Consider the following 229,164-nt stretch of genomic DNA (forward strand, 5'->3'; position numbering starts at 1 on the left):
TCGAGGCTTGGGCGAGTGCCGTGGTCCGGCGCGAACGGAACCCTTCGCCGACGAGTACGAGATCGCGTCCCCGTTCACGTCACCAGGATGCTGCGCCCCTGTGCGAAGAACGCCAGGTGCCCGACGTACTCTTCCGCCGTGTGACCGACATGCCCTTCCGTCGCATGACCGACTTGCGTTTCCGCCTCGCCACCGAGGCAGACCTGGCCTTCCTGGTACGCCTGCGGGACGACGCCGCTCGATGGATGCGCGCGCAGGGGATCACGGGCCAGTGGCAGCCGGGTGAACTGGACGAGCACCACTTCCGCCTCGTCACTGGCGGAAGAGGCCTACGTGGTCAATGGGTTGATGGCCACCCGTGTCCGGGAAGGCTCAAGCCCTCAGTTGCCGTCGTGCGCAGTTCTCGCACCAAGGCGCGTACGACGGAGGACCTGGCCAGTTCGGGGGTGGTGACGTAGCCGACCTGGCGGGTCGGGCGGCCGGGGCCGAGATCGGTGATCCCGACCGAGTCCGGTGCTCCGATCAGGGAGAGCGCGGGCATGATCGCCATTCCGTGGCCACCGCTCACAAGCGAGAGCACCGCTCCGTCGTCCTCGGCCTCGACGGTTGCCTTGGGAATCCAGTCCTGTGCGGCCCACCAGTCGCGGGTGTACGCGCCGCAGTTCTCCGCCCAGTCGACCAGAGGCAGTGAGCGCGGGACCCTGTGGCCCGTCGCGTGCACCAGGGCATACGGCTCCACGAGAAGCTCGCTCGCGACCAGGCCCGGGGGGAGCACCGCTGAGCCGCCGAGCGTGGCGATGGCCATGTCGGCCTTCCCGTCGGCCACTTCGCCCGCGGCGCCGCGTCCCACCTCGCGGACGATCCGCACCCGCGGCTCGATTCCGGGGTGCCGGGTGCGCAGCCGCTCAAGCACCGGCGGCAGGAGATGCAGCGCCGCGCTGCGGAAGGCGGCGATGCGTAGCGGCCCCTCCGCGACATCGGGTCGCATGGCACCCCGCGCCTCGGTGGTCAGGACGTCCAGCAGTCGCAGGACGCGGCGTGCGTGCGCGACCGCCTTCTCCCCGGCGGGGGTGGGGCGGGCTCCGGCGCGGCCGCGCTCGAAGAGGACGGCACCGATCTTGCGCTCGCTGCCGCGAACGGAGTGGGAGACCGCGGACTGCGTCAGGCCGAGCGCGCCGGCCGCGGCCGAGAAGCCGCCGGTGTCCGCGACCGCCACCAGGGCGCGCAGTTCTTGCGGGACGAGATCGGAACCGTTCACGGCGGCCACGGGGCGCTCACCTCGATGTATGAAAGCTGCTCATGGGACGGTGCGTCCCATGAGCGCAACCGGCTGCCGCCGAGGACCATTCCCGGCCTACGGTCGAGGCATGAACGAGACCGCGCTCACCGTGCACCAGATCGCTCGCCCGCACGGGTTGCCCACCGCCGAGCACTTCGCCTTCGTGGAGTCCGCGATTCCCGAACCCGCCCCCGGCAGCGCGCTCGTGGAAAACCTCTACTGGTCGGTCGACCCCTACCACCGCGAAATGATGGACGACGGGCCCGACGGCTTCGCGCTCCACGCACCGCTGGAGGGTCGCACCATCGGACGGGTGGTCGCCTCGCGCACGCCCGGGCTGTCCGAGGGCGAGATCGTGTTCCACCGACAGGGCTGGCGAACGCATGCGGTGGTCGGGCCCGATGAGATCCGGCGGCTTCCCCACTTCGACGGGGTGCCCCTGACCGCGTACTTGAGCACTCTCGGCGGCACCGGCCTGACCGCCTATGTGGGCCTGACCCGCATCGCCAGGCTCCGGGAGGGGGAGGACCTCTTCGTGTCGGCCGCCGGGGGCGGAGTCGGCACGGCGACCGGGCGGTTCGCCAGGCTGCTGCTCGCCGGACGGCTCGTGGGCAGCGCGGGGTCGGCCGCGAAGGCCGCCCATCTCGTCAGGGAGGTGGGCTATGACGCCGTCTTCGACTACCACGACGGACCCGCGGCGGACCTGCTCCACAAGGTCGCGCCGGGCGGTATCGACGTGTTCATCGACAACGTCGGCGGCGAGCAGCTGGCGGCGGCGGTCGGGGCGCTGCGTGAGTTCGGGCGCATCGTCCGCATCGGCACGATCAGTCAGTACAACACCGCCGATGCGCCGGCGCCGCGCTTCAACTACGCGGACATCGTGGAGAAGAGCCTCCGCATGGAGGGGTTTCTGGTCAGTAACTACCGTGATCTGCAAGAGGAGTTGTACGACTTCGCGGTGCCGCACTTGCAGAGCGGTCGACTGGCCCTGGACGAGACGGTCGTCGACGGGTTCGAGCACCTGGTGGACGCGTTCCGGGGAATGCTGCGCGGCGACAACACCGGAAAGATCATCGTGCGCGACCGCTCACAAGTCCCCCCGGCCGCGCACTGACACGGCGTCCAGGGCCCCGGCACGACGGCGACGGCAGCGACGGGCATGGTGCGCCCCCCGGTGTTCAGCGGCGTTCGTGGCGCTTCTCGTGGTGGTCGGCTGGTTCAGCGCACTGCTCGCCGAAGAGGCTGGTGGTGCACGGGCCGCCGTCGCCGGTGTAGACGTGGTGGCGGATCGGCTCCAGCGGGATGCTGACCTGTCCGCCGATCGGGGGCGGTGTCGGCCGCGCGAGCTGCGCCTCAAGCTGGGTGATACGGGTATGCAGCTCGTCGCTGTTCACAGGGGCCTCTCCATCAGTCGGGTCCGTCCGATTCTCCTACCCGCTCAGCCCGATCCGGCCCTCCCCGGCTCCCCGCTCCTGTCGCTGGGGCGGAGGGCGTAGAGGGCAATCCCGTTGGGGACGCGGCGCTGCTGGCCATGGTCGAGCGTGTTGCGTACGGTCGCCCGTCCCGTGACGGGATCGCGGGTGGTGAGGGTGGTGGATGCGCCTCCGTCGAGGTAAACGCCTTCGTCGCAGCCCAACGACCGCAGCAGACCGGCGAGTTCGGCCAGGGTCAGCCCGGTGGCTGTTGACTCCCGGCCGTCGGTGGCGATCAGACGCAGCGACCGCCCGTGGTCGGCGACACCGACCGCGGTGCGGGGCTCGGCGGTGACGGCGTTCAGGCCGGGCAGCGGCTGGCGGTCTTTGAGCAGGGGGTAGGCGCCGAGTGCGAAGGCGAACGGGATCCGGCTCGTGGAAGCGAGGCGGTAGCCGGCCTCGACCGCTGTGCCCGGGGTGAGGGAGCGCAGTGCCCGGGCGCCGGCCTCGCGGCCGAGGGCGACGGTGGTCCCAGGGGGGATCGGGCCGGTGCCGGGAGTGGTGCTGGTGCGTTGGACGCGACCGTGACGGATCGTCACCTCGAAGACCTCCTGGGTGCAGGGGGCCGCCCGGTCGTGGTCGGTTCCGCAGACGGCGCGGGCGCGTGACACGCTGCCCCAGTGCGAGGTGAACAGGCCGATCGCCCCTTCGGGGAGCGCGTACTGGTTGAGACCTCGCACGGGCAGCGTCGTGCGCGCGGTACGGAGGTGACCGTGCAGGGTCAGGCGCCCGGTACGGGCCCTGCCGTCCGTACCGACCCCGAGGACGTCCTCAGCGCTGTCGCCAGGGGGCAACGGGCCACCGAAGCGCTGGCCTTCGGGTACGGCCGCCTTCAGAGGGCGGCCTTCGAGCACGGAGGCACCCGAGGCGGCGCCGGTGGCGGGGACGCCGGGATGCTGGTCCTCGGTGATGTTGAAGAAGTCCCCGTTGACCGCGGCGACGGCTCCCTGGCGTTCGGCCATGACGGACACGGGCGCGCGATCGGCGACCGCCCCGGGGTACAGCAGGCCGGCCCGTACGCCGCGATGTCGCAGGTCGACGGTCAGCAGATGGATGCGGGTCGGGCCATGCGCCGTGGTCAGAGTGAACGCGCGGTACTCGACCCCCGGGGCGATGCGCTCGACGGCGCTCGCGTCACGGGGAGCGGCTGCCTGCGCGGGGCGGGCGGTGCACAGGGAGAGGACGAGCAGAAGGACGGCGGCAGCGACGCGGGCCCGATTCATGCGCCCAACATCCCGCCGACCGTGGCCCGGTGACTACAGGCGTGACGCAAGCGTGGCTGAAACCACCCGCATGGCGCGGCCCGCCACTCCTTCGGGCCGGTGCCCCGGGCCCGGCCCCACCCCCGGGGCCGGTCGGGTCCTGCGGTCCACCTCGCGCGTCACCCCTTCGGGGACTCAGGAGGGCGGGGCACCTGTTCGGCCGGAGAGCGGGGGGTGTGAAAATGGGCCCATGCGAGAGGCTTCCGATGGCAGCATCCACGTCATTCGGCATGGAGAGGTCTTCGTGATCACATTGAGGGGGGAGGTGGACCACGATGATGCCCCGACGTTCCAGGCGGCCTGGGACGCCGCCGATCAGGCGAGGCTGCCCACCACCGCCGTGGACCTCTCCCAGCTGGTCTTCGGAGACAGCATGCTCCTGAGCGCCCTCCTCAAAGCCAAGCATCGTCACGATGCCGACGGCCGCGACCTCATTCTCCTGGGCCCCTTGCCGCCGGCCGTCCACCGTCTCCTCGACATCAGCGGCACACTCGATTACTTCACAATCGCCGACACCGGCCCCGCTCCGATCAGCTAGCACATGACCCTCATGGACGGCGCGGTTGCGGGTAGGCGAATGCTTGCGAGAGACGACAGCTTGTGATGAAACGTCGATCAAGGATTTACGGAAAGAGCTCCATGGTCGCTGCCCTCGAAAACCGCGCATCAATCGAACAGGACTCCGCGGTGCCCCTGCGATACAGCACCGCCTGGCAGACGACCGAGTTTTCCATCGCCGATGCGAGAACAGCCGTGCGCATGCTGCTCCTGCAAGCCGGCCACAGGCCCGACGCCCAGCCCTGCCTGGACGCTCAGCTCGTCGTGAGCGAACTGGTCACCAACGCGCTGCGTCACGCACCGGGACCGGGCAGCCTCGCACTGGAAGTGAGCGCGGGCGCGGACCTGTTGGAGATCACCGTGCGCGACGGGTCTTCGAATCCGCCGCAACCGCAGGCAGCCGATGCGGGGCGGATCGGTGGACACGGTCTGCTGCTGGTCCTCAGGTTGTGCGAGCAGCTGCACACCAGGCCCCTGACGTCCGGCAAGCAGATCGTCGCCCGCCTCCACCTGGGCAGGGCCGCGTCCGTCACGGACGACGACCCGACAGCGATGAGGTGATCGGGGATGAGGTGATCCGGGCCACCGAATCGCCCCCGCCCTGGCGATCAGGGCTTCTTCGTTCCCCTTAGGTCGGCAACACCGCTTGTTCCGTCGCGCGAGGCCGTGGTCATGGCCGACCGGTCGTGGCTAGCGCTGCTCCCACCGCTCCTTGGTGATCTCGAAGCGCACGCCCCCTTGCTCGGATCCTTCGACCCTCTCCATGCCGGGCGGAGTGGGAATGGCCTTCGCGAGCGTCATTCCGAGCTTCTCCATGACCTTGCGCGAGGGGCGGTTGACGACCATCGTCTCGGCCCAGACCAGGCGCACACCGAGCCCTGTGAACGCCTTGTCCAGCAGAGCCCGCGAACCCTCGGTGGCATAGCCCCTGCCCCAGGCCGCCCGCCGGAGCCGGTAGCCGAGTTCGACCTCCTCCAGCGGGCCCTGCGGCTGCGGACGCAGACAGAACCAGCCGATGAACGCGCCGCCTTCCCTCTCGTGTGCGGCGAACAGACCGAGCCTGCCCCGCCACCGCCCGTAGCCGGCGAGGATGGTGGGCAGTTGGCGCTCGCGGACGACCTCGGGGGCGGTGGGAACGCCCCCGCTCAGGTAGCGCATCACCGCGGCGTCGCTGTCCAACTCGACCAGCAGCCCCGCGTCGTCGGCGGTGAAGTGGCGCAAGGTCAGGCGTTCCGTCTCCAGATAGGTGTCCACGGAGCCGATCATGCACAAGCGGCGCGGACAGTTCAACGGCTGCGCGCCCCGTGCGACACCACTGGCGTGGGGCTCGGCGCGTGGCCGGCCGGTCGGGGCCGGGGGAGCGGCGGGCATGTGCCGTCGCGTAAGGAGTCCGTCAGGAGTGGCAGCGTCACGGAGCCGCCTTCCCCGGGCGGGGGCATCGTGGAAGGCGAAGCACTGGAGGTGGCCATGTCCGGGTTCACGCTGTCGGGGGCCGTCAAGCGGACGCCCTGGCCCGCGGCGGTCTCGTATCGAGGTCGCGACCAGTTGGCGCTGGTGGCTGCCGTGGCCGGGCCTCTCGCCGTGGCGGCAGCGCTCGTACCGCTGCGCACGCACCTAGCGAGTACGAACCTGGCGCTCGTCCTGGTGGTGGCCGTGGTGGCGGTGGCAGCGAATGGTCACCGTGGTGCTGGGGTACTCGCGGCGCTCTCCTCGGCCGCCTGGTTCGACTTCTTCCTCACTCGCCCTTACGAGCGCTTCACGATCTCCAGCGCCGGCGAGATCACCACCGCCGTACTCCTGCTCGTGGTCGGAATCGCGGTGTCGCAACTCGCCGTACGAGCAAGGCGGTTGAAGGTGGTCTCGATCACCGAAGCGGATCACCTCGCCCGCATCCACGAGACGGCCCGGCTCGCTCAGCAGGCCACGTCGGCGAACGCCGTCGTGGCCCACGTCCGCGAACAGCTCATCGAGCTGCTGGCCCTGGACGGCTGCCGCTTCGAGTACGGCACGCTGCTCGGGCACCCGCCGCAGCTGGGTCAGGACGGCGAGGTCACCACTGCGCGCGGCAGCTGGGAGGTGGAGCGCCGAGGCTGGCCGCAAGGGGAGGAGATCGAACTTCGGGCCTTCGGCAAGGGGCGGTACTACGGACGGTACATGCTGAGGCCGGGCAACGCCGGGGCTGCCCCGCTCCCGGCCCGGATGGTGGCGGTGACCCTCGCGGGGCAGGCCGGAGCGGCCCTGGCGGAGGCGATGCCCGGTGGGGGTGACTGAGCGGCGGCGCGGGTCCGTCGGCGGTGTCCGGGAAAGGGGGAGCCCTGGCGCGGGCCCGAATGCCATATTCGGGTGGTGAGTTGATCTCCCGACGCAGAGCAGCAGCGAGGTGGCACCGCATGTTCACGACCCGCCCCACCCTTCAGGGAACCTTCGGCATGGTGTCCTCCACGCACTGGCTGGCTTCCCAGTCCGCCATGGCCGTCCTGGAGGACGGTGGCAACGCGTTCGACGCCGCCGTCGCCGCCGGTTTTGTCCTGCACGTGGTCGAGCCGCACCTCAACGGGCCGGCGGGAGAGGTTCCGATTCTGCTCGCCCCGGCGGACGGTGAGGTCAAGGTGCTGTGCGGACAGGGGGTCGCTCCGGCCGGCGCCACGATCGAGCACTACCGGGGACTGGGCCTGGACCTGGTGCCGGGTACGGGCCCCCTGGCGGCCGCGGTGCCGGGCGCGTTCGACGCGTGGATGCTTCTGTTGCGCGACTACGGCAGCAAACCGCTCGCCGACGTGCTGAAGTACGCCATCGGTTACGCGGAGCACGGGCACGCGCCGGTCGAGCGCGTGGGTGAGACGGTGGCGACGGTCCGGGTCCTGTTCGAGACGGAGTGGCGCTCCTCCGCGGCGCTGTACCTGCCGGACGGGAGGCCGCCCCGGCCGGGCGAGTTGTTCCGCAACCCAGTACTCGCCGCGACCTGGAAGCGACTCGTGACCGAAGCCGGCGGTGCGGGGAGCAGGGTTGCCCAGATCGAGAAGGCACGGGAGATCTGGCGATCCGGCTTCATCTCCGAGGCACTCGTACGCCAGGCGCGGCAGCCCACCGTGGACACCAGCGGAGGACGCCACACCGGGACTCTCACGGCCGCGGATCTGGCGGACTGGTCCGCGACCTACGAGGCTCCGGCGGTCTACGACTGGCAGGGATGGACCGTCTGCAAGCCCGGCCCGTGGAGTCAAGGCCCCGCGCTGCTTCAGCAACTCGCGCTCCTGCCCACGCGACTGCCGACTTTCGGATCGGCCGAGTACACCCACGTACTCATCGAGGGATGCAAGCTTGCCATGGCCGACCGCGAGGCCTGGTACGGCGATGCGGCCGAAGGGCTCCTGGGGGACCTGCTGGCACCCTCGTACAACGAACAGCGGCGGTCGCTGATCGGCCCCGAGGCGTCCCACGAACTGCGGCCCGGCAGTCCCGGCGGGCGGACACCGCGGCTGAGCAGGCACATACGCGAGGCCGGGGTCGCGTCGTCCGGCCACAACCTCCTCGGAGCGGGAGAACCCACGGTCACCGGTGGTCCGTTCCGCCAGAGCCAGGGTCCCCTCCCCGGGCCCGGGGAAGTGACCGTGGCGCAGGACGGTGCCACGTCCGGCGACACCTGCCACCTCGATGTCGTGGACCGGTGGGGCAACATGATCGCGGCCACGCCCAGCGGGGGCTGGCTCCAATCCAACCCCGTCATTCCCGAACTGGGCTTTCCACTCGGTACGAGGCTCCAGATGGCCTGGCTCGACCAGGGCCTCCCGAACTCGCTCACCCCCGGCCGCCGTCCGCGTACCACGCTCAGCCCGACCCTCGCGCTGCGCGACGGAGTGCCCACGCTGGCCTTCGGCACTCCGGGAGGCGATCAACAGGACCAGTGGCAACTGCACTTCCTCCTCGCGGTGGCGCTGCGCGGCGAGGTCAGGGGCGGCCTCGACCTTCAGGGGGCCATCGACGCGCCGAACTGGCACAACGAGAGTTTCCCGAGTTCCTTCTATCCACGCGGCATGCGTCCTGGCCTGGTGGCCGTCGAGTCACGGATGGAGGCGGAGGTCGTGGCGGAGCTGCGCCGACGAGGCCACGACGTGCTGGTGGGGGAGCCCTGGTCGGAGGGCAGGCTGTGCGCGGTCGCCCGCGATGCGCGTACGGGAGTCCTGTCGGCCGCGGCGAATCCGCGCGGGATGCAGGGATACGCGGTCGGCCGCTGAACAGGGCTCTGCGGGGCGAGACCGAGCGAGCCTGCCTCCAGGCACGCGCGCCGCCCGTACTTCGCGCGGGGAGCGGGTGCAACGCGTGCAACGGGCAGGCCAGAGGAAGACTGTCTCCCGGTGATCCGGCGAAGGGCGCTAGCGGATGCCGAGGGCCGTCAGGCATTCCTCGACGCCGGTCAGTTCGATGTCGTCCCGTCGGACACGTTCCCAGTCGTCCCGGGTGAGGCGCCACTGCTGGATACGCGCCGGCTCGCCGCGGCGGGTGTCCCAGTCCGTGCCGTTGGGCTGGTAGCCCAGACCACGGGAAACGCGGTTGGAGGCGTCGTTGTCGACAAAGGCGTCGCTGCTTGCCTCGCGGGCGGACAATCCGGCGAAGGCCAGATGCAGGATGGCCGCCCGCATCTCCTTGCCGAGTCCCCGTCCACGGCTGCCCGGGGCCAGCCACGAGAAGCTGGACACCGTGCCGAAGCGCCTGAAGTTCGTGCCGATGAGATCCTGCATTCCGACCGGTTCACCGTCGACGAGTACGGCGAAGTACAGACGCCATGAATCCGGGCCCACTCGGGCGCGACCCGCCCAGATGGCGCGCAGCCATTGCCATTCGCGCTCGGGGCTGTCCGCGTAGAACGAGCTGGGATCGTCGAACGGCCACGGCTCGGCGTCGGCCACCCCGGCCCGCACGAGCGGCACGAGCCGTTCCAGCAATTCGTCGGAGGCGCCGGCCAACGTCAGGCGCGGTGTGCGGACTTCGACGTTCAGCGGGGGATAGGTGTGAGGCACGCCCGAACCCTAGCCAGTGGCCCCGAGCGCCGCACCCCGTTTTCCGGGGGCCTGGCGGCGCCATATGCCGGTGAATGACATATGGTGGTGTCATGACTGACCGTGCAATGCAGGAACCGACCCTGCTCCTTCTCACCGCGCTCGCGGACGAACCACGCCACGGCTACGCGATCGCGCGTGAGGTGGAGGTGATCTCGGGCGGGCGGGTGAAGCTGCGGACCGGCACCCTGTACGGGGCGCTGGAGCGGCTGTTGCAGCAGGGGCTGATCGAGGTGCACAGCGAAGAGGTCGTCGACAGTCGGCTGCGGCGGACCTACACGTTGACCTCGGCGGGACGCACCGTCCTTGCGGGTGAGGCGGAGCGGATCGCGGCCACCGCGCGCGAGGCGACCCGGCGTCTGGGAGTCGGCAAGGCGGCCACCGCGTGAACCCCGTACTGCTGCGTCTGTACCCCGCCGGGTTCCGCCGTGCCTTCGGTGACGAGATAGCCGAGTCCTACCGGGAGGCGACCGTGGGCGCGGGCTCACGCGTCCGCATCCGCGAAGCCGCCGACATCGTCGCCCACGCCCTGCGGCTGCGCCTGGGCATCGGCTCCGCGCACTCCGCCGGACGGCTCCTGGCCACCGCGGCGCCCTTCAGCCTGGCCGCGACAGCCGCGTACGCCGCCTTCAACCTCGTCGGCAGCGCGGGCGACTGGTACGTCATGCGCATCGCGGGCACCGCGGGTGACGCCGGGTCGCTGACGACGCTCATGAACGCCGGCTATCTGCTGACCCTGATCGGCGCGGTGGTCGCACTCGCCGGACGTCATGTCCCCGGAGTGCTGGCCGCGACCGTCGGGGCGGTCGGCAGTTCGGCGAGTTTCCTCTACCCGATCTGGCGCACTCCGCCCGACCTGCGGTGGGAACTCGTGGGGTTCCTCCTCGCGCCGGTCCTGATCGCCGCACTTCCGCTGGCCTGCCCGCCCGACCTTCGTCCGGCCCGGCGCGTGCGCGGGGCGGTGGGCGTGCTCGTGCTCGCGGTGTGGGCGGTCCTCCTGGTGGCCGCCCTCGTCGTGATCGATCCGCTCGGCATCGGTCTGCTCACTCCCTGGCGTTTCGGCGTCCCGGTGGTCGCGGCCCTCGCCCTGGCGGGTCGGCGGGCGTTCGCCGGCGTCCGTACCACAGGCCAACTCGCTTTCGCCGCACTCCCGTTCATCGTGACCATGTACTTCTCGGGCTGGGTGCGCACCGAGGAGATCTTCACCGTCATCGGTGCTCTCGCGGCCACTGCCGTGGTCCTGCGAATGCGTCACCGCGGCGACTCCGGCGGGATCAACACCGTCTGAGCGGCGGCCTGTTGACGTCCGTCGACCCGCCGCCGATCACCCGGTCGCGACGGGCGAAGCCGGGCCTGGCATTCGGGGCGAGAACGCTCGGGCCGCGCCGCGGACCGGCCGGATGGCGCCAGTGATCCGGCGCGTAGTCGCGGCCGTCCGCACGCTGCCGGCGCGAGCCCGAACGCGGTGAACTGCCGAGCCCTCTAGCCCAGTTGGTGCCGGGCCGACCGGCTCGCAGTCCGGCCCGCCCGACAGCCCGGTCGGCCGAGGCCCGGCGGCGCCCGCTCGGCGGCTCGGCGGTGCGCCGGCTGCGTTCGAAGCACGGCACAGTCAGCCGCCGGCCTCCCCTCCCCGGCACCCCCTCATGCCTTTCCGTCGGCCGCCCTCTCCCGGCGGCCGGAAGCGGCATGCCCTCCTCCCTCCCCATCAGCGGCCGGAGCTCGTCCGGCTGCCCCACCACAGGAGTTCCGATGCCCGCTTCCGCGACCGCGTCCGTGCCCGCTTCCGAACGGGGCGGGGCTGCCCCCGGTGTGAACCGCCTGCGCCGGGCAGCGAGGCCGCGCAGGTCCCGGGCGCCGAGCGGGGCAGGGCGGCTGGCCGCTGTCGACGGACTGCGGCTGCTCGCCGCGGCAGGCGTGGCGAGCTACCACTACCTGGGCACCCCCACTCCCCGCTTCTGGGGCGAGACCTACGACCTCCCCCAGGCCGCCCCCCTGCTGCATGCGGTCAGTGGCTACGGCTGGCTCGGTGTCGAGGCGTTCTTCCTCATCAGCGGCTTCGTCATCTGCATGAGCTGCTGGGGCCGCACACCCGCGCAGTTCGCCGTGTCACGCATCGCCCGCCTCTTCCCGTTGTACTGGGCCGTCGTGCTGATCATCGTCGTGATGGGTACCGTCACCGTGCTCGTCGGACAGCGGTCGGGCGCACCCACGGATCTGCGCACCACGCTCGGCAACCTCACGATGATTCCGCGGCCGCTGGGCGTGGACTTCACCGCGGGGGTCGCCTGGACGCTGTGGGTGGAGGCCCGCTTCTACCTGCTCATGGGCGCGCTCCTGCTGATCGGTCTGACCTACCGGCGCGTCGTGGCCTTCGGGCTCCTCTGGCTGGTGCTGGCGTCCGTCGGACGTGAACTGCACTCCGCGGTCGTGGACGAGTTGCTGCTGAGCCAGTACGCCGGGCTGTTCGTGGCCGGGATCGCCCTCTACCTGATGCACCGCTTCGGCCACAACCTGCTCCTGTGGTTGCTGCTCGGCTTCGCCTGGTGCTACACCCTGACCGTCCTTGAGGACCGCGTGGCCACCCACTCCACTTCCGGCTGGGGGCTGAGCGCGACCGTCCTCACCGGCTTCCTCGTGCTGCTCGCCCTCGCCTGCGGCCCGCTGCGCCACCTCCAATGGAGGAGCCTCGTCTACGCCGGTGCCCTGACCTACCCGTTCTACCTGGTGCACCAAAGCATCGGCATACCCGTCACCCGGGGCGTCCTCAAAACCGTGCCGGGACTGGGGCTGCTCCCCTCGGTCGCGGTCGGCCTCACCTTCTCCCTCCTGCTGGCGGCCATCCTGAACCGTCAGGTCGACCGGAGATTCGGCCGTGCCTTCCGCCGCCACCTCACCGCCGCCCTCGACCCCGTCCCCGTGGATCCCGGCCGGCCGAGCTGAGGGCCCGAGCCGTGCTTGGCCCGCCTCCGCCTGGATGCCGGGGGAATGTGGTCGGGCCATGGGAGGACCGCGTGGGCACCAGTGCTACGACGAGGAGGCCGCTCGCGGGGAGCGGAGTACGAGCAGGGTGATCTCACTGGGGGCGAAGACACGGAACGGCGGGCCCCAGAAGCCGGTGCCGCGGCTGGTGTAGAGGAGGGTGCGGGCACCGTGGCGGCTGAGGCCGGCCAGAGCGGGCTGGTCGATGCGGACCAGATGGTGGAAGGGCCAGATCTGGCCGCCGTGAGTGTGGCCCGAGAGCTGGAGGTCCACCCCGCCGGCTGCCGCCCGGTCGACGAACTTGGGCTGATGGGCCAGGAGCAGGACGGGGTGATCGGGGTCGGCGCCGTGCAGGGCCCCGGCGAGGTGGGCGCGGTGGCCGGCGAGACCGGAGGACTCGGCGGTGACGTCGTCCACCCCCGCGACCACGAGGGTGTCGCCGCCGCGTTCGAGCAGCAGATGACGGTTGCGCAGCGGCTCCCAGCCCAGCTCGTCCATCAGGTCGACCCAGCCCTGGGCCTCGCCGTAGTACTCGTGGTTGCCGGTGACGTAGACCCGGGCCCGCGTCGCCCGCACGGTGGCGAGCGGCGCGGCCTGGGCGCGGCGGCGCTCGGCCGTACCGTCCGCGATGTCCCCGGTGTGGCAGACCAGGTCGGCCTCCAGCGTGTTGACCGTCTCGCAGACCCGCGCCGACCACCGGGCACGGTCGAGTGGGCCGTAGTGGGTGTCGGTGATGAGGGCGACCCGCGTGCCGTCCAACCCGGCCCCCAGGCGCGGAAGTTGTACTTCCAGGCTGCGTACCCGGGGGACACGGCGGGCCTCGGCGTATCCCCAGGCGAGCAGCACGGCGGCTGTGCCGAGGACCGCCCAGGTGACGATCCGGGCGCGGTCCTGGCCGTCGCCGACGCCGGCCAAGGTCAGGGCGAGCCGCAGCAGGATGCCGAGCAGGACCGACCAGGTGAACAGGACCCAGCCGGCGCCCAGCAAGGTGTCCCCGACGATCGCCGCCCCGTCCTGCTGCCGACGGCCGTGACCGCGCATCATCGCGAGCGGCATGCCGACCAGGCCGAGGACGAACAGGGCGGTTCCGGCCAGAGTGACGGGCAGAGGCCAGTGCTGACCGGCGTACAGCAGCAGCCAGCAGGGCACGGTCCAGAGGAGGATGGGGGCGATCAGGGGGAGCAGGCGCATCACACGGCGCAGTCGGCTGGGCCCGGGCTCGTCCGCCGCGCTGTCCGCGGATCGCGTATTGCTGGTGTCCGTCACGCTTCCCCTCCTCCATCAACCAGGTCCGCTGTCGACCGGGCTGCCGTTGCGCGCACTGTAACCGGTTGTCCTCGGCCGGCCGGAGGGGCGGTGCTCGTGGGGTCGAGGACTCGGTGATCGCCGGGTGCTATCCGAGGGACGACTCCACGCGGGCGGCGAAGTCCAGTACCTCGCGGGAGCGGAGGGACCAGGCGCGGGCGGTGGGGCGGTGCAGGGTCTGGAGGAGTAGGACCGAACCCTGGGGGAGCGGCTCGATCGTCAGCCGGCTCGCCGCCTGCCAGGTGTGGTTCCGGTCGGGGCCGGCCGTGCCCGGTGTCAGCGCGCGGGCCGCAGCGAGGAGCCGGGTGTCCCCGTTGAGGCGGTCCGCGGCCGCGGGGTCTCCCTCGAAGCGGGCCGCAGCGGCGCCGCCGGGAACGCTCAGTCCGAGAGGAGAGAGAACCGGTGGGGTCAGCGGCACCGCGTAGAAGAGGTGGCCCAGACCCAGGCTCCGGCGGATTCCCGAGCGGCCGGCCAGAACGGAAGCGCGCAGTTCGAAGGGCCTGGGGGACTGGGCGTCGACATAGAGGAAACAGTGGGTCGGCGCGGGCATTCCGCTGAGTCGTGCGCGCGGCGGGAGAAGGCTGCCGGCCGGTGTGCCGGTGCCTTCGGCCGGCAGAATCGTGCTCAACGGCGTTGTCGGCAGGGCGAGTTCGTCCTCCAACGCGGTCGCGATGCCGACGGCGGCGTGCTCGGCAGTGGCGTTCCGGCCGGTCCAGATCGCGGCGGGCATGGGCGGTCTCCTCTGCTCGGTCAGGAGAGGCCGGCGGCCTCTTGGCGGACCCTGGCCGCCTGCTGGCCCTGGCCTCCGGCGTCCAGGAGTTCGCTCAGTCGCCCGAGGGCTGCCCTGCGTTCCGCCCGGAACCGTCCCGGCCGGGCCTCGGTGAGCCTGCGCCAGGCGTCGGCGGCCTCCCCGGCTCGGGCCAGTGCTTCCGGCGCCCGTCCCTGAGCGGCCAAGTCGTCGCGGCTGAGGTCGAGTTGCTGGGCCTGCCGGAGCAGCACCTGTGTCGGATCCGCTACGGGAGCAGGCGCCGCGGCCTCCTCGCGGGCGACCCTGCGCCTGCGCACGGTCACACTGATGTATCCGACCAGGGCGATCAGTGCGCCGGTGATGGCGGCGGAGACGAGCTTGTGCAAGAGATCGTTCATGGGGAGACCTGTTCAGTCGACGGGGAGAGGATGGGCATCACTGGATACGCGCCAGGCGCGCTGTGGGTGTACGACCGGCTGTTCGGCGCCCCGCCCCACTGTGGCGGGGGGTGTTGAAATGGCGATGAAACCTCGATGCGGGCGGACCCGCCCCGCGGCGGTCAGGGGGTGCCACCGCCGCGGCAGTGTTCAGCGAGCGCCCGGAACACGAAGACGTTCGGGATCCTGGACAGCGTCGGGCCGAGTCTGTGCTGTCGCCCGTCGGCCGTGAGCGTGAGGAACCCCCCGGCCACGTCCATCCGTTGCACCTGTGACCATGGCCACGCCGCGCCCGCCTCCTTGTATCCGACCCGCTCCGTGGTCAGCCAGACGTCACCGAACCAGAGACGCTCGCCGTGGTGGAGCGCGGCCAGGGCGCCGGGCAGCCGGGCACAGGTGACGGCCCGTTCGGCCACGCGCTCCCAGCCCAGCGTGTCACCTCCGGCTTCGGGGCCGCCGTACAGCACCAGACGCTTGCCCTCGACATCGGTGAGCGTGTGGATGACGGCGGCCCAGGCGAACGAAGAGCGGCGGTGCCCGGCGTTGTGCCGGAAGACCGAGGTGGTGTCGTAGCGCACGACGTGGACGCGGCCCTTCACCACCACGGTCATCCCCTGTGCGTACAGGTCGATTCGGGCGCTCGGGCTTGGTCTCGTCGTAGGGGAGGGGCCGTACCGGGCTCGGGCCGACAGCCGGCGGATCGCCAGGCGGTGGCCGAACCAAGTACGGGGGCGGTACGCGGTCGCGGTATGGGTGGCCAGGCGTCTGCCGAGGCGTGCGCGGCCGGCCGCCGCGGAGATCCGTGCCAGGAGCAGCTCTTCGTCGCGGGTACGCGGTGTCGGTCCGGTCATGGTGCGGCCGGGGGGAGGCAGCCGTCGCCGCCGAGCATGATCGTCCGGTGCGTCCGCCGCAGGAGGCGGCTCGGTGCCACCCCGAGCTCGTCGGCGAGCCGGCGCCGGGTGCGCTCGAACACGCTCAACGCGTCGGCCTGCCGCCCGCTGAGGCAGAGCGCACGCATCAGCATCGCGCCGACGGGCTCGTCCAGTGGCCGGGCCGCGGCCAGCGCCGACAACTCGCCGACCGCCTCCGAGTGACGGCCCAGCCTGAGTTGCAGATCCAGCTTGCGCAGCGTCAGACCGGTCCGGTGCTCGGCGAGCCGCAGCCGCTCCAACTCCGCGAAGGGCCCCGGCAGTCCGGCCAGCGGCTCGCCGCGGAACAGGTCCAGCGCCTGAGCGCAGACCCTTACCGCCTCGGCCAGTTCGCCGGACCGCTCGGCCGCACCCGCCGCAGCGGCCAGTTCTTCCAGGCGTGTTACGTCCACCTCGACCGCGCCCGGAACCAGCCGGTAGCCGCACCGGTCGTGCCTGATCACCGACTCCGTACCGTCTTCCGCCTGGAGGACCTTGCGCAGCCGGTAGATGTAGACCGGCACGACCTTGGTCAGCGGGGGCTCCATCCCCCAGATTCCGTCCAGGAGTTCATCCTTGCTGACCGTGCGGTCCCGGCACAGCGCCAGCCGCGCCAGCACGGCCTGTTGGCGGAGGTGTCCCAGGTCCACCGGCTGTCCGCCGCGCCATGCCCGCAGCGGGCCGAGCAGGGAGATGCGCACCGGCCGTTCGCGGAGGGCCACCCGCCGCACGGGAAGGGCCGGCACCCGGGGGCCGAGGCCGGGAACGACCAGCCCGCTGTCGAAGGCGTGGACGATGGCGGCGGCCCGGTCGCGCAGGCCGAGCTTGGTGAGGATCCCGCGCAGTTGGACATCGACCCCGCTCTCCGGGAGGGCGAGGGCACGGGCGATCTCCTGGTCGGCCAGACCACAGCCGACCGCGCGGAGTAACTCGCGCTCCAGGCGGGTGAGCTGGGGGGCGGCTGGGCGGCCGAGGGCCATGGTCGTCGGCATGCGTGCGCTCCTGGCATGAGGGGGCGGGCGTTGCCGACGACGTTGGTCGTAGGGCGGAGAATCGGACAGGCCGACCGACCGGCCGTATGCGGCCGGTGGCCACGCTAGAGTCCCTCACCTGGGGAAATCGACGTGCCGGGGGAGGGCCGAGACCCGTGAACCATGAGTTCAGCGCGCTGTTGAAGAGGCTTCGGCTTGAGGCGAACCTGACACAGGAGGCGCTGGCGGAGCGCGCCGGAGTGGGCGTCCGCACCATCCGCGGTCTGGAGACCGGCGAGCGCGCAGACCCGCGGATGACCACCGTGCGGCTCCTGGCGGACGCGCTGGACCTGAGCTCCGAGGGACGCGAGCGGCTGCTGGCGGCTGCCGTCCGCCGGACCGCGGACGGCGACGGATCGGCGGAATCAACCGGTCCGTCCGAAACGTCCCTACCGTCGCTTCCCTCTCCTCCGTCCGGCCTGCCCCTTGCGTACGGTCCGTCCGGGCCGGCCGCGGGCGGCCCGCCGGGATCGCCGTCGCACCGGACCCTCACCGACGTCTGCGACCAGGTCGCCCAGACGGTGGCCGCCCGCTGGCAGCGCGAGGAGGAACAGCGGCAGGTCCACGATCCCTATCCGCTGCCGGTGCGCTGGCGGCCCGTAGCCGAGGAACTGACCGACCACTGGGCCAACATCCGACGCCTGCCCCCGGGCAGCGGGCACCGCCCCCTGGATCTGAGCGGCCAAGTGGACGCGGTCGTGGAGGTGTACCGGCGGATCCCGTCCGGACGGCTGGTGGTCCTCGGCCGCTCGGGCTCCGGCAAGACGATCCTCGCCGTGCGGTTCGTCCTGGACCAGCTCAGGGCCAGGGGCCTCGCCGACCCCGTACCGGTGATCTTCAGCATCGGCTCGTGGGACCCGACCGCCGTCGCGTTCCGGGACTGGCTCGCCGCACAACTGACCCGCGATCACCCCGGCCTCGCCGCCCCCGGACCCGGCGGTACGAACCTGGCCGGCGCGCTCGTCGAGACCGGCCGGATCCTCCCTGTGCTCGACGGTTTCGACGAGATGGCCGACGGCCTGCGCCGGCCCGCGCTGGAAGCCCTCAACGCCACCACGCTGCCGCTGCTCCTGACAAGCCGTCCGGCCGAGTACGCCGCCGCGGTCGCCGAAACCGATGTCCTCACCTCTGCCGCCGCGGTCGAACTGTCCGATCTCACCCTGGACGACCTGGCAGCCTACCTGCCCCGTACCACGCGTAAGGCCCGCGGCCAGGACCCGTCGGCGACCGCGTGGGAACCCGTCCTGACCGAACTGCGCGAGCGGCCGCACGAGCCACCCGGCGCCAACCTTGCCGCGGTGCTGACCACTCCGCTGATGGTCACCCTCGCCCGCGCCGTCTACAGCGACACCCCCGGCAGCGACCCGGCGACGCTCCTCGACACCAGCCGCTTCGGCACCCCTGAGGAGCTGGAGGACCACCTCCTCGACAACTTCACCGCGGCCGCCTACCGACCGCGCCCCGAGCATCGCCTCAGCAGCGGGCCGCTGCGCACCTGGGACCCGGACCGCGCCCGGTACTGGCTCGGCTACCTGGCCCACCACTTGAACCGGCTGGACACGCCCGACCTGGAATGGTGGCGACTTGGCCACGGACTGAGCCGTGGCACCCGCACCTTGGCGACCGCCCTGGTGATCTGCCTGGCCATCACCCTCGTCGACGGCCTGGCCGGCATCCCCTTCGACCCGCTCGCCTATCAGCTCATGGACGGGCCGGTGGCGGGCCTGCTGGGCGGTCTCCTGTTCGGGCTCGCGTACTGGCTCATGGTCGCGGCCAAGGACACCGCCGTGGAGCCGTCCGTCGTCCGCATGAGGCTGCGCGGCAGAGAGCGCGGAGCGGGAAGGCGTCCTGTCCGCCGGCTACTGACCGGCGTGCTCTGCGGCTTGGTGTTCGGCTTCGGGTACGGCTTCGTACGCGGGGCGGTCAACGGCGTCCTGTTCCACGCCCGCCTCGCCGACGTCCTGGCCGGCAGCCTCGGCGACGGCACCATCTACGGCCTGATATTCGCCCTCGCGGCCGGCCCCACCCTCGGTCTGCTCTCCCTCTTCGAAGCGCCGCTCGACATCCGGTCCGCCGTCAATCCACGCGGTCTGCTGCGGGCCAACGGTCGCACGGTCGCCACCCAACTCCTCGTCTGGGCGCCCACGTTCGGCCTCCTCGTCGGGCTCGGTTCCCTGGTGGTGATCCGTGCCGCCGCGGTGCTCCTCGGCCCGGTCGTGTGGAACCTCACGGCCGCGCTCAAACTCGGCATCATCAGCGGGCTCGGCGGCGCCTTCGGCTACGTGTTCAGCCTGACCTCCTGGGGCCAGTGGACGGTCTTCTCCCGGATCTGGCTGCCGATGACCGGCAGGCTTCCCTGGTCCGTCGTCGCCTTCCTCGAAGACGCCTACCAGCGGGGCGTACTGCGCCAGGCCGGCGCGGTCTACCAGTTCCGCCACGCCCGCCTCCAGCACCACCTGGCCCGTTCCTACCGGCCACCGCGCTCCGGCTCGGCGCGGTAGGCCGCATCGTGCCCGGGAAACGAACCCCGGGCGCACCGGCTAGCGTCGTACTTTGAAGCGCAGGTGCAGCACCCTTTCGCCCTGGATGACCACGTGGGGGTCTTCCAGCAGATACTGCTCGGCGATGCCGCCGAAGAAGCGCAGACCCGACCCGAACACCACCGGGACCACGTCCATCGCCACCTCGTCCACCAGACCCGCCGCGAGGATCTGGGCGCCGGCGTCGCCGGCGTTGACGGCGACGATTCGGTCCCCGGCGAGTTCCTGCGCCTTCTCGATCGCGGCCGTCACGCCGTCGACGAAGTGGTAGGACGCCTGCGGGTGCCAGCCTTCCGGCTTGGGCCGGTGCGACACCACGACGACATGCTCGCCCGAGGGAGGCCTGCCCTCCCAACCGTTCACCTGGTCGAACAGGTTCCGGCCCATCACGATCGTGCCGATGGACTCCCACGTCGAGCGCACGTAGTCCGACGAAGCGCGAGAGACCTTGAAGGTGCTTCCCGTTCCGGAGTGGTCGAACTCCTGGTCCCTGCCGACGACGATGGGGACGTCTCCGCTGAAATACCACTCGTGCAGGGGGCCCACATCGCCCTTGTCGTCGGCGATGAAACCGTCCACCGACACCACACTCTGCAGAATCACCGTGCCCACTGGGGCCTCCTCGTCGTCTCCTCGCGGCTGCACCGCAATCCTTGCGTGCGACGGCTGCCGCGGCATGTAAGAAATCAATCGCCGGGCATCGGACCGAGGTCCTGTGGGCCCTGGGGCTCGACGGGGAACCTGCGCCGCAGCGCCAGATAGTCCGTCGGCGTGTATCCGGTGAATTCCTTGAACTCCCTGCTGAAGTGCGCGTGGTCGAAGTAGCCGGCCGTCTGGGCGAGTTCCGACCAGTCGACGGGGTGCAGCGCGTCCACGGACACGATCAGCCGGGCGAACCGGTAGATCCTCGCCATGCGTTTCGGGGTGACACCCGTGTGGGCCTTGAACATGCCGGCCAGGTGGTTGCCGCTGACCCCGGCCCGCTCGGCCAGGAGCCCGACCGGGACCGCGCCGTGCGACGCCTCCAGCACGGCGCCCGCGTGCTGGACCAGGTCGAGCCCGCGCGGTGGGGTGTCGGCGAGCAGCGACCGCAGCTCTTCCTCCACCATCCGCAAGGTCGCGGCGGCCGGAGCGACGTCCCCGGCCCGGTCGCGGATCCGGTTCACCGCCCGTTGCCAGGCGGCGTCGACGGGTACCCAGCGGTTGCGGAGGTCGGCAGCCGACACGCTCGTGAACGGCGCCATCCCCCACGGTTTGAAGTGCACCCCGACGAGTCGCACCCAGTTCGGGTACTCGAAGTAGAAGCGCCTGGTCCACACGCCCATGAACCACCCGTCGGTGAGTACCTCCGGTGCCACCGAACGCTCGGAGTCCCACAGGCGGACCGGCCCGCCCAGATGAAGGAACAGGTGTGCCGACGGCATCGGCGGGACCCTCATCAATCGGTGGCTCGGCCTGCCGGTCAGGCAGTAGATGTCGTCGATGAACCGATCGAGTGGCGCGGCAGGAGCCCGGCCCACGTATTCCATGGCTCAAGTCTGGCCGCCCAGCAGGACTATCGCCACGGTTCTGGTCGACGACCCTCTGCTCGGGCTCTGTCCCGATGCCCTTCTCGGCCCGTGTCCCGGTCTCCCGCTCCCGACGGAAGCTCGGCCCCTGGTGCGTGGCCGGCCGGCGGAGAGCCGGTCTGCCGTCGCTCGGCCACGAGGGCGGCGCGAAGCTGCCGGGCCGCGACATCGGGTGACAGGCCGATGAGGTGGGCGGCTTCTTCATAGGTGTGTCCGCCGAGAAGCGTCAAGCCCAGCATGGCTTCCTGGGTCGTACACGCCGGTGCGGGTTGTGCCGGCGCCGGCTGAACGGAGGTATCCGCCGGCTCGTGCGTGCTGGATCCTCGGCGCTCGGGGTGTGCGCGGGTGGGGTGGCGAGGCCCGTCTGCGGGCGGACCGCACACCGCCTGCCACAGCCCGGCGGCCAGACGGCGACGCTGCGCGCGCGGGTCACTGGCCGTGGCGCCGGGGAGGGTGCCCAGGTTGCTCATCGCGACGACGAACCCGGCGTCCGCTGCGCAGACGTCCTGACACAGCAGGTGGGCGAGCATGTACAGGGGGTGAGCGTGGTCGTCGTACAGCGCGGCGAGCTCGGGCGCCGTCAGCGGACCTCGATCACAGGCGGAGGAGCCGGACCGATTGCGCCGACGAGAGGCCGTCGTGCTCGGGAGGACGGGGTTCATGATCTGCACCACCTGCGGCCGAAGGACGGGGCGGCCGGGGGCTGGGGCGCTTGATTCCACCCTAGACCTCCCTGCCGCGCGCCGCTGGAACCGCGTCCCTCGTGCGACGGATTCAGCCGTGGCGGCAGTTGCCCCTGCTGCCCGGCTCGCTGCCGGGGCCGAGCCGATCGGGCCGGGCCGGAGGATGCGGCTTCGCCTGTCCCGTGTGCGCGGACAAGGCGTGGGCGCATCGCGCCTCTTTCCGATCGCGGGGGCCGATTCCGGATCCGTCCGGACGGCGAGGTCGCGTACCACGTCAACCGCGATCTGCGCGGGCGTCAACGCTGCCTGAAGTGCGGTGAGTTGGCGCCATCGGCCGTATCGGGTCCTTGCAGGGCCGTGTCCTTGCCGACCATGCTCCCGCCGCATGAGAGCGCTCTCAGAACGGAGAGTGCCGCAATGGGAACGAGGCATCGCCCCATGAGGCTTACGAGATGGAGTGGAGTCGTGGCCGCCGCGGTCATCGGTCTCGCGTTCGGCACCGGAACGGCGCACGCCGACATACCCATGGGCAAGACGATGTCGGGAAAGGCCACGTACTACAACGACAAGGGTTACGGCGCCTGCGGCACGCTCATCGACGCGTCGAGCCAGGACCTGGTCGCCGTGTCGCCCGCCTGGTGGACTTCCGCGAACCCGAACAACGACCCGCTGTGCAAGGGTATTTCGGTCCAGGTGACCTATCAGGGCAAAACGATCAAGATTCCGGTCCGGGACAAGTGTCTGTCCTGCGAGGCGACCCACATCGATCTCAGCCAGACGGCGTTCCGCACGTTCGCGCCACTGGACGTCGGTGTGATCAACGGAATCACCTGGAAGTTCGTGAAGTAGTCCTGAGCGCCGGGCTGTTGACTCCTGTTGTGGCGGCTCGGCGGGGGCATGCTTGACGCCACATCCTTCGCGCGGGCATCGGTCACGCGGGCATTGGTCTTCGCCCGGTGCCCGCCGTGTGTGCCGTACCCTCCCGTACGCTCAGGCGGACGAGGCAGGTCCGGGCGTTCTCGCGCCGGCCGGGGCGAGAACGAACCACCTCGACGGCACTTCGATGCGCAGTCCTTCTGCCGTGTGCTCCGTGGTGATGAGGGGGAGCGTGCCCTCGGCCAGTACGTCGAGACCGGCGTTCGTGAGCAGCTCCACCAGGCCCGTGTCGGAGACCTCGCCCGGCGCGATGCCGTGCGCGAAGACCGGTCGGAGTTTGGCCGGCGGACCCTGCGGATGCCGGGCGAGGTCCGTCAGCACGCGTTTCGCGCCTTCGGCGAGCTCCACCACGAAGGCCCGGCCCCGTTCGCCGAGGAGCTTGGCCACGGCGTCGGCGACCGGCTGGCGGTCGGCCGGGTCGCACTGGTGCAGGACGCCGCGCACATACACATTGGAGTCGCCGAGCCGGGCGTGGAGATCGTGGACGGGGCGAGGGTCGGTGGCATCCAACTGCTCGAACCGGACGGTGCCGTCCGGGTCCTGGCTACGGGCGCGCTCGACCGCGGTGTGCGAGAGATCGACCCCGATGACGTCGGGATAGTGGCCCGCGAGGTACCGGGTCTGGGTGCCGTTGCCGCAGCCGAGGTCCACCAGCGGCAGTTCGGGGTGTTCGATCCGGGCCGCGAAGTGGGCCAGATGGCGGGCGGAGGTGAGGGCCGGTTCCGCGTCCCAGAGCACCGCGCCCGTCGTGTCCGGCGCTTCGCGCCAGAAGCCTTCCCAGGCGTTCCGGTACTTGCTCGTCACACCCATGATCGACTCCTCGGGCAGCACTCGGTGTCATGATCTGTGTACCGTCCGTGCGCCTGCCGTACAAGCACCCGACGGATACCTTCACGCCGCGTTCGAGCAGGGGGAACGTGATCCTGAGCCGGCATCCAGTAGGGCTGTATCTGTGGGGGCCGTATCCGTGTGGCACGCTCACTGGCACCGCAGCGAAAGGGGAGGCCGTGTCGCACGAGGCGAATGTCAGGACAGGGGATCAGGTGAGGGTGACGGGCGGGCCGTTCACAGACTTCACGGGATCCGTCCGAGCCGTCGATCCGGATAGGGGGCGTGTGCGGCTGACCGTGGACCTTCTCGGTGACGTGAGCACCATCGACATTTCCCTGTCCCATGTCGTCAGGGCGGTGTGAGGGCGGGGTCCCATGTCATCAGGGCGATGTGAGGGCAGGGCGATCCATGCTGGCGCGGCGACCGGACCGGTAGAGGAATCGGGATAAGTGGGTAGGGGTGTCAGGGCAGTGGTTCGCGGGAGCAATCGCGCTTCGGCGGCCTGAGACCGCAGACCTGAGACCGCAGACCTGGGAGCGATGTATCCATGGCCGAATTCCTGACCGACATCAAGACGATCCGGGACCGGGCGCGTCAGCAGATCGACCAGGGACCGGTGACCGATGCCTACGGCGCCGACCTCGAACGCGTGCTGCTCGTGCTCAACGAGGCGCTCGCCACGGAGATCGTCTGCACGCTTCGTTACAAGCGGCACTACTACACGGCGTCCGGGCTGTACTCCGAGCCGGTCGCCGCGGAGTTCCTTGAGCACGCGCAGGAGGAGCAGCAGCACGCGGACAAGCTCGCGGAGCGCATCGTGCAGCTGGGCGGGGAACCCGACTTCAACCCGGACACCCTCACCTCGCGTTCCCACGCCGAGTACGACGCCAGCACCGACCTGATCGAGATGATCAAGGAGGACCTGGTCGCCGAGCGCGTCGCCGTGGCGTCGTACACCGAGATCGTTCAGTGGCTCGGCAATGGGGACGTGACCACCCGTCGGGTCTTCGAGGAGCTGCTGGCGCAGGAGGAGGAGCACGCGGACGACCTGCGCGGTCTCCTGGAGCGCATCCCGGGCGAGCGCCGGTCCTGATGCCGGCGGGCGGTCCCCGTCGTCGTACCCCGGAGCGCCGCGGGCACGAGGGGGGTCCGCCCGCCGCCCGCGGGCCGGGTGGCGGAGCGCGCCGCGATGGGCTCGACCGGGGCGCGGATGGGGCGGCCGGGACGGGGCAGGTGCCGAGTATGGGCGACGATGCCGTGACACGGCGACACGATGGGCCGGGCGCGGATTACCGCTGTGCCTTCGTCCTGGGCGGAGGCGGGGCGCTCGGCGCCTACGAGGTCGGGATGCTCAAGGCGCTGATCGAGGCCGGTATCCGCCCGGATCTGGTGGTCGGGACGTCCGTGGGCGCGATCAACGGAGCGGCGATCGCGGCCGAACCGACAGCGCGGGCCGTGGCAGAGCTGGGCGAACTGTGGGGGAGCCTGGGCCGTTCAGGGGTGTTCTCCGGGTCGGTCCTCCAGCGCCTCCGGCTCGCCGCCCGCAACCGGACCCACGTCTACTCCTCCGCCCCACTGCGCGAACTCCTGGAGACCTGGCTGCCGGCGAGGCGTATCGAGGACCTCGCGGTGCCCTTCCAGTGCGTCGCGGCGGGCATCGAGAGCGCCGCCGAGCGCTGGTTCACCCAAGGGCCCCTGATCCCTGCGGTGATGGCTTCCTGTGCGGTCCCCGGATTGCTGCCGCCGCTCGAAGTCGACGGCGAGCACTTCTTCGACGGCGGCCTGATCAACAGCATCCCCGTGGGCCGCGCGGTCGCCGCCGGAGCACGCACCGTGTACGTGCTCCAGGTCGGCCGGGTCGAGCGGCCCTTGCGAGTTCCCCGGGCGCCCTGGGAGGTGGCCGCCGTGGCCTTCGAGATCGCCCGCCGCCACCGTTTCACCCGCGACATGACCGACCTGCCCGAGGGCGTCGAGGTACATCTGCTGCCCACGGGAGCGGCTTCCGGCAAGGGGGAGGACATCGCGGGCCGGAAGCTCCGGCACCGCGACTTCGGCCTCTCCGGGCGGCGGATGGAGATGGCGTACGAGGCGACGGCCGCCTATCTGGAAGCAGCGGGCAAGCCTCGTACGGACGCGGCCCGCACGGACGGGGCGCGGACGGACGCGGCCCGCACGGACGATGCCCGGACCGACGATGCCCGGACCGACGAAGCCCGTATGGACGAAGCCCTCACCGACCGCGCCCGTACGGACGAAACGCCATGAGCCGTGCGGTCGGAGCGCGTGACGTGGCCAGACGGTGCGTCACCGTGCCGCTGCTCGTCGCCCTGATCCCCGTCGCTGCTGCCCTGCTCCTCGTGACGGTGGTCCTCGCTCCGCTGTCGCTGCTCGCCGGACGGTCCGGACGGCGGTGGCAGCCGCAACGGCTGGCCCTCTACGTCCTCGTGTACCTCTGCGCCGACCTTGCCGGGGTGCTCGCGGCAGGTGTCGTTCGGCTGCGCTGCCTGGGTGGCGGCCGAGCCGGCGAGGAGCGTCTGCTGACGCTCAACTACCGCGTGTTGGCTCGGCTGCTCGACTTCCTGGTCAGGTGCTCGGGGCGGATCTTCTCGCTACGAGTGGAGGTCGACCCGCGGATCCCGTCACGCACGGACCGGCCGCGCGACGGCATAGTGGTTTTCGCCCGCCACGCGGGCCCCGGGGACTCGATCCTGTTGGTGCACGGGCTCCTCTGCGGGGCGGGACTGCGCCCCCAGGTCGTGCTCAAGCAGTTCCTGCGCTGGGACCCGTGCCTGGACATCGTGCTCAGCCGCCTGCCGCACTGCTTCGTTCCGCACCGGGCCGAGGCCGGATCCGAAACCGCGGACGCCATCGGCGCGTTGGCGGCCGCCCTGCACCCGGGGGAGGCGCTGGTGGTGTTCCCCGAGGGCGGCAACTTCACCGAGCGCCGCAGAAGGCGGGCCATCGGCTGGCTCAACCGCACCGGCCAGGCCAGGCGTGCGGCTCGCGCCCGACGCCAGCACCACGTGCTGCCGCCCAGAATGGAGGGCTCGCTCGCGGCGCTGTCCGGGGCGGCCGACGCCGGCGCGGAAGTCGTCTTCGTCGCGCACACCGGGCTCGACCAGATCGACTCACTGTCCCGACTGTTGCCGTCGATTCCCCTGCGCACGCCAGTACGCGCCACGTGGTGGCGGGTGCCGGACCACGCCATACCGACCGGACGACAGGCCCGCGAGTCCTGGCTGACCGACCAGTGGTCGCGTGTGGACGCCTGGATCGCCCAGGAGTGGAGCGGCCCGGCCCCGATACCGCCCGCCGGGCCGCGGACACCGGAGGCACCGCTGTCCTAGGCGGGGAGGGGTACCTTCCCCGGTCGCCTGAGGGCGGTCCGAGGAAGGGAGGGGAAAGGGGCACGCGGGGTCAGATGCGTCGAGCTCCGTAGAAGCTCCCCAGATAGCTCATCTTCTCGTAGCGGACCGACGCACCCGGCTTGGGTGCGTGGAGCACCATGCCGTTGCCCGCGTAGAACCCGACGTGCTGAAGGTTGTTGAAGAAGACCAGGTCTCCGGGGGCCAGTTGGTTGAAGCTGACCGAGGTGCCCTCATTGATCTGGGTGAACGTGACGCGCGATATGTGGACGTTCACCTGGCGGAAGCCCCACTGGGTCAGGCCCGAGCAGTCGTAGGAGTCCGGGCCCTCGTGGCCGGACTGGTACGGCTTGCCTATCTGGGTGGCGGCCGCCTGCATCGCGGCGTAGCCACGTCCGGAAGCAGGCTTCTCCTGGCCCAGGTTGACGCGCTCGCCGGCACTGCGGCCGGCGCGCTGCTCCTCCTCCTGCTGGAGCGCGGTGCGCTCGGCGGCGGTGAGGCTGTTGAGGAGCTTCTGGGCCTCGGCGAGCTTGCCCTGGTACGCCTTCTTCCGCTCACCGACCGTCTTGCGGACGTCGGCCAGTTCAGCAACCTTTCGGGTGGCCTCGGCCCGCTTCTGCGCCAGCGCCCGCTGCTTCGACTGGAGGGTGTGCAGTGCTTCTGCCTGTCTGCCGCCCAACTGGTCCATCGCGGACGCCTTGTCGAGATAGGTGTCCGGGTGGGCGGAGAGGAACAGGGCGACGGCCGGGTCGATGCCGCCCGAGCGGTACTGGGCGCTGGCGAGTGAACCGATGCCGGTGCGCAGGGCGTTGAGGTCGGCCTGCCGTCGGGCCGCCTCCTCTTGCAGGGATGTCACTTCCTTCTGGAGGGCGGCCTGCTTCTCGTTGGCCCCGTTGTACTCGTCGGTGGCCTTCTCCGCCTGGTGGTACAGCGCGTCGACCTTCGACTTCACCTCGTCCTTGCTCGGTTTGGCGGGCGCGGCCTCGGCGCCCTGCGCGCTGAGCGCGACGGCTGCTGCGGCAGTCGCCGTGAGGACGGTGACACGGGCACGGCCGGCTTGCCTGGGACGGCGATGGGACCCCATGGGAGGCAGCTCCTTCTTCCTCAGAGCCGCCGAACTACCCCTGCCATGGCGGCTTCTTCGCCGACACCCCGGCGGGGTGACTGGTCGCGCGAAGGTTTGAGAGATGACCTTAGTGACCAGGTTGTGATTCGCTCAAATTTTCGTGGGCAAAATTTGACCTTCGGGATGCGGCGCTCACGCATGCCGCATGACCAGTGGCTTTCGGTGACGGCGTGGTGCCTCAAAGGCCTTGTGGGGGAACGACGTTGAGGCACCTTCAGGCGCGGGCACGGGCGCGGGCGCGGGCGCGGACGTGGGCGCGGCGCACCGGCACCTCTCACGTACTGTCACCGGCCGGCTCGCCCGGCACGTCGTGGCCAACGCGGCATCCGGGCCCTCTCGTTCAGCCCTTGCTCTCGAACCCCGCCAGCAGTGCGCGAGGGTCGAAGGTCACCCGGATCCGGGCGATCTTCCCGTCCCGCACATGCATCCAGTTCGCCGTCGGGGTGGGCGGCGCAACGCTCGTATGCAGGTCGAACCAGGTGATTGCTTCCTCACCTTCCGCCACCCGCACCTTCACGTCGATCTTCTCCAGCACCTGACCGAGCCCCCTCAGTCCGGCCAGCGCCTCCTCCACGCCCGACGCCTTTCCGAGCGTCCCGACGAAGTCGACGTCCTCGGCCAGCAACCCCCGCAGGCTCTCGAAGTCGCCCGTCTCCCAGGCGGTGAAGTAGGTCTCGGCAAGCTCGCGCGCGGTCTTCGTCGTCGTCATGCCTCCATCCTCCGGCTCTCTGCTTCATCCGTCCAACAGATGGTCGAGATGGCGCCTATCATTGCTGGATATGGAGATGCATCAGCTGCGCTACTTCGCCGCGATCATGGACGAGGGCACCTTCACCGCCGCCGCCCGGCGGCTGCACACCAGTCAGTCCGGCATCAGCACTCAAGTGGCCAAGCTGGAAGCGGAGTTGGGCCAGCAACTGCTCGACCGCTCAAGCCGTCGCATCCGCCTCACCCCGGTCGGCGAAGCCGTGCTCCCTCTTGCGAAGAACGTGCTCGCCGCCGTCGAAGCGATCCACCACACCGCCGCCGAGTTCGGCGACGCGGTCCGCGGCCGGGTGCGGCTCGGCATGATCATGGGCTGTGCGATCCCGCCCTTCCTCGACACGGTCGCCGACCTCGGCCGCAGCCACCCCGGCATCGAACTGAGCCTGCACGAGGGCCATTCCAGCGAGCTCCAGACCCACGTCCTCTCCAGCGCCCTCGACCTGGCCCTGGTCGCCTACGCGGGCGACATCGCCCCCGGCCTTGAGGTGGGCATCGTCCTCGACGAGCCGATCGCCGCCCTCGTTCCGCCCGAGCACCCCCTCGACCGGACGGGGCTGCGTCTCGCCGACCTCGCAGGCGAGAAGATCCTCTGCCTGTCCCCGGGTACCGGCATCCGCGCCGCCTACGAGGACTCCTGCCACCGGATCGGCCTCGACGCCCGCGTGGACATCGACGCCAGTTCCCCGGCGACCCTGCTCCGCCTGGCCGAGCGAGGCGCCGGCGTCGTCGTCCTCAGCCCGTCCTCAACACAGGGCACCGGCCTGCGGACCGTCCCGCTCACCGATGCCGCCACCCACGCCCGGCTCGGGATCGTCACCCGTCGAGGCCCGCACTCCCCAGCCGTACATCTCCTGCGGACCAGGCTCCTCGCCGCACTGCAAGCCGACCAGGCACGCATGCGCGAATCCCGTCAGGACGGCGAATCCCGTCAGGGCGGGTAGGCACAGTGCGGGTCACTGCTACCGTGTGTCCAGATTCAATGGAACGCGCGAAAAATCGCTCCTGAATGGTGTTTCTGAGCGGCGCCTCACGGTGTCAGTTCCCTTACCGGAACCCAGTGCTTCCTTCGTGACCACAACGAAGGCAGAAGACTGTGCACCAGCACCGTGTCATCATCATCGGCGCCGGCCTCGGCGGCCTCACCCTCGCCCATGGGCTGCGCGCCCGCGGCTTCGACGTCGCCGTGTACGAGCGCGACCCGCACCCGGACCACCGACCGCAGGGCTACCGCGTGCAACTCGACGAACCCGGTCTCGCGGGTCTGGAGAGCTGCCTGCCGGAGCACCTCTTCCGGCTGGGCCTGGCGACCGCGGCCTCGCCGCCCGCCCGGGTTTCCGTCCGGGACCGCCACCTCGGCGTGCTCGGCGACCGGCCCACCGCCGCCGGCTCGGACCCATCCGGCAGCACGGCCCGTCCCCACCGCTCGTACGCCTTCAACCGCCCGACTCTGCGCCAGATCCTGCTCTTCGGGCTGGAGACCACCGTGCACTACGGCGCGGAACTGCTGAGCTGGGAGAGGCGGCAGGACGGGACGGTCGACGCGCGGTTCGCCGACGGCAGCGGCGCGAGTGCCGACCTTCTGGTCGGCGCGGACGGAGTGGGATCTGCGGTGCGTGCCCTGCTGCTCCCTCATGCCGGGGTCGAGGACGCCGGGCTGCGCCTGATCTACGGACGGATCCCGCTGGACCCGCGGGCCGCGCGCGCCGGGGAGGCGGGCCGGGCTGCCGAAGCCGTCGGGAGCGCGGACGTACCGCCCCCGTGGGTGTTCGACAGCATTTTCACGGTGGTGACCGGAGGGCCGGGAAGTCCGCACATCGGGTTCGGGCCCGTACGGTTCGACCGCCCTCCCGGCGAGGCCGGCCCGGCACACACACCGTCCGTCCCTCTCGTCCCCGTCGGCGACTACATCGCCTGCATGGTGGGAGCGCCGGCCGACCACCCGGACATGCCCCCGTTCCCCGAACTGCGCGGTCTCGGCGGCCCGGCCCTGCGCGAGCTGGCCGGACGTCTGGTGGGCGACGACTGGCACCCCGATGTGCACCGCCTCCTGGCCCGGTGGGACCTCAGCTCGCTGTTCCCGCTGCGCATATCCACGGCTCGCCCCGTACCACCGTGGCAAGCGGGTTCCGTCACCCTGCTGGGGGACGCGATCCACGCCATGAGCCCGGTGCTGGCCATGGGCGCGAACACCGCGATCCGCGACGCCGCCGAGCTGACACGGACCCTGGCCGAGGCCGCGGACTCCCACATGCCGCTCGTGGACGCCGTAGGTGCCTACGAGCGGCGGATGAGGGAGTATGCCTTCCCGATCGTGGCCGCCTCCCGGCGAACGGGCCGACAGCGGATCGGGCAGAAATAGGTCGGACAGAAACAGCCGTCCTGGCGGGCGGGCCACGCCTCGCCCGGCCCACCCCGCTCACCCGCGGCGGCTGTACGAGACCGTGTGACCCCGCAATACGGCTTTCAGCGCGTCCGTGGTGTCACAATCCTGGCCAGCCGTGGACACGCCGATGAGTTCTCGCTGCCCGAGGAGTCATCTCGGACACCTGCGGTGTCACCTCGTCGTCACCGCCAACGCAGGAGGAAAGATGGCCCAGCTACTGAGAGTCCAGAACTTCACCATTTCGAGCGACGGTATCGGCGCCGGTGAGGGCCAGACCCTGGAGAACCCGTTCGGTCCCGGCATCGATCCCGCGAAACTGTTCACCTGGGCCGGGGCCACGGCCAGCTGGCCCATGCGTACCGACGGCGGCGGCAGCCGGGGCCTCGACGACTACCTGACGCGGGACTACGCCCGCAACATCGGCGCCGAGATCATGGGCCGCAACAAGTTCGGTCCCCAGCGCGGGCCCTGGCAGAACCACGAGTGGCGCGGCTGGTGGGGTGAGGAGCCCCCGTTCCACACCCCGGTGTTCGTCCTGACCCACCATGAACGTCCGTCGATCACGCTTTCCGACACCACCTTCCATTTCGTCTCGGGTGATCCGGCAGCGATCCTCGACCAGGCGCGGGAGGCGGCCCAGGGCAAGGACGTCCGGCTGGGTGGTGGAGTCACCACCATCCGGCAGTTCCTCGAAGCCGACCTCGTCGACACCCTGCACGTGGCGGTGACACCCGTGAAGCTCGGATCCGGACTCCGGCTCTGGGACTCGCCCGATGAGTTGCTCGACCGGTTCCACCTCGATGTCGTGCCCAGCCCGAGCGGTGTGACGCACCACTTGTTCTGGAGGAAGTGACACAAGTGCTCCATGGCTTACCGGAGTCCGCGCCGGCCATGGTCGCGGGCACGGCCCGTTCCGCGTGCTCCGGATGCGGAACGGGCCGTGCCGTGGCGCAAGGTCCTACAGGCCGACGGTGAGGGTGAAGGGCTGGGTCGTGGTTCCCGCCGTGTTCTTGGCGGTGAGGGTGAGGCGGTACGTGCCGGGCACCAGGGTGGTGCCGGTGATGGTCGCCGTTCCGTTGTTAGCGGGAGTGAACTTGAAACCCGCCGGCAGGGCGCCGCTCTCCGTGAGGGTCGCGGTCGGGCTGCCGGTCGTGGTGACCGTGAAGGCGAACCGGGTGAGAATGCTGGTGACGGCGCTGGACTTGCTCGTGAAGGCAGGGGGCTGGCTGACGGTGATCGTCAGCGGGCCGGTGGCCTTGCCCGCGCTGTTGGCCGCGCTGATGGTCAACGGGTAGCTGCCGCCGCTCCCGGCCCCCGGGGTGCCGGACACGGTGGCGGTCCCGTCGCCGTTGTCCTTGAAGGTGAGCCCGGCCGGAAGGGTTCCGGACTCGGTGAGTACGGGGACCGGAGCACCCGTGGTGGTGACGGTGGTGCTGAACGCGGTGCCGACGGTGGCGGACGCGGTGGTCGGGCCGGTGAGCACGGGTGCGGTGCCGGGGGTGCTGCCGCCGGCGGGCACGGTGACCGTGATCGAGCTGCCGGCGCCCACGGGGGCCCAGGCCGATCGGGTACCGCCGTAGGAATCGCCGAAGTCCGCCCCGTTGACCGTGCTGCCGGCGGGGACGGTGACCGGCACCGATACCGCGGAGCCGCCGGAGTTCCCGATCACGACGGAGCCGTTCTGCACGGTGGCCGTGACGGTGGCGGCGTTCCTCGCGGTCGCCCAGGCCGCGGACTCGGCCAGCACCTGGGACTGCGTGGCGTCGGTCATCTGGACCAGTGGTGCGGTGGACCAACTCCCGTACTGCGCCTGCATGTTGCTGAGCAGAGTCAGGAGCGTATAGCCATAGTCGGAGGTGGTTCCACCCACGGTCTTCGATGCCGGCCCGATCAGGTTGGACTGATGGGCGTAGTTCATCCGCGGGTCGTCGGCCAGCACATGGCCGAGCATGATCCGGGACTCGGAGGCGAGCACGGTGGCTTCGGTGGCGGGAGTCGTGGTGCAGGTGGTGGACGGAGTGTTGGAGCACTTACCGGTCTCGGCCGGATACTGGCTGTCGCCGATCGAGGAGCCGGCGGCGACGTAGGCGGTGTTGTACTCGTTCAGCTCGTCGGCCCAGTTGGCCGCGTTGTAGTAGATGTTGCTGGGATAACGGGGCGCCGAGGCCGCGCTGTTGCTGGTCCCGCCCGAGCTGGTGCCAGTGATCGTGTACGACTGGGGCTGGCGTGAGGCATCGGCGCCGAAGACACTGACGCCGGTGTCGGCGAAGGCCTTCGGGATGTTGGGGTTCTCAAGGCCGGAGTGCTCGCCGGTGACGACGGAGTGTGCGGAGAAGCCGCTCAGGCCGTTGTTGGCGGCGAAGGCGTCATTCAGACCGATCTCCTGCTCGATGCCGGAGTCGGCCGTGGTGCCGCTGGCGGGTACCCAGCCGGCGGCGTTCGCGCAGCCGATGCCGGGGTCGGTCGCCGTCGGGTAGGTGGCGGTGCTGCCGGGGCCGCTGCCCGGGCTGGTGGCCCCGGTGTCGGTGAAGGAGTAGGACGTGGCCGAGCCGGCCGGGTCCTCCTTCACCTGGCCGACCAGGCCGAAGTCGGTGGAGCCCGCGGGGGCGCGGTAGACGTCGTAGCCCCAGAAGCCGGTGCCGCCGGAGTACCGGGATTCCAGCTGCGCCAGGCTCGGGCCGCCACCGTTGGGGGCGTCTGGCCAGGACAGGGCGACCGATCCGTTCGCCGCGACCGTGATCTGCTGCGGCGTGGAGGGCTCCGACTCGCCGTAGGCGGTGGCCGCGGTGATCTCGTAGCTGTAAGCGCCCGGGGCCAGTGAGCCGTTCGTACCCGCGACCGGTACGTCAGCGGGCTGCGGGGCCGCGACCGTGCAGCCCAGGAACATGTGCGACCAGGTGTGGTTGATCCAGTTGAACGACGCCTGCTGCTTGAGGAGTTCGTTCACGAAGGCCGCGTCAGGGGGATACGCGGGGTCGACCGTCTGCCCCGGGTCGGTGTAGGTGGTGCCGTTCACCGCGGTGCTGCCCGAGCAGTTGGCGTTCGACGCGTCAGCCGCGGTGGGCGTGGTGCACGCGCCGATCGCGTTGAACGCGAGCTCCAGCTTGATGCCGGTCTGCTTCTCCCAGTTGGCCACGTAGTCCACGTCCGCCGCGCTCATCTGGGTGTCGGGCGGAGCGTCGGCCGCGTTGCCGCCCACGCCCGGCGGGCACAGGACGTCGTTCGGATCGGTCGCCGCCGGGGTGCACTGGTACTTGTTGCTCCACTCGTTGTCGGCGATGAACACGTCGTCGACGTCCTGCCCGAAGTAGTTCCGGTACAGGCCCAAGTGGGTGTCCTGCGTTACCCAGTCGATCAATCCGGGGCTCAGCAGCAGCCACGGCAGTTGGGTGGCGTTGTAGTTGAAGGTCAGTGCCAGCTCGGCGACGCCGGCCTGCGCGTCGGTGGCCGGATGCTGGTAGACGGCGGCGAGCGTCTGGCCGGCCGCGTTCTGTAACCAGGGGGTGACGGGCGCGCCGCCGACCGGAGTCGCCGGATAGCCGTAGGACCCGGCCTCGAACGGCACCGGCCCCTTCAATTCCGGCAGCGCGGCAAGACCGGACGGCGTCAGCCGCGCGGTACCGCTCATCGCGCCCGAGCCGGCCGGGGTCAGTCCCACCGAGGCCGAGGGGTATACGTATCCGTCGATCTGCCGTACGCCGAAGCTCGACTCGTAGCTGTCCAGGGCCGTCAGCTGTCCTGAGCCGAACCACACCGGCGAATCCGCGAACACCACGCCGTTGTAGAAGCCGTGCGTACCGCTGGAGAGCGGCGGCAGCGAGACCGTTTCGCTGCCCACGTCGCCGGTGGCGTTCACCAGGCTGTACGCGACCCCTTCGGTGTCCAACGCGTGCTGCCACGCGAGCGTGGTCGGATCCTCCTGGCCGCCGCCGATCAGGAGGACCTTCAGATCCAGTTGCGGAGCCGTGTCCGCGAACGCGGGCACCGGCGCCGACGCCTGTGTCGATATCGCCAAGGCGAACGCGGCCGCCCCGGCAACAGCCCACTGTGCTGCACGTCTTGTCATGAGCAGTCTCCCCAACAACTCGTCTGCCACGACCGCCCCTTCAGTCAGACCGGACGGCTAGCGCAGCATCCGGCGCTTGGGGCGCGGTGAGCACGGACATGGGGATATCCAGAGCAGAACTTCAGCTGCCTTTGCCGGACCGGTCTCCTGGGATGCCGTGGCGGCACGGCGGGGGACGCGTTCCGACTCCCGTCCTGTCAGGCCTTGCCGACGGGGAGATGGCTGCCCTGCGGTGGATGATGGAGCCATGCTCGTTCGCATCGAGGGATCACGGCTGCCCGGCCGGGAGTCCGGCCCCGAACACCGCAACGTCCACGTCGCCGTGCAGCGGCGCGACCGACCCACTGAGCTGCTCGGGCCGCACCCGGGCGATGCGGCGTCGGCGGAGTGGGAACTGGAGGTCACGGCCACGCCCGTTGGGGGAGGGTGGGACCTGCGGGGCCCCTGTGTTCAGGGCCGTCCGGGCGGCAGGTTCATCTACCTGTCCTGGGGCACGGTCGACGAACACGAGAGGTTCACGATGTTCCGGAGGGCGAAGCTGGTGTTCGACGGCATCGCACCCGCGATTCTGGCGGCGGCCGTCGAAGGGGGCCTGCTGGTCGGGAGGCTGGGGCTGACGGACCCGCAGGGAGACCCGCTGTGCGCGGCTGTCCGACCACCCCTGATCGAGTGGTCCACCTCGTAGTGGCCCGGTGCCGATCGATCCCTGGAGAGACCGGGCCATTCGTGTCCGACCAGCCGTGTCCTCGGCGTGGAACGCTCGCCTCGCCGCCATCCGCGAAGGGCCGGCGAGGCGAGCGGACCGAACGGCCTAGATGACGCCCTGGGCGAGCATGGCGTCGGCGACCCGCTCGAAGCCGGCGATGTTGGCGCCCGTCACGTAGTCGCCGGGGGCGCCGTAGCGCTCGGCCGTCTCGTGCGAGACCGCGTGAATGGACCGCATGATGCCGGCGAGTTCGTCCTCCACCCGCTCGCGGCTCCATGCCACCCGGCTCGCGTTCTGGGCCATCTCCAGCGCGCTGACGGCGACACCGCCCGCATTGGCGGCCTTGCCCGGGCCGAAGGCGACCCCGGCCTCCTGGAAGAGGTGCACCGCTTCGGGGGTGGTGGGCATGTTCGCGCCCTCGGAGACCGCCTTGACGCCGCTCGCGACGAGGGCGCGCGCGTCCTCCACGTCCAGTTCGTTCTGCGTCGCCGACGGGAAGGCCACGTCCGCCGGCACCTCCCAGACCCGGCCCTGGCGTACGAAGCGGGCGGACGAGCCGCGCCGGGTGGCGTAGTCGCTCACACGGCCCCGCTCGACCTCCTTGATCTGCTTGAGCAGTGCCAGGTCGATGCCCTTGTCGTCGACCACATACCCGGACGAGTCGGAAGCCGTCAGGGGGTTGGCGCCCAGCTGCTGGAGCTTCTCGATCGTGTAGAGGGCCACGTTGCCGGAGCCGGAGACGACGGCGCTGAGCCCGTCGAGGGACTCCCCGCGCGCCTTCAGCATCTCGGCCGCGAACAGCACCGCACCGTAACCGGTGGCCTCGGGGCGGATCACGGAACCGCCCCAGCCCTGGCCCTTGCCGGTCAGGACCCCCGCCTCCCAGCGGTTGGTGATGCGGCGGTACTGGCCGAACAGGTACCCGATCTCGCGTCCGCCCACGCCGATGTCACCGGCCGGGATGTCGGTGTGCTCGCCGATGTGCCGGGACAGCTCCGTCATGAACGACTGGCAGAACCGCATGACCTCGGCCGCGGACTTGCCGTGCGGATCGAAGTCGCTGCCGCCCTTGCCGCCGCCGATGCCGAGACCGGTCAGGGCGTTCTTGAAGATCTGCTCGAAGCCGAGGAACTTCACCACGCCGATGTCCACCGACGGGTGGAAGCGCAGACCGCCCTTGTACGGGCCGAGCGCGCTGTTGAACTCCACCCGGTAGCCGCGGTTGACGTGCACCCGGCCGTGGTCATCCGTCCACGGCACCCGGAAGATGATCTGCCGCTCCGGCTCTAGGAGCCGCTCGACGAGCCCGGCCTCCGCGTACTCCGGGCGGGCCGCGAGGACCGGACCCAGAGTGTCCAGGACCTCCCGTACGGCTTGGTGGAACTCGGGCTGCCCGGGGTTGCGGCGCTCGATGTCTGCCCGCAGTGCGTCCAGCCTGTCCTTGGGGTCGGTCACAATCGGTTCCTCTCCGACGTCTGTTCCGGCGGGCGTGCGGGCCCAGATCACAGTGCCACACCTTGGTCGGCGCAAGGTCGCCGGTCCACCCCTTGGCACGGCCCGGCCGCACGGCTTCACCGCGCACAGGTGACCGACGGCAGTCACTCTCTGCCGTCACGCCCGCTTGATGCGGATGAACGGTATTCGCGCGCTTTGAACCGTCCGGCCGGACCTGCGCGGTGAGGACGCCGGGCCGACAACATCGCGGGTGAGGTGGCGCGTTGTTCCTGCTCCTGCTCCTGCTCCTGCTGCGGTAAGGCGGGCCCGGAGGGCGGGTACCGTCCGGGCCAGGCGCAGCGGGTCCCCTCGGGCCGCTCAGGTGCCCGCTTGCAAACGCAGGCCCGCCAGGGTCAGTTCCAACGCCGAGCGGAACTGGTCGATGTCGTCGTGTCCGTCGAACTCGTCGACGATCTCGTGCACGAACGGGAAGTCCGTCGGGTCGAGCTCCCGCCAGGCCTGGGCGTAGCGGCCCAGGAACTCGTCGCGGCCCACCGCACCGTCGAGGACCTCTTGGGGCGGCTCCTGGCCCAGGTCGATGGCGGAGCCGACGACGACTCCCACGACCGCGGACACGGCATGGAAGCGCTGACGCGCGGTGAGGTCCAGGCGGAGGGTCTGCTGCCCGAGCTTCTCGTAGAGGCGCAGCGCGTTGCCCTGGACATCCGTGTTGCGCATGAAGTACGCGCCCAGCCAGGGCCTCGCCAAGATCGCGTCGAAGAGGGAGACGGCCATCGCCCGGAGGTCGTCGATCGGATCGTCGTGGGACGGGAGTGCCTCGATGTCGGCGAGCGCGGCCCCGATCACGTGGTCGGTCGCGCGGTCGAGCAGTTCGTCCTTGCTCGCCACGTACCAATAGATGCTGGCGACGCCGCCGCCGAGGCGCTGCGCGAGCGCCCGGAACGTGAGCGCGGGTTCGCCCGCCTCGTCGAGCAGGGCCACTGCCTCGGTGAGGACCGACTCCATCGAGTGCGAAGCCCGTCGACGTCCTCCGCGGGGGCGGTCCTGCTGGGGAGTCATGGCTTGACCTCTCGCTTTACATCCTATCGAACGTTGTTCTATCGTAGCTCATCGTACGCCGTTCGATAACGGAACGCTGTTCGATCAGAAGGACTGCCATGACCACCGCTACGCCTCCGACCCCCTCGCGCGCTTATCCGTCGCTGCGCGCGGCGTGGATCCCCCTGGCAGCCCTCTGCCTGGCCTTCTTCGTCGAGATGGTCGACAACACCCTGCTCTCGATCGCGTTGCCCACGATCGGCCGCGACCTCGGCAGCGGCACGACCGCTTTGCAGTGGGTCACCGGCGCGTACTCCCTGACCTTCGGCGGTCTGCTGCTCACCGCGGGCTCGATGGCCGACCGGCTCGGCCGCCGCCGGGTGCTGCTGGTGGGGCTGGCCGTGTTCGGCGCGCTGAGCCTGTGCGTCGTCCTCGTCACCACGGCCGGCGAACTCATCGCGTTGCGTGCCCTGCTCGGCATAGCCGCTGCCGCGATGGCCCCGATCACGAACTCGCTGGTCTTCCGGCTGTTCGACGACAAGGCCCTGCGGATGCGGGCCATGACCGTGATGATCGTCGTCGGCATGTCCGGCTTCGTCCTCGGACCGCTGCTCGGCGGCACCGCGCTGGCCCACGTGAGCTGGGAGTGGCTGCTGATCATCAACGCCCCGATCGCCCTGATCGCCTGCATCGGCGTCCGCCTCGGTGTCCCCGCGGACCGCCCGGAGGACTTGACCAAGGACGCACTCGACCTGCCCGGCGCCGTCCTGAGCGTCGCCGCCATCGGACTCGCCTGCTACTCGCTGACCAGCGGCGTCGACCACGGCTGGCTCTCCGCGGCCACCCTCGCGTCGATCGCGGGCGCCGTCGTGGCCGCGATCGCTTTCGTCCGCCACGAGCGCGGCAGCGCGGCACCCATGCTGGACCTGCGCCTCTTCTCCAACGGAACGGTCCGCGGCGCGGCCCTCGCGCAGATCGGTACGTCCATCGCGATGGCCAGCGTGATGTTCGGACTCATCCTGCACTTCCAGTACGCCTACGGATGGAGCCCCGTGCGGGCCGGCCTGGCCAACCTGCCCATCATCGTGACCATGCTCGTGGCCACCCCGCTGTCCGAGTGGCTCGCGCGCCGCTTCGGCCACCGCATCGCCTGCCTGGTGGGTGCGGCCTGCCTGGCCGGTGCGCTGGCCGGCCTCTCCTGGGGCGTCTACCACGGGTACACCGCCATCGCGGTCTGCATGGTCCTCATGACCGTGGGACTGCGCACCGTCATGACGATCTGCGCGGTCGCCCTCGTCGACGCGATGCCGAGCAACCGCACGTCGATCGGCGCCGCCCTCAACGACACGGCGCAGGAGGTCGGGTCCAGCGTCGGTACCGCGGTGGTCGGCACCTTGATCGCCGCCCTCGTCACCACTCAGCTCCCGGCCGGCACGTGGAGCAGTGGGCTCGTCACGTCGTTCTTCCACGGGGAGCGCATCACCTACGCCCTGCTCGCCGTGCTCGTCGGCCTGATCGCCGCGGGCGGCGCGCTGAGTCTCACCAACGCCCGCACCGTCGAGGAGCCCGCGGGGGAGGAGGCGGTGGAAGCGGCGGCCTGAAGAGCGCCGGCCTCGGATGCGCTCCCGGGCGACCCGTCACGCCAGGTGGGGCATCTGGCGGGCCGGTGCCGGGTGGTGAAAAGGCTGGTGTGCGGGACTTACGGAACCGGGTAATGTCTTTGTCATGTTCTTCCAGACGCCGATTGACGAGTGAGGCCTTGAGGGGCCCCTGCTGACGTCCCTCGGCCTCGTCGGCCGGCGCCTCCGAGGCAGCCGCAGATCACTTCGACATCCATACCGGGAGAACCCGTGACCGTGAGCAAGAACATCAACAACCCCGTGGGCATGGGCGGCGGCCAGCGCAAGAGGCTGTCTCGCGCCGAACGCCAGAACAACGGGCCGCACCGCAATCTCGACCGCCGGGCAGCAGCCGACCAGAAGGCGGAGCTGGTGCGCAAGATGCGCGAGAAGGCAGGCGCGGCCGAGGAATCCGGGCAGGGGAGCGAAGCTTCCACGCAGAGCTGACGCACCGCTGCCGCAGGGCGGTGGCCCATGACAGCAGGGCCCGCACCGCCACTCGCGGTGCGGGCCCTGCTGTCCGCTGTCTGGAGCCAGCCGGCTGCCAAGTCCCGCTCCAGTGGGCCGAGTTGGTCACGTTCTGGTGATCAGCACACCCCAGCGGCAGAAGAAGGCCGGAGTGGTGAATGGGGCCCCTCGGAAGGGTTGCGGGCCGGTGGTCTCGTGGGGTCAGGTGCCGAGCGCCGCCCTGAGCCGCGCGCAGACGTCCTCGACCGCTGTCGCGCTCGGCCGACGGTCGGCGTCGAACATGGCCAGTTGCAGCACCGGGCCGTAGGCACGGAAGTGGTCCATGTCCTCCCTGCGGACCGGCTGCACCAGGAAGTGGAGATGGCCTGGCACCGCACCGGCGTGGGACCACAGGCAGACGTAGACCTGGTCGGGCTCCAGGACCGCGGTGACCGCCGCGCTGGTTCGCTGCAACAGGGGACCGAGTTCCGCGGAGTCGCGGCCGGTCAGGTCGGCGACACGGACGACATGTCCGATCGGCATGACGGCCAGGGTGCCCAGCCCGAGCGGGCCCACCGAATGCTGTACGACCCAGTGAGCTGTCCTGAGGAGAGTTCCGCCCGGTAACGAACGATCGTCACCTATGAATGGGCAGGCCGTGCATTCGTTGCCGATCTCCGTCATGCGCCCCTACCCGGTCTCGAAGTGCAGCCAACGAATCGCGCGCACGGCCGTTCAGTCAACGGGCTGGCTGAACGGTCCAGTCGACTCGGCCCTGTCAGGCAGACCTGGGTGGCGCACCCTGCGCCGCGCGGAATGCAGATGCGTGCGCCGGGGTGACGATCACTCCTCCGGTCCGGGTTTTCTCCGCTGGTTGGCGTTGAACCGCGCCTTCTTCTGACGGTTCCCGCACGTGTTCATGTCGCACCATTTGCGGGTGCGGCTTCGACTCGTGTCGAAGAAGGCGGCTCGGCAGGTCGGCGATGCACACAAGGCCAGTTGCCCGTCTCGTTCGCCCGCGATGATGCCGATCGCGTCGGCGGCGATCACGCCGAGGGCATCCTCCACGCGGGTGGCCGAGTTGAGCCGCCAGCGCTGGTTGCCTTCGGGCGTCAGCATCACTGTGGCCCGCCCCCGGGCGCTGAAGCCATTGATGACGTCCACGGCAGACGCGGGGAGCGCGTCCTGGATGGCGGCCGCTGTCGCGGCGGCGTGAATCGCCTCCCTCAGCTCCCGGGCGAGGCCGAGCTGAGCAGCGGTGCAGGAGTCCACGGCCAGGCCGTTCACCGCCAGCCAGTCGACGAGCCGTCGTGGCGTGGGAATGCGCTCCAGGGCTTCGCCGTGACGCTCCGACAGAGTCCCCGTGAAGCTGGTGGCCAGCACATTGCCGAGGCGGAAGTCAGGGAACGCGGCGCACATGGAACCACCTTAGCCGGTTGCGATGCGGCCGGAAAAGCTGTTAGAACCGTCATAGCCGGTTCGCAGCAGGCGACAGCCGGGTCCACGACGGCCAGGAGGCCTCATGCCCAGCCCAACCAGCGACGTACAAGCATGTGCCACTCGGGCAACCGACGCCGACCTCGACGATCTGCGCGCGCGGCTGGCCGCGGCACGACTGCCGGAGGCCGAGACGGTCGCCGGCGCCGGGCCCGGCCGGCGCCGATGGGAGCAGGGCGTTCCTCTCGCCGACCTCGTGGAGGTCGTGAACTACTGGCGCACGGAATACAGTTGGCGGACCTTCGAGGAACAGCTCAATCGGATCGGCCAGTTCCGTACGACCATTGACGGTCTGGGCATTCACTTCCTGCACCGCCGGTCCGCGCGCGCCGATGCCACCCCGCTGGTCCTGACGCACGGCTGGCCGGGCAGCATCGCCGAATTCGTCGACGTGGTGGACGAGTTGGCGAATCCGCACGACGCGGACTCGCCGGCGTTCCACGTCGTGGTTCCGTCGCTCCCGGGATTCGGTTACAGCGACAAGCCGACCACCACCGGCTGGGGAACCGAGAAGATCGCGGCCGCGTGGGTGGACCTGATGGAAAGGCTCGGCTACAGCAAGTTCGTGGCCCACGGCGGCGATTGGGGAGGCAATATCACCACCGTTCTCGGCGGCAGGTTTCCCTCACACGTGCTCGGCATCCATACGTTGTTCGCGGAGGCGCCGCCCGGGTTGACGACGGACGGGCTGACGGCGGCCGAGCGCAAGTGGACCGAGGACACCCGCGACTTCTGGCGACACCGCGCGGCGTACGCGAAGCAGCAGGCGACCCGGCCGCAGACCATCGGCTACTCGCTCGTCGACTCACCGGTCGGACTGCTCGCCTGGATCCTCGACAAGTTCGCCGAGTGGTCGGACACCGGGGACAGCCCGTTCGAGACGCTCTCCTTGGACAGGGTTCTCGACGACGTCACCCTGTATTGGCTGACACGAACCGGCGCCTCGGCGGCCCGCATCTACTACGAGAGCCACAACTCGCTGGACCCCGGACTCCGGGTCGATGTCCCGTCGGCGATCACCATGTATCCCCGCGACATCGAGAAGTGCCCACGCCCCTGGGCGCAGGAGCGGTACCGACGGATCGTGCGATGGAGGTCACCCGAGCGCGGGGGGCATTTTCCGTCGCTGGAGGTCCCCGAGTACTTCGTCAAGGATCTGCGAGAGGGCCTCGCCGCCGTATTGGCCGCACCGCGGTGATTCCGGCGCCGCCGAGCGGTTCATTTGACGGGGCTCGGCGCCCGGTGGTGGTACCGGACGGCGTGGAAGTCGCCGAAGTAGGGGGAGTCCTCGTCGACAGGTTCGAGATCGCGCAACACCCCGTCACCGCGCGGGTCGTCGCGCAGGAACAGCTGGATCGCCGCCGTCACCCGTACTGCCTCGACCTCGTCGTGGAGACGGGCGGCGAGGGCGTTCGAAGGGGCGGGAGAATCCGGGGCCGCCCGTGCGACGGCCCGGCAGGCCCCTGCGCGCACCAATGCGTCCGCGTCCCGGGTGCACGTCACGACAGCGGCCAGTGCCTCGGGAATTCCTTGCGCGACCGGCTCGTGCAGGCCGGAGAGCGCCCATAGCCGGACCTCCCGGTCGGTGTGCCGGGTGAGTGCCAACAGCGGTTGCCGGGCCCGGGGGTCCATGGCCTGGGACAGGCCGGCGGCCAGCGCCCGCATCACCCGGGGATCCTCCTCGGTTGCCGCCCACGGGAGGAAGAGGTCGACGAGTGGCACGTCGAAGGCACTGTGCTCGTCCTCGGTGAAGCTCTCGTCGAAGAGATGGATGAGACGGATCACCTCGGCTCCGCAGTACCGTTCCAGGGGGTTCGGGCGGGCACGCAGGGCGACGGCCCGCGGCCAGACGTCGGTGGCACGGCGCGCTTGGAGCGCGAGCGTCGTCGCCACCCACACCGGCTGCTCGACGTCCGGCTCGGCGAGGGCGCGGCCCATCAACTCCTCGAAGTCCGGCTTGATTCCGTAACGGGGCTCCAGCTCGGTGAGGAGCGCGGTGTGCCCGTTGCGGACCGTCAGGCCGCCGAGCGACAGCTCCTCGCAGACGTTCCCCCAGCCGTCGACAGCGGCCTTGCGCACCATCGGTTCCGATGCGCCGCCGCTCCTGCGGCGCAGCTCGGTCTCCGGACCCGTGCGGTGCCAGTGCCGTGCGAGCTCCAGGGCGTTGCGCCCCTCGGGGTCGGTGAACCCCGGATCGGCTCCCGCGCAGACGAGCACGGACGTGATCTCGCAGGCACCGAGATCGACGGCGCGCAGCAGGGGCGAACGGCCGTCGGCGCCGGGCTGGTCGAGGTGGACCGGCCGTTCCGACATCGTCAGCTCGTCGATCACCGGGAGGTCGAAGGCGTCCACGGCCAGACACAGTGCCGGCGTGCCGTGTTCGTCGACCGAGTTGGGATCGGCGCCCTCGGCCAGCAGAGCCTTGACCACCTTGGCGCGGCCACTCCGTACGGCCGCGATCAGCGGAGCCCCACCCATGTCTCCGTACCCGCCTCCCGCCCCATCCAGGGCCCGCACCCACATCAACACGACAACTCTGTGCACCCCGAGCCCGTGTTTCCCCAGGTCAGGAATGAGAACCGTCAGCGGGCGATCGAGATCGCGAAGGGCGCGAACCCGCTGGAACGCATCACGTGCGGTACGAACAATATCGCCGACTCCGTGGCGCGGGCGGTCCGGATCCCGCCGAGATCGGTGATCCACTCCTTGCGCCAGCCGAGGTCGATGAGCAGGTCGCGGACCGTCTGCTTGGCCTGCGGATCCTCGCCGGAGAGGAAGGCGTCGGGGGCCTGGGTGAGCGCGGTGGGCGCGGTCATCACCGGGAAGAGCATGGTGTTGAGCGTCTTGACGACGCGCGTTTCGGGGAGCGCTTCCTGGAGTTGCTCGGCGAGGCTGGACCCTGGATAGATCAGGTCGGCGGGCAGGCCGTCGGGTCCGTCGACGGTGGCGTTGGACACGTCGACGAGGATCGTGTCGCGCAGCTCTTCGCGCAGGGCCACGAGCCGCTCCAGCGAGCCTGCGCCCGGGGTGGCGTTGATGACGATTCCGGCTGTCCGGGCAGCACCTGCGGCGGCGCCCGGCGTGCGGTCCGCCACGGTCACCTCGTGCCCCGCCCGAGTGAGGGCCGTGGCCAGGTTGCCGCCGACGCGGCCGTTTCCGATAACTGCGATCGTGGTCATGATGATCTCTCTGTGGGTGTGGGTGTACGTGCGCGAGTGAGCGTGTGCGTGCGCGCGGGCTGTGGTGTGCGATCAGCGCGAGAGCGTTGCGACAGCCTCGCCGTGGACGCCGGGCGCGGCGGCCAGGAAGCTCTCGCTCAGCGGGGTCCAGGGGCGGCCCTGCGCGTCGGAGATCCGTCCGCCGGCCTCGCCGACGAGCAGAGCCCCGGGCAGCAGGTCCGCGCGGGCTCCGGCGAACTGCCAGAAGGCGTCGATCCGGCCCGCGGCCACGTTCACCAGATGCAGGGTCGCGGGCACGGAGGTGCGGACGACGAGCGCGTCGAAGAGCATCGAGGTGATCGAGGCGCCGACGCGCCGCACGACACTCTCGTCCTCGTCCGGCCGGGCCTGGCTGGTGGCCACGATGCCGAGGCCGAGGTCCGCGGTCCGGGAGACGTGCAGGGGACGGCCGTCGAGGTACGCGCCCGCGCCCTTGAGTGCCGTGTAGGTCTCGCCGGTCAGCGGCAGGTGGACCACGGTGAGCACCGGCTGGTTGTCGCGTACGAGGGTGGCCGTGACCGCCCAGTCCGGCAGCGCGTGCAGGTGGTTGACGTTGCCTTCGGCCGGATCCACGACCCACCATTCGCCGGCCGGCAGCGCTCCGCCGTCCAACTCGTCCTCCACCCAGCCGGCTTCGGGCCGCAGTCGCGTGAGGCGGGGCCGCAGGATGTCGAGAGCCGCGTTGTCGTTGCCGGCGAGAGCGTGCATCAGCTCTTCGCGGGTCTCGTACCGGACCACTTCGCCGAAGCGCTCGCGCAATGCCGAACCGGCTGCGCGCACCGCGCTCTCGGTCTCGCCGAGCAGGTCGGCGTCGGAGATGGCTACATCAGTGGTGTGAAGCGTTTCGGACATGGTGGTACTCCCTTATGAAGTGGGGTGATGAGGCCAGTTGGGCCGAACCGTGTGTTCCGTCTTGCGCGTTCACCACGAAGGTATAGAGCCCGTGGATTAACTACAACTGCATGTCAGGCACCTATAGGATTACTCGCATGCAATTGGATTTGAACCTGCTCACCGCACTCGACGCACTGCTGGAAGAGGGAAGCGTGGCCGGGGCAGCCGCGCGCCTGCACGTCACCGCGCCCGCGATGAGCCGGAGCCTGGGGCGCATTCGACGCGCGACCGGCGACGAGATCCTGGTGCGCACGGGCCGCACGATGACCCCGACGCCGTACGCGATCGCCGTCCGGCAGCAGGTGCACGAGCTGCTGCACCAGGTCCATGGCGTGCTGGCGCCGAGTCGCGAACTCGACCTGGCGACGCTGGAGCGCACCTTCACGCTTCGCTGGCACGATTCCCTGGTCGCCCTGAGCGGCCCCGGACTGCTCGCGTCCGTACGCGAACGGGCGCCGGGCGTGCGATTGCGCTTCGTCGCGGAATCCAGCATCGACACCCGGGAGTTGCGGCGCGGCGAGGTCGATCTGGAGGCGAACGCCAACCGTCCGAGCGCACCCGACATCCGTGCCGAGAGCGTGGGGGAGACCCGCCTCGTGATCGTCGTGAGGCACGAGCACCCCCTCACCCGCGTCAAGGCTGTCACCGCACAGCAGTACGCCGCCGCGGAACACGTCACCGTCTCGCGGCGCGGAAACCTCAGCAATGCCCTCGACGACGCTCTCGCCCGCATCGGGCTCACCCGCCGCGTGGTGGCGACCGCGCCCACGGAGGCTGCCGCGCTGGAGTTCGCGCGTGGCTCCGATCTGCTGGTCAGCGTCCCCGAAGCCACCACGCGGTCAGCGGTCGCGGACCTCGGCCTGGTCGTGCTGCCGCTCCCGCTCGAACTGCCGTCGGCGCCGATATACCTGTCGTGGCATCAGCGCTACGACACCGACCAGGCCCACGCCTGGCTCCGCGGCCTGGCGCGTGCCGCACTGACCGTGCACGAAGCGTCGTAGTCGGCCTCGGCCGGCCGCTTCAACCGGTTGACCAGCCACGCACCTCCCCAGAGGCCGTATGGTCGGCCGCCGTGCGGATTCGTGCCACTTCACCTTCACCGGCGGGCAGTTGCCCATGCCCGACGCGGTGGGCGCGTTCGAGAAGGCCGACAGGGATGCGCGGCCGGTGCAGGGAGCATTGAGGCGACGAGGGACAGCACTGAGCGATCGCTGGGGCTTGGCAGCCCTGGAGCGAGGGTTGAGGAGCGCAGCGGAATGCGCGGGCCATTTCCCGTCAACCCGTAGGTGAGGGGCACTCGTTGGAGTGAGCGACCAATCCCGTTGCTCGCGGGCTCCGAATACGTCCCGTGATGAACATTCCGAGCAGCGGGACACGCCTTCCGCTCGCCGTCCGGTACGGACTGCCTGCCGGGGGCGCGGCGCCCGCCATCGCGGAGCCCGTGCCGCCGCGATGCGGCCCGGGGCGAGTCCGGTGGTCGCCGCCGGCGGGGTCGCGACAGACCGGCGGAAGCGGCCCTCCGCACCCGTGCGTACTGGCCGCCGTGCCTGCCTGTAGCGGCGCCGTACCTGCCCGTACCGGGCGCCGTGCCGGTGCGCACCGGCCACCGCCCCGGGCGCACCGGCCACCGTGTCGCTGCTGAGGGACTGAAGCTCACCGCCGTCTCGATCATCCCCTGCGCCTCTGAAACGGGCGCGCCCAGCCCTGTCGGACATCACCTCCTGTTGTCGAACCACCCTCTTCTTGGAGCAGTCATGAACGCCCTGCGTTTCCGTCGTACCGCGATCGCCGTCACCGCCGCCGCCGTCCTGCCCTTCGCGCTCAGCGCGTGCGGCGGCGGTGACAGCAAGAAGGACAGCTCGGCCGCCACGGAGGCGGCTGCTCCGCCGGCCTCGGAGTCGTCCACCGGGAGCGACTCGTCGATGACGGACAAGCCCTTCGGCTCGGCGTGCGCGTCGGTGCCGAAGGACGGTGCCGGTTCGTTCGACGGGATGGCCAAGGACCCGGTGGCCACCGCCGCATCGAACAACCCGGCGCTGTCCACCCTCGTCACCGCGGTGAAGAAGGCCGGCCTGGTCGACACCCTCAACAACGCCCAGAACATCACCGTGTTCGCGCCGACCAACGACGCCTTCGCGAAGCTCCCGAAGGCCGACCTCGACAAGGTCCTCAACGACAAGGCCATGCTCACCAAGATCCTCACCTACCACGTCGTGGGTCAGAAGCTCGCGCCCAAGCAGCTGGAGAACGGCTCGTTCGACACCCTGGAGAAGGGCAAGGTCACCACGACCGGCTCCGGCACCGCTTACAAGGTCAACGACTCGGCGAACGTGGTGTGCGGCAATGTCCCCACGGCCAACGCCACCGTCTACATCATCGACAGTGTCCTGATGCCGAAGTAGCCGCAGCGGAAGGCAGGTTGAGCTGTCGTGAGGTCGGGGGTGGGCTGCGCCGCAGCCTGCCCCCGACCGTAGGGTGAACGCATCCGACGAGGAGGGGCCGACCGTCGCTCCCGACGGCACGCTCTTCTGGAAACACGTAGCGCTGCTCGGCGCCGCCTTCCAGAGCGTGGACACCCTGACGCGCGAGCTCGCCCGCCTCCAGGAAGGCTGAGCCGACCGGTCGCGATGCCCGCGGGACGCTACTCGTTCTCCCATCCCTGAATGCGGCCATGCCGCTTTTGTGAGGGTATGGGGGAAAGGTATCGATCACTGGTCACTCGGGTAAGGAGCGTGACGCGATGTCCACGACGGTTCCGGCGCTGTCCACCAGCAAGGCCGGCTCCCCGTTCGAGAGGGTCACCCTGGAGCGCAGGGACCTCCGGCCGAACGACGTGCGGATCGACATCCGCTACGCGGGGATCTGCCATTCGGACATCCACCAGGCCCGGGACGAATGGGGTGTCGCGATCTTCCCGATGACCCCGGGGCACGAGATCGTCGGCACCGTCACCGAAGTGGGTCCGGAGGTGACCGCCCACCAGGTGGGTGACGTGGTCGGCGTCGGATGCTTCGTCGACTCCTGCCTGGAGTGCGAGGCCTGCCGCGACGGCGAGGAGCAGTTCTGCTCCCGTGGTGTCGTCCAGACGTACGCCCAGAAGGACTACCAGGGTGATGTCACCTACGGCGGATACAGCCGACAGATCGTCGTGCGTGACCACTTCGTCCTGAAGATTCCCGACGGAGTGGACCTGGCCGCGACCACTCCGCTGCTGTGCGCCGGGATCACCACGTACGCCCCTCTGAAGCGGTACGGGGTCGGGCCCGGCGTCAAGGTCGGCGTCATCGGCATGGGCGGCCTGGGCCATGTGGCCGTGAAGATCGCGGCCGCGCTCGGCGCCGAGGTGTCGGTGCTGAGCCGGACGGACTCCAAGAAGGAGGACGGCCTGGCCTTCGGCGCGCAGCACTACTACGCCACGGACGACGGCAGCGCCTTCGAACGCCTCGTGGGCCACTTCGACGTCCTGCTCAACACCGTCGGCGCGGGCATCCCGCTGGACAAGTTCCTCGGCACCCTCGGCCGGGGTGGCACCATGGTCAATCTCGGCGCCCCCAGCGACGCGCTGAAGATTCCGGCATTCGCGCTGCTGACCATGCGCAGGGCGGTGGCCGGTTCCATGGTGGGCGGTCTTGAGCAGACGCAGGAAATGCTCGACTTCTGTGCTGAGCACGGCATCACCGCCGTCATCGAGCTCATCTCAGCCGACCAGGTGGACGAGTACTACGAGAAGGTGGTCAGCGGCGATGTCCGCTACCGCGCCGTCATCGACACCGACACGCTCGGAAGTGCCGCGTCCTGACGCCGAACGCCATCGCGGCCCGGGCCCCGAGCGGGGGCCCGGCCGTGGCCGTCACATCGCTTTGTCGAGGTTGACGGTCGCGCTGATCAGGGCGAGGTGGGTGAACGCCTGCGGAAAGTTGCCCAGCTGCTCACCGGTCGTGCCGATCTGTTCCGCGTAGAGGCCGACATGGTTGGCGAAGGTGAACATCTTCTCCAGGGCGAGGCGCGCCTCATCGGTCCGGCCGCTGCGAGCCAGGGCCTCCGCCCACCAGAACGAGCAGATGGAGAAGGTCCCTTCGAGCCCGTCCAGGCCGTCGGGTGCCTCGCACGGGTCGTAGCGGAACACCAGAGAGTCGGCCACCAGCGAGGCTCGCACGGCTTTCATCGTCGACAGGAACCTCGGATCGGTCGGCGACAGGAACTTGACCATGGGCATGATCAGCACGGAGGCGTCGAGCACCCGGGAGCGTTCCGTGCCCTCGCCGCGCAGGCGCTGAACGAAGCTGCCGAGCTCGTCGTTCCAGCCTTCCGTCATGACCTGCCGGTACATGGCGTCGCGGGCCGCGGTCCACCGCGCGAGGTCGGCCGGCAGCCCCCGCTGGCGGGCCATCCGGACCATGCGTTCCACGGCCACCCACGACATGATCCGCGAGTACGTGTGACGTTGGCGCCCCGCGCGCGTCTCCCAGATCGACTCGTCCTCGCCGTCCCAGTTCTCCAGGAGCCAGTCGAGGATCGTGGTCAAGTTCTGCCACGCCTCATAGGAGATGCCGGAACCGTGCTTGTTGAACAGGTAGATGGCATCGACGAGTTCGCCGTACACGTCGAGTTGCAGCTGGCCCGCGGCCCCGTTGCCCGTCCGTACCGGAGCCGAGCCCCGGTAGCCCGTCAGATGCTTCAGCTCACACTCGGGCAGTTCCGAGTCGCCGTCGATCGTGTACATGGCGCGCAGCGGCCCCGCCTCGCCGTGGGCGCAGGCTTTGTCCAGGCAGCGGGTGAGCCAGCCGACGAAGGCCTCGGCCTCCTCGGTGAACCCGAGCCGCAGCAAGGCGTACACGGAGAACGCCGCATCGCGGATCCACACGTAGCGATAGTCCCAGTTGCGGCTGCCGCCGATGCGTTCGGGCAGACCCAGCGTCGGCGCGGCCAGGACCGCGCCCGTCGGCTCGTGCGTGAGCAGTTTGAGGGTGAGCGCCGACCGGTGGACCATCTCGCGCCAGCGCCCGCGATAGAGCGACTGGCCCAGCCATCCGCGCCAGTACGCCACGGTCGCGTCGAACAGCCCCTCCGTGGCGGCCTGTTCCAGCGGTCCCTCCTGCTCCGCCTCGCCGTCGACCTCCAGGACGAACAGCACCTGATCGCCCTCGTCCAGGCTGAACTCGGCCTGTGCGTCGCCGCCTTCGACGGTCAGGCCACTGTCGCTGCGCAGCCTCAGGACGAGGGAGTCCGAGACGAACCGGACCCCGCCCTCGCACTCTTCGGCCCGGTGCCTGGCCCTGCCGTAGTCGAGCCGCGGCGCGATCCGGGTGCGCATCCGCATGCTGCCGCGCACCGACCGCACCCTGCGCACCAGGCGCTGGCGGTGGCTCTCGTCGTGGGCCCGCAGAACCGGCATGAAGTCCTGCACCTCGACCATGCCGTCCTCGGTCAGGAACCGGGTGATGAGGATCGCCGTGTCGGGGAAGTAGAACTGCTGGCGCGACGCGGTGCCGCAGCCGGGCCCGATCTCCCACACGCCACCGCGTTCCGCGTCCAGGAGCGAGCCGAAGACACTGGGTGAGTCGAACCTCGGGGCACAGAACCAGTCGATCCGCCCGTCCGTTCCGACCAGGGCGGCACTGCGCAGATCGCCGATCAGGCCGTGCTCGGCGATCGGCAGGTACGCGGGGGGCTCCTGCGCCTCGTCACGGATCATGCCTGGTGCTCCCGTCCGCGCCACTCGCGTGCGCCGGCCGGTTCGGCGCCTTCCCTCGGCCCCCAAGGGCCCAGCCGGTAGGCCGAGACCGGGGGAGGGGCCGCCAGCACGGGAGCGTGGACCACCCACCGCCGCTCCACCCCCTCGGCCCCGGTGAAGAAGGTCTGGTCACCGTTGACGGCATCGGGGAGCAGCCGCTCGTACGCCTCCCACGGAACGCGCCGGGACGCGGGCAGCGGTCCGCGCCGGTGCGGGCCGTACAGGGCCAAGAGCTTGCGCGGGGTCAGGTTGCCCGCCCCGCCGAACAGGACGAGGACCGGCGGAGAGTCCCCGGCGGTGTCGGAGCCGCGCTGTCCGCTCATGAGTCACTCGCTTTCGGTGAAGACGTGCTGGGCGCACCGCCACCCGAGCCGCCCAAGGACGGGCGTCCTGCACGTCGGGAGCCGCACGGTCCGTGCTCGGGTGGACACCGTGCTCGCGCACCACTCTCCACCGGGAAACGCGCATGCGCCCGACGAACCCGCCGGGGAGGGTGTGAACACGGGCTCACGGGCTACCTATGGTCCATGTCGCATTACGATCTGGTCGTGCTCGGCGCGGGCACCGGCAACGCCCTCCTCGACGACCGCTTCTCATCCCTGCGCGTCGCCATCGTCTCGGAGGGCCCCTTCGGCGGGACCTGCCTGAACGCCGGCTGCATTCCCAGCAAGATGCTGGCGGCCACCGCCGAAGTCGCGGGGTCCGTCCGCCACAGCGACCGCCACGATGTGCGCGCCCGGCTGGAGGGCATCTCCTGGCCACAGGTGCAGAACCGAGTCTTCGGCAGGCTCGACGCCGACGCGCGTGACGGAGAACAGGGACGCCGCGACGCCGACTGGGTCACCGTCCTGCGGGGGCGCGCCCGCTTCACGGGCGAACGCGAGCTGCTCGTCCGCACCGAGCGGGGAACCGAACGCCTCACCGCCCACAAGGTGGTCCTCGCCGCGGGCGGCCGCCCGGCCGTACCGCCGGTGATCGCCGAGTCGGGCGTGCCGTACGAGACCTCCGACACCGTCATGCGTGTGGAGGCGGTGCCCGCGCGGCTCCTGGTCATCGGCGGCGGGTACATCGCCGCCGAACTGGCACACGTCTTCCACGAGGCCGGAGCCGCCATCACCGTCGTCGAACAGAGCGACACCCTGCTCAGTCAGCAGGACGAGTCGATCGCCGAGGCCTTCACCGCCATCGCCTCGTCCGTGTGGGATCTGCGCCTGGGCCGCGAGGTGACATCGGCGGAGACGGTGGCCGCGGCTCGGGCCGAGGGCGGCGAGGGCGGCGAGGGCGGCACGATCCTCGTGACCCTGGACGACGGGTCCAGGATCGAGACGGACTTGTTGCTGGTCGCGGTGGGACGCCGCCCCAACAGCGACACCCTGGACCTGGAAAAGGCCGGCATCGACTGCGACGACCAGGGTCTCGTCACGGTCGACCGGCAACTGCGCACCAGCGCCGAGAACGTCTGGGCGCTCGGAGACATCGCCGCCGACGGGCCCCAACTCAAGCACGTGGCCAACCGCCAGGCAGCGGTCGTCGCGCACAACCTGTTGCATCCGGAGGACCCCCGCACGATGTCCTACGACGTGGTGCCCTCGGCGATCTTCGCCCACCCACAGATCGCCCAGGTCGGTCTCACCGAACAGGAGGCCCGCAAGAGCGGACTGGACTTCCTGACCGGAACGCGCCGCTACGAGGACGTCGCGTACGGCTGGGCGCTGGAGGACACGGAGGGCTTCTGCAAAGTTCTCGTCGAGCGCGACTCGGGGTGCGTGCTCGGCGCCCATCTGCTCGGTCCGCAGGCCCCGACGCTGATCCAGCCCGTCGTCGTCGCCATGACGTACGGCCTGACGGCTCGACAACTCGCCGATGGCCCGCTCTGGATCCATCCGGCCCTGACCGAGGTGGTCGAGAACGCACTGCGAGAGTCGCTGCCGGACTGAGCGGACGAGTCGGGGCGGCCGTTGCGCGCGGCGGCTGTCGGTCGCGTCCCCGCCGATACCGCAGGCACCGCAGGCACAGCAAGCAGCGGGGAACAAGGAACAGAGATCTGGGCAACAGGCCGGGGTGGCTTCAGACCCTCCGCACGCGACAAGATGAGCGAGTGCCCAGACCTCGCACAACAGGAGCGAACCGCATGTCCCCATCTCCCCGCAGCCCTGCCCTTCTCGTGCACCAGTACGCCCGGAACGAGAGCTGGGTGGTGGCAGCCGAGGGCGAACTGGACGCCGAGACGCTGGCCCCCCTGAGACAAGCCCTGGAGGAAGCCGCCGCCACGCGAGAGATCGTCGTGTTCGACGCTTCCGCTGTGCCCTTCGCGGACTCCTCCACCCTGAACCTCCTTCTTCAGATCCACCGCCGCACTTCACTGCGCATCGCCGGCGCGCAGCCCCAACTCCTACGCGTACTGGAGATCACGGGCGCCGACATGGCCCTCGCTCTCTTCCCGGACCTCACCGACGCCTGCAAAGCCGCCGCCTCTTGAACTGCTCCCGAGGGCAGGCTTGGGATGCTCAGCCGGCCAAGGGGGGCGGGCACGGGCACGTACGGCGGGCAAGCGACGGCTGTTAGCGTCCATCGCGTGAACGACAGCGTGTATGTGGGCAACGCGGGCAAGGACGCGGCACTTGACCGAGGGTGGCTCCTCGGGCACTTCAAGGACGCCGGCGATCCGCGCCACAGCGAAGCCGTGGAGATCAAATGGGGCGTACACCCTCGCGCCGATGCGCGGTCCCAGTGGGTGAGGGGCGAGGAACGTACGGCTCTGCTGGTGCTCATCAGCGGCCGTTTCCGGGTCGAACTGCCCGGTCGCAGCGTCCTGTTGGCGGAGCAGGGTGACTACGTCGTGTGGGGGCGCGGAGTCGATCACTCATGGTTCGCGGAGGAAGAGTCGGTGGTGCTCACCGTCCGGTGGCCGTCCGTACCGGGCTACGCGGTCTGACCGCTCCCGCTCCGCAAGCGCGGTCTGCACGGCGTTCCGCTCCGCCCCGGCTCGATGGGGTCGGCGGATCCAACTGGGGACACGCGCGGCAGAGCGACTGCCACCTGGCCCCGGGACCTTCAGCGCGGGTCGGCGCGAAGGGCCCGGGGCCCGGCCCACGGCAGGCGGTCGGTGTCCGCCGGGCGTGGGCCGTGGACGGCACGAGGGTTCCGCCGTGTGGACAGGCGTGGTCAGGGCCTGTCTCCGGTGCCTCCCTCGGTGGGGGCCGCGGTGTTCCGCGTGCCGCCGGGGCGCGGCGGCTGCCGGGTGTCGTGGATGCTGTCGTGGGCCGCTGCGGCGATGGCCCGCGGGGTGATGCCGAACTCCGTGTACAGGCGCTCGTAATCGGCGGATGCGCCGTAGTGCTCCAGAGAGACGATCCGGCCGGCGTCGCCTACGATGTCGCGCCAGCCTTGCCCGATGCCTGCCTCGACGCTGACGCGGGCGCGTACGGCCGGCGGCAGGACCTGGTCCTGGTAGTCCTGGGGCTGGGCGGCGAACCACTCCCGACACGGCATCGAGACCACCCGCACGGAGAGTCCGTCGGCCGTCAGCAACGGGCGGGCGTCCAGGGCGAGATGGACCTCGGAGCCGGTCGCGATCAGGATGACGTCGGGGTCACCTCCGTCAGCCGTGTCGGCCAGCACGTAGCCGCCTCGGGCCGCTTGCCCCGCGGGCGCGTACTCGCCGTCGCGGTCCAGGACCGGCAGGTTCTGACGGCTCAGGATCAGACCCGCGGGCCGGTCGTGGTGTTCGAGGATGGCACGCCAGCACGCGGTGGTCTCGTTGGCGTCGGCAGGTCGTACTACGTCCAGGCCGGGAATGGCGCGCAGCGCGGCGAGGTGCTCGACGGGCTGGTGGGTGGGGCCGTCCTCGCCGAGACCGATGGAGTCGTGGGTCCACACGTAGGTGGCCGGCAACTGCATCAGGGCGGCAAGGCGTACAGCGGGCCGCATGTAGTCGGAGAAGGTCAGGAAGGTGCCGCCGTAGGGCCGGGTCAGGCTTTGCAGGGCGATACCGTTGAGGATCGCGCCCATCGCGTGCTCGCGGATGCCGAAGTGGAGGGTGCGCCCGTAGGGACCGCCCTTCCAGTCCTTGGTCTGGCGGTCGGCCGGCACGAAGGACGGCTCCCCGTCCATGGTCGTGTTGTTGCTCCCGGCCAGGTCGGCGGAGCCACCCCACAGCTCCGGAAGGACCGGCGCGAGCGCGCTGAGGACCTTGCCCGACGCGGCGCGGGTGGCCATCCCCTTCGCATCGGCGGGGAAGGCGGGAAGGGCGTCCTCCCAGCCTTCGGGCAACCGCTGATCCCGCAGCCGGTCGAGCAGCGCCGCACGCTGCGGGTTGGCGGTGCGCCAGGCGGTGAAGTCCTCGTTCCAGGCGTCGTGTGCCTGACGGCCGCGGTCGCGGGCCTGGCGAGTCCGGGCCAGGACGTCCTCGTCGACGACGAAGTGCTGGTCCGGGTCGAAGCCCAGCACCTTCTTGGTGGCGGCGACCTCGTCCTCACCGAGCGCGGAGCCGTGCGCCTTGCCCGTGTTCTGCTTGGTGGGGGCTGGCCAGCCGATGAGGGTGCGCAGCATGATCAGGGAGGGGCGGCCGGTCTCGTCCCTGGCGGCGCGCACGGCGGCCAGAAGTGCGTCGACGTCCTCGACGTACTCGCCGGTGACGGTCCAGTCGACGGTCTGCACGTGCCAGCCGTACGCGGCGTACCGGGCCGGGACGTCCTCGCTGAAGGCGACGTCCGTGTCGTCCTCGATCGAGATGTGGTTGGAGTCGTAGAACACGGTCAGATTGCCGAGTTCCTGATGGCCCGCCAGGGAGGAGGCCTCGGAGGTGACGCCTTCCATCATGTCGCCGTCGGAGGCGATGACGTAGACGTGGTGGTCGAAGGGGCTGGTGCCCGGCTCGGCGTCGGGGTCGAGCAGACCGCGCTCGCGGCGAGCGGCCATCGCCATCCCCACCGCGCTGGCGAGGCCTTGGCCCAGCGGACCGGTGGTGATCTCCACGCCCCGGGTGTGTCCGTGCTCGGGGTGCCCGGGGGTGGCGGAGTCCCAGGTGCGGTACGCCTCCAGATCGGAGAGCTCCAGTCCGAATCCGGCCAGGTAGAGCTGGATGTAGAGGGTCAGGCTCGAATGCCCGCAGGAGAGTACGAAACGGTCCCGCCCGAGCCACTGGTCGTCGCTCGGATCGTGGCGCATGACGTTCTGGAACAGCAGGTACGCCAACGGGGCCAGACTCATCGCCGTTCCCGGGTGGCCGTTGCCGACCTTCTGCACCGCGTCGGCCGCCAGCAGCCGCACGGTGTCCACGGCCCGGACATCCACCTCGTCCCAACCCGCCTGCTCAGCGACGGGGTTTGCCACGGACCTGACGGTTCGTGCTCCTGGGGACTGCTCGTTCGTCATGGCGCTACTCCTTCGTCGAATGCGTCGAGTTGGTTCGCGTTGGTCACAAGGGCGGGCTGGTGCACAGGCTCCGTGGGCCGCTCGCCGGTGGACGCGGCTTCGCCGCGGTGGGGGCGGTGACGCGCGGAAGTCCGGGCACGCGCGCCGGCCCCGGCCGACCTCACCGCGGGTGGGAGGGCTGCGGGAGCAGGGCTCGGACGGCTGCCGTGGAGCGCAGTTCCTCCAGGGTGGCGCTCTGCTGTTCGGCGCGGTCCAGCAGGGTGTCCAGGTCGTCGGCGCTGAGGCGTTCGTCGGATTCGGCCAGGATGCGCAGGGTCCGCCAGCAGGCGGCCTTGCCCAGGACTCCGAGGAGCATGGACTCCGCTTCCAGGACATCGCTGAGCGGTGAGCGGGCGAAGAGGTGGCCGTTGGCCTTGAGGCGGCCGGCCTTCTCGGCGAGCCAGCCGATGGCCGCCTTGGACTGGCTCCGGGGCAGATCCAGATCGGCCATGATCGCGGCGAGTGCGTCACGGTCCTCGTCGACCTGCTGGGCGAGTTCGGTCAGGGTCGCGCGGCCGGGCGCGTCGGAGCGCGCTTCCGCGGCTCGGCGGCACAGTTCCAGACCGCTGGTGGCGCCGGTGTAGTGGTCGTCGAGGTAGGTCGCCAGTAGAGCCGCGCTCTCGGAGGGGCCGTCGTCGCCCGCGTCCAGGGGGCCGGCCGCGGAGTGCATTGCGCGCTCCACGCTCTCTCCCAGTTCGGCCCAGCTGTCCTCGAACTTGGCCAGCCCTTCGCGCTCCAGCGTTTCGGTGACGTCCGTGAAATCGACGCCGATGTGACGCAACTGCTCCAAGTGGGCGGCGGCCGCGGCGAAGTCCTCCCCGCTCGGTGCATGGGCGGGGAGGGTGCCGTGGTCGGCGAAGGCGGCGAGCGTGGCCCCGGGCATGGTGTTCACGGTGCCCGGGATGACGAGTTCGCTGACGTACATCGTGTCGGGGTAGGACGGGTCCTTGACTCCGGTGGATGCCCACAGCGGGCGTTGCGGACGGGCTCCGGCCGCGGCGAGGCGTTGCCAGCGGGGTTCTGCGAGCACCTGCTCGTACGCCCGGTGGGCGAGTCGGGCGTTGGCGACCGCGGCCCGTCCCTTGAGTTCGGTCATGCCGAGTGCCTCAAGGCGGCGGTCGACTTCGGTGTCTACGCGGGAGACGAAGAACGAGGCGACCGAGTGGATGTCGGCCAGTTCGTGTCCGGCGGCCCGGGCCTGCTCCAGGCCGCTTTGGTAGGCGTCCATGACCTCGCGGTAGCGCTCCAGGGAGAAGATCAGCGTGACGTTGACGCTGATGCCTTCGGCGACGACGGCGGTGATCGCCTTGAGCCCCTCGCGGGTGGCGGGGATCTTGATGAAGAGGTTGGGGCGGTCGACGGCGTCCCACAGCCTGCGGGCCAGCGCGGCGGTGGCGTCGGCATCCTGCGCCAGCCGGGGGTCGACCTCGATGGACACACGCCCGTCCACGCCGTTGGTGCGCTCGTAGACGCTGCGGAAGGCGTCGCAGCCGCTGCGAACGTCGTCCGTGGTGAGGGCGAAGACCGCGTCATCGACACTGCTGCCCTCGTCGCCCAGGCGGCGCAGCTGTTCGTTGTAGCGGTCTCCCTTGGAAAGTGCGGAGGCGAAGATCGTGGGGTTGGTCGTCACGCCCACGACGTGCTTGTCCGTGATCAGCTTCTTGAGCTCTCCGCCGGCCAGGAGCTCGCGGGAAAGGTCGTCGAGCCAGACCGACACTCCCGCGGCGGACAGAGCGGCAAGTGGACCGGAGCCGACGGGTGCGGACATGCAAAACCTCCTGAACGGGGCGGCGCCGCCCGCGCTGAGGGTGCTTCTCGCCTGGGGCGAGACTGCTGGCGGCGGCGCTCGACACGGTGCTTCCCCCCTCGCGTGCCCGAATCGCCCCGCGACAAGCGCATTAACCGAAATGACAGCGGGTTCGTCTACTGAATGGCGCATCTTCGGGGGAGTGCGGGCGCCACCGGACCGGGCAGCCAAGGGGAGCGGCGGGAGATCGGCCGGCGGCTGGTGTCGGGGGACGACGCGGAGGGCCCTCCGGGCCGCGGTGCCGGGCGGTGCGGCCCGGCTAGCGCGGCACCCGGTAGCGGAGGTGGATCACCTTGGAGCCGAAGGTGCGGGTCTCGACCAGTTCGAGATCCACCCGGCGCTCGTGCTGAGGGAAGAACGGAACGCCACCGCCCAGCAGCACGGGACAGACCCTGGGACGGTATTCGTCGATCAGTCCCAGCGCGGCCGCCTCGGCGGCGAGAGTCGCGCCGCCGATCGCGATGTTGCCGTCCCCCGGTTGGGCCCGCAACCGCTCGATCTCCTGCGCCAGGTCGCCGGAGGCCAAGCGGGCGTTGCCCTGTACCGACGACAGCGTGGTGGAGAAGACCACCTTGGGGAGCGGCTTCCAGACCGCGGCGAACTCACGGGTGGAGAAGCCGAGTGAGGGGTTCTGGTCGACCGTCTCCCAGTACAGCATCGACTCGTACAGGCGGCGTCCCAACAGGTGGACCCCGGCCCCGCGTACCTCGTCAGTGGCGAAGCGAAAGACTTCCTCGTCGGGCGTCGTCCAGTCGACGCCGCCGTCCGGCCCGACGATGAAGCCGTCCAGCGAGATGTTCATGGAATAGGTCACGCTGCGCATGGGAGGCCCTCCTCGGCACAGGTCCGACACTACGGCGGTCGGACGCCTAGGGACTGGTCGCGGCGCGCCGGATCCTGTCGGTCGGGTGCGGCTCGGCAGGCACGGGGCCGGACCGAACCCCGGACTGGGCGGGGCCGGCCCCGGACTGGGTGGGACCGAACCCCGGCCGTCGACCGGATCGCCTACGGAATTCATCCGCTGTGGTGGCGGCCGGGCAATCCTGCGCCGAAGCGCAGAAGTGCAGAAGAAGGGGGCCTCTCGCCGGGCGACCCGTCAGCGGGCCCGACCCGTAGTAGGCCGTCCCGTCGGCTCCGACCTCGTCGCATCACACGCTGGTTCCTTGGCACACCCGTGCCTCATCGTCGGGCGAAGACTCCCGGGGGGAACGCCCCTGCCGACAGAGCCTGGCCCGTGAGGCGTACTCCGATCGCCGTCAGACGCTCAATCCCACGTTCTCCAAGGTGTTCGTAGGGTGCCGCAGCCAGCCGATCGGTCATCTCCTCCACCTCGTGGCGCAGTTCGACGCCGCGCGGGGTCAGGGATCCCTCGGCATCGAGCAGGCCGCGGTCGCGCAGCCGCTCCTGTGCCGCCTCCCACTGCTGCTCGCTCCAGCCGCGGCTGGAGCGAGCGAACTCCGCCGTGAAGCCGTTGCCGGTCGCGGTGTGACTGACCAGTGCCTCCGGGCCGTCGAGTCCCGCCGCCGACAGGGCCACCAGGTGGCCATCGCCGCGGTGCTCCCGCAGCAGGGTGATGGCGTGCCACAGGGCCAGGTGTGGCTGGGCCGGCGTGGACAGCGCGGCGTGCGCCGCGTACAGCGGCCGGCCCGCGGCCCCGCACGCCTCGGCAGCCGTGCCGGCCAGCTCGGCGGCTTCCGCCACCTCGGGATCCTCGGCGACGGCCGCGCCCAGGAGGCGACGCAAGGAGGCGTCCGCAGCCGCCAGTCGGGCGCCGAGCACCGCTTCCGGTGAGGCCAGTTGCCAGGCGCGCGGCAGGTGACGGGCCACCAGGGTCGGGCTGAAGTTGTAGAACGTGGCGGCCACCACGCCCGCTCCGACGGCCCCCATCGCCGCCGCGCGACCCGCGAAGTAGGACATGCGGCCCGCTTCGAGGCCGACCGCGGTGAACTCGCCTTCCGCTTCTGGAGCGAAGTAGATCTGGGAGTGCAGGGGATTGAGGGAGTCGTGGCAACGCTTGCCCAGGCGGGGGAGTGAGGTCATCTCGGCAGCCTAGTCTCACGACCCGCGAACGGACCGGGCCGCGGCATGGACTGGGCCGCGGCATGGACCGGTCCGCGGCCCGGCGAGGCGGCACGGAGCGGGCGGCCCGGGAAGCATCGCATCCCGCGTCGCGACATCTTGGCCCAGCTGCCGATCACTGACCGCCCCCTTTTGCACCGGATGCACCGGGTGCTTCAGAACGAGATCATCGCCCCGGTCTGTGCTTGGCGAGGCGCCAGGAAACGTCCGGGCGTTCACCGAGGAACGTCCGCCGACCCGGCAAGGCCGCCGGCCCGCGAGCGAGGCGCCCGGTGGCGACCGATCCGGACGCGGCGCTTGCGCCGAACGGCCTGTCGGGCCGGCGAACTGCCCGGTATCAGGCGGCAGTTACTCCTCCCTCGGCGGAGTCGGTGGAGCGGCTGAGTTCCTCCCAGGCGTCGAAGTCGTCCTGGACGCGTTGGCGCCCGGCGCTGACCAGGCGGAGGGCGTCCGAGCCGAGCAGGACATGCACGGGAGGCTTCTCCGCGTCCAGGAGCGTGAGGATGGCGTCCCCCGCGCGATCGGGGTCACCGATGCCCTGACCCGCGAGGGCCTGGCGGCGGGTCCGGATCGGATCGAACAGCGCGTCGTAGTCGGCGATGCTGCGCGGTGCGCGGACCAGTGACCGGCCCGCCCAGTCGGTCTTGAACGCGCCGGGAGCCACGGCGGTGACCCGCACGCCGAACTGGGTGACCTCCTGCGCGAGGGTGTCGGTGATGCCCTCCAGGGCGTGCTTGCTGCCTTCGTAGAAGGCCAGACCGGGGAAGGTGGTGTGCCCGCCCATCGAGGTGATGACGAAGATGTGGCCGCCGCGCCGTTCCCGCATGCCGGGCAGGACCGCTTTCACGGTCGCTACCGTGCCGAAAACATTGACCTCGAATTGGCGGCGCAGTTCGGCCATCGAAGACTCTTCGAAGGTGCCTTCGAGCCCGTAGCCGGCGTTGGCCACGAGCACGTCGATCGGGCCCAGTTCCGCTTCGACGGCCCGCGCTGTGGGGTCGATCCGGTCCGTGTCGGACAGGTCGAGGAGGAACGCCCGGGCGCGGTGGGGGTGCAGTGCCTGGAAGGCCCGCGCGTGCTGTTCGGTGCGCACGGTGCCCGCGACCCGGTGCCCCGCCGCCAGGGCTCGTCGGGCGATGGCGAGGCCGAGGCCGGTGCTGACGCCGGTGATCAGGAATGTCTTGCTCACTGCGGGTCTCCTTGCGTGGATGTGTGCCGGGCCGCGGGACGTGCGTGGGCACGGCGGCATCGGCCCGCGGGGAAGGGCGGGCCGTGGCTGTGTGGAGTGGTTGATGTGGGGCGCCGGTTCGGGCGGTGATCAGGACCCGGCGGCGGTGTCCCGGGTGGTGGCGGTGGCGGGTCCGCTGCCCCAGCTGGCCAGGAGGCGCAGACGCTCTTCGGCCGGGGAGCCGGAGGGCGCACAGTAGACGACCAGCGACTGGCCCGGTTCGGCGACCGAGGTGAAGATCTCGTACTGCAGTTCCAAATCGCCCACGACAGGGTGGCGGAGGCGTTTGAGGCCGGTGCTGCGCTCCTTGACGCGGTGCTCCGACCACCACGCCGGGAACTCGGGTGAGCGCATCAGCAATTCGCCGATCAGGGTGGCGATGCGCTGGTTGCGCGGCTGGGCGGCGGCGGCCAGCCGCAGTCCGTGCACGTAGTCGCGGGCGACGCGTTCCCAGTCGCACCACACCAGGCGGGCACGCGGATCCAGCAGCGTCCAGCGCGCCATGCTGCGTTCCCGGCGCGGCAGCTCGGCCACATCGGGGAAAAGCAGCGCCCACAACCTGTTGCCCCCGACGACAGTGAGGTTCCGGTCGCTGACGAAAGCCGGAGCGAGATCCATCGACTCCAGCACCTGCCGTAGCGCCGGTCGTAGCCGTGACGACTGCTCGGCCCGGCTCCTGTGCCCGGCCGTGGTGCCCGCGAGGGCGAACAGATGCCGCCGCTCGATGTCGTCGAACCGCAGCGCGTCGCAGAGGGCGTGCAGTACCTGCTCGGACGGCTGCCTGGCCCGGCCCTGCTCCAGCCGGGTGTAGTACTCGGTACTCACCCCGGCCAGCTGCGCGACCTCACCGCGCCGGAGGCCGGCGACCCGGCGCCCGGCGCCGAATTCGACCGGCAGACCGGCCTCGTCCGGAGTCAGTCCAGCACGGCGGGCCCGCAGGAAGTCACCCAAGTCGTTAGTGCCCATGCGGCAAGTCTGCTGTTCGCCCCGCCGATCACCAAGGGGGTGGCTGGCCCTGCCAGTACTACGCAGGACCGCCCAGTACCACGGAGGATCGCCCAGTACCACGGAGGATCGCGCAGTACTCCGCACCAGGTCGTGCGGCTCCGCACCAGGTCCTGCGACTACGTGTCGGCGGAGGTGCTCGGCACCCGGGCTCGTTGGCAGTGCACGAAGAGGTGCGGTTCCGGTTCGGCGCCGGGGCGGGACGGCGTGAACATCAGGGCTTGCTCGCCGAAAACCTCGTGCCCCGCGGCGGCGAGCGCCTCCGCGGTGGGCCGGCCCGTCCCGCTGCCGACGTCCAGCACCCGGCTCCGGGGGGCCAACTCGCCGAGCAGCCACCGCAACGACGCCTGGTGCGCCTCGGAACCGGCGAACGCCTTCTCATAGGCGATTCCCAGCACGTCGAACAGCACCCGCTCAGGCTGGTGCGAACTGCGATCCTCATCGTTCACGTCGACTCCTCCGGTCCCTTCCACGTGTCCTGTCCACGTGTCCTGCCGATCCCCTCCATGCTCTCGGTCGCGAACCCTCCGGTACAGAGACGGGGGACGCGGACGGGATGGAGCCGCCGACGCGGGCAGTGACGGCGAGGAGTGCCTTGCCGTCACCGCCCGCCCGCATCTGACATGGAGCCCCGCGATGGGCGGCCGCTCAGGGAAGCGTGTGGCCCGCGGCGCTGAAGAGGCGGTACCACTCCTCGCGGGTGAGCGGGATGTCCGAGCCCGCCGCGGACTCGGCCACCCGGCCCGGATTGGTGGTGCCCAGCACTACCTGCATGTTCGCCGGGTGACGGGTGATCCACGCGACGGCGATGCCCGTCGGAGTCACCCCGTGGGCCGCCGCCAGTTCGTCGAGGGCGGAGTTGAGTTCCGGGTAGTGCTCGACATCGCCGATGAAGACCCCGTCGAAGAACCCCTTCTGGAACGGCGACCATGCCTGGAGCGTGATGCCGTGCACCCGCGCATAGTCGAGCAGTCCGTTGTCGCGGTCGAGTGACTGGTCGAGCCCGCCCATGTTCGCCGCGATACCCGTGGCGATCAACGGGCAGTGGGTGATGCTCAGTTGCACTTGATTGGCCACCAGCGGCTGCCGTACCGCGGTCTTGAGGAGCTCGATCTGGCCGGGCGTGTGGTTGGAGACCCCGAAGTTCACGACCTTGCCCGCCGCGTGCAGCTCGTCGAAGGCCTCAGCCACCTCGGCGGGCTCGACGAGGGTGTCGGGACGGTGGAGCAGCAGGACGTCGAGGTAGTCGGTGCGCAGGGCCGCGAGTGACTCCTCGACCGTGCGCACGATGTGCTCCTTCGAGAAGTCGAAGAAGCCGGGCCGGATGCCGACCTTGCTCTGGATGACGATCTGCTCGCGCTCGGCGGCGGAGAGCTTCACGGCCTGTCCGAAGCGTTCCTCGCAGGCGTGACGCGAAGGCCCGTAGATGTCGGCGTGGTCGAAGGTGTTGATCCCGGCGTCCCGCGCGCTGCCGTAGAGGGTTCGGATGTTCTCGTCCTCAAGTGCGGCGATACGCATCAGGCCCAGGACGACGTTGGAGGACCGCAGTTCGGTCTGGGGGAAGGCGATGGTCTTCATGGAGACCATCCTGTCCGACTCCCTCCGCCACCGCTCCCCGCCCCGGCCGACATATGGACGTGGCGCTGAACAAGGCCGGTCATCGGGACATGCCGGTCGTGGTGACGGAGAAGGATCCCGCCGTCGGCCGGCACGCCGGGATGATCCCGCCTTCGGCCGGCACGCCGCGCCGGAGATCTGCGAGGGCCGGTCGGCCGGGGCGCCACCCGACACCTGTGCCGATCTCCCTGCCCCGCCAAGTATCCGCCGCTGAACCCGGCCTCGCTGTCAGGCCGTTGGCGAAGTGGGGCCGGTTCCCTCGGAGCGGGCCCTGCCACCGCCCAACGGCATCAGACGCAACTGGAGCATGGCGGCGAACCGCGCGGAGGGGTCCTGAAGGTCGATCTGACCCACCTCGGCGACCCGGCGGATGCGGTAGCGAAAGGTGTTGGGGTGGACGAACACGTTGGCGGAGGCGGCGCCGACGTCTCCGAAGGCGTCCAGCCAGGCGCGCAGCGTCTCGACGAGATGGGCGTTGTGCTTGGCGTCGTACGCCGCGAGGCGGGCGAGCGGGCCGGAGAGCTCATCGCGGTTGCTGATCGCCAGGTCGCGCATCTCCAGCATGAGGGCGTCGACGTACACGTCGGCGATCGCCGCGACGCGCGGGAGGCCCCGGCCGCTGAAAAGCACGCGCAGGGTGCGGTCGGCGTTGGCGCGGGAGCGCGCGAGCGCTGCCGGTTCCAGAGCCACCGACCCGATGCCGATGACGGCGCCCGTCCGGTCGCCGGTGCGCTCAAGGAAGTTGGAGGCGACCTGGCAGGCGCGTTCGCGCACGCGGGGGCTGTCCCCGGCCACCGGGAACAGCGCGTAGGCCACGTCGCCGAGCAGGGCCACGGCGGACCGGGGCTGGACGGCGCTGAGATGCACGGCCAGGGCCGCGGCCAGACGTTGGTGCTCCGCGGTGGTGTGCGCGTGGTCCGCGCCACGGCCCGGGGGCAGGCCCAGGGCCATGACCAGGGTCGGCTCGCCGGCCAGGCCCAGGCGGCCCAGCGCCGCGATGGCCCCGGCGCCGCCTTCCAGCGCGGTCGCCACCAGGTCGGCACGCAGCCGGTACTCGGCGTCGGTGCCGGCCCGGAAGCGGAGCATGTGCAGCGCGGCGAGATTGGCCGCCTCCAGGAAGGCCGCCTCGCGCTCGCGGGTCAGCGGCTCGCGCACGGCCGCCCACACCGAGCCGAGGATCTCGTCCCCGGCCCGAACCGCCACCGCGACCCGCGGCAACGCCACCTCGTCCGCCACCGTCGGCGCCGGCACGTGCACCAGGCCCTCGCTGCGGTAGAGCTCCTTGAACACGCCGTGCTCCTCGTGGAGGCGCAGATACCGCTCGGGCACCTGACGGGCCAGGATGCTCTCCACCCGGACAGCGTCGGCTTCGTCCTGCCCGCCGGAGAAGGCGAGGATCCTGGAGCGCCGGTCCTCGATGGTGACCGGAGCGTCGAGCAACGTGCCGATGGCATTGGCCAGGGCGAACAGATCGCCGGACGGCACCCCGCCCAGGGTGTGCCCCGGGGCCTCGCCGACATCTCCCTCGGACAGCAGCGTCCGCAGCATGGCAGCCAACTGGGCCCAGGACGCCCCGCGCGTCAGAGCCAGCAGCGCCACCCCGGTCTCGGCCACTGCCCGCTCAAGACGGGCCGCATGGTCGACCGGGCCCCGGACCACGAGGGCCGCTGCGCCATGCGGCCGGAGGCCGTACAGGACCTCGGCGATCTCTTCCGCGCCGCGGACGCCGGTGCCGAGGACGATCGCGTGCGGCGGGTAGTGCTGCTCGTCGTGCGGATCGTGAATGCCGACGCCGCCGATCTCGACGGCCCGCTCCCAGTCGCCGTACAGCAGATCGAGGAGCGTGGAGCCGAGGTCCGCGACCACCCGGCTGAGACTCCTGGCGGAGTGCGTCGACATGTGCCTGATCATCTCCGCAGGTTAGGGCCGCGAAAGCCCCCGGAATTCGTATGCGCGGACGAGAATACGTCAGGCGTCCGTTGGGATGGACGAACCGGGATCTCGCCCGCCGCTGCTCGATGACGACTGCCGCGCCCTGCACGACGTCGCCCCATTCGCCGCTGGAAAGCCATTCGCCCGCTGGAAAGCCGCCCCGCCGCCGAGGTGCGAGGCAGCCGATACCGAGCCGGCGACGCTCGAAACCTGCGATGTTCGAACGTCTGATGTTCGGAGGGTGGTGTCCACGAACGCATCCGTGCAGCGAGCAGGTCGGCGAGCCTGGCCTCGCCTCTCGTGGACAGCCGGCCTCCGTTCGCATGTCGAAGCAGGTGGATGGGTGGTGGGGACGCGGATTCAGGCCCGGATGGGGCCGGCACGTACGTCCGCGACTTGGGCGCTTCTCGGACGGGTGAACTCGGGAACGCGGCCGCTTCCCCATCCCTGTAAGGCAGTTGGGCCGGGCGGTCGTTCTGGATCATCACTCTTCCGGTCGTCCATCCCCGGCTCATTCCTGTGCACGTGCTTCGAGGAGACGTTCCCTTGGTCACCGCTGATCTTCCTGGTCCTGAATCGCTGCTGCGCCGCACCCTGGGGGAGTGGCGGATCGGGCTGGTGGCATGGCGGCTGCTGGTTCTGCAGACCGCGGACCCGGCGGTCGCCGCCGGCATGACCAACTTCTCCACCTACCGCGCTCACCCGTGGCGGCGCATCGAGCACACCATGGACAGCGGGAAGCGGCTGTTCTTCTCCGACCGTGAAGGGCTGCGCCGCGAGGTCGCCCGGCTGGAGCGCACACACCGGCGCCTGGCAGGGACCGACGAGCAGGGCAGGCCGTTCACCGCGACGGATCCGGCGGTGCGGGTGTGGGTACTTGTCACCCTGTACGAGTGCATGACGGCGATGCGGGAGCTCTCCGGACATCCGCTGACGGCCTCTGAACTGGACCTGATGTACGCCGAGTTCCGTGCCGTGTGCAGTGAGTTCGACCTGCCCGACGACCTGTTCCCGGCCACGGCCGCCGACGTGCCGGCATACGTGGACCGGACGATCCGCGAGCGTCTTGAGTACGGCGAACCCGTGCGCTATCTGCTCTTCGACATGCTCCGCGAAGCATCCGCACCCCGCCGCCTGGGCCGCCTGACGCCGGCCTGGCCGCTGGTGCGCACGCTGGCCGCGCACGTGATCGGGGCGCTGACCGTCGCGGACCTGCCGACGGCGTTCCGTGAGCGCTTCGGCTTGGTTCGCACCCGCCGCGCGGCCCTGCTCTCCTTCCTCCTGCACCGCGGGATGCGGGTGCTGATGAACGCCCTGCCGGAGCACCGCCGCTACCGCACCCCCCTGACGGGCATTCCCTCGGCGTTGCCACTTGCCTCCACCGCCTCCGGCGACCCGACTTCCGTGCCGGACGCGGGCCCTGCCCGGGTTCCCGCACCCCGCCGCCGCAAGGGCGCGGATTCCCGTGCGGTGCGTCTGCGGGCCTTCTTCCGCCAGGTCCTGGACCAGACCGGTGACGGGCGGATCACCTCGGCCGATCTGCAGGCCATGGCGCACAATGTGTGCTGGCCGCTCGAACTCGGCCCGGAGCGGGAAGCCCCTGTCTATGCCGCCTTCGAGACCTGGTGGCAGCAGCTGCGGACCAGTATGGATGCCGATGCGGACGGACAGGTGAGCTGCGAGGAGTTCGTCACGGCCATGCTCGCCGGCATCGACGCGAGCCCGGTCTTTCTTGAGCAGGGACTGCATGTCGCTATGCGGGCGGTCTTCCACGCGGTGGACAGCGACGGCAGCGGACACCTGTGCGCCGACGAATACCGCACGATCTTCGGCGGCTCGCGGGTGCACCCCGCCGAACTCAACCATGGCTTCCGCCAGCTCGACCACGATGGAGACGGCCGCATCACCGAAGAGGAGTTCGTCCAGGCGTTCACCGACTTCTTCACCGCCCGCTCCGACAGCACAGCGGGAAGCCAACTCCTCGGACGGCCCTAGCGGAGCCGGCGGGGCCCGTGGCGCACATGCCGGGCGCGGCAACCGTCGAGCCGCCCCACTCCGCCTCGGCACAGCACCCCACCTCGATGACGTCGTCCGTCATGTGTGGCGCACGTGACGACAGCAGTTGGTCGGCTTCCTCCGGCGGTGCGGTCCGTGCCGCCTCGACGTGAACACGGTGGCTGTCCGGACGCCTGCCGGACAAGAGAAGGCTCGCGAGGACGGGACCGGTGCATCGCGGTGGCCGCCTCTGGTTGAAGCGGGTTGAAGCCGGCTGAAACCGTGGTAACGCCCTGTTGAAACCGGCTCGGCGCACTGTCTTCATCAACGCGGCGGACAGCCGCCGCGCCGGAGACAACGAGTCGCAGGAGACCACCGTGATGCAGAAGTTCGCCACCACCGCCCCGATCGCCGTCATCCTCGACGTCCCCGCCGGGCGGGTCCGGATCGTCGCCGCCGACCAGGCGCACACCACCGTCGCGGTGAAGGCGGCGGACCCCGCCAAGAGCCGTGATGTGAAGGCGGCGGACCACACCACGGTCCGCTATGACCACGGGGTCCTGCGCATCGAGGCCGCACCGGCGGGGAACCAGTACTTCGGCTCCTCGGGTGCCCTCGATGTGACGGTCGAAGTTCCCGCCGGCTCGCGGATCGAGGCGAGGACGGCCAGTGCGGAGTTGCGTACGGTCGGGCGGCTGGGCGATGTCGTGTTCGACGGCGCGCACGGCACGGTCGAGCTGGACGAGACGGCGGGCCTGCGCCTGGGTGTCCACGCCGGGGATGTCTCGGTCGGTCGCCTGGCGGGGGACAGTGAGATCCGGGTCGCCTCGGGCGACATCACCATCGCCGAGGCGCAGCACGGCACGCTCAAGCTCCGTACCGAGTCCGGCAGGATCACGGTCGGTGCCGCCCGGGGAACCTCCGCGACCCTGGACGCGGGCACCTCCCACGGCCGCATCCACAATGCCCTCACCCACACGGAGGGTGCCGCTGCGGTCCTGAACATCCACGCGACCACGGCCAGCGGCGACATCACCGCCCGCACCCTGTAAGGCACATCCTGACGGCGACGGCGCGGTCCGCTCAGGGTTGGGCGGGGTGGCGACGGCCGGGCGTCAGGAGGTAGGCGATCGCCATGTCGCTGAGTTCGTCCGCGTACGTGCGCGTGGCCGCATCGCCGGTGACGGGGTCGGGGCGTACGGAATTGTGGAAGCAGGCCCCCAGGATTGCGCGGGCCACGGTGTCCAGTGCCGTTCGGGGGTCGGAGCGCCGGATCTCCTCGGCATAGGGGGCCGCCGCTTCCAGCAGGAGCCGGTGGATCTCGGTGATGGTGCGGGCGCCGCGGTCCAGGGACTTGGCGCCTCGCGTGCGCAGCAACTCGGGGAACAGGTTGCTGCTGTCGCTGAACGATCGCAGCAGGGCGTGCGCGTAGGCGTCCATGACGCCCGTGAGCGAGGGCTCGGCCGCACGCAATCGCTCCGCGACGTACTCTTCGCGCCGTTCGAGCATCCGCTCGCTCAGGGCAGTGATCAGCTGTTCCCTGTCCTGGAAGCGGCGGTAGAGCGTGCCGACGGCGACGCCCGCACGTTCCGCGACGCCGGTCATCGTCATGTCCTCAAGGCCCGACGAGGAGGCGATTTCCTCGGCGGCCCGGAGCACGCGAGCCAGCGTCGCGGCGCTGCGCGCCTGCCGGGGCTCCCGGTAGAGCGCTGGACGGTCTGGGTCGTCGGTCATGCCAGGCATGGTAGCCGCGGGGGCCTGACCTGGTGTTTTTGACAAGTGATGCATCCTCGGGGGTACCTTCCTTATGCGAATGTGAATTCACATTCGCATCATTCAGGAGGTTGGATCATGACCGACAAGCAGACTTCTCCGCCCGTGACCGTGACGCTGGAATCGGGGCCCACCGGATCGGGGAGCATCGACGACTTCGAGCTGTTCTATGCCCGCCGCGCCCTGGACCGCTTCCGGACGCTGCTGGGACGCCAGGGGCTTCTCGACCTTCTGGCCGCGGACATCGAGAAGGGCAACGCCTTCCTGCGCGAGAGTGCGCGGACGTCCGACGGCAGGTTCAAGGCAGGCACCACCGTGCTCGCGGTCAAGGGCCTGACCTCGGGTGCCTTCCTTGCCTGGATGGACAAGGCGTTCGCGGGTGACGAGAGCGCCCTGCTCGCAGCGCACCCCGAGCACTACGTGATGGGCACCGATGACATCGGAGCCCGCGTGGTCGAGAACATCGGCCCCCACGTCTGCTCCTTCTACATGGGCGGCTGGGGCACCGACGCCATGGCCTGGGCCGAGGACGCGCAGGAGCTCCTCCCGGAGTCCGAGTTTCCGCGCAAGATGTCCTCGAACCTGTTCCTGGCCGACGGCACGGTCGTGGGGCGGGCGCTGATCCAGTTCGGTGACACCGCTGAGGGCTTCACGGCGAACCTGACGGTCTACTTCCCCGTCATGTGCCCGGACGAGGTTGTCGACCACCACCTGCGGCACTACGCCGTCGAGTTCAGGAACTGGATCGTCGCCGCGGCGGCAGCCCGAGCCTGAGATCCGTAATGGCCGCCGAGTCTCATCGCCCGTGCAGCCGACCGGTGTTGGGCCGCCCCGGCGAGGGGTGGCCGCGTCGACGCGCGATGCGAACCCGGTATCGCGCCGGACGGTCAGGACGGCTGGACTTGGTCGAAGACGGCAATGGCTTCGGCGGGGTCCGCGCTCACGAGGCGCTCCAGACCGGCTGTCGTGATCTTCGCCCACCTGGCGGCCCGCGCCCACATGCGCTCCTCGAAGGCGCGGACCGCCTCGTCCAGGTTCTCGCGGCTTGAGGCGATGGACTCGGCGAGTTCGGCGCCTTCCAGCATCGCGAGGTTGGCGCCCGCGCCCAACGGGGGCATCAGGTGGGCGGCGTCGCCCAGGAGCGTCACGCCGGGGACATGGGTCCAAGTGTGGGACACGGGCAGTACGTAGAGGGGGCGGTGGACGAACGCGTCGCCGTGGTGGAGGAGGTCGAGAAGGGGAGCGGCCCAGCCGTCGAACCGTGCCAGCAGGCTGGACCGGACGGCATCGGCATCGGCCAAGTCGAGGTTCAGCTCCTCGTGCCAGTCCCGCGGCGCGCGGAACTTGGCGTACACCCTGACGTGGCCGCCGCTGTTGCGCTGCGCGACGAGAGCGCGGTTCACGCCGTACACGGCCATGGAGCCGTCGCCGACCAGTCGGGCAAGATCGGGGTGGCGAGTGTCGACGTCGTTGAGGAACGTCTCTACGTAGGTGACGCCGGTGTAGTGCGGGGTCGCGGTTGAGACGGCCGGGCGGACCCGGGACCAGGCGCCGTCCGCGCCGATGACGAGGTCGAAGCTCTCTTGGCGCCCATCCGCGAAGTGGAGCAGTACGCCGTCGCCGGTCCCCGGCGTCACTTCGGTGACGTCGCGCCCCCACTGGACGTCGAGCGGGCCGAGTAGCAGGTCGCGGAGTTGACCCCGGTCGATCTCGGGATTGGCACGCTCGTCCGGGTCGGGATGCCAGTCGCGGAGGACGGTCCCGTCGGTGTCGAGGATGCGCATGGCCTGCCCCTCTGGGCGGGACAGCACCTGGAACTCCGCCAGCAGGCCGGCCTTCTCCAGCGCGAGTTGGCCCAGACCCTCGTGCAGGTCCAGGGTGCCGCCCGGGGGCCGTGCGTGGGGCGCGGGATCACGCTCCATCACAGCGACGGAGTGACCGTGGCGGTGCAGTACACGTGCGAAGGTGAGCCCGGCCGGGCCGCTCCCGACCACGGCGATACGATGTCTCATAGCGATACACTGTATTTCTCCCTGACGACGCCTCGCAAGAGAACGGTGTGACCATGACTGTGTGGGACCGCCCGGAGCCACCGACTCCGCCCGTGCCGCTCGACAGGAGGCGGATCGTCGCCGCCGCCGTCGCGCTTGCCGACGAGGGCGGTCTGGAGGCGGTGTCGCTGCGGAAGGTCGCGGCGCAACTCAACGCCGGCCCGATGCGGTTGTACGGATACATCTCCACCAAGCAGGAACTGCTCGATCTCATGCTCGACGAGGTCCACGCAGAGATCCTCCCGAAGGAGCAGCCAGGTGACTGGCGCGCGGCGCTGTGCGCCCTCGCCCACCGGACCAGGCAGGCCGCACTTCGACACGTATGGCTGGCCGACCTGCTCGGAGGCCGTCCGACCCTGGGCCCGAACGGCCTTGCCGTGACCGAGGCCAGGCTGGCCGCCCTCCACGGGCTCGCCGACATCGACACCGTCATGCGTGCCGCGGAGACCGTCAGCGCGTACTGCACCGGCGCGATCCGACGAGAGGTCGCCAACCTGCGGGCCGAGCGCACCACGGGTCTTTCCAAACGCGATTGGCAGCGCGCCCACGGCCCGCATGTGACGCGCATGTTGGCCACGGGCCGATTCCCGGCGCTGGCCGAAGCCGTGCACGAGGGCACGGACGTGGAGGCCGAGGAGTCCTTCACGACCGGCCTGGACTGGGTCCTCGACGCCGTCGCCGCCAAGCTGGACCCGCCGCAGGCGTGACGCTTCGGCCAGGGACGGCCGCCGGAACTTCTCCCAGGACATCCGCGGGGCGCTGCCACCGCTGGTGCCGGGTGCTTCCCGGGGCTCGCCGTCCGGTGCTTCCCGGGGCAAGCCGCCGCGAAGAGCCGCCACGCTGCTCCGCCTGGCGTCGACGCTGCGGGAGAGCTTGGGCATCTCAGGCCGCGTCGAACTACCGCAGGACGATGGAGTGCAGGACGGTGCCGTGCCCCCGCTCCGTCGCCGAGCCACGCGAGCGCGGACTCTGTGATGGCGTGTTCCAGCTCGCTCAACGCGTTGAGCTCCGCCAGCGCGTCGAGCTCGGCCAACGCATCGAGCCGGGCCAATGGGCAGGGGGACCGTCGGCGCCACGCCCGGGAACACGTCCACCACCTCACGGTTGCGCCGGGGGCGATGGATTAGGCAGTTCCGTTTGGTGAAAGGGTGGAGTACGAAAGCCCATTTCGCTGAAGGAAGGATGCGGATATGACGGCCGTACGAGGCAGCGCTGTCGAAATCCCGACGCAGGATGGCATGGCGGACGCATACTTCGTCCACCCCGAGGGCGACGGGCGCCACCCTGCGGTGCTGCTCTATCAGGACGCGTTCGGTCCACGCCCGGCTCTGAACGCGATGGCCGACCGGCTGGCCGCCGAGGGCTACGCCGTGCTGGTGCCCAACGTCTTCTACCGCCAGGGCCGCGCTCCGCTGGTGCCGCTCCCCGAGCACATCGACCACGACAACCGCGGTGCGCTGTTCGCCACGCTGATGCCACTGATGCAGAGCCTGACACCGGACCTGGTCGTTGCCGACGCACACGCCTACCTTGGCTGGCTCGCCGACTGCCCGCAGGCAGCCGACGGACCGGTCGGCATCACCGGCTACTGCATGGGCGCCCGGCTCGGCCTGTACACCGCGGGCTCCTACCCGGACCGGGTGGCCGCGCTCGGCGGTTTCCACGGCGGCCGTCTCGCGACGGACCAGCCCGACAGCCCTCACCTGGCGGTCGCCACGATGACGGCGGAGGCGTATTTCGGCCACGCCGATCAGGACGGTTCGATGCCCCCCGAGCAGCAGGAGCTCCTGGAGAAGGCGCTCACCGAGGCCGGTGTCACCCATCGCTGTGAGGTGTACGCGGGCGCCGGCCACGGTTACACCCAGTCCGACACCTCCGAATTCGACGCCGAGGCGACGGAACGTCACTGGACCGCCCTTCTGGACCTGTTCGCCCGGACTCTGCGGGTTGACGGCTCCTGATCGTCCCCCTCATCCCCCTACTCCAGCTCATCCCCCCACTCCAGAGACCGGGAGTGGGGGCGGCCGCCCGCTCTGGAAAAGCGCGGGGGCGGGGTCAGGCGGCTGTCCGGCGTGCCGGACGGGTCGAGACGGGGTGACGTTTTGCGGTAGCACCTGCGGACCTGCGGCGCGCGCGGGAACCTGTACGAGCCGTCACGTGGTCCCCCTCCCGGCCATGCCCGTCGACCGAGGCGCTCAACTCGCGCCGACCGCAGGGCCTTTACCCCATAGAGACTTGCCACGTCCGGGCACGTAACGTCGCCCACCTCCGCGCTGCCATCGGGGCCGCTCGCCCCATCGGGCCGCGCGCGTGCACCGAGCGCACGAGGTGTAAGCGACACCATTGACAACCGTGGCTTCCGTACGTGAATTCCCCTTTCCGGTATGACATTCCTCCACCATCAGCAGCCTTCTCGCCACGGGTTTCGCCTGGGCATACTCCATCCCTGTTCCGCCTCAAATCATCGATGAGCGCGGGCTGTTGCGAAGGGGCTGATGGAAGAGATGACACGGGAGACGGTCTCTGCGGGGAGCGCGGGCACCTGGCAGCTGGGGGACCTCACGGTCAACCGGATCGGATTCGGTGCCATGCGCTTGACCGGCAGGGCCGCATTCCACCAGGGCGTCGCACGTGACCGAAGCCGAGTCATCGGCGTACTGCGCCGTGCGGTGGAACTCGGCGTCAACCACGTCGACACCGCGGCGTTCTACTTCTCGCGGCTGCGCTCTGCCAATGAGCTGATCAATTCGGCACTGGCTCCGTACCCGGACGACTTGGTGATCGCCACCAAGGTCGGTCCCGCTAGGGACGCGTCCGGTGAGTGGACGACCCCGGCCCGGCCCGATCAGCTGCGGGGCCAAGTCGAGGAGAATCTGCGTCAGTTGGGCCGCGAATACCTCGACGTGGTCAACCTCCGTCGCATGGGCCAGGACTCGATCAGCGAGCACTTCGGGGCCCTCGCGGAACTGCGGGATGCCGGGCTCATCCGCCACCTCGGTATCTCGGACGCTCGCCCCGCCCACCTGGCCCAAGCCCAAGCGATCGCACCCGTGGTGTGTGTCCAGAACTCCTACGGCATAGATTCACGCGCCAGCACCGAAATGCTCCACACGTGCGCAGCACAAGGCATCGCGTTCGTCCCCTTCTTCTCCATCGCCGGCGAGGGCCGCGAAGCGGGCGCCACCCACACCGAGAGGGAACAGATCCTTGCCGTCGCCCGTGCGCACGGAGTGTCGCCGGCGCGGGTACGTCTGGCATGGGTCCTGCGGCAGGGCCAACATGTCCTGGCCATACCCGGAACGGGCAACCCGGACCACCTCACCGACAACCTGGCGGCGGGCGCACTGTGTCTGACGGAGGAAGACGTCGAAGTGCTCGATTCGATCAACTGCGCCGCACCCTGACACCGACCGCCAGCAACTGCGTGAGCAGATTCAGCAGCGGTCGCGCTCAGAGAAAGAGAGCCGACGCCGGAGTGGCCCGCCAGTACTGCCGACAGGGGGCAAGTGATCGTTGAGTAGTCTCCGGGCCATGTGGAGAGAAGCGGCCCTCGAAGCCTTTCCCGGGACAGAGTTCCTGAGCCCCGCGTCCGCGGCTGCCGTCGTTGACGCGGAGCACCGTCTCGGACGCGAGTTGCCGGCCGAGCTGAGGCAGTTGCTCCTGGAGTGTGGTGGCATCATCGGCCACTTCGGGGTGGACACCGTCTGGTCAGTCGAGCGGATCGTCGAGCAGAACCTTCTGTTCCGCACCGACGGTTCCTTCGCCCGGCTGTACATGTCCTTCGACGCTCTGCTCTTCTTCGGCGACAACGGAGGCGGGGACCAGTTCGCCTTCGTGCAGGCACCGCTGCGGCCAGACATCTTCGCCTGGGAACACGAGACTGACAGCCGTCGCTGGGTGGCACGGGATTTGACGGACTACCTGTGCCGGTCACTGGCCGACGGCGACGACGACTGGTACCGGTAGCCCATCGACGTGGTCGAGGAACGCGGACCGGGCCTCGGACCTCGGACCTGGGGGCTGACGCACTCGGTGCCGGCGGCAATGTCCTTGGTAGCGCCGCCGGCACCAACCACCGCCGCCTCTGCGGTAACGGAAGCCTGGTCAGCCGCCGAAGGGGCCAGGGATCAGTCTGGTCGCACCGTACGGGGGCCGACGCATTCGGCGCCGTGCGCCCGGACTCGCTCGCGCAGCGCGCGATCGGCGGTCACGACCGTGCAGGGACGGTCGGCGTTGGCGGCGGCGAGCTCCACGATCCGGTCGTCCCCGCTGCCGGGTGCGGACTCGACGCGCACCCCGGGCACGGACTCGATGCCCCGGGCCGCTCCTTCGACGACGAGGATCACGTCCTCGCCGGCGTCCCGCAGAGCAAGCCGGTCGCGCAGTCGCTCGGCCGCACCTCTGCGGTCACGCCACCAGCCGTCGGGCACGGACCCGACGACGTTCGCGGCGTCGACGATCAGCACCGGGAGCCCAGTCATGTCCCTCCCCGGCCTACCCGAACCTGGCACAGTGTCATGCGCTTGGCTCCTCTGCATCACGTGGTGCGATTCTGTCACGCCGTATCCGCCGTATCCGCCGAGCTGATTGGGCGGGCCTCGTTCAACGGTCCCGGTTGTGCGGCCACTCCTCGGAGGCCCGTGACTCGGGGACCATGCGTCAGGTGCCGAGCGGCGTGCCGGCCCTCCCGGGCAACCGGGGGAGTGGAGGGCGAGCCGGCGGAGTTTTTGCGGTGCCTTGACCTGGGCTTGTGACGGTCAAGATCACGAATCCCCCAAGAGAATCGAATTTTCTGGGTATTCTCTGGTGCGCCGCACCTGGGGGCGGAGCGGCGGGGGACCAGCGCACGTGTTGCGTAGCAACTGCGGCGGTAGCCGCGTCCATCGACATCAGAAGCAGACAGCACAAAGGGGTGGGGACCGTATGTCCGACAAGTCGCGCAAGCCTGCGCACCGTCTCTCGAAGAGAAACCGCTACATCGGGTGGGGTGTGGCCGGTGTCGCCGTGGCCGCGACGGGTGGCCTGATCGCGCAGAGTGCGTCGGCTGCTCCGGCGTGGCCGGCGCAGAAGACGTTCACCGGTCTCGCCTTCGATACCTGCGCTGCTCCTTCGGCTGCTGCGATGAAGGCGTGGAAGCCGGGTCCCTATGGTGCGGCGGCCGTGTATGTCGGTGGGAAGAACCGTGGTTGTTCCCAGCCGAACCTGACCGCGCCGTGGGTGAAGACGGTGACTGCCCAGGGCTGGAAGCTGATTCCTCTGTATGTGGGTGCTCAGCCGTCCTGCCAGAAGGGTTCCAGCCCGGAGAAGATGACGGCCGCCAACGCCTCCTCGCTCGGTGCTTCGGACGGCGCGGACGCGGTGGCCAGGGCTTCCGCGCTCGGGATGAAGCAGGGCAGCGCGATCTACCTGGACATGGAGCCGTACGACATCAAGAACACGTCGTGCAACAACGCGGTCCTGGCCTACGTGCGCGCCTTCACCAAGACCCTGCGCGCCAAGACGTACCGGGCCGGTTACTACGGGTTCAGCACCTCAAGTGCCCATGCCGTCGCCACCGCTGCTGACCGGACGGACCTGCCGGGCAACCTCTGGTATGCGAAGTGGGACAACGTCAACACGACGACGAGTGACTGGCCCTGGTCGAGCAAGCTCTACACGGACCACAGCCGTGGCCACCAGTTCATGGTCAACAGCAAGGAATCCCGCGGCGGTTACACCATCACCGTCGACCGCGACGCTTGGGACGGCCCGGTAGCCATCGTCGGCTGACCCGCCCGCGCAAACCCGGATCGTGTACTGGCCACCGCCTCCCCCCGCGGACGCGGTCGCACGCTTTGGGCTGGCCACCACGGACGGGCTGGTGGTCGGTGAACGCTGGGCCACCAGGCCGGCGCTGATCCTCCCGACCGTCCAGCCGGGTGGCCACACAACCTGCGGCGCCACTTGCGTATGTGCCATGCCCCTGCCAGAAGCGTGCCAGCCGGGCCGCCCCCGTCAGGAGTGCGCGAGCCGGGCCGCGAGATAGGGGGCGGTCACGCTGCGGCGGGCCTTTGCCACCTTGGTGGGTGGGCCCGCCGCGACCACCCGGCCGCCCGCGTCGCCGCCGCCCGGCCCGAGGTCGATGACCCAGTCGGCGGTGGCGATCGTGTCCAGGTCGTGCTCGACCAGCACGACCGTGTTGCCGGCGTCGACGAGCCGGTGCAGCTGGCGCAGCAGCAGTGCGATGTCCGAGGGGTGCAGCCCCGCTGTCGGCTCGTCGAGCAGGTAGAGCGCGTGCCCACGGCGGGCTCGCTGTAGTTCGGTGGCCAGTTTGATGCGCTGCGCCTCACCACCGCTGAGTTCCGTTGCGGGCTGGCCCAGCCGTAGGTACCCCAGCCCCACCTCGCGCAACGTTTCCAGACTGCGGGAGGCGGCCGGGACGGCGGACAGGAACGCGGCGGCGTCGTCGACGGACAGCGCCAGCACTTCCGCGATGTTCTTGCCGCGGTAGGTCACTTCCAGCGTTTCGGCGTTGTAGCGGGCGCCCTGGCAGGTCGGGCACGGCGCGTAGGTGCCGGGCAGGAACAGCAGTTCCACCGCGACGAACCCTTCGCCCTGGCATGTCTCGCACCTCCCTTCGGGCACGTTGAAGGAGAACCGTCCGGCCGCATAGCCGCGCGCCCGGGCCTCGTCCGTCGCCGCGTACAACTTCCGCACCGCGTCGAACATCCCCGTGTACGTGGCCAGGTTGGACCGGGGAGTCCGGCCGATGGGCCGTTGGTCGACCAGAACCAGCCGGTCGAACGATTCGAGGCCCGCCGCGTCCTGGACGTCCACCTCCAGCCGCGCCTCGTCGGGCTCCTCGGGTACGAGTCCGAGGTGGCCGCGGACGACCTCGGCGAGCACCTGCGTCACCAGCGTCGACTTTCCGGAACCGGACACGCCGGTCACCGCCGTCAGTACGCAGAGCGGTAGGTCGACGGACACGTCGCGCAGATTGTGACGGGAGACCCCGTGCAGGCGCAGCCAGCCCTGCGGGGGGCGCCGGCGGTGTTCGAGCGGCTGGGCGCGCCCGAACAGGTACTGGCCCGTGGCCGACTCCTCGACCCGCTCAAGCCCGGCGACCGGGCCGCTGTACAGCACGCGTCCGCCGCCCTCGCCCGCGCCGGGTCCGATGTCGACCAACCAGTCGGCCCGCCGTACGACGTCCATGTCGTGCTCCACGACGAACAGCGAGTTGCCCGCCGCCTTGAGCCGGTCCAGCACGTCGAGCAGCGGTTCCGCGTCAGCCGGGTGCAGACCCGCGGAGGGTTCGTCGAGGACGTAGACGACGCCGAAGAGCCCCGAGCGCAGCTGAGTGGCGATGCGCAGGCGCTGTGCCTCGCCGGGCGACAGGGTTGTCGAGCTGCGCCCCAGGCTGAGATATCCGAGGCCCAGGTCGAGCAGTACGTCGACCCGCGCGACCAGATCGCCACAGATCCGGACCGCGACCTCGGTCGTCTCCCCGGACCGGGCGGTCGACGTGGTGGCGTCGGCCTCGGACCGCCCCGCGACGGGCCGCAGCAGCGCCGCGACCTCGCTGAGCGGCATCGCGTTGATCTCGGCGATGGAACGTCCGGCGAAGCTCACGGCGAGTGCCTCGGGCCGCAGTCCGCTGCCACGGCACTCGGGGCAGGGCACACTCCTGACGAACCGCAGCGCCCGGTCGCGCATCTTCTCGCTCTTGGAGTCGGCGAGAACGTGCATGACGTGTTTGCGGGCGCTCCAGAACTTGCCCTGGTAGCCGTAGTCGATGCGGTCCTCCTCCGGCTCGATGTACACGGAGGGCTGCTCGTCCGTGTACAGCAGCCAGTCCCGGTCCTTCTTCCGGAGCCTGCGCCACGGCCGGTCGATGTCGATCCCCAGACCGCTCACGACACTGCGCAGGTTGGTGCCCTGCCAGGCACCCGGCCAGGCGGCGATCGCCCCCTCTCTGATGCTCAGCGAGGGGTCCGGAACGAGCAGTTCCTCAGCGACGTCGTGCACGACGCCCAGCCCATGGCACTCCGGGCAGGCACCGGCCGCGGTGTTGGGTGAGAACGACTCGGCTTCCAGCCGTGGGGCCCGGGGCGGATAGGTGCCGGCACGGGAGTACAGCATGCGCAGCAGATTGGACAGCGTGGTGAGGGTGCCGACCGTTGAACGCGAGCTGGGCGCCCCACGGCGCTGTTGCAGCGCAACGGCCGGTGGCAGGCCGGTGATCTCCTGGACGTGCGGTGCGCCGACCTGTTGCAACAGCCTCCGGGCGTACGGCGCCACGGATTCGAAGTAGCGGCGCTGGGCCTCCGCGTAGAGCGTGCCGAACGCGAGCGAGGACTTGCCCGAACCGGAGACGCCGGTGAAGGCGACCAGCGCGTCGCGCGGAACATCGACGTCGATGTTCCGGAGGTTGTTCTCACTGGCGCCCCGGACACGCACGAAGGGATCGCTCGCGTCTTTGTCCACCCTTCCTGGGTACCCGATCGCGCCGGGAACCGCGCGATGGGCGCGATCGCCGGGCTCGCTCAATGAGCTCGTGGTTGCTCAGGTGGTTACTTCCGGCGGGATATCCGGGCCGGTCACCCGGGCCGGTCACCCGGGCCGGTCACCCGGGCCGGGTATACGGGCTGATTACTGTAGGCGGGCTCGATGTGCTGGCCGACGGGAGAAGACACCGTGGAGGACAGGCTTGCGGGCACGCCGCGGGGCAGCGGCGGTCGGGCCTGGGAAGCGGAGCCGGCTTTGTCGTGCGAGCCTGGGGTGAGTAGTGCCGACAGGCCTGCTCAGTGGGCCTGAGCGACTCCCCGGACCGTGGAGGCACCTATGGCCGACAACGTGAATCAGCCGCACGCCGGGCGGGCCCGCGACGCGGGGCCGCAGGTATCGCAGTCGGGGTGGGTCTTCTTCGCCGCGGTCATGATGATCATTGGCGGAGCCATGGCCATCCTCGAAGGTATCGCCGCCATCGCCAAGGACGACCTGTTCGTGAGAACGACGAATTACGCCTTCACGTTCAACCTGACCAGCTGGGGATGGATCCATCTCATCGTGGGAATCGTCGTTCTCCTCGCCGGATGCGCTCTCTTTTCCGGCGCGCTGTGGGCACGGGTGGTCGGGATCTTCGTCGTCGGTGTGAGTTTGATCGCGCACTTCCTGTGGCTGCCGTACTACCCGTTCTGGTCGGTCATCCTGATCGCCATCGACACGATCGTCATCTACGCCCTGTGCACGGCGCATCCTGAGAGGGCTGCCACCCGCGCCTGACGTCGGTGGCGGGGGTGCGGGTTCCGAGTAGCGCCACTCCGCCTGGCACGCACGGCGCTTGTCACCGGCCCGCACCCATGCCTTGAGCCTTCGATCGACGGCGGGCTGCGGCCATGATCTGCCGGTAGCCGATCACCGAGCGGACCAAGACTGTAGACAGGACGGCACCGGTCACAGCGAGGGTGCCTCGTTCCCACCACGTGACTCCCGGGCCCCAGGCAGTGAACGCATGGATCAGCATGAAGGGACCCAAGAGGAGCAAAAGGAACGTTCGCCAGTTCGTCCATCCGGACCAGGACTGTCGTGGAGTACCGGCAACGTCCACCGGGAAGATCCGGGCGGCAAGCCTCATGGACCTCGATGGCTTGGAATCGTAGGGTCGGGCATCAGACATGGAACAAGTGTCCCAGACAGCGCAAATCGGAAGGCGAGCCGTCGCGCCACGGCAGGCACGTGAGACGCCTACGATGGGTAGCCGCGGGCCGGGGCTCTGAACGTCCGTGCGTGGGGAGGCAGTTGTGGCTGTGCCGCTGAATGCCGAGGGGGACGGATGCCGTCCGGACTATCCGCCGAAGACTCCACCTCCTCCGAAGCGGCCCGTCGAGCGGCCGCGCCCTGACAGCACCCTGTCCAGCGCGGTACGCGTGCGACCGCGGCTGTCAGCGCGAATCGCGAACCGCAGGGCGGCGAACTGGACGCTGGAGAACGCCCCTTGGACACCTGCGAAAGCAGCCCGGCACATCACGGTGAAACTGGGGGAGTGGGGCTACCTCCTCACGGCGGCCAGGAACGACGACATCACCGCCCTGACGGAACTCCTGGCTCGTGCGGCGCTGAGGGACGGTGGCCGCCGCATCAGTCTCCACCTCGCCGATCAGGACCATCAGGCCCTCATCCTGCTCTTTTCCCACCAACGCGGCCAGGCGCCTGACGGCGAGGATCTGCTCCGTCAGGTGACAGCCCTCGGGGTGGTCTCCTGCGGGACGGACACCGACCAGGGTGACGGCGGCTGCCGAAGGTGGGCGGTTACGGACTTGTAGGTGTGCGCCGGGGATGGCAGTGCCCCGCTTGGCGTTTGGCGGTGGCGATCAGACCGGGACTGCGGAACAGTACGACGTCGGCGGATCCCCCGGATGCGTGTTCATGGGCGTTGGCGAGGGCCTCGCACACCCCATGATGTGCCGTACGCCGCCCGGTCAGAGCCGGCCGGCGTTGCGGAAGCGGGCGCTGCACTAGGGCGTGCGGTTGGCTCTGGACGGTGCGGCGCAGCGAAGTCGCAGCCGCTGGGGAATTACCCGTTGATGACCCGATAGGCGCTGACCCACGCTCCGATGCTGCTGTAGCCGGAACCGTCGATGATGATCGCGCCTCCGGTGCAGTCGTAGTTGTCCCACAGCTCCACCCTTCGGGTGGCAACGTCGGTGCGGGCGGATCGGATCCTGTCGTTCCAGTTGTCGCCCACGTACTTGCACTCTCCAGGGTTTCCGGAGAAGTAGGTGTCCGGACCCGAGAACCCCGTCGAGGCGAAGGCGTGCCAGGTAGCGGCCGCCGGACGGGCGGAAACGGCGGCAGATCCGGCGGGTGAACCGGGCGACGAGGGCGCGACGGACTGCGCGGACGACGGTTGAGCAAGGACGACTGTGCCGGCCAGGGCCGCAGCCGTGAGCAGAAGTTTACGGAGGATGGACATGACGTCTCCTTCGACCATGCGTAAGGGAGGGTGTCCGCGCTGCGTGGACACGGCCGGCGGCTGTTGCCGGGCTGAGGAGGCCATCCCCGGGGCATGCCACCGTGAAGCCTGTTTCCCGTTGCCTGGTGCGTACGGGAAACAGGAAACAGGCTTTGAAGTGCCCCGGCGTCTGGGCCGGGGCAAGGCCGAGGCCCTTCTCGCTGAGCCGCACACCGTCACTGCGGCCCGTGACTGCCGCTCGACTCGGAGCGGACCACAAGCCCTGGGCACAGCGATCGGTCACGGCAATCGGTCACGGCGATCGGGCGCAGTGACGGGCGACTGGCCGGGCACCCGACAGCACCGATGTAGAGCGCGGGCACGGCGCAGAAGTGTGGCGATCCACACACCGTGCCTCGCTGCCATAGGTGTTGGGCGTGCACGTCCACCACCCTCTGCGGGGAACGTGCTTGTCGGCTTCCTCACGGATCAGTACGAAGCGCGGGATGGATCGGCTCTGGATCCTGGACGGATCACTGGGGGAATGACGGGACAGTGGATGGGTGGGCGTCCGGAGTTATACGTGAAAGGTGTCCTCACCAAACTCGGGACCGTGCCGTGAATGCACATAGGCATCTTGAGGATTTTGGGCGAAGGGTCCGTGGATGCTGGGACGTCCAGTTGTGGGATGCCGCCGGCGAGTCCGAGTAATGTGCGGCGGATCCGTCCCTCTCCGGTGACTTGCCGGGCATCCCGGCCGAGGGGCGACGACCCCTGGGACGTCCGGGACGTCTCTGGGATGCCGCTCAAGGCTCTGAGGTGCCTGAAATGGCGGACCTACCGGGTCCCCGCTGGTTGCCGTCAGCGTCCGTCCCATGTCAGGACTGCCGATGGTGCGTCCCGTCCTCCAGGCTTCGAAAACACTAATCGCGGCTCCCGTCCCGAACTCGTCGGCGGCGCACGGGTGAAGCCGTCCGGATCAGAGCGTCCGGCGGCGAATCGAAGCGTTCTGCCCTGTGGCCCGGAGTAATTCCGTAGGACCCATGCGTAAGCCATCTACTGCCTCCAGGTGCGAATCAACGCGCGCCGACGGTGCGAAACTCTAGAAATGCCCGAGCGGAAGGCGGTGCCTGACTCATTCGTTCCGACTGGCGCTCGTGCTCAATTCCCAGCTGGCAAGCAATGACGGGCACAGCGTCGTCGCGCCCGACACATCCCCTCCAGGTCGCGGCAGGACCGGCCCCGCAGGTGTCGGGAAACGGTTCGGTGCTGCCTTACTCTTTGGTCCGCGCGATGGCCAGGGGAGATGCCGTCCGCCGCGAGTCATGACGGGGGTGGCACATGTCCAACCAGGCCGATGCGTCTGCGGACACGCTGGAGCAGCTCTTCGTGGAACTGCGCCGCATCAAGCAGGCGTCCGGGTTGAGCTACGGGCAGTTGGCGGACCGGACGCACTACAGCCGCTCCTCCTGGGAACGCTTCCTGAACGGGAAGCAGCCTCCCTCCAAGGTCGCTGTCGAGCAGTTCGCGGCCGCCACCGGAGTCGATCCGCGCCCTCTGCTCGGCTTGCTCGAACCGGCGGGGCAGCCGGCGGCCCGGAACCGAGAACTGGCCACGGGCGAGGCAGCCGACGCGCTACCGTCCGCTGCGTCGTCGGCCGTTCCTATGCCGTCCGACGCTTCCGTCGGACCCGTCGTTCCCGGCGCTTTCGAGTCCGCAGAGACGACGCGGAGCCCCTTGACGGCACAGGCGTCGCTGGGCACCGCGATCGCGGTGGTGGAGGTGCCGGAGCCTGCCCTTCCAGCTGAGGGGCCGGGCCAAATCGCGCGCCGTGCACCGCAGTTGACTCGGCGGTTGCTCGCTCGACGCGGCGTCGCCGCCCGCCCGTCGTGGCAGCGCCAGTTGAGGGCTGCGGGTCTCATTTCAGTCGGCGCGGTCATGGGGGCGGTTGCCGCAGTGCTGGCCATCGGTTCGGGATCCGGCGCTCACGTTGGTTCCGCCCATGCCACCGGTGCCCAGGCTTCGAGTCCCGCCATCGACCGCGGGGCGTCGGTGGTGCCCGCGGCAGGGAAGGTCGACGTCCGCTGCTCCGGGGACACTTGTCTGCGGCGCGACCCGCAGGCCATGGACTGTCAGTGGGACGCGACCACCGCGCACGACACCTGGCTGCGCGGCATGCACATCGAACTGCGCTACAGTCCCGCCTGCCATGCCGTGTGGGGGCGGATCGAAAACGGTGCCGTGGGGGACGTCGTGACGATCAAGGACCGGACCGGACTGGAACTGCAAGCCACCATCCGGACGGACCGGGACACGTACACCCAGATGCTCGCGGTCGCCGACGACGCTCCCGCCGAGACCGTGACGATCTGTGGAGCGATACCGAGCCAGAAGCAGGTGGAGTGCTCGCCGAGCTCCAGCGTGCAGCCATAGCCTGTCGCTGCCCTTGTTACCCCTTGCCCTTGGCCCCTGGCCCTGCCTTCCGGGCCGACCAACCTGCCATGCCGTAGTGGCTTCGATGCTGTAAGTCTCTTGATCGTCGCCCCCGGGTCCGACTGCCCGTGGGGCAGGTAGTCATCTGCCGTCTGGTCGCCCGCCCCGTGGCGCTGATGCCCGGGGCGCCGCGGACCCTGCCGAAGCCGCCGAGCCGCATTCGAGCCGCATCCGAGCCGCGGCCGGGTCCGGCCGTACGGATCGCGGCCGCGCCCAGACGGAGGGCCAGGGTCTGCGGGAACAGAGTCGGACCCCAACTCGCCTTTCTTCCCTGGTGGATTTCAGGGCTACGGAAGTGTGCCTTCCGCGCTCGGCGGTCGGCGCTCTTCGAGCCGGAAAGGGGAGGCATACGGGCCTCGGGAACTGCACGGGCCTCGCTGCGTAGCTCCATGGGGATGCGGTGCGGAGTGGTAGGCGGGGCGATGCAGGCAGGGCGCGGCGGGGCGAAAATACCGTGCTTATGACAGCGGCCGATAGCCGGTGCCCCAGCTCCGTTCCGGCATCTGTCCCGGTTTCCGTCCCAGCTTCCGTCCCGGTTGCCGTCCGGTTTCCGTCCCGGTTGCCGTCCCAGTAGCCATCCCGTCAACGCCCCTGTTCCCAGGCATGTTTCGGGGACGTACGGGACGCGCGCAAGGCGTAGTCCCGGGGCTAGCGTGCGGTTCGCTTGGGACCCCGAAGGACGCCGGCTCGGTGCTTCGGGTCTCAGCTCTCCCAGATCAGCGGCAGGGCATGGCTCTGCCGCTGATCTGTTTTCGATGGCTCTCCCCGCGTACTGCCAACACGCCTACTCCTGACAACACCGGGATTCCCTTTGAGACTTCATAGACCCACCCGCACCGCGCGGGTGCCGTTGCTCGTGTCGGCAGCTCTGGCCGTGGTGGCCGGGCTGTTGCAGGGCAGCGTCGCCTGGGCAGGACAGGCCGGGGCCGCCGCCCCGCAGCCCGCTGATTCGCAGCCCAACACGGTCGCTCCCGACCAGCGCGCCGACGTACTCGGCAAGGACTGGAAGAACTCCACCGACCGTGCCTGGACGACGGCAGGCGACTCCACCGGCTTCCACGTGCTGGTCGCGGACGCCAACACCGGCTACACCTGGCGGACGGTGGCCACGTTGTCCGAGCCGGGGCTTGAGACCGATCAGTGGATCGGCAACGCCTGTGTCACCGGATCGGGCAAGAGAGCCGTGGCCGTGTACGCGCCCCGGGCGTTCACGAACCGGCCCGAGCTCTTCGACCGCGGTGCCTTCACGGCAGTGGTGGACCTGGAGTCGGGGAAGGTGACCAAGCTGGCCCTGAACGCGAGCCTCGCCTACTTCGACCCCGGCTGCGGCGTCGGCGAGAACGTGGTGGTCACCCAGGCGAGCTCCGAAGCGAAGGGTGAGCAGACCCACCTCCAGACGGTCGATGCCACCTCCGGGAAGGTCGTCTCCACGAGTGCGGTCGACGGCCAGGCGACCTCCGCGATCCCGATGGGCAAGGAGGTCATGGCCGCCGCGGGGCCGCACCTGATCAAGGTCGCGCCGGGCGGCAAGGCGCAGGTCGTCGCGACCACGCACGGGACGGCGACACGCCTGCACCCCGACGCCGACGGCAACGTCGCCTTCCTGGAGCCCGCCCGCGGTGGGACAGTCCAGGTCCAGCATCTCCAGGGGCGCACCGTCACCACCCTGGCCGAAGGCGGTGTGGGGCAGGTCGGCCTGGCCCAGGGCGCGGCCGGCAAGGTCTTCGTGACGGGCCGGCCGAAGTCCGTAGGCAAGCTTCCCCACTCCGTGCGGCGCCTCTCCTCCGCGCCGGCCCAGGCCGAGCTGTCCACGGAGGGCAGGCTGGCGGTGGTGCAGTCAGCCCCGCAGCACCTCGCGGACAAGGTGGCCTCGCCGCTGCGAGCACGTACGAAGACTGCCGAGCCCGTCGACATCAAGGCGACGGCCACGGACGCCGGCAAGCCGCTGGGCTTCACGGTCACCACCCAGCCCACCGCCGCCCAGACCGCCACCGGTGCCAAACCCTCACCGTTGCTCCCGTTCATCGCGGGAGGGCGCACAGTCGTGAAGAGGGCGCTCGTAGCATCGGGGGCGAAGAGCGCGGCCGCCGGAGACAGTGCCGCCGATCCGGTGGACGGGGAACGCTCTTGCTCGGTTCCGCGCAACGACGTGAACACACAGGTCTACCAGCCGACACCCGCTCAGGTGGAGTGGGCGGCGGACATGGCCATCCGTGGGCTCCTCACCTCCGACCACATCACCCGTCCCGCCAACTGGCACAACTCGGGCCTGTCGGCCTGGTCGCCCCAGGGCATGTTCCCGCCGCTCCCCGTGGCAGGCGGCGGTCGGATTCCCGCCCAGGTCATGCTGGGCATCCTGACGCAGGAATCAAATCTCTGGCAGGCCAGCTCGCACGCCGAACCGGGTGAGTACGGCAACCCGCTGATCGGCAACTTCTACGGGACCAACATCTATCCCGGGACCACGGGGTACGACCCCAACCGCGTCTGGAAAATCGACTGGGACAAGGCCGACTGCGGCTACGGCATCGGCCAGGCCACCGATGGCATGCGCCTGTCCGGGCACCCCAAGCCGGGCGAGTCGCTGCTGCCTCCCGACCAGCAGCGGGCCGTCGCCCTCGACTACGCCACCGGGATCGCGTACTCGGTACGCATCCTCCAGGACAAGTGGAACGAACTGCACACTGCCGGAACGCAGATCAAGCTCAATGACGACGACGCGGCGCGCCCGGAGAACTGGTTCGCTGCGGTCTGGGACTACAACGGCGGCCTGAACCCGCGCGGAAGCAACACGGACGACCCTTCCGCCTGGGGCCTGGGCTGGGCCAACAATCCCTCCAACCCCAAGTACCCGATGGACCGCGGGGCGTTCCTGGACAACAACCACTACGCGGACGCCGCCAAGCCGCAGAACTGGTCCTACGAGGAGAAGGTGATGGGATGGGGAGCGTTCCCCATCGACACCGGGCACTCCTACGACGACAACGGCAACCTGAACAAGGGCAACACCCACGGCTTCGCCGCGGCATGGTGGGTCAACACCTCTGAGCGCACCTACGGCATCAAGCCACCCGTCACGACGTTCTGTGACACCACCAATGGATGCGACCCGCTCAACCCTCCCGTGTGCCACACCGTGGCCTGTTACAACCAGCACTGGTTCAACCACGACGTCACCTGGAAGAACTGCGGTACCAAGCCCACGGTTCCGGGCGGCCCGGTCGGCGAGTGCGGCAACGAGTACCTCACCTACAAGACGGTGCGCGGCGAGCCCGGAGACGCCCATCCGAAGCTCGGGCCCTGCGACTCGGGGTCGCTGCCCAGCGGCACGGTACTCGTCGACGACGAACCGGACGGGGCCCCGCAGAATCGCTGCGCCACCCGGGGCTGGTCCAGCAACGGCTCGTTCTCGTGGGAATTCCGTCCCGATGACATGGGACGGTACGAGGCCAAGGAGGACCTGCACCAGATCGGTGGCGGCTTCGGGGGGCACTACTGGTTCTCCCATGCCCGTCAGCCCAACAACTGGGACAACTACCTCACGACCAGCGGTACGTGGACGCCACACCTCGGCGATCACATCTACCGGATTCAGGCCTTCGTCCCCTACCCCTCACACACGACGAAGAGCGCGCACTACGAGATCACCACGAAGGACGGCAAGGTCCGAGAGCGGGTCATCGACCAGTCGAAGGCCAACAACGACTGGGTGACCGTCGGCTATTTCCAGCTGGGATCCAACGCCAAGGTCTCCCTCACCAACGTCACCGGCGACGCAACCTCCGGCGACCTCGACGTCGCCTACGACGCGCTGGCGTTCGTTCCGGTGGCGGGGACGTACGAGCACCACACCTTCGACGCCGCCGCGATCTTCGAGAGCAACCAGAATCTGGACACCGACACGCCCTGGCTCATGAACACCCCCATGCGCACGCGTCGGACCATCTACGACTGGGCGCACTCGCGCACCACGGGCGGCCCGACCTACGACAACCACGGCAGGCTGGTGGGTCTGTCCAACTTCCAGGTCTGCAACAACGCCGTGTACAACGACCTCTGTCTCGGCACCAACGTGTCCACCGCCGTCAAGGCCTGGGGCGCGGACGTCGAAAAGGCGGGAACGGACCCCAACAGCCATCCCTCCCAGTCCGACTGGCTCGGCTTCGCGATACCCGCGCCGCCGGCCACGATCGACGAGCACACCTTCGACGACGACCGCTCCTACAAGATCAAGACGCATATCGACACGTCATACGTCGTCGGCCCGGACGGAAAGATCATTCCAGGGTCCGAGGAACTGAAGGACTCCGGCAGGACAGGGAACACCGAAATCGCCCCGTTCGCCCGGGACTTCGTCCAGGCCACGGTCAAGGACTACGGATCACTGGGCGTCACCCTGCCCGACCTGTCCTTCGACGCCAAGGACGGCAACGTCACCGGTCAGACGACCCATGTCGCCAATCCGCTGGAGACCGGCGTCACCCCCGGCCAGGCCTACCGCTCGGGTCAGCAGCCGACCGCCATCGACTCCACCGGCACGTGCCTGACCACCAAGTACGTCAGCGGCGGCAGCATCGGCTACCGGCCACTCGATGAAGCACCCAACACCGATGCCCAGATGAGCGCGTGGGTGAGCAAGCTGAAGGGTCTGGCGGACCAGCGCTCCATCCCCGCCGAGGTCGCGGACACGGCCGGCGACATCTACAGCCTGTTCTTCCGCAAGCCCGCACTCGACGGCGGTGGCAACCCGCAGGGGTCGCTGTTCAACATGGCACCCCCGATCTGGCAGAACGTCAGCATGGGCTTCTGCGCCGGCGGAACGGTCAAGTCCACCGCCGCGGCCAACATCGACGACACTCCGGCCACAGGGCTCGTATACCAGAGCTACATGCCCAACCTGTACCTCTACCTCGACGGACACATGGTCGACCAGAACGGCCGGCCTACGAGCGGCCCCGTCCAGCGCGGCGACTTCCGGTCCTTCTCCAACCTGCCACTGGGCGACGACCACCACACCGGATACGGATCCTGCGGCACGGAGGTGAAGGGCAACGGCGGCAACCCCTGGAGCCTCAAGGCCGTACCCTCCGGCTTCCCGGGCGGCACCTCCAACATTCCGATGTTCTGCGACGACGGGAGCCACGCCAGCTCCTGAACCCGTTCCTGCGGGGCCCGCGCCCGAGGGCCCCGCAGGGCCGCACTCCCCTCGACACCTTCCCGCCGTCCTCCTCGTCCTACCCGTCATCGCCGTCCCCTGCCGTCCTCGCCGTCCCTGGGACGTGGTGAGGAGAAAGCGGTGCCGATGTGGGAAGGGCGGGCTCGGAGTCTGTGCCTTGGCGTCCCGGTAGTTGGTGGGACGGGCGGGACGGCTGGGACGGGGCGGAAGAGGGGAGACGGCGGTCGGTGATGCGTTGTTAGCTTTCGGTCGTCGCCCTCCGGCGGCACCTACCGATGACGCATTCCAAGGGGAGCCCAGTCATGAAGCGCATACTCGCCAGCTTCGCCGCCATCGCCACGATCGCGCTCGGCGCGGTCGCCACCGGCGCCGCGCCGGCATCCGCCGCGATGCCGGTCTGCTCCAGCTTCGCCGGATACACCGACGCCGCCGGTTACGTGACCGTGGTGCCGCTCGACGCAGCCCAGAGCAACTTCTGCTCGTTGCAGGCGGGCAACCGCGGCGAGAGCGTCCGCGCCCTCCAGCAGACCCTGAACGGGTGCTACTACGACGGAGTCACCCGCCTCGCCGAGGACGGCGACTTCGGCCCCGCAACCACGAAGGCCCTCAAGCGGGCCCAGCAGATGGCGGGCGTCACCGCGGACGGCGTCTACGGTCCGAACACCCGCGACGCCATCCGCTGGTACTGGAGCCAGAACTGGCAGCCGCGCTGCCTGCGCCTGAGCGCCGCGCCGCAGCCGGTGCGCTAGGGCCTCTCCTGCTCATCAGGGTTCAGGTAAGTCCCAGTAGGCCCCGTCGCCGCTGGGGGAGCGGCCTATCGGAGGACCGCCGAGATCAAGCCGCCGGGTCCTTCCTCGTGCTGCGGCGGGGTGCTGATCGGTCGGCCATAGGCGGCGGCACGTTCACGCAAGGTGTGACTGGTGGCCTGCCAGCCGTGCCCGGCCAGCCAGGCCACCGGGTCGTCGGGCATCTCCGAGACCCACATGGACGCCGCCGATCCAGGCGCGGCGTCCGCTCCGAAGCGTTCCAGAACACCGCGCGAGCCCAACGTCAGCCCCAGCCGACTGCCGGCCGCCGACTGCGCGCCGATCCGGGTCAGCAGCAACTCGACTGCGTCCTCGGGCAGGTAGATCAACAGCCCTTCGGCGATCCACACAGTCGGGACGGCCGGGTCGTGCCCTGCGGCGGCCAGTGCGCCGGGCCAGTCCTCACGCAGATCCACCGGGACGGTGATCCGCTCGCAGCGCGCGACGGCGCGCTCCTCGCGCAGCACCGAAGCCTTGAAGTCCAGTGGCGCGGCAGTGTCGACCTCGAACAGCCGGGTGCCGTCGGGCCAGTCCATCCGGAAGGCCCTGCTGTCCATGCCGGCGCCGAGCAGTACAACCTGCCGCACCCCGGACGCGGAAGCCTCCCACAACAGGTCGTCGAGGAACTTGGTCCTGATGACGATGGAGAACGCCACGGCCATCCGACGCCGTTGCGCGGCCTGGTCATCGGCGAGAGGCTTCGAGGAGGGCCACAGGCCGCCGGCGGTGGCGAAGGCCTGGGCCAGCGGGTCGCGGAACAGCGCGTTCTCCCGCCCGGTCTCCAGCGCCCGCACCCGGGCCACCCCTACCGCCGTGGCCCACACTCCCGACGGCTGCACCCGCCCCTGCTCATCAGTCACCATGCCAGCCTAGAGGACCGATGACGCGGCTCCGGATGAGGGGAGTGAGCTGCGCGTATCTCAGCGAAGGATGACGGATCCGACCAGCCCCTTCGAGGGCGGGGTGCGCAGGCCGCGCACTGCCGCAGCGAGCCGACAGCCGGTCCCTTCCCTTCTGTACGGGAAGCGTCTGTACGGGAAGCGCAGCTCAGTATCGAAAGTACAGCCAGACCAATACCAGGCCGAAGAGCGCGAACAAGCCGGTGATCATGATGCCGAACAGCTGACCGAACAAAGGGGACCAAGCTCCGCCAGGACCCATGACGGTCGCGGAGCGCGCGGGGTTTTCCGGGCGATACCGGACCGTCAGCGAGTCGCCCTCAGCCAGCAGCAGGACGTCTTCCTCGAATTCCACGTACTGGCCCTCAAGGGTGGTGAAGCCATGCACGTGATGCCATTGAGTGCCACTGTCCATGCTGTCCGTGGAGTAGCGGCGCACACACCGGCCCTCCACGGCGATGCCGCTGAACACCGAGCGCAGCCGGTTCATCAACTGCCATGACAGATAGGCGCATCCCGCCCCGGCCAAGACTATGAGCAGGATCCCCGTAACAAGCATGCTGACAGACTATCCACCACGACGAAACGCCCGCTCCGCAGCCTGCGATCAGGCCCTCGGGCTGGAGGTAGGAGTGGGGGTGCGTCGGAGAGCTCGCGTATGTGGGTGAGTTTCCTGGCGGAAGGGGAAGCGACGCGATGACGGAACGTGCCGGGCGGGCCGGGTGTGCCGAGCAGTCGGTGCTGGACGCGCTCGCGGCGGTTCTCGGCGCGGTGCCGCCGGTCGGTACGGGCTGGACCGATGAGCTGTGGGACCTCTATGAGGTGTACGAGGAGAGCCGGTCGGGGCGGGGGCAGCCGCCTGACCTCACCGCCGGGCAGTCGGCCCGGTTCGCGGCCCAGTGGCGTCGGCAGGAGCTTTCCGGCGAGGCCGCAGGGCTGGTGCGGGAGCTGCGCGAGCGGGCGGAGCGGGCGCGGCTGGTGGCGCCGGCCGCAGCGGCCGGTGTGGCCGTGCGGCTGGTGCGTGCCGGACTGGCCGCGCACGAGGCGGTCAACCTGCTGTCCGGGCTCGGGGCCCCGCACGGCGAGCGGGGGCTGCTCGAACTCGCCCGGGACCGGGGGATCGGTGAGGGGGACAGGCTCTGGGCCCGCGAGCGGCTGTTCGCGCTGCGCCGGGAGGGATACCGTGCCCGGGGTCTGCTGGCGGTGGACGGCGAGGAGCCGTTGCTTCCGGCCGCCGCGCGCGCACTGCCCACCGCCGCCGGGGGAGCCCTGGCTGTTCCGGTCGATGCCGTTCGGGCGCGGGCGGCACTCGAAGCTCTGCTGCCGTCGGCCCCGCTGTCCGCACCGGAGCCGCCGCCGGAGTGGACGGCGGGCTGGGACGGGCTCGACGACAGGGGCGAGTACCGTCCCGACTGGCTCGAAGTCCGTTTGCTCGTACGTGAGTTGATGCCCACGGCGCGGGAGGTGACCCGGGAGCGGATGGCCGGGGCGGAGCGGGAGTGTGTGCTGCTCGGGCTCGACGGCGGTGAGGGGGATTTCGCGGCACTCTGGACCACCCGCCTCGCCGCCTGGCTGGCGGGAGAGGTCTTCGACGCCCTGAGCCGTGACCCCGATCCGTCCGCCCTGGCCCCGTGGTCGATGGACCTCGCCGAGCAGTACGTGCGGCGCGGCATGGCCGCCGAGGACGCACACGTCTTCCTGCGCCGGACCGCAGACGACGTTCCCTACAGCCGACTGGTGCTCCTACGGCTCACGACCGAGACCTCCCAGGCGTCTGCCTCCTTGGACCGGCCTCAGTAGTGAACGTGAACAATGTCACGGCGAGGAGCACCGGCACCCAGCACACGCGTCGCGATGGCGTAGTTGGTTCCTTGGGAAGGGCTTCCGGGGACACGCATCTTCAACTTGGGCGTCGTTGAAGCGGGCGGCAGCGTACGGCGGGCGGCTGGATGGCGGATTGTCGCCTGTGGGCCCGGGGGCGGAGGGGTGGTGTGGTGACCGTAAGGTGGCCGCATGTCTGAGGTCTCTCCCCTGATCCGTAGCTTGCGCATGGCCGTTGAGGCGGCACCCGACGACGTGCCGCTGCGGCTGCACTTGGGTAGCTTGCTCCTGGACGCCGGACAGCCGGATGCGGCGATCATCGAAGCGGCCGTCGCGCTACAGCGCGTGCCCGGTGATGACCAGGCCAGAGCGTTGATGGCACGCGCGATGGGGGTGCCGCCCGCTGCCGCGAACCTCGCGGGTGAGCTGCCGCCGGGTGCGCCAACTCCGGTTACAGAGAACGAAGTTGATGCTGCGTTCAACTGGGACGCCGCCACTGACCAGGTCAAGGATGTGATTCCACCCCGGTTCGTGGAAGCACCCCTTGCCACCGACGGCAGCGGCGACCCCGGGGAGTCTCCCGCCTGGGAGGTGGATGCTCCGGGCACGGTGCGCCTGGCCGACGTGGGCGGCATGCGGGACGTCAAGGACCGCCTGGAGGCCGCGTTCCTCGCGCCCTTGCGCAACCCGGAACTGCGCAAGCTGTACGGCAAAAGCCTGCGTGGGGGCCTCCTTCTGTACGGGCCTCCCGGCTGCGGCAAGACGTTCGTGGCACGCGCCGTGGCGGGCGAACTCGGCGCGAGCTTCCTGTCCGTGTCGGTCAACGACGTGCTCGACATGTGGATCGGCAACTCCGAGCGCAACATGCACGAGCTCTTCGAGACGGCCCGCCGGCAGGCCCCCTGTGTCGTGTTCCTCGACGAGCTGGACGCCTTGGGCGGCAAGCGCAGCCGCACGCAGAGCGCAGGCATGCGCAACACCGTCAACCAGCTCCTGACCGAGCTCGACGGCATCAACGCCGCCGCGAACGAGGGCGTCTTCGTACTCGCCGCGACGAACGTCCCCTGGGACGTCGACATCGCCCTGCGCCGCCCGGGCCGCTTCGACCGCACCCTTCTGGTGCTGCCGCCCGATGCTCCGGCACGCGAGGCGATTCTCCGCTACCACTTGCGCGAACGCCCCATCGAGAAGGTCGACTTGGGCAAGCTCGTCAAACTGACCGAAGGCCGGTCCGGCGCCGATCTCGCCCACCTGTGCGAGTCCGCGGCCGAGACCGCGCTCCTCGACTCGGCGCGCACCGGTGTCGTCCGCATGATCGGCATGAAGGATCTCCTGGATGCCGCCAGGCAGACGACGTCCTCGACCGAGCCCTGGTTCGCCTCGGCGCGCAATGTCGCGATGTACGCCAACGACGGTGGCATGTACGACGACCTGGTCGCCTACCTCAAGAAGCGGCGGATGCTGTGACCGAGCTGCACCCGACCGTCGAACAGGCCCAGGCCCTGATCGAGTTCGAACGGTACGACCAGGCCCTGGCTCTGCTCGGGCGCCGCGTTGCCGAGGCGCCCGACGACGTGCGCGCCTGGGTCAAGATCGGCTACTGCCGCTTCCACACGGACGGTCCGAAGCAGGCGCTGGAAGCAGCCGACGAGGCTCTCAAGATCGCTCCTGAGGACTACGGCGCGCTGATGCTGCGTGCTCAGGCGATGACGGACGACGAGGGCTGGCTCAACGTCGAACCCGTACTGCGTGAGGCAGTCCGGGTGGCTCCTCACGACTCCTACGCCCGGGCCATGCTCGCGGACACTGTATGGCGAGTCGCGTTGGTCCGATTCGCCCTCGCAAGAGGCGGTGGCGGGAAGCTGAGTGCCAGCGACACCGATCGGGTCTCCCGCGAGGCGGCCGAGATCGCGATGGAAGCACTGCGTCTTGGCCCCGAGGACATCTACGCCCACGAGGTCGCGCAGCGCATCGCCTCCGCCTGCGGCAATGAGACCGTCTCCGACCAACTCGACGAGGCCATCCTCCGCATCGATCCGACCCACTACGAGGCTGTCGCCCGGCAGACGAGGAAGGCCGCCCAAGCGCCGGGCGTGAGCGCCGCGGAAGCCGCCGAGCTGTACGCGGACGCGCTCGCGGGCCACCCCGATTCCCCGTCCATGCAGCAGCAGCTCGACCAGGCCACCTACCGCCTCCTGCGGGGCACTCGATGGCTCGCACTGCTCTGCCTCATCGTGCCGGCCGCGATGATCAACCTCTTCCCCTCGGACGACCAGCCTTCGCCCGAACTGCCCCTGCCCATCGGCCAGCGCCTGTGGTCCATCGTGATCATGGCCGCGATCTGGGCCTTCGGGGCCTGGCGTCGCTACCGCAGACTTCGAACCGGCACGCGACTCAACATCCGCTCGTTGATGCGTCGCGGCCGCTGGGCCCGCGTCGTCGCCGCCCAATCGGGCTGGGCCATGGCCTGCGCCCTACTGATGGCCGGTTTCCCTTGGACAGACCTGCCCGGACCTCGGCTCCTGTTCTGGGCGGGGCTTGTTCCCATAGCGGCCACCATCTGGTTCGACAGGAAGAAGGCCCGCTAGGCAGTCTCCTGGCGACCACGGCGGGTCGGGCACCCCCGCATGAGCAACAAGTCAACGCCTGCTGTCCACGGCGTCTGGAGCACATTTCTCCGCGCCGCGGCATGCCCGTACCGGGCTCGGACCCGCTGCGGGCACCCCGGGCCGGGGGAGGGATCGGCCCGGGGCGCTGGTGGATGATCAGCCGAAGTCGGGAGCCAGGGTCGTCGCGTTGAGCGCCGTCACTATCGTCTCCTCCTCGTACCTGAAGTGGGACTCCAGCTGGTTCGCCAGCCGCTCCAGCTCGGCGCGCAGCTGCGCGGGGTCGTCTTCACCGGGTACGAAGCCGGCGACGAGCTGCTGGATGTCGTCCTGTAGGCCTGCCACGACCTTGTGCTCCTCGCCGAGCTGGGCCAGCGCCGGAGCAAGTGCGGGGAATTGCCTGGCCAGCATCGGGAACATGGCCATGTCCTCGCCGCCGTGATGCTTCCTCAGCGCCCCGCAGAAGTTGAGGCAGTGGGAACGCATCTGCTGGGCGAGATCCGGTGGGGTCCCCTCGATGGTGCCCGCCCCACTCTCGATCACCTGGTCCGCCTGGGCGCGGAGCGTCTCAAGCTCCTTGCGCAGCCAGTCATGCACCTCAACGATCCAGTCGCCCATGCCCTTGAGCCGCTCCTCGTCGGGCTTGGGGCCGATCCGATGCAGTACGACGACCGGTATCTGCCGGGTCGTCTTGGCCTGGTGGTCGGCGTATCCCGGCGCCGCGGCGATCACGCGGCGGAAAAGCTGGTCGCGCTCCTGGGCCGGTGGGATGCCGGCGATCGCCTGATAGGTGTCGCTACCCGTCTCGACCGTCACGATAGGGTTCTTGCGGATGTTGTAGTACCACGACGGGTGCTTGTCAGCGCCATTCGAGGACGCGACGACGATCCCTTTTCCGTCGAATTCGAGATAGCCCAGGATGCTCTCCCTGCGCAGGCCGCTCTTGGCTCCGACCGTGGTCAGCACGGCCAATGTCCAGCCCTCGAACATGCCGCTCACTTTCCCGTTGTTCGCCCGAAACTCGGCAATGACCTGCCGCTGGAATTCGTTGACGTCGAAACCCGTCCATGTCTCGGCCTGTGCTTCCCATGTCTCGGCCTGTTCCTTGCTCATGCACTGCCTTTCCGCGTCGATTGATCGCGAAGGAGGGCCATGCCATCGGAAATCGACACAGAAATACCCCGCATGCCTACGCAGTGAAGACGGACGCAGCAATCCCAGGAATGGAATTGACGAGCTGCGAGAGACGGAACGTGCCGATCTCTGCAATGGCTGAGTAGCCGCTACCTCCATGCGTAGGCCCATACGGGGCTCGCTGGGAGCGTAACATCATCGCTCGCTGATCGAACAGTCACCCCGGGTCGTCCAACCCGTCGGCGGGCGGCTGGTGTTCGCGGACAACGGTGTGGCGGGCCACGCCCGCATTCAGCCCCGGACTCGCGCGACGGGGCTGATCCGATATCGATATGTTTTCAACTGCTGGTGGTGATCGGACCACTTCGGCACGCTTGTCATACTCTTCGTATGGAGATACAGGCGATGGTGGATGCGCGGCGTTGGCTCGCCGAGCGGGGTGTTGTCGAGCTCGGGGACGGGTGGGTCGACATCGAGGCGGAGCGTACGCTCACCGCCAACGAGGTCGCGCACGCCTGGGCTTGTGAGGTGTTCGCCGACGAGAACCTGGACAGGGTGGGGCAGACCCTCTTGGCCTTCGGTCTGCTGGACCTCCTCGACGACTACTGGGTTACGTGCGAGATCCGCTGCGCGGACCGTGGTGCGAAGGGGCCGCTGCCCGCCCACGTTCTGTGGGACGGCTATCGCCGACGCCTGGAGGCGGCGCGGGACCCCGAGGCCATCACCTACTCGCTCTGGGTCGACTGGTTCGAGGATCACGACACCAGCACGGCGGCCTTCGCCGAGGTGCTCGGGAACGACATCGACCGCATCGTGCCCGGGGCGCCGGACGGTCTGATTCGTCGCGCCGGCCGAGTTCTGGCCTGCTCGGGCCCCGTGCCTTGGGACGTGAAGCAGAGGGCGTACGACGCAGCCGTGCGCCTCCCCGCACTGCACGGGCCGCTGTTCCAGGGTCTGTTGGCCAGCCATCACGATGTGTACGGCGACTTGGAACCGACGGCCGCGCTGGCCCTCCTTGAGCAAGTGGACCTCACCGCGAACCTCCCAGATCTAGTGGAACTCCGCTCAGTCGTGCGGAAGTTGGCGTCGGGTTCCGGAGTCACGTGTTGATCAGCCGATTGGCGAGTGTCGAGGGGGGATGACGGCACTGCCGAGGGGGTGTGAGGGCCACGGGACGGCCAGCCATCCGTCGGGCGTCTGGCGGTCAAGCCAGGTAGCGGCGTAGCGGACGCGGTGTCACTGAAACAACAGAGCGAGTAAATCCTTCGCGTTGTGCTCGGCGAGTTCCGCCTCATCCTGCGGCGCGGGAAAATCGTCATCGAGCAGGCGATGGGGGCCGGCCCCCAGTGAGAGACGCATCGCGAAGCAGCGCGCCGCATTGGCTTGCGGTCGCGACGGTGTGTACGCAAAAGGCCCAGGGGTTCTGAGCGGGTCGGATGTGAGATCGTCCGCAGCGAGCCCCGTGCCTCTCGCTGCGGTGAGGTGCCAACGCGCGCCGCGTCGAGGCCGGTCGGGCGGCATCCTGTGGGCCTCCCCAGGAGGGGAAGTGCGTCCACCCGCCGCCAGGAGCGTGCCGGAGTGCCGCTCACGTCACTCCCAGCGGACCTCGTCGCCACCCTGGTCCGCCACCTTGTGCAGGGCCTCCGCGATCACCATCGCGTCCTCGTCCGACAGATGCGTGGAAAAGTGCCGGCGGATGCTGCGCAGATAGACGGGGGCGGTCGCGCGCAACGCCCGCGCACCCTCCTCCGTGATCGCCGCCCAGGACACCCGCTTGTCCTGGGGATCGGCTGACTTGGTCACGAGGCCGGCCCGCACCATCTCGTCGACCAGGCGGCTCACCCGCGTCCGGCTCAGTACGACGCGGCTCGCCACCTCCTGCATCCGCAGTCCGCGCTCACCTGCCGCCTTGAGCTCCAGGAGGACGTCGTACCACGTCAGGGGGATGCGGCCGTCGCGCTGGACGTCGCTTTCGATGGCGCGCACCGCACTGTTGTGCGCGAGGAGCAGAGCCCGCCAGGCCTCAAGTTGGTAATCCCGCTCAGTCACGGCTCCAGTCTAATGCCTGTTGCATGTGTGCGCACGCACTTGTTAAGGTGTGTGCGTACGCACTCATTAGGCGGTGTGGCGCCCTCGGGGTTCGCACCGATCACTTGGAGGTTGGCGACATGGCGATTCAGAACCTTGGCCGTGACGAGGTCAAGCGCAAGATCGAGGCAGGTGGGGTCAAGGTGGTCGAGGCCCTTCCCGAGTCGTACTACAAGGAGGCGCACCTGCCGGGCGCGCTTCTGCTGCCGCACGACGAGGTGGACGAGCGCGCCCCGGGCGTGCTGCCCGACAAGCAGGCCGAAGTGATCGTCTACTGCGCGAGCAGCAGCTGCGCGAACTCGGGGATCGCGGCCAGGCGTCTCGACGAGCTGGGCTATGCCCACGTCTACACGTACGAGGACGGCAAGGAAGACTGGCAGGCCGCGGGTCTGCCCACCGAGTCCGGCGTCTGAGCCTCGCGGCCGACGTGCGCCTCGCAGTCAAGGGACAGAGATGGGACAGGGACGATGACCAGTAACGCAGCAGCGCCGACTCGCATCGTGGACGGCGTCGAGCTCCCCGCCGCTGGGGCCTGGAAGGTGGACCCCGGACACGCCGAAGTCGGTTTCATGGGGCGGCACTTCATGCTCACCAAGGTGCGCGGGCGGTTCACCGGCGTCGACGCCACGCTGCACGTCGGGGAGCGCCCCGAGGACAGCAAGGTGACCGCGGTGATCGACATGGCCTCGGTGGACAGTGGCGACAAGACGCGGGACGACCACTTGCGCTCCGGCGACTTCTTCGATGTGGAGAGCCACCCGAAGGGTGTCTTCACCTCGACGGCCGTCAAGTGGGACGGCAAGGCCGGCAAGCTCACGGGAGACTTGACGATCAAGGACGTGACGCGCTCGGTCACGCTCGATGTCGAGTACCTCGGCTATGCGCGCGACCCGTGGAACAACGACCGCACGGTGTTCTCGGCCCGCGGCAAAATCAACCGGGAGGACTGGGGCCTCACATGGAACATGGCCCTGGAGACCGGAGGCATCCTGGTCTCCAAGGAGATCGAGCTGTCGCTGGAGATCGAGGCGATCAGGGAGGTCTGATCCGCTGAGCCGACCTCTGGCGGATGACCTGTATGACCTGTATGGCCTGTAATGACCGGACCTCGGATGCGCTGCCGCGCCGGGGTCCGGTCGGCATGCCCTCGGCGCATCCTCGGCGCGACCGGCGACCGGCGACCGGCGACCGGCGACCGGCGACCGGCGACCGGCGACCGGCGCCCCGCGACCCGCGCCGCCCGCGGCCGGCGACCCGTGATCCACAGCCCGGGCCCCGCTGCCCGCCGCGGCCCGCGGTCGGTGATTCACCCTGCGAGTACCCGCCGTACCGTCTCGGTCAGGGCATCCCGGGCCCGTCCAGGGCTGAACTCGCTCTCGCGCAGGGCGTGATGGAGATCGGCGTCGAGCATCCCGAGCAGGAGATGGGCCGTGCACTCGGCGTCGAGGCCGGGCTGCGCCTCGGCGAGCAGAAGGCTCAGGTGCTGCTGCCAGAAGCGGTACGAGCCCACTTGGTATCGGACGCCGGGGGCCGTGGTCTCCGACAGGCGCACCAGCTCCAGGTTGGCGTCGAGCAGATCGAAGTAGGCGTCGAAGAAGGCGGCCACGCGTTCCGGCGCGCCGGCGCCGGGCCCCAGCGGTGGCGGGCCGAAGAGGATCTTCTCCTGCAACTCCCGGTCCTGCGCGTCCAGAAGGGCCACGGCCAGCCCCGCCTTGCTGCCGAACCTGCGGTACAGCGTGCCCTTGCCCACCCCGGCGCGTGCGGCGATGGCGTCCAGGGAGACCGAGTCGACGCCTTCCTCGCTGAACAGCTCCGCGGCGACGGTCAGAATCCGGCTGCGGTTCCGCGCGGCATCGGCCCGTTCGCGGGGTGGACCGTGTGATATGTCGGTCAGTCGACTGACCTGCTGGTCGCGCACGTGGTTGTGTCCGAGACGTCGGAAGCTGTTTCCCGAGGAGTGTACAGATACCAGTCAACGGCCCATGCAATCGGTAAAGGCGCGGGCAACTCACTGATCCTGCTTGCCTGTTACGGCTTCGATGTGTCAGTGTGAAAATGCGGACCACGGTCCGTTTACGGGGGATGTACGGAGGAAACATGACTGGACTCAGGGGCCGTCCACGTTCCGTGCTGTGTGCCGGAGTGGGCCGCCGTCGACCGCGCACAGCGCTCTCGGTCAGGCCAGGAAGAGGCTGACGCCGCCGTTTACCGCGCGCACTCGGAAGTGCCTCGCGACGCCCGTCCCGCAACCCGGCCGATCGGCATGTCCGGCCGGGGCCCGGGGCCGCTTTCCGGGAAGACACAGCACCCGGACCATCGTGCACCCGCGCGGCAGGTCCGTGGCCGCATGACGGCCTCTGCCCGCCTTCGCTGACTTCCATCTCAGAGCTCCGACGTCCCGGCATGGGGCGCCGGTGAGGTTCTGCGTGCGCATTCCCCATGGCACCTCTGCATCTGATCTGCATCTGACCGGAGGAAGCATGAACCCGCACAGCACCGCGACCGGCTTGGACAGCTCCGAGCTGCTCGATCTGACCCAGCACGAGATCCAGGCACTGCGCACCAGGTTCAATCTCGCAGACGCCCACACCCACCAGCGGCAGTCGGCCGCCCAGCGCGAGATCGTCGCCCGCCTGCCCGAGCTCTGGTACGAGGCGGAAGAGGGGCTCCAGGCGACGTACGAACAGCGGTTCACCGAGGCGTTCTTCCGTCTGCACCGCCAGCCCACGGCGCTCGCGAAGAACAAGACCCTCCTCTCGTACGCCGCGTCGATCTCGACGATGGTCGCCGGGATGTTCCTCAAGCGGCACCGCAAGTCCGTCACGCTCGTCGAGCCGTGCTTCGACAACCTCTACGACGTCCTGGCGAACATGGGCGTACCGATGTACCCCATCGAGGAATCCGCGCTCCACGACCCGGACCGCATCTACGCCGAGCTCAAGCGGAAGGTCCGTACCGACGCACTGTTCCTCGTCGACCCGAACAACCCCACCGGATTCACCCTGCTCCAGTACGGGCGCAAGGGCTTCGAAGAGGTCGTCCGGTTCTGCAAGGACCACAACAAGCTCCTGATCGTCGACTTCTGCTTCGCTTCCTTCACGCTCTTCGAACCGGGCCTCGCGCGGTTCGACGTCTACGAACTCCTGGAGTCCTCCGGCGTCTCCTACCTCGCCATCGAGGACACCGGCAAGACCTGGCCCGTGCAGGACGCCAAGTGCGCCATGATCACTGCCAGCGACGACATCCGTGAGGACGTATACAACCTGCACACGAGCGTCCTGCTGAACGTCTCGCCATTCGTCCTGAACATGCTCACGCAATACGTCGAGGACGCCGCCCGGGACCGTCTCGGCTCCGTGCGCGAGGTGCTCACCGTGAACCGTGAGTCCATCCGCAAGGCGCTCGACGGCACCATCCTGGAGTACCAGGAGCCGGTCGCGCCGGTGAGCGTCGCCTGGGCGAAGATCAACCACCCCGAGCTGACGGCCAGCGAACTGCAGAAGATCCTCAGCGAGGAGGAGGTCTACATCCTGCCGGGGCGGTTCTTCTACTGGAGCCAGCCCGACAAGGGCGAGGCCTACGCCCGGTTCGCGCTCGCGCGCGAGCCGCGGATATTCGCCGAGGCGATGGTGCGGATGCGCGAGGTGGTCGAACGCCATGGCCGCTGACGGCTCCTTCACCGCGGAGTACGCGGACGCCGCACTGTTCCTCGGAATGAACAGCGCCGACGACGAGGTACGCCGCGCCTGCAAGGCCTTCTTCGTCGCCCGCTGCTCGGGGCATCTGGTGATGAGCCTGGAGCAGGTCGGCCGCTGCGACGACGTCATCTGGGGCTACAGCCGTGAACTCCAGGACGCCTACTACCCGTTCATGGACCACCTCCACACCGTCATGGACATAGAACGCGTCGGATACGACGAGGCCGACGTGCGGCGCGGCACGGAGGCCGATGCACCAGATCATCTGCCCATGCACGAGCGCCTGTTGCTCGGCATGGTCCACAACCGCGAGGGCCTGCTGCACACGGTGAGCGAGCGGCTGTTGGGGCACGGCGCGCTGCCGGTGCGGGCCCCGGACCCGGTCGTCGGACCCGAGCCGGCGTTCCCGGAGCCACTCGAAGTCCTCTACCGGCAATCCCTGGTCCTGCGCATCCCGGCCGGCGCCCTGTGAGCGGCCCGCGGCGCCTGCTGGCCGGCGTGACGGTGCCCCTGGTGACGCCGGTCACGGACAACGGCGAGGTGGACGGGGCGAGTGTGGCGCGCCTGGTCGCCTCGCTGCGGCCGGGCGTCGACGCTCTGCTTCCCGCCCTCAGTACGGGGGAGGGCGGGTTGTTGACGGACCGTCAGTGGCGCACCGTGGTGGCGGCCGTCGTCGCCTGCGCGGACGGGCTCCCGGTGCTCGCGGGCATCCTGCGGCCCACCACGGACGAGGTCGTCGACCGGGCCCGAAGCGCCGAAGTGCTGGGCGCCGAAGCGGTGGTGGCCACGACTCCGTACGGCACGAGGGTGTCTCAGGACGATATGTACCGGCACTACGAGCGCATCGCGGGGGCCACCGGTCTTCCGGTGGTCGTCTACCACGAGTGCGCCGTGTCGCAGAACGTCATCGGGCTCGACACCCTGCTGCGCATCTGCCGCATCCCGGGGGTGGCGGGCGTCAAGGACTCGACGGGCGTGAGGGGTTCCACGCAGGAGCTGATCGCGGCCCGGCCGGGTGTGCCCGTGGCGCAGGGGCTTGAGCATCTGCTCCTGGACGCGGGCCCCGTCGACGGGTGCGTGCTCGCCCTCGCCAACGTCGAACCCGCCCTGTGTGCCGCCCTGTTCGCCGATCCTGGCGAGCAGGGCGCGGCCGCGTTGAAGGAGGCGTGCGAAAAGTACGGTCTGGACCGGGACGACTGGTTCCGTGCGCTCAAAACCGAACTGATGCAGCGCGGAGTGCTCCGGTCGGACAGGGAAGTGCTCCGCATGGCCGGCCAAGTGCCCCGGCCGGACAGGGGGATACCGGCATGATGCCCGCACCACGGTCCACCGACAGCGCGCCCAAGCGCCTGTTCCTGCTCAACCGCTGCCGACCTACCAGCGCGGCCGTCGCGGCGATCGAGGAACTGGAAGCGGACTGGATCCACTTACTGGTCGCCCGGATCACAGCGGACGCCCCGCCCGTCGCCTCCCGGGCCGACTGGCGACGTCGCCTCGATGGACTGCTCGCGGAGGAGCGCGCGGGCAGCCCCGCGGGAAGCTACCTCGCCGAAAAGGCCACGCTCGACCAACTCACGTACGTGGTAAGAGAGTTCGCGCTGGACGGGCTCACCGAGGCGCAGAACTTCTTCCCGGCGATCCCGCGCCTGCCGATCAGGGCGCAGATGGCCGTGATGCGCGTCCTCATCGACGAGTTCGGCTGCGGCAACCTCCAGCAGGCCCATTCCCAGCTGTACCTGGACCTCCTCGCCGAACTCGGTCTGCCCCAGGACCTGGAGAGCTTCCTGGACACCACCGCCGACGAGACCTACCACTTCCTGAACGTCTTCTACTGGCTCACCCAGCGCGCGGAGCACGTCGAGTACTTCCTGGGCGGTCTGGCCTACCTGGAGGCCAGCATCCCCCATGCCTTCACCATCCAGGCCAGGGCCTGCGCACGGCTCGGCGTCTCCAACGGGCGCTACTACACCGAGCACCTGCACATCGACACCTTCCACATGGAGGAGATGCAGCTGGCCATCAAGGAGTACGAGGCGGCGCGCGGCCTCGATCCGGCCAAGGTGTGGGTCGGGGCGGTGCTCCTGTCCGAGCTGATCGGCGGCGCGTTCGACGCGGCCGTCGAGCGCGCGAAGGAGGCGGCGTGAACGAGGCGGTGCTCGAAGAACTGACCGGTGACCGGCTGCGGGTCCGTGTCGCGGGCAAGGAGTTCGTGATCGACGCGGCCTGCACCCACCGCAAGGGCCGCCTCGTCCACGGGTACGTCAACTCCCGTACGCTGCGCATCACATGCCCGCTGCACCGCACCGGCTTCGACCTGGCGACCGGCTGCCCGGTCGCCGGGCCGGCGGCCGATGCGCTGACCGTCCACCGGGCGGGCGTAGTCGGCCAGTTCTACGAACCGGAGCAGGTCTGGCTTCCCGCTTCCGAGCAACTCCTGGACTGGGACGACGGCTTCCACGACCTGATGCTCGGCGACCGCCTTCGCATGGACGCCTACCGGGCCGCGATCAGCGAGGCCGTGCGTCCCGGGGACACCGTTCTCGACCTCGGGACTGGCACCGGCATCCTCGCCCAGTGGGCGCTGGAGGCCGGGGCCGCCCGCGTGTACGGCATCGACCTGAACGAGCAGGTTCTGGACACCGCGTCCCAGCGCCTTCGCGACGCCGGATTCGGGGACCGTTTCCGGCCGCTCGCCGGGCACTCCTTCGACCTCCGGCTGCCCGAGCCGGCGGACATCGTCATCTCGGAGATCCTGGGCAACCTCGCGGACAACGAGAACTGTGTCGCGATCCTCGACGACGCCCGCCGCCGCTTCCTGCGCCCCGGCGGCGCGATGCTGCCGAGGACCGTGGAAAGCTACCTCGTCCCGGTGGCCGCCGAGAGCGCCCATGCCCAGCTGCGCGACGGCGCGCCCCAGGACTCCGGTGGACGGGTGGAGTTCGCGGCGATGCTGCGTGCCCGCGGCGCGCGCGACGCGTTCGACCTCTACTACGACACGGTCATCCCGGCCGCGACGCGGCTGGCCGCCCCACGCCTCCTACGCCGGTACGGATTCCAGGACGCGGACCACGTGAACGGGCAACACACGCAGTACGCGTGCGAGTTGGTGTACACGGTGCAGCGCGACGGGCTTTTCACCGGATTCCAGGGCTACTTCGTCGCCACCCTGTCCGACACCGTCGCCCTGGACATCTCCGGTGACGACATCTGCGGTGACGACATCGCGTGCGACGGCGTCACCGGCGGCGGTGCCCGGACGCGCACGACGTCGGACAGCTGGAAGCACGCCTACGTGCCGGTCAGGGAGCCGGTGCCGGTGCGGCGGGGCGACCGGATCGCGGTCACTTTCAGCAGGCGACACCGGGGGGACACGTCCGCCGGAAGCTTCGGGCAGGTCTACCGCTGGAAGGGCGAGGTGGTCTCCGGAGACCACACGATCGCCCGCTTCGATCACACCACCCGGCCCTGAGCCGCATTCCGACAACGACGGGGGACTACACCACATGAGCACGGAACTGATCCCAGCCGAGGAGACACGGGACGGGCACCCGGTCCGCACGTACGACGTCGTAGCGCTCCAAGTGCCCATCGCCTACAACGAGTTCGGTGACCACGACCGCAATGGCGCCCTGTTCGTCCTGGAACAGGATGCCGAGGAACTGCGCGAAGTGCGGGCGAACTGGCCCGTAGTCTTCCCCAGTTACCTGGACGAACCCGACCGGGTGCCCAAGCCGCACCCCCTCGCCCGGCCGCTCGTCCTGCGCGTGCGCCGCGGCGAGCGCCTGCGGGTGCGTCTGAGCAACGAGTTGCAGCGCCCGGCGGGCATCACCATGCAGGGTGTGCGTTACGACGCCCGCACCATGGACGGCCTCGCCGCCGGGGCCAACCCCGACAGCAGCGTCGCGCCCGGCGAGAGTCGTGTGTACGAGTGGGTCGCCGAGCACGAGGGCGTCTTCCACTTCGGCGACCTGGCCGACGCTCGTGGCGAGGGGACGCAGAGCCACGGCATGATCGGCGCGCTCGTCGTCGAGCCGCCCGGCGCCACCTGGACCGACCCGGAGACCGGCGGCCGGCTCGACGCCGGCCTGTACGCGGACGTACACCTGGAGCACCGCAGCTTCCGCGAATACGTGGTCGTGATGATGGAGTACCCGAGCAACGACAACCCGGTGACGCCTCCGATGTCGGGCATGCCGATGCCGGGGATGCCGGGGATGCCGAGCCACGGCGGAGAGGGCGGCAGCCGGGACGGGCACGGGATGCCGGTGGTCCGACGTCTCGCCGGACCCGGATCGCCCGCCGGCGCGCCGGACGAGTCCGACACCCCGGACGACCTGACGCCCCCCAACAACGCGATGCTGCCGGTGAATCTGCGCATCGAGCCGATGGACTGGCGGATGTACCGCTACCAGAAGATGCTCGACGCCGGCGAACTCGACCCGGTGCGCGACAAGGTCTACGGCGAGGAGATGCACCACAGCTCGTGGATGTTCGGCGACCCGTCGACGCCGGTCCTGCCGGGCTACTCGGGCGACCCGGCGGTCATCAGGCTCCTGCACGGCGGCATGCGTGACACCCACGTCTTCCACACGCACCTGCACCAGTGGCACGTCGACCCGGACGACGAGAACTCGCCGATCGTGGACTCCGTCAGCATCAGCCCGCAGGAGGGCAGGACGCTGAACCTGATCGGCGGGCTCGGCTCCCGGCAGGGCGCGGTCGGCGATTCCATCTGGCACTGCCACATGTACGTCCACTTCATGATGGGCATGTGGGGAATGTTCCGGATCTTCGACACACTCCAGGACGGCAGCGGGAGTTATCCCGACGGCCGCCGCATCCGCGCGCTCACCCCCCTCCCGCACCGCGCGCCGCCGCCGCGCCCCACGCCCGGCCACCCCGGATTCCCGGGCTTCATGGCGGACGCGGCGCACTACCCGCAGAAGAACCCGCGCCCGCCGCGCACCCCGCTACAGCCGTCGGGCATGGGCCGCGAGCCCACCGCCCTGGAAGCCGCGGCGTTCGTGGACGACCCTCAGCCGGGCGAGGCGTTCACCAAGGTCGGACCGGCCGGCGCGCCCGTACGCCGCTACCACGTCGTCGTCACGAACGGGACGCTCTACTACGCGGGCGACCCCGGGGACGAGCACGCCGTCACCTGGCACGACCACAACGGCATGTTCTACACGCTCGCGGAGGAGATCCAAGAGGCGGGCGGACTGGACGAGTTCAAGCGGCAGATCGCCGCGGGGGAGCGCACTGTCGAACCCCTGGTGATCCGCGCCAACAAGGGTGACATCGTGGAGATGACACTCACCAACGCCCTGCCGTCCGGCCCTCAGAAGGGCTCCGCGTTCGACCCCGAGCTGCCCTTCCAGCCCGAACTCGGCCTGCACACCCACCTGGTGAAGTACGACCCGCTGGTCGCCGACGGCTCCGCGATCGGCTGGAACTACCTGTCGGGCACCACCACAAGCGACCAGGGCGACGAGGCGTTCGCCCAGTACAACTCCTGGACCTACCGCTGGCACGTCGACGAGGCCTTCGGCACGGTCCTCTTCCACGACCACCTGATGGCCAACTTCCGCCAGCGGCACGGCTTGTTCGGCGCACTGATCGCCGAACCGGAGGGTGCCGCCTGGGTGTCGCCCACCGACCACAGCAAGCCCCTGCGGCGCGGCAGTCAGGCCGTCATCACCCTGCCCGACGGGCGCGAACACCGTGAATTCGTGCTGGCCATCGGGGACTTCGTGCCCATGGTGCAGCACACGGGGGAAGGCGACCATCACGGTGGCCCCATCAACCCGCCGCCCGCGCCCGGGGCCCCCGACGACCAGGGCGTCATGGGCGTCAACTACCGTTCCATGCCGCTCTCCCTGCGGGGCGGCGATCCCGCCGACTGGTTCTCCAGCACCGTGCACGGCGACCCGGGCACCCCGTTGCTGCGCGCCTACCCGGGCGAAGACGTCCGGGTGCACCTCGTGCAGGGCTCACAGGACCTGCAACACAGCTTCACGCTGCACGGGGCGCGCTGGCGCGAGTGGGCGCGGCGTCCCGACACCGCCTGGCGCAACCAGCAGACCCTCGGCATCTCGAACGTCGCCGAACTCGCCCTGCCCCAGGACCTCGGCCCGGGTGACCACCTCTGGTCGTTCGCCGCGAGCAACGACCTGTGGCTCGGCTGCTGGGGCCTGATGCGGCTCCACGACGAGCCGTGCCACGACCTGCCCGCGCTGCCCGGCGCCCACGCGGCGAGCGCTCTGTCCGCCGGGCGAACCACCCGCCGGTATACCGTGCGCGCCCGCTCCCGCCTCATCGAGTACAGCGACCGGCGCACCGATCCGTACGGCCTCGTCTACACCGTCGACGGCGACGACGGCGAGGCCGGGCCCCTGGTCCTGCGCTGCCGGGCCGGCGAATGGATCGAGGTGACCCTGATCAACGAACTCGACGGGCCGCCTCCGGCCAATCCCGACGACCCGAAGGTGATGGCCGAGGACGACCCCGGCGCGCGCATCGTCTCCGGCCGTGTCTCGCTGCACCCCACCCTGCTCGCCTACGACGTGCGCACCGACGACGGCACGCACGTCGGCCGCAACGAGGACAGCACCGTCAAGCCGGGCGGTGCCCGCACCTACCGCTGGTTCGCGGGCGAGCCCGGCGTCGTGCTTCTGCGTTCGTACGCCGACGTGCTCTCCCACATGCGCCGCGGTCTGGTCGGCGCGCTCGTCGTCGAGGATCACGACGCGACGCCGTACGACCCGGGGACGGGGCGGGAGCGCTGGACCGGTGCGGGCAGCGTCGTGCGCCGCCCGGACGCCGAGACGGTACGGGAACTGGTCCTGGTCAGCCAGGACGGCCTGCGCCTCTACCACGACGGTGATCTGACCCAACCGGTCAAGGACCTGTTCTCGGACAGCCCTGACGACGCGGGCCAGAAGGCCTTCAACTACCGCACGGCGGCGCTGCATCCGCTCGACCCGGTCCTCAGTGACCCCGAGCCGCCGACCCCGCGCCTGGACTGCCGGCCCGGCGACCGGATCGCCCTGCACCTGGCGATCGGCGCGTCGAGGATGCGGAACCAGTGCATCACCGTGCACGGACAGTTGTGGGATGCCTCCGAGACGGGGCTTGGCCATTACGTCTCAACGGTCGGGGCGCTCGCCTGCGGCAGCACGCGGACCCTCCGCTTCCGGGCCCAGCACCCTGGCGACTACCTGTACCGCACCGGCAACCTCCACTGGGGCGTCAGCGAGGGCTGGTGGGGCCTGATCCGCGTACAAGAGACACCATGACGCCCGACGCGACAGGAGGCACCGTGACGCACGAGCCCGCGAGCCCATCCCCATCCCCGGCCCCGGCCCCATCCCCGACCCCGGCCCCATCCCCGGCCGCGGCCCCGTCCCCGGCCCGGGCCCCGGACCCGAGATTGCCCGAGACCCCCGGCACGGTCGCCGTTTTCACCGACCTGAACTGCTCGTTCGCGCATGTCGCCGTGCACCGGCTGCACAGGACGCGGCGCGAGCTCGGCCTGGAGGACCGCATCCGGTTCGACTTCCGGGCGTTCCCGCTGGAGCTGTTCAACCGAGAGGTGAACGCCCGCCCCGGCGTCGACTCGGAGATCTCCGTGCTCGGTGCCGTGGAACCCGCCGCGGGCTGGCGGCTGTGGCAGGGACCCGACTGGACGTACCCGGTCACGACCCTGGCGGCCCTCGAAGCCGTCCAGGCCGCGAAAGCGCAGAGCTGGCACGCCAGCGAACAACTCGACCTGGCCCTGCGCCGCGCCTTCTGGGCGCAGGGCCGCTGCATCTCCCTGCGCCACGTCATCCTCGACATCGCCGAGGAGACGGGCGCGGTGGACGTCGACGCGCTCGCCGGCGCGCTGGACTGCGGGTCGGCGCGGGCGGCGATCATGGCGCAGTACGAGGCGGCCCGTGACGGCCGCGTCACCTGTAGCCCGCACGTGTTCCTGCACGACGGCACGAACAGCGCCAACCCCGGAATCGAGGCCCACTGGGAGAACGGTGGTTTCGGCACGGGCTACCCCGTCATCGACAAGGACCGCCCGGAGATCTATGCGGACCTCCTGAACCATGCGGCGGGTCTCGCCGGGGTGGGGGGACCGGGAGCATAGGAGGCCTGTGAAGCAGCCTTGGCCGTGTCCGGCTGAGTCCGGCCGTGTCCGGCCGGCCGTGTGGGGTCGACCGACCAACTCCACCCGGGCACGGTTGACGGCTGCGTGGTGCAGGCTCTGCGGTCGCCGCCCTCGTGGACATCGAGACTTCACAGAGAGAGGGGGCCAGGCAGCCCCGTCCAGGCGGTTCCGGAGCCCGGAAACGCTGGTGACGCCGACGACAGGGTGTCCGTACCCTTCGGTGGGTGAGTGTGATCAAGGTTGTTCCAGGACAGGTAGAGGTCGTTGTGCGGGGAGCGGGAGCGCTTGGGCCCTCTGTCCGGTTGTCCGACGCGAAGAGTAGGTGACGCCTGGTCACCCCGGTCCGGGCCCGGTCGGTCGGCGAAGGTCCGGTGTGCGTGCCCGTGCCATGTCCAACACTCAAGAGAGCTCTGGGGCGGAGTGCTAGCGGCACATGTCGCGATACCTGAGGAGTTGGGGCGAGCGTACGGCAGGCAGTCTGGCCAGGGTGTCCTGGAAGGCTCGGTGATGGGGCGTCAGTGGGTACCGGGGGTGCGGAGGCAGGGGGTAGTCATCGCGCAGGACGCCCTCGGGGAGTACCCCGGTCGCGGGCAGCGGTGAGGTCTCGTCCGGGCGGGCAAGGTATGCCCAGACTCCGCTGTCCAGCGGCACCACGGTCCCCTCGTCCGACCGCCAGGGTGCGCCCGTGAGGGGGTGGCGGGGGACGAGGAGAATGTCGGGGCGGGGGTGGGACGGGCGGATCCCCGGGCCCGCCAGTGCGACAGACCTGGCCTGCGGTCCAGCGGGAAGATACCGGCCGATGGCATGGCGGAGCAGCTCGGCGACGGGGCCGGCGGGGAGAAGCACCGGGCATCCCTCGGTGGCTGCCACGAGGTGGGCCAGTGCAACGCCGAGTGCGGCTTCCCAGCGGCGGCTCCACCTTCCGTCGGGTTCGACGGGTGGGATGCGGTGGTCGGCGTGCTCCAGATCGTCCCAGTCGGGGGGCGAAAGGGTGGACAGCCCTGTGTGGTGTCGTACGACTGCCTCGGGCTCCAGCCACACCGTCTGCCACGATCCGCAGTCGTCCACGCGCGTTGCCACGGCCTGCCCGCACCCTTCGCAGGCCAAGTTGGGTCCGGCCCGACCGTCCACACCCCGGCAGTAGCCCTCGCACTTTTCGGGTATCAGAACCATGTTCCGGGAGTCACCCGGGGCGATCACTGTTCTGTTCCGTGCGCCGAAGGAGACGGAATACGTCGGCGCGTACACGCCCTGCCCGGCAGCCGTACCTTCTCCGACCTCATCCCACAACTGCCAGGGTGGTCCGGTGGGCTGGGGGTCCACGGCATAGGTCGCGGGTTCCATCAGGGGAGGATGGAGTTCTTCCCACCCGCCGTGGTGGGTGTGGACGGGGAGGGCGACCCGGGACACCGGCGCCGTCAGTTCCGTGCCGCACCCGGAACAGGCAAACACATGCAAGCAAACTCCCCTTGGGCTCAGTTCTCCGGAGAGTGTGCCTCTCCCTCAAGGGGAGTTCCACCGAATTTCTGCACGGCTTCGGGGTGCTGCCTCCGCTTCCGAGGGAGCCGGGGCGGCGGCCGGGTGAGGCGGCGGACCGTCAGGGTGATCGAGGTCCAGGCCATCCTTCGCTCACCCCCGCATGGTCACCACAGATGACCGGAACCGCCACCGGGACCGAGGTCCAGCTCAAAGGGGCGCCGCCGGGCCGACACACCAATGCCCCCAAGCCGACACACCAGTGCCCCCAAGCCGACACACCAGTGCACCCAAGCCGACACACCAGTGCCCCCAAGCCGACACACCAGTGCACCAACCAGCCCCGCCGGGACCTCCCCCCGGGCCAACCCTCGCTCCCGCGTCACACACAAGCGCTGTCCCGCGGTGGCGGCCCGGTCAGCCACGGAAGCCGTCCCGGCCGACGATGCCGCCTCAGTGGACGGCTTCATTCTGAAGCGATCAGTCAGTCCTGCCGCAGGACAGCCAGCGCGAAGGCCAGGCGCCGGTCCAGCCAACTCGCTTGCGGGATGTACGACTTGATGCCCTGGGTGTGACCGGCGGTCAACGCGACCATGTCGTCCGCGCACCAGGTGACCGGCTTGGTCGGACGCACGGAGCTGCGGCTGTCGGCCGCCGTGTCTCCTGTGATCACGGAGTCGGCGACGCTTGCGACGAGGCCGCCCGCACCCCGCACGCCGGCCTCCCTGCCGCGCGCCGCGATGTCCTTGGCGCTGCCTCTGGCCCAGTGGTAGCGGGCCACGATGTCGGGGTGCCCCGGCTGCCGCAGCCACCAGCCGTGCTGCACCGCGCGTTTGGCTGCCGCGGTCCGGAACACCAGACCCAGCTCCCGCCCCGCCTGATCCCGTACCTCATACCGCTCACCGCCGCCACCGCCGCTCACGGGCGCGATGGTGCACAACAGCTCTTGAGCCCGTCTGGCGTCGTACAGCTGGTACGACCGGACCTCCGGGACCCGTCGCTCGACGTACGCGGCGGCGGCGAAATACCGCACCCCATCGAGAGTCACCGACATGCGCACCGCGCGGCGCCCACTCAACCCCTTCTGCCGGTAGGCGGCCGGGCGCACCACATCCCCGACCACGAAGGGGCCCTCCGTGTCCCAGGGCACAGGGGCGATCTGCGGGTCCTCCCTCTTCCTGCCGAACACAGTGATCTCCTCCCCAACTCCCGTTCCTGCGGCGGGTTCAGCGCAGAGTTTCGATGAGCAGGGCGAAGCCGGCGAACACTCCCATGGCCACCACCATGACAAGACCCGCGTACAGCGAGCATGCCCACCCCGTCAGGATCGAGGCGAGCGCCCACCATCGGCCCGGCAGGCGGTGGCGCTTGGCGCGGCGACGGGCCACATGACCCGAGACGATCGCCGTCCACGCGGACAGCTCCACCACCACGAACCAGCCGACCGTCGCCGGCATGTAGACACTCGCCGCAGAAGCCCACATACTGCCGCTCGCCACGATGACCGCCACCATGGCCGCGCCCATACTGATCCCGGCAGCCCGGTTCTCCGGCTGTATCCGCACCTCTTCCACCACGTCAACCACGGTGCGAAGCCTAACAATCGCCGCACATGGTGGGAGTGGGCCCTCGGCTCCTCACTCCACGCCGCCGTAGTGGACTTGAGCATCGACCAACCCCCATCTACCGACGACTCCTGTCCCACGGGTCCCACGGGCGCGGGTCGATAGGCTGTGGGGATGAGGTTCCAGCGCAGGGCGGGCGATCCCAAGGAAGAGATATCGGGCTTCGAGGAGGAGACCTCCGGCTTTGAGTTCGAGATGCGTCCCTACTCGACGAAGGCGGAGTGGGGGGTCGAAGGCATAGCCGGCCGTTTCGGCCGGGTGTCGACGAGCCGCACCAAGTACAGCCGGCGGCGGAAGAAGGTCTCACCCGGTTCCGAAGTGCGTCTCCAGGGTGACCACATGCCGGCGACTGTCTATCGCGCCCTTGTCCTGAACGATGACTTCCGGGAGAACACTTCGCTGACAGTCGACGGTGTGCCCGTCGTATTCGACTACAACCGGCGTGCGATCCGGTCCCGTTCGAGGGCCCTGCGCATCACCTACCTGGACCGCTCGTATCGCTATACCGTGCTCCACCCCCTCCGGGAGTTCGTCCTGGAGCGTACGGGGGTGACGGTCGCCCTTGAGGTGGTCAAGGATGCCGGAGGCAGAAGGGGGCGCCCCGGACGCCGGGTGACCGTAACCGGGGATGCGGATGCCATCGACATCGCGCTGGCTGTCGTCCTGCCCGATGCCGACACCATCGTCCTCACCTCGTTCGGCGCGGTCCTCGCATGCGTAGGTGCTGTGTCGGACGTGCTGGATTCCTACCCACGGCGTTCCATGGGGTCCGCCGACTACAGCGACTCTTCCGATTCCTCGGACTGAGCCGACAGCCGACAGCCGACAGCCGACAGCCGACAGCCGACAGTCCTGTCAGCGTCGTCGGTCGTCGGGACCAGCGGCGCCGTATCAGTCGGCGCCAGCGCCGGTGGAAGTCAGTGGAGCCGTAGTTCGGAAGCGGGCATGATCCGCTCATGGAGCGCATCATCGATCTCGACCAGGCAAACGCAGCAATCTCCGAGAGGGCTGTGCGATGGCTGGCGGCCGGTCTTGAGGTGGGGCAGACAACGTGGCGGGACGGAGCCGCACCGTGGCCTCAGCGGCTTGAGACCGACAGAACTCTCGTGCGCGATCCCGACTCCGTCGGCGTACTCATCTCCGGCCCGGCAGACACTGTGCTGTCCGTGGTGCTGTTCCGGGGCGGCTGGGCCGATGTGGACTACTTCTACGGCCTCGACGAAGCAGGGCCGATACCGGCGTTCGACATCGGCTCAGCAGCGGCCTTCGGTGAGCAGCTCGATCAGTGGGTAGCGCGCGTCTTCGGCAACCTCGGCCAGGACGCCGTGGCGGACCGCCCATGAACGGCATCGGCTGGGGTCGGGCGTCGACACCTGGAAGCGCAGGCTCCATCCGAGCGCTGACGATTGTTGTCGCCCCGGTGCCGTTGTTGCTGCCGACGTGACCGCACTACTGCACGCCAGCGGGCCGGAGCAAGACTCGATCGGCTCAGGGACCCCGACCGCTGTCCTCGGAGCGTGCCGATTGACGGCTGCGTGCGGCGCGACGCCAAACACTTCACCAGGTCCTTCGTCAACGGCCGCTGCGCCGACGGCATCCCCTCCACCTCCTGGTTGGTATCAGGCTCCTGGGTGGTATGAGGGGGTAACGCCGGTTGCATGAAGACCGAGGCACCGGTGGCCACCGGTGTTGGACGCGGGATCGGCCGGCCTATCCCTGATCGACCTCCCGGTCGTTGGCTTCGTTGGCGCGATCGATCTCGGCCATGTGCTCCTCCGCCCAAGTCCGCAGCCCCGCAAGCGCGGTCTCCAGGGAAAGGCCGAGTCCGGTGAGTCGGTAGAAGACCCGTGGCGGGACGGTCGGTTCGACCCGGCGGGACACCAATCCGTCGCGGGTCAGGTTTCGCAGAGTCACGGACAGCATCTTCTGCGAGACGCCGGGCATTCGGCGTCTCAGCTCCGCGAAGCGCACTTCGTCCGGTGCGGCATCGGCGAGCGTCTTGACGGCCATGGACGTCCACTTCGTGCCGATGCGATCCAGCAACTGCCGTGTCGGGCAGCGGGGATCGAACAGATCGCCGCGTACCCCGTGACCGGCGGCCGGGGCTCCTCGGGTGGTCACCTGTGGCTCACCACCTTTCCTGAAAGTGCCGTCTAGGAAGCGGCCGGACGGTTACTTATCGTTCTGTGGTCACCAAAGGTAACCAGCCGGAGGATCCATCATGCCGCACACCGCCGCACACCAACTGCGCCGCGTCGTGACGAACGGCGTCCAGCTCAACGTCGCCATCGCCGGGGACGGCCCCGCGGTTCTCCTGCTGCACGGCTTCCCGCACACCTGGCAGCTCTGGAGCGGCATCATGGGGCAACTGGCCGAGCAGTACCGGGTCATCGCGCCGGACCTCAGAGGCTTCGGCGCCAGTGCACGTGCTGTCGACGGTTACGACGCCGGCACCCTCTCCGCCGACGCCGAAGGGCTCCTCGACGCCCTGGGCGAGCCCTCGGCAGCGGTGGTCGGCATCGACGCCGGCACGGCTCCGGCCGTCCTGCTCGCGCTGCGCCGGCCCGGCCTCGTCCGGCGCCTGGTCGTGATGGAAGCGCTGCTGGGCCCTCTGCCCGGAGCCGAGCACGTCGTCGCGGGCGAAGTCCCGTGGTGGTTCGGTTTCCACGCCGTCCCAGGCCTCGCCGAGACCGTTCTGGCCGGCAACGAGGCCGCGTACATCGACTGGTTCCTCGACGCGGGGACCCTCGGGCGAGGAGTACCGGACGACATCCGCGCAGCCTTCGTCCACGCGTATACCGGGAGCGAGGCCCTGCGCTGCGCGTTCTCGTACTACCGGGCCCTGCCCACCAGCGCACAGCAGCTCCAGGATGCCGCCGCGACGGCTCGGTTGACCATGCCCACCATGGCCGTCGGCTCACACCCCGTCGGCCGCGGGCTCGAACTCCAACTCCGGTCCATCGCCGATGACTTGGTCGGGCATCACTTCCAGGACTGCGGCCACATCATCCCCCTCGACCGCCCCGACGCGTTGTTCGCGCTCCTTGCTCCCTTCCTCGCCCACGAAGCCCACGATGCCCACGATCTGCCGACGTGAGCCGATGCGCGGCCGGGCCGGAAGGCGTACTACGCGCCGACACCGACTGGCGATGCGCCACTCCAACTCGGGTGCGGTGGCTCTCCGCAAGGTCCTGCCGGCGGCCCCTTGCTGAGATGGCGCACGATCGGCAGTGACCACTTGTCACCGACAATGGCGAGCACTTCACGGGCCTGGCAGGGGTTCTCCGGCGGTGCCGGCCGCATCGCGTTCACCCGCTGTGCCGCTGATGATTGCCTCCCGAAACGCAGAGCTCCTTGATCGGGCGGACCGTGCCGCACCAAGCCGGTCGCACGAGTCCGTTTCACGGCCTGGCGACGCCGCACAGACGTGGCTCCACTGCCCGGGCCCGGCGACCGTATACGGGCAGGCAATGCCGGCATACGGGCAGGTGGCGTCGGCGCCGTGACCGAACCGGCCGATGAGGTACGAGACATGGGCCGGTTCAGCCCGACCGGATGTGAGACATCGGGGGCGTTGTTTGCTCGGACAAGTAACTCGCCTAAATCCAGGGGCATTTGGCTGAGCTTTCGGTGACTATGGTGCTTCGGATCACAGGCGCCGGATCGACGAGGCCTGTGCGCATCGCTGCGGCGGTGCCGGACGATGGGGGATGTTCCAGTGAATCTGCGAAGAACCGTCACCGTGCTGCTCAGCGCGGCCCTGACGGCCGCCGCGCTCGTGACCCCGGCCGGGGCACAGACGGCGCAGACCGGGGCTTCGGTCACCTATCAAGTCAATGCCAGGCATGACGGCACCCTGGTCGACTCCGCTGTGGGCGCGCCGCCGCTCGACCGGAAGTGGTCCCGCGATCTGGGTGGGAGCGTCTCGTATCCGGTCGTGGCGGCCGGGCGCGTGTTCGCCACCGCCGCCTCGCCCAACGGATACGGCACCCGGCTGTACGCGCTGAACGCGGCGACCGGCGAGGACGCCTGGGCCCCCGTGGACCTCGGCGGCACCTACTGGTGGTCGGCGCTCGCCTACGGTGACGGCCGGCTGTACGCGCAGAATTCCGACGGCGTCCTGACGGCGTTCAACCCGGCCACGGGGAAGAAGATCTGGAGCGTGACGCTGCCCGGGCAGTCCTCGTTCACCTCGCCGCCCACCTACTCCGGCGGCACGGTGTACACCGGTGGCTCCGGGTCGGGCGGCACTCTGTACGCGGTGGACGCCGCCACCGGTGCGGTGTCCTGGACGCAGCGGGTCGCCAACGGCGACAACAGCTCGCCCGCCGTGTCGACCGGCGGGGTCTACGTCTCGTACGCCTGTGAGCAGACGTACGCTTTCGACCCGAAGTCGGGTGCTCCGGTATGGCACCACGACACCGGCTGTTCCGGCGGCGGTGGCCGGACTCCGGTTCTCGCCGATGGCGGCGTGTGGGTGCGGGACGACGCCGGGGCGGCCCCCGCGGTCCTCAACGCCGCGGACGGAAAGGTCCGCGGGACCTACGAGGCCGGCGGCTGGACACCGGCTCCGGCCTTCGACGGCCGCCAGGGCTACTTCGTCGACGGCGGCATCCTCCAGGAGCGCCACAGCCGTACCCTGGCCGCGCGCTGGAGGTTCGAGGGTGATGGGCACATCACGACGGCACCCATCGTCGTCAACGGCTACGTCTACGTCGGCTCGCGGACCGGCCGGCTGTGGGCGCTCAACGGCGCCACGGGGCAGGCCGTTTGGTCCACGGACGTCGGTGCGCCCATCAACGCGCCCGACGAGCACAACGCGTCCCAGCCGTTGACCGGACTCGGCGCAGGTGGCGGCCTCGTGGTGGTTCCGGCCACCAACCAGCTGACCGCGTACGGGCGTTGAGGCACAGGCTCCGAGCGTGGCCCTTGATGTTCTGATGCTCATCCAGCCGTTGGGCGGTGGGCTCACTTCCAGCGTGTGCCGGGCACGGGTTGTCGTGCCCGGCACGCACTGAGCGCGGCTGCCGAGACGCTGGGCCAGACTGCGGCGGTGCCCGGGCCTTCTCGGCCCATCGATCGGTGGGGGCAGAGCGGCCCGCCTCGGTGCTCGGACCGTACACCCGGATGTTCGCCGGGCGATTAAGCGGCCCTCGTTTGATCATGCGCTGTGCCCCAGGGCACACACGTGATCACCACGAAGGGCCGTGAGGGTGCGGTCAGGCTCCCGAGAGGAGCTGTTCGACTGCGTCCTCGCACGGGCAGACGGCGAACTGATGGAGACGGGCCGCCGGCACGCGGGCGACCGCGTCATCCTGGTCGCCTTCGACTCCGGCTACGACGCCCGCGCGCATGGCCCGCCCCCCGCTCCTGGGCCGCCCCCGCGACCGCCTTCCGTGGCAGACGGACCTGCCGGGTCGAAAGGCCTGGCACGTCGGGGCGGGGGGCTGCGGCCGCCTCTGGCCCAGGCGGGAAAGTGGGTGAATGGGTAGAATTCGGGTTGTGGGATCGTGGCGGCCAAGTGCGGCGACTGCGCCCGAACTCGTCCTGGAGACGGACAACGGCTCCACGGTGATGAGTCCGAGCCGGGAGTATCACGTGGGGCGCGACCCCTTGTGCGACATCGTCTTCGAGGACGCCCGCGTCTCGTGGCATCACGCCGTCCTCCACACGGAGCTCGATCACTGGACGATCGAGGACGAGCACAGCACCAACGGCACGTACGCCGACGGACGGCGCATCCAGGAGTGGGACATCGGGCCGGGCAGCGTCATCCGCTTCGGCAATGTCACGGACGGCCCCCGTGCGGTGCTGGTGGGCCGTGCTCCTCCCCAGCCGGTCGCCGCCGAGCGCCCCTCGGCCGTCAGCATGCCCTCGGCCACGGGCACCTTCCGGCAGCCGACGACGGTGCGCCCCCTGCCCGACCGCACGGTCCTTATCGGCCGCGCGGACGACAACGACGTGGTCATCGACGACCTGGTCGTCTCCCGTCGGCACGCCGAGCTGAGAGTCCTCTCGGACGGCACGTACGAGATCGTCGACCTCGGCAGCCACAACGGCACCTACCTCAACGGCCAGCCGGTGACCCGAGCCCCGGTGGCCCCGGGGGACATCGTCGGCGTCGGCCGCCGTGCGTACTGCCTCGTGGGTGACGAGTTGCAGGAGTACGTCGACACGGGTGAGGTGTCCCTCGACGTCCAAGGCCTGACGGTCACAGTCGACCGGGGCCGCAAGACACTCCTCGACCACGTTTCCTTTCCCGTGGGCGAGAAGTGTCTGCTGGCCGTCGTCGGGCCCAGCGGCGCGGGGAAGTCGACCCTGCTCAACGCCCTCACCGGGCTGCGCCCCGCGGACGGCGGCACCGTCCTCTACGACGGCCGCGACCTCTACCGCGACTACGCGGAGCTCCGTCAGCGCATCGGTCTCGTACCGCAGGACGACATCCTGCACGCCCAGCTGACCGTGCGGCGCGCCCTCGGATACGCCGCCGAACTCCGGTTCCCGCAGGACACCGAGCGGGCGGAGCGCCGGGCCAGGGTCGACGAGGTCATCCGCGAACTCGGCCTGGAACAACGTGTTGACCAGCCCATCCACAGCCTCTCCGGCGGTCAGCGCAAACGCGTGAGCGTCGCACTTGAACTGCTGACCAAACCGTCGCTGCTCTTCCTCGACGAGCCGACGTCCGGACTCGACCCCGGCATGGACCGCTCGGTGATGCACATGCTCCGCGGCCTCGCCGACGACGGCCGCACGGTCATCGTCGTCACGCACAGCGTGCTCAGCCTCGATGGGTGCGACCGGCTCCTGGTGCTCGCCGCGGGCGGCAGGATCGCCTACTACGGGCCGCCGGGGGAGGCGCTCCCGTTCTTCGGCTTCACGCAGTGGCCGGAGGCCTTCGAAGCCTTCGAAGGCGACCGGGACCGGGACTGGGCCCGCGACTACCGGGAATCGCCGTTCCACCAGCAGTACATCGCCAACTCCTCCGCGCAGCCGTTCCCCGCGCCCCTCGCGCGGACCGGCGCGGCCGCGCCCGCATCCTTCGCGCCGCCGCCGAAGCCGCAGAGCTGGGGGTCCCAACTCCGCACCCTGGTCAGGCGATACGCGGCCGCACTGGGTGCGGACCGGACGTTCCTCGCCATCATGATCGCGCTGCCGTTCGTGATGGGCGCCATGGCGCGCGCCCTCGCCGGGAGCAGGCTGACGCAGGAGACGGCGATGAACGCACTGCTCATCCTCTGCGTGGGCGGAGTCCTGACCGGTGCCGCCAACGCGGTCCGGGAGCTGGTCAAGGAGCGTGTCATCTACCGGCGAGAACGGGCAGTGGGGCTCTCCAGATCGGCGTATCTGATGTCCAAGGTCGTCGTACTGGGAACGATCACCGTGGCGCAGGCCGTCGTCCTGACCCTGGTCGCCCTGCTCGGTGTCGACCTCAACGCACCCGGCGGGAAAGGCGTGCTCCTGCCACCGCTGGTGGAGATCACCCTGGCGGTGGCCCTGCTGGCGTTCACCGCCATGATGCTGGGGCTCCTCGTGTCGGCACTGGTGCGCAAGGAGGAGGTGACGATGCCGCTCCTGGTGCTCCTCGCCATCGTCCAAGTGGTGTTCTGTGGCGCACTCCTGAAACTGCACGGGGTGCCCGGCGTCGAGCAGCTCGCGTGGCTCGTGCCATCGCGCTGGGCACTGGGTGCCATGGCGGGGACCATCGGCCTCGGCCGGATCGTCCCGGGGGATCTGACCACCGACCCGCTGTTCGGGCACTCCGCGAGTGTCTGGCTGCTCAATATGGGCATGCTGGTCGCCCTCTCGGTCGTCTTCGGATGCGTGGTCGCGAGGCTGTTGCGCCGCCATGAACCCGCCGTCATGCGGAAGTAGGAGCGTCGGCGATGACCACTGCGGACTTCCGCCCCACACATGTCGTCCCGCAGGTCGGGCTGCCCGCCTGGGAGGCACCGGACGTGAACCGTCCGACGGCGCCGCTGGACGCGCTGCTGCCCGTACAACTCGTCGACCGGCTCGGCGACTGGGGCCGGATCGTCTGCGCCAACGGCTGGTCGGCGTGGGTCGACGGCCGGCTCCTGGTCGCGGTGCCGCAGGATCCGCCGGGCGCGAGCGGTCCGCCGGCCCGGACGGCCGACCCGCGCCCGCTCCTGGCCAGGACCGAGGATGCCCTCTCCGGCTATCGGCGCGCGGCGGAGGATCTGGCGGGCGGCAGGGCCGACGGGGAGTCCTTCCGCCGCCGCACGCGCGGACTGCGGGTGGGGGTGGTCGTGGACGGCGAGTCGGTGTGGCTGTACGACACCGAACATGAGCGGTGGGTGTATTGCGACGGTGTGCGGCTCAGTACGTACGCGGCGGGGGCGGGGCCCAGCGTCGTGGGGCGTGGTGGCGGGGACGGTGGGACGGCGGTTGTGGACGCTGGTGCTGGTGCTGGTGCTGGTGCTGGTGCTGGTGCTGGCGCTGGCGCTGACGGGGGTGCGGGGGTCGGGGCCAGGGACGTGGGTGTCGGTGGCGGGACGGGGACGGTGCGGCCGGAAGCGCAACAGCACTCACAGCCGCCGCCATCACCGCCCGATGGCTCCCCGGTGCAGGTGGTCCAGCCGGGGGTCCCTTCGCCCGAGGAGGAACCCACCGCCGTTGTCCCGGCTGTGCCGGGTACGACCGAGGGTGGCGGGGGTGGGGCGGGGCCGGGGGAGACGCGGGTGGTCGAAGCGGCGGCAGCCGGGTCGGGGACGGCGCGTGCTCCGGTCGGGGAGGCGCCGGACCGGCGTGGCCCGGGTGCGCCCGGCGCGAGCGCCGGTGGCAGGGCGGGGCCAGAGCCGACGCAGGTGGTCGCGGTCGAGGCCGATCCGGAGGAGGCACCCGGACCGCGCGATGCACGGCCCGCCCCGCGCGGTGGGCGGCGGCCGGCTCCGCTCCTCCCGCCCGAGACGGCCGATCCCGCTCCGCCGCTCCGGCCCAGTGACGGCTGATGGCACCCGCACCGGGGGAGCCCGGCACGAGCCCGCACTCCGGGCGAGCCTCCGAGCTGATCGGGAAGCAGATCGCGGGCTACCGGGTCGAGGCCGAGATCGGCAGGGGCGGCATGGCCGTCGTCTACCGCGCCAAGGACCTGCGCCTCGACCGGACCGTCGCCCTCAAGCTGCTCGCCCCCGAGCTCGCACGCAACGACACCTTCCGACAGCGCTTCACCCACGAGTCACGCGTGGCCGCCGCGATCGAGCACCCGCACATCGTGCCGGTCTTCGAGGCGGGGGAGACGGAAGGGGTGCTCTACATCGCCATGCGGTACGTCCCCGGCCGGGACCTGCGCCACCTGCTCGACCACGCGGGCCCGCTCTCCGTCGAAGCCGCCCTCCGCATCGCCACCCAGGTCGCATCCGCGCTCGACGCGGCACACGACCACGGCCTGGTCCACCGCGACGTCAAGCCCGGCAACATCCTCGTGGCCAAGGGCACGGACAGCGACCACCCGGAGCACGCCTACCTCACGGACTTCGGTCTCACGAAGAAGTCGCTCTCGCTGACCGGGTTCACGACCGTGGGCCAGTTCGTCGGGACCCTCGACTACGTGGCCCCGGAGCAGATATCGGGCCGCCCGGTGGACGGCCGATGTGATGTGTACAGCCTCGCCTGTGTCGTGTACGAAACCATGGCGGGCGGGCCGCCGTTCCAGCGCGACGACGACATCGCCCTCCTGTGGGCCCACCAGTACGACGAGCCGCCCCGCCTGACGGAAAAGAGGCCCGGTGCCGCCGCCCTCGACGATGTCCTCGCACGGGCGCTGGCCAAGAGCCCGGAGGACCGGTACGGCTCCTGCCTCGCCTTCACCGCCGCGCTGCGGGCCGCGGCTGCGGGAGGCACCACGACGGGCCACCCTCCGACGCGGGTGGACCGCCCTGTCGTGGGAGTGCCGGCCGGTCCCGGCGCGCCTCCCGAGCCGCCCCCTTGGGCTCGGCCGGTCTTCCGGGACCTGGCCGGCTGAACCGCGCCCGGCTCAGGCGGGGCCCGCCTCCACTTCGCCCCGCCGGTGGATCCGCCGCGCGAGCAGGCCGCCGAGGAACCCCGATACCAGGCCCCAGGCCACGGCCAGGACCAGGGCCCGCCACAGCTGGGGCCGCAACTCCACCAGGCCGGACAGACCGCCGCCGAGATCCCCGATGCCGAGGAGCGAGAGGCCGTAGTGGGCGGACACGCCGGCGAGGAGGCAGACGGCGAGCACCGTGAGCGTCAGTGCCACGGCCATGTGCACGGCGTGCTGCCAGGCCCGCATCCGCCCCGGGGAGCGGGCCGCCATCACGAACGCGGAGCCCAGCACCAGGACCGCCGCCACGACGAGGAGCCACCACACCCGGCCATCGTGATCGGCGAGCGTGTTCAGGCTGAGCCTGGTGTCGTCCGGTGTGCGCAGCACAGCGCCGAGGACCTGCGGCATGGGCAGCCCGAACGGCCCGTCCACCCGGCCCTCCCAGGACGCGCCGATGCCGACGGTCAAGGCGAGCCAGACGAGGTTGGGCAGCCCGAGCAGCAGTACCGCGAGGGTCTCGGCGGCATGTCCGCGCGTCACCGCCACGACGAGGCCGACGACGAAGCCCACGGCGACGTAGGACAGCAGCAGAACCACCATGGCGAAGGCCGCGGGGCGTACCGACTCCTGGAAGCGCAGCAGGCGCCCGGGGAGCGGCGCCCCGCGCGAGACGAGCAGCACCACGGCGAGGACGCCCGCGAGCCACAGCAGCCCGAAGACCAGGGTCAACGGCACGTCGGTCTCGAACCCGACCTGGGGCGAGGAATCCGTGAGACCGCCGATGTCGCCCGCGGGGCCGTTTCCGAGCGCGATCGTGAAGCGGTGCCGAGCCAGCAGGCCGAGGCCGGTGAGGAGCAGGAGCCAGAGCACAGCGACCCGGGCCGCCCAGCCGGCGAGTTCCTTCACGTCGGCGACGGCCCGGTGCCGCAGCGGCCGCAGGAATCCGGCGCCGATCGCCAGAGCCCCGGCGAGGCTGACGGAGAGCGGGAGAACCGAAAGCCCGGCATGCGACTCGGCGATCATCCCGGCGTCACCGGAGAGGCCCACGGAACCGCCGACCGCGAGCACGACGACGGCCGCCACGACACTCGGGAACGCCCCGCCGGGCAGGTCGGCGGCGCCTGCGGCCCACAGGCCGAGCCCGGCGACCAAGGCCATGGCAAGGAAGGAGACCAGCACGGCCATCAGAGCCTGGGGCCAGCCGTGGGGGGCTCGTCGGCCCTGGTCCAGGCGTGGGGCCGCTGTCCGCCGAGGAGGTGTCTGGTCGCTCACGGTGTCACGCTAAGCAGCGTCGGCCCGGCCTGCCCGTTGGTGGGGCCGACCGCGTCAGCTTGCGGCCCCACGGAAGCCGAGGCACACAATAGGCGCGTAAGGGAAGAAAACGTACGCCGCAGATGGTGTCCCACGCCAGATCCCCTCCGCAGGGAAGAAGTGTCCGTGAGCATCGAGCCGCCGTCATCAGGACGCCCCTCAGGACCGCCTTCGGGCCCGCTCTCGGGCCCCTCGCAGCCGAGCCCCGCCGGGGCTGGCGACACCGAGGCGGGCGCGACCCGTGCCGGCTCGGCTCCGCCTCCGGGGGCCGAGCGGCCGTCGGGGCCGCCGAGCAGCGGCCCGCCGAGCGGCCCGGCCGGTGGAGGGGGGCGCGGCGACGAACCTGCGGAGCCGGGCGGGGGCTCCGGGGCGAGCCCCGGACAGTCCCGCCCGTGGTGGAAGTCCGCGCCCCGCGTCGCGGCGATCGCAGCCGTCGTGGTGGCGGCGGTGGTGCTGGCCGTCGTCCTCACTCGCCCCAACGGCTCATCGGAGGCCGGTGGCGAGGTCTTCCTCCAGCCCGCGGGAAAGTCGGGGCCCGATCCCTTCACCCCGTCGACGGCCCGCCTCGACTCCGCGTCGTCTTCCCCGAGCGCGCTGCCGAGTGCGTCCGCTTCGGCCAATGTGACGCGCGGTGTCGACGGCGCCGCACCCGGCCTCTACGGCGGCACGCGGAACGTCAGCAGCTGCGATGTGCAGCAACAGGTCGGCGCTCTCCAGAAGGACCCGGCCAAGGACAAGGCGTTCGCTTCCGTCCTCGGCATCGAACCGTCCGGCGTCCCCGGCTATCTGCGCGCGCTCACGCCTGTGCAGCTGCGGTTCGACACCCGCGTGACCAACCACGGCTACCGCGACGGCGCCCCCACCAGCTACCAGGCCGTGCTCCAGGCCGGAACCGCGGTACTCGTCGACGACCGCGGCGTGCCACGCGTGCGCTGTGCCTGCGGCAACCCGCTGCTGCCGCCCGTCGCCCAGAAGGGCACACCGAAGCGAACGGGAGAGGCGTGGCCCGCGTACCGGCCGTCGAACGTCGTGGCCGTGGCGCCCGCCGCGCAGGTGGTGAACAAGTTCGTCGTGTACGACCCGCACAGCGGCGCCTGGTTCGAACGGCACAAGGGCGACACGGGCACCGGCGACACGAAGACGAAGCCGCCGGTGGTCGCCCCTTCTTCGCGCCCGTCCGACTCGCCGTCCGCCGACCAGTCGTCCTCGACGGACAGTCCGTCGCCGTGTGATTCGCTCGCCGTCGGCACGTCCTCGGCGGGACCGTGCCCGCCCGCGTCGGTGTCACACTCCGCCCCGCCCTCCTCACCGGCCACCAAGCCCCCTTCCTCACCCGCCACCAAGGCCCCTTCCTCGCCCGCATCGAAGCCTCCCTCCGCACCCGCTTCGAAGCCCGCCTCCTCACCTCTCACGAGGTCGCCCTCCTCCTCGACCGTCACGCAGCCACCCGCCTCGGCCACGGAGGAGTCGCCCGCGTCGTCCGAGCCCGCACCACCGTCCTCGTCTCCCGGGACGGGAGGTTCGTGACCCAGGAGGTGCGGACGGGCGCCGACGTGATCGCGCTTCGCTTCGGTACAGGGCGGGGACCGTTCGCCCAGCGGAGTTGAGGACCAGCTCGCGGCATCCGACCCCCGGCACGCAGTGGTTTCACCGGGATGAGGGACGAGGCGGTACCGGACGGGAAGTCCCGCGGTCGGCCGGGCCGTGCGGTGCCGCCCCGGTCCGAAAACCGATCGGAACGCCCGGTGCCGGAGCTCCGGGCTCTTGACCTGCGTGGGCACAGCAACTACCTTGCGGTGACTATCGGCCAGAACCACAAAAGGAGGCGACCCGCGGATGCACACCAACTCCGATCTCGGTCGCCTCGCCCAGCACGCGGCCTGGGCTCCCGGCCGCATCGCCCACGGCTGCTGAGCTCGCCCCTCCGGCGTGTCCCGCGGGACACGCATCTGGTTTCTCCCCTTCACCTTTCACTTTCCGGTACGCCCTTCCAGGGTGCCGTTTCGCGCGCCCGCCTCGACCCGGCGTGACCGCCCACAGAAAGCTGCCTCACATTGGCCCACATGACGAATCGGACCGAACACGTACCGAAGGGCGAACCGGCCGTGGTGGCACCGCAGTTGACCGTCAACGGTGACACCATGCCGATCGCGCCGGCTCCGGCCCACACCACGGCCCTCGACTTCCTGCGCGAGCGCGGACTCACCGGCACCAAGGAGGGTTGTGCCGAAGGCGAATGCGGTGCCTGCTCGGTGCTGGTCGCCCGGCCCGGGGTGAACAGGCCCACCGACTGGGTCGCGGTCAACGCCTGCCTGGTCCCGGTCGCGGCGCTCGACGGACAGGAGGTCGTCACCTCCGAGGGGCTGGCGACCGACGGCGGGCCGGGCAGGGCTCCCACCCTGCACCCGGTGCAGGAGGAGATGGCGGTCCGCGGCGGCTCACAATGCGGTTACTGCACACCGGGGTTCGTCTGCAGCATGGCCGCCGAGTACTACCGTCCCGACCGCTGTGCGCGTTCCGCCCCCGACTCCGCCGCCGGCACGGTCCCAGCGGACGCCGAGCACGGCCCCAACGGCTTCGACCTGCACGCCCTGAGCGGAAACCTGTGCCGCTGCACCGGCTACCGCCCGATTCGGGACGCGGCGTTCGCCGTCGGGGTACCGGATGATGAGGATCCGTTCGCGCGGCGCCGCGAACAGGCGCCGCCGGCGCCGGTCGCCACCGCATACCTCCAGGGCGACGGTGCGTTCCTGCGCAAGGAAACCCTGGCCGAGACGCTGCGGGTGCTCCGGGAGCGCCCCGATGCGGTGGTGGTCGCCGGGTCCACGGACTGGGGCGTCGAGGTCAACATCCGTTCGCGCAGAGCGAGTTGCGTGGTCGCCGTCGACCGGCTGACCGAACTGCGGGAGCTGCGCGTCGGGTCCGACGCCATCGAGATCGGCGCGGGCCTCACGCTCACGGAGATCGAGCGCCGCCTGGACGGCGACGTCCCGCTCCTGGCGGAGCTGTTCCCGCAGTTCGCCTCCCGTCTCATCCGTAACAGCGCGACCATCGGCGGCAATCTCGGCACCGGGTCCCCCATCGGTGACAGCCCGCCCGTACTGCTGGCGCTGGAGGCGTCAGTGGTGCTCGCCGACGAGGACGGCGAGCGTTCGGTCCCGCTGGCCGAGTACTTCACCGGATACCGGCAGAGCGTGCGCCTGCCCGGTGAACTGATCCGCGCGGTCCGCATTCCGCGCCCGCTGTCACCGGTCGTGGCCTTCCACAAGATCGCCAAGCGGCGGTTCGACGACATCTCCAGCGTGGCGGTCGCCTTCGCGCTCGACATCGCGGACGGTGTCGTGCGCAAGGCCCGGATCGGCCTGGGCGGTGTGGCCGCCACCCCCGTCCGTGCCCTGGAGACCGAGGCGGCCCTGGAGGGCCGGCCGTGGTCGGCGCGGACCGTCGAGGCCGCGGCCCAGGTGCTGCGGTCCGCCGGCACGCCGATGGGCGACCATCGCGCCAGCGCCGAGTACCGCTCCGCGATGCTCGGCCAGAGCCTGCTCAAGCTGTACGCGCAGAACACCGAGGCGGTGCCGTCATGAGTCAACTGTCCGAGCGTCCCGAAAAGCCCGTCGTCGGCGTTCCGCTGCCGCACGAGAGTGCCGTTCTGCACGTCACGGGGACCGCCCTCTACACCGACGACCTGGTGTTCCGCACCAAGGACGTCCTGCACGCCCATCCGGTCCAGGTGATGAAGGCCCACGGCCGCATCACCGCGATCCGCACCGCGGCGGCGCTGGAGGTGCCCGGCGTGGTCCGCGTCCTGACCGGTGCCGACGTACCCGGCGTCAACGACGCGGGGATGAAGCACGACGAGCCGCTGTTTCCCGACGAGGTCATGTTCCACGGCCACGCGGTCGCCTGGGTGCTGGGCGAGACCTTGGAGGCGGCCCGGCTCGGGGCGGCGGCGGTCGAGGTGGACCTTGAGGAACTGCCCTCCCTGATCACCCTTCAGGACGCGATGACGGCCGAGAGCTTCCACGGCGCCCGGCCCGTCATGCTGTCCGGCGACATCGAGGCCGGCTTCGCCGACTCCGCGCACGTGTTCACCGGCACCTTCCAGTTCTCCGACCAGGAGCACTTCTACCTGGAGACGCACTGCGCGCTCGCTCACATCGACGAGTCCGGACAGGTCTTCGTCCAGAGCAGCAGCCAGCACCCTTCGGAGACGCAGGAGATCGTCGCGCACGTGCTCGGGCTGCACAGCCACGAGGTGACCGTGCAGTGTCTGCGCATGGGCGGTGGCTTCGGCGGCAAGGAGATGCAGCCCCACGGCTTCGCGGCCGTCGCCGCGCTCGGTGCCCGGCTGACCGGCCGGCCGGTCCGGCTGCGGCTCAACCGTACGCAGGACCTGACGATGTCCGGCAAGCGGCACGGCTTCCACGCCACGTGGAAGATCGGCTTCGACGCGGAGGGCCACATCCAGGCCCTGGACGCCACGCTCACCGCCGACGGCGGCTGGAGCCTGGACCTGTCCGAGCCGGTGCTTGCCCGGGCGCTGTGCCACATCGACAACACGTACTGGATCCCCAACGCCCGCATCGCCGGCCGCATCGCCAAGACCAACAAAGTCTCCAACACCGCCTTCCGGGGCTTCGGCGGCCCCCAGGGCATGCTGGTCATCGAGGACATCCTGGGCCGATGCGCACCCCAACTCGGCCTGGAAGCGCGGGAGTTGCGGGAGCGCAACTTCTACCAGCAGGGCCAGTACACGCCGTACGGGCAGCCGGTCACCCAGCCCGAGCGGATCTCCACCGTCTGGCAGCAGGTCAAGCGGAACGCCGCGGTCGCCGACCGCGACCGGGAGATCGCCGCCTTCAACGCGGCCCATCCGCACACCAAGCGGGCCCTGGCGATCACCGGCATCAAGTTCGGCATCTCGTTCAACCTCACCGCCTTCAACCAGGGCGGTGCCCTGGTGCTGATCTACAAGGACGGCTCCGTCCTGATCAACCACGGCGGCACCGAGATGGGCCAGGGCCTCCACACCAAGATGATGCAGGTGGCCGCGACCGCCCTGGGCATCCCGCTGCACAAGGTGCGTCTCGCCCCGACGCGGACCGACAAGGTGCCCAACACCTCGGCCACCGCAGCCAGTTCGGGCGCGGACCTGAACGGAGGTGCGGTCAAGAACGCCTGCGAGCAACTGCGCGACCGCCTGGTGCAGGTCGCTGCCACCCAGTTGGGAGTGAACGCCCGCGACGTACGCATCACCGAGGGCGTCGCCCGTGCCCTGGGCACCGAGCGGGAACTGCCCTGGGACGACCTGGTGCGCACCGCGTATTTCCAGCGCGTCCAGCTGTCGGCGGCCGGCTACTACCGGACGGAGGGGCTGCACTGGGACGCGAAGGCGTTCCGCGGCGCGCCGTTCAAGTACTTCGCGCATGGCGCAGCCGCGACCGAGGTGGAGGTCGACGGCTTCACCGGCGCGTACCGCATCCGGCGCGTGGACATCGTGCACGACGTCGGCGACAGCCTGTCCCCGATGATCGACATCGGCCAGGTCGAGGGCGGCTTCGTCCAGGGCGCCGGCTGGCTGACGCTGGAGGATCTGCGCTGGAGCACCGACGACGGGCCGCAGCGCGGTCGGCTCCTCACCCAGGCGGCCAGTACGTACAAGCTGCCGAGCTTCTCGGAGATGCCGGAGGAGTTCAACGTCACGCTGCTGGAGAACGCCACCGAGGACGGCGCGGTCTACGGATCCAAGGCCGTGGGCGAGCCTCCCCTCATGCTGGCTTTCTCGGTGCGCGAGGCGCTGCGGCAGGCCGCCGCCGCGTTCGGACCGGGTGCGACCAGCGTCGAGCTGGCCTCGCCCGCGACCCCGGAAGCGGTGTTCTGGGCGATCCAGTCGGCCCGCCGGGGCGGAGCCCACGGGCACCGCGACGAACCCGACGGGTCGACGGCGGACAGCGTGACGTGCGTCGGCACGGAAGCGCTCAGCGGTGCCTGACTTGACGTGGATCGCCGCGGTCGCGCGGTTGCGGACACGCCGGGAGTCCGGTGTGCTGGTGACCGTCGCGACCGTGCGCGGCCACGCCCCGCGGGACGCCGGCGCGAAACTCGTCGTGGGACGCGACCGGACCTGGGGCTCGATCGGCGGAGGCAACGTAGAGGCCGTCGCGATCGACCGGGCACGGGAGATGATCGAGGCGGGCAAGCCGGAGCCGGAGCTGATCGACTTCGCCCTGAACGACAAGGTGACCAACCAGCACGGCGTGCAGTGCTGCGGCGGTACGGTCTCGGTGCTGCTCGAACCGCTCCCGGTGGTGCATGCGGTGGCGATCTTCGGCGTCGGCCACGTCGGTCTCGAACTGGCGCGCATTCTGGCCCGGCAGGACCTCGACCTGCACCTCGTCGACAGCCGAGCCGACACCCTCAGCGACAAGCGGCTCGGGGTGCTGGCGGACGCCGTGGCGCAGGTGCATGTGCATCACACACCGCTGCTGCCGGAGGAGGTGCTGGAGGAGCTGCCGCGGGGCACCCACGTCCTGATCATGACGCACGACCACGCCGAGGACGCCGCGCTGTGCGATGCCGCGCTGCGCACCTCCCACCTAGGCTCCATCGGGTTGATCGGCTCGGCGGCCAAGTGGGTGCGGTTCCGTAGCCGCCTCGCCGCCGAGGGCGGTCATGACGAGGCCACCATCGACCGGATCAAGACACCGATCGGGCTGAGCTGCATCACGGGCAAGGAACCAGCGGTCATCGCCCTGAGCGCCGCCGCCGATCTGCTCCGCTCCTTCGAGGCGGAGGGAAGTTGATCCCGTCGGCGACGTCACGACCGAGGACCTGAGCCGGACCCGCCGGGAAGGTCACCCGGCATGGACGGAGCCGTGGCTCCCGCCGTTCCTGCCGACGGCGGCAGGTGCAGCGCCTGGAGAAGCGGCGCGACGAGTGTCCGCGCGGTCGCTCTCATCTCGTCGGCCGCTTCCTGGCCGGCGAGCCCGGGGCGAACAGGGAAGGGGAGGAGCCACCACCCGTCGCTCCGGGGCGCGGGGCCGGCCGCGGCGGTCCGCGGACCGGACAGGTCGTGGAAGCGGCGGTCGGACAGGGCGTGCATGTCCCGGTAGACCTGGTACAGGCGGTCCAGCGGGAGCCGTGCCGCAGCGACGTTGAAGCCCAGACGCAGAGGTGACCGGCAGCCCTCAAGGCCCCAGTAGGTGGTGGGCTCCAGGCAGACGGCGAGTCCCGACCACGCCGTGCCGAATCGCTGGCCGTACCAGTCCCAGAGTCCCGAGGACGGCAGCACCGCGCTCCTGCTGGGCGTGTGCCATTGCGGGGCGTGCGCGGTGCCCAGTTCCTCGGCGACGATCCGGCACAGCACCCGCGTGCTGTGCAGTGCCTTGGCGAACGTGGCTCCCAGGCCGCCCGAGGTCAGCTCCTCCGGTGTCCAGCCCAGCAGATCGTCCTCGAACTTCGCCACGATTCCCTCCAGTTGGTGCAGGTCCGACGTCATCGGCCGGTCGGTTTCGGGTAGGGCGTTGCCGAGTTCGGCGAGCAGGCTCGGCCAGGACGTGACACCCATCCGGCGGTCCTCGGCGAGCGCGAGCCACTCGACCCCGGCCGGACCCGACCGCCACACCTGGCCCGGGGCGGACTGCCCGGCCTCCGTCGTCCTGGCGGCCAGTTCGTCACGGAGGCGGGGGATGCGCGGGGCGGGACACACGAACAGGAGGGAGCCGCCCTTCTCCAGTTCCCTGATGTATGCAACTGGTTGACGGGGTGTCAGGGGCGCACCGAACTTCCCCTCGATCGACAGCCACGTCTTGCGGTCGGCCTGCCCGGCGATGTCCACACGACCGCTGGTCTCCGCGCCGGAGACCTCCCGGGACGGTTCCCGCCGCACGATAGCCCGGCCGGAACTCGGACGGATCGATTCCGAGGCAGCTCGGCGAACGCCCTTTCACCGTGGGCCACTTGGTCGTGACCTCGCCCTGCTGCCCAGCACTGGTTGTTGCGGCGGACAGGCTGTGCGGTACCACGGGATGGTTCATCCCTCTCGTCCTCGCGGTTATGATCACGCCCGCACCAACGATCAGGGAGGGGGCTCCAATGACTGTGCCCGCGGGGGTCGGCTTCAGCGCCGACCGGGAGTGGATCATCAAGAACGCGAAGGGCAAGAAGTTCGCCTACGATTCGGCGGCCGAGGCCTTCGAGGAGTTGCCCGAGTACGGCGAGGGTGCGGCCGTCTTCACCCGGCGCGTGTACCGGGCGATGTTGCGCACGAAGCCGATCGAGGACTGGCAGCGGATGGACGCTCCCGCGTCCTGAGGGTTGCCCTGGGCGTGAGACACACCTGCCAGCCAGTCGCCGCACACTGCGCCACCAGCGGTGAACGCCCCCCTACGGCACCGTCACCGCGCGCCACATCGCCCTGATGGGCCCGGTGCCGGTGCTCAATCAACCCGCGGTCCTGGGACCCACACCACGCGACGACGCTCACGCCCTCCTCGTGGCGGCCATCGCCCGGGCGGACGTCGAGACCGCGGGGCGCACCTTGCGGGAAGAGCTGAACCAGCTCCTCGAACGCCTCCGGGTGATCTGACGTCGTGTCCGACTTCGCGCCGCACATCCGCCCCCTCTCCGCTTGGCGTTCGCCGGTTGGGCCCGTAGACGGCCGGCCGCTCGTGTGCGGGCTCGCGGCTCTCGTGTGCGGGCTCGCGGCTTGAGAGGCGAACTCGTCATGGCCGTGGCCATCTCTCCAGCGCCCTCCGGGGGCGGGACGTACCGTGACAGGGGAACCGAACGGGTGTCGGCGAAGATGGGGTCTGCCTGTCGCCCGTTCGACCAGAGGAGTGCTTGCGCAGATGCCCGCTTCCGGTTCCGCTCCCGGTTCCAAGCCACCGACGATCGCCGACGTCGCGCGCGTCGCGGGGGTGTCGCGTACGACGGTCTCGCACGCGCTCAACGGTTTGGGCAAGGTGGACCCCCGGACCCGGGAGCGGATCAAGAAGATCGCCCTGGAGCTCGGGTACCGGCCCAACCTGCGTGCGCAGCGGTTGCGTACCGGACAGGCGAAGGCCATCGCGCTGGTGTCGTCCATGCCCTTCGCGGTGGCCGGCGGGCCGTCGCGGCTCGGGTTCTACATGGAGGTGGCCGCGGCCGCGGCGGAGAGCGCGCTCGTCCATGGATACGCGCTGGTGCTCGTGCCACCCGTGCAGTCGGTGTCGGCCCTCTACTCGCTGGACATCGACGGGGCCATCGTGGTCGAGCCGGATGTCGATGACGCGGCGGTCTCACAACTGCGCGGGCGCGGGCTGCCGTACGTCGCGCTGGGCCGACCCGTGGCCGCGGACGACGAGGCGCCGTACGTGGATCTGTGGGGGGACCAGGTGGCGACCGTGCTGCTCACCCATCTTCGGGAGCAGGGGGCCAGACATCCGGCGCTCATCGTGGGCTCCGGGGCGAGGCATTCGTCGGTCGACGCCCGCGCCGCGTACGAGCGGATGGCCGCGGCACACGACTGGGCGCCCGTGGTTGAGGCGTGGCCCGAGACGGGGGGCGAGGAGGGCGCGTACGAGCGGTGTACGGCGCTGCTCGCCGAGCATCCCGAGATCGATGCGATCTGCGCGCTGGTGGACGCCTTCGCGGTGGGGGCGGCGCGGGCCGTCCAGGACAGCGGGCGCTCCGTCCCGGACGACGTCATGGTCGCCACCCGCTACGACGGGCTGCGGGCCCGCACCTGCCAACCGCCCCTCACCGCCGTCGATCTGCACCTGGACCGGGCGGCGTCCGACGCGGTGGAGCTGCTGCTCGCCGGCCTGCGGGGAGCAGCGGCCGCCCCCGCGCCGACGGCACCTCAGGCGCCGACCGCCGCCCCAGCGCCCACCCTGGTCGCGCGCGCGTCCTCGCTCAGGGACCCGCGATGAGCACGGTTCCGGACACCAAGGCGAAGACGAGGACGAACAGGCGCATCCTGCGGGCGTCGATCCGCTGATGCACCATTCTGCTCAGCCACGCCCCCACGGCGATCGCCGGAAGCAGAGCGGCCGCCCAGCCCAGATCGGCGACGTGCCCCCGGCCGGTGGCGAACAGCAGGATCAGGGAGGCCACTTCGCCCACCAGGAAGCAGGCCGCGACGGTCGAGCGGAGCTCGGCGGGGGGCCGGTGCTGGTAGACCAGCGCGAGCGGAGGGCCGCCGACCCCGGTCGCGGTCTCCGTCAGGCCGGTCACCACGCCCGCCCCGACGTAAGCGGCGCGGCCGGGCGCGAAGGCCGGCGCGGCGAGGCTGACGAGCGCCGCGAGCACGGTGGAGACACCGACGAACAGCCCGATGCTGCGGTCCGGGATGAGCCAGAGCAGCGCGAGGCCGCCCGGGGTCGCGGCCAGCCGGGCCGCCGCGATCCAGCGGGCCCCGCGCAGATCGAGTGAGCCGCGCTCGCGCCAGGTGATGTACAGGTTCAGCGGGATCATCGACGCGAGGACGAAGACGGGAAGCAGAGAGGGGTCGAGGATTCCGGCCACCGGGGCGACGACCAGCGCGAAGCCGAGCCCGCTGCCGCCCTGGACGAACGCGGCGATCCCCACCGTGACGGCGAGGATCACCAGTGTCTGCGAGGTCACTGTGCTGTACTCCGGTTCTGTGCCGTCGTGTTCTGTGCCGTTGTGATCCGCACGGTCGTGTTCGGCACGGTCGTGTTCCGCCCGGCCGTGCTGCGTGCGGTCATCGAGGTCGGGTGTGCGCGGACGACGGGCGCCCGGGCCACGGCGGTCCGGGCCAGGCCCATGGCACGGCGTACGAGTGCGGGGCCGTCCCAGTCGGTGGGAAGGCCGCGCCACATCCGCAGGCGGCCGGCCACGAACACGGCACTGATCTGATCCCGGTTGCCCCTGCGCACCAGCTCCCAGGGCAGGTCCCAGGACAGGGCGAGTTCGGGGGTGGCGACGTCGACCAGGAGGAAGTCGGCCGCCATGCCGGGGGCTATGGTGCCGGTGCGGCCGCCGAGGCCGACGGCGTCCGCGCCGCCCGCGGTGGCGTGCTCCAGCCAGGTCCAGCCCGCCCCGCAGGACGAGTCGCCGGTGGGTAGCCCGTACGCCAGCCGCTGGGCGAACTCGGCGGCCTCGGTGAGCCGGAACCCGTCCCCCCGGGTACCGTCGGTGCCGATCCCGAAGCGGACACCGCGCTCGGCCAGCGTGGTGGCGGGGGCGACCGCGTTGCCCTTCCAGGCGCTGGCAACGGGGTTGTAGCTGACGGCCGTGCCCGTGTCGGCCAGCAGCGACACCTCGCGGGGGGCCAGCAAGGTGGTGTGGGCGGCCAGGATGTGGGGGCCGAGCGCCCTGATGCTTTCCAGGTGCTCAAGTGGCCGGAGGCCGTGCCGGAGCAGGGAGCGTTCGATCGCCGCCAGATGCTCGTTGACATGCATCTGGACCACCGTCCGGGCCTCGGTGGCCAGGCGCCCGGCCGCGTGCAGGGTGGCGTCGGTGGCGGCCTCGGGGATGGAGATCGCGAGCGAGGGATGGATGAGCGGGTCGTCGGTGTAGGCGGCCAGGTGCTTCTCGGCGCGTTCCAGCACCGCCGCGGAATCGGTGTCCGCGCCGGTGTCGTCGCAGATCAACCCGAGGACGCAGCGGACCCCGGCATCGCGTGCCGCGCAGGCGACGACATCGGTGTCGACATCGGCGCGCGTCCCGGCGTCGGTGACGGTGGTGAAACCGCCGCGCAGCGACTCCAACGCGGCGAGTTTCGCCGCCACATAGGCCGACTCCTCGTCCAGGGCGCCCTCCAGGGGCACCCACACCCGGCGGAATATCTCCGAGGGCTCACCGAAGGCGAGGCTCGCGCCGAAGCTCTGGGTCAGATGGTGATGGCTGTCGACGAAGCCCGGCATGAGCAGGTGGCCGGGTAGACGAAGGGCCCGAAGATGCGGATACGTACGCTCCAGTTCCTCGGTCGGTCCCACTGCCTCGAACGAGCCCGCGGAGACCACCACCGCGTACAACTCCATGACTCCTTCCGGCAGCAGGACCGCGTCGGGGATGAGGAGCAGAGGGCCGCGCGTGCGCAGCCGCTCCTTGGTGAGCTGGTTCATCGGCTGCCTTCGGTGCGCAGGTCGTGGCGTACGGACAGACGGGCTGCGAGGGCCGGTCCGACGTGGTGGAAGAGGACGTTGAGGACGGCCGCGACGAACGCGCCGACCGCGACGCCGCTTTCGAGGAGGATGCGGACGGTCGAGGGGAGCCCCTGGTAGACATCGGGCACGAGGATGGGCAGCAGGCCGAGCGCGAGCGCGACGGCGCAGATGAACGTGTTGGTGTGCCGGTCCAGATCGCAGCGGGCGAGCATGTGCACGCCGAGTACGGTGATCACGGCGAAGACCACCATGGCGGTGCCCCCGACGACCGGGGCGGGCACGACGCTGATGGCCCGGGTCACCGGCGCGAGGAAGCCGATGGCGATGAGGACGACCCCGGCGGCGGCCGTGACGAAGCGGCTGCGTACGCCGGTGACGCGGACGATCCCGATGTTCTCCCCGCTCGTCACCATCAGCGGCATCCCGAACAGGCCGCCGAGCGCCGAGACGAGAGCGTCGCCGCGGATCGTCCTGGGCACAGCCACCCGCTGGTCGATCTCCTTGCCCACCGCCTCGGCGTTGATGACGGTCTGGCCGGTGGCCTCCGCCATGGAGGCAAGGCTGTAGAGCATGAGCGGCAGGGCGGCCAGCACATCGAACTGGGGCGAGCCGAACGGCATGAGCCGCGGGACGTCGACCCAGCCTCCCTGGCCGAGGTGGCCGAGGCTCACGTCCCCGAGGCACAGGGCGAGGACCGTACCGGCGATGAGGCCGAGCATGACGGAGAGCTGACGCAGGACTCCCCGGAAGAGCAGATGGAAGACGACCGTGAACCCGATGGTCGCCATGCCGAGCGCGAGACGGCCAGGATCGGCGAAGCCGTGTTCCCCCGGGCGTCTCGTGACCAGGAGCGCCCCGACCTTCACCAGGTTGACGCCGACGATCACGATCATCGTGCCGATGACGAGGGGCGGGAAGAACTTCAACAGCCGTGCGAAGACCGGCAGTACGGCGAAGGTGAAGACGGCGGTGAGGACGACCGCGCCCGCCGCGACCCGCAGGCCGTGCTGGCCGGCGATGGAGAGGAACAGGAGCAGGGGCGCTCCTCCCGGCAGCATGACGAACGGCAGCCGGGGCCCGAACTTCCAGACCCCGACGGACTGGATCAACGACCCCACGCCGGACAGCACGAAGGCGGCGGACAGCAGGTCGACGGTCAGCCCCGCGTTCAGCCGCAGGGTGGCGCTCATCAGGAAGATGGCGGAGATGGGGGTGGCCGCCATGACCAGTACATGCTGCACACCGAAGAGCACGGTTCGACCCAACGGGCGGGCCTCGTCGACGGGATGGGGCGACGGATCTCTGGATTCCGACCGAGAGGGGGCAGCGGGGGACGAGTCCCCAGCCTCCGTACGAGACGCGGCTGCGGGCGTATCCCGGGAATCCGTATGGGGTGGGGAGGCGGGGGCCAGGTCGGGGGTCGTGACTCGCTCAGGGGCGGCGGGCGGGGAGCGGCGGGGACGGGACACGTGCGAGCTCCGTTCGGGTCGCGTGCGCGGAATTCAGCCGTGGGCCGGCCCGGACGGGAGCCATATACGATCGGCCAAATCGATTTGGCCGCCAGTATGGGGAGCGCGGAGAAGTGGCGTCAAGGGGTGCGGGCGTGGGGAGATGAGCCGGGGGTGACCGGGGTCCTCCCTCCCGGCGCGCCCCGTCGGCGGACGAGTGGGCGGCCGTAGCGCGCAGTCCGTTGAGGACGCGGATGAGGAACTTGACCCGGCTGGGGCGGAGAGCCGCGGCCGGTCATGGCCGGTGCGGCTGCCACCAGAGCCCGGACGGCTGTCGCCCTGGAGGCGCAGTCCGCCTGTCCGGGCTCGGCTGTCCTGCCATGCCCACCGGGCGGCCCGGTCGCTGGACACCCACCCGAGCGCATCGCCACGACCACCCGCGATGAAGACGCCGCCCTCGACACCCACGCCCCGGCTGCTTCCTGCTCCTCGCGGACCCGCGGGAGGGCCGTCGGCTGCGCCGGGGCCTTGAGCGTCGGGCAGGTGGTCAGGTCGTGAGCCGCGCCAGGAGGGCGGGGTGGTCCGCCAGCGCCGATTCCACCATGGACCGCGCATGGGGCTTGAAGAAGTCGAGGTCGGTGGACCCCCAGTCGATCCCGCCCAAGGGCGGCTGCGGGTCGTACTCGATGAGGAGCTGGACCGTTCGGGCGGTCCGCTCGCCCGCGAGGCGTTCGACCAGGTGGAGGGCCATGTCGACACCGGCCGACACCCCGGCGGCGGTGAGTACGGGGCCGTCCTGGACCCAGCGCTCGGCGACGGGCGTCGCGCCGAACTTGGCCAGCAGGTCGCGGAAGCCCCAGTGAGAGGTGGCCCGACGACCGTCGAGCAGACCGGCGGCGCCCAGGATCAGTGAGCCGGTGCACACCGAACCGACGACCTCGGCCGTGAGCGCGGCCTTGCGGATCCAGCTCAGCAGGGGTTCGTCGGCCAGCGCTGCCAGAGTCGGCTCGGTCCCACCGGGCACGATCAACGCGAACGGCTCGGTGACCTGGTCGAACGTGTGGCTCGGCGTCAGCCTCAGCGGGGTGTCGGTGTCCAGGAGAGCGAGATCCTGGCCGACGACGACCACGTCGAAGGAGCGGTCGATCTGGGCCAGGGCGGACAGCACTTGGAGGGGCCCCACCATGTCGAGCGGGGTGATGCCGGGATAGAGCACGAAGGCGAGCGTCTTGGTCATGCCGTCACCTTCGGGTCCAGGCGGGGTGAGCGCCAAGGGCGGACGGCGACCAGGTCGGAATCCTTGGGATACAAGTCATTCCGACATAGGGTCGCGGTCATGGAGGACCGACGGATGGTCCTCGTCGGTTACGACGGGGCCGAGTTGCTGGACATCGCCTGTGTGACGACGAGCCTGACCCTCGCCAACCGGCTCGGAGCCCATCCCGCCTATGAGGTGGGCGTCGCCACCCCGGGAAACCGAGCGATCGCATGCGACTCGGGGCTGACGCTGGAGGGCCGGCAATCCCTGGAGCGGCTCAAGGGGCCGCTGGACACACTGATCGTCTCGGGAGGCCTCGGCCATGAAGCCGCGGCGGACAATCCGCGGATCGTCGGCCATGTCCGCCGCCTGGCCAGGGAGAGCCGCAGAGTGGCCTCGGTCTGCACGGGGGCGACCGTCCTGGCCGCCGCCGGCCTGCTCAACGGCAAGCGTGCCACGACGCACTGGTGGTACGCCGAGCAGCTGGCCGCCGCCCATCCGGACGTCACCGTGGATCCCGCGCCGATCTACATCCGCGACGGACGCGTGTCCACCGCGGCCGGTGTCACCAGCGCCCTGGATCTCACCCTGGCCTTCATCGAGGAGGACCACGGCGCCGAGTTGGCGCGCGCCGTGGCCCGCGGCCTCGTCACCTATCTGCAACGGCCGGGAAACCAGGCGCAGATGAGCATGTTCACAGCCACTCCAGCCCCCACCAACAGCCTGGTCGGGCGGGCCGTCAACCACATCGCCGGCCACCTGGCCGGCGACCTGACCGCCACCACGCTGGCGGTTCAAGCCGGGGTGAGCGAACGCCACCTCACCCGGTTGTTCGTCGAGCACCTGGGCAGGACGCCCGGCCGATACGTCCGCGACGCGCGCACCGAAGCCGCCGCTCACCTCCTGACGTCCACCTCTCTGTCCGTGGCGAGCGTGGCCGCGCAGTGCGGCTTCAAAACCGCTGAGACGCTCCGTCAGGCATTCGTCAGCCGCTACGGAACCCCGCCATCGCGCTACCGAGCGACACAGAGCACCCCGGCCACCTGACGTAGGAGCGCCGGGCACGGTGCGCCCTCCCCGCTTGTTCGTTGACGGACGCGCTGAAGGGGGCACGGACCACGTAAGGCGCCAGGCGTCGGGTGATCCCGGCGGTGACGTCTCGGTGTTCGTCCAGCCGGGGCAGCGCTGCGTCTGCCGCGGCTGTCGCCCTTACGGCAGATCCCGGCGCATCAGGTCGGCGTAGGTTTCGCGGCGCACCACGGCGCGGTGCGCGCCGTCGCGGACGAAGACCACCGGAGGGCGGCGCGCGCCGTTGTAGTTGTTGCTCAGCGCATAGGTGTAAGCACCGGTGACCGGTACGGCGATCACGTCCCCGACCCGCGGATCCGCGAGCCGGACGCCGACGCTGAGGCTGTCGCCGGACTCGCAGTGCCGGCCCACCAGGTGGCACAGCTCGCCCCCGCCGGTCGGACGGCCGGCGACGGCGGCCTCGAAGCGCTGCTGGTACAGGGAGACTTCGAGGTTGTCGCCCATACCGCCGTCGACGGCGACGAAGGTGTGGCCTCCGCCGCGCTTGACGGAGACGACCCGGTACAGCGAGACGCCGGACTCGGCGACCATGGAGCGGCCCGGCTCGATGAGGATGCGCGCGTCGGCGGGCAGCAGGCGGCGGGCGGTGTCGGCAACGGCGTCGAGATACGCCTCCACCGTGGGCGGCCGGTCGGCGTAGGTGTAGCGGGATCCCAGGCCGCCGCCCAGGTCGTAGACGGTGAACTCGCCGAGGTCGGCGACCGCCTCGACGGCCTGAGCGAACGGCGCCAGGTCCAGGATCTGCGACCCGACGTGCACATGAACGCCGTCCAGCCGCAGCCGGTCGCCGGCACGCAGCCGCGCGATCGCCGCCCGCGCCTGCGCCGGCGGCAGGCCGAACTTGGAGCCGTTCTGGCCGGTGGACACGGCCGCGTGGGTGTCCGGACGGATGCCGGGGGTGACCCGGACCAGTACCCCCTGCTCTCCCGTGCTGCCCGCCAGGATCTTCTCCAATCGGTCGATGTCGTCGAAGTTGTCGACGACTATCGTTCCGGCGCCGGCCTCGACGGCCAGGCGCAGCTCGTCCTCGGTCTTGGCATTGCCGTGGACCACCAGGCCGGCCGGGTCCGCCCCCGCGGCCAGGGCGAGGGCCAGCTCGCCGCCGCCCGCCACGTCGATGCCCAGGCCCTCCTGCGCGAGCAGCCGGATCACGGAGGTGCAGGGGAATGCCTTGGAGGCGAAGACGACGCGGGAGTTCGGCCAACGGGCGGCCAGGCCGTCGGCATAGCGGCGGGCGCGGGCGCGGACCGACGTTTCGTCGAGGACCAGAGCGGGAGTGCCGTAGGACTCGGCCAGTTCTTCCGCGGGTACGCCCCCGATCACCAGCGCGCCGCTCCCGTCCCGGGCGGTCCCGGGCGGGAACAGCCCCAGCAGTTCCCGGCTTGCGTGTGTCTGCGTCACTGCCATCCGCACTCCTCGTGCCGCTCATCGATCCCGCTCTCCTGCCATCCTCCCGCTCCGGCCCCTCCGGATCCTCGTTGACAGCGTCAATGAAGAGCTCCCAGACTTGACGCACACAACAGTTCGTCGAGTCGGGGGTGCGGCATGCGGGAGCCGAGTACGCGGGGGCACCTGTCCGTCCGTCAGCTCGTGGACAACATCGGGCCGGCGCTGCTGCGCCTGGTCCACGAAGGGACCGGCAGCGGCGGACCGCTCACCGACATCGTCATCCACGCCCCGGGCGCGCCGACACAACTCGGGCCCGGGTGCGTGGTGCTGGGGGTGGGCGTGACCACGGAGGCCGAGCTGAGCGAACTGACCGCGGCCATGCGGCAGGCCGGAGCGCACGTGCTGGCTCTCAAGGGGCCGGTGCCGCCGTTGTCCGACGAAACACCCGCCGTCATCGAGGTCAACCGCGACGCGTCCTGGATGCACGTGGCGACGACCGTCCGTGAACAGCTGCTTGAGTTCGCGAGGACGCGTGTACGCTCGGCCGACAGCGGCGCGGAACTTTTCGCCTTGGCGAACGCCGTCTATGAGGCCGTCGGCGCCCCGGTCACCATCGAGGACCGCTTCTCCGCGCTGGTCGCCTGGTCGGAGGGGCAGGACCGTACCGACTCGGAGCGGATCGAAACCATCCTGGGACGGGCGGTGCACCAGCGGACGCTCGCCGAACAGCGCGAGCGCCAGGAGTTCGAGCGGCTCCATGCCAGCACCGAACCGGTGTACATGGCGGCGACCGGGGCCGATCAGCTGGCACGAGTGGCCATCGCGGTCCGGGCCGGCTCGGACGTCCTCGGCTATATCTGGGCCGCCGTCCCCGGGCCGCTCGGTGAGGCGGCCACAGCCCGGTTGCGTGAGTTCGCGCCCGTGGTCGCGCTCCAGCTGGTCGCCCTGCGCACCGAGACCAGCTACGCCCGCCGGCAGCGCGGCGAGCTGGCCGCCGCCGTACTCGGCGGATCGGCCGACCCGGTGGAGGCGAGCCGGTTGCAATTGGGCTCCGGTCCGGTCTGCGTCCTCGCCGCGGCCCCGCGGATGGCGGGGGACCGGAGCTCCGACGCGCTGGATGCCGCCGGGCTGCGCCGCTTCGCGGACACGCTGGAGTACTTCCTGGCGGCCGTGCATCCCCGTTCAGCTGTGGTGGCGGGCACCGGAGCGGTGTACGTACTGGCCGCCTGGCCTTCGGAACACGCCGCGCCCCTGGAGTCGGCCGTCGCCCTGGCCCGTGACTTCCTCGTGCGGACCCCACTGCCCGGCGACTACGTGGTCGCCGTCGGCGGCCCGGCCGGATCGACGAGCCGGATCGCCGGTGTACGGGCTCAGGCGGACGCCGCGCTGCGGGCCCTGCGGCATCCGGCCGTGCGCGGACCGGCCGTGCGTACCGTGGAGGACATGGCGCTCGCGGTGCTCTTGCTGCACCTCGCGGACGTGACCGAGACGCTCGGCCTGTCGGACGCCGGAGGCGCGCTGCGCCGGCTGCGTCAGAACGAGGGCCAGGACGGGCCACTGGCCGCGACCCTGGCCGCGTATCTCGCCGCCGCGGGAGCCACCGACACCGCGGCGGAGACCCTGCACATCCATCCCAACACCATGCGCTACCGGCTGCGCCGTATCCGCGAGGTCTCGGGGCTGGACTTCGCGGATGCCGACGCCATGCTGCTCGCGCACCTCCAACTCCGGGTGCGCGAGCTGCGGACGGGCGCCCGTCAGGGCTCCGGGTGATCCCGGAACGAGCGCGTGTAGCGGCACCCGTCCAGGTCGACCCAGAGCACCGCGCCGTCCAGGGCGGGCCCCGGCGTCATGCGCTCCGGCAGCCGGGGGTCGGCTCCGACACGGAACGTCCCTTCGCCGAGCGGGACGAGCTCGGGTTCGTCGCAGGGCGCTTCCACGCCGGTCGCGGCGATCATGTGCAGTCGTCCCGCCCGCTGCACGATGCTGAAGCTGGGATACCAAGGGGTGTAACTGCGGTAGCGACCCGTCAGCGGATGTGGGGGAGTGGCAGGTCCGGAGGGGCCCGTGCCCAGTGACTCGGACCCGTAGAGCCAGCGTCCGTCCAGAGAGTGGTGGTAGGCGGACCATCCCGGGTGATCGCACACCAGCCGCCCGTCGCCCGCGTCGTACAGCCTGCCGCTCACCCCGTCCGCCGTCAGCGAAAGACGGTCGTCCCCCCTGGCCTCGACGCGGATCTGACGCGGTGTCGTTCCGTGGATCCCGACGTAACGCTGGGCGTCGGGGATCCGCTCCGGATCGAACAGTGCCGGGTCCGCCGGGGCTCCCTGGACGACGTCGAGCACATGGCGGGCGAAGCGGTCGATGATCTGACTCTCGCCGGGCGCGTTGGTCAGCACGGAGACCCCGTGACCGCCGTCGATGTCGACGGCCAGGTACGAGCGGTATCCGACCATCCCGCCGGCGTGCGTCAGCCAGGTGCGGCCGTCGATGACTTCCACGTCGACGCCGAGGGCGTAGCCGGAACTGACCGCTCCGGCAGGCAGCGTGACGATCTGGCGGAAAAGCTCAGGCCCGATGATTCTGGTGCCGTCCAGGTTGCCCCCGCCCAGCAGCATGCGGGCGAACAGGCCCAGGTCGGAAGCGGTCGCCAGCACATGTCCGTCGGCCGCCGAGTACTCGAAGAAACCGGCCGGCGCGATCGGGGCCGAGGGCAGCGGCGGGCGGTCGTCGCGCAGGAACCGGTACCCGGCCGCGAGTTCGGCGATGTCCTCATGAGTGATCCGCGCCGCCGAGTCGCCCATGCCCAGGGGCCGCAGCAGCCGTGCGGCCATGGCGTCCGCCAGCGGTTGCCCCGTCGCCTGCTCGACGATCAACCCGAGCAGGTTGTAACCCTCGTTGGAGTAGTGGAACAGCTCACCCGGTTCGGCCCAGGTCCTGGCATCGCGCAGCGCGTAGCCGCGTGCGGCGGCATCGGGCAGCGCGTCGGCCCCGGCCACCAGGCCGGAGGTGTGCTGGAGGAGGTGCCGGACGGTGATCGCGCGGGAGCCACCGTTCGGGGCGAACCAAGGGAGGTGATCGGCGACCGCCGCGTCGAGGTCCACCTTCCCCTCCTCCGCCAGTATGCCGAGCAGGAAGGCGGTGAAGGTCTTGCTGATGGAACCGATCTCGAACCGTGTGCGACGGGAGACCGGCACCCGGCGCTCCGCGTTCGCGAATCCTGCGGTGACGAACGCCGACTCGCCGGTCCTGTCGACCACACTGATCGCGATTCCCGGCACCGGCCACCAGTTCCGCAGCCGCTCCGCAAGCTCAGTAAGTTCCTGCTGCACTTCCATCAGACGCCCGCCTTCCGCGAACCGAACCCCGCGAACCGGTCCGGACCCAGTTCGAACCGGGAGGAGTCGATCTCCGCATCCGGCCGGTCGCCTTTGACGAACCGTCGGCACAGCGGATAGAGGAGCACGGCCAGCAGGGCCACCGCGAGACTCGTACCGAACGTCACGGCCTCGTCAACCGCGGTACTCCACATCAGGTACACGATCATCGCCGTAGGCAGCACGACGACCAGGACCGCGCCTGGCCAGCCGCCCGGCACCCGAACGGGCCGGAGCATCTGCGGATACCTCCAGCGCAGAACCAGGAAGGCCACGAACTCCAGCAGGATCGAGGCCAGCGTAAGCAGGACCGTGGCCCGCAGGATCGAGCTGAAGTCGACGGCAGAGAGCACGACGACAACGGTGGTGCTCGCCAGCAGCGCACCCACCGGCGTGTTGAACCGTCTGCTGTCCCGGGCCATCCAGCGGGGCAGGTACGCGTCCGCGGCCAGTGCCCGCGGCACCCGGGTGCTCGTGAGCAGGATGGCCATGAACAGCCCCACCAGGGAGAGCGCCGATCCCAGGGAGATCAGCACCTTCAGCCAGAGTCCGCCCAGTGCGTCGCCGACCACGACGAAGTCCCCCTGCACCCAGTCGCCGGGCGAGCCCTGGTGCAGTCCGCTGCCGATGGCGGCCATGGTGGGCAGCAGATACGCGGCGATGATCAGCGGAACCGAGACCATCAGGGCCCGGGTGTAGGTCCGGTGCGCGTCGGCGACCTCACCCAGCACCGTGCTGGGGCCGTCGAAGCCGAGGTACAGCCACACGATCACGCTGAGCGCGCCGGCCACCGACGAGTGGACGCTCTGCCCGGGCACCATGAAGGGCGAGAACACGTTGATCCCGTTGCCGACCGCATGCCAGAGGCCGAGGACGGTCAGCACCGCGAACGGAGCGAGGATCAGCAGCATCATCCCGACCGAATACTCGCTCACCGCTCGGGAGCCGCGGTAGTTCAGGTACGCCATCGGGACGACGAGGGCGACGGTGACGACCCAGTGCAGGTCCACGACGAAACCGCCGTGGAACAGATCGACGAGCACCAGCCCTTTCCCGCGGGCGATGGCAGGGACCCAGGTGCCCAGGTAGTCGACCAGCAGAATCGGATAGAGGGCGAGGTTCAGTACCGAGCCGATCGAATTCCAGGCCCCGAACACGAAGGCCGCACCCCTGCCGAGCGCGATCTTCGTCCAGTAGTAGTAGCCGCCATCGACGGGTATCGCGGCACTCAACTCCGCTGCCACCAGTGCGTTCGGCACGCCGAAGACCACGGGGACGAGGGCGATCATCAACACGGTCATGCCCGGCCCCGCGCTGGAAAGCGAGGCTTCGAGCCCGAAGGGGCCGCCGGACACCGTGAAGAAGAAGATTCCGACCAGGGCCAGCACGCCGAGCTTGCGTCTGCTCGCCCCGGGCACCGACCGTATGACTTCCGACGGGTTCAGTTCGGACATCTGGGCCCCACTCTCCGTTCGTGCCGCCTGGTCGGCACAACGTACGAGGCGTCACGGGGACCGTCCTCGTCGTGGGCGTCAAAGCCGGGACCCGTCGCTTGTCGCGGCCGTCAACGTCGCGTCGCCTCGCGGGGCGCGATCATCCTCCGTGCCGGCCCTCGTTTCCTCAAGGCACCCGCACCTCATCGGACGCTGAGACCGGACGAATCGCTGTCCCGCCGGACCACCTCGGCGTCAAGCGGACTGGCGACAAGGACATGCCTCTGGATGGGTGCGATGGGTGCGATGGATACGCGGACACACGTGCAACACCACCATGATCCGGTGCAGTTCACAGGTGGCGACTTCGCGTACGCCGGCCCCGAGCCCTACGACAAGGTGGCCTGCCACCTACGACAAGGTGGCCTGCCACCATGGCCGTGGCACACCCCGGGCTGCTGCCAAGGGGTACGCCTTCGAGCCCCGATCCCCCACAGGCCATGCGAGCATAGGCGGCGCCTGCCCCGGGCCGACGGGACCGTACAAGCAGATCGCCCTCGCGCGCAGCCACGACGTCCTCATCCACGTGCACCGCGTCAATCCGGCCCACCGGCTGTCCGCCCCGGCGGCGCCCGCCGGGAAGTGACGGTCGCCGCCCGTGCCGCATGCCGGGCCTCGGCGTGGTCAGCGGGCCGTACGGGGAGTCTGCCGAAGCATCCTTCGGGCCGAACCCGATCTCCTGCTGTGGCCGCAGGCCGCCGCAGGGCGGCAGCCCCCCTGCTCCTGGGGTTGGCCGACGGAAGGTGACGCCGCGAGCCGGCTGGTCAGTCCTTTTGGCGTCCGTGCCAGTCGAGGCAGACGACCATGGCGTCGTCGTCGGCGTCGATGGGGCCGCGGTGTCCCGCGAGTTCGTGCAGTACGGCTCGCGGGACCTGGGAGGCCGGCAGGAGGCGGGTGTTGGCCAGGGCGCGGATCAAGGCCTTCTCGCTGTATCGCTCGCCGGCCGGAGAGGCGACGTTGTACACGCCGTCACTGACGAAGACGAGGCGGTCCCCGGGCCGCACTTCGAAGGGCTCGGTCGTGTAGGGGGTGTCCTCGAACATACCGAGCGGCATTTGGGCCTCGGGGTGAATCTGTTCGGCCTTGCCGTTTCGCACGCGCCACATCCGAGGGGACCCCGCGTCGACGATCTCGGTCTGCCCGGTGTCGAGGTCGAAGCGGAGCAGCAGGGTGGAGAGGTAGGCGTCGCCGTGGTAGTGGCCGTAGACGGCCTGGTCGGCGAGACAGGCCTGGTCCGACAGGGACAGGCCCGCGCGGCGGGCGTTGCGCAGTGCGTTGACGGCGAGGTTGGTGAGGAGTGCGGCTTCGATTCCTTCACCCATGCCGTTGGTGACGACGAGAGTGAGGTGGTCGGCAGAGGTGGACCAGTCGAAGTTGTCTCCGTAAATGGCGTAGGCGGGCTCCAGCTGGGCGCCGATTTGGTATTCCGGGCGGGCGCAGGACCTTCCGGGCAGCAGCTGCCACTGCATTTCGGCGGCCAGGGTCAGACGGTTGGCCCGTCGCGCCTGGAGGTAGACATCGGTATCGCGTTCACCGACGACGATTTCGTGGCCCAGCACCTCGGCGACGTCCTGGAGTTCCTGCTCCGCCGCCGCGTCGAAGCACTCCTGTGGCAGGGTCACGGCCAGGACTCCGATGCGGTCGCCGCGGACGCTGACGGGCAGATGGACGGTCAGCCGGCCGGTCCGGTCGTCCTTCACCACGTACGGTTGCTGCCCGCCGAACGCTCTGCCCGGGGCGCTGCCGTGGACAGGGACGGGTTCAGCTGTGTACGGGAGCTCGCTGACCGGTTGCAGTATGGTCATCGCGTAGTCGGCCATGAGCAGGTCCACGGAAAAGGCTCCGTAATGCACGGCGAGAGCGTCCTGCACTGCTTGCAGCAGAGCGTGTGGCGCTGCCCGGCGCAACGCGCGTTCCGTAGCCGTGAATCTGTCCACTGTTCGGATACCGCCTGTTCGAGAAGATAAAAGCAGAGGAGCGGGAGGGTCTTTGTTGTGCCACAGCGACTGCCAAGACGGTTGACGACCGTGACTGTGGGGGCCGCGGACTCCGATGCCGGCCAGCAAGCGGCCGCGCTGGCGGCCCGTGAGGCCATCGAGGTGCTTGAGGTCCTGTGGGGCCAGAGCAGGGAGTTGGCGCCGACCGCTCCCGTCTCGATATCCCAGCTGCGGGTTCTCTACATTCTCGCGGACAACGACGGGATCAACCTGCGTGCCCTGGGCGAGCGGCTGGGTTCGACCCCGTCGTCGGTGAGCCGTATGTGCGACCGCCTCCACGCGCTCGACTTCATCGCGAGGAAGCCCAGTTCATCCAGCCGCCGAGAAGTCGAACTGCGTCTGTCGGACAAAGGGACGCGCTACCTCAGTGAGCTGAGGGCGCGCCGAGAAGAGTCCCTGGCCGACGTCGTGGCCACCATGACACCCGGCGAACAGATCGCATTCGCCCAGGGTCTGGCGTGCTTCCGTGCGGCTGTGCTGCGCGGAACGGACAGCCCGCGTTCCGCGTACGGAGAGGCAGCGGGTACTGCCTGACCACGTCATGAGGCCGGCGCGCCAACAGGTTCACCGTTCTCCGTCCTCCAGGGGAAAGTTCAGTGCCCACGCCGACCACGGCGTGAGCCGGGGACTAGAGTGCGACCACCGGGCATAGTTGTCAAACGACAAGTGTTTCCTTCCGGAGTCGCCCCGGGCTCACAGCGGTACCGCGGTCACACCTCGGCGTGCGGGCGGGACGATGACGACCAGGTGCTCCTCCGCGACCCCCGCGGCTGCCAGGTGAGTCGCCCCGACTCTTGCCGCGGTCCTGTGCTCCTCCAGCCGCCTGCCCGGGCGCGGATCCGGTCAGCTCGCGGGGATCGGGCCGGTCAGCTTTTCCATGCGCAGGAGGTCGTGGGGGGTGAGGCCGGACAGCGCGCAGATCGCCTCGACGTCGCCTCCCGCACGAAGGGCGGCAACCGCTTCCAGTTCGGCATCGGCGCGTGCTGCATCCAGCGCCTCTTCGGCGTCGCGCAGGCGGTGGACGGCCAGCTCCAGTGCAACGAGTTCCATGCGCGGATGATGCCACGGCCGCTTCACCTTCCTCTGGTGGCGCCGGGTCCGCCTCGGCCGGGTGGGCGCAAGCGGCAACGCGGAGGGCCGTGATGGCGCCTCCGCGGCGTACGCGAGTCTGTCGCGGGTGCGGCCAACTGTTCCCGGTCCCGGTGCGGGCGCGAACCCCGTCCAGCACCAGCCCGGGCGTCCATCCGTTCTAGGGGTGGCACGCCAGTGGGGCGTGGACGCGTGGGGCTTTCGTGTGCACTTCGCCCGTGAATATATTTGTCACGTGACAACAGTTAGGGTGGGCCAGCATGTCCGGCGCATCAGTGCCCAGGAGCGCCGTACGGAGGGCCGACGAGAGGGATCCCGATGAGTGTCAGCGAGGCCGTGGCGCGACGGCGTCGGGCGAAGGCGTCGCGAGCGAGCGCCGGAAACGGCGGCCGACCGGTCGTCGGAGTTCCAGCTGGTGCGGCAGAAGCCTATGGCAGGCGTCGGCGAGCGCGCCTTGCGTAGAGGAGAGGTCGACGAGCATCGACGCCCACTGGCCCCATGCTCCCAAGGTGTCCTGGCTGCCCTTGTCGCTGCTCACGCAGCGGTGACGCACCACGACCGAGACAGCCGCGATGACCGACGTTCGTTGCGCTCAGATCCCAGCAAAGGCACCCATGAACGGCACTTTCTACGCCCTGCCCGCGCTGCGCAGAGCAGTACGACACGCTGCCCACCGCTACGGACTGTCCGCCGAAACCCGCTCCCGCCTCGCCCTGTCCGTGTCCGATCTGGCTGCTGTCGAGTTCACCGCTCAACGACCGGTCACCTTTGACGTCGGCGTAGAGGCGGACCCGGACAACGGCGGAGCCGTCCTGGCCGCCACACTGACCGCCTCGGGAACCTGCGTACCGCTCACCACTGCCGGCCTGCCGCTGCCCGGCGCCCCCGGGACGCAAGCGACGTCGGTGACGTGGCGCATCCCCGTCTCCCCGCGAGGTGCGGCGCAGAGCGTCCGTGGCCCGCTGCCGGGCGGCGCCCTGCACAGTGGCGCGGACTCCGAGGAGGAGGAACTGCGCGCCGCGCTCGCCCGGATCGACGCTCTGACGGCCGAGCGGCGACTGCTTGAGGACGAACTGGCCGAGACCAACGGCGGTGTTCTCGCTCTCTACGTGCAACTTGAGGAGCGCGACGAGCAGCTGCGCAAAGCACACGGTGTCATGCTCCAGGAACTGGAGGACGCCCTCAGGCCGGCCCCGCTGCACGTCGAGGGCCTGGAACTCGCCGTCCACTACGAACCCGCCGACCCTCTCGCTCCCACCGGCGGTGACCTGTACGACTGGTTCCTCCTGCCCGACGGCACCCTCCACATCACCGTCGTGGACGCGCTGGGTCACGGCGTGCGCAGCACCAGAAGCGCCCTCGACGTGACCCACGCCGTTCGCACACTCGCCCTTGAGGGCCACCCCCTGCAGTCCATCGTCGCCCGCGCGCACGAGTTGCTGATGCCGCTCGCTCCCGGCCTCATGGCCACCGTGCTGCTCGCACGAATAGACCCCGCGACCGGAGACGTGCAGCTCGCCAATGGAAGCCATCCCCCCGCCCTGCTCCTCCAGGCCGACGGCGCGGCCGGTTACCTGGAAGTGCCCGGAAGAGGCATCGGCTTCCCTCTGCCGGGCAGCGAAAGGCTGCTGCGCACCCGCATCGACCCCGGCGACCTGCTCGTGCTCTACACCGACGGCTTGACCGAAAGCCGAAGAAACCCCATCGAGGGAGAGCAACAGCTCATCGAGTCGGCACGCCGGCACGCAGCGAAGCCGCTGACCGCAGTCCCCGGCGCGATCGCCGCCGACCTGCGCCATCACGTCCTGCACCCCGACGACACCCTCGCCCTGGCGATTCGTATCCCCCGTCCCTCACCCCAAGATCCCCACCGGCCGGCAGGAGCGTCGTGACAGTAGGGTGGACAAGACGCATATGCCCCGCGAAAAGGACCCGACGGTCCCGGGCATATTCGAAGAGCACCGTATTTCCGGGCGGGACTGAGGAAGAATCAACCGCGACCGGCTGATGGCAGCACCGCTGCGCTCTATGGCGCGGGTTCATTCACGTGATGAGGGAAGAAGGCCGTGGAGAGGCACTCGACAAGCTGGCTCGGCGTCGCGGAAAGCACCCTGCGACTGACACCGCCGACCGCACTGCTGTCCACCGCACGCTCCTTGCTGGCCGAGCACGTCCACGCCCGGCACGTATCCCTCCTGCTGGCCGACTACGGGCTGAGTGTCCTGCAGCCCGTGACCCACCTGCCGGAGACGGGCGAGGTGACAGCCGTACGTGACGGCAGCCCCGCAGGCCGCGCCTTCACCTCGCAGACCCCGGTCGTGGAAGTCACCGACCAACCCGGCATCGTCCGGACCCACCTGCCGATCACCGCCCGAGGCGACCGGATCGGAATCCTCTCCGTCGACCTCCCCGAATCCGCCGCCCAGGGCACTCGGGGCGTGCTGGACCTCGCCACCTTCGCCACAGCTCTCGGACACGAACTCCTCGTCGCGGACCACGTCACCGACCTGTACCTCCAGGCCCGCCGCCGCAGAAGGCTCACCCTCGCGGCTGAAATGCAATGGCAGCTCCTGCCCGGACGCGGCTTCGAGACCGACGAATTCACTCTCGGTGCCCACCTCGAACCGGCCTACGCGGTAGGCGGAGACAATTTCGACTGGAGCGTGACCGATGAATCGCTCACCGTCACCGTCACCGACGGTCAAGGCCATGGCATTCAGGCAGCCCTCCTCACCAGCCTCACCGTCAACGCCCTGCGCAACGCCCGCCGCGCCGGCATCTCCCTCGAAGACCAGGCATGCCTCGCAGACCAAGCCGTCTACGGCGAATACGCCGGACAGGTGTCAGCCCCCACCCTCCTGCTGCGCGTCGACCTGGCGACAGGACGGGCCCGCGCAGTCGACGCCGGGTCCCCTCAGCTGTTCCGCCACCGTCAAGGGACAGTCGAACAAATCGAGCTCGATGCCCAGCTGCCGCTCGGCATGTTCGAGGAAACCCAATACCAGGAAGAGCAGTTCACACTTGAGCCCGGCGACCGTCTGATCATCGTGAGCAGCGGCGTGCACGCGTCCCGGAACACGGCGGGGAGTTCCTTCGGGGAGCTGGCTCTTCGGGAGACCGTCGCCGCTGCCCGCGGCGCGTCGACGCACGAGGCCGCGCGCGCCGTGGTCGACGGACTGATGCAGCATCACGGCGACGAAGAGCTGTCTAGCGATGCGGCGGTCCTCTGCCTGGACTGGAGAGGGAGAACGACACCGGCAGCGTAGGGGGCCGGCCGGCAGAAGGACAGGGGACCGGGGTACGGGGGACAGGGGACTCAGCGTTCGGGGCCGCTGCTCTCGGCCGCTTCGACGGCCTCCGTGAAGGCGCGCAGGCCGACAGCGAGCGCCTCGGCCTGGGCCGAGGGGACGTGCTGAAGGATCTGACCGATTGCTTCAGCACGATGTTCGGACAGCGTTTGCAGGATGACCTGGCCATGCGCAGTGAGGAGCAGTTCGACTTCGCGGCGATTCGTCGAGGTGCGTCGTCGTTCGAGGAGACCCGCCGCCTCCAGCCGGTCGCACAGCCTGGAGGCGGCGGGAGGGGCAGCACCCATACGTTCGGCCAGCCCGGTGAGGTTGATCCCCGGAACCCTGCGGGCGATCAGCAGAGCCTCCAGTTGCAGGCTGGACAGGCGTGGCGACGCGGATTGTGCCGCAGCGTTCCAGGTCACGATCAGCGCCTCAGCGGCTTCCGACACCCGGTGGGCGAGCATGCGCAAAGAATCGTCACCTGCGGATGCCGCGCGGTCCATATGGCCGTCTCTCCCACTGAGCTGGTGCACATCCCCTTCAGATCCCACCGTCTCGCCACGGGGCCCCGAACGGTCTCCACCTAATATGCCCTCGCTGGCCAAACTATGCCTGTCCACGTCATCTTCCGAGCCGGACGGTCCAAGACGCCCTGGCAGCACCCGGGCGGCGAGTTGGACGCCGGGCCGGGGAATCTGAGCATGAGCTCAGCGTCCGGGTGCTGAGGGAAGGCATCCTCGGCCGCCCCCGTGAAGTCGTGGGGCGGCGGTGCATGCGGCCGTCAATTGAGGCAAGAGGGCCGACATCTGCTGGCCCGGTGCGCCCTCTACCCGCGGCCGCAGGTGGGCGTAGTCGTTGCGGAAGACGCGTCGCCGAGCCGCTCGGCCTGGGACGTGATGCCGCGCTTGCGGCCGGCCTGCCTGTGACGATGCCCTACGTGGTGGGTCGGACCGGTCGCCGGTAGTAGCACGAGGCTGCGGCGAGTCCGAGAAAGGCCAGGTGGATGGCGGGTCCATTCTTGACGCGAGCCGGTCTCCGGGCGGCCCTCCCTGCCGGGGGAGTGCTCCCAGGGTATGGCGGGGTGGCTGGGTTGCGAGGTGCTGGGGCCGTCGGATTCCGACGCGGGCAGAGGCGCCAGGTTTCGAGGGTGGGCGGATCAGTTGCCACCGCGCGTGGTGGTGCAGGTCGCGGGGGTAGGGCCGGGATGATCGGACGACGTGGGGTGCCGGTGCTCCGTATTCCAGCAAAGACGGTATGACAACTCTGTGGCATCGGCAGTTCAGAACTGCCTCAGAGCAGCGCGAATATAACCAGAACGCTCACCAAGGCGTCATCTCGTTTGGTTCCGAAGGGACGGAAGCTGAGCTCGGTGTATGGGGATGTATCAGGGGCACGGAGTGCCGTTGACAGGCGGCGTAGGGCGGTTTAGCCGCCAGATCGTGTCGATCCCGCTGCCTGAGGGGGCTGTGGGTGGTCTTCCCTGTTCACGCCGGACTTCGGTGAAGCCCAGCCGGCGTGGTATGGCGGCGCTGGAGGTGTTGGACAGGTCGTGCGCGATTTCCAGGTACTCCACTTCCGGCAAGGTGAACATTTCGGTGACCAGGGCCGCCGTTGCTCTAGTGGCGATGCCCTGGCCAGTGCCGGCAGGGTGCAGCCAATACCCCATGCGCCGGCCCTGAGGTTCGGTCCCGCGGTAGGTCTGGCACATGCCAACGAGAGTGCCGTCTTTGGCGATGGCGTAGTTGTACACGTCACCGCTTGCCCACTTCGACTCGGACGTCGCGAGGAAGTCTCGGGTGCTCTGCGCGCTGTGACGGGCGACCCACGACTCCCAGGGGCGCAAGTGTTCCAGAGACTCCTCGATCAACTTGAAGGCCGGAGCGAAGTCGCTCTGCCCCCGCCAGCATCGCAGGACGAAGTCTCCGCATTCGATGATCCGCCTTGGTCGGTCCATGACGGCCATGTTTGTTCGTGGAACTGTCCACTGCAACGGGATACGGACAACTGTATCGGCGTCTACTGTCTGCCTCGCAGACGGCGGCGGCAGAGCAGGGCGCCACCGTCGCGGCCTCGGTCGACGGTCTGCGCGCGGCCCGGACGCTCGCCCACCGCAGTGGCCGGGAGTTGCAGCGCAAGGTCCAGGTCAGCGGGTTCTCGCAGGGCGGACCCGCGACCATGCTGGTGGGCCGGGCGCTCCAACAGGCGGGCGCGGAGCGCTACTTCACGCTGGGCGCCCTCGCCCCCGTCAGCGGCCCCTACGACCTCTCCGCCTTCGAGGCGGCCGCGGCCAACGACAGGATCGAGAACTCCGGCCTCTACCTCGCCTACTTCGTCATCGCCTGGAACAGGATGTACGGCCTCTACACCTCACCCGGCGCGGTGTTCCAGCCCGGCTACGCCGGCGAGAGCGGCTACGACGGCGAGGGCGGCGAGCCCGGCGAAAAGGTGGACGTGGAGAGCCTCTTCGACGGCTATCACACGACCGACGCCATCGCCCGGGCGCTTCCGGCGGCCTCCAAGGACCTGTTCACGGAGGACTTCCTCAACAAGATCCGCAAGCCCGAGGGCATCCTGAAGGACAGGCTGCGCCCGATGGACAACAGCCGAGCGGCGCCTGGAAGCAAGCCGCTTTCGTCACGGCGGGCGACTTCACCGGCAGCGCCAACTGGGACACGTTGGTGCGCTGGTTGGACGGGCGGGTTTCGCAGCTCCAGAAGACCGGCCAGGGAGGTCTGTGCACTGAGGTCCAGAGGGCTCCGCCCCAGAGCATCTGGACCCATGACGTCGTGATGACGGCAGGCAGTTACGACTCCAACGGCTGGCCGGACGGCCTCACCATCCGCTGGTCCGTCGCGGGACGACGATGTACGCCCGCACCGCCGTGCAGTTCGGGCGAGGAACGCCCCCTCGTCCAGACGGCGGTCCTGTCCGCTGGGGAGGGGGCGGGGTTCGGCCGGACGCGTGAGGCGTTGATCGCCGGGGCCGTGGCGGCGTTGCGGGAGGGGGGCTTCGCGGGGGACCGAGGGGGAAGTCCTCCGTGACGCCGACCCCGGCCTCCACGTCGTACGGGACTGCGTAGACGCCGGTGATCTCGTTTCTTATCCGCCAGCGGGTGAGGGTCCTGACCGCTCTCCAGCCACCCTAGGCTTTCCGGCCGGTACACCCGTGTCCGCATGAACGCCGCGATCGTCGCCGCGTCGCGCGGGCTGGAGAAGTGCGGCAGCGCGGACTCGCCAGTGGTGTCGGTGTCGTCCTGCCCGTCGCCGTCGCTCTCGCCGTTGGGCGCGACGATCCGGCCGTCCTCGTCACGCTGGAGGTGCACCGTGCGCTTCTCGTTGCAGAGCGCGCGGGAGGCGCGCTGCTCGACCAGTCGTCAAATGACTGCGGAGCTCCTGGAGTACCGCTACACGGGGGCGGAACGAGGCACTGGCTACCATGTCGGTCGGGTCCTCGCTCGGCTCCAGGAACACCGGCACGATGATCCTGGCGACCTTGGTGGAGCCGTCCTTGTTGAGCCGGAGCGCCTGGTTGGTGCTCGGCACGATCTCCACCTGCGAGCCGCTACCCGGACGGCCCAGATCCGGGAGCGGCGCGCGTGAGCCTGACACGGCTGTCCCTGTGGACGGTCACCCACGACAGCGCCACAGAGACGGCCCGCGCGAGCTGTGGGACGAAGCGGAGACTGCTTACGGCCGCTGGGAGACTCTCGGTTGGCCGGCCGAAGACCGGCACGGCCTCACTCCCACCCCGGACGGCACCCATCGCACTGGATCGACCATCCCGACAACCAGGTCACCACTTTGCGGTAACCGCTCCTGTGCAACGTTGCTGCACGCTGGTCCGTCGCGCCTCCTGGCCGCTCTTCCACTACCGGCAGCGGCTCGGGCCGACCTGTTCAAGGAACCCCTGGACGGACTCTGCGGCAACCTCGAAATCGCCGAACCAGGATGCCGTGATCGACTTCCAGACTCGGCCACTGCCGGACACTGCGAACAGATGGCCGCCGCCGTCACTGGCGAACACGATGGCCGACGGATCATCATCAACCTGGACCGCGCCGTAGTCGCGGAAGTGGTCAGCAACCGTCGAGGCCGAGTGAATGAAGTATCCGTGCTCGACATCCGGCAAGGAGGCCTCGCCCATCACCCAGTAAAGGGTCGTGAGGTCCGAGGGAATCGGCGTGAGGTTCACAAGGGCGTCCGTCGCCTTACTGCTCTCATCGGTGGCGAGAACGACGGCGTTGTCGCCAGGTGGGAACCCATGCGTCGGCAGATGCGATGACATCACAGACTTGAGCGCAGCAGTTGTCTCCTCGCACCAACCTCGCACCCATTCCGAGTCGAGCCGCTCACCAGACACGTTCATCCTCCCGACGTACCACTAGCTCACGATCCGAGCCTCGGAGAGCCTATCGAAGGCGTCTCTGGCATGTCCGCGATGCATCGCCTCAGCTCAGAGCCCCTATGAGGTGCGCAGCATCCGCACCGGAGCTGACGGGGTGTCAGTGCGCCACATCTGCGCCTGCCGTGGCCGCGCGCAGCGTGTCGCCGTCCTGGCGGAGGACGGCGACACGCTGCGCGCAGCCGTGACCCGGGCGTGATGCCTAGCTCGGCGGCCAGGGTGGTGCGCGCGTCCCGGAAGACGGCCAGTGCCTCTGACTGCCTGCCGGTCCAGTACAGCGCCAGCATCAGGTTGCTTCTCCGTATGGGAACAAGCATCAGTTCGGGCTCCGAACTGCCCCTGACCGCCGCACAGTCGGGCATCTGGTACGCGCAGCAAGCGGAAACCTGACCCGCTTCAAGCGCTACTACAAGGAGCGTTTCCACGGCTCGAACAAGGGAGCCGTCGACGTCGCGTACAACATGCTGGCTCAGCAGGACGACAGCGTGATCATCGCGTGCATCACCTACCTGATCAACTCCACCGGTGGCTTCCCGACCATCGCTCCCGGAGCGCTCGCCTACAGCAAACTGGAGGCCTTCTTGCTGGGCTTCGCGGACCGGCTCCAAGGCCACGTCGGTGCCGAGGGGAGCCGGCGCGCGGCCTCCACGATGCGCCAGGGCGACCTCCGTAAGGTCGCCAAGTGAACAGCCATGACACCTCTTTGTCCTCGCGAACGCGGCGGTGCTGCCGGCGGTCTTCCTCCTCGGCGCCAAGCTGGCGCACCTCCTGGCCACCCGCCGCCTTTGGCTGTCCCCCCGGGGCGCGCGCCCCGGGCTGGAGCTGACCGTGCTCTCGGTGTGTGTCGCGGTCGCGGCCTACGTGCCGGGGCTGTGGATCGGCTTCAGCACCAAGGGGAGGGCAGAGGCATGCGTACGAGCCCTCGGCAACCCGATGCGGGACGAGGGCCCCGCCAGTGATCCAACTGTCGTGGAGCGCCTCTTCCCGCTGTCCCGGGAGTGCCGCTGGGGCAATGGCACCCGTATCGACCTGGTACCGCTCTGGCTGAACGCGGTGATCTGCGCAGCTCTCGCCGGAATGGTCATCGGCTGTGTCCTGGCCGTCTGTCGACTGATGCGCGGCCGGACCGGGATCCCAACCAACACCCCTTCACAAGGCGAGCAGTTGAAGTGACCAAATTCAAGACCCCGAGCCGACGCGGCATACTCACCGGCGGCCTCGGCTCGTCGGCGGCGCCATCGCGGTCACAGACCTGCCCGGCACGGCGTACGCGGCCGGTCGGCCGCAGCCCTCCGCAACGAACTCGACCTGGGCCAAGGCCACCTCGGCCAACGGCTGGCCGGTCACGGACCACGACGGCATCGCACCCCACAAGGTTGAGGGCTCGCCGATCACGGTCGCGCTGCGCGGCGGCGATTCGGCCATCGTGCTGCTCCATGTGGCCCGCAGATTCTTCTACGAGATCGACTCGGAACTGCGGACGGAGGACATCAGCGGGCACACCACCGACCGCGCCGTCGCCACAGCGTACGAGAGCAACTTGCTCTCCGACACGGCCCGGTCTCACAGGCGGGTCCCGGTCTCCTTCATGGGGCGACGCGGAGGGGGGATGCCAGGTGTTCCCAGCGGATGCAGGTTCCCCGCCCTGTACGCCCAGAGGCTGGATCCATGCCTGCGCTGAACGCGTTCCAAATGGAGCGGCGTATGTCAGGGCACCGCGTCGGGGAAACCGCCGCGTATCGGAGCCCCAGGCCCGGCCCCAACTCCTGCGTCACAGACGGGCCGTCACGCTGTGGGTGCCGGCCCTGGCCTGCTTCTCATTCCTCTCGCCCTCTATCTTGTGCCGGCCCTGTCCCTCTGCTGCGGGCTGGCCGCACGCACCACTCCGGCGGTCACCTTGATGTTCACCACGGCACGTTTCGTCCGGCCGGACGGGCTCATCGTCGCTTGGTGGGCGACCGGAACGGCCGCGCAACCACGTTCCTACTAGGACGAATCCAGGTCGAATCTAGGACGGATGAAGGAGCTGTATCGGTACGGTCGCAGACGCGCAGGGCGCTTGGACGGGAACTGTCTCCATGGCGGTCAGCTGCGCCAAGGGATGAAGGCAGGGGATCTTCATGATGAAACGATGGAAGCGGATGCTGACGGTGGCCGGTGCTGCTGCGGCTGCATTCGTGGCGCAAGCGGTGCCGGCTCACGCGGACTTCACGCAGGGGATGAACCAGAACCTGCGCGTTGTCGCGGCTGGATCGCCGTGCTTCGCACCGGAGTCGAATTCCTGGGGGGCGGTCGTCCGGGCGGTGCCGTGCGGGCAGGGCAACTGGGCCCTCGTCCGTCAGGGCAGCTACGACTCGCGCGGCGGGGCCTGGTACGTCCTGGAGTGGGAGCCCAACTATGGATGCCTGGTGCCCAATTGGACAAAGGTCGGGTCCCCGGTCGTCGTGTCCGGCCCGTGTGGTCAGGTGACCGGCGGTGACTACACGTGGTACGCGTGGCCGGAAGGCAACGGCAGGTACGAACTCGTCAATGGCGGCAACACAAGCCTGGTCCTGGACATGAACTCGAACGGGCGGCTGCAAGTGTGGAACGCCAACTACAGCGACAACCAGAAATGGTTTGCCTCGTAAAGGATGCCCCCTGCCGACGTCCACCAGGCGTGCCCTGAACTACGCAACCGGCCTGCGTTGAGCAGAGAGCAGCCCAACCGACAGGCCACGCTGCGGCTTTTGCTGCTCGCCCGTCGCACGTCGGTGCAACGCGCTGACTCGGGCTGGCTGTGGCCCACCATTCCGGCGGGGCGAAGCCCACGGCGTGCCCCGAGGAACCGCCGTCGTCCCGGTCGTGCACCACCACGCTCCAACTTGGTGTCCGCGGGCTGCGGCTGAGGAAGACGTGGCAGACAGATGGTCGGTCATGGGCTGCACCTCGCGTTCAGAGCAGGGATCACAGGAAAACATCGCTCAGCTCCGGTCGGAGATCCCCCGGCGTCCGTTCCCACCAGCGATGGACGACGGCGCAAGCTGTACGACAACTACGATCTCGTCGCCCTCGTGAGAAGCCACAGCTTCCCCACGGTGAACGCCTCCGCCGCGTCCTGCCGAGCGACGACCGCATGGGCTCCGGCGAGCAGCAGAAAGCCGCCCTCAACGAACGCCGGCAGCAGGCCGTCGACGTCTACCTCCGCTGGCTACTCGGGCAGAACCCCCGGCCTCCTCGGCCACGCAGGAGAGAGCAAGAACCGCAGGAGACCGGGGGCTCGGCGGTGTGGACCGGGTGCACGACGGAGGTCACCTGCCGCGGCAAGGCCGGCCCGAACTCCCCGTGGGTGCCCCATGTTCCGCACCGGGAGCGCGAGTTCGGCCGGAGGAACAGCGAGATGACCTGGTGCGCATGCCGCGGGAATACGCTGACCGGGACGTCTGGACCGAAGTCGAGATGGGTGTGGTCATAGCGGACGTGGACCTCGGCAGCCTCGGTTACGACTCACTGCGTGGATTGATTCACTGTCGCCCTCCTTCATCGGATGAGCGCCCCGGAAGCCTCTTCAGGATCGGTTGCCTCTCTTTTCACCTGGGCGAGGCGCTTGTTGTTCAGCACGGGCAGGACCGCGAAGGCAGTGATGGCCATGGCGGTACCACCGGCGTAGAAGGCGGCAGGGATTCCGAAGAATTTGGCCACCAGGCCGCCCGCTATACCCCCGACGGTGAAAGCGCCCACGGCGACGGACCGATAAGCCGCGGTGACGCGGCCTATCACGTCGTTCGGCACGATCTGCTGTCGAAGGGTGACGACCTGGATGGCCTGGATCAGGACGACGAAGCCGTCCAGCGCCATGAAGGCGACGGTGGCCGCCGGGCTGATCGCGAGTCCCATGCCGATGGTGGACCCGGCCGACAGCAGATTCGTCACCAGGATCAGCGTGCCCAGCGGTATCCACTCGCCCATCTTGCCGGCCACCAGGCCGCCGACAACCGCGCCGATGGCACCGGCCGCGAGCAGTGCGCCGTACCAGCTCGACGTGACACCCAGCACGTCCGTGGCAAGGAGTACGAGGATGCCGTAGGTGGCTGCGCTGACAGCATTACCCATCGCTGCGACGAAACTCAGCGACCGCAGGGTCGGCGATGCCCAGTACCATCGCGCACCAACGGCAATGTCCGTGGCGATGTTCTTCACCGTGAGGGGCTTCTCGGACGGCTTCCGCCGGTCCCGGGTGGCTGTGGGGATCAGCGCCAGCAGGCCGATGGCGGCCAGGTAGCCGCTGGCTCCGAGCACGAACGGGGCCGCAGCCGCGAAGGCGAAGAGGAGGCCGCCCATCGGCGGCCCCACGAACTCGTTGCAGATGACGAAAGTGGTCTGCAGGCGTCCGTTGGCCCGGCCCAGGTCATCCGGGGCCACCAGGGTCGGAAGCCACGCGGATGACGAACTGTCATACAGCGTCTCGGCCGTCCCGATGGCGAAGAAGAACCCATAGAGGAGCGGCATGGAGACGGAGTCGCCAAGGACCGCCAACGCGAGAGTCATGAACGCGGCGACGCGGATCCAGTTCGCCGCCTGTGCGACACGCTTTCGGTCCAGCCGGTCCGCGAGGGCTCCGGATATCGAGGCCAGGACCAGCCACGGGGTCCGCTGCGCCACGGTGATGCCGGCGATCAGCGCCGGGTCGCGAGTCACGGTGGCCGCGAGCAGAGGTGCTGCGGCGAGACTTATTCCGTCCGAGAGATTCGACGTGGTGGTGGCCGCCCACAGTGTGAGGAAGGGCCGCCTGCTGGGTTCGGGGTCCATGGTCAGTTCTCCTTCGATGAGGCTTCGCGAGCCACGGCTTTGGACAGAGCCGCTATGGCACGGGACTCGGCGAAGGGCATCGTCCACCCTCTCTCGCCGTTCACGACGCGATTGAACTCGTCCGCCATAGGGCGGTCCGAGTTGATGTCGGATCACGCTGTCTCCCCGGAGCGTACGAGGACGTCGAGAACGACTGGATCCGCACACTGAGCAACAATCTCGCGGGCGAGACCAGCGAGGCAGAGCATGACGCGGACCCGTGGGCAGCCCCCTCCGACCCGCGGGACGAATTCGACGGAATGGCCATCTGTGGCAACCTCGGGAGCATCTACGCCATCGTGGAGACCGGTCGAGAGCGGGCGGCCAACAGCGCCCCTCTGCCGTCCATGAAGTTCTTCCATCCAAGATCGCAGGAGCGCGACGTTGCGCGGACGCTCTGGAGAACCCACTCCAAGGAAGGTGAAAGGAGCTGATCCCGGGTGCTCAGCCCCAGACCGAGTCGCTGACGGCGCCCTGGGCGAAGTCCCACCGGCTGTCGCTGTCGGTCTTCGTGCGCATTGCCTCCCGCACGATTCGGATGTCCCGATCATGCAAGCCGGGCCGTTCAGCCCGCAACACCATTCCTGCCGCGGTGGAGTCAGGTCGGAGCCCCTTCTGGGTCGAGGGGCGGGGAGGGGGCAGGTGAGGGGGAGGGCGCGTTCACTGAGGCGACCGGTGAGGCGGATCTTGGTGAGCCACTCTGCCGCGGTCAACTGGTCCAGCAGAGAGCGGAGTTCACCGGCGGTGACAGCGACCAGGGGAGCGAGACGTTCGCGATCCTCATGGAGTGGGGCGCCTGCGGGGATGGTCTGCGCACGGATCCCACGCACGTTCAAACCATCGAGTTTCTGTTCTGCAACGGGTTACGCATGGAGAGCATCATGGTCTCCTGCTCGAACCACGCAGCTTGGGGTTCCGGGGCATACCACGGTTCAGGATCCCCGTCCCCGCGCTGGTCGTCGGTGTGCGGCGGCTGTCAGCGGTCGGTCCGTAGAGGGCGGCCCTCGGCGTGCTCTATCCCTCGCAGATTTCCGCTAACGTCCCACGGTCCCTCATGTACGCGGCGGCGTCGTTGGCTCGCTGTGTCGCCGCCGGGTCCTTCACGCCGGTGGTGTCGCGACGCCTGGGATCGGTTCCCTGCCGCTGCTCGGCGTAGTCCCGGAGCTGGTTGTCCACCTCTACCCGCTGCTTGTCGGCTGCCGCAGACTTGAGTGCGGACTTCAGCTCCGGGTCGGTCGCGCGCGAGGCCGCCGCCGTGAACTGCTCAGAATCTCCCCTCTGGTTCAGCACCTCACAGCCTGCGGGCGGGAGCGGGCCGCCGCTTCCGCCGGTCGTCGCTACGACGACACCTGCCGTGGTCGCACCGACCAGCGCGGCGGATGCCACAGACTTTTGGCCGGCCGACTGCGGGCGGGGCTGTGGGCAACCAGCCGATGACACACGGCTGAGAGCCGGATGGGCGGTCAGCCAGCAGTTGGGGGTGCTGACGAACGGGGGATCGAGCGGATCCTCCCTCGCAGCCGATGACGAGGCAAGCAGTGGTGACCGGACCGGATCTCGGGAGGACCTCTATGAGTGGGCCAGGGCTGCCGCCTCCGGCAGGAAAGCTCCCCTTACGAACGCGACGGCCGCATGGTCGGCTCCGCCGAACTCGACCCTCCGCGCCGAAGGCGACCCCGACAGCGGCCTCTACCAGCGCCGGGTCTTCTTCCACCTGCCGCACAACCGCGAAACCGAGCCCGACGACGTCTACCAGACCGGCGCACCCGGCGAGGCGATCGACCCGCGCACCGCGGAGCCCCAGCGTGCCGGCGAGAAGACACCCCGCTCGCAACAGGGCCCCGCCGTAGCCATAGCCGCCAGTAACTGGGCAGGCCCTGTCTCCCCGATCACGGGGATCTGCGGCGACGAATATCAGGGCGACGTCAGCCGCTTGTGCTGGACACAATGCGGCCATGGTTGATCACTTTCGAGACGCGTCACATCCGGGTTTCCTCAGCAAGCCGTCGCTACGAGGGGAACAGATACTGCTCCGGCCAGTCACGGTGGAAGATGTGCCTTCGCTGATGCCGATGTTCCTGGACACAGAGACGTCACGACTTACCGGCAGCCATGACGACGGTGCGCCCGATACGGGCCGAATGCTTACCTGGTATGGCAGTCGTCAGGAGCAGGATGACCGGTTGGACCTTGCCGTGGTCGAGCTGGCGACAGGGAACGTCGTTGGGGAGGCGGTCCTCCACGAGTGGGACCCGGGCAACGAAAGTTGCAACTTCCGCATCTGCCTGGTGCCCGGCACCCGCGGATCTGGCCTCGGGACGGAGGCGACCCGCCTGATCGTCGGGTACGGCTTCGAGGAACTGGGGCTGTACCGCATCTCGCTGGAAGTTTATGCGTTCAATCCGCGAGCCCGGCGGGTTTACGAGAAGGTGGGATTCGTCGCCGAGGGCGTACTGCGTGACGCGCTGCTCTGGGAGGGGGAGCGGGTGGACGCGACGGTGATGTCGATCCTGGCGCCGGAGTGGTTCGAGCATGGTGGACGTCCGGGAAATACCGATCATGTGCCGGTCTGAACGTGCCGCTGGCATCAGACCGCTCGTTGTTCTGCTCATGATGAGCCGGGGATGAGCCGGGGTGATCTGACCGCACCGTCGGCGGCCGGGGCGAGGTAAGGACACGTCGTCGACCGCCGACAGCTCAGGACGGATCACCGAGCACAGATGCCCGGCGATCCGCCGGCGCACCGGCACCCAGTTCCACGGAGTGCTGCCACCCCACGCCTGTGTGTCAGGCGCGCGAGCGGATCACGCCGTCGAGCAGGTCGGTGCCGACCATTCGACGACCTCGCCCGCCACGGGGACACCGGGCGCTGTAAGTGCGCATTGGTTGCGGAGCGCTGGGCGACGTCGTCCCGGTCCGTCGTCCGGTGGTCGACTGGGGCTCGATGAGACCGTTGCGCAGGTTCGCGACGAACGCGTCGATGTCGACGGCATTGATAGCCATAATGAATTCCTTTCCTTCGTAATTACTCCGAGCCAAAACATTGGACCAAGCTGCGGATCGCAGATTGCACATCGATGATCATGCGTCAAGGAGCTTGTTGTTTCGTGTGCATTGCGAATAATTGGACACTGAAACCCATCGCGGGCCATAAGTATCAATTCTGACATTGCGGCACCGGGGGAGTGATGTGAGTCACTCTTCCAACGCCAAGCTGCCGGGATTTGGCCACCGTTCTTACAAGCCTGTCACCTCGGGCTGCTGGACCGGCCAATTGAGGGTTACTGGAGCGGTGTGGAAAGTAGTAGAGTCGCGCAAATGATGCTCCATGGGTCGTTCTCCGTGCTGCGGCGCAGGCCATTTCGTCTCTTTGTCATAGCTCGCCTCATATCGATGAGCGGGTCCGCCATGGCGCCCGTCGCACTGGCTTTCACCGTGCTCGGTTTCGACAGTCACCCCGCGTCGTTGGCGATCGTCCTCGCCAGTAGCACGGTGCCCCAACTGGTCCTGCTCCTGGTCGGCGGCGTGGTCGCCGACCGGTTCTCGCGACGGCGTCTGATCGTGATCGGAAACGTGGTGCCGGCCCTCACGCAGGCCTGCGTCGCGGCTCTCGTGGCAGCCGGGGCCGCCACCACTGCGCGGATCGCCGTACTCGCCGCCGTCGCGGGCGGTGCGTCGGCTCTGATGCAGCCCGCGATGAACAGCCTGCTCCCGCAGCTCGTCGAGGCCGGTGAGCTCCAAGAGGCGAATACGCTGCTGCGGCTTCCGACCAATGTCATCAGAATCGTGGCACCAGCGCTTGGCGGCGCACTCGTCGCACTCATCGGACCGGAATGGACCCTGGGCTGGGATGCGGCGAGCTTCGCCATTGCCGCATTCCTGTGCAGTCGACTTCCTGTCTCGGGACGTGTGAAATCCGGATCTTCAGTACTCCGAGACTTCCGTGACGGTTGGAGTGAATTTTCCAGCAAATTTTGGCTCTGGTCGTACGTACTCTCCGGAACGGTTGTCGTCGCCCTCTGGCTCGGCGGATATCAGCTCCTGGGTCCTGTCGTCGTCCATGACCTGAACCTCGGTCCGGCCGTATGGGGGACAATCCAGGGCTCATTTGCTGCCGGTCTCGTTGTCGGGGGGATAATTTCACTTAAATGGAAGCCGACGAGAATTATGGTCGCGTGTGTGAGCGCGAACCTGCCCCTGGCCCTTCCTCTGCTGGCCCTGGCCGCGGGTGCACCACTCGTGTGGCTGTCCGCGTCAGCAGTGCTGGCCGGCATCGGACTCGACATCGCGATCGTGTGCTGGAACACCTCGATCCAGGAACAGCTCCCGGCGGCTGTGCTCGGGCGGGTCAGTTCCTTCAGCGCCATCGGCGAGCTCATGGCGGTGCCACTCGGATATCTCGTCGTCGGTGCCACCGCAACCACGGCGGGCCCCTCATCGGTCCTGGTCGTCAGCGCCGTGGTGATGACCCTCGCCACCCTCGTGCTGCTGGCCGCACCCAGCGTATGGGCCGTACGGCGCCTGCCCGCCGAGCAGCCCGCTCTCGAAGACGCCCGGGCCTGATGGGCTGGCCCGCGGACGCCGTCCGCGCCGGACCTCCCTGCTGCTGCACCTGCTGCCACCACAGCGGACGGGTCTCCGGGTTCAACGGCTGAGCCCGGCCCGGCGCCGGTTCCTGCGAGGGCCGACAGGCCGTGCACCAGAAGGATACGAACGCCACCAGGCACAGCCGCTTCCGTCCGATGACGATCGGGAAAGCGCCTCGCAGATACGGTCAGCCACCTGCTGGTAGCCGTGGTCGGTCAAGTGGATGCGGTCCCCCTGCGGTCCCCCTGCGGTCCCCCTGCGGTGGCAGGTGCCGCTGTGATCATGCCCGCGCCCGAGACCGCAGCCATGATCAGTACGGCTGGAGCGCTCTTGTTGGTCCTCGTCACCGGGCGACGCTCGCGAACGCGAAGAGGAAGGGCGGCGCCCAGTTGCGTAGGAGGAGCGTCCCTCAGCCGGGCGGTCGGCGGCCTCTTTGTTCGCGAGTTACGAGAGCGCCTGCGACTCGGCGGCGTGGGCGGCCTCTTCCACGGCGGAGCGATGTCGTCGAGTTTCGGCTCTGGTCCCTCTGGTCCACTTCGTGTGGAGTCATCACACCGCGTGCCCTCGGGAGGGATGTGATGCCAAGCGGGGTGAGTGGTGCCTGGCCGTACGCCAATGCGCGCTGTCCCCGATAGGCAGGAGGGTGGCGGCGCAGCCGTAGGAGCCGACCCGGATCATCGCGAATGATCGAAGGGGGTGGGGGAGTGGCCTTCCCAGATCTGGCGGGAGGCTTGTTCGGGGTAGGGCAGGGTCTTCGACTCGGCGTCGAGGACACGGGTCAGGTGCCCGTCGGGCCGGTGGGCGGACCAGCCCGCGTCGCCGGTGGTGATGAAGCGAACCCATGCCTCCTGGAGTTCGCGGGAGAGCGCGATGGCCTCGGGAGTGGGGTCCTCGCCGATGAGCTGGATGCCGGCAGGGCTGTCCAGCGTGCCGAACGCCAGGGGCACGTCGAGGCTGTGGCAGGCGCCCAGAATGCCGCCGAGGGCCGGGGCGACCCAGCGCAGTTCGAACAGGTACGAGGTTCCGCCGGCTGTGGCGTTCGCCTCGGCCAGCTTCTGTGACGGCATGCGGAAGAAGGCGTCGGAGTACACCGTCTCCACCAACTCCTCCGGGCCTGCCTGCGGGAACGCGGCACGGTAGGCCCGCGCGCCGTCCGGTTGCGGGGCGTGCAGGTCCAGAGCAGCGTGGGCGTTTTCCTCGGTGAAGGTGCCGTGCCGTCCGCTCACGACGCTGAAGTACCGGAATTCGTCCCGGGTGTGGCCGACGAGCAGCTCGGTCCCGCTTGTGCGCTGGCCGGCCAGTGCGGGCCAGGGCGTTTCCGGGAGGACCTCGCCGTCGACGACGGGGCACAGCGCGGTGCCGGTGTCCGTGAGGCGTCCCCAGCTTTGCCGGTGCGGGCGCAGGCCGGCGTTGAAGGAGGTGAGCTCGGCGGCCAGGCGCCATGGGTCGATGTCACGCAGCGCCGCGGCGGTGGGGGCCGCCGCACCGAGCCGGTCCGCGAACGCGGCGGTGACCTGCCGTGCCAGCGCGGGGGTGCTGTGCAGCCCCGGCACCGAGTGGGCGATGGCCCGCCGGAACAGGCCGCGCGCGGACTTCATCGTCAGCAGGGCGGCGACCGAGCCCGCACCGGCGGACTGCCCGCCCACGGTGACCCGGCCGGGGTCGCCTCCGAAGGCGGCGATGTTGTGGTGAACCCACTGAAGCGCCGCAATCTGGTCGAGGAATCCGCGGTTGGGCGGTGCGTCGTCGAGGAACGCGAATCCTTCCGCGCCCACGCGGCAGTTGATGGTCACCACGACGATTCCCGCCTGGGCCAGTGCTGTCGGGTCGTACATCGGGTCGCTCGACGTCGCTGAGAGGTAGCCGCCCACGGGGATCCACACCAGCACCGGCAGCCCCGCCGCGCCGGGATCCGGAGTGGCGACGTTGAGCGTCAGCCAGTCGGTGCCTTGCGGGGCCACGTCGATCGGCAGGGACAGCGGCACCACGGGGCCGAACTCGACCGCCTGCCTCGTCCCCTCCCAGCGGTGCGGCGGCGCGGGCGCGGCGAAGCGGAGCGCTCCGATTGGGGGCTGAGCGTAGGGGATGCCGCGGAACACCGCGTGTCCCCGCCGCCGACGCCCCTGCACCACACCTTCCGTGGTCCGTACCTTCGGCTGTCCGGACATGACGATTCCTTCCCTCGGTGGACCTTATGGTTATGGGTCAGGTGTATTATGTCGACTGTATTGGAACAGTTCCTCTGCACGGAAGGGGGCGGCGATGCCGAAGCAGGTGGATCACCGCGGGCGCCGCGAAGCGATCGCCCGGGCGCTGTGGCGAGTGGTCGAGCAGCGCGGTGTCACACAGCTGACGATGCGCGTGGTGGCGCAGGAGGCGGGGATGTCACTGGGGCAGCTGCAGCACTACTTCGCCTCCCGGACCGCCATGCTCTCGTTCGCCATGGATTTCGCGTCCGAGCAGACCTCGGCGCGAGTGCACCAGGGGCTCGAAAGGCTCGGTGACCGTCCGCACCCCCGTGACGTGCTCCGACTGACGCTCGCGGAGATGCTCCCCCTGCACGCCGATGCCCGCGCGACAAGCCGGATGAGCGCCGCCTACGTCCTGGAGGCACTGCACGACCAGGTCGTGCACGAGCAGGCGCGCCGCGGCCTCGTCCAGGGGCGGGCCCTCGTCGAGCAGCTGGTCCGCCAGGCGATCGCCGACGGACACATCGACTCCGGCCGCGACCCGGCGACCGAGACCAACCTGCTCCTCGCCCTCACCGGCTTCACCTCTCTGATCGAACTCGACGTGATCGAGCCCCAGGACGCGCTCGCCGCGATCGATGTGCATCTGGACCGGCTGTTCAGCGTTCCTCAACTTCGAGAGGGGGAGCAATGACCGTGCACGTGACCGTGTGGGACGACCGCGAGGGGGTGGCCGGCAGCCGGGCCCGGACGGGTTCGATGGTCCCGGTGACCACGGCGGCGGCCGCCCCGGCGCTCTTCGTCCACAACATCTTCACGTGGGGCAGCGACTCCACGTACGGGTTCGCCGCGCAGCGCCCCCTCGCCGACAGTCGGCCACTCCTCCTGATGGACCGCCAGGGATACGGAGACAGTCCCGACGTTGTGCGCAGTGACTTCGACGTCGATGCGGGGGACGTCGTGGAGGTCCTCGGCGACGAGTCGTTCGCCGTGGGTCCCGGGGGTGCTCATCTCGTGGGGCACGGGAACGGAGCCGTCGCCGTGCTCATCGCCGCCGCGCGCCGACCCGACCTCGTCCGTTCCCTCGCCCTCATCCAGCCCTCCGCGTTCACCGCCGCGGCGCATCATCCGGTCGTCGCCGGTCTCCTGGACCGGGTGCGCGACGGTGCACCGGACATCCCGGAGAGCGTCACGCCGGAGCAGTATCTGCGGGCGTCAACCGAAGGGTTGGGACTGGATATGCCCGAGCCCACGCCCCGCCGGCTCCGAGCCGTCGCCACCTCCATGAGGGAGCGTCCCATCTGGGAGGCGGACATCCCACTGGAGGCGATCCGGGGCGCCGCCCTGCCGGTCCTGGTGATCTGCGGAACCTGGGAGCACGCGCCGGCCGCGTACCGCGAGCACGTGGGGCTGCCCCTCACAGCCGTGGCCGAATCCCTCACCGACTCGCTCGGCGGCCAGCTACTGCGGGTCCCCGGGTACTACCCACACACCCAGGAACCCGCTCTCGTCAACGCGGCCCTGCGGGAGTTCTGGGACTGAGCCGGTCTCCGCCTGGAGCAGTGCTCAAGGTCTGTGGATCGGCCTCGGGTTGAACACGAAGGACGTACCGTCCCGAGTGATCGATGGATGGTCATCGAGTAGGCCGGTGCTGCGAACACCGGTCGGCGAGGGTGAAGTAGGCCGCCCGCTTGGTCCCTGAGCCGGTCGTTTTCCGACGGCCCCCCTTCCCCTGAACCGGGCGTGCGCTGATGACCGCACCTGGCTCTCCAGCGTCGTGCTCTGCGCGTTCTGCCCGGTCGAACGTTCGTTGTGGATGGCGTGTTGGCAACCCAAGGGTTGCAGCGGCGTGTGGCGACCGTGCGCCCGCCCAAGCTGGACACTCCCAGGTCGGGGCGGTTCGGACCGTGTTGGGTCGAGGTGCCCAGGCTCATGGGTTCGAGGCCGACTTGTGGACTCTGGAACGTGTCGGAGAGGTCGTTGTCCGGGTGACGGGGGCGGTGTTGTCGCGGGCGTCGGTGTGGCGGCTGCTGACGGGCCGGCTGGGATGGAGTCCTCAGCGACCCGAGCGGCGGGCGGTGGAGCGGGACGAACGGGAGATCGCCCGCTGGGTCGCTCACGAGTGGCCGCGGATCAGAAGGCCGGTGAACTCACGTGCCTGGATCCTGTTCCTCGACGAATCAGGCGTCTCGCTCGGGCCTCAGGTCCGTCGCACCTACGCGCCCCGAGGACGGACTCCGCTCCTGCGGCACCGCCTGAACCGGAAGCGGGCGTCGATGGCCGGGGCTTTGGGCCATCACTCCACCGACCCCGAACGCGGGGCACGACTGCGTTTCCACCCCAAGCCCGGCAGCTACGACACCGCCGGACTCATCGAGGTCCTGGAGCGGATGAAGGTGTTCTGCCGCGGCGACACCGTGGTTCTGGTCTGGGGACGGCCTGTCCGCTCACTGGGCCGGGCCATGCGGGCCTGGGCCGACGGACAGGACTGGCTCACACCGACCTGACCTTCCACCCACCACACCCACCGAACCAGCGAAAAGTTCAGTAGGGCCGCGATCGCACAGGTGCCGTGTGTCGTGCCGAGCGGGGTCCGCGCCTCCGGTGTACCCGGCAGATTGGAGGGCCGCTTGCCGAGCGCGGGTCGGCCACCTCCGGCGTCCCACGGCGGATCGGAGCCAGTCCCCGCACTCCGCGAGGAGACGATCAGCCATCACCCGAACTGCCCACGGCGGCACCCCAGGCGGGGGCGATGCCTTGTGGAGACAAGGGTCGGTCGGCGGCCTCTGGCCACGTCAGTGTGCAGCGCCGGGCGTAGCACGCCTGGTGTGCGTTCTGAGTCATGGTCCGGAGCGCGCAGGGACCAGACGGTGGCCTTCCTGGCCCATAGCGTGCGGAGCCCGGCGTCCGGACGGCCGGCGCCACGCCAAGAAGAGGGAACATGCTGAGAAGACTCTGCTCCATCGTGCTGTCGCTGGCGGTCGCCATGGGCCTGGTGACAGCCCTGAGCGGTACCGCCTCCGCGACGAACTACCAGGTCATCGACTGGCACGTCGACAGAATCACGGACGGTGGGACCGAACATGGCCAGCGGTACTGGAATCTGATCGACGCCATCCATCAGCACAGCTACGGCCGCCCGACCTACCAGGACGGCATCCGGCAGACCACCAACGAGCACCGACTGATCCAGGTCCGAGCCCTGGACACCGACAACCGCCACCTCGCCTCGGTGTACCTCTGGGCGGACAACCTCTATGTGGCCGGCTTCTACGCCCCCGCCACCAACACCCACCTCGTGTTCAGCGACCGGGTACAGGAGTTCGAGAACGCCCTCGGCATCACCAACGCCCGCATCATGCCGCGCACCGGCAGCTACTCCGGCCTCCCGGGCGGCAACAACCGGGAGAACCTGGTCCTGACCCCCCAGACCATGTACCACGCCATGCAGCAACTGAACAACGCGACCGAGTACAACGACAACGTCGGCCAGGCACTCCTGGTATCGATCCAGGTCTTCTCGGAGGCGGCCCGCTTCTCGCCCATCTTCAACCGGGTGGCACGCAACATCCGCGACTACCAGAGCACGCAGTTGGGCCCCGATTACGCCACGCTGGAGAACCAGTGGGGCTCCATCTCGCAGTTCACCTACGACGTCCGGCAGCGTGCCACGTCCATTCGGATCCTCGGATCCTTGATCCAAACTCTCGCGCAGCTGCGTGACGTGCTCGGGTTCGTCGAAGTCAATGGGTCTATCGCCAAGTTCTGACGCCCTGTTACCGGCCGGGCCGACCGGCTGGCCTGGTCGATAGCAGGGCTCGGCCACCGCTGCCCCCGGCCATCTCCGAGGCGGGTTGTCGGACGGGGGCAGTGCGGTTGGAAGCCGATGTCCTTCCGGCCGTGATCGTTGAGTTTCCGCTGTTCAGACATGGTCTTGGTGCCGTTGCGGGAGGGTCTGGGGCGGTCAGTTCGTCATGCCTCGACCCGGCCAAGATCACCCGCCCAAGGGCGATGTTCGACCAGCACCGTCCTCATGGCCGATAGGACAACGGCTGCTGAAGCGGCGCTGCGCGTAACGTCAGTCGGTGCAGGCGGCGGTGGCGGGCGTCGGACGACCGCAGACCCCATGCCAGCAGCATCCCGGTGGACAGCGCTGTCACGTGGCCCACGGGAGTGACCCCCAGCGTGGTTAGGCCGCAAGTGATGTGCGGTGCACGCACCGCGAGCGCGGCGAGCGCGGTCCATCGGTGCCACCGCCGGGCTGGCGCCACCGCCACGGCGGCCAGGGCCGAGATGATCACGTAGGACGGACCGACGTCCAGCGCCGCACGCAGCGCCGGGTCTGCCTGGCCCGCCGCGATCCGTGCTGCCAGCAGTCCTTCGCTCACCAGTGTGCCGAGGACTTGGCCGACCGAGACCAGCGCGACCGCCCGCATGTTGCCGAACCGGATGACGAGAAACGCCAGTATGGCCCCGTCGAGGGCGATGCCGCGCAGACAGACCCAGGGATCGGCGCCGAACAGGAAGGCGGAGGTGATGAGCGCCTCCACAGGATGATCACCCAGATTGGCCAGGTTGGTCGACGCCCAGGCGTTCACCGCGTAATCACCGCCGTACGTCAGGGACGACGCGCCGGCGAGCAGGGCGAAGCCCCAGGGCAACGGGGAAAGCCGTCGGAGAGCGGGGGTCCGGGAGAGATCCATGTGGCCGACCCTGGCAGAGGGTGCCCGCCCCGCGGATCTGGCCACGGAATGACCGGCTGATCTCTGTCTCTGGACAGAGGCGGATGATCACCCTCCCGGCTAGGGTCGGATGCATGCGAGTCATGAGGGTGGGGCATGACGCGGCGTCCCGTGCCAGGGGGCTGACGCCGCATCAGCTGATCGCGCTGGATGTGCTCTTGGCCGCGGTCCTGATGGCGTCGAACGTCTGGTGGTGGACGCTTGACACACATCGCACGGGCTGGCCGGCATGGCAGACCGTGCTGATGTGCTCGTTGGGCGTGGCTGTCGCCGTCCGGCGGCTGCTGCCACTACCTGCATTGGCGGTGGGGTCGGTGGTGATGGCCACCGACGGCGCGCTCAGCCTGACGGGGGTGCTGGCGACCGCCTTGCTGGTATACGGGGTGGCGGTCGCCCGGCCCACGCGTGTCGCGGCATACGCGGGCGTGATGGCAGGCGCTGCACAACTCGCCTTGACGATCCCCATGCAGGGCATAACAGGGCACGACTACTGGGGGTGGCCGGGGATGAGCCAAAGCCTCATTGTCGAGGCCGCCGCCTGGGCGATCGGATGGTCCACCAGACAGGGCCGCGCCTACACCCGAGGCCTGGTCGAGCAGACAGAAGAGCGGGCACAGCTCCTCCTCGTCGAGGAACGCATGCGCATCGCCCGGGAGTTGCACGATGTCGTCGCGCACAGCCTGAGCATCGTCGCGGTGCAGGCGGGCGTCGGCCACCACGTGATTGGCAGCCGGCCTGACGAGGCCGCGAAGTCTCTCTCCGCGATCGAGACGACGAGCAGGGATGCCCTGGGAGAGCTACGTTCGCTGCTGGGTGTCCTGCGCGATGACGACGATGCCGAATGGCTGCCCGGCGGCCTGGACGACCTCAACACGCTCCTTGAGCAGATCCGATGGGCCGGTGTCCAGGTCGAGTTGACGATCAGCGGTCACCCGCACGCCCTGCCCCGAGGTCTGGACCGCGCTGCCTACCGCATCATGCAGGAAGCCCTGACCAACGTCGTCAAGCATGCCCGCACCAGCCACGCCCGGGCCACGGTCGCCTACGCGCCGGGCGAGGTCGCTCTCACGGTCGTCGATGCCGGAATCGGGCGCACGTCCACCCCGATCACCGAGGGTCACGGCCTGCCCGGCATGAAGGAACGCGCCGCCCTCTACGGCGGCGAGGTTCACGCGGGCCCGCTCTCACCGCACGGCTTTCGCGTCGCCGCCCGCCTGCCGTACGCCGCGGACGAGCGAACAGCCCAGTTCCCCGTGGGCGCCGATCTGGAGGGCGCATGACGGTGCGGGTCGTCGTGGTGGACGACGAGACGCTGGTGCGCGCCGGGTTCCGGGTGCTGCTCGAAACGGAAAACGATCTCCAGGTCGTCGGCGAGGCGGCCGACGGGACCGAGGCGGTCAGGGTGATCCGCGAATTGCGCCCCGATGTGGCCCTGATGGACATCCGGATGCCCGGGCTCAATGGCATCGAGGCCATCCGCGCGCTGTTCGGCAGTCCGTCTCCGGTGCCCGTCCGGGTCCTGGTGCTCACCACCTTCGACCTGGACGAGTACGTCTTCGAAGCGCTCCGCGCAGGCGCCGCGGGCTTCCTCCTCAAAGACACTCCACCCGCACGCCTGATCGACGCAGTGCGGGTGATCGCCACCGGGGAGTCGTTGCTGTCACCCTGTGTCACCCGCAGGCTTATCGAGACCTACGTCCGCCGCCCCGGATATCCCGGCCCTGTCACCCGCAGTCTGGACGGGGTGACCGGCCGCGAGCGTGACGTGCTGGGTCTGATCGCACGTGGCCTGTCCAACAACGAAATCGCAGCCGAGCTCTATCTGACCGTTGGCACGGTCAAGACCCACGTCAGCCATCTGCTCACAAAACTCGGGGCCAGGGACCGGGCCCAGCTCGTCATCGCCGCCTACGAAAGCGGACTCGCCGGGCCCGCACGACGTTGAAGCAGGACGAGCAGGACCCAGTTGTTGGGCCGGAGGTTCACGCCTCGGCCGGTGTGATCCGCGCGCGACACGACACAGCCCAGCCACCCGCGGATGGGTCAACCGCCTTGGCGCCCGTCCCGGCGAGCCGGACGCACACCACCCCGCACCGGGTTGATCCGTCCAGCATCGCCGTGTTCGGCTACCTGCGCAGGCACCTGGTGCCGCTGCCGGCGGTCCTGATCGGGACCATGAGGGAGAGTGCCGGCGACGGCTGCCGGGCCGCATGGTCGACCTGGAGCCCCTGAACGATCGGGAGTCCCGGCAGTCGCTGCGGACCCTCCACCCGTGGCTGCCCGAAACGGCGCGCGGCCGCGCGCGGCCGGCGGAAACCCGCTCGCCCTGGACGAGCTGCCCGCGCGGCGTAGTCGCTGGCTCCGGACCACCCCGTGTTCCGGGCCCACTCCCCGACGGCTGACGCCGGCGCGGGGTCCCTCGGCGAGCTGCCGAAGGCGTGGTGCGCTGAGAACCGCTAACAGAAAGACGTCAGGCAACCTGGTTGTGCCTGAAGATCCGTTTCAGCACTATGAGCCCTGACAAGGCTAGGCGGGCAGGGACGAGGGTGCACGGTGGAACTGATCGGCCTCTCGGATGGCGACAACAGCTTCAGCGTGCGCGTGGTGGGGCGCAGGTCGCCGGGCGTGCTGCACCTTCATGACCTGCTCGACGCGGAGGTCCTCGTCACGAGCGGATTCGTAAGCGGCCGGCTGGCCATGGCCCTGCGGCCCTCCGACTTGGAGAGCTGGGGTCGCGCTCTGGACCGACTTTCAGCTGGTCAGGACATCTGCTGGAGGGATGACGACCACAGTCCCGAGATCAGAATCCAGCCTCACAACGAAGAGCATGAGACGGTCGCGGTCCGTGTAGAGGACCTCGGCAGTTCGTGCGTTTCCGTGTTCATCCCGTTGTGTCTCGAAGAGGGCTGGATCGACGAACAGCGGAGGCTGCTCGCGCAGGTACGACAGGAATGGCCGAGCGAGGTCCTCGAACCCTCATGGGGTGTCTATGAGTGGCGGCGCTGAGTTTCCGACAGCCGGCGCCAGCAGATAAGTGCGCATCCGAGGATCAGGAAGGCTTCGTGGATGTCGTCGCGGACCTCCCATCGGATCCGAAGGCGGCGGAACCAGTGGAGGTGGGCGAAGGCCCGCTCGACCACCCAGCGTTGAGTTCCCAGGCCGGAGCCGTGCGCAGTGCCCCGGCGGGCGATCATTGGCTTCACCCCGAGGTCCCAGACCAGGCGACGGTATTTGTCGTGGTCGTACCCGCGGTCGGCAAACAGGACGTCCGGGCGGCGCCGGGGCCGACCCCGTTTGCCCTTCACCGGCGGCACTGCCTCCAGAAGCGGGATCCGCTGGGTGACGTCGTTGCGGTTGCCGCCTGTCAGGGTTGCGGCGAGCGGGATGCCGGTGGCGTCGGTGATCAGGTGGTGCTTGCTGCCCGTCCTGCCCCGGTCAACAGGGCTTCGTCCCGTCTTGGAGCCCCCTTTAACGCACGGATATGGGAGCCGTCCACGGCTGCACGGGAGAAGTCCAGGGCGTTCGCGCTGCGGAGCTTGGCGAGGAGTGCCTTGTGCAGTTGCGGCCACACCTCAGCCTCGGTCCACTCCGCCAGTCGGCGCCAGCAGGTCATGCCGGAGCCGAAGCCGAGTTCCTGCGGCAGATGTTCCCAGGCGATTCCGGTGTGCAGGACGAACAGGATGCCCTGAAAAACGAGTCGGTCCGGATGCCGTTTGCGTCCGGGGTGCCGGGGCCGGCGCTCAACCTTGGGCAACAGCGGCTCGATCACTGCCCACAACTCGTCATCGACTTCCCACGGCTTCGGCCGAGCCACCCCACACCCCCGGATCGTCAGTCCCGGAGCGATCCAATCACCTCGAAGATCATTTCGTTAGGCGTTCTGAGAGCTCCTCCATCCGTGCCGCCCGCCCCGCGGCCATGTGCGCCAGCGCTTCCGCCGGCCGGCCGCAGTGCGGGCTGGGGACGGCGATGTCGTTGAACGGGAGATGGAACCAGGCCAGACCGTAGGGGAGTTGCCCCCAAGGCGCCCGTCGGCGGAGCGGGGCGTACGCCTCTCCGTACCGCCCGTGCGCCAGGGCGGCGAGCGTGTTGGGGCGGTCCAGACGATCCGTGACGAACCGCCTCCGGGCCCTGGACCCCGCCGGCGACCCCTCATGGCCGTCCTCACCGGGGCCTTCCATCCCGCGCGAACGCGCTCCCACAGCAACGCCCAGTGAATGACCCGCCCAGCCCGATCGGCGGCCACGCGCACGGTGAGTTGCGTCTCTCCGCCTACGGACAGTGGCCGGAACACAGTGCGTCGTCAGGCCAACTCCGGTGCACGGAAGGAAGGATCGACTGGTTGGAGCGGCCGTAGCTTCGGGATGTGTCGAGTTGGCAAATGCCACCGGCCACCTCACCGACTCCGCCGAGAGGACACCCTCATGTTCGACATCACCGCGGTGCAGGCCGCCCCGAGCGGCGACTTGCTCACCCCCGACAACGCGGTCATGGTCTTCGTGGACCACCAGCCGCAGATGTTCTTCGGCACCGGAAGCGGTGACCGCGCCGCGATCATCAACAGCACCGTCGGTCTCGCGAAGGCAGCCGTGGCATTCGATGTGCCGGTCGTCCTGACCACGGTGGCCGCCGACTCGTTCTCCGGTCCGCTGTTGCCGCAGCTCGCCGAGGTTTTCCCCGGCCACGAGGTGATCGACCGCACGACGATGAACGCCTGGGAGGACGATGCCCTGGTAGCCGCGGTCAAGGCGACCGGTCGCAAGAAGATCGTCCTGTCGGGTCTGTGGACCGAGGTGTGCCTGGTGCTGCCCGCGCTCTCCGCGCTGGAGCAGGGGTACGAGGTCTACGTCGTGTCCGACGCCTCCGGCGGCGTCAGCCCGGCCGCCCACGAGCACGCCCTGCAGCGGATGCTGGCCGCCGGCGCGGTCCCGGTCACCTGGGTACAAGTGCTCCTGGAACTCCAGCGGGACTGGGCGCGCCAGGAGACCTACGGCGCCGTGATGGAGATCGTCAAGGCCCACGCGGGCGCGTACGGGCTGGGTGTCGTGTACGCGCAGGCCGTCATCGGCGCCCACGCGGCCGGCTGACCCCCTTGGACACCGGCATCCTGGTCCTGCGTCTGCTGGTGGGCCTGCTCGTCGCGGGCCACGGCGTGCAGAAGATCAGCTCACATCTCGGCGGCAAGGGACTCGACGGCGGTGCCGAGGAGTTCCGCGCCGACGGCTTCCGCGGCGGAACCCTCACCGCACTCGCGGCGGGCGGCGGCCAGATCGGCTCCGGCCTGCTGCTCGCCGCCGGGTTCCTCACCCCGCTCGCCGCGACCGGAGCGATCGGGGTCATGACCGTCGCCCTCACCGTGAAGTGGCACAACGGCTTGTGGGTCCAGAACGACGGGTACGAATACCCGCTGGTCCTCATCGTCACCGCCGCCGCCCTTGCCGCCATCGGCCCGGGGGCCTGGTCCCTCGACGCGGCCGTCGGCCTGACGCCGTACCCGCTGTGGTGGACGGCCGTGGTGGTCGCGGCCGGCGGCGCCGCCGGACTGCTCACCCGGCTCGTGCTGCACCGTGCCCCGGCGACGGGCCCGGCCACGGCCGCAGCGACAGGGGCGGCCCAGGCCTCGGCCACCAGCCGCCCCTGAGCGCCGCGCGCAGACCGGGCCCGGCCATCCGCGCACACCCCCTTGGTCCGAGCGGCCGGACTCACCCCTCCCAGAGTCATGAACCACAGGAGCACCCGATGGAACCCGCACTCAGCACCACGTCTTCAGCCGGCGGAGGCCAGCCGCTGCTGCACCAAAAGGGCGCGGAGACCCAGCCGTTCGGCACCCTCAAGCAGCTGCCGATCGGCCTGGGACACGACACCCGCAAGTACGCCTGCCAGCGGCTGAACCGCGTTCTCGCCGACACACACATCCTGTACGCCCTCTACAAGAAGCACCACTGGCTCATGCGCGGAGCCACCTTCTACTCGCTCCACCTGATGCTGGACAAGCACGCACAGGACCAGCTCGCCCTCGTGGACGCGCTGGCCGAGCGGATCCAGAGCCTCGGCGGCGTCGCCGTCGCGGACCCCCGTCACGTCGCGGAGCTGACCTCCGTCCCCCGGCCGCCCGACGGCGTCGAGCCGGTGCCCGTCATGCTGTCGCGGCTCCTCGACGCGCACGAGCGGATCCTGACCGACGCCCGGGACGCCGCCGCGCGCGTCTCGGCCGAGGGCGACGAGGGCAGCACCGACCTGCTCGTCTCCGGGGTCGTGCGTACCGGTGAGACACAGGTGTGGTTCCTGGCGGAACACCTCGTGGACACCCCGCTGGTGCGCGCCTGACGGAACAGGCCCAGGACAGCCGGACGACGGCAGGGGCCTCGCCCGCGAAAGCAGCGACATCAGCCCGCACCAGCAACAGACGACATCACCACACCTTCAACAAGGGAGCACTCCATGCCGTTCATCAAGGTCGCCGAAGGCAATTCGGCGCCCGTCGAGCTGTACTACGAGGACCACGGGGCGGGACAGCCTATCGTGCTGATCCACGGCTGGCCGCTCAACGGGGCGTCCTGGGAGAAGCAGACCGCCGCCCTGCTCGCCGCGGGACACCGGGTCATCACGTATGACCGGCGCGGTTTCGGCCGCTCCGACCAGCCCGCCGACGGCTATGACTACGACACCCTCGCCTCCGACCTCAACGAGGTGCTCACCGCGCTCGACCTGCGCGACGCCGTTCTCGTCGGCTTCTCCATGGGCAGCGGCGAAGTGACCCGTTACCTCGGCACCTACGGCTCCGAGCGCATCGACAAGGCCGTCATGATCGGCGTCGTACCGCCCTTCCTGCTCCGGACGGACGACAACCCGGAAGGTGTGGACGGGAGCGTCTTCAAGGGCATCGAGGACGCCATCACGGCCGACCGCTTCGCCTTCATGTCCGCCTTCCTCGCCGACTTCTACAACGTCGACGTCCTGGGTGGCGAGCGCGTAAGTGACCAAGCGATACAGGCGAGTTGGAACGTGGCCGTCGGCGCATCCGCCAAGGGCACCCTCGACTGCGTCCAGGCCTGGCTTACCGACTTCCGCGCGGACCTGCCGCGCATCGACGTGCCCACGCTGATCATCCACGGCGACGCCGACCGGACCCTGCCCATCGACGCCACGGCGATCCCGTTGGCGAAGAGCATCGCGGGCGCGCGGCTCGACGTCGTCCCCGGCGGGCCGCACGGCCTGATCTGGACCCATGCCGCAGAGGTCAACTCCGCCCTGCTCGCCTTCCTGCGCTGAGACCCACCCACCCGTACCGCCTCCGAAGGAGCCCCCATGTCGAACCAGTCGAACCCGTCCAACCAGCCGAACCAGCCGAACCAGCCGAACCCGTCCAACCAGCCGAACCAGCCGAACCAGCCGAACCAGCCGAACCGATCCGACCGGTCGGGCCGGCCGCCGGTCCTGGAGCCCGCGGCCCAGGCCTTCGCCGATGCCACCGCCGAGCCGCCGTACCTCTACCAGATCCCCGTCGCGGACGGCCGCAAGGCCGTGGACGACGTCCAGGGCGGCGAAGGCGTCGCGCTGGACGCCGTGGACGAGGAATGGATCACCGTGCAGGGCGGCCCCACCGGAGACGTGCGCGCCCGCATCGTGCGCCCCAGTGGCATCGGCGGAACCCTCCCCGTCATCCTCTACATCCACGGCGCGGGCTGGGTCTTCGGCAACGCCCACACCCACGACCGTCTCGTGCGCGAACTCGCCGTCGGGGCGCGGGCGGCGGTCGTCTTCCCCGAGTACGACCTCTCGCCCGAGGCCCGCTACCCCGTGGCCATCGAGCAGAACTACAGCGTCGCCCAGTGGGTCTCCCGCGAGGGACACCACAAGCAGCTGGACGGCACCCGCATCGCCGTCGCGGGTGACTCGGTCGGCGGCAACATGAGCGCCGCCCTCACCCTCATGGCCAAGGAGCGCGGAGACGTCCGCATCGTCCACCAGGTCCTGTTCTACCCGGTCACCGACGCGTCCTTCGACACCGCGTCCTACCACGAGTTCGCCACCGGCTACTTCTTGCGCCGCGCGGCCATGCAGTGGTTCTGGGACCAGTACACGACCGACGAGGCCGAGCGTGCCAGGGTCACCGCCTCCCCGCTGCGCGCCTCCCGCGACCAGCTCACCGGACTGCCGCCCGCCCTGGTCATCACCGCCGAGGCCGATGTCCTGCGCGACGAGGGCGAAGCGTACGCGGCCAAGCTCCGTGCCGCGGGTGTCCCCGTCACCGCCCTGCGCGTGCTGGGCACCATCCACGACTTCGTCATGCTGAACGCGCTGCGCGAGACGCATGCCGCGACGCTCGCCATCGGCCTGGCGGCCGACACCCTCCGCAAGGCCCTGGCATGACCGGAGCGAAGACCCCGGACACCCTGGACGCCACCGCGAGCATGCCCGTGTCCGGCGTGCTCCCGGCACCGAACGCGGACCGGTCGGCAGCCGACCTCCTGGTGCGCAACGCCAAGGTGTTCACCGGCGATGCCGGGCGCCCCGAGGCCCGCGCCGTCGCGATCCGCGACGGCCGGGTCGTGGCCCTCGGCGACGACCACGACCTCGCGCGGTTCGTGGGCCCGGCGACCAGGATCGTCGACGCACTCGGCCGCCGGGTGGTCCCCGGCCTGAACGACTCACACCTGCACGTCATCCGAGGCGGCCTCAACTACGTCCTGGAGCTGCGCTGGGACGGGGTGCGCAGCCTCCGCCACGCGCTGGCCATGCTGCGCGACCAGGCCGGCCGCACTCCCAAGGGGCAGTGGATACGGGTCGTCGGAGGCTGGACCGCCGAGCAGTTCGCCGAACGCAGGATGCCGACCGTGGCCGAGCTGAACGCCGCCGCGCCCGACACACCGGTGTTCGTCCTGCACCTCTACCAGTCGGCACTGATGAACCGGGCCGCCGTGCGGGCCGCCGGATACACCCGCGAGACCCCTGACCCGCGGGGCGGCCAGATCGTACGCGGCCGGGACGGCGAGCCCACCGGCGTGCTCCTTGCGGCACCGAGCGCCCTCCTCCTGTATTCCACCCTGGCGAAGGCGCCGGCCCTCGACGCGGCGGACAAAAGGACGTCGACACGGCACTTCCTGCGTGAACTGAACCGATTCGGGCTGACGTCCGCGGTCGACGCCGCCGGTGGCTTCCAGAACTTCCCCGACAACTACGCCACGGTCATGGACCTTGCCAGGTCGGGGGAGCTGTCGCTGCGGATCGCCTACCACCTCTTCCCGCAGACGGCGGGACAGGAGATCGCCGACCTGAAGCGCTGGACCGAGATGGCCGAGCCCGGGGACGGGGACGAGTGGCTGCGCCTCAACGGCGCGGGCGAGAACCTGACCTGGGCCGCCGCCGATTTCGAGAACTTCTCCGAACCCCGGCCCGAACTCGCCGAGGGATACGAGGCCGAATTCGAGCAGGCAGTCCGGCTGCTGATGGAGAAGGGCTGGGGATTCCGGCTCCACGCGACCTACGACGAGACGATCCGGCGCGATCTGGCCGTCTTCGAGAAGCTCGCCGCCGAGGGGCTCTTTCCGGGCGGGAACCGCTGGCTCTTCGACCACGCCGAAACGGTGTCGGCCGACAGCCTGGACCGGATCGCGGCCCTCGGCGGGGCCCTGTCCGTACAGAACCGGATGTCCTTCCAGGGCAAGGCCTTCCTCGACCGCTACGGCGCCGAGGCAACCGCCGACGCCCCACCGGTCCGGGCCATGCTCGACCGGGGCCTGACCGTCGCCGCCGGAACGGATGCCACGCGTGTGTCCTCGTACAACCCGTGGGTGTCGCTGCACTGGCTCGTCACCGGTCGTACCGTCGGCGGGACCGTGCTCCACCCGGCCGCGAACCTGCTCAGCAGGGAGACCGCACTCGGCCTCTACACCCGCGGGGGCGCACAGCTCACCGGCGAGCAGGACGTCAAGGGGATCCTGCGCGAGGGCTGCTACGGCGACCTGGCGATCCTGTCGGACGACTACTTCACCGTGCCGCCGTCCGCCATACCCGACATCGAATCCGTGCTCACCGTCGTCGGCGGCCGCATCGTCTACGCGAGCGCGGAGTACGAGGGCCTCGACGAGGCCCTCCCTCCGGTCAGCCCGCCGTGGGCGCCGGTGGCCCGGTTCGGCGGCTATCAGGCACGTGGCCAACTGCCGGGCGCCCAGCGGTCGGACGGTGTGGAGCAGGCCCTCCGTGTGGCCGAGGCAGTCGCCGAGTCCGAGCAGCACCGCCAGTGGCGTGTCGCACGCGGCGCCGGACCCGATACGCCTGCGCCCTTCCTCGACCCCTGCTTCGCGCACTGAACAAGGGACCCCTTCCGATGCGTACACCCCCCGCCGTCGGCGGCGATCCGGGCGAGAGCCCGGACCCGGACAACACCCGAAGCCCGGAGAGCCGGGAAGGCCGGAATGGACCGGAAGCCGAGGCCGGTCCGGTGGTGACGGCCGCCGCCCGTCGTCACGAACCGGACCTCCGGTCGATGACGCGGATCAACCTGCGCCCCATCGCCTCACCCATGCCCCTCGGGTTCTTCACCGTGGCGATCGCGTCCGCGATGACGGGCTGCCTGCAACTGGGGCTCCTCGAAACGGCGGACCGCCGGGCCGTCGCCCTGTGCGTACTGCCCGCCTTCGCCCTCCAACTCCTGGTCAGCATGCTGGCCTTCGGCGCGCGGGACGTGCTCGCGGCGACCCTCATGGGCACGTTCGCCGGCAGCTGGCTGGCGTACTCCCTCGTCATGGGCACCGGCGCGCCCGGTGCCCTCCGGGTACTGGGTGTGTTCAACCTGGCCTTCCTGTGCTTCGGGGCGCTGATGGCGGCCGTGGCCCGGCCCAAGCGGGCGCTGTGGTTCGTCCTCGTCGCGTCGCTGCCGCGCTGGGCTGCCACCGGCCTTGCGGGGCTGACCGGGACGGCATGGATGACCCGCACCGCCGGCGCCCTCGGGCTCGTGGTCGCGCTCGTCGCGACGTACGCGGCCTTCGCGCTGATGCTGGAGGACATGCGCAGCGAGGAAGTCCTGCCCATCGGCCGCAGCGGTCCCGCGCACACCGCCGTCGAGGGCGACCTCGCGGTGCAGCTCCGCAACCTGGAGCGCCAGGCGGGCGTGCGCCGCACCCTCTGAACACTCCGTCGCTCCGGTACGCCGGAACTCTTGCAACCCCTCTACGAAGGAAAATAACTCCTGTGCAGTTCGGCATTTTCACGGTGGGCGACGTCACGCCCGATCCGACCTCGGGGCGGACTCCCACCGAGCACGAGCGGATCAAGGCGATGGTCACCATCGCGCTCAAGGCGGAGGAAGTGGGGCTCGACGTCTTCGCGACCGGCGAGCACCACAACCCGCCGTTCGTCCCGTCCTCGCCGACCACGATGCTCGGCTACATCGCCGCCCGTACCGAGCGGCTGATCCTGTCCACCTCCACGACCCTGATCACCACCAACGACCCGGTGAAGATCGCCGAGGACTTCGCGACGCTTCAGCACCTCGCCGACGGGCGTGTCGACCTGATGATGGGACGCGGCAACACCGGCCCGGTGTACCCGTGGTTCGGGCAGGACATCCGTGACGGCATCCCGCTGGCGCTGGAGAACTACGCGCTGTTGCGCCGGCTGTGGCGCGAGGACGTGGTGGACTGGGAGGGACGCTTCCGTACCCCACTCCAGGCCTTCACCTCCACGCCGCGCCCGCTGGACGGCGTGCCGCCCTTCGTCTGGCACGGCTCGATCCGCAGCCCGGAGATCGCCGAGCAGGCGGCCCTGCACGGCGACGGCTTCTTCGCGAACAACATCTTCTGGCCCAAGGACCACTTCCGCAGGCTGGTCTCCCTGTACCGGCGACGCTTCGCGGAGCACGGCCACGGTACGCCCGAGCAGGCCGTGGTCGGTCTCGGTGGCCAGGCGTTCATCCGCCGCAACTCGCAAGACGCGACAAGGGAGTTCCGCCCGTACTTCGACAACGCGCCCGTCTACGGGCACGGTCCGTCACTGGAGGAATTCACCGAGCAGACACCGCTGACCGTCGGCAGCCCCCAGGAGGTGATCGAGAAGACCCTCACCTTCCGCGAGAGCTTCGGCGACTACCAGCGGCAGCTCTTCCTGATGGACCACGCCGGCCTTCCGCTCAAGACGGTGCTCGAACAACTGGACATCCTCGGTGAAGAGGTCGTTCCGGTACTGCGCAAGGAATTCGCCGTAGGCCGACCCGCCCAGGTACCAGCAGGACCGACCCACCAGGCGCGGGTGGCGGCCCCCGCTGCCGGGGAGCAGCAGTGAGGCCGGTGCGGCTCGCGGTCGTGACCGCGGGTCTGAGCGTCCCGTCCTCGACCCGTTTGCTCGCCGACCGGCTCGCCGACTCGGTGGGCAAGCAGTTCGCCCATTCCGGAAGGGCAGTTGACGTTACGGTCGTCGAACTGCGCGAGCTGGCCGTGGACATCGCCAAGAATCTGGTCACCGGCTTCCCCGCCCCCGCGCTGCGCGGGGCGATCGAGGCGGTGACGGAGGCGGACGGCCTGATCACCGTCACCCCGGTCTTCAGCGCCTCGTACAGCGGTCTGTTCAAGTCCTTCGTCGACGTGCTCGACCGGGACGCGCTCGCCGGCAAGCCGACGCTGATCGCGGCCACCGGCGGCACCGCACGGCACTCCCTCGCTCTGGAGTACGCGCTGCGACCGCTCTTCGTGCACCTGCGCGCCCAGGTGGTGCCGACCGCCGTCTTCGCGGCTCCGGAGGACTGGGGTTCGGCCGGCGACGGCCGCACGGCCGCTCTGGCCGCGCGCATCGCACGGGCGGCGGCCGAACTCGCCGCAGCCGACGTCCCAGCGATCAGCCGACCCGACGACCCAACAGGGAAGGACTGCCGTGTCCCCAACGCCGATGACCTGCCGCAGGGCCGCTTCCCCACGCCCACGGGGAGCCGTCGCATTCACCGAGCCGGTCCTGGTCCAGACGCGTCATCGACCTGATCGGGTGAGCGGTAGGCACCATGCCCAACCTGACGGCCCATCAGTTCACCGTGCTGCTGGACTGCCACTCCCGGGGAGACATGGCGTAGGCGGCGCGGAAGGCCCGGCTGAAGTGCGAGGAGCTCACGAAACCCCATCGGTGGGCGACCGCGGAGACGGACGACGCAGCCCTCGACGGCAGGGACAGGTCACGGCGACACCGCTCCAGGCGCTCCCGCTGCACCCAACGGCTCACCGTGACCCCGTCCGACTGGAAGAGCTTGTGCAAATACCGCACCGAGATGTGGTTCGCCGCCGCGATCCGCTCCGGCGAGAGGTCGGGGTCCGCCAAGTGCCGGAGTGTGTACGCCTTGACACGCGCCAGCATCCCGCGGGCCACTTCCGAACCCTCGGGGTTCAGCCGGCCCTGGCGTTCGCGGACCAGTACGGCCAGCAGGTCGCTTGCGGTCATGGCGAGCTGCTCGCCCGTGTACGGGTCGAACCCGTCCGCCCACTCGGCCAGGCGCTCCAGATACCCGGAGACCAGTGCGGACGTACCGCAGTCGCTACCGAATACGGTCCCGGTGATCGCCCGCAGACTGTCCTCCGTCACGCCGAGCCCCTCCTTCGGCACCCGGAAGGCCGTGAAGCGGAAGGGGTCCGGCTGCTCGCGCTCGTAGGGCTGACCGGCGTCTGAGCAGGTGAAAGTACCAGGACTGACCAAGGCCTGACGGCTGTTCTGGGTGAGCTTCGCGGTACCCCGGTGCTGCATCGTGACGGTGATGAACCCCTCCCCGCCCCGGGCGATCAAGCGTCGGTCGCGCGAGACGGTCTGGGGGCCCGCCTCGACCACGGAGATCTGCATGGGGCCGAGCGATCGACTGGAGATCGTCGCCACCGAGGGCTTGCCCTCGTGCAGCACGACATCGAGCGGAATGAACGTGTCGGACACCACGCGGTGCCAGTAGTCCGCCCGTTCGTAGGGCGCCAGCGGCTCGGTGGACAGCACGACGGGCATCTGTCGGGCAAGGGCGGTGGTGCTGGAAGTCAGGCTCACGGGCTCTCCGGTGACATGCGGATCTCTCCAGACCGGTCTCGGAGCATCTGGCACGGACACTATCGGTCACATGACTTGAAGAGCGTCTGGTGGAGGTGATTGGTAGGTCGGTCGAGGTCTATGGCGGGGTGTCGGTCTGCGGCAGGAAGAGCTGCCCCTCCCGGGCTCCGAGGAGGCTCCTCGCAGCCGGGCTACGGAGGGGGAGTGGGCCATGTGGCGCGGAGGGGCGGTGGGTACGAGGAGGTCTCATGCGTCTCTTCCCTTTCACTCACCCGTCACTGCGGGGGCTCGCGCGGCCGAGTCATAAGCCCGGTGTGCTGGCGCGGCCCCTGTCGCAGGGCCCGGGCGCGTTCTGGGCGGTCCGGCTGCCTGCCAAGGTCCAGCCAAGCCGTCGGACGGTGCGACGACCAGGCACAAGACAGGCAGAAAAGGACGTGGACCGCGACAGGGACTGATACGCGAAGGGACCAGAGGTGTGCGCTCAGGAGCAAGAAAGCGGCCGTCCGGCACCGCTACGCTCATGGGACGGGGCAGCGTTCATGTGCGTCTGGGCGCACTGCAAGCGCGCCGAAAGTCTTCAGTCGGCCCGCATGGCCGGCCCCTCAGTCCCCTGCGAGACGGGCGAGCTGGTCACGAGCAGCTGCGACAGCCCTCGGGTCGGCGCCAGGATCCAGGCGGACGCAGCAGCTGAAGGCTTCGTATGCCTCCTGTGGACGTCCGGCGGACAGGAGGGCGGTGCCGAGATGGTTGAGGTGTCGGCTTTCCAGGGAGGTGTTGGCGGTGCCCCGACAGATGTCAACCGCTGTCTGCAAATGAGCCACGGCTTGTTCCCAACACTGTGTCCGGGCGTAACTGTTGCCCATCCCGGCGTGCAGTCCGAGCCGTGCGACATCGGCGACGTGGGGAGCGATGCGGTCGGCGAACTCATCGAGGAAGGTGAGTGTTTGCCGGAAGGACCCGAGGGCTTCTTCGAAGCGCCCCTGTTCCAGGAGGCTGAGGGCGGCGGCGTGCCGGGCTTGAAGGCTGCCGTGCAGATCCCCGGCGGCTTCGAAGAGCCGGCCGGAACGCTGGGTGTGATCGTCTGCCGCCGCGTAATCGCCGAGCTTGCGGAACGCCCAGGCGCGATAGTTGTGGGCCCAGGCCTGCTGGCCGGGATCGGCGGCGCGCTCCGCGGCGGCGAAGGCCTGAGCGGAGCGGTCGAGGCTCTCTTGGAACCGGCTTTCGCACACCATGAGGGCCCAGGCGTGGTAGTTGAGGTGGGTCGCCTCCAGGAGCGGATCGCCCAGCGCCTGCGCACACCGGGCCGAGGTGGCGAAGACCTCGGGCCAGTGACCCCAGAAGATCCACTGGTCGGAGAACCAGTGCAGGGCCTCGGCCACCTCCACGACCCTGGCGTGTTCACCGGCCGCGGCCGCGGCCCGCAGGGCCGCCAGCCAGTTGACGCCCTCGCTCTGGAGCCACCCTCGTGCCGCCTCGGCGGAGGAAAGGTCCGCCATTCCCTGCCAGGTGGGTGGCGGCGCACCGTGCTCGGGTTCGTACCATCGTCCTGCGACGACCGCGGTCTCCAGCAGCCACCGATACAGAGCCGAGCGGGCCCGGTGCGCGTCCGCCGCGCCCTCCTCGGCTTCCAAACGGGTGCGGGCGAACAGCCGCAGCAGGTCATGGAGGCGGTAACGGTCCTGGTCCGCGCCCAGGAGCCCGACCTCGACCAATTCCTCCAACACGTCCTCGGCTTCGTACAGTTGCTGTCCGGTCAGCTGGGCGGCGCAGGCCGCGCTGGTATCCGGCCCCGGGACGAGGGCGAGCAGCCGGAACAGGCGGGCGGCTGTGGGGGTGAGCTGACGGTACGACAGGTCGAAGGCTCCGGATACCCGAACGTCGCCGGCCGTCAGTGCGTCCAAGCGCCTCTCGTCGACCGCGAGACGGTCCGCGAGGCGCCGCAGGGACCAGCCGGTGCGGGTGGCGAGCCAATTACCGGCCACTCGGAGCGCCAGCGGCAGGTGACCACAGTGGCGGGCGACGTCGGCGAGGGAGAGGGGGTCGGCTCCGGCCCGCGTGCCCCCGACGAGGGTGGTCAAGAAGGCGGCGGCTTCCTGCGAACTCAGCTCGCCCAAGGGGAGCCGGTGAACGCTTTCCAGTCCGGTGAGCATCCGCCTGCTGGTCACCACGACCATCCCCGCGCCTGCACCGGGCAGCAGCGGGCGTACCTGCGCCTCGTCCCGAGCGTTGTCCAGCACCAACAGGCACCGCCGCTCGGCCAGCAGTTGACGGTACAGCCCAGGGTGGCCCTGCGGACCGGCCTTCGCAAGGTCGCGGTCCGCGACCTGGAGCGCTCTGAGTATGCCGAGCATGAGCTCCGCCGGCCCGGGCGGATCGTCGTCCATGCCGCGCAGGTCCAGCACCAGCTGGCCGTCCGGGAACCCGGGGGAGAGCTGACGCGCGGCGTGCAGCGCGAGCGTGGTCTTGCCCGTGCCCGGTGGGCCCGACACCGCGACGACCACCGGATGGACAGGTCGGTCCATTGCCAAGGCGTCGGAGGCGTCATGCGAGGACGCCCGCTCGGCGAGTTGCGCAAGGAAGGCCAACTCCCGGCTCCGGCCGACGAAATCGTCGATGCCACGCGGGAAGGTATGCACCCCAGAGGGGTTGTACTCCGCGCGGCGCCCACTGCGGGCAACCGCGAGCAGTCGTTCCCGGTCCGTCTCGTCGAGGCCGAGCCCGTCCGCCAGCGCGGCCACCGTCCTGCGTTGTGGAGCGGCCCGGCGTCCCCGCTCCAGATCCCCGATGCCCCGCACGCTCACTCCCGAGGCTTCCGCCAGGCCCTCGATGGTCAGCGACGCGGCCAGCCGCAACGCACGCAGAGCGCTCCCGAACGGCTCGTGCCCTTTCACCGCGCCGCCTCCTCTGGCCCACGAACGGCGCCCTCCCAAGGGTGATCGTCAGAATTATAGGAGATGTCCGAAGTGCCGCTGTCAGCTGTCACAGACCGGACACCGGCCCCGGACGGGTGTCTGGCAAGACATGTACGCGCCCCTTCGGCGCCTCTGAGCAGCCGGCCGAGAACTCGTCGATGATCGCTCCGAACAGGCACGGCGGCAGGACGTGGTGGATGGGAGTGCCTGCGGCCAGCGGTTCACCCGCTGGTCACTGTGCAAACTCGTCGCCTGCCCGCGGAAAGTCCACGGTCTGGCGATCTGCATCGGCCGCGAGGCGTACGGTGTCTGCTCGTCCGCCGCAGCGTCACTTTCCGGCGCACGAAGACCTGGAAGGATCCTCCGACCCCCAGCGCGACCCCCTGCACGACCCCCTGCGCGACGCCAAGCTCCGGAGCAAGCACGTGCTGGATCACATCCCGGACCGGGTGTTTGCGATCGACGAGTTCGGTCCGCTCGGCATTCGTCCCTGCCCCCGCGGCTGACCATCGACGAACAGGACCTCCGGGGAACAGAGTTGACTGACTGCCTACGGCCGATGGATATGGATCCCCACCCCCCTGTATGGGGACGGCATGGTCCTGGCAGGATCAGCGGATGCTGATCACGCCCCGTCACGGGCACGTGTCGGCCGCCCCGCGAGCAGGACGTCAGCTTTTCGCCAGGATCCGCTTCAGCCAGGCACGGCGGGCCTGGCGTGCTGCCTGGCTGATCTCCGCGTCGGGGACTACCAAGTCGAACGTGTGGAATCCGCCGGCCCACACATGCAGTTCGGCCGACCCGCCGGCTCGCCAGATCCCGTCGGCGTAGGCCAGGGCCTCGTCGCGCAGGATCTCCGCCGAGCCGACGTCGATGAAGGCGGGAGGCAGTCCGGACAGATCCGTGGCACGCGCGGGCGAGGCGTGGGGGGACACGGACGGGCCTCCGCTCGGGGAACCGAGCAGGGCCTTCCATCCGAAGCCGTTCCAGCTGCGGTCCCAGACATCGACACCGTCCATCTGATGGGCCGAAGCGCTGTCGTTGCGGTCGTCGAGCATCGGGCACATCAGCAGCTGCCCGGCCAGGCGAGGACCGCCCCTGTCGCGTACCAGCAGACTCAGAGCGGCGGCGAGGCCCCCGCCGGCGCTGGTTCCCGCGACGATGATCCGGTCCGCGGCCACGCCCAGTTCGTCCGCGTGCTCAGCGGTCCACAGCAGCCCGGCGTAGACGTCGTCGAGCGGTGCGGGATGCGGATGCTCCGGCGCCAGCCGGTACCCCACGGAGATCAGCGTCGACCCGAACCGTTCGGCCTCGTCCAGCAGCGGTTCCAGGAAGAACAGGTGCCGGGGATCGCCGGTGAAGTAACCGCCGCCGTGCATGAAGTAGATGGCCGGCCGAGATGCCGCCGGGTCGGCAACGGTGGCAGGCGTGCAGATCAGCAGCTCGGTCTCCGAGCGGCCGGACGACGACGGAACCCGGCGCGACACCACCTCGAAGCGCCCGCCCTGCTGCAACTCGTCGAGTGTCGGCACCTCCGCGGCGTCTTCGGCTCGCACCTTCGGCAGCCGCTCCAGGCTCATCGGAACCCCGGCCTCCTTCACCGCGCGGTATCCGTCCAGCAGCGCCGCGTCGATTGGTATGGCAGGCATTGCCGTCATTAGTCCCCAGTCCGCCTATTCGCATGTCACCCTCAGGGATGGCGGTCGTGCACTCCTCGCATGCGCCTGCGATCCCTCGCGGGAGGCGTGAACCTCTGCCACCGGGTGCAGTGTAGATCTTGCTCGACGCGATCCACCTCGCTTCCTGCCGCGGCTGCATCCGCCGCGGTGGTCGCGGGCCTCCTGGCGGAGCTGCGCGGCTGCGTGGGGGAGGGCGTCGATGCGTTGTACGGCCGTAGAGCAAATCCGATCGGCCGGGCACCGGAGGAGCCGACTGGCACGGAGGGAGAGCCGCCGCAGAGCGCGCCGGGGGAGGACGCACCGATGCTCCATCAGTTCCCGGGCACGCCAACCCAACCGAAGGGACAGACTGCGTAGGGGGACAGCCGCTCAAGCTGGTCTCCTACAAGGACGGTGTCGCGGAGGCGCCGTTCCTGATCCTCAAGGTGCCGGCTGACGGATCGACAAGATCGAGGGTTGCCGGAGAGTGATGTCTCGACGTTGGTGAGAAGCGATCAACGCCTGCACTCGGTACCCATCCCGAGGCAACGCACCCGGTGGAGGGAAACGCCGGTGGATGGCACGACTCGCAGCTGACGCCCGTCGGCGTCCGTGCGGCCCTCTCCATCGCCCAGGCTCTGCGGGCCGAGGTCACGGACGGCGCCGAGATGAAGCTGTCTTGAGTGGGCGGGACACTCAATGGGGATGTTGGGAGGGGCGTAGGGGGCAGCCTGTTCCTATGCGCTCGGTGAGTTCGGCTCGTAGGGCAGTGAGTTCAATCATGCGTGCGTCGACGACACGCACCTTTTCCTCGAAGAGTGCGGACAACGCTTCGGCGGTATCGGGCGCTTGACGGAGTGCATCGCCGGTGCGCGCGATCTCCGCCAGCGAGAAGCCGAGCGTCTGCGCGGTACGGACGTAGTGCAGCCACATCACGGTCTCGGGTGGGAAGTCGCGGTATCCGTTGGCCAGACGCTGACCGGAGACCAGGCCGATCTTCTCGTAGAACCGGATGGTGTCTTTGGTCGTCCCTGTCCGAGCGGCCAGTTCTCCGATGCGCATGGCTTCCCTCGCTGAGATCTTCGGCTTGACCTTGGACCGTACTCCACTGTTTAGCGTGAGGTGTCGCTGCCCACCAGACAGACAGGAGCCTCCCTGTGTTCCATCGCTTCGCGCCCGCACGCCCCGCCTATCTTCGTGTCGTCCGTGCGAACGCCTGGTATGACCTCATTGTCACGGCGGGATTCACTACACCGTGGACCCTCGCTCTGGTGCATGACGGCCTGTCCTGGGTGGGTGACTCCCTCGGCCTGGGTATCACGCCCGAACTCGACCCGATGCAGACCCTGTACGCGAATCTGATGGGCTCGGTCGTGGTCATCTGGGCGACCCTGCGGGTGGTCAGACCCCTTGCGGTGCACGGGCTGTTCGACGGCATCGCGCGCGCCCTGTTCGTGACATGGATGGCGTACGCCCTGGCGCATGGCGTCCCCCAGTGGCTGTGGCTGTTCCTCGTGGTCGAGGCGGCGCTCGCCGTCGTCGAGCTCGGGCCTTGGTTGCTGCACCGCAAGAACCGGTCGACGGACGGTTGCTCCGGCTCGGCTGATGGGCGTCTCCTCGGCTCGGCGAGTTAGAGATCGTCTCAACTGGCTTGATCACTAGGCCGACGGCCGTGATGGCGATGGTGGAGCGGCTGGTGCCGGACTGGTTGCGGAAGTTGTCCCAGCGGGTGGTTCCGGCTGCTCCGGTACGACCACAAGGTGGTGACCGGCGCAGAAATGGGGATCGGCAGGTGCTGGCGGCCATCATGTTCGTGGCCACGACCGGCTGTACGCGGCGCCAACTGCCGCCGGGCTTCGGCCCGTCCGCCGGGGCACGTCGATATCGCGGTGCGGATGGCGCAGGAATGGTTGGCTGCGTCCATTGTGCATGGCTAGGAATTGGGCAAGGGGCCGGCTGATCATCGCCGTATGCCCCGACAACCCGCACCACCCCTTCCGCCTCGTCACACAGTGAGCGGACGCCTTCCGGTCGGGGTGAACCGGCGGACGCACGCGATCAACACCGACGACATTGACCATTGATCGCTGTCTCACCCTGACCATCGCCCAATACGCAGCCCGGCCCGCCCCCGCCTGGCCGCCGGCACGATCATCGCCACCACGGTTCCCCAGCGGTGGGTGGGGTGCCCGGTCCGGGTCCTGGCGCTGTAGTCAGATCCTCAACTCGGCCGGATGCCCGTCCAGTTGGGCTTCATGCATGTTGCACAGATCGCAGTGAGAGCGCTTTCTTAAGGTCCGGCAAAATACGCGCGTTAACACCTGAAGATAGCTACTGGTCGCCGATTCGCGCCTGCGTTCTGAAAGGAATGCATCGGCAAAATCCCGTGAGACGTGCGCGTATGACGATCGCCGCGGCGGTTTCCGGAGCGGCGCTTTCGCTGTTGGGCTGGGGACGGAGAGGAAGGCCCACAAGCCGATGTGGGTGATGCCGAGGGCCCGGGCGACGACCGTGATGACACGGTCGGCCCGGGTGGCTGAAGGTGTGGTCACGGCGCCGGTCATGAGGCAGTAGGGCTCGTTCTGCTGGATCGGGCAAGGAGCGGACCTGGTACAGCTGACACGGACCACTGGAAAGAGCACTCCGGGGCAACGCTCCCATGACCGCAAGGAACGCATCACTCGGAGCGGTGATTTGGCCATGTCGGCATTGAGCCCATGGGTCGGCCGCGTACGCCACGGGCGGGGCGATCGCGGATCCGATCACGCCAGGACGAGCAATGGCAGAGGCAAAACGCCAAAGGGCGGAGCAATCGCCCCCAACAGAAAGCATCGGCGAGTATGCGATCCGACTGTGCAGTCGGATCGCATACCACTTTGGTAAGCAGGCCGACCGTCGAGTCGGATCGCCCACAACGGCGGTAGTGACCAAGGCGGTTGGCGCCTGGAGCCCATGCGTGACAGCGCTCATCGGTCTGTGGGGTGGGCCGAGCTACGCACCGAGCTTGCCATTCTCCGACTGGTGGATCCTCAGCAAGCTCAAGCTGGGGCTGTCGGCGCAGTCCTTCCACCCGAAGATGGGAGGCGCGCGCCTCTACGCGAACACCCTGGAACGAAAGTCGAAGGCGATGGGCGTGTAGCCCAGCCCCCACAGCCGGGGCGGCCGGCTCTCAGGGCCGACTCCGGCCTGCCCAAGGGCCCCAGCTGGATGAGTACCGTACGGATGGATGTCGTGGGCGACAGCGCCACTATGGACGCATGACTCTGAAGAGGGCACTGCCCGCCTTGACCGGCATGCGTGAGACCGTCTCGCGCGCACTCGGCGTTCTCCTGGTCCTCACGCTCTCGGCATGCTCTTCGCAGGACCGCGCCACGTCCCCGCAGGAGGTACGCAAGCTCGCGGGCAGTTCGCAGGCTCAAAAGTCCCGGAAGACCGCGGAAGACCACCTACGGGCCACAGTGAACGCGTATGCGCAGGGCACCCCCCTCGTCCTCGGGCTCGTTGCGGTCGACGACGTCTGTTCCGGCGGGAAAGCTCGCGAATGGTTCTTCCAGGACGGAGACGACGGCTACAAGATCCGGTGCGACCTGCAGGTAACCGCCTACTACGGCGCCGATCCACACCGGATCGCGGACGTCCTGGACGGAGTCCTCGCTGCTGGCGACCGCTACCTCAGCCAAGAGCACCCGGCCCCGTACGCCAGCATCCCCTTCAACCGCCAGAACGGGCCCAGCCCCCTGGTCGACTACTACCGAGGAACCGGCCCCAACCCCAACAGCCCGAGCACATTGGAACCGACCTACCTGTTCGCCGACGGGCAGAGCTTGTACTGGGACACCCGGCGCAGTAGCCAGAAGAAACTTGTCAGTGAAGCCACGCGTTTCGACAGTGACCCGCCCGTCGCCCGCTGCCTGCGAGAACCTTCCTCCATGACGGTAGAAGACATCCGCAAGAAGTACGGAATGGTTTTCAAGCTGGAACTGTCACAGGTGATCTATTACGAAGTGGCCAAAAACGGCACAGTCGTGACGGTGCTCTAAGTGGTCAACTCTCGAAATCCTTCGAAGGTTGCCGCGGTGGCGGGTGCCGTGCAGAGGACGGGGAGGATGCCTGCACGGTGAGCCGGAGTTCGCGTGCGTGGGGGAGGGCCTCATCGGTGGCGTGGGCTCGGGCTGTGGTGCGAAGTGGGCGATCGCGGCACTGCGGGATGGAGGCCGTGCGCCACTGGACGGATAGTCCGTGCGCAGATAATCTATGGATGGATCATCTAGTCGAGGAGACCGGTCATGTGGGAGTACGAGCACAGCATCGAGACCAGCGCCACCCCCGAGGCGGTCTGGCGGCTCTGGGCCGACGTTGAGAACTGGGGCAGCTGGAACGCCGAGATCGAGAAGATCGAGATCAGTGGCCCGTTCGCGGCGGGCACGCAGATCACGATGACGCCGCCCGGAGACGACCCGGTCCTGCTGCGCATCGCCGAGACGGTCGAAGGCGAACTGTTCGTCGACGAGGCGCGCTTCAACGGCCTGCTGCTGCGCACCATCCACCGGATCGAGCGGATCGACCAGCACCGGATCCGCGTGGTGTACCGGATGGAGATCACCGGCACCGGCGCGGACGAGACAGGCCCGCAGATCGGCCCGGGCATCACCGCCGACTGGCCCCAGACCATGGCCTCGCTGACCGAGCTGGCGCTGCGCTGATGGCCCTCAGCCCCGGCGGCAGCCCCGGATTCCTGCTGTGGCACGCCACTCTGCGCTGGCAGCGCGACATCGCCACAGCCCTGGCCCCGCTCGACCTCACCCACGTACAGTTCGTGCTGCTCGCCTGCACCTGGTGGCTCAACACCCAAGGCGAGCACCCCAACCAGCTGACCCTCGCGCGCCAAGCCGGCACCGACGTCAAGATGACCTCCCAGGTACTGCGCACCCTCGAACACAAAGGACTCATCGAGCGCGAAGTCGACCCGGCCGACACCCGCGCCAAACGACTGCGCGCCACCGACACCGGCGCCGACCTGGCCCCACGCGCGATTGCCGCCGTTGAGCGCGCCGACGCACGGTTCTTCCAACCGGTACCCCTCGACGACGCGGTAGCCCTGCTCGGCCGCCTGGCCCATCCCGACACCTAATCGAGGACGCGCCGGAGGCCGTGTGGACGTTCACGTAATTCCTCACGTCCACGGTCACGTTATTCCCCAGGGCGTGATCGTGTGAGGCCCGTTTCGACCCGATGCAGCATCTGGCCGAGCAGGTGGAGGGCTCGGGCTGGTGTCGGTGCTCCGCGAGAGGTGCCCTCCCAGTAGGCGTCGGTGAGCGACTCGACGGTCGCGAGAGTCTGGTCGTCGTTCTCGGTGGCCAGTACCAAGATGAAACGCACGTAGTCGCCGATGTCGGTCCCCTGTGGATGCTGCTCGACGAAGCCCCGAAGCCGTGGGGTCAGTGCCGGCAGCGTGCGGGCAGTAGGGAACACCACGGCGAGGCCAGCGAGGGCCAGCCGAACTGCCGGACATTCGGCTGCCCACCGGGCAAGCAGGTCCGGTGCGCAGGACCGGACCGCCTCGCGGGCTCGGTCCTCACTCTCCGGATCTGCATGCCGCGGTGAGTCGGGCCAGCAGTCGGCCAGGTGACGGTCGGTGACGGTGGCCGTGCTGACCAGCACGCCGATCGCCTCGAAACGCTGCTGTGGTGGCACCCGGTCATCGACGGCCAGCGCCGCCAGCAGGGGGACGCCATCGGCGGTGCCCGGCTGGCAGGTGTCTGGTGGAGGATCCCGTTGTAGAAGTCGCCGAGGAAGAACCTGTCGTCCGTCCAGAACGGGTCGACCGAAGACTGGAACAACATCGCGGCCTGCGGCGGCTGCGGGCCTGTCAGACGGTCGGCGATGACGTCGCGGAAGACCCGCCGGATTGGCGGTTCGTCCGGCAGGTCGTTCCGGTCTGCGATGTGCATGTTCATGGCCATCGCAGCCTACTGCTGTGTGAATCGGTCAGCCTTGGCTGCCGCGGCAGTGCTCGTCCTGGGTCGCTTGTTGGGGCGGTAGCTGGGTCCGTACCTGATCACCTGGTGGCTGGTGTTGATGAGCCGGTCCAGGAGGGACTCGGCGACGACGGGATTGGGGAAGAGGGGATACCAGTCGCTGGGCACCCTGCTGCTGGTGATGATCAGGGACCGTCCCTGTCGCTCGGAGACGAGTTCGTAGAGGTCGTCGGCCTGGGCCACGGACAGCTGGCGCATGGCGGAGTCGTCGAGGATGAGGACGTCGGGGCGGACGAGTTCGCGGATCCGTTTCTCCCAGGTGCGGTCAGCATGACCGCCGGCGAGGTCGGCGAGGATGCGGCTGGTCTTGGCGAAGCGGACGTCGGCGCCCTGGCGGACAGCGAGGTGACCGAGGGCCTGGGCGATGTGGGTCTTGCCGACGCCGGCCGGGCCGAAGAGGATGACCGACTCGCCGGCATGCAGCCAGCGCAGGGCTCCCAGGTCCCGGATCTGAGTCGCGGGCAGTTTCGATGAGGCGGTGAAGTCGAACTCCTCCAGGGTGACCTGCTGCTCGAACTTGGCCCGCTGTAGACGGCGTTGGAACGCGACGGTCTCCCGGCGGGTGATCTCGTCCTGGCAGAGGACCTGCAGGAAGTCGAGGTGGCCGAGTTCGCCGCCGTGGGCCTGGGCGAGGCGGGCGTCGAGGGTTTCCAGCATGCGGGACAGTCGCAGGAGCTTGAGCGACTCCCGCAGGACGGCGTCCATCACGGTCATCGGGCTTCCACCTCGGCTTCGTCGTGCACCTGGTCGTCGCGGATGTCGTCCGTCGTGTCGGGGGTCGCGACGGTGGCGAAGAGCCGGGCGGGGCCGTGGAGGAAGGCTGCGGCTCCAGCATCTCCGCTGGTCTCGGGATCGGGATCGGGATCAGAATCGGTGCCAGCGATGAGGATGCCCTTGATGGTGCGGTAGGACGGGTCACCGACCGCGATGGCCCTCGCGCAGGCGGCCTCCAGACGCGTCTCGCCGTACTTCTTCCGCAGCCCGAGCACCCCCTGGGCAGCGCGGAACCGATGGAGGACGTTCGGGTCAACGATCTGGGCGAACCTCACGAGGTACTCACCTCCCTGGACCGGCTGGCGGCCGGCACCAGCCAGGACAGCGACGACCTCCGTCCCGCCCTTGCAGAGCTCGTAGAAACCGGGGACGCTCAGGTGCAGCGGGGACAAGAGCCGGCCAACGCCGAACGCCTGGAGGCCCACCAGCGCTTCCACCTGATCATGAACTGGGCGCACCTCCACGAGAACCGGATGGAGCTGAACATCAAGGGCGACGACACGTGACACACGGCGCGCCGGGCACGACAGGAACGCCGGACACCCGCCTGATCGTGCTCCGCGGCAACAGCGCCTCGGGCAAGTCGTCCGTCGCGTCCGGCCTGCGCGAGTAGTTCGGCCGCAACCTCTCCATCGTCGCCCAGGACAACCTGCGCCGGATCGTGCTGCGCGAACGCGACCGGCCCGGGGCCGCGAACATCGGCCTGATCGACCTCACGGCCCGCTACGCCCTGGACCACGGCTTCCACGTCGTCGTCGAAGGCATCCTGTACGCCGACCGCTACGGCACGATGCTCCAAGACCTGGTTCGCACCCACCGGGGCGTCACACGGTGCTACTACCTCCACGTGCCCTTCGAGGAGACAGTGCTCCGGCACGCGACGAAACCAGATGCCCAGTACCTTGCGCACATCAACGAGAGCCACCTGCGCGACTGGTACCGGGAGAAAGACCTGCTCCGCGACGGCCTGGAGACCGTCATCGACGCCGCCAGCAGCCTGGACGACACGGTCCAACGGATCCTCTCCGAGAGCGGTTTGGACGGCATTCTCCCGATCGACCGCTGAGCCGCCGCGCCACAGGTGCGGTCGGCTTCACGGCAGGCAAGACGGCACACACCACCGGACCCAGTGGCCAATGGGCGTGGAGAACCGCACCTTCCCAGCTCGCGAAACGACCGTGTGGTCGGTGATCTGGACCGGTGCATCGCGTAGATGTCCGTGAGGAGCGCGAACGAGGTGCCCCAGTCTGTTGCCGCGATGGTACGAAGACGAGTCTGAAGGGCGTGGCCGGCCGCCCGGTTGGAAAATCTGGGCTTCGAGGTCGACGATGCGCATGAGGGCAGAGGGATCTGCTCCCGGCGCCGCAGCCGGTCCGGAGCCGGCCGATGCTCTTGTGTAGGTCGGTGAGACCGCCGAGGGGCCTGTCGGAAATTCGGTGGCAGGCTGGGTAGGGCGGCAACTGCGGCCAGAGGCCGCAGAAAATAGACCCGGGACCCCTGTGCCACCCACCGAACCGAGCCCGACGCGGACGCCTGCACTCCGACCCTGCTCGCCTTCGCCGCCACAGCCCCTCAAGCAGGGGGTCTGCTCGCGTTGCACCAGACACAAGGCCTTGAGCTGGCTCCGCGAGGCATCGGCCGACAGCGCCACGTGCACGTCGCGTGTGAACCGTTGAGTACAAGCGGTCCCGCAGCTCACCGACGGCGCTGTGCCGTACGATCGGCTCCGGCCGCGCGGCAGCCTGCGCAACGCTCATTTCATATCGACACGCGAACGGGGCATATTGACCTGTGGTGGTCGGGGTACACGGGTCGGCATGGCATCCAAGACCGAACTTCTCATGTCCCTCAGGGCCGTGCGGCAACTGCGCCGGGTTCGAGGCTTCTACGCTTTGGGCCTGATGCTGTGGGGCGCCTCGACCGCCTGGACCGCGTGGCAGTCTCCAGGCAGTCGCCAGATGTGGGCCTCGGCCCTGCTTCTGGGCATCTTCACAGGCCTCTTGAGTGTGACCTCGCTCTGGCTGCACCGTATGCGGGGTCGGGGCAGTGGGCGCGTGATCCATCATGCCGCCCCCAGCAGGACCGCGACGGCCGGTCACGCGCACGTCTGAAGCACATCCCGTAACTTGTTCAGCGCGGTCGGATTCTTCCGCGGATGACGTGGCGCGAGAGCGGCGACGTGCACCGCATCCGTTCCCTTCGGTCGATGCTGGCCATCCAAGGAGTGAGGTAACGACGATCGCTGGTGGGACTGTCAAACGAGTGGTGTAACTGGGGTTGTTGTACTTACTGGCGGGTCGCCGTCAGGCGGCCGTCGAAGGTGATGTGGAAGGCGTTCAGCGCGGTCTTCCAGCGCATGGTTCAGCGAGCCTGTCCCTTGCCGGTGGGATCGAGGGACATGATCGCCGTGTAGACGCACTTCAGGGCGGCTTGCTCGTTGGGGAAGTGTCCGCGGGCCTTGACCGCCCGACGGATCCTTGCGTTCACGGACTCGATCGCGTTCGTCGTGCAGACGATGGGACGGATCCAGGTGTCGAACCGCAGGAACGAGGTGAACTCCTCCCACGCGTTCTCCCGCAGCTCACCATCGCCGGATACTTCCGGCCCCAGGCACTGGCGAACTCCGCGAACCGCTCCAGCGCGGCCTCCTCGGTGGCAGCGGTGCAGACGGGCTTAAGCAGGCGGGCGATCTTGTCCAGTCCTGCCGGGCGGCATAGCGGAAGGAGCTCCGCAGCAGGTGCACCACGTAGGTCTGCACGATGGTGCGGGGCCAGACCGTCTCCACCGCCTCGGGCAGGCCCTTGAGTCCGTCGCGGACCAGCATGAGGACGTCGCCGACGCTGCGGTTCTTGATCTTGGTGAGGATGTGCAGCCAGTGTTTGGCGCCCTCGCCGATCTCTGCGGCCCACAGCCCGAGGATCTCCCGCCGGCCCTCGGTGGTGATGGCCAGGCCCCGTAGATGGGCCGGTTGGCGACCGCGCCGTCGCGGATTCACGTGGATGGCGTCGATGAAGACCACCGGATGGACGGCGTCGAGGGGGCGGCTCTGCCATTCGGCCGTGCCTTCGAGGACCTTGTCGGTGATGGTGGAGATGGTCTGCCGGGAGACCTCGGCGCCACAGATCTCGGCCAGGTGGGCCCTGGACCTCGCCGGTGGTCAGGCCTTTCGCGGCCAGCGAGATGACTATCTCGTCGACCCCGGTCAGGCGCTTCTGCCGCTTCTTGACGGTCTTCGGTTCGAAGGAGCCGTCACGGTCACGGGGCACCGTCATCGGGACCGGGCCGACGTCGGTCAGCGCCGTCTTGGAGCGTTTGCCATTGCGGGAGTTGTCGCCGTTCTCGCCGACCGGGTTGTGTAGGCGGCGACTTTGTCGAGGATCTCGTCGGCGGTTGTCATCCGGATCAAGGGGCGTGGGTTGTCGCTCCAGTCGGTGAGCCAGCCTCGGACGTCGCGTTCGAGGGCCTGGACAGAGCGGTGGACGCCGCGCTTGAGCTTCTTCTGGTCAGCTCTGCGAACCATCGCCGACCAGGTTCAGCCAGGACGCGCTGGTCGATGTGAAGTGCAGGTGGAACCGCGGATGGGTGAGCAGCCACCGTTTGAGGTCGGGTGTCTTGTGGGTCGCATAGTTGTCCAGGATCCGATGAACCTGGAGATCGGCCGGGACTTCCTTGCCGAGCTTGGTGAGGAACTTCTTGAATCGTTGGCTGCTCCGCCGGTCCGGTGGCGGTGAAGGCGTCGGGCAAGGGCTGGTTCCCCGGTTCCGGTCCACGTGTTCGGACAGCGGACCGAGCCGGCATTCTCTGAACGGCGCGCAACATGTCGATGGCTCCCTGCCAGTCCTGCGGGGAAGGCCGAGCCGACCGAGTCAGATCCACGCGCTTTCCAACTCCCAACCCGCCTCGCAAGGACGGGAGCACACTGCCTCTGGCCCGAACGGACCATGCCCCTCCTCGCCTTGCTGAGCGGCAATGAGCGGGACACGGCCGGTGGTGAGTTCCGGCGGAGCCGCGCCTCTCCCATGCGCCGGAGACGTCCTTGAATCCTTCGTCGTCGTCCGACCTGGCCCGTTGACCGCCGGGGCCTCAGAAGAAGGCGGCGAGGGCGCCCAGCTTGAGGGTGAGGGACTGGGTACCACCAGGGGCGCGCGACTGCCCTGAGCCACTTCGTCTCCGGCCGAGCAGTCGCTTACAAACCGCGCAGAAGAGCGGGTGGGGGTGCGACCATACGCGTCCGCCACCGGGTCGGTCAGCTGCTCCGTTTCCGTGCTGTCAGTTGGAAGGCCCGTGCGGTGTGCATGTAGGGCGGGCGTGCCGTGGTGGCGAGTTCCAGTTGTTCGAGGTCGGCGTAGAAAGCCGGGTCGTACTTGCGTGCGTCGTCAATGATGTAGTCGCAGAAGCTGCGGATGCCGTAGTGCTGTACGTCCTGACAGCCGAGGTCGTGCAAGACGGGGATGATCTCCTCGGCCGTGTGCAGTGTCAGCGCTGAGTTGAACATCTGGGTTCGGGCCTGGTCGGTGTCGAGCGCGGCCAGTGCGGCTGCCGGGTCCATCTGGCGGACGGTGATGTTCAAGGCCGCCGAATGCCGGTTGATCGCCATCACGGAGAACAGCCCGCCGTCCTTCAGCGGGGCGAGAACCGTGGCGAGGGTGCCCGGCACGTCATCCATGTACTGAAGGAGGTTGTGGCACAACACCACGTCGAACTGTCCGGCGGCAAGGTAGGCGGGCAGCGCAGCCACGTCGGCCTGCACGCAGGCGATCAGCTCACTCAGGCCGTCCGCTGCGGCTCGCTCGGTCGCGGCGGCGAGCATGGCGGGGGCGTAATCGACGATGGTGACGTGGTGCCCACGGGCTGCAAGGCGCAAGGCGTCGCCGCCGTCACCGCCGGCGAGGTCGAGTATGCGCAATGGCCCGTCGTTCTGGCTGTTCAGATGACGGGCCAGGTTGACCTCGGCGATAACGTAACGCAGACGACCCCAGGGGGCGTCCTGCCATTCCTGCCAGGTGGTCATTGCAGTGTCGAACTTCTCAGGAGTTTGAGGCATCTGGTGACGATAGCGGCCTGGCGGTGGCCACACTGGATACCTGGTCACCCGCTTCATCCGCAGCGACAACGAAAATGTCGAGTTCATCGCGCTGGACGCCGGGCGTTACGCGGCTGAGGTCCTCTACTCGAAGCCGGAGGTCCGCGGTCGGGGGTTCGCCACGCTGGTGCTTCGGCATGTGGATCAGTAGTGCCCCCAGAAGCTCGGCCTGAAGACGCCACTGTCGCCTGGCGCGGAGGCCCTCGCCAACAACCTGGGGTTGGTAGAGAGCGGACAACCGCCCGTACGAGGAGGCCAAGAACGAGGAAGCCCTGAGCGGTCGGTGACCCGCACTGTCGCCGCGTCGGGATCGCCCCAGGTCTTGGGCTTGGCGAAGCAGGACTCTTTGCCGTGCTTCGGCCGCCGCCCGCCCCTCGGACAGGCCAGGGCGTACTCCTTGCGCGAGGGTATCGACCGTCGTATGACCCGGTCCGAACGCATCCACCCCAGCACCTCGACGGGGAGGCCGTCGAGGAGGCAGGCCATGCGCGGGGCGTCGTAGCCGGCGTCGAAGGCGACCGGGATGTCGTCGTCACCGGCTTCCCACCGGCCCTGGCCGATCAAGTCGGTGACCATGCGGCGGACCTGGGCGGCGGTGACCTCGGTCGGCGATGTCGAGGTCGGGGCTTTGCGGTGATGAGGTACGAGCCCCCGCCGACCATGGAACCAGGCCGATGGGGTAGCCGCAGCCGCGGAGCCTGGGGCCTCGCACGATCGGCCCCGGGTCCGTCCGCACCAACCGGAGGCGCTACCGCCCTCCGCTACTCGGTGATACCGTATAGTGGTACTCGGTACTACGTAGTACCGCTAGGTCTGAGGAGGACTCGCGATGGACGACCTGACGGAGATGCTGAAGGGCACGCTCGAAGGGTGCGTGCTCGAAATCATCGGCAGCGAGGAAACCTACGGGTACGCCATCACTCGTCAGCTGAACGAGCTCGGCTTCGCCGACGTCGTCGAGGGGACCGTCTACACCATCTTGCTGCGACTGGAGAGGAACAGGCTCGTCCAGGTGACGAAACGGCCATCCGGGGTCGGTCCGCCGCGCAAGTTCTACTCGCTCAACGAGGCCGGACGCGAGGAACTCGCTAAGTTCTGGGCGAAATGGCAGTACGTCTCATCACGCATCAACAAGCTCAAGGAGGGCGGGAGATGAACTTCTGGGAGAAGATCACAGGCAGCGATCTCACCAGAGAATGGAAGGCGTTCGAAACCCGGGCCGAGGTCCTGCCGGAGGACTACCGGGCGGCGTGGGGACAGATCATCGCCCACCTCTTCCCGTATGGGGACTTCACCGGCCGCAACCTGATGCCGATCCTCGACGCCGCCCTGGGGCTGCTCGAAGTGGCAGCGGCCGACGGGCAGAGCGTCCACGAGGTGCTCGGCGACGACATTCCAGGCTTCAGCGCCGCGCTGGCCGGTGGAGAAGGGGCTCGAACCTATCGCGACCGGTGGCGCGCGCAGTTGAACAGGAACGTCGCCAAGAAGCTGAGCCGGCTGGGAGGCTGACGTGAGCATCCAAGACATCATCGAGGGCAAGAAGCAGTGGCGGGCGCACATGGCCCGGGTCAAGGTGCTCCCGCAGGACTACCAGATCGTCTATAAGGAGATGCAGAAGTACCTGTTCAAGGTGGGACCGATCGACCTGCCTGACGGGCCCCTGCTCCCCGGGATCGTCGACTTCTTCGAGGAGGGCGCCGCCACGGGCAAGGGGGTCCTGGAGCTCATCGGCACGGACATCGCCGCGTTCTGCGACGATCTGATCAAGGACTCACGCACCTATGCGGACGTCTATCAGGAGTCCATCAGCGGGGAATCCAGCACGGCCGAGAAGTAACACCCGTCGCCTTGCGCCAGTCGACTTAGCCCGCACGCGCGGTTCGTTCGCCACGCACGGCGCGAATGGAGGCGGGCCGACCGGCCACCAGATGCCGCCGCGGACCTTGCCCACCGAGGTGGTCGAGCAGGTCTCCGGCGGCGGGTCGCTCCACACCATTCCGAAAGGAAGTCACTATGCCTCTACCTGTCATGCCCACATCCAGGCGGGACAACGGTCACCCGTCGCCGACCGCCGTCTCCGCCGTCGGGCTACGCAAGTCGTACGGCGACAAGACCGTCCTCGACGGCATCGATCTGCGCATCCCAGCCGGGTCTGTTCCCAGCCGGGTCTGTGTTCGCGCTGCTCGGCCCGAACGGTGCCGGCAAGTCCACTGCCGTCAAGATCCTGTCCAGGCTCATCACCGCCGACGCCGGTACCTGCACATCGGCGGGCACAACCTGGCCGCCGACCCGCAGGCGGTCCGTGCCGTAATTGGTGTCCCGGGCAGTTCTCCGACGTTGACGGCCTGATCACGGGCGAGGAGAACATGCTCCTCATGGCGGACCTGCACCGCCTGACCAAAAGGGAGGGACGACGGGTCGCCGCCGAGCTCTTGGAGCGCTTCGACCTGGCAGAGGCCGCGAAGAAGCCCGCCTCGGCCTACTCCGGCGGCATGAAGCGCCGCCTCGACCTCGCAATGACGCTGGTCGGCAACCCGCGCATCATCCGACAGACGACCTTGCTGGCAGATATGGGAGGAGCGGGTCCTGTGTCGTCACCTTCCTGATGGCTGTGCAGCAGGAGCATGAGGGCCGGGTGGTTGGGTGTCAGAGCCAGTCCCTGCGTGCGGCCTTGATGCCCGCCTCGAAGCGGCTGCTGGCATCCAGGCGTTCCATGATGGAAGCCATCAGGCGGTTGACGGTGCGGGAGGAGACGCCGAGGCGCTGGCCGGCGGTATCGTCGGTGAGGCCGGAGCCGAGCAGGCGCAGGAGCTCGCGTTCGGTGCCGCTCAGGCCCGTCGTGGTGTCTTGGGTGCGAGTGGCACCGAGGGGTACGGCGGTGGCCCAGGCCAGGTCGAAGAGCTCGCACAGGGCGCCGACCAGGCCGGGTTCGGTCACGTGGAGTGCGCCCTTGCGGGTGTCTGCCGGATCGATCGGGACGAGGGCCTGTGCGCGGTCGACGATGACCAGGCGCTGCGGGATGACCGGGGCGGTCCGGATCTCACCGCCGTGGTCGAGCACCCAGCTCGCGTGGGCGACGGTGTGCGGGACGTTGCGGACGGCGTCCTGGTAGAGGCTTCTGATCACGATGCCGCGGGCCAGGGCTCCGGCGTTGGCGCCCTGGGCCGCGGCCAGGTCTTCGGGGCGGTGGCGGGTACCGGGGTGGACGCCGAGGCACTCGGCCCGTGCGCCGCGGGCCAGTTCTTCCAGACGTGCCTGGATGGCGTCCATGCCGAGCAGGCGTTCGCCGTGGGAGGTCCGGCTTTCGGCTCGGTCGGCGACCAGTTGGTTGACGGCGACGCGCGAGGCGGCGAGCTGGGCCTGGCGGGCGGCGAGTTCGGCCTCCTGGTGGGCCAGCATGTCGGCGAGGCCGACTTCAGGGCTGACCGCGCGCATCTGGCCGGGGTGTTGGCTGGAGGCGCGCACCAGCAGCAGGGCGGCGAGCTCCTCCAGGCCGGCGTGCACCTGGCCGGCGGTCAGGCTCAGGTTGGTGGCGAGTGCGGCGACTCCCGCACCGGGCCGGTCGAGCATCGCCTGGTAGACGGCTGCGGCGGCGCCGGACAGCCCCAAGGATTCAAGCATGGTGGTGTTGCCCCCCGTGAAGACGCGGTTGCGCTTCGGCATCGCGGCCATGATGGCAGGCCCTTCACGCCTCCTTCAAGATCCATTTTGGAGTGTTTTAGTACGAACAAGTCATTTGGTGGAACTGTTCGTTGCGCCAGGCTCCAGGACTTATATGCAGGTGTGCCCGAGACGATCCGGGCTGGATCGTAGGCGCTTCGCTCTGGTGCCCTGTCGGGATCCCGCCTGGCGCTTTGGCGACAGGCGGAAGTCCTACCGCTGCCACCACCGGGCGGCGAAGCTTGAGCCATCGCCACCGGGGAACACCCGCAGCGGCGAACGGACCGAGCGCCACCGCGGAGCGCCGTACCGGCCCATGTCCCGTTCCCTCGCCCTGTGAAGGACAACGACCATGATCCGCCTGTCTCTTGCCGTCGCCACCGCGGTTGCCGCTCTCACCACCGCCGCCCTGCTGCCCTCGGCCGTCGCCGGCCTCGCTGCTGCTCCCACCGCTGCCGCTCCGACCGTTGCCGTCGCTCCGGCCACGTCCGCGGCTCAAGTGGACCCGGACGAGTTCCAGTGGGGCTGAACCGCCGATGGACATCGTCTACCTCAGCCTTGACCACCGCCCCGGCACCACCCCTGACTCCCTGACCGAAGCCGCCGAAGCCCTCGACGCTTTGTGGGCGCACACCACGCCCGAGGACGGCCTGGAACACGCCAGCGCCCGCACCGGGCTCCGCCGCCTCGACCTGCTGCTCTTCCTGCTCCCGCCCGACGGGCCCGGAGGCCGGGCCGCCACCGGCCGCGGCGCCGCCCTGGTCGCCCGCAGCTACCGCAACTCCCCTTTGCTGAAACTGCGTTACCTACCGCCGGCCCCCGCGCCGAGCGTCCCCGGCCGCTGATCACTTGCGTCCGTCCGGCCGACGGCTGTTCCCGGAGGACAGCCGTCCATGTCACTCACCCCGTACGAACCGAACCACGCCGTGCCCGACCGGCGCCCGGCCGCTCCGTGTTCTCCACACACCCACGAGGTCATCCATGCCTGCTCGTAGGACCCGCCGCGTCTCCCTGGCACTCGCCACCGCAGCCGCTCTCGGCGCGAGCCTGCTCACCCTGGCCGCGCCCGCTCAGGCCACCAGCTCGACAGGCGGTCAGGTCTCCTCCGTCGAGATCCTCTCCCGCGCCCAGTCCTGGGTGGACAAGCACGTCCCCTACGACCAACAGGGCTACGCCGCCGACCCGCAGGGCCGCGACTACCGGGAGGACTGCTCCGGATTCGTCTCGATGGCCTGGCACCTGGACCAGAGCCTGGTCGTCACCGACGGCGGACCCGCTTTCACCAACGCCGACGGCTCTCCCAACACCACCTACGACACCGCCGTCGGTGACTTCGCCAACCTCCAGCCCGGCGATGCAATGGCCTACCCCCACGAGCACATCTTCCTGTTCGCCGGCTGGACCGACAAAGCGGCGGGGGATTTCCTCTACTACGCCGAGTCGAACACCAACGACCCCACCCACGGCCCGAGCAAGGCGAACATCCGCTCCGCGTCCATCGAGGGCCACCCCACCTCGGGCTACGTCGCCCTGCGCTACAAGAACGTCTCGAACGCTCCCACCACGCCGCCCGCGTCCCCCACGCCGCGCAGCAGCTCCTCCGGTCTGTCGGTGACGCCCGACAGCGGATACGTCACGACCTGGCGCGGTTCTGACGGGAAGCTGTGGATCGGCACAGGCGGCGGTACCTACATGGCCAAGCCCGCCTCGCCGTGGCTGCTCGGCGTCGCCCAGAACTCCAAGCCGTCCATCGCCACCATGACCGACGGCACCTGGACCGCCGCCTGGGCCGGAGACGACGGGAAGCTGTGGATCGGCACCGGTAGCGGCACCAACATGGCCAAGCCCGCCGCCCCGTGGTCGCTCGGCGTCTTCCCCGGTACCAGCCCGTCGATCACCGCACTGCCCAACGGCAGTTACGAGGTGGCGTGGAAGGGCGGCGATGGGAGGCTGTGGTTGGCCACGGGTAGTGGTACCAACATGGCGCAGCCTGCTGAGCCGTGGCTGCTCGGCGTGGCCGACACCACCAGTCCGTCGTTGGCGGCTCTGCCGGGCGGTGGCTGGGAGGTGGCGTGGAAGGGCGACGACGGGAGGCTGTGGATCGGCACAGGCGGCGGTACCTACATGGCCAAGCCCGCTTCGCCGTGGCTGCTCGGTGTCGGTACCAGCGGCAGTTCCTCCAGTCCCTCGCTTGTGACGATGGCCGACGGCAGTTACGAGGTGGCGTGGAAGGGCGGCGACGGGAGGCTGTGGTTGGCCACGGGTAGTGGTACCAACATGGCGCAGCCTGCTGAGCCGTGGCTGCTCGGCGTGGCCGACACCACCAGTCCGTCGTTGGCGGCTCTGCCGGGCGGTGGCTGGGAGGTGGCGTGGAAGGGCGACGACGGGAGGCTGTGGATCGGCACGGGTAGTGGTACCAACATGGCCAAGCCCGCTTCGCCGTGGCTGCTCGGTGTCGGTACCAGCGGCAGTTCCTCCAGTCCCTCGCTTGTGACGATGGCCGACGGCAGTTACGAGGTGGCGTGGAAGGGCGGCGACGGGAGGCTGTGGTTGGCCACGGGTAGTGGTACCAACATGGCGCAGCCTGCCGAGCCGTGGCTGCTCGGCGTGGCATAACCACTTCGCAGAGAATCAGACGGTCGGTGTCCTGTGGCTCCCGCAATGGAACCCGCAGGACACTGACCCTTTTGCGCACCACGGCATCCCCGCGGTCGAGGTTGTGGCACGGTCTTGCCCAAGCCCCCTGTGTCGGCGGCCAGTTGGATTGGCTGCCCCCACGAAAGGCCACCTGATGGGGAGCCGTCTTGGGAGTAGCTGCGAACTCCGCGGGTCAGGGTCCGGTGGCGTGGACGCAGTCGGTCACGACGCGCGGGCGGCGACGAACTTGGCCCACCGCTGGGCGGCTTCGGCGATCGCGGAGGCGCTGGGCGCCTGTTCGTCCGCGAGGTCGTGCCATCGGCGTGCCTCGGCCTGGATCAGTGCCGTCACTGCCTTCGGTTCTGCCTCGTTCCACCCGGGCACACAGGATGCCCAGGTCCAGGCCTGATCGGGGGTGTGGCCGCCGGTCGAGATGAGCCGCATGGCCCAAAGGGCCGTATCCACCCACGGCGGGCCGACCGCAGGCCAGGACCAGTCGACGAGATGAGCCCGGCCCTCGTGCATCACCACGTTGGTGGACGCCGGGTCGGTGTGCAGGAGGCGGTCGCCGGCCAACCGCTCCTCGTCATCAGCCAGGCAGTAATAGCCCCACCGGTCCCACGCCGCCGGGAGGCGGGGCGAGGCTGGGGCAGGGATCCGCCCCAGCTCTGCCAACACCGCGACTACGGGGGCCAGATCGGGGGAGCCGGGCGCGTAGTCGGCATCCCGCCCTTCCAGGCCCTCGAAGCCGAGCAGATGCCAGCCGCCGGCATGCAGTCGCCACAGGACACGGGGGGAGCCGGACGGCGTATACGGGTTGATGGCCTCCTCCAGGTCGAGCTCATCCACGGGCGACCATGACGGTCCCCACCACGTGCCGTGGTCCTCTGATGAGACGCTCGTGGCCGTGTGGGTGTCTCGCTGGCCTTTGACGAACACCAGGCCCCCGGAGGCTTTTCGGAGCACGGCGGCGACCCCAGACGCCGCGGCATGCTCCACATCGGCGGCCGTGAACTGCACACCGAGCTGCTGCCGGACAGCCTGTACCGCCCCGTCAGGCATCCGCTCCCAGGAGATGCGTCCGGACTTCACGTCACGCGCCTGGGGGGCGGGCGTGCTGTGGAGGTGACGGGGGATTCTTGTCCGGGGTCACCGGCCCCGGTGGGCGCCCGGGCGGCGTTGGTGTCTTCGGACCCCGGGGGCCCGCCGCTCGAAGAGGCATACCGGGCAGCTTAGGCGCCGACCGGCCACCGCAGGTCCCGGTCTGTCACAGCGGCCAAAACTGCCTGATGGGTGAGGGCCAGTCAATACGGAGCGCGACGTCCGACCCCGTTCTCTGTCGTCCCAACGGGGAGCCTCCCCGACCTGCGTAAGGCCGGTGGTCATGCCCCATAACAGCGGTCTGGCAGTAGCTTCGGAGCTGGTTCCTCTCCAGGCCATGTACTCAACAAGGGGAGGCGGTCATGCCAACTCCGGCAGCCGGTATCCCCGTTGCGGGGCTACGAGGAAGGGAATGGTAAATCCGGCCTGCCCAGGATGTGGCCGCAGGGGCCGCTACTACTGCGGTCCTGCGAGCCAGCGATGTTGCCCTGTAGACGAGTTGGGAGCCTGACGCGGTGGCGTGGTTCATCGTCCGCGGGATGCAGCGGCGCATCCCGCCTCGAAGGTCCCAAACTCAGCTTATGAGTCCATAAGTCGATGCAAGGTAGTGGAAAGTTGGACAACTGTGAAGGATGGGTGACTACATCTCATAGCGACAGACTTGGTTTTCTCTTGAAGCGCATACGTATGACAGTCCCGGCTGCTGTCTCGGTGGCCGCCCCAACGCTCTTGGCTGCTGCGCTCGCAGCGGTGGCGGAGGCCGGCCGGTCGGCTCTTTCCGTATCGGAGCCTGCGAACCAGGAGACCTCGGCAGGGCGGAGAGAGCCGTCAGCCGGCAATCTGGCCGGCCCTGGCGTTGCGGTATCGCCCCGGTCCTCCACGGCACCCGAGGCGAAAACCAGTCCGCCGCTCCCGGCCGCAGTTTCTGCCGAGCCGACACCGGGCGCTGACAGCCCGTCGCCAATTGGAGCCGCCCCCACCATGCAGCCCGAAGCCACCGGCACCCGGCCCTCCCTCCTCTGGCCGAAGGCTCCGTCAAGTCGGCGGGCGGGGCGGGCCGACTCGGGTGCCACTCTGGCCGAGACCGGCAGCGACGCGGCCGCCGGCTGGACGCTCGGGGCCGGCGGTGCCTCGATCGCCCGGGCGCAGCGCTCGCCGGCGCCGCCCACAGCCACCGCCGTTCGCACCTCCTGAACAGCAACTGACATGAACCATCAGGTGGGTTCGGCCGCGAGCCGGACCCACCCGGCAGCGAAGCTTTGACGGCCCGGACTGCCGGGACGTTCGGCAGGGCCCGGTGCGAGGGCGGCATGGGTTGCCGGCACGGGCTGTCGCAGCATGCGTCCCGCCCTTGACTACTCAGAAACAACCGCGCCCGTATCTGGACGCACGGGCTGTTGGGGCACGGTGCGGAGCCAGGGATGCCCCGTGTCATGCCCCTGCTGTGAGGGACAAGGACCACCAAGCAGCCCACCCCCTACGACCGCTGGTCGGGAAGCGGACGGCCGGGGCGTAGGGCAGGAATATCGGATGAAGGATGGAGTGCATGATCGACCGGTGGGGTATGTGGGATGCGGTTCCGGACAACAGGCGGCGACGCTGGTCGCTGGAACCGTTCGAGAGTGTGGGCCCGCTGCGCTTCGGGATGGGGCCCGAGAAAGTGACCGCAGCACTTGAAGGCATCGTGCGCAACCCCCAGCGCCACACGCATGCGGCCCTTTCGTCGGACCGGTACGGCACGGTCAAGGGAGAGTGCTGGGGGCTGGGGCTGACGTTCTACTACGGCAAGGAGGAACGGCTGCGGGGGATATCGGTCGATGCCCTGAAAGGTCCTCAGATCTACGCCGACGGCGTCGCGTTGGTCGGCCGGGTGCCCTCGGACATTGAGCAGTGGATCGTCGACCGTGCCAGAATCCGCGAACCCTTCTCCGAATTGTTCTACGCAAACCTCGGGGTACCCGGCTCACGGAGCCTGGGCGTAGTGATCGGCGTTCAGCGGGCAGGTGACCGTCTGCTCACCCGACCCGTGCTGCTTCCCGACGGCGCCATGGACGCACCCGTGAGCTTCCTGCCTCCTGAAGCATGGTCGATCCAGTGATGAGAACCCGTCCATCGCCCGGCAACTCCAGCTTCCCTCACGGGGGTTCGGCGAGCACCTGCTCGAAGAGCCAGTCAAAAGAATCCTCTTTTTTGTAGGTAGTCGGTCCATGAAGAACCGCTACGCATACGTCGCCGCGTTCAGCGCCGCTCTGTTGGCCACCGCCGGAATCGCCGGACGCAGCGAAGGAGCACTAAAAGTCGGCCTGTGGGCACTGGTCATCGTCGAGATCGCCACCATATGGGGCCTCCTCGCACGCAAGAGCTGAGCCTCCTGGCCCCGTTCGGAAAGTCAACGGTATGGAACCAAAGATTGTTTGCAGAGACCTGATCAAGGTCTACGACTCCCGCAAGGTCGTGGACGGTGTGTCCTTCGGCGTGCCATCCGGCTCGGTCACGGCCCTGGTGGGACGCAATGGGTCGGGGAAGTCAACCACTCTCAGAATGCTGCTGGGTCTCACCGCCCCGACCTCCGGCACCGCACTCGTGAACGGGCTCCCCTACCAGGAGCTACCAGCTCCGGCCCTGGTCATGGGCGCAGCCGTCACCGATGTACCCGGGCACCCCGCCCTCACCGTCGTCAGCCAACTACGGCTCGTCGCCCGGTCCATAGGGGTGCCGCTCACCACCGTGGACGACGTGCTGGACACGGTGAACCTCACCGATGCCCGTAGCCGGAGAATCAGCGCCCTGTCACTGGGCATGCGCCAACGCCTGTCGCTGGCCTGCGCGCTCCTCGGCTCTCCGCGCGCGCTGGTCCTCGACGAACCCGCCAACAGACTCGACCCAGACGGCATCCGGTGGCTCCGAAGCTTCCTCCGGAACTTCGCCGACAGCGGCGGGGCGGTTCTCGTATCGAGCCACAGCATGGACGAGATCGAACGGACAGCCGACAACGTCGTGGTGCTGAACCGCAGCGTGCGCTACGCGGGGCCGATCAGCGAGCTGATAGCGAAGGAACACCAGACATCTCTGGAAGAGGCATTCCACAGCGTTCTCGACAAGGAGGCGGCGTGAAGAACGAACTGGCCGGCGAGTTCCGCAAATTGCTGGCGGGACGTGGTCTGCTGTACACGGTCGCCACCGGTCTCGCCCTGATCGTCATGGCCGGCTTCGGCACCCTACAGACAGTCGCGGACCAGGGCACGGCCGGCGCCGAGGCCGCCGAGGCCATCGTTCGACAAGGCTTCGCCGGCCTACCCTTCGCCACGATCGCCGGCGCCCTCTTGGTCACTGGCGAGTACCGGCAGCGCACTTGGACCCGTACCTATCTGACCATGCCCCGCCGGGGCCGGGTGCTGGCCGCCAAGGCGGTCGTCTCCTTTCTCGTCGGAATCCCCATAGGCGTCCTGTCGGCGCTGGTGAGCACTCTCGTGGCGGTGTTCGGCGGTCACCCGCCCATGTACAACACCGAGATGGTCCGCCTCACCGTGATGATCGTGGCGGTCAGCGCACTCGCCGGGCCGTGGGGTGTGGCGCTGGGCTACCTGATCCGCAACCAGGTCGCCACCGTGCTGGCCATCGTCGTCTACACCACTGGCATCGAGGCCGTACTGATCGTCGTCGCGCCGTCGTTCGGGCGATTTCTCCCTGGTGGCGCTCAGCTTTCCCTGCTGCATGATCCCGAACTGACCATGCCTCTCCCGGCATGGTCAGCGGGGTCGCTGCTGACGGCGTATGCAGCCGTCGGCCTCGTCTGCGCGCTGAGACGGGAGAAGGGGGCGGAGGCCCTCTGAGACGACAGTCGGCGCACCGCGGCTGGAGATCCCCAGTCACCCACAGGTACGACCCGACGTGCCATTCCTGCCTTCGGGGCAGGGGCGCGCTTGGACGCTCGCGGACGAACGGCACAGCCGCTTCACGCGGCTCGGCTGCGGAGCGTCCGCGCTGCTCCGCAGCCTGGACGGCACTGCGACCTGACACAGATCAAGAACGACGTGGGGCTCGCAGTCCCCGAACAGGAACTTGACCAAGCGCTGAGGACGTTCACCGACCTGGGGCTCCCTTACAGGGACCGAGGCAGAACCGCCTGAGGAGAGGCGTTTTCGCTTCCGGCCGCCGAGGTCCCGGCAGTTCACGGCCCTCGGACGGCCGAGGTTCCCCGCTCCGGGCCGCCCCTGCTGCCGCGCGTCATGGCGAGCCGGGCGGTGGCAGGCGGCTGCCTGCCCGCTGGCGGCCGTGGCCGACCTGCCGGCTGCTGGGCTCGGGGCGGCCACCATCGCGGACGCCACTTGGCGGCCGTCGCCGTCGCATCACTCGCTGATCGCCTTCGCCATCGTCGTGGTGGTCAACGGCATTCACGAACTTCCCCGCCGCGCAGTCCTGGCCCGGTTCGGCGGCCACTCGCACCGCATCGGGGTCATGCTCTTCAACTGCGCTCCAGCGACGTTCTGCCACGCCACTGCCCTCTGGCGGCTCCGCACCACGGCGGCGGCGCGTACTGGTTGCTCTCGCTGGGGTAGTCGGCCAGTTCGCGGCGGCCGGCCTGCTGACGATCGGCTCGTTGCTGTGCGACGGCCAAACCGGGCGGCTGCTGGGGCTGAGCACTCTGATGGCGGCCTTCACCGGTGTGCTCAATCTGCTGCCCTTCATCCGGCTGAACGGCCACATCGCCCTGATGGCCTGGGTCAACATCCCCAATCCGCGGGACGAGAGCATCGCCGACTGCCGTGCAGTTGTCGGCTGGGCAGTATTCGGCGGCCCGCGTCCTACGTGCCTGCCCCCGGACGGCTGGGCCGTGTTCGACGCCGCGTGCATCATCGTTCGCGGCTGGCCGCGCGGGGAGCGGATGGGCCCTGCGGCGGGCAAGCCAGCCACTCAACCGCAGGACCGGCGGCACGGCCAAGCTCCCCCCAGCAGCGCCGCTCGCTTGACTGGATCGTTCGCCGTCGCGCCAAGCGTCCGCCTCGTCCCTGAGCGGGTGGATCTCCGCGGGAGGGCGGAGGGACCGGCCCGCTTTGGAGCGAGACCTTGCACGTTCACCGTATGTAGCGAGTGTGGCTTTCGGCGCGTGCCGTTCGGCCCAATCCAGGTACCGACAGGCCTAGTTGAGAATCGCGCATCCCTTGCTGCGCAAGAGCCTCATATGCTCCGCAGCCCCAGTATCCGCGCTCTGCCCCAGGTGTCCCGAGCTCGGACATGGTCCGTCCCGGCGCAGTGTCGACGCTGTACCGGTGCGATGGAAGTGAAGCGCGTGTCGCTGGTGACATCAACGTGACGTGGTCACCACTGGTCGTCACGAGTCGGAGCAGTCTCTGTGGCAGGCTCTGTCCCTGACGCTGCCCTGTCGCCACTGGCTCTGATCACGTCCAGCGGTTCTGGCTCAGTCTCTGGAGCGGGGACCACACTGCCTGTGTGGCAGCACGTGGACTCTTCAGTCGGATGCGCAGGCCCCGGGCCCGTAGCGCCTTCCATACCCGTCCCAGTCGCTACTGGTGATCAGCTGGCCTGTGCGGCCATCAGTTGGCCGTTGCGCAGGGGGATTTGGGATGGGCGGAGCTGTGCACCAGCCTTGAGTCGCCTCGGCAATGGTGCGCATGGGGCGGAAGGTGTCGGTGAGCCGTGCCAGGTGCAGGAGACGCAGGGCCGGCGGGTGGGGGCAGACCAGGCGCAGTTCGCCGTGTTCTGCGATGGCGCGGCGTCTGGCCCGGCACAGCAGGCCGAGTCCGGCGCAGTCGAGGAAGGTCACGTGCGTGAGGTCGATGAGGATGAGTGACTCGGCGCGGCTGGTGTGGGCGTCGAGGCAGGGAACAATCGCGAGGGCGGCGGCGAGGTCGATCTCGCCGTGGAGTTCCATGACGGTGCACGCCCCCTTGCGGTAGGCGTACAGGTACTGGTGGGGGAGCGCGCTGTTGTGGAGCATGTGTGCCGCCTCGGTGAGGCCCGCCGCAGGGGAGCTATGGGAAGTGACGCAGGAGCGAGGGGTCACCGGGGTCCAGGGCGACGAGACTGCTCAGCTGGGAGCTGGTCCGGAAGCATGCAATTGTTCTCCCCTTGTGCGATGCCCCCGGCGACATGAGCGCCAACCCATCACCTTGGCGTAGGTAAGTACTAGTTTTGCGGCCCTTTCTCGCCGTTTCGGGCAGGCCCGGCGGGGATGGCTGGCAATCGCCGGTTCCTCTGACCTGGGGCTGCGTAGCGGCGAAGCGGTTCTCGCGGCTGGTCGGTTTGATGCGTGCCGCGTGCCCGCTGGCCGGTGTTCGTCTCTGTCTGCGGCCATCGGCTTCGACGGCCGAAGGGTGGGGGCGGCCGGCGCTCATCTCCTGGACGGTGATCACCCTCATGACGTGCCGGCTCATCCAGAAGACTGCGATGGCCGACGAGCCCCGGTTGCCCCGGTTGCCCCGCGGCTCAACCGGTGCGATCGGTTGTGCGGCTGCGAGCCCCACCCGGGACCATCCGCTTCACCCTGGCTGTCTCCGGCTCGTGGCGGCGACCGCCGTGTGGGCGGCGGCCGCGTGCCCTGCGTGACGTGACCTCCCGCGCCATCACCACCGAGCACTCCCCACGAGCAGAACCCGGGTGGCATGGATGGCCGGGCCTCGAACCTGCCGCGCGGGACGCGCCGGGCCCGTCGCCCTCAGCGGGAGTCGAGGCGGGCCCGGCGTTCTTGGATGCCGCAGGCTCGCTCTGCTGCGGGAAGCGATCCCACCACCACACCCGGACGGGACGGCACGGGGGAGACCGTACCCGTCAACCTAGCCCTCCCAAGCCGCCACGGACCCGCACAACCCGGAACTGGTACAAACGCCCAGCTCCTCAAACCGTCCAGGGCGGTAGCGTGGCAACGGCACTGCACCTGACGGACCTCAGGACCGGCCACCGGCCGCTTCGGCCTCCGCGACGGTGGCGTAGGCCGGAAGAACGTCACTCAGCCCGGTGATGCTCAGCATTCGCCGCAGACTCGACGTCACACACGCCAACACGACCACGACACCCGTCGCGTACGCCTCCCGCCATATCCCCACCAGCATATTCAACCCGGCGGAGTCACAGAACGACGTCGCGGACATGTCCAGCACCACATAGCGCTGACCCTCAGCAATTTCCCCTAGCAGACGGGCGCGGAAAAACGGTGCGCTCTCGTAGTCCATCTCGCCGGCGACCCGCACGATTCGACATATCCCCGACACGCTCGCGTCAACTGAGGGCTCCACGATCGCACTCTCCACACCCGCCGCCTCAAGGGGAGACGCCAATAATTGCGAAAATCAGCCTACCGGCTCACCGCATCAGGCGGCTTGTCTGCGCCCGGCATGGGGTAGTCAGGCACAGGCACAGGCGCAGGCACAGGCCTGGGGGACCCGGGCAGGCGCCTACGCGACAGACTCCTCTTGACAAGCGGTGTTCCATGACGGCTCTGTCACAGGAAATGTGCGGCCGCTGGCCCGCCGGATCAGCGGCCAAAGGCGGCTTCCGCTGCGGCGACGGAGTCGTACGACCGCAAGAGATGGTCCACTCCGGTCATTCGGAAGATCTGCTGCAGCGACGCGGGCACGCACGCCACAACCAGCACGCCCCCGCTCCTGTCCGCCAGCCGCCACGCTTCCAGCAGCATCTCCAGGCCCACTGAGTCACAAAATGCGACGTCCGACAGATCCAGCACGACAAAACGCCCGCCCCGCGTGAACAACTCCGTGAAATGCGGACGGAACACCGGCGCTGTCACATAGTCCAGGTCGCCGCTCACCCTGGCCACCAAGCGGTGGTTGGAGTCGATCGTGGCGACCCATGAGCCAGACATCACGCAATCCCTACCGGTTCGACATGAGACACCCCGGCGAAATCTCGGCCGGCGCCTGCCCGTTTCCTACCCCGCACCGGGACCCCGCACCGGGCCATCCACCGCTGTGTCCCCTCTGTTGCCGACGGGGCCCCTGCCGGGGCTGCCCGGAGACTGTGTGCTTCGGGCAGCGGGCTGGTTGACGGCCTTTCAGCATCGCGACGCTTGCGCAGTACCGGGAGCGGCTGACTTCTCAGCCGGGTCTGTGGGAACCGGTTCTGCTCACCGCTGGGCGCGTCCCGCTGGCACGGGGCGATGCGCGCACCCGTCTGCTGCGCGGGGCGACCGTGGTCGAGTCGTATGGCGAGATCGACCTGGAAACCGGCGGCGGCCGTCCTGCTGCTTCTCGACGCCGGGCCTGGGCGAACCGGGTACGGACACGGCCGGCTGCGGAGCGAATGGCTGCGGGAAAATTCCAGGGCAGGGTCATAGATCCTTTCGTCTCGTCGCCACTCGTGCAGATCGGTCAACTGGGCGCAACTCATCGAGGACACCTTCGCGCTGGTGGTCGCCGCTGACGCGGCGTCAGCGGCGGATGGCGCGGCGGCGTGCGACGACCAGCGCGCCTGCGCCGGCGGTGAGCAGGGTCGCGGCACCGATGCCGTAGGCGAGCATGCGGCCGCCGTTACCGCCGGTTTGCGCCAGGTTCCCACCCGATCCGCCCGCACTGGCCGGGACGACGGTGACGGAAGCCGACGGTGATGGCGCATGCGAGGATTCCCTGGGGGTGTGTGTGGCCGACGGCGTGCCGGTGACCGTGCTGGAGGGTGCAGGGCTGGTCGAGGGGCCCGGAGCGGCCGTGCCCGTGGGGGTCGGATCAGCGGTGGGAGTGCCAGTGGGGTCGGCAGTCGGGGACGGTACAGGAGAATTGGTCGGATCCGGCTCGCACGGGTGACCGCCGTTCCAGGAGGTGAGGAGAAAAGCCTCGTCCGCGATAGGGCTGGATGGGTAGTGCGGGAGCGGATGGTGGACCCCGTCGTACTTCTCTTCTCCGAGGTACAGGTCGATCTGGCCGTAACACTTCGGCATGTGTGCTGATATGTCGAGGGTGGCCGTGGGGTGCTTTCGGTCGAGTGTGAGGGTCGCCGACCCTAGAAAGGTCTGGAGCCCCGAGGTGGGCCAGGTCGGACCCTCGGTGTCGTACGAGGCAAGCGTTACAGGGTAGGAACAATTGGCCTCGGGCCGATCGACCTCTACCTGGATGGTTCCGTGCGGCATGCTCAAACGGGAATCGGCGCGCCAGGTACGGCCACCGTCGGTGGAATAGGTGAATCCGGCAGCTTGGCAGTCGGGCGCGTTCTCGGCGTGTGCGGTGCTGAGCGATAGGAACGAGGCTTCCGCTGCCATGCCGAGCACGGTGAGACCTGAGATCGCATGACGAAGTATGTGGTGCACAGAAAATCACTTTCTGATTCTCGGCAGTGGTCTGCCGATACATCGAATCGCCTCCATTCCTGAAGGCCTGTCAAACTCATCCGTCCACGCAGGCACGCATTCGACGTCAACCTGCGGAACGTTCTGCAGAAAAGACTTGCAAGCTCCTGCGCGCCCGGGGCCATTTGTCCTGACCATTAAGGGCGGAGGGCCCTGGAGGCCGCCGGCTGCACTGGTGCAAGGTCTCGTCCCTCTTGGCACGCCCGACCCGGCCCGCCGCACCACAACCACGCCGGACCGAGGGGCCCGTAGAAGGCAACGCCCTCTCGGTGCTCGCTCTGAGCACAAGAAGAAGCCGTCTAGCGGCTGTTTCTGCGCTCGCCGGGCCTTGGGCTCCTGCCGATCGCCCACCTCTGCGGAAGGGACCAGGACGACGCCCGGGCCACGGGCGCCCCGCTGCTGGACCTGGCGTGGTGCGGGCGTCCGCCAACTCGAAAGCCTTCAGCGGTGTCGCCGCCGCGATCGCGGTCGACCGGCTGGCGCGCCTGCGGATTCAGGGGCTACTGGGGGAGGTCCGGCGGGCCGCCGCCTCGTGCACCACCTCATCAACGCCCTGGCCAAGGCCAGGTGGCAGGGCGACGCGGGACGGCCGGCGAACTACGACAAGTCGATGACCTGGCCCAGGTCATCGCGTGTGTCGACGGGGTGCGGTGCAACCTTGAAGCTTGGCGCAGGCATGCGGACAGCCCGCGCCGTAAGGCGGCTCCCGCGGTGGATGAGGCGCGATCGCATGCCTGGGCCAGGCATGCCCAGACCGCGATGGCCGCCGCGCTCAGGTGTCCGCGTGCGGGAGTGCTGATGGGGATACGCCCGTTCATGGGCTTGCCTCCTGGTCCACCAGTTCGGTCAGCCGCTGAGGGGTGAGAGGACTTGCGGGGTCCTTGAGGAGGTCCTCTCCCTTGAAGAGGAACGCCGGTGTGCCCTGGATTCGGGACTGGCGGTCGAAGGCCTCTTGGACGGCTCTGATCCAGGTGTCGTGGGTTCCTTCCTCGACCGCGGCGGTGAACCGCGGAGTGCTGAGGCCGGGTACCTCCGCCGCAAGGTCGAGGAGTACCTGCTTGTCGCCGTAGGAGTCGACGTGTTCGGCTTTCGGGGGATGGGCGTACAGGACGTCGTGGTACTCGCGGAACTTTCCCGCGTCCTGGGCCGCGGCCAGTGCGTTCGCCGCGTACTTCGAGCCGGTGCCGGCCGCGATGCGGTCGACGAAGGAGAGAAGGTGGTAGTCCACGCGTACCTTCCCCTCGTCCTGGAGGCGGTTGACAGTGCTGTGGAGACGACGTTCGATCTCCGCGCACCCGGGACAGCGAAGGTCCTCGTACACCGTCAGGACGGCGGGAGCGTCGGCGTGGCCGACGCTGACGAGCAGTTGACCGTCTCCGGTGGCTCCGTGCGGCGCGATCACCGGCCGGGTATCGGAGGCTCTGTCCGTCTGCACCGCGATGCTGATCACCACCGCGCCGACAAGACCGGCGAGTATTCCGGCGCTCCAGCGCCCGCACCTTCTGCGGCGGGCCCGCAGGGCGTCAGCCTGACGTTCGGCTCGCAGCCGCTCGCACGCTGCGCGGCTTGCTTTCCTGGTGGATGAAGTCGACATTGAGATCCCACGTGTTCGAGGTGTGCTGATCGTGCGCCGCGCCGGGCGACCGATCAGCCCACACGGTTGTCGAGCGCGTACCGGCTCGTCGGCCGGTGGACCAGCCACGTGCTCGCGCAGAGGAAGAGGAGATCCCTGACGATCTCCTTGACGTACTGGGTTTCCGCAGCTCCGACTTCGCCGCCACCGCCGAAGCAGCCGCAGTCGATACTCAGGCCGCGGATCCACGCCTGTGTGATTCCGGCGATGAAGGCCACCAGCAGCCCGGCGGACAGGGCTGCGGTGAGGCGGATCCGCAGTCCCAAAAGCAGGAAGGCCGCGAGAGCGAGCTCAAGTGCCGGCAACCCGTATCCCACCGGCGCCAGCAGCGACTCCGGAAGGACCCGGTAGACCCGCACCGCTTCAACAGACGCTTCAGGAGAGCGAATCTTGGAACACCCCGCCCAGCCCCACACGAGTACCAGCGTGATCCGCGCGGCCGACGCCAGCAGCAGGAACCAACTCCGCCGCTTGTGGGCTCCGTTCGCCGCGATCGCACGCGTAGAGCTTTCCATCGCTACCCATCAATTACCTGCTGCACCCGCGCCTTCATCCGCAGCGCGGCACTGTCACCGCGGCGGGCTATGGGCGGGGCGACGACGCCGCCCGCTCAAAGCCTCCGCCCCGGGCCGTCGAGCCGGTAGGGCAGATGTGTCGGTGTACCCCTACAAGCGCTCTATGCCCCTCGTCGGCTGACCGGCAGCCGTGCGGTTTTTTGGCCGATGAAGAACTAGAGCGTGCTCTGGAGGGGGCACCGGGACAACGAAGACCGTCCACGGCGGCTTCAGCACTCCCGAGAGGCCGAAGCCGGCGATGCCGGCAAGGAAGCTGGCGAACAGCACCGCGCATGCCGGAGGGCCGGCGCAGTCGGCAGGCGCCAATGGTCGCGGGAGACATTCGTTGCTTCGGTCACCATCAGTACGAACTGATCGCGCGGCGATTCGTGCTCCAAGAGCGGCAGTTCACTGTCCACAGTCCACGGCGTCGGAGGCCCGGTTGCCAGAAGGCTGCGCCTGTGGGGCCGGTGGATTGGTCTGCGGCGGGCGGTTCGGCGCCTGTGGCGCCGCTCCGTGCAGGCCCATGCCGCCAGCCGCGGAGGGGCCGAGAACGGGCCTATGAGTCCATCGATGTGAGGGGGCTTCTCGGGCGCGCGGGTGTTGGGAAGGGTGGTCGTTGTCCCCGGCCGCCCGACAGGAATTGCTCACGCTGTTATGAATCCGATCTCGCACGTTTCCCGATATGCGGCTCTGGCCACGGTGGTCTGCTGCGCCGGCCTCGGCATTGCGGCCGCGCTTCTGGTGTCTGCCTGGTGGTGGCTCGCCGCGGTATCGGGCTTGGTGCTCGCGGCGGTCGGGGCGTATGACCTGGCCCAGGCCCGGCACGCGATCCTGAGGAACTATCCGCTGGTGGGGCATGTGAGGTTCTTGATGGAGCGCTTGCGGCCGGGGGTGCGGCAGTACTTCGCCGAGTCCAGTCTGGACGGAAGACCGTTTCCCCGCGACGTGCGCGATCTCGTCTATCAGAGGGCCAAGGGCGGGCAGGCGCAGAAGGCTTTCGGTACAGAGCTGGACGTCTATCGGTCGGGGCACGAATTCTTCGTGACGTCACTGGCGCCACGGCCCGCTGTGGAACGCCCTGTCACTGTGAGGGTGGGAGGGCGCGACTGCCTGCAGCCCTTCGACATGCCGCTGTTGAACATCTCCGCGATGAGTTTCGGAGCGCTGTCGGCTCCTGCCATCCAGGCGCTGAGTGCCGGTGCGCGCGCGGGCAGGTTCGCCCATGACACCGGAGAGGGTGGCCTGTCTGCGCATCACCTGGCGGGCGGGGCGGACCTCATATGGCAGATCGGTACAGGTTATTTCGGATGCCGTACCCCCGACGGCCGCTTCGATGAGGGCGAGTTCCTGCTCCGCGCCGCGCACCCGGCGGTCAAATGCATCCTGCTGAAGCTCTCCCAAGGAGCGAAGCCCGGGATGGGCGGCGTACTGCCCGGGGCCAAGGTGAACACCGCGGTCGCGCTCGCCCGGGGCGTGACACCGGGGCGTACCGTCACCTCTCCACCGAGCCACCCCGGCTGTTCCACCCCCAGGGACCTGGTGCGGTTCGTTGCGCGTCTGCGCTGGCTTTCGGGTGGCAAGCCGGTGGGCATCAAGCTGTGCGTCGGCGCGCGCCATGAGGTTCTCGCCCTGTGCAAGGCGATGCTCGACGAAGGAGCCACCCCCGACTTCATCGTGGTCGACGGTGCCGAGGGCGGCACGGGTGCCGCGCCCCTGGAGTACGCCGACACGCTGGGCCAGCCCCTCACAGATGGTCTGATCATGATGCACAACGCCCTGGTGGGCACCGGTCTGCGGGATCAGGTCAAACTCGGCGCCAGTGGCAAGATCGCCACCGGAAGCGACATCGTGGCCCGGCTCGTCCAAGGCGCAGACTTCACCAACTCGGCACGGGCCATGCTGCTTGCCGCCGGTTGCATACAGGCCCAGCAGTGCCACACCAACGCATGCCCCACCGGCGTGGCCACCCAGGACCCCTGGCGCGCCCGAGCCCTTGACGTCGCCGACAAGGCCCAGCGGGTGCGCCGGTACCAGGAATCGACCGTGCGCAGCGCCCAGCAGATCATGGCTTCCCTGGGGGCTCGCTATCCCCGGGACCTGCGTCCCGACATGCTCCGGCGCCGCCTGCCCAACGGCCTGACCTGCTCCTACGGTGAACTTTACGAATGGCTGGACGAGGGTGAGCTCCTTGCCAGCCCGCTTCTTGAGTGGGCCGTCGACTGGGCCAAGGCGAGCCCCGACACCTTCGCTCCGGTGCCGTTGCGCTGATCCCGGAGCGTTCATTCCGTGTCCCCCTGTGCAGGCCGTCCGGTGCGGCCGAGTCTCCCAAGGGGGGCAGCGCCCGGCCAGCCCGGGCATGACGAGAGGAGTAGTGATGCCGGATCTGGTCAGGTCGGCCACCGTCTTAGGGCGGCCGGCCCGTATCTCCAGGCAGCGTCGGCGACCACCCCACCTGCGTGCCGAAGCCTGAGGCGCCCCGCTTCCCGTACCCCTACTGCGCGGAAGCGGGGCGTGGGCTCCAACGGACTCGGCCTTGGCGCGCGGTACCCGGCAAGCGGTACCCGGCAAGGGGAGGCGAGGCCGCGTACCTGCCGCATTACTGGCAGTGGCGCGTCCATCCCGAGGCGGCAATTTGACACATCCAGATGAGACCTGTCTAGATAGAATCCTCCACCCGCCTTCACCTCAAGAGCACTTAATGCAGCGAGGCCCCGGCTTCATGGACGTCCATAACCCCCGACCGACGTCGAGGGCCCCCTCGGCGGAGCGACAACGCCTCGGCCGGTGATCGATACAGGTATGACCCTCGTGCGCATTTCAGCCCGCGTTCCCGGCCTGGCAGCCCTCGACCTCTTCCTCAGCGTCATAGAGCTGGGCAGCCTGGGCCGAGCCGCACAGGCGCACGGGATCAGCCAGCCCTCGGCCAGCTCCCGCATCGACTACCTGGAGAAGCAGGTCGGCGTCTCCGTACTGCGGCGTGCGGCACAGGGTTCCAAACCCACCCCCGCAGGCATGCTGATCGCCCACTGGGCGCTCGACGTCATCAACGCGGCCCAGCGCCTGGACGCAGGGATCACCACCCTGCGCGACCAATGTGAATCGCGCCTTCGGGTGGCGGCAAGCCAAACCATTGTCGAATACCTCTTTCCGCAATGGCTGGTCGAACTGCGCACGCAGGCCCCTGGCATCGCCGTGGCACTCCACACGTGCAACTCGTTCCAGGCCGGCGCCGCCGTCATGGAAGACCGGGCTCATCTCGGCTTCATCGAGAGCCCTCACGTCCCCGAGGGGCTGCAGAGCCAGGACGTGGCGCGCGACCGCCTCCTGGTCGTGGTCGCCCCGGACCACCCGTGGGCCCGCCGCTCCGAGATCGGAGTCGAGGAATTGGCGAACGCGGCACTCATCCAGCGGGAGAAGGGCTCTGGCACCCGTTGCTCATTCGAGAATGCCA

The 229,164-nt window shown here is 69.5% G+C and carries 202 protein-coding genes and 11 pseudogenes (1 of these 213 only partly in view); 122 read left to right on the forward strand and 91 right to left on the reverse strand.

Annotated features, from left to right (window positions below):
- Positions 1-164 precede the first annotated feature (164 nt).
- Positions 165-314: pseudogene (locus tag ACFYNP_RS12185) on the forward strand (N-acetyltransferase); the annotation flags it as partial.
- Positions 315-337: 23 nt separating this feature from the next.
- On the opposite strand, the gene ACFYNP_RS12190 reads toward ACFYNP_RS12185, so the two are convergent.
- Positions 338-1,267: a LysR family transcriptional regulator gene (locus ACFYNP_RS12190; protein ID WP_388784976.1), complete on the reverse strand. Its 930-nt coding sequence runs from the start codon at positions 1,265-1,267 to the stop codon at positions 338-340.
- Between the two features lie 100 nt (positions 1,268-1,367).
- Here ACFYNP_RS12190 and ACFYNP_RS12195 point away from each other — a divergent pair, with 100 nt between their 5' ends.
- Positions 1,368-2,393 (forward strand): zinc-binding dehydrogenase, encoded by a 1,026-nt coding sequence (locus tag ACFYNP_RS12195; RefSeq protein ID WP_388784978.1) that lies wholly within the window; start codon positions 1,368-1,370, stop codon positions 2,391-2,393.
- A gap of 64 nt (positions 2,394-2,457) precedes the next feature.
- On the opposite strand, the gene ACFYNP_RS12200 is transcribed toward ACFYNP_RS12195, so the two are convergent.
- Together ACFYNP_RS12200 and ACFYNP_RS12205 are read right to left on the reverse strand one after the other, a co-directional pair.
- Positions 2,458-2,673: a hypothetical protein gene (locus ACFYNP_RS12200; protein WP_388784980.1), complete on the reverse strand. Its 216-nt coding sequence runs from the start codon at positions 2,671-2,673 to the stop codon at positions 2,458-2,460.
- Positions 2,674-2,717: 44 nt separating this feature from the next.
- Positions 2,718-3,974, reverse strand: coding sequence for a phosphodiester glycosidase family protein (locus ACFYNP_RS12205; protein ID WP_388784982.1), 1,257 nt, complete (start codon positions 3,972-3,974; stop codon positions 2,718-2,720).
- Between the two features lie 229 nt (positions 3,975-4,203).
- Here ACFYNP_RS12205 and ACFYNP_RS12210 point away from each other — a divergent pair, with 229 nt between their 5' ends.
- Both ACFYNP_RS12210 and ACFYNP_RS12215 read left to right on the forward strand, forming a co-directional pair.
- On the forward strand, positions 4,204-4,551 hold the full coding sequence (locus tag ACFYNP_RS12210; protein WP_388784983.1) for an STAS domain-containing protein: 348 nt from the start codon (positions 4,204-4,206) through the stop codon (positions 4,549-4,551).
- 101 nt (positions 4,552-4,652) lie between these two features.
- A complete protein-coding gene (locus tag ACFYNP_RS12215) occupies positions 4,653-5,132 on the forward strand; it encodes an ATP-binding protein (protein ID WP_388784985.1) in 480 nt (159 codons plus the stop codon).
- A 129-nt stretch (positions 5,133-5,261) separates the two neighbouring features.
- Here the strand turns inward: ACFYNP_RS12215 and ACFYNP_RS12220 are convergent, their stop codons facing one another.
- Complete coding sequence (locus tag ACFYNP_RS12220; RefSeq protein ID WP_388784987.1) at positions 5,262-5,825, reverse strand: GNAT family N-acetyltransferase; 564 nt, start codon at positions 5,823-5,825, stop codon at positions 5,262-5,264.
- Positions 5,826-6,011: 186 nt separating this feature from the next.
- Between ACFYNP_RS12220 and ACFYNP_RS12225 the strand changes: the two genes are divergently transcribed.
- Together ACFYNP_RS12225 and ACFYNP_RS12230 are read left to right on the forward strand one after the other, a co-directional pair.
- Complete coding sequence (locus ACFYNP_RS12225) at positions 6,012-6,842, forward strand: DUF4118 domain-containing protein (RefSeq protein WP_388784989.1); 831 nt, start codon at positions 6,012-6,014, stop codon at positions 6,840-6,842.
- 119 nt (positions 6,843-6,961) lie between these two features.
- Complete coding sequence (locus ACFYNP_RS12230; RefSeq protein WP_388784991.1) at positions 6,962-8,806, forward strand: gamma-glutamyltransferase family protein; 1,845 nt, start codon at positions 6,962-6,964, stop codon at positions 8,804-8,806.
- A 138-nt stretch (positions 8,807-8,944) separates the two neighbouring features.
- Here ACFYNP_RS12230 and ACFYNP_RS12235 read toward each other — a convergent pair whose 3' ends face one another.
- Positions 8,945-9,589 carry a GNAT family N-acetyltransferase gene (locus tag ACFYNP_RS12235; protein ID WP_388784993.1) on the reverse strand — a complete coding sequence of 215 codons (645 nt, stop codon included), beginning with the start codon at positions 9,587-9,589 and terminating at the stop codon, positions 8,945-8,947.
- A gap of 92 nt (positions 9,590-9,681) precedes the next feature.
- On the opposite strand from ACFYNP_RS12235, the gene ACFYNP_RS12240 reads away from it, so the two are divergent.
- The 3 genes from ACFYNP_RS12240 (at position 9,682) to ACFYNP_RS12250 (ending at position 12,568) form a co-directional block, all read left to right on the forward strand.
- Positions 9,682-10,017: a PadR family transcriptional regulator gene (locus ACFYNP_RS12240; protein WP_388409963.1), complete on the forward strand. Its 336-nt coding sequence runs from the start codon at positions 9,682-9,684 to the stop codon at positions 10,015-10,017.
- Positions 10,014-10,916 (forward strand): hypothetical protein, encoded by a 903-nt coding sequence (locus ACFYNP_RS12245; RefSeq protein WP_388784995.1) that lies wholly within the window; start codon positions 10,014-10,016, stop codon positions 10,914-10,916. Before ACFYNP_RS12240 ends, ACFYNP_RS12245 begins: the two co-directional genes overlap by 4 nt.
- Positions 10,917-11,377: 461 nt before the next feature.
- Positions 11,378-12,568, forward strand: a complete 1,191-nt coding sequence (locus ACFYNP_RS12250; protein ID WP_388784997.1) for an acyltransferase family protein — start codon at positions 11,378-11,380, stop codon at positions 12,566-12,568.
- An 84-nt stretch (positions 12,569-12,652) separates the two neighbouring features.
- Here the strand turns inward: ACFYNP_RS12250 and ACFYNP_RS12255 are convergent, their stop codons facing one another.
- From ACFYNP_RS12255 to ACFYNP_RS12275, 5 genes are all read right to left on the reverse strand, one after another.
- Positions 12,653-13,873, reverse strand: a complete 1,221-nt coding sequence (locus ACFYNP_RS12255; protein ID WP_388784998.1) for a metallophosphoesterase — start codon at positions 13,871-13,873, stop codon at positions 12,653-12,655.
- A gap of 127 nt (positions 13,874-14,000) precedes the next feature.
- Complete coding sequence (locus ACFYNP_RS12260) at positions 14,001-14,642, reverse strand: hypothetical protein (RefSeq protein ID WP_388784999.1); 642 nt, start codon at positions 14,640-14,642, stop codon at positions 14,001-14,003.
- 20 nt (positions 14,643-14,662) lie between these two features.
- Positions 14,663-15,058 (reverse strand): hypothetical protein, encoded by a 396-nt coding sequence (locus tag ACFYNP_RS12265; protein ID WP_388785001.1) that lies wholly within the window; start codon positions 15,056-15,058, stop codon positions 14,663-14,665.
- A gap of 161 nt (positions 15,059-15,219) precedes the next feature.
- The gene (locus ACFYNP_RS12270) at positions 15,220-15,948 is read right to left on the reverse strand and encodes a hypothetical protein (RefSeq protein WP_388785003.1); all 729 of its coding nucleotides are present in this window, start codon (positions 15,946-15,948) and stop codon (positions 15,220-15,222) included.
- Complete coding sequence (locus ACFYNP_RS12275) at positions 15,945-16,997, reverse strand: BTAD domain-containing putative transcriptional regulator (protein ID WP_388409946.1); 1,053 nt, start codon at positions 16,995-16,997, stop codon at positions 15,945-15,947. Before ACFYNP_RS12275 ends, ACFYNP_RS12270 begins: the two co-directional genes overlap by 4 nt.
- A 155-nt stretch (positions 16,998-17,152) precedes the next feature.
- On the opposite strand from ACFYNP_RS12275, the gene ACFYNP_RS12280 reads away from it, so the two are divergent.
- On the forward strand, positions 17,153-19,537 hold the full coding sequence (locus tag ACFYNP_RS12280; protein WP_388785004.1) for a helix-turn-helix domain-containing protein: 2,385 nt from the start codon (positions 17,153-17,155) through the stop codon (positions 19,535-19,537).
- A 39-nt stretch (positions 19,538-19,576) separates the two neighbouring features.
- On the opposite strand, the gene ACFYNP_RS12285 is transcribed toward ACFYNP_RS12280, so the two are convergent.
- Together ACFYNP_RS12285 and ACFYNP_RS12290 are read right to left on the reverse strand one after the other, a co-directional pair.
- Complete coding sequence (locus ACFYNP_RS12285; RefSeq protein ID WP_388409942.1) at positions 19,577-20,188, reverse strand: dihydrofolate reductase family protein; 612 nt, start codon at positions 20,186-20,188, stop codon at positions 19,577-19,579.
- Positions 20,189-20,262: 74 nt separating this feature from the next.
- Positions 20,263-21,105: a helix-turn-helix domain-containing protein gene (locus ACFYNP_RS12290; RefSeq protein WP_388785006.1), complete on the reverse strand. Its 843-nt coding sequence runs from the start codon at positions 21,103-21,105 to the stop codon at positions 20,263-20,265.
- Positions 21,106-22,265: 1,160 nt separating this feature from the next.
- On the opposite strand from ACFYNP_RS12290, the gene ACFYNP_RS12295 reads away from it, so the two are divergent.
- Positions 22,266-22,676: a cysteine/serine endopeptidase inhibitor gene (locus ACFYNP_RS12295; RefSeq protein WP_388785007.1), complete on the forward strand. Its 411-nt coding sequence runs from the start codon at positions 22,266-22,268 to the stop codon at positions 22,674-22,676.
- A 141-nt stretch (positions 22,677-22,817) separates the two neighbouring features.
- Here ACFYNP_RS12295 and ACFYNP_RS12300 read toward each other — a convergent pair whose 3' ends face one another.
- Entirely contained in the window at positions 22,818-23,573 is a 756-nt protein-coding gene (locus ACFYNP_RS12300) for a class I SAM-dependent methyltransferase (protein WP_388785009.1), read from the reverse strand.
- A gap of 29 nt (positions 23,574-23,602) precedes the next feature.
- Here ACFYNP_RS12300 and ACFYNP_RS12305 point away from each other — a divergent pair, with 29 nt between their 5' ends.
- The 4 genes from ACFYNP_RS12305 (at position 23,603) to ACFYNP_RS12320 (ending at position 26,941) form a co-directional block, all read left to right on the forward strand.
- Entirely contained in the window at positions 23,603-23,956 is a 354-nt protein-coding gene (locus tag ACFYNP_RS12305; RefSeq protein WP_388785011.1) for a KOW motif-containing protein, read from the forward strand.
- 185 nt (positions 23,957-24,141) lie between these two features.
- Positions 24,142-24,687: a bacterioferritin gene (locus tag ACFYNP_RS12310; protein ID WP_100579221.1), complete on the forward strand. Its 546-nt coding sequence runs from the start codon at positions 24,142-24,144 to the stop codon at positions 24,685-24,687.
- Positions 24,688-24,836: 149 nt separating this feature from the next.
- A complete protein-coding gene (locus ACFYNP_RS12315; RefSeq protein WP_388785013.1) occupies positions 24,837-25,859 on the forward strand; it encodes a patatin-like phospholipase family protein in 1,023 nt (340 codons plus the stop codon).
- 23 nt (positions 25,860-25,882) lie between these two features.
- Complete coding sequence (locus ACFYNP_RS12320; RefSeq protein WP_388785015.1) at positions 25,883-26,941, forward strand: 1-acyl-sn-glycerol-3-phosphate acyltransferase; 1,059 nt, start codon at positions 25,883-25,885, stop codon at positions 26,939-26,941.
- Positions 26,942-27,011: 70 nt separating this feature from the next.
- Here ACFYNP_RS12320 and ACFYNP_RS12325 read toward each other — a convergent pair whose 3' ends face one another.
- Positions 27,012-28,043, reverse strand: a complete 1,032-nt coding sequence (locus tag ACFYNP_RS12325) for an NlpC/P60 family protein (RefSeq protein ID WP_388785017.1) — start codon at positions 28,041-28,043, stop codon at positions 27,012-27,014.
- A 382-nt stretch (positions 28,044-28,425) separates the two neighbouring features.
- On the reverse strand, positions 28,426-28,794 hold the full coding sequence (locus ACFYNP_RS12330; RefSeq protein ID WP_388785019.1) for a nuclear transport factor 2 family protein: 369 nt from the start codon (positions 28,792-28,794) through the stop codon (positions 28,426-28,428).
- A 70-nt stretch (positions 28,795-28,864) separates the two neighbouring features.
- Between ACFYNP_RS12330 and ACFYNP_RS12335 the strand changes: the two genes are divergently transcribed.
- The 3 genes from ACFYNP_RS12335 (at position 28,865) to ACFYNP_RS12345 (ending at position 32,086) form a co-directional block, all read left to right on the forward strand.
- Positions 28,865-29,791, forward strand: a complete 927-nt coding sequence (locus ACFYNP_RS12335; protein WP_388785021.1) for a LysR family transcriptional regulator — start codon at positions 28,865-28,867, stop codon at positions 29,789-29,791.
- A 152-nt stretch (positions 29,792-29,943) separates the two neighbouring features.
- Entirely contained in the window at positions 29,944-31,209 is a 1,266-nt protein-coding gene (locus ACFYNP_RS12340) for an FAD-dependent oxidoreductase (protein WP_388785023.1), read from the forward strand.
- 229 nt (positions 31,210-31,438) lie between these two features.
- Positions 31,439-32,086, forward strand: a complete 648-nt coding sequence (locus ACFYNP_RS12345) for a dihydrofolate reductase family protein (RefSeq protein WP_388409914.1) — start codon at positions 31,439-31,441, stop codon at positions 32,084-32,086.
- Between the two features lie 105 nt (positions 32,087-32,191).
- Here ACFYNP_RS12345 and ACFYNP_RS12350 read toward each other — a convergent pair whose 3' ends face one another.
- Positions 32,192-35,299: a putative Ig domain-containing protein gene (locus tag ACFYNP_RS12350; RefSeq protein WP_388785024.1), complete on the reverse strand. Its 3,108-nt coding sequence runs from the start codon at positions 35,297-35,299 to the stop codon at positions 32,192-32,194.
- 247 nt (positions 35,300-35,546) lie between these two features.
- Here ACFYNP_RS12350 and ACFYNP_RS12355 point away from each other — a divergent pair, with 247 nt between their 5' ends.
- Entirely contained in the window at positions 35,547-35,984 is a 438-nt protein-coding gene (locus ACFYNP_RS12355) for a DUF5990 family protein (RefSeq protein WP_388785025.1), read from the forward strand.
- Between the two features lie 126 nt (positions 35,985-36,110).
- Here the strand turns inward: ACFYNP_RS12355 and gdhA are convergent, their stop codons facing one another.
- Positions 36,111-37,460 (reverse strand): NADP-specific glutamate dehydrogenase, encoded by a 1,350-nt coding sequence (gene gdhA, locus ACFYNP_RS12360; protein WP_388785026.1) that lies wholly within the window; start codon positions 37,458-37,460, stop codon positions 36,111-36,113.
- 357 nt (positions 37,461-37,817) lie between these two features.
- Entirely contained in the window at positions 37,818-38,465 is a 648-nt protein-coding gene (locus tag ACFYNP_RS12365; RefSeq protein WP_388785283.1) for a TetR/AcrR family transcriptional regulator, read from the reverse strand.
- 152 nt (positions 38,466-38,617) lie between these two features.
- Between ACFYNP_RS12365 and ACFYNP_RS12370 the strand changes: the two genes are divergently transcribed.
- A complete protein-coding gene (locus ACFYNP_RS12370; protein WP_388409903.1) occupies positions 38,618-40,099 on the forward strand; it encodes an MFS transporter in 1,482 nt (493 codons plus the stop codon).
- A gap of 249 nt (positions 40,100-40,348) precedes the next feature.
- On the forward strand, positions 40,349-40,564 hold the full coding sequence (locus ACFYNP_RS12375) for a DUF6243 family protein (RefSeq protein ID WP_388409901.1): 216 nt from the start codon (positions 40,349-40,351) through the stop codon (positions 40,562-40,564).
- 222 nt (positions 40,565-40,786) lie between these two features.
- Here the strand turns inward: ACFYNP_RS12375 and ACFYNP_RS12380 are convergent, their stop codons facing one another.
- Together ACFYNP_RS12380 and ACFYNP_RS12385 are read right to left on the reverse strand one after the other, a co-directional pair.
- Positions 40,787-41,107: an HIT family protein gene (locus ACFYNP_RS12380; RefSeq protein WP_388409899.1), complete on the reverse strand. Its 321-nt coding sequence runs from the start codon at positions 41,105-41,107 to the stop codon at positions 40,787-40,789.
- A gap of 300 nt (positions 41,108-41,407) precedes the next feature.
- A complete protein-coding gene (locus tag ACFYNP_RS12385) occupies positions 41,408-41,983 on the reverse strand; it encodes a CGNR zinc finger domain-containing protein (protein ID WP_388409897.1) in 576 nt (191 codons plus the stop codon).
- A 103-nt stretch (positions 41,984-42,086) separates the two neighbouring features.
- Between ACFYNP_RS12385 and ACFYNP_RS12390 the strand changes: the two genes are divergently transcribed.
- The gene (locus ACFYNP_RS12390; protein WP_388785027.1) at positions 42,087-43,259 is read left to right on the forward strand and encodes an epoxide hydrolase; all 1,173 of its coding nucleotides are present in this window, start codon (positions 42,087-42,089) and stop codon (positions 43,257-43,259) included.
- Between the two features lie 20 nt (positions 43,260-43,279).
- Here ACFYNP_RS12390 and ACFYNP_RS12395 read toward each other — a convergent pair whose 3' ends face one another.
- From ACFYNP_RS12395 to ACFYNP_RS12405, 3 genes are all read right to left on the reverse strand, one after another.
- Entirely contained in the window at positions 43,280-44,539 is a 1,260-nt protein-coding gene (locus tag ACFYNP_RS12395; protein WP_388785029.1) for an ankyrin repeat domain-containing protein, read from the reverse strand.
- A gap of 104 nt (positions 44,540-44,643) precedes the next feature.
- Positions 44,644-45,240, reverse strand: a complete 597-nt coding sequence (locus ACFYNP_RS12400; protein WP_388785031.1) for an NADPH-dependent F420 reductase — start codon at positions 45,238-45,240, stop codon at positions 44,644-44,646.
- 72 nt (positions 45,241-45,312) lie between these two features.
- The gene (locus ACFYNP_RS12405; protein WP_388785033.1) at positions 45,313-46,131 is read right to left on the reverse strand and encodes an inositol monophosphatase family protein; all 819 of its coding nucleotides are present in this window, start codon (positions 46,129-46,131) and stop codon (positions 45,313-45,315) included.
- Positions 46,132-46,268: 137 nt separating this feature from the next.
- On the opposite strand from ACFYNP_RS12405, the gene ACFYNP_RS12410 reads away from it, so the two are divergent.
- The 4 genes from ACFYNP_RS12410 to ACFYNP_RS12425 all read left to right on the forward strand — a co-directional run bounded on the left by ACFYNP_RS12410 (position 46,269) and on the right by ACFYNP_RS12425 (position 49,972).
- Positions 46,269-47,174 (forward strand): LysR family transcriptional regulator, encoded by a 906-nt coding sequence (locus ACFYNP_RS12410; RefSeq protein ID WP_388785034.1) that lies wholly within the window; start codon positions 46,269-46,271, stop codon positions 47,172-47,174.
- Between the two features lie 753 nt (positions 47,175-47,927).
- Positions 47,928-48,575 (forward strand): fasciclin domain-containing protein, encoded by a 648-nt coding sequence (locus ACFYNP_RS12415; protein WP_388409883.1) that lies wholly within the window; start codon positions 47,928-47,930, stop codon positions 48,573-48,575.
- A gap of 73 nt (positions 48,576-48,648) precedes the next feature.
- Complete coding sequence (locus ACFYNP_RS12420) at positions 48,649-48,786, forward strand: hypothetical protein (RefSeq protein WP_388409880.1); 138 nt, start codon at positions 48,649-48,651, stop codon at positions 48,784-48,786.
- A 127-nt stretch (positions 48,787-48,913) separates the two neighbouring features.
- The gene (locus tag ACFYNP_RS12425; RefSeq protein ID WP_388785036.1) at positions 48,914-49,972 is read left to right on the forward strand and encodes an NAD(P)-dependent alcohol dehydrogenase; all 1,059 of its coding nucleotides are present in this window, start codon (positions 48,914-48,916) and stop codon (positions 49,970-49,972) included.
- A 51-nt stretch (positions 49,973-50,023) separates the two neighbouring features.
- On the opposite strand, the gene ACFYNP_RS12430 is transcribed toward ACFYNP_RS12425, so the two are convergent.
- Positions 50,024-51,868: a glycoside hydrolase family 15 protein gene (locus tag ACFYNP_RS12430; protein ID WP_388785037.1), complete on the reverse strand. Its 1,845-nt coding sequence runs from the start codon at positions 51,866-51,868 to the stop codon at positions 50,024-50,026.
- Positions 51,865-52,230, reverse strand: a complete 366-nt coding sequence (locus ACFYNP_RS12435) for a hypothetical protein (protein ID WP_388785039.1) — start codon at positions 52,228-52,230, stop codon at positions 51,865-51,867. The genes ACFYNP_RS12430 and ACFYNP_RS12435 overlap by 4 nt, the downstream gene beginning before the upstream one ends.
- A gap of 204 nt (positions 52,231-52,434) precedes the next feature.
- Between ACFYNP_RS12435 and ACFYNP_RS12440 the strand changes: the two genes are divergently transcribed.
- From ACFYNP_RS12440 to ACFYNP_RS12450, 3 genes are all read left to right on the forward strand, one after another.
- Positions 52,435-53,844, forward strand: coding sequence for a mycothione reductase (locus ACFYNP_RS12440; protein WP_388785041.1), 1,410 nt, complete (start codon positions 52,435-52,437; stop codon positions 53,842-53,844).
- 194 nt (positions 53,845-54,038) lie between these two features.
- Positions 54,039-54,386: an STAS domain-containing protein gene (locus tag ACFYNP_RS12445; protein ID WP_388785042.1), complete on the forward strand. Its 348-nt coding sequence runs from the start codon at positions 54,039-54,041 to the stop codon at positions 54,384-54,386.
- A gap of 96 nt (positions 54,387-54,482) precedes the next feature.
- Positions 54,483-54,842, forward strand: a complete 360-nt coding sequence (locus tag ACFYNP_RS12450; protein ID WP_388409867.1) for a signal peptidase I — start codon at positions 54,483-54,485, stop codon at positions 54,840-54,842.
- A gap of 230 nt (positions 54,843-55,072) precedes the next feature.
- Here ACFYNP_RS12450 and tkt read toward each other — a convergent pair whose 3' ends face one another.
- From tkt to ACFYNP_RS12495, 9 genes and pseudogenes are all read right to left on the reverse strand, one after another.
- On the reverse strand, positions 55,073-57,241 hold the full coding sequence (gene tkt, locus ACFYNP_RS12455; RefSeq protein WP_388785044.1) for a transketolase: 2,169 nt from the start codon (positions 57,239-57,241) through the stop codon (positions 55,073-55,075).
- A 742-nt stretch (positions 57,242-57,983) separates the two neighbouring features.
- A pseudogene (gene tal / locus ACFYNP_RS12460) lies at positions 57,984-59,090 on the reverse strand (transaldolase); the annotation flags it as partial.
- A gap of 298 nt (positions 59,091-59,388) precedes the next feature.
- Entirely contained in the window at positions 59,389-59,952 is a 564-nt protein-coding gene (locus ACFYNP_RS12465; RefSeq protein WP_388785045.1) for a dihydrofolate reductase family protein, read from the reverse strand.
- Between the two features lie 356 nt (positions 59,953-60,308).
- Positions 60,309-61,169, reverse strand: a complete 861-nt coding sequence (locus tag ACFYNP_RS12470; protein ID WP_388409861.1) for a hypothetical protein — start codon at positions 61,167-61,169, stop codon at positions 60,309-60,311.
- A gap of 376 nt (positions 61,170-61,545) precedes the next feature.
- Positions 61,546-62,397, reverse strand: coding sequence for an oxidoreductase (locus ACFYNP_RS12475; protein ID WP_388409858.1), 852 nt, complete (start codon positions 62,395-62,397; stop codon positions 61,546-61,548).
- Between the two features lie 129 nt (positions 62,398-62,526).
- Positions 62,527-63,402 (reverse strand): helix-turn-helix transcriptional regulator, encoded by an 876-nt coding sequence (locus ACFYNP_RS12480; protein ID WP_388409855.1) that lies wholly within the window; start codon positions 63,400-63,402, stop codon positions 62,527-62,529.
- A 266-nt stretch (positions 63,403-63,668) separates the two neighbouring features.
- Positions 63,669-63,851: pseudogene (locus ACFYNP_RS12485) on the reverse strand (SAM-dependent methyltransferase); the annotation flags it as partial.
- Between the two features lie 238 nt (positions 63,852-64,089).
- Positions 64,090-65,019, reverse strand: a complete 930-nt coding sequence (locus ACFYNP_RS12490; protein ID WP_388785047.1) for an aldo/keto reductase family oxidoreductase — start codon at positions 65,017-65,019, stop codon at positions 64,090-64,092.
- A 267-nt stretch (positions 65,020-65,286) separates the two neighbouring features.
- Positions 65,287-66,969: a PucR family transcriptional regulator gene (locus ACFYNP_RS12495; protein WP_388785049.1), complete on the reverse strand. Its 1,683-nt coding sequence runs from the start codon at positions 66,967-66,969 to the stop codon at positions 65,287-65,289.
- A gap of 567 nt (positions 66,970-67,536) precedes the next feature.
- Between ACFYNP_RS12495 and ACFYNP_RS12500 the strand changes: the two genes are divergently transcribed.
- Positions 67,537-68,985: an oxygenase MpaB family protein gene (locus ACFYNP_RS12500; RefSeq protein ID WP_388785050.1), complete on the forward strand. Its 1,449-nt coding sequence runs from the start codon at positions 67,537-67,539 to the stop codon at positions 68,983-68,985.
- A gap of 380 nt (positions 68,986-69,365) precedes the next feature.
- Complete coding sequence (locus ACFYNP_RS12505) at positions 69,366-70,037, forward strand: DUF4097 family beta strand repeat-containing protein (RefSeq protein ID WP_388785273.1); 672 nt, start codon at positions 69,366-69,368, stop codon at positions 70,035-70,037.
- A gap of 31 nt (positions 70,038-70,068) precedes the next feature.
- On the opposite strand, the gene ACFYNP_RS12510 is transcribed toward ACFYNP_RS12505, so the two are convergent.
- Entirely contained in the window at positions 70,069-70,719 is a 651-nt protein-coding gene (locus tag ACFYNP_RS12510) for a TetR/AcrR family transcriptional regulator (RefSeq protein ID WP_388785052.1), read from the reverse strand.
- 117 nt (positions 70,720-70,836) lie between these two features.
- Between ACFYNP_RS12510 and ACFYNP_RS12515 the strand changes: the two genes are divergently transcribed.
- Positions 70,837-71,532: a hypothetical protein gene (locus ACFYNP_RS12515; RefSeq protein WP_388785054.1), complete on the forward strand. Its 696-nt coding sequence runs from the start codon at positions 70,837-70,839 to the stop codon at positions 71,530-71,532.
- A gap of 113 nt (positions 71,533-71,645) precedes the next feature.
- On the opposite strand, the gene ACFYNP_RS12520 is transcribed toward ACFYNP_RS12515, so the two are convergent.
- Positions 71,646-72,770: an FAD-dependent oxidoreductase gene (locus ACFYNP_RS12520; RefSeq protein ID WP_388785055.1), complete on the reverse strand. Its 1,125-nt coding sequence runs from the start codon at positions 72,768-72,770 to the stop codon at positions 71,646-71,648.
- Between the two features lie 53 nt (positions 72,771-72,823).
- Here ACFYNP_RS12520 and ACFYNP_RS12525 point away from each other — a divergent pair, with 53 nt between their 5' ends.
- The 4 genes from ACFYNP_RS12525 (at position 72,824) to ACFYNP_RS12540 (ending at position 76,775) form a co-directional block, all read left to right on the forward strand.
- Positions 72,824-73,516 carry a TetR/AcrR family transcriptional regulator gene (locus tag ACFYNP_RS12525; RefSeq protein WP_388409837.1) on the forward strand — a complete coding sequence of 231 codons (693 nt, stop codon included), beginning with the start codon at positions 72,824-72,826 and terminating at the stop codon, positions 73,514-73,516.
- Between the two features lie 483 nt (positions 73,517-73,999).
- A complete protein-coding gene (locus ACFYNP_RS12530) occupies positions 74,000-74,770 on the forward strand; it encodes a dienelactone hydrolase family protein (protein WP_388785057.1) in 771 nt (256 codons plus the stop codon).
- A 543-nt stretch (positions 74,771-75,313) separates the two neighbouring features.
- Positions 75,314-76,213 (forward strand): oxidoreductase, encoded by a 900-nt coding sequence (locus ACFYNP_RS12535; RefSeq protein WP_388785284.1) that lies wholly within the window; start codon positions 75,314-75,316, stop codon positions 76,211-76,213.
- A gap of 127 nt (positions 76,214-76,340) precedes the next feature.
- Positions 76,341-76,775, forward strand: coding sequence for an SMI1/KNR4 family protein (locus tag ACFYNP_RS12540; protein WP_388785059.1), 435 nt, complete (start codon positions 76,341-76,343; stop codon positions 76,773-76,775).
- Between the two features lie 161 nt (positions 76,776-76,936).
- On the opposite strand, the gene ACFYNP_RS12545 is transcribed toward ACFYNP_RS12540, so the two are convergent.
- Positions 76,937-77,290, reverse strand: a complete 354-nt coding sequence (locus ACFYNP_RS12545) for an NTP pyrophosphohydrolase (RefSeq protein ID WP_388785061.1) — start codon at positions 77,288-77,290, stop codon at positions 76,937-76,939.
- 442 nt (positions 77,291-77,732) lie between these two features.
- Between ACFYNP_RS12545 and ACFYNP_RS12550 the strand changes: the two genes are divergently transcribed.
- A complete protein-coding gene (locus ACFYNP_RS12550) occupies positions 77,733-78,578 on the forward strand; it encodes a glycoside hydrolase domain-containing protein (protein WP_388785063.1) in 846 nt (281 codons plus the stop codon).
- Between the two features lie 225 nt (positions 78,579-78,803).
- Here ACFYNP_RS12550 and uvrA read toward each other — a convergent pair whose 3' ends face one another.
- Complete coding sequence (uvrA, locus tag ACFYNP_RS12555) at positions 78,804-81,272, reverse strand: excinuclease ABC subunit UvrA (protein WP_388785065.1); 2,469 nt, start codon at positions 81,270-81,272, stop codon at positions 78,804-78,806.
- Positions 81,273-81,629: 357 nt separating this feature from the next.
- Here uvrA and ACFYNP_RS12560 point away from each other — a divergent pair, with 357 nt between their 5' ends.
- Both ACFYNP_RS12560 and ACFYNP_RS12565 read left to right on the forward strand, forming a co-directional pair.
- A complete protein-coding gene (locus ACFYNP_RS12560; RefSeq protein ID WP_388785067.1) occupies positions 81,630-82,070 on the forward strand; it encodes a hypothetical protein in 441 nt (146 codons plus the stop codon).
- 746 nt (positions 82,071-82,816) lie between these two features.
- A complete protein-coding gene (locus ACFYNP_RS12565; protein WP_388785069.1) occupies positions 82,817-83,110 on the forward strand; it encodes a hypothetical protein in 294 nt (97 codons plus the stop codon).
- A 251-nt stretch (positions 83,111-83,361) separates the two neighbouring features.
- Here the strand turns inward: ACFYNP_RS12565 and ACFYNP_RS12570 are convergent, their stop codons facing one another.
- Positions 83,362-83,760: a peptidase inhibitor family I36 protein gene (locus ACFYNP_RS12570; protein WP_388409812.1), complete on the reverse strand. Its 399-nt coding sequence runs from the start codon at positions 83,758-83,760 to the stop codon at positions 83,362-83,364.
- 1,320 nt (positions 83,761-85,080) lie between these two features.
- Between ACFYNP_RS12570 and ACFYNP_RS12575 the strand changes: the two genes are divergently transcribed.
- The 3 genes from ACFYNP_RS12575 (at position 85,081) to ACFYNP_RS12585 (ending at position 92,157) form a co-directional block, all read left to right on the forward strand.
- Positions 85,081-86,172 carry a helix-turn-helix domain-containing protein gene (locus ACFYNP_RS12575; protein WP_388785071.1) on the forward strand — a complete coding sequence of 364 codons (1,092 nt, stop codon included), beginning with the start codon at positions 85,081-85,083 and terminating at the stop codon, positions 86,170-86,172.
- 916 nt (positions 86,173-87,088) lie between these two features.
- Positions 87,089-91,387: a hypothetical protein gene (locus tag ACFYNP_RS12580; RefSeq protein WP_388785072.1), complete on the forward strand. Its 4,299-nt coding sequence runs from the start codon at positions 87,089-87,091 to the stop codon at positions 91,385-91,387.
- Between the two features lie 323 nt (positions 91,388-91,710).
- Positions 91,711-92,157 (forward strand): peptidoglycan-binding protein, encoded by a 447-nt coding sequence (locus tag ACFYNP_RS12585; protein WP_388785074.1) that lies wholly within the window; start codon positions 91,711-91,713, stop codon positions 92,155-92,157.
- 65 nt (positions 92,158-92,222) lie between these two features.
- Here the strand turns inward: ACFYNP_RS12585 and ACFYNP_RS12590 are convergent, their stop codons facing one another.
- Both ACFYNP_RS12590 and ACFYNP_RS12595 read right to left on the reverse strand, forming a co-directional pair.
- Positions 92,223-93,074 carry a class I SAM-dependent methyltransferase gene (locus ACFYNP_RS12590; protein WP_388785076.1) on the reverse strand — a complete coding sequence of 284 codons (852 nt, stop codon included), beginning with the start codon at positions 93,072-93,074 and terminating at the stop codon, positions 92,223-92,225.
- Between the two features lie 187 nt (positions 93,075-93,261).
- A complete protein-coding gene (locus ACFYNP_RS12595) occupies positions 93,262-93,672 on the reverse strand; it encodes a DUF3592 domain-containing protein (protein ID WP_388409798.1) in 411 nt (136 codons plus the stop codon).
- 137 nt (positions 93,673-93,809) lie between these two features.
- Between ACFYNP_RS12595 and ACFYNP_RS12600 the strand changes: the two genes are divergently transcribed.
- The 3 genes from ACFYNP_RS12600 (at position 93,810) to ACFYNP_RS12610 (ending at position 97,522) form a co-directional block, all read left to right on the forward strand.
- Positions 93,810-94,913, forward strand: coding sequence for a hypothetical protein (locus tag ACFYNP_RS12600; protein ID WP_388785078.1), 1,104 nt, complete (start codon positions 93,810-93,812; stop codon positions 94,911-94,913).
- Between the two features lie 213 nt (positions 94,914-95,126).
- Entirely contained in the window at positions 95,127-96,401 is a 1,275-nt protein-coding gene (locus ACFYNP_RS12605; protein ID WP_388785079.1) for an ATP-binding protein, read from the forward strand.
- Positions 96,398-97,522, forward strand: a complete 1,125-nt coding sequence (locus ACFYNP_RS12610) for a tetratricopeptide repeat protein (RefSeq protein WP_388785080.1) — start codon at positions 96,398-96,400, stop codon at positions 97,520-97,522. The genes ACFYNP_RS12605 and ACFYNP_RS12610 overlap by 4 nt, the downstream gene beginning before the upstream one ends.
- Positions 97,523-97,699: 177 nt before the next feature.
- On the opposite strand, the gene ACFYNP_RS12615 is transcribed toward ACFYNP_RS12610, so the two are convergent.
- On the reverse strand, positions 97,700-98,653 hold the full coding sequence (locus tag ACFYNP_RS12615) for a nitroreductase/quinone reductase family protein (protein WP_388785082.1): 954 nt from the start codon (positions 98,651-98,653) through the stop codon (positions 97,700-97,702).
- Between the two features lie 411 nt (positions 98,654-99,064).
- Between ACFYNP_RS12615 and ACFYNP_RS12620 the strand changes: the two genes are divergently transcribed.
- On the forward strand, positions 99,065-99,784 hold the full coding sequence (locus tag ACFYNP_RS12620) for a hypothetical protein (protein WP_388785084.1): 720 nt from the start codon (positions 99,065-99,067) through the stop codon (positions 99,782-99,784).
- A 480-nt stretch (positions 99,785-100,264) separates the two neighbouring features.
- On the opposite strand, the gene ACFYNP_RS12625 is transcribed toward ACFYNP_RS12620, so the two are convergent.
- Positions 100,265-100,723 carry a MarR family winged helix-turn-helix transcriptional regulator gene (locus tag ACFYNP_RS12625; RefSeq protein ID WP_388785086.1) on the reverse strand — a complete coding sequence of 153 codons (459 nt, stop codon included), beginning with the start codon at positions 100,721-100,723 and terminating at the stop codon, positions 100,265-100,267.
- A gap of 119 nt (positions 100,724-100,842) precedes the next feature.
- Here ACFYNP_RS12625 and ACFYNP_RS12630 point away from each other — a divergent pair, with 119 nt between their 5' ends.
- Both ACFYNP_RS12630 and ACFYNP_RS12635 read left to right on the forward strand, forming a co-directional pair.
- The gene (locus ACFYNP_RS12630; protein WP_345261177.1) at positions 100,843-101,175 is read left to right on the forward strand and encodes a rhodanese-like domain-containing protein; all 333 of its coding nucleotides are present in this window, start codon (positions 100,843-100,845) and stop codon (positions 101,173-101,175) included.
- A gap of 54 nt (positions 101,176-101,229) precedes the next feature.
- Complete coding sequence (locus ACFYNP_RS12635) at positions 101,230-101,808, forward strand: YceI family protein (RefSeq protein WP_388419521.1); 579 nt, start codon at positions 101,230-101,232, stop codon at positions 101,806-101,808.
- A 260-nt stretch (positions 101,809-102,068) separates the two neighbouring features.
- On the opposite strand, the gene ACFYNP_RS12640 is transcribed toward ACFYNP_RS12635, so the two are convergent.
- Positions 102,069-102,680, reverse strand: a complete 612-nt coding sequence (locus tag ACFYNP_RS12640; protein WP_388419519.1) for a TetR/AcrR family transcriptional regulator — start codon at positions 102,678-102,680, stop codon at positions 102,069-102,071.
- 562 nt (positions 102,681-103,242) lie between these two features.
- Here ACFYNP_RS12640 and ACFYNP_RS12645 point away from each other — a divergent pair.
- The 7 genes from ACFYNP_RS12645 to ACFYNP_RS12675 all read left to right on the forward strand — a co-directional run bounded on the left by ACFYNP_RS12645 (position 103,243) and on the right by ACFYNP_RS12675 (position 112,594).
- Entirely contained in the window at positions 103,243-104,430 is a 1,188-nt protein-coding gene (locus ACFYNP_RS12645; protein WP_388785087.1) for an aminotransferase class I/II-fold pyridoxal phosphate-dependent enzyme, read from the forward strand.
- Positions 104,420-104,932: a DUF6190 family protein gene (locus ACFYNP_RS12650; protein ID WP_388785088.1), complete on the forward strand. Its 513-nt coding sequence runs from the start codon at positions 104,420-104,422 to the stop codon at positions 104,930-104,932. Before ACFYNP_RS12645 ends, ACFYNP_RS12650 begins: the two co-directional genes overlap by 11 nt.
- 26 nt (positions 104,933-104,958) lie before the next feature.
- Entirely contained in the window at positions 104,959-105,771 is an 813-nt protein-coding gene (locus ACFYNP_RS12655; protein ID WP_388785089.1) for a dihydrodipicolinate synthase family protein, read from the forward strand.
- On the forward strand, positions 105,768-106,604 hold the full coding sequence (locus ACFYNP_RS12660) for an iron-containing redox enzyme family protein (protein ID WP_388785090.1): 837 nt from the start codon (positions 105,768-105,770) through the stop codon (positions 106,602-106,604). The genes ACFYNP_RS12655 and ACFYNP_RS12660 overlap by 4 nt, the downstream gene beginning before the upstream one ends.
- Positions 106,601-107,929 carry a methyltransferase domain-containing protein gene (locus tag ACFYNP_RS12665; protein ID WP_388785091.1) on the forward strand — a complete coding sequence of 443 codons (1,329 nt, stop codon included), beginning with the start codon at positions 106,601-106,603 and terminating at the stop codon, positions 107,927-107,929. Before ACFYNP_RS12660 ends, ACFYNP_RS12665 begins: the two co-directional genes overlap by 4 nt.
- 34 nt (positions 107,930-107,963) lie before the next feature.
- The gene (locus ACFYNP_RS12670; protein ID WP_388785092.1) at positions 107,964-111,755 is read left to right on the forward strand and encodes a multicopper oxidase domain-containing protein; all 3,792 of its coding nucleotides are present in this window, start codon (positions 107,964-107,966) and stop codon (positions 111,753-111,755) included.
- 134 nt (positions 111,756-111,889) lie between these two features.
- The gene (locus tag ACFYNP_RS12675) at positions 111,890-112,594 is read left to right on the forward strand and encodes a DsbA family protein (protein ID WP_388785094.1); all 705 of its coding nucleotides are present in this window, start codon (positions 111,890-111,892) and stop codon (positions 112,592-112,594) included.
- 444 nt (positions 112,595-113,038) lie between these two features.
- Here ACFYNP_RS12675 and ACFYNP_RS12680 read toward each other — a convergent pair whose 3' ends face one another.
- From ACFYNP_RS12680 to ACFYNP_RS12690, 3 genes are all read right to left on the reverse strand, one after another.
- On the reverse strand, positions 113,039-113,695 hold the full coding sequence (locus ACFYNP_RS12680; protein ID WP_388785096.1) for a hypothetical protein: 657 nt from the start codon (positions 113,693-113,695) through the stop codon (positions 113,039-113,041).
- Positions 113,696-114,575: 880 nt separating this feature from the next.
- Entirely contained in the window at positions 114,576-115,280 is a 705-nt protein-coding gene (locus ACFYNP_RS12685) for a hypothetical protein (RefSeq protein WP_388419504.1), read from the reverse strand.
- A 37-nt stretch (positions 115,281-115,317) separates the two neighbouring features.
- Entirely contained in the window at positions 115,318-115,677 is a 360-nt protein-coding gene (locus tag ACFYNP_RS12690) for a DUF4190 domain-containing protein (RefSeq protein ID WP_388785097.1), read from the reverse strand.
- 153 nt (positions 115,678-115,830) lie between these two features.
- Between ACFYNP_RS12690 and ACFYNP_RS12695 the strand changes: the two genes are divergently transcribed.
- Both ACFYNP_RS12695 and ACFYNP_RS12700 read left to right on the forward strand, forming a co-directional pair.
- Positions 115,831-116,523 (forward strand): hypothetical protein, encoded by a 693-nt coding sequence (locus tag ACFYNP_RS12695; protein WP_388785099.1) that lies wholly within the window; start codon positions 115,831-115,833, stop codon positions 116,521-116,523.
- Positions 116,524-116,672: 149 nt separating this feature from the next.
- Positions 116,673-117,059, forward strand: a complete 387-nt coding sequence (locus ACFYNP_RS12700) for a hypothetical protein (protein WP_388785101.1) — start codon at positions 116,673-116,675, stop codon at positions 117,057-117,059.
- 367 nt (positions 117,060-117,426) lie between these two features.
- Here ACFYNP_RS12700 and ACFYNP_RS12705 read toward each other — a convergent pair whose 3' ends face one another.
- Positions 117,427-117,837, reverse strand: a complete 411-nt coding sequence (locus ACFYNP_RS12705) for a winged helix-turn-helix transcriptional regulator (RefSeq protein ID WP_388419497.1) — start codon at positions 117,835-117,837, stop codon at positions 117,427-117,429.
- Positions 117,838-117,937: 100 nt separating this feature from the next.
- Here ACFYNP_RS12705 and ACFYNP_RS12710 point away from each other — a divergent pair, with 100 nt between their 5' ends.
- From ACFYNP_RS12710 to ACFYNP_RS12730, 5 genes are all read left to right on the forward strand, one after another.
- On the forward strand, positions 117,938-118,813 hold the full coding sequence (locus ACFYNP_RS12710) for an alpha/beta fold hydrolase (RefSeq protein ID WP_388785102.1): 876 nt from the start codon (positions 117,938-117,940) through the stop codon (positions 118,811-118,813).
- Between the two features lie 621 nt (positions 118,814-119,434).
- On the forward strand, positions 119,435-120,622 hold the full coding sequence (locus ACFYNP_RS12715) for a PQQ-binding-like beta-propeller repeat protein (RefSeq protein WP_388785104.1): 1,188 nt from the start codon (positions 119,435-119,437) through the stop codon (positions 120,620-120,622).
- Positions 120,623-121,218: 596 nt separating this feature from the next.
- Positions 121,219-123,588 carry an FHA domain-containing protein gene (locus tag ACFYNP_RS12720; protein WP_388785105.1) on the forward strand — a complete coding sequence of 790 codons (2,370 nt, stop codon included), beginning with the start codon at positions 121,219-121,221 and terminating at the stop codon, positions 123,586-123,588.
- Between the two features lie 11 nt (positions 123,589-123,599).
- The gene (locus ACFYNP_RS12725; RefSeq protein ID WP_388785107.1) at positions 123,600-124,685 is read left to right on the forward strand and encodes a hypothetical protein; all 1,086 of its coding nucleotides are present in this window, start codon (positions 123,600-123,602) and stop codon (positions 124,683-124,685) included.
- Positions 124,685-125,698, forward strand: a complete 1,014-nt coding sequence (locus tag ACFYNP_RS12730) for a serine/threonine-protein kinase (protein WP_388419486.1) — start codon at positions 124,685-124,687, stop codon at positions 125,696-125,698. The genes ACFYNP_RS12725 and ACFYNP_RS12730 overlap by 1 nt, the downstream gene beginning before the upstream one ends.
- Before the next feature lie 12 nt (positions 125,699-125,710).
- Here the strand turns inward: ACFYNP_RS12730 and ACFYNP_RS12735 are convergent, their stop codons facing one another.
- Positions 125,711-127,012 (reverse strand): streptophobe family protein, encoded by a 1,302-nt coding sequence (locus ACFYNP_RS12735; RefSeq protein WP_388419484.1) that lies wholly within the window; start codon positions 127,010-127,012, stop codon positions 125,711-125,713.
- Between the two features lie 165 nt (positions 127,013-127,177).
- Here ACFYNP_RS12735 and ACFYNP_RS12740 point away from each other — a divergent pair, with 165 nt between their 5' ends.
- The 4 genes from ACFYNP_RS12740 (at position 127,178) to xdhC (ending at position 133,854) form a co-directional block, all read left to right on the forward strand.
- Positions 127,178-128,578, forward strand: a complete 1,401-nt coding sequence (locus ACFYNP_RS12740) for a DUF6777 domain-containing protein (RefSeq protein ID WP_388785109.1) — start codon at positions 127,178-127,180, stop codon at positions 128,576-128,578.
- 536 nt (positions 128,579-129,114) lie between these two features.
- Positions 129,115-130,635, forward strand: coding sequence for a xanthine dehydrogenase small subunit (locus ACFYNP_RS12745; protein ID WP_388785110.1), 1,521 nt, complete (start codon positions 129,115-129,117; stop codon positions 130,633-130,635).
- Positions 130,632-133,043, forward strand: coding sequence for a xanthine dehydrogenase molybdopterin binding subunit (gene xdhB, locus ACFYNP_RS12750; protein ID WP_388785112.1), 2,412 nt, complete (start codon positions 130,632-130,634; stop codon positions 133,041-133,043). The genes ACFYNP_RS12745 and xdhB overlap by 4 nt, the downstream gene beginning before the upstream one ends.
- Before the next feature lies 1 nt (position 133,044).
- Positions 133,045-133,854: a xanthine dehydrogenase accessory protein XdhC gene (gene xdhC / locus ACFYNP_RS12755; protein ID WP_388419476.1), complete on the forward strand. Its 810-nt coding sequence runs from the start codon at positions 133,045-133,047 to the stop codon at positions 133,852-133,854.
- A 14-nt stretch (positions 133,855-133,868) separates the two neighbouring features.
- Here the strand turns inward: xdhC and ACFYNP_RS12760 are convergent, their stop codons facing one another.
- The gene (locus ACFYNP_RS12760) at positions 133,869-134,888 is read right to left on the reverse strand and encodes a hypothetical protein (protein WP_388785114.1); all 1,020 of its coding nucleotides are present in this window, start codon (positions 134,886-134,888) and stop codon (positions 133,869-133,871) included.
- Between the two features lie 257 nt (positions 134,889-135,145).
- Between ACFYNP_RS12760 and ACFYNP_RS12765 the strand changes: the two genes are divergently transcribed.
- The 3 genes from ACFYNP_RS12765 (at position 135,146) to ACFYNP_RS12775 (ending at position 136,962) form a co-directional block, all read left to right on the forward strand.
- Positions 135,146-135,364 carry a hypothetical protein gene (locus ACFYNP_RS12765; RefSeq protein ID WP_388419472.1) on the forward strand — a complete coding sequence of 73 codons (219 nt, stop codon included), beginning with the start codon at positions 135,146-135,148 and terminating at the stop codon, positions 135,362-135,364.
- A gap of 121 nt (positions 135,365-135,485) precedes the next feature.
- Entirely contained in the window at positions 135,486-135,638 is a 153-nt protein-coding gene (locus ACFYNP_RS12770; protein WP_388785116.1) for a hypothetical protein, read from the forward strand.
- Positions 135,639-135,900: 262 nt separating this feature from the next.
- The gene (locus ACFYNP_RS12775) at positions 135,901-136,962 is read left to right on the forward strand and encodes a LacI family DNA-binding transcriptional regulator (protein WP_388785117.1); all 1,062 of its coding nucleotides are present in this window, start codon (positions 135,901-135,903) and stop codon (positions 136,960-136,962) included.
- On the opposite strand, the gene ACFYNP_RS12780 is transcribed toward ACFYNP_RS12775, so the two are convergent.
- From ACFYNP_RS12780 to ACFYNP_RS12795, 4 genes are all read right to left on the reverse strand, one after another.
- On the reverse strand, positions 136,946-137,656 hold the full coding sequence (locus ACFYNP_RS12780) for a sulfite exporter TauE/SafE family protein (RefSeq protein WP_388419467.1): 711 nt from the start codon (positions 137,654-137,656) through the stop codon (positions 136,946-136,948). The two genes, ACFYNP_RS12775 and ACFYNP_RS12780, sit on opposite strands and share 17 nt — an antisense overlap.
- Positions 137,653-139,122, reverse strand: a complete 1,470-nt coding sequence (locus ACFYNP_RS12785; RefSeq protein WP_388785119.1) for an amidohydrolase family protein — start codon at positions 139,120-139,122, stop codon at positions 137,653-137,655. Before ACFYNP_RS12785 ends, ACFYNP_RS12780 begins: the two co-directional genes overlap by 4 nt.
- On the reverse strand, positions 139,119-140,429 hold the full coding sequence (locus ACFYNP_RS12790; RefSeq protein ID WP_388785120.1) for a uracil-xanthine permease family protein: 1,311 nt from the start codon (positions 140,427-140,429) through the stop codon (positions 139,119-139,121). The genes ACFYNP_RS12785 and ACFYNP_RS12790 overlap by 4 nt, the downstream gene beginning before the upstream one ends.
- A 730-nt stretch (positions 140,430-141,159) precedes the next feature.
- The gene (locus tag ACFYNP_RS12795) at positions 141,160-141,849 is read right to left on the reverse strand and encodes a DJ-1/PfpI family protein (protein WP_388785122.1); all 690 of its coding nucleotides are present in this window, start codon (positions 141,847-141,849) and stop codon (positions 141,160-141,162) included.
- A 99-nt stretch (positions 141,850-141,948) separates the two neighbouring features.
- Here ACFYNP_RS12795 and ACFYNP_RS12800 point away from each other — a divergent pair, with 99 nt between their 5' ends.
- The gene (locus ACFYNP_RS12800; protein ID WP_388785123.1) at positions 141,949-142,917 is read left to right on the forward strand and encodes a GlxA family transcriptional regulator; all 969 of its coding nucleotides are present in this window, start codon (positions 141,949-141,951) and stop codon (positions 142,915-142,917) included.
- A 162-nt stretch (positions 142,918-143,079) separates the two neighbouring features.
- Here the strand turns inward: ACFYNP_RS12800 and lysA are convergent, their stop codons facing one another.
- A complete protein-coding gene (lysA, locus tag ACFYNP_RS12805) occupies positions 143,080-144,366 on the reverse strand; it encodes a diaminopimelate decarboxylase (RefSeq protein WP_388785124.1) in 1,287 nt (428 codons plus the stop codon).
- Positions 144,367-144,504: 138 nt separating this feature from the next.
- Here lysA and ACFYNP_RS12810 point away from each other — a divergent pair, with 138 nt between their 5' ends.
- Complete coding sequence (locus ACFYNP_RS12810; RefSeq protein WP_388785126.1) at positions 144,505-146,121, forward strand: PucR family transcriptional regulator; 1,617 nt, start codon at positions 144,505-144,507, stop codon at positions 146,119-146,121.
- Here ACFYNP_RS12810 and ACFYNP_RS12815 read toward each other — a convergent pair.
- The 3 genes from ACFYNP_RS12815 to ACFYNP_RS12825 form a co-directional block, all read right to left on the reverse strand.
- Positions 146,106-147,686, reverse strand: coding sequence for a serine hydrolase domain-containing protein (locus ACFYNP_RS12815; protein WP_388785128.1), 1,581 nt, complete (start codon positions 147,684-147,686; stop codon positions 146,106-146,108). The two genes, ACFYNP_RS12810 and ACFYNP_RS12815, sit on opposite strands and share 16 nt — an antisense overlap.
- Entirely contained in the window at positions 147,686-149,179 is a 1,494-nt protein-coding gene (locus tag ACFYNP_RS12820) for an APC family permease (protein WP_388419452.1), read from the reverse strand. The genes ACFYNP_RS12815 and ACFYNP_RS12820 overlap by 1 nt, the downstream gene beginning before the upstream one ends.
- Positions 149,180-149,982: 803 nt before the next feature.
- A complete protein-coding gene (locus ACFYNP_RS12825; RefSeq protein WP_388785130.1) occupies positions 149,983-151,155 on the reverse strand; it encodes a PP2C family protein-serine/threonine phosphatase in 1,173 nt (390 codons plus the stop codon).
- Between the two features lie 90 nt (positions 151,156-151,245).
- Between ACFYNP_RS12825 and ACFYNP_RS12830 the strand changes: the two genes are divergently transcribed.
- Complete coding sequence (locus ACFYNP_RS12830) at positions 151,246-151,749, forward strand: MarR family transcriptional regulator (protein WP_388419448.1); 504 nt, start codon at positions 151,246-151,248, stop codon at positions 151,747-151,749.
- 309 nt (positions 151,750-152,058) lie between these two features.
- Here the strand turns inward: ACFYNP_RS12830 and ACFYNP_RS12835 are convergent, their stop codons facing one another.
- A complete protein-coding gene (locus ACFYNP_RS12835; protein WP_388419446.1) occupies positions 152,059-152,265 on the reverse strand; it encodes a hypothetical protein in 207 nt (68 codons plus the stop codon).
- Between the two features lie 653 nt (positions 152,266-152,918).
- Between ACFYNP_RS12835 and ACFYNP_RS12840 the strand changes: the two genes are divergently transcribed.
- Both ACFYNP_RS12840 and ACFYNP_RS12845 read left to right on the forward strand, forming a co-directional pair.
- Positions 152,919-154,196 (forward strand): PP2C family protein-serine/threonine phosphatase, encoded by a 1,278-nt coding sequence (locus tag ACFYNP_RS12840; RefSeq protein WP_388785132.1) that lies wholly within the window; start codon positions 152,919-152,921, stop codon positions 154,194-154,196.
- A gap of 174 nt (positions 154,197-154,370) precedes the next feature.
- Entirely contained in the window at positions 154,371-155,570 is a 1,200-nt protein-coding gene (locus ACFYNP_RS12845; RefSeq protein ID WP_388785134.1) for a PP2C family protein-serine/threonine phosphatase, read from the forward strand.
- A 50-nt stretch (positions 155,571-155,620) separates the two neighbouring features.
- Here the strand turns inward: ACFYNP_RS12845 and ACFYNP_RS12850 are convergent, their stop codons facing one another.
- Positions 155,621-156,058, reverse strand: coding sequence for a MarR family winged helix-turn-helix transcriptional regulator (locus ACFYNP_RS12850; RefSeq protein ID WP_388785136.1), 438 nt, complete (start codon positions 156,056-156,058; stop codon positions 155,621-155,623).
- A 920-nt stretch (positions 156,059-156,978) separates the two neighbouring features.
- The gene (locus tag ACFYNP_RS12855; RefSeq protein ID WP_388785137.1) at positions 156,979-157,557 is read right to left on the reverse strand and encodes a GNAT family N-acetyltransferase; all 579 of its coding nucleotides are present in this window, start codon (positions 157,555-157,557) and stop codon (positions 156,979-156,981) included.
- Positions 157,558-157,649: 92 nt separating this feature from the next.
- On the opposite strand from ACFYNP_RS12855, the pseudogene ACFYNP_RS12860 reads away from it, so the two are divergent.
- Positions 157,650-158,198: pseudogene (locus tag ACFYNP_RS12860) on the forward strand (hypothetical protein); the annotation flags it as partial.
- 414 nt (positions 158,199-158,612) lie between these two features.
- Here the strand turns inward: ACFYNP_RS12860 and ACFYNP_RS12865 are convergent.
- From ACFYNP_RS12865 to ACFYNP_RS12875, 3 genes and pseudogenes are all read right to left on the reverse strand, one after another.
- Positions 158,613-159,157, reverse strand: a pseudogene (locus tag ACFYNP_RS12865) (helicase); the annotation flags it as partial.
- Between the two features lie 304 nt (positions 159,158-159,461).
- On the reverse strand, positions 159,462-159,959 hold the full coding sequence (locus tag ACFYNP_RS12870) for a hypothetical protein (RefSeq protein ID WP_388785139.1): 498 nt from the start codon (positions 159,957-159,959) through the stop codon (positions 159,462-159,464).
- A gap of 20 nt (positions 159,960-159,979) precedes the next feature.
- Positions 159,980-160,357: a BTAD domain-containing putative transcriptional regulator gene (locus ACFYNP_RS12875; protein WP_388785285.1), complete on the reverse strand. Its 378-nt coding sequence runs from the start codon at positions 160,355-160,357 to the stop codon at positions 159,980-159,982.
- Positions 160,358-160,456: 99 nt separating this feature from the next.
- Between ACFYNP_RS12875 and ACFYNP_RS12880 the strand changes: the two genes are divergently transcribed.
- The 3 genes from ACFYNP_RS12880 to ACFYNP_RS12890 all read left to right on the forward strand — a co-directional run bounded on the left by ACFYNP_RS12880 (position 160,457) and on the right by ACFYNP_RS12890 (position 162,625).
- Positions 160,457-160,681 (forward strand): hypothetical protein, encoded by a 225-nt coding sequence (locus ACFYNP_RS12880; RefSeq protein WP_388785140.1) that lies wholly within the window; start codon positions 160,457-160,459, stop codon positions 160,679-160,681.
- Between the two features lie 37 nt (positions 160,682-160,718).
- Positions 160,719-161,168: a hypothetical protein gene (locus ACFYNP_RS12885; protein ID WP_388785142.1), complete on the forward strand. Its 450-nt coding sequence runs from the start codon at positions 160,719-160,721 to the stop codon at positions 161,166-161,168.
- Positions 161,169-162,115: 947 nt separating this feature from the next.
- Positions 162,116-162,625, forward strand: coding sequence for a hypothetical protein (locus ACFYNP_RS12890; protein ID WP_388785144.1), 510 nt, complete (start codon positions 162,116-162,118; stop codon positions 162,623-162,625).
- 889 nt (positions 162,626-163,514) lie between these two features.
- On the opposite strand, the gene ACFYNP_RS12895 is transcribed toward ACFYNP_RS12890, so the two are convergent.
- Together ACFYNP_RS12895 and ACFYNP_RS12900 are read right to left on the reverse strand one after the other, a co-directional pair.
- A complete protein-coding gene (locus ACFYNP_RS12895; protein ID WP_388785145.1) occupies positions 163,515-164,783 on the reverse strand; it encodes an MFS transporter in 1,269 nt (422 codons plus the stop codon).
- 1,053 nt (positions 164,784-165,836) lie between these two features.
- Positions 165,837-166,208: a hypothetical protein gene (locus tag ACFYNP_RS12900; protein ID WP_388785147.1), complete on the reverse strand. Its 372-nt coding sequence runs from the start codon at positions 166,206-166,208 to the stop codon at positions 165,837-165,839.
- Positions 166,209-166,433: 225 nt separating this feature from the next.
- Here ACFYNP_RS12900 and ACFYNP_RS12905 point away from each other — a divergent pair.
- Both ACFYNP_RS12905 and ACFYNP_RS12910 read left to right on the forward strand, forming a co-directional pair.
- Positions 166,434-166,668, forward strand: a pseudogene (locus ACFYNP_RS12905) (DUF6009 family protein); the annotation flags it as partial.
- Between the two features lie 109 nt (positions 166,669-166,777).
- Positions 166,778-167,395 (forward strand): GNAT family N-acetyltransferase, encoded by a 618-nt coding sequence (locus ACFYNP_RS12910; RefSeq protein WP_388785149.1) that lies wholly within the window; start codon positions 166,778-166,780, stop codon positions 167,393-167,395.
- A gap of 214 nt (positions 167,396-167,609) precedes the next feature.
- Here the strand turns inward: ACFYNP_RS12910 and ACFYNP_RS12915 are convergent, their stop codons facing one another.
- A complete protein-coding gene (locus tag ACFYNP_RS12915; protein ID WP_388785151.1) occupies positions 167,610-167,825 on the reverse strand; it encodes a hypothetical protein in 216 nt (71 codons plus the stop codon).
- A 315-nt stretch (positions 167,826-168,140) separates the two neighbouring features.
- On the opposite strand from ACFYNP_RS12915, the gene ACFYNP_RS12920 reads away from it, so the two are divergent.
- Positions 168,141-169,385 carry an MFS transporter gene (locus ACFYNP_RS12920; protein ID WP_388785153.1) on the forward strand — a complete coding sequence of 415 codons (1,245 nt, stop codon included), beginning with the start codon at positions 168,141-168,143 and terminating at the stop codon, positions 169,383-169,385.
- Positions 169,386-170,083: 698 nt separating this feature from the next.
- On the opposite strand, the gene ACFYNP_RS12925 is transcribed toward ACFYNP_RS12920, so the two are convergent.
- Positions 170,084-171,577, reverse strand: coding sequence for a carboxylesterase/lipase family protein (locus ACFYNP_RS12925; protein WP_388785155.1), 1,494 nt, complete (start codon positions 171,575-171,577; stop codon positions 170,084-170,086).
- 94 nt (positions 171,578-171,671) lie between these two features.
- Here ACFYNP_RS12925 and ACFYNP_RS12930 point away from each other — a divergent pair, with 94 nt between their 5' ends.
- The 5 genes and pseudogenes from ACFYNP_RS12930 (at position 171,672) to ACFYNP_RS12950 (ending at position 175,367) form a co-directional block, all read left to right on the forward strand.
- The gene (locus ACFYNP_RS12930) at positions 171,672-172,292 is read left to right on the forward strand and encodes a TetR/AcrR family transcriptional regulator (RefSeq protein WP_388419415.1); all 621 of its coding nucleotides are present in this window, start codon (positions 171,672-171,674) and stop codon (positions 172,290-172,292) included.
- A complete protein-coding gene (locus ACFYNP_RS12935; protein ID WP_388785157.1) occupies positions 172,289-173,140 on the forward strand; it encodes an alpha/beta fold hydrolase in 852 nt (283 codons plus the stop codon). The genes ACFYNP_RS12930 and ACFYNP_RS12935 overlap by 4 nt, the downstream gene beginning before the upstream one ends.
- A gap of 209 nt (positions 173,141-173,349) precedes the next feature.
- Positions 173,350-173,703: pseudogene (locus ACFYNP_RS12940) on the forward strand (winged helix-turn-helix domain-containing protein); the annotation flags it as partial.
- A 39-nt stretch (positions 173,704-173,742) separates the two neighbouring features.
- A complete protein-coding gene (locus ACFYNP_RS12945; RefSeq protein WP_388785293.1) occupies positions 173,743-174,105 on the forward strand; it encodes a transposase in 363 nt (120 codons plus the stop codon).
- A 434-nt stretch (positions 174,106-174,539) separates the two neighbouring features.
- A complete protein-coding gene (locus tag ACFYNP_RS12950) occupies positions 174,540-175,367 on the forward strand; it encodes a ribosome-inactivating family protein (RefSeq protein ID WP_388419408.1) in 828 nt (275 codons plus the stop codon).
- A gap of 262 nt (positions 175,368-175,629) precedes the next feature.
- Here the strand turns inward: ACFYNP_RS12950 and ACFYNP_RS12955 are convergent, their stop codons facing one another.
- A complete protein-coding gene (locus ACFYNP_RS12955) occupies positions 175,630-176,301 on the reverse strand; it encodes a rhomboid-like protein (RefSeq protein WP_388785159.1) in 672 nt (223 codons plus the stop codon).
- 113 nt (positions 176,302-176,414) lie between these two features.
- On the opposite strand from ACFYNP_RS12955, the gene ACFYNP_RS12960 reads away from it, so the two are divergent.
- From ACFYNP_RS12960 to ACFYNP_RS12970, 3 genes are all read left to right on the forward strand, one after another.
- The gene (locus ACFYNP_RS12960; protein WP_388785161.1) at positions 176,415-177,620 is read left to right on the forward strand and encodes a sensor histidine kinase; all 1,206 of its coding nucleotides are present in this window, start codon (positions 176,415-176,417) and stop codon (positions 177,618-177,620) included.
- Entirely contained in the window at positions 177,617-178,285 is a 669-nt protein-coding gene (locus tag ACFYNP_RS12965) for a response regulator (RefSeq protein ID WP_388785162.1), read from the forward strand. The genes ACFYNP_RS12960 and ACFYNP_RS12965 overlap by 4 nt, the downstream gene beginning before the upstream one ends.
- Before the next feature lie 608 nt (positions 178,286-178,893).
- On the forward strand, positions 178,894-179,346 hold the full coding sequence (locus ACFYNP_RS12970) for a DUF5959 family protein (RefSeq protein WP_388785164.1): 453 nt from the start codon (positions 178,894-178,896) through the stop codon (positions 179,344-179,346).
- Here the strand turns inward: ACFYNP_RS12970 and ACFYNP_RS12975 are convergent.
- A protein-coding gene (locus ACFYNP_RS12975) for an IS5 family transposase (RefSeq protein ID WP_388785166.1) occupies positions 179,328-180,154 on the reverse strand; the annotation gives its coding sequence in 2 pieces (ribosomal slippage) (positions 179,328-179,812 and positions 179,812-180,154; 828 coding nt in all). The genes ACFYNP_RS12970 and ACFYNP_RS12975 overlap by 19 nt on opposite strands.
- Positions 180,155-180,764: 610 nt before the next feature.
- On the opposite strand from ACFYNP_RS12975, the gene ACFYNP_RS12980 reads away from it, so the two are divergent.
- The 9 genes from ACFYNP_RS12980 (at position 180,765) to ACFYNP_RS13020 (ending at position 189,311) form a co-directional block, all read left to right on the forward strand.
- Positions 180,765-181,427 carry a hydrolase gene (locus tag ACFYNP_RS12980; protein ID WP_388419399.1) on the forward strand — a complete coding sequence of 221 codons (663 nt, stop codon included), beginning with the start codon at positions 180,765-180,767 and terminating at the stop codon, positions 181,425-181,427.
- Positions 181,428-181,432: 5 nt separating this feature from the next.
- Entirely contained in the window at positions 181,433-181,981 is a 549-nt protein-coding gene (locus ACFYNP_RS12985; protein WP_388785168.1) for a DoxX family protein, read from the forward strand.
- A 98-nt stretch (positions 181,982-182,079) separates the two neighbouring features.
- Entirely contained in the window at positions 182,080-182,667 is a 588-nt protein-coding gene (locus ACFYNP_RS12990; protein WP_388419395.1) for a Dps family protein, read from the forward strand.
- A gap of 114 nt (positions 182,668-182,781) precedes the next feature.
- Complete coding sequence (locus ACFYNP_RS12995; RefSeq protein WP_388785170.1) at positions 182,782-183,612, forward strand: alpha/beta fold hydrolase; 831 nt, start codon at positions 182,782-182,784, stop codon at positions 183,610-183,612.
- A gap of 36 nt (positions 183,613-183,648) precedes the next feature.
- The gene (locus ACFYNP_RS13000) at positions 183,649-184,713 is read left to right on the forward strand and encodes an alpha/beta hydrolase (protein ID WP_388785172.1); all 1,065 of its coding nucleotides are present in this window, start codon (positions 183,649-183,651) and stop codon (positions 184,711-184,713) included.
- The gene (locus ACFYNP_RS13005) at positions 184,710-186,653 is read left to right on the forward strand and encodes an amidohydrolase (RefSeq protein ID WP_388785174.1); all 1,944 of its coding nucleotides are present in this window, start codon (positions 184,710-184,712) and stop codon (positions 186,651-186,653) included. The genes ACFYNP_RS13000 and ACFYNP_RS13005 overlap by 4 nt, the downstream gene beginning before the upstream one ends.
- 17 nt (positions 186,654-186,670) lie before the next feature.
- A complete protein-coding gene (locus ACFYNP_RS13010) occupies positions 186,671-187,471 on the forward strand; it encodes a GPR1/FUN34/YaaH family transporter (protein ID WP_388785176.1) in 801 nt (266 codons plus the stop codon).
- A 62-nt stretch (positions 187,472-187,533) separates the two neighbouring features.
- Positions 187,534-188,622 (forward strand): LLM class flavin-dependent oxidoreductase, encoded by a 1,089-nt coding sequence (locus ACFYNP_RS13015; protein WP_388785178.1) that lies wholly within the window; start codon positions 187,534-187,536, stop codon positions 188,620-188,622.
- Positions 188,619-189,311 carry an FMN reductase gene (locus tag ACFYNP_RS13020; protein WP_388785180.1) on the forward strand — a complete coding sequence of 231 codons (693 nt, stop codon included), beginning with the start codon at positions 188,619-188,621 and terminating at the stop codon, positions 189,309-189,311. The genes ACFYNP_RS13015 and ACFYNP_RS13020 overlap by 4 nt, the downstream gene beginning before the upstream one ends.
- 40 nt (positions 189,312-189,351) lie before the next feature.
- Here ACFYNP_RS13020 and ACFYNP_RS13025 read toward each other — a convergent pair whose 3' ends face one another.
- From ACFYNP_RS13025 to ACFYNP_RS13035, 3 genes are all read right to left on the reverse strand, one after another.
- Positions 189,352-190,347 (reverse strand): helix-turn-helix domain-containing protein, encoded by a 996-nt coding sequence (locus ACFYNP_RS13025; RefSeq protein ID WP_388419381.1) that lies wholly within the window; start codon positions 190,345-190,347, stop codon positions 189,352-189,354.
- A gap of 602 nt (positions 190,348-190,949) precedes the next feature.
- Positions 190,950-193,238, reverse strand: a complete 2,289-nt coding sequence (locus ACFYNP_RS13030) for an ATP-binding protein (protein ID WP_388785182.1) — start codon at positions 193,236-193,238, stop codon at positions 190,950-190,952.
- Positions 193,239-193,930: 692 nt separating this feature from the next.
- Complete coding sequence (locus ACFYNP_RS13035) at positions 193,931-194,908, reverse strand: alpha/beta hydrolase (RefSeq protein WP_388785184.1); 978 nt, start codon at positions 194,906-194,908, stop codon at positions 193,931-193,933.
- Positions 194,909-195,474: 566 nt separating this feature from the next.
- On the opposite strand from ACFYNP_RS13035, the gene ACFYNP_RS13040 reads away from it, so the two are divergent.
- Positions 195,475-195,600, forward strand: coding sequence for a hypothetical protein (locus tag ACFYNP_RS13040; protein ID WP_388785186.1), 126 nt, complete (start codon positions 195,475-195,477; stop codon positions 195,598-195,600).
- 13 nt (positions 195,601-195,613) lie between these two features.
- Here ACFYNP_RS13040 and ACFYNP_RS13045 read toward each other — a convergent pair whose 3' ends face one another.
- A complete protein-coding gene (locus ACFYNP_RS13045) occupies positions 195,614-195,979 on the reverse strand; it encodes a MerR family transcriptional regulator (protein WP_388785188.1) in 366 nt (121 codons plus the stop codon).
- A gap of 95 nt (positions 195,980-196,074) precedes the next feature.
- On the opposite strand from ACFYNP_RS13045, the gene ACFYNP_RS13050 reads away from it, so the two are divergent.
- From ACFYNP_RS13050 to ACFYNP_RS13075, 6 genes are all read left to right on the forward strand, one after another.
- Positions 196,075-196,551, forward strand: a complete 477-nt coding sequence (locus ACFYNP_RS13050; protein WP_388785190.1) for a hypothetical protein — start codon at positions 196,075-196,077, stop codon at positions 196,549-196,551.
- A 41-nt stretch (positions 196,552-196,592) separates the two neighbouring features.
- A complete protein-coding gene (locus ACFYNP_RS13055; protein ID WP_388785287.1) occupies positions 196,593-196,877 on the forward strand; it encodes a transposase in 285 nt (94 codons plus the stop codon).
- A 1,044-nt stretch (positions 196,878-197,921) separates the two neighbouring features.
- Positions 197,922-198,056 (forward strand): hypothetical protein, encoded by a 135-nt coding sequence (locus ACFYNP_RS13060; protein WP_388785192.1) that lies wholly within the window; start codon positions 197,922-197,924, stop codon positions 198,054-198,056.
- Between the two features lie 118 nt (positions 198,057-198,174).
- On the forward strand, positions 198,175-198,957 hold the full coding sequence (locus ACFYNP_RS13065) for a hypothetical protein (protein WP_388785194.1): 783 nt from the start codon (positions 198,175-198,177) through the stop codon (positions 198,955-198,957).
- 246 nt (positions 198,958-199,203) lie between these two features.
- On the forward strand, positions 199,204-199,620 hold the full coding sequence (locus tag ACFYNP_RS13070; protein WP_388785196.1) for a polyketide cyclase: 417 nt from the start codon (positions 199,204-199,206) through the stop codon (positions 199,618-199,620).
- Positions 199,620-200,048: a MarR family winged helix-turn-helix transcriptional regulator gene (locus ACFYNP_RS13075; protein WP_388419367.1), complete on the forward strand. Its 429-nt coding sequence runs from the start codon at positions 199,620-199,622 to the stop codon at positions 200,046-200,048. The genes ACFYNP_RS13070 and ACFYNP_RS13075 overlap by 1 nt, the downstream gene beginning before the upstream one ends.
- Before the next feature lie 59 nt (positions 200,049-200,107).
- Here ACFYNP_RS13075 and ACFYNP_RS13080 read toward each other — a convergent pair whose 3' ends face one another.
- The 3 genes from ACFYNP_RS13080 to ACFYNP_RS13090 all read right to left on the reverse strand — a co-directional run bounded on the left by ACFYNP_RS13080 (position 200,108) and on the right by ACFYNP_RS13090 (position 202,004).
- Positions 200,108-200,611 (reverse strand): hypothetical protein, encoded by a 504-nt coding sequence (locus tag ACFYNP_RS13080; protein ID WP_388785198.1) that lies wholly within the window; start codon positions 200,609-200,611, stop codon positions 200,108-200,110.
- Positions 200,612-200,886: 275 nt separating this feature from the next.
- Positions 200,887-201,669: an IS21-like element helper ATPase IstB gene (istB, locus tag ACFYNP_RS13085; RefSeq protein WP_388785200.1), complete on the reverse strand. Its 783-nt coding sequence runs from the start codon at positions 201,667-201,669 to the stop codon at positions 200,887-200,889.
- Entirely contained in the window at positions 201,666-202,004 is a 339-nt protein-coding gene (locus ACFYNP_RS13090; protein ID WP_388785294.1) for a hypothetical protein, read from the reverse strand. The genes istB and ACFYNP_RS13090 overlap by 4 nt, the downstream gene beginning before the upstream one ends.
- Here ACFYNP_RS13090 and ACFYNP_RS13095 point away from each other — a divergent pair.
- From ACFYNP_RS13095 to ACFYNP_RS13105, 3 genes and pseudogenes are all read left to right on the forward strand, one after another.
- On the forward strand, positions 201,966-202,235 hold the full coding sequence (locus tag ACFYNP_RS13095; RefSeq protein WP_388785202.1) for a DUF6042 family protein: 270 nt from the start codon (positions 201,966-201,968) through the stop codon (positions 202,233-202,235). The two genes, ACFYNP_RS13090 and ACFYNP_RS13095, sit on opposite strands and share 39 nt — an antisense overlap.
- A pseudogene (locus ACFYNP_RS13100) lies at positions 202,232-202,795 on the forward strand (kinase). Before ACFYNP_RS13095 ends, ACFYNP_RS13100 begins: the two are co-directional and overlap by 4 nt.
- A 751-nt stretch (positions 202,796-203,546) precedes the next feature.
- Positions 203,547-203,840: a hypothetical protein gene (locus ACFYNP_RS13105; RefSeq protein ID WP_388419361.1), complete on the forward strand. Its 294-nt coding sequence runs from the start codon at positions 203,547-203,549 to the stop codon at positions 203,838-203,840.
- A 250-nt stretch (positions 203,841-204,090) separates the two neighbouring features.
- Here the strand turns inward: ACFYNP_RS13105 and ACFYNP_RS13110 are convergent, their stop codons facing one another.
- From ACFYNP_RS13110 to ACFYNP_RS13135, 6 genes and pseudogenes are all read right to left on the reverse strand, one after another.
- Positions 204,091-204,396: a transposase gene (locus tag ACFYNP_RS13110; protein ID WP_388785289.1), complete on the reverse strand. Its 306-nt coding sequence runs from the start codon at positions 204,394-204,396 to the stop codon at positions 204,091-204,093.
- Positions 204,311-204,862 carry a transposase gene (locus ACFYNP_RS13115; RefSeq protein WP_388785291.1) on the reverse strand — a complete coding sequence of 184 codons (552 nt, stop codon included), beginning with the start codon at positions 204,860-204,862 and terminating at the stop codon, positions 204,311-204,313. The genes ACFYNP_RS13110 and ACFYNP_RS13115 overlap by 86 nt, the downstream gene beginning before the upstream one ends.
- Positions 204,863-204,929: 67 nt before the next feature.
- A pseudogene (locus ACFYNP_RS13120) lies at positions 204,930-205,169 on the reverse strand (transposase); the annotation flags it as partial.
- 63 nt (positions 205,170-205,232) lie between these two features.
- Positions 205,233-205,499, reverse strand: a complete 267-nt coding sequence (locus ACFYNP_RS13125; RefSeq protein WP_388785204.1) for a transposase — start codon at positions 205,497-205,499, stop codon at positions 205,233-205,235.
- A 476-nt stretch (positions 205,500-205,975) separates the two neighbouring features.
- A complete protein-coding gene (locus tag ACFYNP_RS13130; RefSeq protein ID WP_388785206.1) occupies positions 205,976-206,773 on the reverse strand; it encodes a class I SAM-dependent methyltransferase in 798 nt (265 codons plus the stop codon).
- Positions 206,774-207,070: 297 nt separating this feature from the next.
- A pseudogene (locus tag ACFYNP_RS13135) lies at positions 207,071-207,592 on the reverse strand (transposase); the annotation flags it as partial.
- A gap of 49 nt (positions 207,593-207,641) precedes the next feature.
- Here ACFYNP_RS13135 and ACFYNP_RS13140 point away from each other — a divergent pair.
- From ACFYNP_RS13140 to ACFYNP_RS13155, 4 genes and pseudogenes are all read left to right on the forward strand, one after another.
- The gene (locus tag ACFYNP_RS13140) at positions 207,642-207,968 is read left to right on the forward strand and encodes a PadR family transcriptional regulator (RefSeq protein WP_388785208.1); all 327 of its coding nucleotides are present in this window, start codon (positions 207,642-207,644) and stop codon (positions 207,966-207,968) included.
- Entirely contained in the window at positions 207,965-208,321 is a 357-nt protein-coding gene (locus ACFYNP_RS13145) for a DUF1048 domain-containing protein (protein ID WP_388785210.1), read from the forward strand. The genes ACFYNP_RS13140 and ACFYNP_RS13145 overlap by 4 nt, the downstream gene beginning before the upstream one ends.
- A gap of 1 nt (position 208,322) precedes the next feature.
- A complete protein-coding gene (locus ACFYNP_RS13150; protein WP_388785211.1) occupies positions 208,323-208,649 on the forward strand; it encodes a DUF1048 domain-containing protein in 327 nt (108 codons plus the stop codon).
- A gap of 191 nt (positions 208,650-208,840) precedes the next feature.
- Positions 208,841-209,358: pseudogene (locus ACFYNP_RS13155) on the forward strand (ABC transporter ATP-binding protein); the annotation flags it as partial.
- A gap of 100 nt (positions 209,359-209,458) precedes the next feature.
- Here ACFYNP_RS13155 and ACFYNP_RS13160 read toward each other — a convergent pair.
- Positions 209,459-210,475, reverse strand: a complete 1,017-nt coding sequence (locus tag ACFYNP_RS13160) for a LuxR C-terminal-related transcriptional regulator (protein WP_388785213.1) — start codon at positions 210,473-210,475, stop codon at positions 209,459-209,461.
- 349 nt (positions 210,476-210,824) lie between these two features.
- Here ACFYNP_RS13160 and ACFYNP_RS13165 point away from each other — a divergent pair, with 349 nt between their 5' ends.
- The 3 genes from ACFYNP_RS13165 to ACFYNP_RS13175 all read left to right on the forward strand — a co-directional run bounded on the left by ACFYNP_RS13165 (position 210,825) and on the right by ACFYNP_RS13175 (position 213,088).
- A complete protein-coding gene (locus tag ACFYNP_RS13165; protein ID WP_388785215.1) occupies positions 210,825-211,001 on the forward strand; it encodes a hypothetical protein in 177 nt (58 codons plus the stop codon).
- A 7-nt stretch (positions 211,002-211,008) separates the two neighbouring features.
- On the forward strand, positions 211,009-211,317 hold the full coding sequence (locus ACFYNP_RS13170; protein ID WP_388785217.1) for a hypothetical protein: 309 nt from the start codon (positions 211,009-211,011) through the stop codon (positions 211,315-211,317).
- A 136-nt stretch (positions 211,318-211,453) separates the two neighbouring features.
- Positions 211,454-213,088, forward strand: a complete 1,635-nt coding sequence (locus ACFYNP_RS13175) for a hypothetical protein (RefSeq protein ID WP_388785219.1) — start codon at positions 211,454-211,456, stop codon at positions 213,086-213,088.
- A 243-nt stretch (positions 213,089-213,331) separates the two neighbouring features.
- On the opposite strand, the gene ACFYNP_RS13180 is transcribed toward ACFYNP_RS13175, so the two are convergent.
- The gene (locus ACFYNP_RS13180; RefSeq protein WP_388785220.1) at positions 213,332-213,958 is read right to left on the reverse strand and encodes an aminoglycoside phosphotransferase; all 627 of its coding nucleotides are present in this window, start codon (positions 213,956-213,958) and stop codon (positions 213,332-213,334) included.
- 1,233 nt (positions 213,959-215,191) lie between these two features.
- On the opposite strand from ACFYNP_RS13180, the gene ACFYNP_RS13185 reads away from it, so the two are divergent.
- The 5 genes from ACFYNP_RS13185 (at position 215,192) to ACFYNP_RS13205 (ending at position 218,043) form a co-directional block, all read left to right on the forward strand.
- Complete coding sequence (locus ACFYNP_RS13185; protein ID WP_388785222.1) at positions 215,192-215,404, forward strand: hypothetical protein; 213 nt, start codon at positions 215,192-215,194, stop codon at positions 215,402-215,404.
- Between the two features lie 352 nt (positions 215,405-215,756).
- Positions 215,757-216,308, forward strand: coding sequence for a hypothetical protein (locus ACFYNP_RS13190; protein WP_388785223.1), 552 nt, complete (start codon positions 215,757-215,759; stop codon positions 216,306-216,308).
- 109 nt (positions 216,309-216,417) lie between these two features.
- The gene (locus tag ACFYNP_RS13195; protein WP_388785225.1) at positions 216,418-216,576 is read left to right on the forward strand and encodes a hypothetical protein; all 159 of its coding nucleotides are present in this window, start codon (positions 216,418-216,420) and stop codon (positions 216,574-216,576) included.
- Between the two features lie 31 nt (positions 216,577-216,607).
- Entirely contained in the window at positions 216,608-217,324 is a 717-nt protein-coding gene (locus ACFYNP_RS13200) for an ABC transporter ATP-binding protein (protein ID WP_388785227.1), read from the forward strand.
- Positions 217,321-218,043, forward strand: a complete 723-nt coding sequence (locus ACFYNP_RS13205) for an ABC transporter permease (RefSeq protein WP_388785229.1) — start codon at positions 217,321-217,323, stop codon at positions 218,041-218,043. Before ACFYNP_RS13200 ends, ACFYNP_RS13205 begins: the two co-directional genes overlap by 4 nt.
- A gap of 1,637 nt (positions 218,044-219,680) precedes the next feature.
- On the opposite strand, the gene ACFYNP_RS13210 is transcribed toward ACFYNP_RS13205, so the two are convergent.
- From ACFYNP_RS13210 to ACFYNP_RS13235, 6 genes are all read right to left on the reverse strand, one after another.
- On the reverse strand, positions 219,681-220,169 hold the full coding sequence (locus ACFYNP_RS13210; RefSeq protein ID WP_388785231.1) for an STAS domain-containing protein: 489 nt from the start codon (positions 220,167-220,169) through the stop codon (positions 219,681-219,683).
- 946 nt (positions 220,170-221,115) lie between these two features.
- The gene (locus ACFYNP_RS13215; protein WP_388785233.1) at positions 221,116-221,478 is read right to left on the reverse strand and encodes an STAS domain-containing protein; all 363 of its coding nucleotides are present in this window, start codon (positions 221,476-221,478) and stop codon (positions 221,116-221,118) included.
- Positions 221,479-221,702: 224 nt separating this feature from the next.
- Positions 221,703-222,050, reverse strand: coding sequence for an STAS domain-containing protein (locus ACFYNP_RS13220; RefSeq protein ID WP_388785235.1), 348 nt, complete (start codon positions 222,048-222,050; stop codon positions 221,703-221,705).
- 564 nt (positions 222,051-222,614) lie between these two features.
- Positions 222,615-223,436, reverse strand: coding sequence for a hypothetical protein (locus tag ACFYNP_RS13225; RefSeq protein ID WP_388785237.1), 822 nt, complete (start codon positions 223,434-223,436; stop codon positions 222,615-222,617).
- 901 nt (positions 223,437-224,337) lie between these two features.
- Positions 224,338-224,976 carry a DsbA family protein gene (locus ACFYNP_RS13230; RefSeq protein ID WP_388785238.1) on the reverse strand — a complete coding sequence of 213 codons (639 nt, stop codon included), beginning with the start codon at positions 224,974-224,976 and terminating at the stop codon, positions 224,338-224,340.
- 194 nt (positions 224,977-225,170) lie between these two features.
- Entirely contained in the window at positions 225,171-225,671 is a 501-nt protein-coding gene (locus ACFYNP_RS13235; RefSeq protein WP_388785240.1) for a MauE/DoxX family redox-associated membrane protein, read from the reverse strand.
- Positions 225,672-226,367: 696 nt separating this feature from the next.
- On the opposite strand from ACFYNP_RS13235, the gene ACFYNP_RS13240 reads away from it, so the two are divergent.
- Entirely contained in the window at positions 226,368-227,981 is a 1,614-nt protein-coding gene (locus tag ACFYNP_RS13240) for an FMN-binding glutamate synthase family protein (protein ID WP_388419339.1), read from the forward strand.
- Between the two features lie 531 nt (positions 227,982-228,512).
- Positions 228,513-229,164: the 5' portion of a LysR family transcriptional regulator gene (locus ACFYNP_RS13245; protein ID WP_388785242.1), read on the forward strand. The gene runs 320 nt beyond the window's last position; the window shows 652 of its 972 coding nt (coding positions 1-652); its start codon is at positions 228,513-228,515; the stop codon falls past the right edge of the window.

Source organism: Streptomyces sp. NPDC006691 (assembly GCF_042869955.1).
Taxonomy (GTDB): domain Bacteria; phylum Actinomycetota; class Actinomycetes; order Streptomycetales; family Streptomycetaceae; genus Streptomyces.

Bases quoted from the DNA above. Each gene is read 5' to 3' on its own strand.
- ACFYNP_RS12875 (WP_388785285.1), bottom strand. From the start codon at position 160,357: ATGCCCGACTGTGCGGCGGTCAGGGGCAGTTCGGAGCCCGAACTGATG.
- ACFYNP_RS12785 (WP_388785119.1), bottom strand. From the start codon at position 139,122: ATGAACCAGCTCACCAAGGAGCGGCTGCGCACGCGCGGCCCTCTGCTC.
- ACFYNP_RS12800 (WP_388785123.1), top strand. From the start codon at position 141,949: ATGGAGGACCGACGGATGGTCCTCGTCGGTTACGACGGGGCCGAGTTG.
- ACFYNP_RS12250 (WP_388784997.1), top strand. From the start codon at position 11,378: ATGCCCGCTTCCGCGACCGCGTCCGTGCCCGCTTCCGAACGGGGCGGG.
- ACFYNP_RS12440 (WP_388785041.1), top strand. From the start codon at position 52,435: ATGTCGCATTACGATCTGGTCGTGCTCGGCGCGGGCACCGGCAACGCC.
- ACFYNP_RS12545 (WP_388785061.1), bottom strand. From the start codon at position 77,290: ATGACTGGGCTCCCGGTGCTGATCGTCGACGCCGCGAACGTCGTCGGG.
- ACFYNP_RS13005 (WP_388785174.1), top strand. From the start codon at position 184,710: ATGACCGGAGCGAAGACCCCGGACACCCTGGACGCCACCGCGAGCATG.
- ACFYNP_RS12520 (WP_388785055.1), bottom strand. From the start codon at position 72,770: ATGAGACATCGTATCGCCGTGGTCGGGAGCGGCCCGGCCGGGCTCACC.
- ACFYNP_RS12335 (WP_388785021.1), top strand. From the start codon at position 28,865: ATGGAGATGCATCAGCTGCGCTACTTCGCCGCGATCATGGACGAGGGC.
- ACFYNP_RS13160 (WP_388785213.1), bottom strand. From the start codon at position 210,475: ATGCCGAAGCGCAACCGCGTCTTCACGGGGGGCAACACCACCATGCTT.
- ACFYNP_RS13235 (WP_388785240.1), bottom strand. From the start codon at position 225,671: ATGGAAAGCTCTACGCGTGCGATCGCGGCGAACGGAGCCCACAAGCGG.
- ACFYNP_RS13140 (WP_388785208.1), top strand. From the start codon at position 207,642: ATGGACGACCTGACGGAGATGCTGAAGGGCACGCTCGAAGGGTGCGTG.
- ACFYNP_RS12635 (WP_388419521.1), top strand. From the start codon at position 101,230: ATGACCAGTAACGCAGCAGCGCCGACTCGCATCGTGGACGGCGTCGAG.
- ACFYNP_RS12535 (WP_388785284.1), top strand. From the start codon at position 75,314: ATGACACGGGAGACGGTCTCTGCGGGGAGCGCGGGCACCTGGCAGCTG.
- ACFYNP_RS12195 (WP_388784978.1), top strand. From the start codon at position 1,368: ATGAACGAGACCGCGCTCACCGTGCACCAGATCGCTCGCCCGCACGGG.
- ACFYNP_RS12585 (WP_388785074.1), top strand. From the start codon at position 91,711: ATGAAGCGCATACTCGCCAGCTTCGCCGCCATCGCCACGATCGCGCTC.
- ACFYNP_RS12430 (WP_388785037.1), bottom strand. From the start codon at position 51,868: ATGATCCGTGACGAGGCGCAGGAGCCCCCCGCGTACCTGCCGATCGCC.
- ACFYNP_RS12490 (WP_388785047.1), bottom strand. From the start codon at position 65,019: ATGAAGACCATCGCCTTCCCCCAGACCGAACTGCGGTCCTCCAACGTC.
- ACFYNP_RS12600 (WP_388785078.1), top strand. From the start codon at position 93,810: ATGACGGAACGTGCCGGGCGGGCCGGGTGTGCCGAGCAGTCGGTGCTG.
- ACFYNP_RS12955 (WP_388785159.1), bottom strand. From the start codon at position 176,301: ATGGATCTCTCCCGGACCCCCGCTCTCCGACGGCTTTCCCCGTTGCCC.
- ACFYNP_RS13210 (WP_388785231.1), bottom strand. From the start codon at position 220,169: ATGCTCCACAACAGCGCGCTCCCCCACCAGTACCTGTACGCCTACCGC.
- istB (WP_388785200.1), bottom strand. From the start codon at position 201,669: ATGACCGTGATGGACGCCGTCCTGCGGGAGTCGCTCAAGCTCCTGCGA.
- ACFYNP_RS13165 (WP_388785215.1), top strand. From the start codon at position 210,825: ATGATCCGCCTGTCTCTTGCCGTCGCCACCGCGGTTGCCGCTCTCACC.
- ACFYNP_RS12725 (WP_388785107.1), top strand. From the start codon at position 123,600: ATGACCACTGCGGACTTCCGCCCCACACATGTCGTCCCGCAGGTCGGG.
- ACFYNP_RS12350 (WP_388785024.1), bottom strand. From the start codon at position 35,299: ATGACAAGACGTGCAGCACAGTGGGCTGTTGCCGGGGCGGCCGCGTTC.
- ACFYNP_RS13225 (WP_388785237.1), bottom strand. From the start codon at position 223,436: ATGGCAGCGGAAGCCTCGTTCCTATCGCTCAGCACCGCACACGCCGAG.
- ACFYNP_RS12435 (WP_388785039.1), bottom strand. From the start codon at position 52,230: ATGAGCGGACAGCGCGGCTCCGACACCGCCGGGGACTCTCCGCCGGTC.
- ACFYNP_RS12270 (WP_388785003.1), bottom strand. From the start codon at position 15,948: ATGACCGGACCGACACCGCGTACCCGCGACGAAGAGCTGCTCCTGGCA.
- ACFYNP_RS12205 (WP_388784982.1), bottom strand. From the start codon at position 3,974: ATGAATCGGGCCCGCGTCGCTGCCGCCGTCCTTCTGCTCGTCCTCTCC.
- ACFYNP_RS12890 (WP_388785144.1), top strand. From the start codon at position 162,116: ATGATGAAACGATGGAAGCGGATGCTGACGGTGGCCGGTGCTGCTGCG.
- ACFYNP_RS12325 (WP_388785017.1), bottom strand. From the start codon at position 28,043: ATGGGGTCCCATCGCCGTCCCAGGCAAGCCGGCCGTGCCCGTGTCACC.
- ACFYNP_RS12730 (WP_388419486.1), top strand. From the start codon at position 124,685: ATGGCACCCGCACCGGGGGAGCCCGGCACGAGCCCGCACTCCGGGCGA.
- ACFYNP_RS13190 (WP_388785223.1), top strand. From the start codon at position 215,757: ATGATCGACCGGTGGGGTATGTGGGATGCGGTTCCGGACAACAGGCGG.
- ACFYNP_RS12960 (WP_388785161.1), top strand. From the start codon at position 176,415: ATGCGAGTCATGAGGGTGGGGCATGACGCGGCGTCCCGTGCCAGGGGG.
- ACFYNP_RS12995 (WP_388785170.1), top strand. From the start codon at position 182,782: ATGCCGTTCATCAAGGTCGCCGAAGGCAATTCGGCGCCCGTCGAGCTG.
- ACFYNP_RS13070 (WP_388785196.1), top strand. From the start codon at position 199,204: ATGTGGGAGTACGAGCACAGCATCGAGACCAGCGCCACCCCCGAGGCG.
- ACFYNP_RS13145 (WP_388785210.1), top strand. From the start codon at position 207,965: ATGAACTTCTGGGAGAAGATCACAGGCAGCGATCTCACCAGAGAATGG.
- ACFYNP_RS12465 (WP_388785045.1), bottom strand. From the start codon at position 59,952: ATGCGCAGCGTGACCTATTCCATGAACATCTCGCTGGACGGCTTCATC.
- ACFYNP_RS12915 (WP_388785151.1), bottom strand. From the start codon at position 167,825: ATGGCTATCAATGCCGTCGACATCGACGCGTTCGTCGCGAACCTGCGC.
- ACFYNP_RS12525 (WP_388409837.1), top strand. From the start codon at position 72,824: ATGACTGTGTGGGACCGCCCGGAGCCACCGACTCCGCCCGTGCCGCTC.
- ACFYNP_RS12925 (WP_388785155.1), bottom strand. From the start codon at position 171,577: ATGTCCGGACAGCCGAAGGTACGGACCACGGAAGGTGTGGTGCAGGGG.
- ACFYNP_RS12980 (WP_388419399.1), top strand. From the start codon at position 180,765: ATGTTCGACATCACCGCGGTGCAGGCCGCCCCGAGCGGCGACTTGCTC.
- ACFYNP_RS13045 (WP_388785188.1), bottom strand. From the start codon at position 195,979: ATGCGCATCGGAGAACTGGCCGCTCGGACAGGGACGACCAAAGACACC.
- ACFYNP_RS13075 (WP_388419367.1), top strand. From the start codon at position 199,620: ATGGCCCTCAGCCCCGGCGGCAGCCCCGGATTCCTGCTGTGGCACGCC.
- ACFYNP_RS12815 (WP_388785128.1), bottom strand. From the start codon at position 147,686: ATGGAAGTGCAGCAGGAACTTACTGAGCTTGCGGAGCGGCTGCGGAAC.
- ACFYNP_RS13010 (WP_388785176.1), top strand. From the start codon at position 186,671: ATGCGTACACCCCCCGCCGTCGGCGGCGATCCGGGCGAGAGCCCGGAC.
- ACFYNP_RS12930 (WP_388419415.1), top strand. From the start codon at position 171,672: ATGCCGAAGCAGGTGGATCACCGCGGGCGCCGCGAAGCGATCGCCCGG.
- ACFYNP_RS12795 (WP_388785122.1), bottom strand. From the start codon at position 141,849: ATGACCAAGACGCTCGCCTTCGTGCTCTATCCCGGCATCACCCCGCTC.
- ACFYNP_RS12275 (WP_388409946.1), bottom strand. From the start codon at position 16,997: ATGCCGACGACCATGGCCCTCGGCCGCCCAGCCGCCCCCCAGCTCACC.
- ACFYNP_RS12835 (WP_388419446.1), bottom strand. From the start codon at position 152,265: ATGGAACTCGTTGCACTGGAGCTGGCCGTCCACCGCCTGCGCGACGCC.
- ACFYNP_RS12935 (WP_388785157.1), top strand. From the start codon at position 172,289: ATGACCGTGCACGTGACCGTGTGGGACGACCGCGAGGGGGTGGCCGGC.
- ACFYNP_RS12605 (WP_388785079.1), top strand. From the start codon at position 95,127: ATGTCTGAGGTCTCTCCCCTGATCCGTAGCTTGCGCATGGCCGTTGAG.
- ACFYNP_RS12415 (WP_388409883.1), top strand. From the start codon at position 47,928: ATGAACGCCCTGCGTTTCCGTCGTACCGCGATCGCCGTCACCGCCGCC.
- ACFYNP_RS12850 (WP_388785136.1), bottom strand. From the start codon at position 156,058: ATGCTCGCCCACCGGGTGTCGGAAGCCGCTGAGGCGCTGATCGTGACC.
- ACFYNP_RS13000 (WP_388785172.1), top strand. From the start codon at position 183,649: ATGTCGAACCAGTCGAACCCGTCCAACCAGCCGAACCAGCCGAACCAG.
- ACFYNP_RS12300 (WP_388785009.1), bottom strand. From the start codon at position 23,573: ATGGGTGTGACGAGCAAGTACCGGAACGCCTGGGAAGGCTTCTGGCGC.
- ACFYNP_RS12515 (WP_388785054.1), top strand. From the start codon at position 70,837: ATGACCGACAAGCAGACTTCTCCGCCCGTGACCGTGACGCTGGAATCG.
- ACFYNP_RS13170 (WP_388785217.1), top strand. From the start codon at position 211,009: ATGGACATCGTCTACCTCAGCCTTGACCACCGCCCCGGCACCACCCCT.
- ACFYNP_RS12840 (WP_388785132.1), top strand. From the start codon at position 152,919: ATGAACGGCACTTTCTACGCCCTGCCCGCGCTGCGCAGAGCAGTACGA.
- ACFYNP_RS12575 (WP_388785071.1), top strand. From the start codon at position 85,081: ATGTCCAACCAGGCCGATGCGTCTGCGGACACGCTGGAGCAGCTCTTC.
- ACFYNP_RS13200 (WP_388785227.1), top strand. From the start codon at position 216,608: ATGGAACCAAAGATTGTTTGCAGAGACCTGATCAAGGTCTACGACTCC.
- ACFYNP_RS13195 (WP_388785225.1), top strand. From the start codon at position 216,418: ATGAAGAACCGCTACGCATACGTCGCCGCGTTCAGCGCCGCTCTGTTG.
- ACFYNP_RS12670 (WP_388785092.1), top strand. From the start codon at position 107,964: ATGAGCACGGAACTGATCCCAGCCGAGGAGACACGGGACGGGCACCCG.
- ACFYNP_RS12495 (WP_388785049.1), bottom strand. From the start codon at position 66,969: ATGATCAGGCACATGTCGACGCACTCCGCCAGGAGTCTCAGCCGGGTG.
- ACFYNP_RS12240 (WP_388409963.1), top strand. From the start codon at position 9,682: ATGACTGACCGTGCAATGCAGGAACCGACCCTGCTCCTTCTCACCGCG.
- ACFYNP_RS12480 (WP_388409855.1), bottom strand. From the start codon at position 63,402: ATGGGCACTAACGACTTGGGTGACTTCCTGCGGGCCCGCCGTGCTGGA.
- ACFYNP_RS12950 (WP_388419408.1), top strand. From the start codon at position 174,540: ATGCTGAGAAGACTCTGCTCCATCGTGCTGTCGCTGGCGGTCGCCATG.
- ACFYNP_RS12470 (WP_388409861.1), bottom strand. From the start codon at position 61,169: ATGACCTCACTCCCCCGCCTGGGCAAGCGTTGCCACGACTCCCTCAAT.
- ACFYNP_RS12700 (WP_388785101.1), top strand. From the start codon at position 116,673: ATGGAGCGCATCATCGATCTCGACCAGGCAAACGCAGCAATCTCCGAG.
- ACFYNP_RS12310 (WP_100579221.1), top strand. From the start codon at position 24,142: ATGGCCGAATTCCTGACCGACATCAAGACGATCCGGGACCGGGCGCGT.
- ACFYNP_RS12650 (WP_388785088.1), top strand. From the start codon at position 104,420: ATGGCCGCTGACGGCTCCTTCACCGCGGAGTACGCGGACGCCGCACTG.
- ACFYNP_RS13035 (WP_388785184.1), bottom strand. From the start codon at position 194,908: ATGCCTGCCATACCAATCGACGCGGCGCTGCTGGACGGATACCGCGCG.
- ACFYNP_RS13240 (WP_388419339.1), top strand. From the start codon at position 226,368: ATGAATCCGATCTCGCACGTTTCCCGATATGCGGCTCTGGCCACGGTG.
- ACFYNP_RS12920 (WP_388785153.1), top strand. From the start codon at position 168,141: ATGATGCTCCATGGGTCGTTCTCCGTGCTGCGGCGCAGGCCATTTCGT.
- ACFYNP_RS12765 (WP_388419472.1), top strand. From the start codon at position 135,146: ATGACTGTGCCCGCGGGGGTCGGCTTCAGCGCCGACCGGGAGTGGATC.
- xdhB (WP_388785112.1), top strand. From the start codon at position 130,632: ATGAGTCAACTGTCCGAGCGTCCCGAAAAGCCCGTCGTCGGCGTTCCG.
- ACFYNP_RS12630 (WP_345261177.1), top strand. From the start codon at position 100,843: ATGGCGATTCAGAACCTTGGCCGTGACGAGGTCAAGCGCAAGATCGAG.
- ACFYNP_RS12505 (WP_388785273.1), top strand. From the start codon at position 69,366: ATGCAGAAGTTCGCCACCACCGCCCCGATCGCCGTCATCCTCGACGTC.
- ACFYNP_RS12870 (WP_388785139.1), bottom strand. From the start codon at position 159,959: ATGAACGTGTCTGGTGAGCGGCTCGACTCGGAATGGGTGCGAGGTTGG.
- ACFYNP_RS12660 (WP_388785090.1), top strand. From the start codon at position 105,768: ATGATGCCCGCACCACGGTCCACCGACAGCGCGCCCAAGCGCCTGTTC.
- ACFYNP_RS12570 (WP_388409812.1), bottom strand. From the start codon at position 83,760: ATGTCCATCCTCCGTAAACTTCTGCTCACGGCTGCGGCCCTGGCCGGC.
- ACFYNP_RS12745 (WP_388785110.1), top strand. From the start codon at position 129,115: ATGACGAATCGGACCGAACACGTACCGAAGGGCGAACCGGCCGTGGTG.
- ACFYNP_RS13220 (WP_388785235.1), bottom strand. From the start codon at position 222,050: ATGTCTGGCTCATGGGTCGCCACGATCGACTCCAACCACCGCTTGGTG.
- ACFYNP_RS12390 (WP_388785027.1), top strand. From the start codon at position 42,087: ATGCCCAGCCCAACCAGCGACGTACAAGCATGTGCCACTCGGGCAACC.
- ACFYNP_RS12385 (WP_388409897.1), bottom strand. From the start codon at position 41,983: ATGTGCGCCGCGTTCCCTGACTTCCGCCTCGGCAATGTGCTGGCCACC.
- ACFYNP_RS12210 (WP_388784983.1), top strand. From the start codon at position 4,204: ATGCGAGAGGCTTCCGATGGCAGCATCCACGTCATTCGGCATGGAGAG.
- ACFYNP_RS13185 (WP_388785222.1), top strand. From the start codon at position 215,192: ATGCAGCCCGAAGCCACCGGCACCCGGCCCTCCCTCCTCTGGCCGAAG.
- ACFYNP_RS12355 (WP_388785025.1), top strand. From the start codon at position 35,547: ATGCTCGTTCGCATCGAGGGATCACGGCTGCCCGGCCGGGAGTCCGGC.
- ACFYNP_RS12775 (WP_388785117.1), top strand. From the start codon at position 135,901: ATGCCCGCTTCCGGTTCCGCTCCCGGTTCCAAGCCACCGACGATCGCC.
- ACFYNP_RS12215 (WP_388784985.1), top strand. From the start codon at position 4,653: ATGGTCGCTGCCCTCGAAAACCGCGCATCAATCGAACAGGACTCCGCG.
- ACFYNP_RS12315 (WP_388785013.1), top strand. From the start codon at position 24,837: ATGGGCGACGATGCCGTGACACGGCGACACGATGGGCCGGGCGCGGAT.
- ACFYNP_RS12370 (WP_388409903.1), top strand. From the start codon at position 38,618: ATGACCACCGCTACGCCTCCGACCCCCTCGCGCGCTTATCCGTCGCTG.
- ACFYNP_RS12550 (WP_388785063.1), top strand. From the start codon at position 77,733: ATGTCCGACAAGTCGCGCAAGCCTGCGCACCGTCTCTCGAAGAGAAAC.
- ACFYNP_RS12230 (WP_388784991.1), top strand. From the start codon at position 6,962: ATGTTCACGACCCGCCCCACCCTTCAGGGAACCTTCGGCATGGTGTCC.
- ACFYNP_RS12410 (WP_388785034.1), top strand. From the start codon at position 46,269: ATGCAATTGGATTTGAACCTGCTCACCGCACTCGACGCACTGCTGGAA.
- ACFYNP_RS12290 (WP_388785006.1), bottom strand. From the start codon at position 21,105: ATGGAATACGTGGGCCGGGCTCCTGCCGCGCCACTCGATCGGTTCATC.
- ACFYNP_RS12295 (WP_388785007.1), top strand. From the start codon at position 22,266: ATGAGGCTTACGAGATGGAGTGGAGTCGTGGCCGCCGCGGTCATCGGT.
- ACFYNP_RS13055 (WP_388785287.1), top strand. From the start codon at position 196,593: ATGGCGATGGTGGAGCGGCTGGTGCCGGACTGGTTGCGGAAGTTGTCC.
- lysA (WP_388785124.1), bottom strand. From the start codon at position 144,366: ATGGCAGTGACGCAGACACACGCAAGCCGGGAACTGCTGGGGCTGTTC.
- ACFYNP_RS12400 (WP_388785031.1), bottom strand. From the start codon at position 45,240: ATGACCACGATCGCAGTTATCGGAAACGGCCGCGTCGGCGGCAACCTG.
- ACFYNP_RS12540 (WP_388785059.1), top strand. From the start codon at position 76,341: ATGTGGAGAGAAGCGGCCCTCGAAGCCTTTCCCGGGACAGAGTTCCTG.
- ACFYNP_RS13065 (WP_388785194.1), top strand. From the start codon at position 198,175: ATGACTCTGAAGAGGGCACTGCCCGCCTTGACCGGCATGCGTGAGACC.
- ACFYNP_RS12615 (WP_388785082.1), bottom strand. From the start codon at position 98,653: ATGAGCAAGGAACAGGCCGAGACATGGGAAGCACAGGCCGAGACATGG.
- ACFYNP_RS12880 (WP_388785140.1), top strand. From the start codon at position 160,457: ATGCTGGCTCAGCAGGACGACAGCGTGATCATCGCGTGCATCACCTAC.
- ACFYNP_RS12620 (WP_388785084.1), top strand. From the start codon at position 99,065: ATGGAGATACAGGCGATGGTGGATGCGCGGCGTTGGCTCGCCGAGCGG.
- ACFYNP_RS12330 (WP_388785019.1), bottom strand. From the start codon at position 28,794: ATGACGACGACGAAGACCGCGCGCGAGCTTGCCGAGACCTACTTCACC.
- ACFYNP_RS12595 (WP_388409798.1), bottom strand. From the start codon at position 93,672: ATGCTTGTTACGGGGATCCTGCTCATAGTCTTGGCCGGGGCGGGATGC.
- ACFYNP_RS12425 (WP_388785036.1), top strand. From the start codon at position 48,914: ATGTCCACGACGGTTCCGGCGCTGTCCACCAGCAAGGCCGGCTCCCCG.
- ACFYNP_RS13130 (WP_388785206.1), bottom strand. From the start codon at position 206,773: ATGCCTCAAACTCCTGAGAAGTTCGACACTGCAATGACCACCTGGCAG.
- ACFYNP_RS12710 (WP_388785102.1), top strand. From the start codon at position 117,938: ATGCCGCACACCGCCGCACACCAACTGCGCCGCGTCGTGACGAACGGC.
- ACFYNP_RS13095 (WP_388785202.1), top strand. From the start codon at position 201,966: ATGGAGGACGTTCGGGTCAACGATCTGGGCGAACCTCACGAGGTACTC.
- ACFYNP_RS12305 (WP_388785011.1), top strand. From the start codon at position 23,603: ATGATCTGTGTACCGTCCGTGCGCCTGCCGTACAAGCACCCGACGGAT.
- ACFYNP_RS12990 (WP_388419395.1), top strand. From the start codon at position 182,080: ATGGAACCCGCACTCAGCACCACGTCTTCAGCCGGCGGAGGCCAGCCG.
- ACFYNP_RS12810 (WP_388785126.1), top strand. From the start codon at position 144,505: ATGCGGGAGCCGAGTACGCGGGGGCACCTGTCCGTCCGTCAGCTCGTG.
- ACFYNP_RS12910 (WP_388785149.1), top strand. From the start codon at position 166,778: ATGGTTGATCACTTTCGAGACGCGTCACATCCGGGTTTCCTCAGCAAG.
- ACFYNP_RS12380 (WP_388409899.1), bottom strand. From the start codon at position 41,107: ATGCCGATCGGACATGTCGTCCGTGTCGCCGACCTGACCGGCCGCGAC.
- ACFYNP_RS12645 (WP_388785087.1), top strand. From the start codon at position 103,243: ATGAACCCGCACAGCACCGCGACCGGCTTGGACAGCTCCGAGCTGCTC.
- ACFYNP_RS12560 (WP_388785067.1), top strand. From the start codon at position 81,630: ATGGCCGACAACGTGAATCAGCCGCACGCCGGGCGGGCCCGCGACGCG.
- ACFYNP_RS12365 (WP_388785283.1), bottom strand. From the start codon at position 38,465: ATGGAGTCGGTCCTCACCGAGGCAGTGGCCCTGCTCGACGAGGCGGGC.
- ACFYNP_RS12895 (WP_388785145.1), bottom strand. From the start codon at position 164,783: ATGGACCCCGAACCCAGCAGGCGGCCCTTCCTCACACTGTGGGCGGCC.
- ACFYNP_RS12260 (WP_388784999.1), bottom strand. From the start codon at position 14,642: ATGCCCGCCGCGATCTGGACCGGCCGGAACGCCACTGCCGAGCACGCC.
- ACFYNP_RS12265 (WP_388785001.1), bottom strand. From the start codon at position 15,058: ATGAACGATCTCTTGCACAAGCTCGTCTCCGCCGCCATCACCGGCGCA.
- ACFYNP_RS12510 (WP_388785052.1), bottom strand. From the start codon at position 70,719: ATGACCGACGACCCAGACCGTCCAGCGCTCTACCGGGAGCCCCGGCAG.
- ACFYNP_RS12405 (WP_388785033.1), bottom strand. From the start codon at position 46,131: ATGTCCGAAACGCTTCACACCACTGATGTAGCCATCTCCGACGCCGAC.
- ACFYNP_RS12445 (WP_388785042.1), top strand. From the start codon at position 54,039: ATGTCCCCATCTCCCCGCAGCCCTGCCCTTCTCGTGCACCAGTACGCC.
- ACFYNP_RS12530 (WP_388785057.1), top strand. From the start codon at position 74,000: ATGACGGCCGTACGAGGCAGCGCTGTCGAAATCCCGACGCAGGATGGC.
- ACFYNP_RS12965 (WP_388785162.1), top strand. From the start codon at position 177,617: ATGACGGTGCGGGTCGTCGTGGTGGACGACGAGACGCTGGTGCGCGCC.
- ACFYNP_RS12345 (WP_388409914.1), top strand. From the start codon at position 31,439: ATGGCCCAGCTACTGAGAGTCCAGAACTTCACCATTTCGAGCGACGGT.
- ACFYNP_RS12820 (WP_388419452.1), bottom strand. From the start codon at position 149,179: ATGTCCGAACTGAACCCGTCGGAAGTCATACGGTCGGTGCCCGGGGCG.
- ACFYNP_RS12695 (WP_388785099.1), top strand. From the start codon at position 115,831: ATGAGGTTCCAGCGCAGGGCGGGCGATCCCAAGGAAGAGATATCGGGC.
- ACFYNP_RS13105 (WP_388419361.1), top strand. From the start codon at position 203,547: ATGGCATCCAAGACCGAACTTCTCATGTCCCTCAGGGCCGTGCGGCAA.
- ACFYNP_RS12395 (WP_388785029.1), bottom strand. From the start codon at position 44,539: ATGGGTGGGGCTCCGCTGATCGCGGCCGTACGGAGTGGCCGCGCCAAG.
- ACFYNP_RS13175 (WP_388785219.1), top strand. From the start codon at position 211,454: ATGCCTGCTCGTAGGACCCGCCGCGTCTCCCTGGCACTCGCCACCGCA.
- ACFYNP_RS12855 (WP_388785137.1), bottom strand. From the start codon at position 157,557: ATGGCCGTCATGGACCGACCAAGGCGGATCATCGAATGCGGAGACTTC.